Origin of the sequence: Actinopolymorpha singaporensis (assembly GCF_900104745.1) — a bacterium.
Lineage (GTDB): Bacteria > Actinomycetota > Actinomycetes > Propionibacteriales > Actinopolymorphaceae > Actinopolymorpha > Actinopolymorpha singaporensis.
Window position 1 is genome coordinate 1993658 of record NZ_LT629732.1, and the last position, 226134, is coordinate 2219791.

Genomic DNA, 226134 nt, shown 5'->3' on the forward strand with positions numbered 1-226134 from the left:
TGTTCGCGAAATACCCGACCGCGGCCGACCTGGCCGCCGCCGACCCCGAGGACGTCGAGTCGATCATCCAGTCGACCGGGTTCTTCCGGGCGAAGACGAAGTCGATCATGGGGATGGCGCAGGCGCTGGTCGAGCGCTACTCGGGTGAGGTGCCGGGCAAGCTGAAGGATCTCGTCACCCTTCCCGGCGTGGGCCGCAAGACCGCCAACGTCGTCCTCGGCAACGCGTTCGGCGTCCCCGGCATCACCGTCGACACCCACGTACAGCGGTTGTCCCGGCGGTTCGGGTGGACCACCGAGACCGATCCGGTGAAGATCGAGCACGAGATCGGCGCGCTGATCGAGAAGCGCGAGTGGACCGACATGTCCCAGCGCCTCATCTGGCACGGACGCCGCCGGTGTCACTCCCGCCGGCCGGCGTGTGGCGCCTGCCCGGTCGCGCCGCTGTGCCCCTCCTTCGGCGAGGGACCGACCGACGCCAAGACCGCGAGCAAGCTCGTCCGTAGTGCCGCGGAGGCACTGGACACCCAATGAGGCGCGGTGGGAGACGAACGGCGTACGCGGTCGCGGGCCTCTCGCTCGCCCTGCTGAGTGCGGGCTGCGCGGGAACGAGCGGTCCGGACGAGCAGCAGCCGGCAGGCGTCGGCGAGCGGGTCACCGAGTCGCAGTCGCCGACCAGTACGCCGGCGTCAAGGGCGGCCCCCCGCCCGGACAGCAAGCGGCTCGCCACGCTGCGCGCGCGGGCCGGGATCGCGCCCTGTGCCGAGGCGACGGCCGGGCCGGGTGGGTCGGTGCACCGGGCGCCCCCGGCGCGTCCCGGCGGGAAGCCGCTGCCCGACGTGACCCTGCCCTGCCTGGGCTCCGGGCCGGCCGTCCACCTGCCCCACCTGAAGGGCGCTCCGACGGTGCTCAACGTCTGGGCGCAGTGGTGCGGACCGTGCCGGCAGGAGGCGCCGCACTTCCAGAAGCTGTACGCCGCGGCCGGCGACTCGCTGCGCGTCGTGGGCGTCGACTACGCCGACCCGCGTCCCGAGCTCGCCCTCGCCTTCGCCCGTGACCTCGGCCTGCGCTACCCGCAGCTGGCCGACCCCGACAAGCGGCTGCTGGCGCCCTTCGGGCTGCTCGTCGGCATCCCCGCCACCGTTTTCGTGAACGCCGACGGCAAGGTCGTGCACGTGGCACACCGGGCGTACGACTCGGAGCGGGAACTGCGCCAGGACGTACGGACCTACCTGGGAGTGAAGCTGTGAGGACCGACGCCCGCGCTGACCAGAACCCGATCGACCTGCCCACCTGGCTCGAACCCGTCCGCGGCGTCGCCCGCCGCGCCCGGCCCGGCGACTTCAGCCGGGCACTGCCACCCGACGGCGGCGGACGTGCCTCGGCCGTCCTGCTGCTGTTCGGCGAGGGCGTGCACGGCCCCGACATCCTGCTGATCGAACGCGCCCACACGCTGCGCTCGCACGCCGGCCAGCCCGCCTTCCCCGGCGGCGCCATCGACCCCACCGACACCGGCCCGGTGGCCGCGGCGCTGCGGGAGACCGTCGAGGAGACCGGGCTGGACCCCACCGGCGTCACGGTGTTCGGGACGCTGCCCGACCTCTACCTTCCGCCGTCCGGGTATCTCGTCACGCCGGTCCTCGGCTGGTGGCACGCACCCTCGCCGGTTCGCGTGGTCGACGTCGCGGAGGTGGCGTCGGTGCACCGCGTACCGCTGGAGACACTGGTCGACCCCGCCAACCGGTTGTCCGTACGCCATCCGTCCGGCTTCGTCGGCCCGGCGTTCGCGGTGGCCGGACTGGTCGTGTGGGGCTTCACCGGCGGGATACTCGACCGGCTGATCGCCCTCGCCGGCTGGGAACGGCCCTGGGACGACAACCGGGTCGAGGACCTGCCCACCCATCTGGTCGAGCTCGGCACGGCCCGTGCCACCGAGGACGGGAGGCCGTCGTGAACGTGCTCGACATCATCCTGATCGTCGCGGCGATCTGCTACGGCATCTCCGGCTACCGGCAGGGGTTCCTCATCGGCGCCCTCGGCGTCGCCGGCCTGATCGGCGGCGGGTTGGCCGGTGCCTGGCTCGCGCCCGTCGTCCTGGACAAGTACGAGCCCAGCCTGCGCGTCTCGCTGGTGGCGCTCGGCATTGTGCTGGCCGGCGCCTTCCTCGGCCAGGCGCTCGGTGCCGCGCTCGGGGCCGCCCTGCGCTCGCGCGTTACCTGGCGTCCGGCGCACTTCGTCGACGCGACCGCGGGCGCCGCGCTCAGCATCGCCGCCATGCTCGTGGTGGCCTGGATTCTCGGGTCCGCGGTCGCCAACGCGCGTTTCGGTGACGTCTCCACGACCGTCCGCGGTTCGCGGGTGCTGGCGACCGTCGACGAGATCGTCCCGCCGTTCGGCTCGCAGGCGGTGCAGGCGTTCGGCCGGGTGGTCGACCCCAGCCTGTTCCCGCGTTATCTCGCGCCGTTCGAGGCCGAACGCATCGCGCCCGCCCAGCCGCCGGCCGCCGGTGTGCTGAAGGACCCCGACATCCGGCGCGCCGGCCGCAGCGTGGTGCGGGTGACCGGCGTGGCGCTGGAGTGCTCGCGCTCCCTGGAGGGCTCGGGGTTCGTCTACGCGCCGAACCGCGTGATGACCAACGCCCACGTGGTGGCCGGGGTGTCGGCGCCACGGGTGGAGACCCGCGAGGGCCGCCGCTACCACGCCCGCGTGGTGTCGTACGACCCCGAGCGCGACGTCGCGGTCCTGGCCGTGCCCGACCTGCCGCTCGCACCGGTACCGCTGGACGAGGGCGCCAAGCCCGGCGACGAGGGCGCGGTGCTCGGGTATCCCGGCAACGGCCCGTTCACCGCCGGCGCGGCCAGGGTGCGTTCGGAGCAGGCGCTGCGGGGCCCGGACATCTACGGCAACCAGCAGGTCACCCGCGAGGTGTTCTCGCTGTACGCCAAGGTCCGGCCGGGCAACTCCGGCGGCCCGCTGGTCTCGACCGAGGGCCATGTCACCGGGCTGGTCTTCGCCGCTTCGGTCGAGGACGGCTCGACGGGGTACGCCCTGACCGCGGAAGAGGTGGCCGGCAACGCCCGGGCCGGGGTGAACGCCCGGGAACCGGTGTCGACCGGCGGCTGTTCCTGACCGGGTTTCCCGGCGCGCCAGACGGACTCGCGGCCCGGCGTACTGCCCGCCCGGCCGACGCCTGGGATCAGGCCTCGTCGAGCCAGGCCAGGAGCTCCTTGAGGAAGGCGTCCGGCGCCTCCTCGTGCGGGAAGTGGCCCACGCCGTCCAGCAGTCGCCATCGGTGGGGGCCGGCGACGTACTCCGCCGACCCCTCGGCAGTGGCGGGCAGGACAGACGGGTCCAGCATCCCGTGCACCTGCAGCACCCGCTGGGTGACGGGCTGCTTCATCCGGGCCACGAACCTGCGTCCGTCGGAGCGGAACGCCGCACGCACCAGCCAGCGGTAGTACTCCAGCGCGCAGTGCGGCGCCGGCCACAGCTGCATCGCCGTGCGGTAGCGCCTGGCCGCCTCGGGATCGGGGAACGCCGAGCCGGGTGCGGACCACCGCCGCAGCAGGCGTTCGACGAGCGCACCGTCGTCGGCGACCAGTTGGCGTTCGGGCAGCAACGGCGCCTGGAACGACACCACGTGCCCGGCGGAGCGGAGCTGGCTGCCGCCCCGGAACGCCTCGCGGCGCAACCGCAGCGGGTGCGGCGCACCGACCACGGCCAGCGAGTTGACCTGACGGGGATGCAGGGTGGCGGTGGCCCAGGCGACGTACCCGCCCCAGCCATGCCCGACCAGGACGGCGTCGGAGTGGCCGAGCGATCGCACCAGCCCGGCCACGTCGCCGGCCAGGGTCACCGGGTCGTAGCCGCGCGGCGTCTTGTCGCTACCGCCGTAACCGCGCAGGTCCATGGCTGCGGCACGGTATCCCAGGTCGGCCAGGGCGGGCAGCTGGTGCCGCCACGCCCACCAGAACTCGGGGAAACCGTGCAGGAAGAGGACGAGCGGTCCGTTGCCGCACTCGGCCAGGTGAAACCGCGCGCCGTTGGCCGCCACCCAGCGGTGGGTCCACGGCCCGTCGATCTCGACAGCTCCCCCTGCGTGGGCGCTCATGCCCCCACTGTCCCATAGCGGACAGCGAGCCGACGCGGAGGTGACCGCTCCGCGCCCTCAGGGCGTGTTGACCTACCGTCCCGACGGGCCGAGCTGCGGCCGCCCGCCGGCGTTCTGGTCGTGGTGGCCGAGCTGCTGGACCATCGTCTTGGTCTCGTCGATGGACCGCTTGGTGCGCTCGGGCGGACCGGCCTTCTTCATGTTGCGCTTGCCGATCAGCGCGAGGATGCCGGCGATGATCAGGTAGACGACCCCGACGACGACGAACGCGATCGCCGGATGCAGGCCTGCGGCGACGAGGCCGTAGCCCGCTGCGATGGACAGCATCAGGAACGCGACGTATCCGAGGAACGCCGCACCGCCGAACATGCCGGCGCCCTTGCCTGCCGCCGTGGCGCTCTCCTTCAGTTCCACCTTGGCAAGCTCGATCTCGCCACGAAGCAGGGTGGACAGGTCGCGACTGGCGTCCGCGACGAGCTGGCCTAGCGACCGCTCGTCGGACGCCGAGGCGCGGGACTGCGATCCGGGCACAGTGTCGTGCTGCGTGGCCATGCGCGCTCCTTGCCTCGTGACGGCTCCTGGCGACGTTCTCGACCAGGTCGCGACCAGACTATGACGATGTCACCTGACGTGCTCGAAGCCGCAGCCGAAGAAGTACCACCGCGATCGCCGCGGCGACCAGCGAGGCGGTGAGTACGGCCGCCTTCACCCGGGCCGCCTCCGCCGGGTCGGAGCCGAACGCGAGATCGGAGACCAGCAGCGAGACGGTGAACCCGATCCCGGACAGCGCGGCCACGGCGAACAGGTCCCGCCACTCCAGGTCGGGGTTGAGGTCGGCCCGGGTGAAGGTCGCCGTCAGCCAGGCTCCGCCGAAGACACCGACCGCCTTTCCGACGACCAGGCCGACCATGACGCCGACCGCGGCGGGGTCGCGCACCATCGCACCGAGCGCCGCCGCGCTCACCGGGACCCCGGCCGCGAACAACGCGAACGCCGGTACGGCCAGGCCGGCCGACAGGGGGCGGATCCGGTGTTCGAGGCGTTCGGCGGGGGAGTGCTCCTCGCCCGGGTCGGGCCGCACCCTGGTCAGCAGGCCGAGCGCGACCCCTGCCACCGTCGCGTGCACTCCGCTCTCGTGCACGAACCACCAGACCGCGATGGCCAGCGGGAGGTAGATCCACGGCGTACGGACCCGGCGACGCTGCAGGTAGGCGTACACGCCGAGCAACGCCACCGCCGCCGCCAGCGCCAGGAGGTCGAGGTGGTCGGTGAAGAACACCGCGATCACCGTGATGGCGCCCAGGTCGTCCACGACCGCCAGCGTGAGCAGGAACGCGCGCAGCGCCGCCGGCAGGGCCGAGCCCGCGACGGCGAGGACGGCCAGCGCGAACGCGATGTCGGTGGCGGTCGGCACCGCCCACCCGCCGAGGGTGGACCGGTCACCGGAGCCGGCAACCACCGCGACGTACAGCAGCGCGGGCACCACCATCCCGGCCAGCGCGGCGACGACAGGAACCAGGGCGAGGGACAGCCGGCGCAGGGAGCCGGTGACGAGTTCACGCTTGAGTTCCAGGCCGGCGACGTAGAAGAAGATCGCCAGCAGCCCGTCGGCGGCCCACTGCTCCACCGACAGCGGGCCGATCGCGAACTCGCGTACGTGCTCGTAACCGGCGTGCCACGGGGAGTTGGCCCAGACGAGCGCGATCACCGCGGCGCCGAGCAGGAGGGCGCCGCCCACGGTCTCCTGGCGCAGGACGTCGCCGAGGAAGGAGCGTTCGGCGCCGGTCTGGTCGGGAAGGACGAGCCGTCGGATGCGTACGGTGGGGCGCGCCATGGTGGTCTCCGTCCGTCGGCTGGGTCGGCGGAGGACCGCGCGTGGGCAGGCTCCGCTGAGGACTGCCGACCAGACTTCCCGGCGCACCGGGTCCCACCCTACGGGACGGCTGGGTTCACCTCGGGTGGCCGCTCCGCCGCTGGCGGCCGGCCTCGTAGAGGACGACAGTGCCCGCGACCGCGGCGTTCAGTGAACTGGCGGCGCCACCGGCCGGTATCCGGGCCACGATGTCGCAGGCCTCGCGCCAGCCCGCGCTCATGCCGCGGGTCTCGTTCCCGACGACCAGCAGAGTGGGGCCGGTCAGGTCGACCTGGTCGACGTCCTCGGTCCCGGCCTCGTCGGTCCCGACCACCTGCATTGGTACGCCGGCCGCGCGTAGGTCGGCGACCCAGGCGAGCACGTCACGGGGTGCGGCGGCCCGCACCGTGGGCAGCGCGAACAGCGAGCCGGTACTCGCCCGCACCGCCTTCGGGTCGTAGACGTCCGCGGCGTGGCCGGTGACCAGCACGCCCCGGGCGCCGAACGCGTCGGCGGAGCGGACCAGCGTGCCGATGTTGCCGGGGTTGGCGGGCCGGTCGAAGACCACCACCAGGCCGTCGGCGCCCACGTCGATCCGGTCCATCCGGTCGGGGGGAATCCTGGCCACGGCGAGAAGTTCGGGCAGGTCGTCGGACTTCTCACCGAGTTCGCGCAGGAGTTCGGGATCCATCGCGACGTGCTGCACGTCCGGTTGCTCGGCGCGAATCCGTTCGGTGATCCGCCGAGCCCATTCCGACGTCGCCGCCGCCTCCACCGACCTGCCGGCCGCCGGGCGCAGCAGCGCGCTCAACGGCCAGCCGTGTTCCACCGCCAGGCTGATCGGTCGTACGCCGTGCACGAGGAACTCACCCTGGTGGTTGCGCTTCGTCCGGTTGTCCAGCAGCGCGTGCCACTGCTGGAACCGCGCGTTGCGGGCGCCGACGTGCAGATCCTGGCCGACCCGGGGCCCGTCCTTGGCTCGCGGTGCTGATGCCGGTCCGGGGCCGGAACTGGTTCGGGACGCGGCTCGGGATCCAGCCCTGGACCCGGGTCCGGATCCCGGGCGGTGGGGGCGGCGCGGAGTGCTCGACACGGGTCCCGATGCTGGCACAGGTGCGCCCCGCGCGGATGCGGCGCCTCGGCCCTGACGGTGTACCGGTATGACCTTCTCACGCCTTATGCACGGCCTGGTTGGTGTCGGTGACGACGGTTAGGATTTCCTCACGTCGCCCGCGAGGCGTTCGGTGTTCGCGAGCGGCCCACAACAGCTGCCGAAACGACGTCGTTGCCCGCGGCGCCGTTGGTGACGTGTGCCTTCCGGCCACGCCCTCCGCTCGACGCAGGACCCCGCCCGTACTCACCGCCAGAGCTTTCCCGCCGGACCCGAAGGACGAGTGCCCATGCCAGACTCCATCCCCACCTCGTTCCGCGTTGTCCGCCGGGGCTACGAGCCGACCCAGGTGGACCAGACGGTCCGCAAGCTCAACGAGACCCTGGACGCCGTACGCCGGGAGAAGGCCTACCTCGCCGGCCGGGTGCAGGACCTCGAGACGAAGGCCGTGCAGGCCCGGGAGCGACGGAGCGAGTCGGCCTACGCCGATCTCGGCGAGCGCATCGGCCGCATCCTCGCGTTGGCCGAAGAGGAGGCCGCCGAGCAGCGTGCAGCGGCGACCACCCACGCCCACGAGCTGCGCCAGGAGGCCGAACAGGCCGCCGGTGAGCTGCGCAAGGAGGCCGAGCGGTACGCCACCGAGCGGCGCGCCGAGGCCGACCGCGGCGCTGCGGAGCTGCTGAGCGAGGCGAAGGACCAGGCCGCGGAGATCGTCGATGCCGCCGAGCGGGACGCCGCCGCCCTCCGGGCCGAGGCGGAGGCGCTGCTAGAGGACCAGCGGGCCAAGTCCGCACAGGCCGCCGTCGACCTCGAACGCGCCCTCGCCCAACGTCGCGAGCACGCCGACCGGGACATCGCCGAGCGGCGGTCGGCCGCCGAGCAGCACCTCGCGGTGGTCCTGGAGCGCGCTGAGCAGACCCACGCCGAGGCCGACCGCCGCCAGGCCGAGGCCGCCGCACAGGCCGAGCGTTCGATCGAGGAGGCGCAGCGCAAGGCGCAGACGATCGTGGCCGAGGCGAAGGCGCGCTCGGAGCGGATCCGCGGCGACGCCGACCGGGAGCTGAAGTCCATCACCCAGCGGCGGGACAGCATCCTCGCCCAGATGGCCAACCTTCGGCAGATGCTCGCCACCCTGTCCGGGGGCGAGGACGCAGGCTTCGCGCTGGCCGCCGTCGGTGTGCCGGGTTCCTCCGCGCCGTCCACCGGCCAGGAGGCGCCGCAGGACGCCGGACAGAACGCAGGCGACGGTGCGGACGAGAAGCCGGGTGAGAAGGCGGAGGAAGCGTCGGCGACCGCGGACGCGCCCGAGCACGGCGACCGAGGGACCAACGGCGACCGCCCGGCGGGAGGGCCCGCGGCTCCGGACGTCCCGCAGCCGGGCAACGCCGGCGACAAGACCCAGCAGCTGGCGCCCGTACGCCCCGACGACCCGACGGTGCAGCAGCCTCGGGTGCAGCTGCGACGCAGGTGACCGGCGCCCCGTCAGATCCAAAAGCAGTTGCGGTGCCCAGTAGGGTCGCCGCGATGGCACACGTTCTCTCCGTCAACGTCGGGGCACCCGAACCCAACCCGCACAAGGACACCGAGTCCACCGGTATCGGCAAGCTGCCGGTCACCGAGCCGGTCGACGTACGCGCACCCGGGCCCAAGCACGGCGGGCAGGGCAGCGGTCTGGTCGGCGACTTCATCGGCGATCGGAAGAACCACGGCGGTGACGACCAGGCGGTGTACGCCTACGCCCGGGAGGATCTCGACCACTGGCAGCGCGTGCTCGGCCGGGAGCTGCGGCCTGGTTCGTTCGGGGAGAACCTCACCACGGTCGACGTGGACGTCAACGGCGCCCGGATCGGCGAGCGGTGGCGGATCGGTTCGACGGTTCTCGAGGTGTCGGTGCCGCGGATCCCGTGCTCGACGTTCGCCGGCTGGCTCGCCGAGCGTGGGTGGATCAAGACGTTCACCCGCGGCGCCCTGCCCGGGGCCTACCTCCGGGTGGTCACGCCCGGACAGGTGCGTACCGGTGACGAGGTGGTCGTCGTCCACCGGCCCGACCACGACGTCACCATCGCGCTGACGTTCCGTGCCCTCACTCTGGAGCCGGAGCTGTTGCCGAAGCTGCTGGCCGCCGACGCGTTGCCCGCCGAGGTGCATGACCGGGTCCGACGCCGGCAGGGCTTCCAGCTCGACGACGACTGACGGTGAACCTCCTGGAGGGGTGTCAGCCGGGCAGCAGGGCGAGGAGTTCGCGCATCTCGTCGTAGGACTCGGCGACGCCGACGTGGTTGCCCAGACGGTGGCGTTCCAGCCGGGCGGCGGCGAGGTGCGAGGCCCGGTAGATCAGCCGGCGCAGCCTCGCCTCGTCGGCGTTCGTCAACGGTCCGTACGCCTCCCAGAACGCGTCCCGCTCGGTGCCCGGCCGCCGGCCCGCGAGCAGGATCGACCAGTCCGCTTCGGGGTCGCCCCATGAGCACCGGTGGCAGTCGAACACACCGCAGACAGTCGGCTCCGGAGCGCCCGGAGTGAGCATCACGTTGACTGTCCACAGGTCGCCGTGCAGCAGGCGGGGCTCGCGGATCCGGTCCAGCACGGTGCGGTGGGCGACGGCAACCTGGGCCAGCCGGCGTACGTCGGTGGCGTCCAGGCCGAGGTCGTCCAGGTCGGCGGCGAGATCGTCCAGGTGAGCGGCCACCGCCTCGCTCCAGGTGTCGAACGCCGGGCCGGAGACCGGGCCGAAGCGTTCTCCACGTACGTCGTGGACGACCCGGGTGATCGCGCCCAGGTTCCGGTAGAACGCCGCCCAGGACGCCCGCGGGTAGGCGGCCAGTCCCTCGGGCGCCGGTACGCCGTGCAGCAGTGACTGGAACACGTAGTCCCGGCCCACGACCTGCTGGCTGAAGTCGGTCGCGAGCAGCCTCGGCATGAGCGCGGCGATCGGGGCGAGGTGGGGGATGCTCGCGACCTCGTTGCGCAGGAATGCGTGATCGGTGCGGGACTGCCGGGCGGGCTCCGGCGCGACCCGCAGAATGACCGAGCGATCCCTGCGCGGGTTCGCGCCCGAGGGCTCGCCGGGGCTCTCATGTGGGTCCTCGCCGGTGTTCACGTCGGTGAGGTCGACGCTGTAGGTGTTGTTGTACGTGCCGTTACCGAGTTCGACCGCCGCGCGGACCTGCACGTGCGTGCCGAAGGCGCGACGGGTCATGGCCACCACCTGCTCGGCGGTGACCGACTGCTGGAACGCTTCCGACGGGCGTTCGATCGGCTGGAAGTCCACGAGTGCCAAGGATCTCCCGGTGACCAGAGTCTGCGCATCGGCCGCTGTCGGTGGCCGGGGTTAACGTACGCCGATGGCAGAGGGAACGCTCATCGCCGAGAGCCTGCGCACCGACTGCGAACTCGACGAACTCGACCTCACCGTGCACAGGATCGTCCGCGTCGACGCCGGAGACCCCACGGCGGGGCAGCCGGCGCTGTGGACGCTGCTGTCGTTCTCGCTGCCCGACGAGCGGGCGCCGAGACTGGCGGCGCAGTTCGTCGGTGCGCTGGACGTCGGCAGCTGGTACGTCGACTTCCGGACGAACGAAGAGACGTTCGTCGTCTACGCCGGGCGGATCTTCCGCCATCCACGCGGCGACCAAGCTGGCGAAGCTGCGGCCAAGGCGTACGGTCTTTCGGTCGGAGTACCCGCGCCACAGCTGGACTGGCCGACCTGAGCGACCGGGCGCTCAGCTGACGTCGAGTACGGCCTTTCCGGCCACCTGGCGGCCGAACAACGCCTCGACCGCCTCGGCCATCTGCTCCCACGAGCCGCGCCAGCCGACCTGGATGTCGAGGCGGCCGCGGGCGGCGAGGCCGACGAGATAGCCGAGGTCGCCGGCGAGGTTGCCGCCCATGGTGAACGCCTCCAGCCTGCGCCGGGTGCCGACCGTGGCGTACGGCGGGAACACCGCCGGCTCACCGGAGGTGGCGCCGATCGACTGCAGCGAGCCGCCCTCGCCCAGCAGGCCGAATGCCTTCACCAGGTGCGGGCCGCCTACGTTGTCCACCACCCCGTGCAGCGGACCCGCCACCGTGTCCACACCGACGACCACCTCGTCGGCGCCGAGCTCGGCCAGGCCGGCGCCGCGTTCGGGCCGGCCGACACTGGCGATCACGTACGCACCGGCCAGCGCCGCGATCTGCACCGCGAACCTGCCCACCCCGCCGGACGCCCCGGTCACCAGGACCCGCTCGCCCCCGACGAACCCGAACCTGCGGATCGCCCGAAGCGCGGTCACGCCGGCAACCGGGAGAGCGCTGGTCGTGCCCAGGTCGATCTCGTCGGGCACCACGGCGAGCTCGGTGGTGTCCACCGCGCGCAGCCCCGCCCAGGCGCCGGCCGGACCGAACGTCACCACCCGGGAGCCCTCCGCCGGACCGCTCCCGTCGGCGGCCGCAGCGACCACGACACCGGCGGCGTCCCAGCCCGGCACCAGGCCCTCGGGCTGGTTGGGCAGGCCGGCCAGCTCGCCGTAGTTCAGGGAGAACGCCCGCACCTCGACCAGTGCCTGGCCGGCGGCCGGTCGGGGGTCGGATGCCTCGGCCAGCCGCAGATGTGCGGGAGCGGAGTGATCGACGACGAGTGCGCGCATGGTGTCCTTCCGGAGTTCGCCGGACGGCTGGAGGGCTGGCGAGAACCAGCCAGAACCAGCCAGGACCAGCCAGTGGTGCGTACCTCGGGTCTACCCCGGCCAGTGATCCGCAGCCTCGACACGCCCGGGACCATCGGTGACGTGGCCCTGAAGGTTTCCGATTCGCAAATCCTTCAGGGCCACGTCGTCACGGCTCGGCTCCGACCCGTGGCCGGTCCGCCGGCTCAGTCGTCGTCAGCGGCGCCGGGCGTGGAGAGGTTGGACCGGATCAGCTCCATCACCGAGGAGTCGGTGAGGGTGGTGACGTCGCCGAGCTCGCGGTTCTCCGCCACGTCGCGCAGCAGCCGGCGCATGATCTTGCCGGAGCGCGTCTTCGGCAGCTCCTCCACCACGAGGATCTGGCGGGGCTTGGCGATCGGCCCGATTTCGGAGGCCACGTGGTTGCGCAGCTCCTTCGCCGCCTCCTCCCCGGACTCGGCCGCGCTGCCGCGCAGGATCACGAACGCCACGACGGCCTGCCCGGTCGTCGGGTCGGTGGCCCCCACCACGGCTGCCTCGGCCACCTTCGGGTGGGACACCAGCGCGGACTCGATCTCGGTGGTGGACAGCCGGTGCCCGGAGACGTTCATGACGTCGTCGACCCGGCCGAGCAACCAGATGTCGCCGTCGTCGTCCTTCTTGGCACCGTCACCGGCGAAGTAGCGACCCTCGAACCGCGACCAGTACGTGTCGATGTAACGCTGGTCGTCGCCCCACAGCGTCCGCAGCATCGCCGGCCACGGCTCGGTGAGCACGAGGTAACCGCCGGCGCCGTTGGGCACCGGGTTGCCGGCGTCGTCGACCACCTCGGCGGAGATCCCGGGCAGCGCAGTCATGGCCGCGCCCGGCTTCCCCTCGGCCACGCCCGGCAGCGGGGTGATCATGATGCCGCCCGTCTCGGTCTGCCACCAGGTGTCCACGACCGGGGTCCGGCCGCCACCGATGTAGGTGCGGTACCACACGTACGCCTCGGGGTTGATCGGCTCGCCGACGCTGCCCAGCACGCGCAGCGAGGACAGGTCGAACTCCGCCGGGATGTCCTCGCCCCACTTCATGAACGTCCGGATCGCGGTGGGCGCGCAGTAGAGGATGCTGACACCGTACTTCGCGATCAGCTCCCACCAGCGGCCGCGGTGCGGGGTGTCCGGCGTGCCTTCGTACATCACGCTCGTCACGCCGTTGGCCAGCGGGCCGTAGACGATGTAGGAGTGACCGGTGACCCAGCCGATGTCGGCGGCGGTCCAGTAGACGTCGTCCGGCTTGACGTCGAAGACCGCCCAGTGCGTCCAGGCGACCTGGGTGAGGTAGCCGCCGGTGGTGTGCAGGATGCCCTTGGGCTTGCCGGTGGTGCCGCTGGTGTACATGACGTAGAGCGGCTGCTCGGCGTCGAAGAACTCCGCCGTGTGCTGGTCGCTCTGCTTGTCGACGACCTCGTGCCACCACAGGTCGCGGCCCTCGGTCCACTCCACGTCCTGGGCGGTCCGCTTCACCACGAGGACGTTGCGCACGTCCGGGCATTCGGTGAGCGCCTGGTCGACCTGCGGCTTCAACGCGCTCGGTGCGCCCCGGCGGTAGCCTCCGTCGGAGGTGATCACGATCCGCGCGTCGCAGTCCTGGATGCGGTCGCGCAGTGCGCTCGCCGAGAACCCGCCGAACACCACGGTGTGTGGCGCACCCAGCCGGGCGCAGGCCAGCATCGCGACCACGGTCTCGGGGATCATCGGCATGTAGATGGCCACCCGGTCGCCGGCCCGCACACCCAGCTCGGTCAGCGCGTTGGCCGCCTTGGAGACCTCGCGCAGCAGGTCGGCGTAGGTGATCGTGCGGGTGTCGCCCGGCTCGCCCTCCCAGTGGTAGGCAACCTTGTCGCCGTTGCCGGCCTCGACGTGGCGGTCCAGGCAGTTGTACGCGGCGTTGATCCGGCCGCCCACGAACCACTTCGCGAAGGGCGCCTTGCTCCAGTCGAGCGCCTCGTCCCACTCGCGGTCCCAGTGCAGCCGGCGGGCCTGCTTCTCCCAGAAGGCGATCCGGTCGGCGTCCGCCTCGGCGTAGGTCTCCTTGGTGACGTTGGCGGCGGCGGCGAGCTCCGCGGGCGGCGGGAAGCGGCGGTCTTCCCGCAGGAGGTTCGACAGTGCTTCGCTCACGGACAACCCCTTCTTCGGTGTGCTGGCAGTCTGGCGTCCAGGACGTGTTTCTAGACCCTAGCCCTCCGGCCCGGCAGCCCGGGAGCGTGCCCGGCCCGCACCCGGTGGCCTGGACCGGCGGGAGGCTGACAGTGCACACCAAGGGCGACGCGGGCCATCCGGGCGGGCGCACAGCGTGACGGATCCGCAGTCCACCGTGCGGTCCCGACGGGGCGGGTCAGCGCCCGGACGCCACCTCCGCTCCGGCGCCGGTCAGGGCGCGCACCTGCAGTTCGTCGAAGCGGGGTTCGGAGTCGCGGTCCCTGCTCGAGACGGTGCCCGCCCACCCGAGCAGGAACCCGAGCGGAATGGACACGATGCCGGGGTTCTCCAGCGGGAACCACGCGAAATCGACGCCCAGCGGGAAGAGCGAGGCGCTCGTACCGTCAGGCGCGACCTTGCCCGAGACCACAGGGGAGAAGAAGACGAGCAGCACGGCGCTGCCCAGCCCGCCGTAGATGCTCCACACCGCGCCCCGGGTGTTGAACCGGCGCCAGAACAGGTTGTAGACGATCGCCGGGAGGTTTGCCGAGGCCGCCACCGCGAACGCCAGCGCCACCAGGAAGGCGACGTTGAGCCGCTGCGCCGGGATCGCCAGCACGATCGCCACCGCCCCGATCAGGATCGCCGCCATCCTGGCGACCCGGACCTCCTGGCGTTCGGACGCCTGACCGCGCCGGAGCACGTGCGCGTAGATGTCGTGGGCGAACGACGACGCCGAGGTGAGCGTCAGGCCGGCGACCACCGCGAGGATGGTGGCGAACGCCACCGCGGCGATCAACGCCAGCAGGACCGCACCACCGGTCGTGCCCGCACCACCTCCGGCCGCCTGCGCCAGCAGCGGGGCGGCGACGTTGCCCGCGGTCGCCGCCACCTGGGAGTCCGGGCCGGTGTCGAGCATGGCCGCCGCGCCGAAGCCGAGCACCAGCGTCATCAGGTAGAAGGCGCCGATGATGCCGATCGCCCACTGCACCGAGGACCGTGCCGCGCGCGAGGTCGGCACGGTGTAGAAGCGGATCAGGATGTGCGGCAGGCCGGCGGTGCCGAGGACGAGGGCGAGGCCGAGGGACAGGAAGTCGATCCGGGAGGTCAGCGACTTGCCGTACTTCAGCCCTGGTTCGATGAACGCCTGCCCCTTGCCGCTGCGGTCCGCGGCCGTGCCCAGCAGGTCGGAGAGGTTGAAGCCGAACTTCCACAACACGATGCCGGTGACCAGCAGTGTGCCGCCCATGAGCAGGACGGCCTTGACGATCTGCACCCAGGTGGTGCCCTTCATCCCGCCGACCGTGACGTAGAAGATCATCAGCGCGCCGACGAGAGCGATGGTGAGGTTCTTGGCGGTGTCGCTGCTGATGCCCAGCAGCAACGCCACCAGAGAGCCCGCCCCGACCATCTGCGCCAGCAAGTAGAAGATCGAGACGCCGAGTGTGGACACCGCGGCGGCGGTGCGTACCGGCCGCTGGCGCATGCGGTAGGCGAGCTGGTCGGCGAGGGTGAACCGGCCGGAGTTGCGCAGGAGCTCGGCCACCAGCATCAGCGCGACCAGCCACGCCACGAGGAACCCGATGGAGTACAGGAAGCCGTCGTACCCCGAGAGCGCTATCGCTCCGGAGATGCCGAGGAACGACGCGGCCGACATGTAGTCGCCGGAGATCGCCATGCCGTTCTGGAAACCGGAGAAGGACCGGCCGGCGGCGTAGTAGTCGGCGGCGGTGCGGTTCTGCCTGCTGGCCACCAGCGTGACGTACAACGTGACTGCCACGACGACGAGGAACAGCACGATCGTCAGCGTGCGGTGGTCGGAGGACTGGACCGGCGCCGCCACCTTGGCCGCCGCCATCTGGGCCGCCGTCGGAAGGCCGCTCATGATGCGGCTCCGGTCTGGGAGCGGGTGCTCTCGAACCGGTCATTGAGCTCTCCGGCCACCGGATCGAGGTGGCGGCGCGCGTGCCGGCTGTAGAGGAACGCGATCACGAACGTGGACAGGAACTGCAGCAGCCCCCACACCAGCGCGACGTTGACGTTGCCGGCCACCTTGGTGCTCATCAGCCCGGGTGCCCAGTTGGCGCACGCGACGTAGAGGAGGTACCACGCCAGGAAGGCGACTGTCCACGGGAACGCGAACCCGCGGTGCCGCCCGCGCAGCCGGCGGAACTCCTCGCTGTGCGCGATCTCCGCGTACGCGCTGTGGTCCGAGACGGTCGGTCCGGCCCCGGGATCGGGTTTCGGCTCCGGTCTCGCGTCGGGTCCGGCCACGCTGCCCACCTCCGCTGTGTGCGGCGCCTGCCTACCGACGGGCAGCCGCGTCCGACGTTGTGGCGGTGCCTCACCGGTACGTCCCGGTGTCGCACCGTGACTTCGTTGGAGGCCAACGTAGAGGTGTCGGCGGCGCACCGGAAGTGTTTTCGTCAAGTGGCGCTCACGAAACGGCAAAGCGGTGCCTCGTACGGCCGAGCTCGCGGCCTGCTCCCAGTCGGTCGAAGCCGATGCGTCAGCCGGCGTCGGTTGGTCAGTCGAAGTCGGTGGGCAGGGCGGGGTCGCGGTGATGGGCGAGCAGGATCGCCAACTGGTCCGCGGTGCACCGGGCGGTGGACAGCGCGGGCAGCTCGTCGAGGGCGAAGAAGCCGACGTCGACGGTCTCGCCGTCCAGGCCCGCCCGCGGTGGTGAGTCGTCCAGCCGGTCGACGAGGAAGAACAGCTTGTACGTGTGCCAGGGACTGCCGGCGTGGCCGTTGCGGACCGAACCGTCGTGCACCGCTGCCAGCCGCCGTGCGCGTACGCGAAGACCGGCTTCCTCGGCGAACTCGCGTTCGGCGGCGGCCGACGGGGAGTCCAGCGCGTCCGCCCAGCCTCCGGGCAGCGTCCAGCGCCCGTCGCCTGCCTCCTGGACCAGCAGCACGCGGTCGTCACGGAAGAGCGCGCCGCGTACGTCGACCTTGGGCGTGGCGTGCCCGGCCTCGGCGTTCAGCGCCGCCCGGAACTCCGCCGCGTCGGGCGTACCGATCAACCCCATCAGGTCGGCCGACATCGACCGCAGCCGTTCGTAGCGGGCGATGTCGTAGCGGTCGGAGCTGTAGGTCAGGCCGTTCTGCGACATCGCGGCCAGCTCGACGGCCATGCGGTGCAGGGCCCGGCCGGGCTCCTCCGCCGCCGGCCGGGTGGACTCTGTGGGGTCCCCGCTGTTGCTCATCGAATCAGTCTCGCACCCGGGACCGTCACCACTTGCGCACACCGGCGCGGTAACAGATCGTCGTGTACGGCAGCAGCAGGCCGTCGGGCTGGCGGGCGGTCACGTCGAAGAGCTGGCCGACGTTGAACAGCAGCTCCTCGCGGTCGGCCGGAGACATCGTCGAGACGTACGACCTGGACGCGACCAGCCGGACCAGCCCCTGCCGGTCCAGTCGCTGCCACATCCGGAACGTCGTCCGCTTCGGCGGGGTGAATAGCCTGCTCCACTCCAGCTTCTCGATCAGCTCCTCCGCGTGCCGGGTCTGCGACCGGTCGGTGCCGAGCAGGCGGGACAGCTGCCGCACCCAGGGGACCGACTCGTCGCGGTAGTTCCACACCAGGCCGAACATCCCGCCGGGTCGCAGGACGCGGGCGATCTCGGCCAGCGATGGTTCGGTGTCGAACCAGTGGAACGCCTGGGCGACGAGTACCGCGTCCGTGCTGCTGCCGGCGAGGGGAATCCGCTCGGCGACTCCCCGGACTGCGAGGGCTTCGGGAACCGCCCGGACCAGTCGGTCCAGCATCGGCTGGGCGGGCTCGACCGCGATGACATCGTGGCCGGCCGCGACCAGGGACCTGGTGAACTTGCCGGTCCCGGCGGCGAGCTCGACGACGGTCGCGGGCCAGCCGGCACGCCTGCGAGGGCTGTCGTCCAGACCGGCCAGCAGCCAGTCCGCGGCGGCCGCAGGATAGTCGGGACGACTGCGTTCGTAGTCCGCTGCGGTGGGTCCGAATGAGCGTCCCAGTGACCGTCGTACCGACTCTTCCATGGTGCGGTGATCGTACGCGAGAGCTCATTGCCGCGGCGGTTTCGGGTCGGTCGATGTGTGGGGTGATCTGGGCGATCGGAAGGCCGATCGTGAGGTGACGAGGAGGCCGATCCGGGGGTGGTCCGGCACCGGCTCAGCGGGCCGGGGCGGGAGCGCCGCAGGTGGCGTCGACCAGGCGGACCAGGGCGACCGTCAGCGACCGGGGACCGTCGGTGAGGGTGCCCGAGATGTGTGCGGCCGGCCGGGTGGTGGCGGTCAGCACCAGATCGGCGTCGGCGAAGCGGCGGGCCCGGGCACAGTCCCGTACCGCGATGTCAACGACGACTTGACGGTCGGTGTCGGAGTGCAGGCGAAGCGGCAGACCGTGCGCGCTGATCACGAACGCGCTGCCGGCAGCCGTACCCAGCGAAGTGAGTTCGACGTCCGGCGCGGAAAGGCCGGAGCCGACCAGCCCCGTCAACCGGAGAGCAGGCGTCCGGCCGGGCGCGCCGATCCGCGCCGCGTTCTCGCCCGACCACCACAACGTGAGTGAGCCGGGACGCCTGCCGCACAGTTCGGCACCAGACTCCAGCCCCGTGGTGTCGACCCCGCCGGTGACGGTGGTTCGCTTTCCGAACGGGCTCCTGGCAACGGCGGTGTAGCGAGGTGCGGGCGTCGAGCGCGAGGTTGCGGCGGCGTCCGTGCCCGACGACGGACAGACCAGTCCGAGGCGAAGGACGTACGCGAGGTAGCCGGCCGGCCGGATGGCCGTGTCGCCCGCGGGCTGCTCCGGCGGTGGGCACTGCCGGCTCGTTCGCAGCCGCGGTAGCCGGACGTCGACGCGTTCGATGGTGAGGGGGTGGTCTCCGAGGTTGTGCAGGACGACGAGGACCGACACGCAGGCGCGGTCGTCCGGCTCGTCGGCGCCGGAGCTTACCTGGGCGAACAACCGGACAGGCTCGGTGTGGGCGATGCCCCCGGGCTGGCGAACCCACCAGATGGTCGCCGCCGCTCCACCGACGAGGCCTACGAGCAGCGCCGCGACCAGGGGCACGAACCGACGACTCCGCAGCCGGCGGCCGCCTCCGTGGCGAGGTCCGCCGGCGGTCGTCTCCTCGACGCGTCCGTCGTCGAGGACCTCGAACGAGGGCTCTCCGGGCGAGTGCCCACCGAACGCCGCCATGCCGCGACGATACGGCGCGGAACCGCCGGTTTGTCCTACGTCGCAGACGTTTTCGTCGTACGCAACGACGCAGATCGCGAACCCCAGGCGGGGATAAGCAGCGAACCGACGCGGAACGGTTGTCCGGTCGTCGGGGAATCGTTCCATCCGCGCAGGTCGTACGACGCGTCCACGCCGGGCGAAGGAGGCGGGCGAGGCGAGCGCGGTAGGCGCACGTCGGCCGGGTGACCAAGCGCGCACCTTGGTGTCGATTCGGTCCCGGGAATCCAGGATCCGAAGCGACCGCCCTCGAAGATGGGCTGGTCGTCGCGTGGGTGCCCCGGCCGGCGTGCACGTCTCGTGCGATCAGAAGTACACCGGAGCGCTTCTTCTGGCCCCACGGGACGTACTGCCTTTCTACGACCTTCGTCCCGCGAAGGAAAGGGCCCGGCCAAGATCTTTACTTTCGGCGCGAAGATCCACCCGGGCGCGTACTTCGGAGATCCGGCCGCTGCGGACGGCCCACACCACCGCCACCGCCGCGCCCGCGCACGCCGCGACGGCCAGCGCGGGCCGGCGGCCGGCAGTGCGCGAGCCGGTCCCGTCCACCGCGGTCGGCCGGGCGAACCGGAGGGTCGGCCAGCCGTTCTCCGCCGCGATGCGGCGCAGGGCGCGGTCGGGGTTGACGGCGTACGGGTGGCCCACCACCTGCAGCAGGGGGAGATCGGTGATCGAGTCGGAGTACGCGTAGCACTCGGCCAGGTCGTAGTGCCGCTCGGCGGCGAGCTCGCGTACGGCGGTCGCCTTGTTCTCGCCGTAGGAATAGAAGTCGATCACGCCGGTGTACTTGCCGTCCTCGACGCCCATCCTCGTGGCGATCACCCGGTCGGCGCCCAGGAGTTCACCGATCGGCCCGACGACCTCCTGCCCGGAGGAGGAGACGATGACCACCTCGTGGCCGGCGGCCTGGTGGTCTGCCATCAACGCGACGGCCTCGGCGAACACCAGCGGCTCGACGACGTGGTGGAGGGCCTCGGCCACGATGTCCTTCACGCCCTGCACGTCCCACCCGGTGACGATCGCCGACAGGTAGGCCCGCATCTTCTCCATCTGCTCGTGGTCGGCGCCGCCAAGAAGGTAGACGAACTGTGCGTACGCCGAGCGCAGCACGGCACGCCGGTTGATCAGACCACCGTTGTAGAACGGGCGGCTGAAGGCGAGCGTGCTCGACCTGGCCAGAATTGTCTTGTCCAGGTCGAAGAACGCCGCAGTCCGGTGGCCGCGGTCGGGCCGGCGCGGGTCTTCGTCGGGCATCGTCGGCAGGTCCTCGTCCGTCGTCGGTCGGGCTGTCGGTCGGGCTGTCGGTCGGCTCGTCGGATCGGGCTCGTCCGGATCGGGCTCGTCGTCCGGCCGATCCCATGGCCGTCCACCAGCCTAGGTCCGCACGGGGGAGGCCGGAACGCTCTGTGCACAACGGTTCGCCGTCGGGCAGTGGTCTTTTCGGTAACGGCTTCGCTCACCGGGCGATCTGCATCCCACCGGCAATGGGAGCGACCGGGCACAAGTCTGAGTGATTGCGGAGAATTCCGGGGTATCGGCCGAATCGGCTGGACCCAACGGGGATCATCGTGGGCGGCCACGGCCTTTTACCGCGAAGGATTGGCGCGGCGGACACCCGTGAGACAAACTGAGTGTGAACCCTCGTCCGAAGTTTGAGACGACTTCGCCGAGGGAAGCTGAATCTCAGCGGCTGATCCCCTCGCCGCTGGTGCCGGCCCAGCTCGCCGAGCGCGCTGAGGCCAGGGACAGCCCCCGCTCTCCCCCCCGGCGGGGGCTGTCTCCTGTGTAGCTCGTGTCGTCTGCTCTCCTGCCCGGCGCGCACCCTCGCGAACCCTCCGACTTTCGTGGCTTCACACCGCCGTTTCCCGGATGTTTTCCACACCGACGACATCGGTGGACCCGTCCACAGGCCCGGCTCGGGCCCGCTCGCCGCTGTCACCGGCGAGGCATCGTGAGTGCCGTTCCGACCGCTCTCCGCCCTTCTGTGGCTGGTTCGAAAGGTTCTCCATGTCTGGACTCCTGCCCGGGTCGCGACCGGTCGTCGCGACGGCAGACGAACTCCTCCTCGACGATCTCGTCCGGCTCGGGACGGCGGCCGGTGCCGGGTTGGAGGTGGCGGCCGACGCCGGAATAGCGCGCCGGTTATGGTCCGCGGCCCCTCTTGTCCTGGTCGGCGCCGACCTCGTGGCGGACCTCGCCCGCGTGAGCCCGCCCCGACGCCCGGACGTCGTGGTGGTCAGTCACACCCTGGACAGCCGCGGGTTGTGGCAGGGCGCGGTCGAACTCGGCGCCGAGCACGTTCTGCAGCTCCCCGACGCGGAGCAGTGGATCGTCCATCGGCTGGCCGACGCCGCCGAGGGTGAGGGGCGGCAGGCGGTCACGGTCGGCGTCGTGGGCGGACGTGGTGGGGCGGGAGCGTCGACGCTCGCCGCCGCACTTGCGGTGACGGCCGCCGGCCGCGGCGTACGAAGCCTCCTGGTCGACGGCGATCCGCTCGGTGGTGGCATCGAGCTGATCCTCGGCGGTGAGGACTGCACGGGCATGCGATGGCCGGAGTTGGTGGCGACCGAGGGGAGGGTGAGCGCGGGTGCCCTGCGGTCGGCGCTGCCGCGCGTCGACGACCTGGTGGTGCTCTCCTGGGACCGCGGCGACCTGCTCACCATCCCGCGAGCGGCGATGCGGTCGGTGCTGAACGCGGCTGTGCGCGGTGGCGACCTTGTGGTGGTCGACCTGCCCAGACACCTCGACGAGGCCACAGAAGCGGCACTGGCACAGTGCACCCTCGCGCTGCTGGTCGTCCCCGCCGAGGTACGCGCGGTCGCGGCCGCCGCCCGGGTGAGGTCGGCCGTGAGCGCACTGGTGTCCGACCTTCGGCTGGTGGTCCGCGGGCCGTCACCGGCTGGGCTGGACGGTGAGGTGGTGGCTGCCGCGCTTGAGCTTCCCCTGGCCGGCGAACTCGCACCCGAGCCACGGCTGGACGTGATGCTCGAACACGGCGAGGCGCCCGGTCGCCGTGGCAAGGGCCCGCTCGCGGCGTTGTGCCGACGGCTGCTGGCAGACCTGGGCATCGGCTCACCCCGTCAGTCGGCACAGTCATCGCAGTCATCGCAGTCGGCTGCGGACCTCGACGCCTGGCCCGCCCGGCGGGCGCGCCCGGACCGGCGGGCCCGTCGGAACGGAACGGCCGCATGACCGGGGCCGCGACCGCCGCGACGGTCGACCAGGGACTGCTCGATCGCGTTCGCCAGGTGCTGGCCCAGCAGGCCGTCGATCCAACGCCGGCCCGGGTGGCCGCCGCGCTCGGGGCAGAGGGCCGGATCCTCGGCGATGCCGCCGTGCTGCGCATCGTGGAGACGCTGCGCCGCGAGCTGGCTGGTGCCGGCCCGCTCGAGGCACTCCTCGCCGATCCTGCCGTGACCGACGTACTGGTCCAGGGCCCGCGACAGGTGTGGGTCGATCGCGGTGCGGGGCTCGAACCCACCGACGTCGCCTTCGACGACGAGGCCGCCGTACGACGGCTCGCCCAGCGCCTGGCCGGCGGTGCCGGGCGACGGCTCGACGACGCGACCCCGTTCGTGGACGCACGGCTGGCCGACGGCACCCGATTCCACGCCGTACTGGCGCCGGTGTCGACGCGCGGCACCTGCATCTCGCTGCGCGTGCCGCGCCGGCGTGCCTTCGCGGTCGACGAGCTGGTGGCCGAGGGTTCGGTGCCGGTCGAGGGCGCGCAGCTTCTCGGCAGGCTTGTCAAGGCCAGGTTGGCGTTCCTCGTGTCGGGTGGCACCGGTGTGGGGAAGACCACGCTGCTGGCCGCCCTGCTGTCCCTGGTCCCGGCATCCGATCGGCTCGTCCTTGTGGAGGACTCAGGGGAGCTGGCGCCCGATCACCCGAACGTCGTCGCGTTGGAGGCGCGCCCGGCAAACCTCGAGGGCGCGGGTGAGATCACCGTTCGTACGTTGGTGCGACAGGCGCTGCGGATGCGGCCCGACCGGCTGGTGGTCGGCGAGGTCAGGGGAGCTGAGGTCGTCGACCTGCTGGCGGCGCTCAACACCGGCCACGAGGGCGGCTGCGGCACGCTGCACGCCAACTCCGCCGCGGAGGTGCCCGCGCGGATCGAGGCGCTCGGCGTCGCCGCCGGACTGGGACGAGCCGCCGTGCACAGCCAACTGGCCGCGGCGGTCGACGTGGACGTGCATCTGGTTCGTGGCCGGGACGGTCGACGTCGGGTGGGCGAGATCTGCGTGTTCGAACGCCAGGCCAACGGGTTGGTGGCGGCAGTGTCGGCGGTGAGGTTCGACGCCGACGGCGAGGTGCGGGTCGGTGCCGGCCTGCCCCGGCTGCGCCGGTTGCTGACCAGGCGGGACGTGGGCGACCGTGGTGGTGCTCGATGAGCTCCGGGGCGGTTATCGTCGCTTGCCTGGTCGGTCTTGCCGTCGCCCTGTGCGTGCCGGCCCCGCCGAGCACTCTGCTACGTCGCCTGGGCACGGAAGGCTCCGCGGCCGCGCCGCCTGCCGGCGGCGGGCGTCCTGCGAACCGCGGCACCGGCTCCGATTCATCTCCGAGCGGTCGGCGGACCCGCTCTCTTCGAACTCACCCACTCCATGCGCTCGGCCGTCGGCTCGGCGGCGTGTGGTCCCGGCGCCGGGCCGTGCGCCACCGGCGAGCGGCCCTGTGGGAGGCGACCGAGACCGTCGCTGCCGAACTCCGCGCAGGTCGCAGCGCCGACCAGGCACTCGTGGCCGCGGCAGGCATCTTCCCCGACCTCACACCGGTCGCCGCCGTGAGCAGGATGGGCGGTGACGTGCCTGCCGCCCTGCGCATGGTGCGCGCGCCGGGTACGGAGCCGCTGCGGCGGCTCGCCGTGGCGTGGTCGGTTGCCGGAGGCACCGGAGCCGGCCTCGCCGTCGTTCTGGAGCGGATCGCCCACGGGATGCGGGCGGAGGAGCGTCTCCGGGAAGAGGTCGCCGCCACCCTGGCGGCACCTCGGGCCACTGCCCGGATGCTCGCCGTCATGCCGCTCCTGGGGCTGGCTCTCGGTGCGGGAGTCGGCGCCAACCCGTTGGCCTTCCTCCTCCGAACTCCTTACGGCCTGGGCTGCCTGCTGTTGGGCACGCTCCTTGCCGCGACCGGCGTGTGGTGGGTCGAACGCCTGGCTGCCCGCGCGGAGGGACGACCGTGAGCTTCCTGGTCGCCGCCCTCGTCGGCGCGGCGGTGCTCACGTGGGCCGCCCCGGCGAGGGCTCGCCGGCGACTGGACCGCGTTCGTCCACGGCCTCCGGTGTCCCGCGAACGCGCGCCGGTGCGCGGGCGAGAGCGGCGAATCCGGCCGCTGGCCGCCGTACTCGCGGGGTGCGCGGCCGCGGTGGTCGTGGGGGGTGTCACCGGGCTCGTCCTCGGGGTGGTCGCGGCGTTCGCGGTGCCGTGGGTGCTGGGCCGACTGGAGCCCCGGGAGGTGCGCCGTCGCCGCGAACAACTCGCTGCGGACCTACCATTCGTCGCCGACCTGCTGGCCGGATGCCTGCGTGCCGGCAGTTCACCCCAGCGGGCGATCGAGGCCATCGCGGAGGAGTTGGAAGGGCCCACGGGCAGCGCGCTCGCACAGGTGGCCACGGGGTTCCGGCTCGGCGCGGACGCCCGAACGGCATGGTCCGGCTTCCTCGCCGAGGAGCGGCTGGCGCCGTTCGGGCGGGCCATGGTGCGGGTCTGGGACTCCGGTGCACCGCTGGCGAGCACTCTCGACCGGCTGGCCGACGATGCCCGGGCCGCACTCCGGGCGCGAAACGACCAGCGCGCCAGAACGGTCGGGGTACGCGCGGCCGCGCCACTTGGGCTGTGCTTCCTTCCCGCGTTCGTCCTGGTGGGCATCGTCCCGCTGGTCGCGGGCGCGGTGGACGCCTTCCTGCGTTGAGGGTCCGGCTCGTCTCGGGCCAGCCCGGCGGATGCCGCCATGCGGGGACGTGCGTCTTTGCTCCTTCCCGTGATCGTGATGCGCGCCTCGGAGCCCGTGTCAACCTGCCCTTGCGCAGATGGATCGGTTGTCGAATCGCTCCTGTCCTCGAGTCGGTGCTCTTCTACCTGTGTGCCCAGACCCCTTTGCAGGGTTGGTGATTCGTCCACAGGTGTCGGGCCGGCCGAGTTGTCCTCAGGGCCGGGTGGGACCGCACTCCCGCCGTCATCTTTCCAGCATTGTCGATGCATCGCCTCGGGCATCGGGGCGCCGGACCGGCCGGTCGCCGGAACTCCTGGAGGTACCTATGCGCAAGGTGCGTCAGCTCTCTCGCCCGGACGAGCGGGGCATGACCACGGCGGAGTACGCCGTGGGCACCGTGGCCGCGGCCAGCTTCGCCGGTCTGCTGATCAAGCTGCTGACGAGTTCGGAGGTGCAGCAGCTGTTGATGAAGCTCGTCAAGGCCGCGTTGAGCCTGGCGGGCTGATCGCGGGGGCCGACCCGCCTGCCGAGTCCGGGCGGGCCGGCCACCCCGGCGGCAGTGGACGAGGAGAGTGGTGAGGCGGTCGTGGTGCTGGAGCGAAGGTGAACGGAGGCGACGTGAAGGTGGAGCCGGGAAGGCGCGGCGAGGCGGGCATGGTGACGGCCGAGACCGCGGTGACGTTGACCGCGCTGGTCGCGGTGACGCTCGGAATGACGTGGGTGGTCGCGGTGGTCGGAATCCAGGCCCGCTGCGTCGACGCCGCACGCGACACCGCTCGCGCGGTGGCCCGCGGTGAGTCCGTCGACGCCGGCGAGGAGGAGGGGAGGCGCAGCGCGCCCGAGGGCGCCCGGATCACGGTGCGTCGCGGCGGCGGTGTGGCGAGCGTCGACGTGGTCGCGGACGCCAGGCCGTCCTGGCCGGTGTTGTCCAGGCTGCCGGCGGTCACGGTGGGCGGGCACGCGGTCGTGGCGCTCGAGCCGGGGGTCTCCTGACATGGCACACGCGAACTGCCTGGCGCAGATCAACCTACCGGTGGCGAAGGCGTTCGGGCGCGGACGTGAACGCGGCAGCGGCAGCGTCTGGACGTTGGCGGCGGCCGCGATCGTGGTCATGGCGGCGGTGGTGTCGACGACGATGGTCGCCGTCGTGAGCGCGGGTCGCAGAGCCGACACCGCGGCGGACCTCGCGGCGCTGTCGGCCGCGGCGGTTCGCCCGGACCAGCTCGGATCCGCCTGCGCCGTGGCCAACCGGATCGCGGCGGCACACCGGGCTCGCCTCGTCGCCTGTGCGGTGGAAGGGAGCGAGGTGGATGTGACCGTGGAGGCGCATCCGGCCGCGCCAGGAGGTGAGCTGTTCGTCGTGCGGGCACGAGCACGCGCCGGCCCGACCACCCAACCGCCCTGACAGTGAAGGTGCCCGGAGTCGACGCGAGAGGCCCGCGGAGGGCGCGGGCGGAGGTCAGGTGCTCACGGCATGGGGTCCTGGCGGACACCGTGCTGAGGCTCGCCGGCCGGCGAGACGGACCTGTTGGCGTGCCCACCGGGGTCGGTGCGGCGTCCGGTGTCTTCGGGACCGCCTGCGTTTCCGGGACCGCCCGCGCTTCCGGGCCGGCCGGGCTCACCGGTCGGGTGGTCACGAGTGCCGTGCTCGGTCGGTCCGCTCGAAGCGGCGCCGGACTCGCCCGATCCCGGGGAGGTCCCCGCGTCGGCGGCGTGCCGCGGCGCTGTGGCCCCGCCCGCGGCCTGGCTGGTCCCGCCGGAGCCGGACCCCACCTGGCCACCGGCCGTGGAGCCGCCACCGGCCGTGGAGCCGCCGCCGGCAGCCGTGCCGCCGCCGGCAGCCGTGCCGCCGCCGGCAGCCGTGCCGGTGCCGTCGGCCGGCCGCTGGCGTAGTTCCTTCAGCTCCCGCCGACGGGTACGCCACCGCTTGGTGCCGACCACCAGGCACCAGACACCGAACGCGCCCGCGATCGTGACGCCGACGCCGATGAAGAAGAAGGTCGCGGTGGAGCTCTCGATCCGCAGTGGCCCGAGCTCGACAGCCGTCGGCTGACCACCTCCAACCGCGATACCGATCGCGGAAGCGATCAGCACGAGCACCAGAATGACTCCGACGACGATCATGTGCCGTCATCTCCTTCGACAGGCCGGGCCTCGCGCGGCGCCCCGTTGAGCAGAACATCCAGCAGCCGGACAGCACCGGACTTGTCGAGCGGATTGTTGCCGTTTCCGCACTTCGGGGAGTGTACGCATGATGGGCAGCCGTCGGCGCAATGACAAGCCGCGATCGCATCGCGTGTCGCCGCGAGCCACTGTGCGGCCGCGGTGAAGCCGCGCTCGGCGAAACCCGCGCCGCCCGGGTGCCCGTCGTAGACGAACACCGTCATCCGGCCGGTGTCCGGATGCAGGGCGGTGGAGACTCCGCCCACGTCCCACCGGTCGCAGGTGGCGAACAACGGCAGCAGGCCGATGGCCGCGTGCTCGGCGGCGTGCGCGGCGCCCCCGACGTCCGCACGGCCGAGTCCGGCCTCGGCGAGCTGGTCCTCCGACACCGTCCACCAGACCGCCCGGGTCTGCAGGGTGCGGGGCGGAAGGGTCAGCGGCACCTCACCGAGCACCTCACCGCTGACCAGCCGCCTGCGCAGATAGGCCACGACGCGGTTCTCCACCTTCACCGAGCCGAAGTCGAGGGTCGCCTCACCCCATCGCTCGCCGCGTTCGCTGTCCAGGACCTCGATGTCGGTGATCTCGCGGGCGGTGGTGGAGTAGTCGGGCTCGGCGCGTTCGACGAGGGCGACGGCGGCCTCGAGGTCGAGGTGGTCCACCACGTATGTCGCGCCCTGGTGGAGGTAGACCGCGCCGTCGTGCACCGACGTGTGTGCCGCGCCGGCGTCGACCGTGCCGAGCAGCCGGCCGGTCGACCCCTCCACCACGCGTACGAGCTGCCCGTCGACCGAACGGATGTCGGCCAGGTCGCTGGCCCGGCCGCGGCGGGTCCAGAACCACCCGTGCGGGCGCCGGCGCACCATGCCTTCCGCCTCCAGTGCCTGCAGCGCGGCGGGCGCGGAGGGGCCGAAGCGGTCGATGTCGGCGTCGGTGATCGGGAGTTCGGCAGCGGCCGCCGCCACGTGTGGCTTGACGACGTACGGGTTGTCGGGATCCAGCACGGTCGCCTCGACCGGTGGGCCGAACACAGCCTCCGGGTGCTGGACGAGGTAGTTGTCCAGCGGATCGTCCCGGGCGACGAAGACCGCGAGCGCGCCCTGGCCGTCGCGTCCGGCCCGTCCCGCCTGCTGCCACAACGAGGCGCGAGTGCCCGGATAGCCGGCGACCAGCACGGCGTCCAGCCCGGCGATGTCCACGCCGAGCTCGAGTGCGTTCGTCGCCGCGACGCCGAGCAGGCTGCGGTTCTGCAGGGCGCGTTCGAGGGCGCGGCGTTCCTCCGGCAGGTAGCCCGCACGATAGGCGGCGACCCGTGAGGGCAACTCGGCGGCGACCTCGGCGAGGTGCTCGCGGGCCTGGACGGCCACCACCTCCGCGCCGCGCCTGGAGCGGATGAACGCGACAGTTCGTACGCCGTCGGCCACGAGGTCGGCGAGCAGGTCGGCCGTCTCCGCGGTGGCGCTGCGGCGGACAGGCGCGCCTCCCTCGCCGGTGAGCCCGGTGAACGGCGGCTCCCACAGCGCGAACGCCAGCCCGCCATGAGGTGAGGCGTCCTCGGCCACCGCGCGTACCGGCACACCGGTCAGCCGGCTCGCCGAACCGGCCGGCTCGGACACAGTCGCGGAGGCCAGCACGAACGTGGGATCAGCGCCGTAGTGCGCCACGATCCGGCGCAGCCGGCGCAGCACCTGCGCGACGTGCGACCCGAACACGCCGCGGTAGTGGTGGCACTCGTCGACGACGACGTACCGCAGCGAGCCCAGGAACCTCGCCCACCGCGCGTGGGCGGGCAGGATCGACCGGTGCAACATGTCGGGGTTGGTCAGGATGTACGCCGCGTGGTCGCGGGCCCAGTCGCGTTCGGCCCACCCGCTGTCGCCGTCGCACGTGGTCGCGAGCGCGTCCTCGCCGGCAAGTTCGCTCACCGCGCGGAACTGGTCCGCGGCCAGCGCCTTGGTCGGGGAGAGATACAACGCGGTGCCGGCGCGGCGGCGGGTGGTTTCCCCGTCCGGGCCGGTGAGGATCTCGCTGAGCACCGGAAGCAGGTAGCCGAGGGACTTCCCGGAGGCGGTCCCGGTGGCGAGGACGACGTGCTCGCCGTCCCGAGCCAGCTGCGCGGCGAGCGCCTGGTGAGTCCAGGGGCGGTGGATGCCGGCGGCGGCGAGCCGGTCGAGGACCTGTCGCGGCACCCAGGAAGGCCACTCGACCGTACGTCCCTGCCGGGCGGGAACGTGCTCCACGTGGGTCACGCGTTCGACGCGGCCGGACCCGAGCGTGAGCCGGTCCAGCAAAGCCGCGGGGTCGGTGGCCCGGCCCGCGCCCGCACCACGCCTCCTGGCGGCGCGTTCCTCCACGGGACGTTCCCGACTGGGGCGTTCCTGGGCGGGGACGCCCGGAGCGCGACGGTCCTGGGCGGATGCGTCGGACGGCTGGGAACGGGACGGCCGGCTGAATGACACGAAGGACAGTGTCACACCGTCCCACCGACAAGTCGCGGCACAGGCGTGGCGTGGGCGGCACGGGCCGACGCCGGGGCGGTACCAAAAGGCTGCGCCCGGGGCGGTACCAAGGGGCTGCGCCCGGGGCGGTACCAAGGGGCTGCGCCCGGGGCGGTACGAAAGGACTGCGCCCGCCGCGCCCGGGACGGCACCGGGGCGGCGACCGCTGACCGGCGGGATGCCGGGGGACCGCAGCCGGGCCAGCGGAGGCGACGCGCGCGGGAGGTAGCCCGGTGCTGTGGCGCGGTGACACCAGGTGATTGAATTCCCATCAGGGGCCGGTCCGTCGGATGGTAGTGCTGGAGGAGCTCGTGGATCTATCCCTCTCGAACCGCGCCGCAGGTGACCACATCGTGGTCGAGGTCGGCGGTGAGATCGACGTCTACACCGCACCCAGGCTCAGAGAACACGTGGTCGACCTGGTCGAGGCCGGCCACTACCACCTGGTCATCGACATGGAAGGCGTCGACTTCCTGGACTCGACCGGGTTGGGGGTGCTGGTCGGCGGGTTGAAGCGGGTGCGCTCCCACGAGGGGAGCCTGCAGATCGTGTGCACCCAGGAACGCCTGCTGAAGATATTCCGAATCACCGGGTTGACGAAGGTCTTCCCGATCCACGACACAGTCGCCGAGGCGGTGATGCCGACCGTTCGGTAGGGGCCTGGCGGAGCCTGCCTCGTGGCCGGCCACGCTGCCGCCGCGAAGTACCGTTGGAGCGGTGTTCGGCGAGACCGGTGGACTCGACGCGCCGTACGGCCGTCGAGCGCCCCATCTCGCCGGACCAGCTCCGGTGCCGTCCCGGGTCGCGACTCGCGGGGGTCGCGTCGTCGCTGGTGGGGGCGGGCACTGTAGACTCCGGCGCGCCCCGGATTCCATCCGGTGGCGCCAGTTGTCCGCGCGCCTGTCGACGATGCCGGTCGGTGGCCGACACCGTCGTGCGGATGGAGCGCTGGACCGGGACCACAACGCATCCACGGCCGGCCGGAACGGCGTTCGTACGCACGCCCGAGTGTGTATGAAGCTTCGGATCGGACCGGGGATGGCCAGGTTTCCGATCCTGACGCCCCGTCTCGCGCACGCCGATGTCGGGGCGCACATCAACGGGATCGACATCAAGGGGTCGTCGTAGCCCCTGTCAAGGAGGACGAATGTCCGCGTTCCTACTCGCTGCCGAGGGGGAACCTGTCTCGCTCACCGGCGGCAACCTGACGTACGTCGCCATCGTCGCGGGGATCGGCGTGATCGCGCTCGTGATGGCCGCGGTCTTCCGCCGTGAGGTTCTCGCGGCCGGCGACGGCACCGCCAACATGCAGACCATCGCCCGAGGTGTCCAGGAGGGTGCCTCCGCCTACCTCAACCGGCAGTTCCGGACGCTGGGCATCTTCGCCATCCTGGTGTTCTTGTTGCTGTTCGTCCTCCCCGGTGACGCGAGTGTCCGGATCGGGCGCTCCATTTTCTTCCTGGTCGGCGCGGTCTTCTCCGCGTTGATCGGTTACATGGGCATGTGGCTCGCCGTGCGGGCCAACGTGCGGGTGGCCGCCGCCGCCCGCGACCAGGGACGCGACCCGGCGATGCGGGTGGCGTTCCGTACCGGCGGTACGGTCGGCATGGCCACCGTCGGTCTCGGCCTGTTCGGTGCCGCGCTCGTGGTGCTCATCTACCGCGGCGACGCGCCGAGCGTGCTGGAGGGCTTCGGCTTCGGCGCGGCCCTGCTGGCGATGTTCATGCGTGTCGGCGGTGGCATCTTCACCAAGGCCGCCGACGTCGGCGCTGACCTCGTGGGCAAGGTCGAGCAGAACATCCCAGAGGACGACCCCCGCAACGCCGCGACCATTGCGGACAACGTGGGCGACAACGTCGGTGACTGCGCCGGCATGGCGGCCGACCTGTTCGAGTCGTACGCCGTGACGCTTGTCGCGGCCCTCATCCTCGGCAAGGCGGCGTTCGGGTCCCAGGGGTTGGTCTTCCCGCTGATCGTCCCCGCCATCGGCGCACTGACCGCCGTGGTCGGCGTCTACATCACCAAGCCGCGCGGCGGCGAGAACGGCCTCACCACGATCAACCGCAGCTTCTACGTCTCGGCCGCGTTGTCGGCGGTTCTGTGTGCGATCGCGGCGTTCGTGTATCTCCCGTCCTCGTTCGACGGACTTGCTGGCGTACCGGCGAACATCTCCCGGCTCGGCGGCGACCCGCGCCTGATCGCCACCGGCGCGGTGATCCTCGGCATCGTGCTGGCCGCGGTGATCCTCTCGCTGACCGGCTACTTCACCGGCACCGAGCACCGCCCGGTCAAGGACGTCGGCAAGACGTCGTTGACAGGTGCCGCCACCGTCATCCTGTCCGGCTTCGCGCTGGGTCTGGAGTCCGCGGTCTACACCGCCCTGGTGATCGGGGCCGCGGTCTACGCCGCGTTCCTGCTCGGCGGCGGTTCGGTCATCGTCTCGCTGTTCGCGATCGCGCTGGCCGGCTGCGGTCTGCTCACCACCGTCGGCGTGATCGTCGCGATGGACACCTTCGGCCCGGTGAGCGACAACGCGCAGGGCATCGCGGAGATGTCCGGCGACGTCGACGGCGAGGGCGCGCAGATCCTGACCGAGCTCGACGCGGTGGGCAACACCACCAAGGCGATCACCAAGGGCATCGCGATCGCGACCGCCGTTCTGGCCGCGACCGCACTGTTCGGCTCGTTCAACGACGCGGTCACCAACGCGCTCGCCTCCGCGGGCTCGCAGGCGGCGGCGACGACCACCGGCTTCCTGCGCACGGTCGACTCGCCGAACGTCCTGGTCGGCCTGATCATCGGTGCCGCGGTCGTGTTCCTCTTCTCCGGCCTCGCGGTGAGCGCGGTGGGCCGGGCCGCGGGTGCGGTGGTGTTCGAGGTACGCCGGCAGTTCCGGGAGATCCCCGGGATCATGGAGGGCACCGGCAAGCCGGAGTACGGCCGGGTGGTCGACATCTGCACCCGCGACTCCCTCGGTGAGCTGGCCACCCCGGGTCTGCTCGCGGCGATGGCGCCGATCGCGGTCGGCTTCGGCCTCGGCGTCGGCCCGCTGGCGGGTTACCTGGCCGGTGCGATCGCCGCCGGAACGCTGATGGCGATCCTGCTGGCCAACTCCGGTGGGTCGTGGGACAACGCCAAGAAACTGGTCGAGGACGGCACGCACGGCGGCAAGGGTTCGCAGGCGCACGAGGCGACTGTCATCGGTGACACCGTTGGCGACCCGTTCAAGGACACCGCGGGCCCGGCGATCAACCCGCTGATCAAGGTGATGAACCTCGTCGCCGTCCTGATCGCCCCGGCCGTGGTCCAGCTGTCGGTCGGCGACAGCGCCAACACGCCGGCCCGGATCGGCATCGCCGTCGCCGCCGTGGTGGTCGTGGTGGTCGCGGTCACGATCTCCAAGCGCCGCCCGGTCTCGATCGGGGCGGAGCAGGAGGAGAACCGGCAGACGGCCAACGTCGCCTGACCGATCTCCCCGGATCGGCCGACGCTCGATTCGTCGAGGGCCCCGCCACCGCGCTCGCGGTGGCGGGGCCCTTGCCGTTGTCCGGTGCGGCTCCCGGCAGGATGGACGGATGTTCGAGTTGTCCGAGGACGTTCTCGCTCGCCTGCGTTCCCACCTGGCCGGCGTCGGCTACACCGTGGACGGCGTACGCGAGCGGCTGGGCCCGGTCGCGCACGCAGCGCTGCACCGCAACGAGACCACCCCCGGGATGCGTGCGACGGAGGGCGGCGACCCGCTGGACACGCTGGTCCGGCTGTGGTTGCTGCAGCGTCCGGTGCCTGCGCCCCAGGCCGAGCGCGCCCTGCCCGGACTGCTCGAACCGCTGGTGGCGGCCGGACTCCTGGGCGCGGTCAGTGGCGAGGCCCGCGAGGCCCGCGAGGCCGGCGAGGCCCGCGGGCCCGGCCGGGCAGGCGAACGGGTGCGCGCGCTGGTCGACGTCCGCCCGTACGGCGCGACCGGCGGACCCGCCCGGGAGGAGCAGGTCGACCAGGACTGGTGGGTGGTCGCCGACCTGACGCCGGGCCTGGACGGTGCCCGCCCCGCCGTGACCGCCGACCACGTCCTCGGCGTGAACAGCGCGGCGAGCACGCTGGCCCAGTTGACCGTACGCCGACCGGCCGGGCGGGCACTCGACCTCGGCACCGGCTGCGGCGTCCAGGCTCTCCACCTGTCCGGGCACGTACGCCACGTCGTCGGCACCGACGTCAACCCGCGGGCGCTGGCGATGGCCCGGCTCACCGGCGCGCTGAACGGCTTCGACTGGGACCTGCGCGAGGGCAGCCTGTTCGAGCCGGTTCGGGGTGAGACGTTCGACCTGGTGGTGTCGAACCCGCCGTTCGTGATCTCCCCGCGCGGCGGGCTCACCTACCGTGACAGCGGGCTGGCCGGGGACGAGGTGTGCCGGCGGATCGTGACCCAGGCTCCGGACTTCCTCGCCGACGGCGGGGTCTGCCAGATCCTGGCCAACTGGCTACACGTACGCGGGGAGGACTGGCGTGACCGGCTGGGCGACTGGCTCGCCGATTCCGGCGCCGGCTCCGACTGCGACGCGTGGGTGGTGCAGCGGGAGGTGTCCGACCCGGCGGAGTACGTCGAGCTGTGGCTGAAGGACGCCGGCGTGCATGGGACGCCCGAGTACGCGAGCCGGTACGACGACTGGCTGGCGTGGTTTCAGGCGCAGGACGCGGAGGGGGTCGGCTTCGGCTGGATCACCCTGCGCCGCGAAGCCGGCCCGCGCCCGGGTGGTCCGGCGACCGTGATGGAGGAGTGGCCGCACCCGGTGGAGCAGCCGCTCGGGGCGGAGGTCGAGCGGTGGCTGGACGCGGTGGAGCGGCTGGGCTCCTACGCCGACGACGCCGTACTGCTCGGAGCCCGGCTGCGAGTGGACCCCGACGTCGACCAGGAACAGCTCGGCCGGCCGGGCGCGCCCGATCCCGAGCACGTCGTACTGCGGCAGCGGCGGGGCATGCGCCGGGCGGTCGCGGTGGACACCGCCGAGGGCGGGTTCGTCGGCGCCTGCGACGGCGAACTGACGGTCGGGCAGATCTCCGACGCGCTGGCGACCCTGCTGGAGGAGGAGCCCGCACGGATGCGGGGCCGCCTGCTGCCGCGCGCCAGGCAGTTGTACGCCGAGGGCTATCTGCACGACGCGACCACGGACGCCACCTCGGGCGCGACCTCGGACGGGGCCCACGGCGTGAACCGTACCAACCGGGCCGAAACATGACGTTCCGCCTCCCGACATCGGTTCCGAACCACAAACCAGGGGTTGCAACGCGACAGTCACCACGTACTCTCACTCTTCGGGTCGAGCCGCCCAGAGCCCGCGGTCCTCGGTTCCCGCATCGCCGGGCAACGCCTCGGGAGGCACCCGCGAAACAGTTCGGGGCGTCGTACGGTTACCGTCTAGCGGGCCGGATCGCCCGCGCGGCTTGACCCGACCCGATTCCGACCATGCCGCCGTCGTACGAAAGACGCGGACGGGGCGGACGGCGAAGCACCGCCGGACCGGCGCAAACCGCAACAGACCAACAGACCAACAGACCAACAGACCAACAGACCAACAGACCAACAGACCAGCAGGAAGACAGACAAGGACAGGCAGGAGAGGTACACAGTGCCCGCCAAGAAGGCCTCCACCCCGACCGAGGGTCCCCGGCTCGTCATCGTCGAGTCGCCTGCCAAGGCGAAGACGATCGCCGGTTATCTCGGTCGCGGCTACGTCGTGGAGTCGAGCGTGGGCCACATCCGCGACCTGCCGGGCGGCGCCGCCGAGGTGCCGGCCAAGTACAAGAAGGAGCCGTGGGCCCGGCTCGGCGTCAACGTCGACGAGGGGTTCGCTCCGCTGTACGTCGTGCCCGCCGACAAGAAGCCCACCCTGCGGCGCCTGAAGGACCTCATGTCCGACGCCGGCGCGGTCTACCTCGCGACAGACGAGGACCGTGAGGGCGAGGCCATCGCCTGGCACCTGCTGGACGAGCTGAAGCCGAAGGTTCCGGTGCACCGGATGGTCTTCCACGAGATCACGCCGGAGGCCATCAACCAGGCGGTGAGCAACCCCCGTCAGATCAACGACAACCTGGTCGACGCCCAGGAGACCCGGCGGATCCTGGACCGGTTGTACGGCTACGAGGTCTCGCCGGTCCTGTGGAAGAAGGTCATGCCGCGCCTGTCGGCGGGCCGGGTGCAGAGCGTGGCAACCCGGATGGTGGTCGACCGGGAGCGGGAGCGCATCGCGTTCCGCACCGCGACGTACTGGGACCTGGTCGCCGAGCTGGACGCCGGTGAGACCAAGGATCCGCGCACGGTGACGGTCCGGCTGGTCAACCTCGACGGCCGCCGGGTGGCGCAGGGCCGCGACTTCGCCTCCGACGGGACGCTGAAGCCCGCCGCGCGGGACACCGTGGTGCACCTGGACCAGGCGCAGGCCGACGCGCTGAAGTCCGGCCTGGGCGAGTCGACGTTCACCGTGCGCGGCGTGGAGTCCAAGCCCTACCGCCGTTCGCCGTACGCGCCGTTCCGTACGACCACCCTGCAGCAGGAGGCGGCCCGCAAGCTCGGCTTCGGCGCGGCCCGCACCATGCAGGTCGCCCAGCGGCTGTACGAGAACGGCCACATCACCTACATGCGTACCGACTCCATCACGTTGTCGGAGACGGCGGTCAGCGCTGCCCGGGCACAGGTCAGGCAGCTCTTCGGGGCGGACTACCTGCCGGAGAAGCCGCGCGTCTACCAGAGCAAGGTGAAGAACGCGCAGGAGGCGCACGAGGCGATCCGGCCCTCCGGCGACCGGTTCCGTACGCCTGCCGAGACTGGCCTGCGGGGCGACGAGTTCCGGCTGTACGAGCTGATCTGGATGCGCACGGTCGCCTCGCAGATGCGCGACGCCGAGGGCCGCAGCGTCACGCTCCGGGTGGGTGCGAGGACCGCCGACGGGCGGGACGCGGAGTTCACCGCGTCCGGCAAGGTCATCACGTTCCACGGGTTCCTGAAGGCCTACGTCGAGGGCGTGGACGACGCGACCACCGAGACCGACTCCGCCGAGCGCCGGCTGCCCGACGTGGTGGAGGGCGACACGCTGGTGGCGACCCGGATCGACGCCGACGGGCACGAGACGAAGCCGCCGGCGCGCTACACCGAGGCGACGCTGGTGCGTGAGCTCGAGGAGCGCGAGATCGGCCGGCCGTCGACGTACGCCTCCATCCTCGGCACCATCCTCGGCCGCGGCTACATCTACAAGAAGGGCCAGGCGCTGGTCCCGACGTGGGTGGCGTTCGCGGTGGTGCGGCTGCTGGAGGAGCACTTCTCCCACCTGGTCGACTACAACTTCACCGCGAGCATGGAGGACGCGCTCGACGAGATCGCGCGGGGCGGGTCGGACATGCAGACCTGGCTGGCGCGGTTCTACTTCGGAGCGCCCGGCGAGGGTACGGCCAACGGTGGCGGCGCGCCCGGCGGCCCGACCGGAGGCAACGGCGTCGCGCTGCAGGCTGACGGGCTGAAATCCCTGGTCACCGAGCTGGGGGAGATCGACGCCCGGGAGATCTCGACCTTCCCGATCGGCGACAACGGCACCGGTCCGGTCGTGGTCCGGGTCGGACGCTACGGCCCGTACGTCGAGGACGCCGAGGGCAACCGCGCCAACGTGCCCGAGGACCTGCCGCCGGACGAGCTGACCCTGGACAAGGCGAAGGAGCTGCTCACCCAGCCCGCCGGGCTCGAGCGCGAGCTGGGCACCGACCCGGAGACGGGTCACCCGGTCGTGGCGAAGGCGGGCAGGTTCGGCCCGTACGTCACCGAGGTGCTGCCCGAGGACGCTCCGAAGAGCGCCAAGCCCCGGACCGCCTCGCTGTTCAAGTCGATGAACCTCGACACCGTGTCGTTCGAGGAGGCTCTGCGGCTGCTGTCGCTGCCCCGCTCGCTGGGTGACGATCCGGACAGCGGTGAGGAGATCGTCGCGTTGAACGGCCGCTACGGCCCGTACGTCAAGAAGGGCACCGACTCGCGTTCGCTCGGGTCGGAGGAGGAGCTGTTCACCGTCACGCTGGAACAGGCGGTCGAGCTGTTCAAGCAGCCGAAGACGCGCGGCCGCCGGGCCGCCGCCGCACCGCTTCGGGAGCTCGGCGACGACCCGGAGACCGGCAAGCCGGTGGTGGTGAAGGACGGCCGGTTCGGTCCGTACGTCACCGACGGGGAGACCAACGCGACGCTGCGCAAGGACGACGACGTGGAGTCGATCTCGCTCGACCGCGCCGCCGACCTGCTCGCGGAGAAGCGGGCGAAGGGGCCGGCCCCGAAGCGGGCGAAGAAGGCCGCCAAGAAGACCGCGAAGAAGGCCGCCAAGAAGGCGACGGCCGGTGCGGGGGCGGCGAAGGCGACCGCGGCCGGGGCCAGGAAGGCCGCTGCCAAGAAGACGACGGAGAAGAAGGCCGCAGCCAAGAAGTCGAGCGCCGCGAAGAAGAGCTGACGACGGACCCCAGGCGGATGTACGTCGCCCGGATCGGCCTCACGCCGGTCAAGGGGCTGGCCCACGAGTTCTGGCCGGAGCTCGACCTCCATGGGTCAGGCCCGCCCGGTGACCGTGCGTTCTGCTTCTACGACGTCGTGGCGGACCGCGTCCTTCGTACGGTCGACCACGACTCGCTGCTCGCCTGCCGCGCCCGCTGGGACCCGCCGGTGCTGACCATCACCACGCCGGTCGGCGAGGCCACCGGGGATGCGGAGTGGACCGGGGAGCCGGCCGCACCCGCGGATCGGCTGGTCGCCGACTACTGGGGCCGGCCGGCCGAGCTCACCGCCGTACGAGGACCGTGGTCGGCGCTGGTGAGCCGCTACCTCGGCAAGCAGGTCGTGTTGTGCCGGGTCGGTACGCCGGGCGGGGTGGTGTGGGGCGGTCCGGTCTCGGTGGTGACCACCTCCTCGCTGGCCGAGGTCGCGCGTCGCGTCGGCCGGGAGCCAGAGGCCGGAGAGGACGGCCGGAGGTTCCGCGCGACGTTCGTGGTCGACACCGGGGACGCGCCGGCCTTCGCCGAGGACGCATGGACCGGCCGGTCGCTGCGCTTGGGTGACGCCGTGGTACGGGTGCGCGGGCCGCTCGAACGCTGCGCCCTGGTCGACCGGCGTCCGGAGTCCGGCGGCCGCGACGCCATGGTGCTGCGTGCGCTGGCCGCCGACCGACGGGTCGACGGCCAGATCGTGTTCGGCGTACACGCGGACGTCGAACACCCCGGCACGGTCCGGCTCGGCGCCGACGTGACCGTCGAGGAGTCAGCGCGGGTCCCGGGCGCCGCGGGTCAGCGGTAGCCGGATTCCACCCGGTCGCGGAGGGAGGAGTTCAGTGCGTCGAACCCCGGCTGGGTGTCGCGGTGCAGCCAGCCGGAGAGGAACGGCACGGCGACGCCCCGGAAGGTCTCCTGCTGCACGACGTGGGTGCCGCCGGCCGCGGTCCGGGTGAGGACGAAGGAGTGCTCGCCGTCGAAGATGCCGGGTATGCCGAGCCGTCCGATCCAGCGCAGTTCGTGCCCGGGTTCGACGGCGAGCAATGTCGGCTCGATCACCATCGTCTTCGTACCGAAGCGGTGCACGTTCGTCAGTTTCTGTCCGACCTGCAGGCGTCCGCCCGATCGCACGATGAACGGGTTCCACTCCCGGTAGGCCGGGAGGTCGGCGAGCACCGCCCACACCCGGTCCGGGCCGGCGTCGATGTCGACCTCGGCGCGCAGGACGACCGGGTGGGCACGCTGCCAGACGACGCCGCCGGCCAGGAGCGCGAGCACGGCGAGGAGTGCGTACGGCCAACGACGACGTCGCCGGCGGCCGCCCGGAACGGCGGGCAAGGTCGACTTGACGGTCGGCTGTTCAACGGTCATGGGAGGTTGGTCCTTCCGGGTGGCGGAGGTGCGCGCCGAGCGCGGCCTCGACGAGACTGGCGGCGTACTTCGCGGTGAGCGGGTCGCCGGTGAACAGCAGCCGGTAGTAGAGAGGTCCGGCGAGTTGGTCGACGGTCACCTCGGGGTCGAGGCCAGGGGAGAGGACGCCGCGTTCGGCCGCCCGGCCGAGCAGGTCCACGGCGGCGCGGCGCCACTGCGCCCAGCGTTCGCGCATGGTCGCGCCGAAGTCCGGGTCGTGCGCCATCGCCGCCGTCAGGTCCGCGACCAGGGGCGCGCCCGCCGCGGTCAGGCTGCTCGCGATCCCGGCCGTCAGCCGGGTCAGGTCGGCGACGACGTCACCTGTCTCTGTCAGCCCGACCTCGTCCTGCATCCCCGAAACGAGGTCCGCAACCAGGCGTGCCTTCGAGGGCCACCGGCGGTACAGCGTGGTCTTGGCGACCCCGGCCCGCTCCGCCACGGCGTCGACGGACAGGCCGGCGTACCCGTGGGCCGTGATGGTCTCCCGGGCCGCGGCGAGGATGCGCCGGTCGACCTCGGCGTCCCGGGGCCGTCCCCGGCGCGGTCGTGCGTCGGTCATCGGGCTCGCTCGCCTCCCCAGCAATTACGAAACTCAAGTATCGGAACGACCATAGAGTACGGCCGTCAATTACGCAACTGCGGTATCGAAAAGCGCTCTCGCGCCGCCTGGGTGGCGTACGTTCGGCGGCACGGGGAACCGGGGTGACTTTGGTTAGGCTGACCGGGTGTCTGAGCACGAGCGGTCCACCAGCACGGTCGGGTCCGGTATGTCCGTACCGGCAAACGACATCCGCGGTGTCCTGCGGATCAAACCGTTCCGCACCCTGTGGATCGCGCTCGGCCTGTCCAGCCTCGGTGACTGGCTGGGACTGCTCGCTCTCACCGCGATGGCCGGCCAGCTCGCCGCCGGCGACTACCGCACGGAGAACTTCGCGATCGCCGGCGTCCTGCTGCTGCGGCTGCTGCCCGCGGTGGTGGTCGGCCCGCTCGGCGGCTACATCGCCGACCGGCTCGACCGGCGGTGGACGCTGGTGGTGGGCGACGTCATCCGGTTCGCGCTGTTCGCGTCGATCCCGATCGTCGGCACGCTGTGGTGGCTGTACGTCGCGACCGTGCTGATCGAGGCGGTCAGCCTGATCTGGCTGCCGTCCAAGGACGCCGCCGTACCCAACCTCGTTCCCCGTGACCGGCTCGCGGTGGCCAACCAGGTCTCGATGGTGACGACCTACGGTTCGGCGCTCCCGGCGGCACTCCTCTTCACCTTCCTGGCGCTGATCAACAGCTCGCTGGTCCGCACGTTCCACTGGTTCAACGGCGGCTCGGTCGACCTGGCCCTGTACTTCAACGCGCTGACGTTCCTGGTCGGCGCGATCGTGGTCGCCAGGTTGCGCGAGGTGTCCGGCCGGCCGGCCTCGGGTCAGATCACCGAGGAACAGACCAACGTGCTCAAGGCCGTCATCGAGGGCTGGCGGTTCGTCGCCCAGAACCGCCTCATCCGCGGTCTGGTGATCGGGGTGGTCGGCGCGTTCGCCGCGGGCGGTGTGGTGATCGGTCTCGGCCGTACGTACGTCACCGACCTCGGCGGCGGGGCCGCCGGATACGGCGTCGTCTTCGGTGCGCTCTTCACGGGCCTCGCCGCCGGCATGGCGGTCGGCCCGCGGTTCCTGGTGGGCCTGTCCCGGCGGCGGATGTTCGGGCTGACCCTCACCGCGGCCGGGCTGTCCCTGATCGCGGTGGCGTTGTTCCAGAACCTCGTGCTGGTGGCGTTCTGCACCGTGTTGCTGGGCGCGTTCGCCGGGATCACCTGGATCACCGGCTACACCCTGCTGGGGCTGGAGGTCGAGGACGCCATCCGCGGCCGCACCTTCGCGTTCGTCCAGTCGCTGACCAAGATCGCGCTGGCCGCGGTGCTCGCGGCGGCGCCCGCCATCGCCGGGTCGATCGGCGCGCACGGCGTCGAACTGCCGGGCAAGGTCACCTTGACGTACAACGGCGCGGCGATCACGTTCCTGCTCGCGGGGATCGCGGCGACGGCGTTCGGGCTGGTGTCGTTCCGGCAGATGGACGATCGTCCAGGGGTGTCGGTGCTGCGGGACGTGCGCGCGGTGTTCAGCGGCCACGACCGCGGCTTCTACGCCGACACCGGGCTGTTCATCGCGTTCGAGGGTGGCGAGGGTGCCGGCAAGTCGACCCAGGCGAGGCGGCTGGCACGGTGGCTGGAGGACCAGGGCCACAGCGTCACCGTCACCCACGAACCGGGTGCCACCGACATCGGCCGGGAGCTGCGGCACCTGTTGCTGCACGGGGCGAGTGGCATCTCCCCGCGGACCGAGGCGCTGCTGTACGCCGCGGACAAGGCCGAGCACGTCGACTCGATGATCAGGCCCGTCCTCGCGGAGGGCGCGGTGGTCATCACCGACCGGTACGTCGACTCCGCGCTCGCCTACCAGGGCGGCGGACGTGACCTCAGCCAGTCCGATCTCGTACGCCTGTCCCGGTGGGCGACCGGCGGCCTGCGGCCTCACCTGACGGTGTTGCTGGACCTGCCGCCGGAGGCCGGGCTGGCCCGGGTGGACGGCACCCCGGACCGGCTGGAACGCGAGCCGCTGGAGTTCCACGCCCGGGTACGCCGGCAGTTCCTCGACCTCGCCGCGCTCGACCCGGAGCGGTACGCCGTCCTGGACGCCACGCAGCCGGTCGACGAGCTCGCTGCCCAGATCCGGGCAGCGGTACGGCCGTTGCTGGGCGGCGTCGGCGGGGTCGGTAGCGAGGTCGGCGGCCCCGGTGGTGCCGGCGGGGTCGACCGGCCGTACGACAGTGCGCGGGGGAGCGGGGGCGACTCCTCCTCTCCGGCGGCACCGGCCACGCCGGCGGCACCGACCACATCCGCCACATCGGCCACATCGGCCGACCAGGACGCCGGCCACGGCGATGGCCCCCGCCCCCGCCCCGGCCCCGGCTCCGGCGGCGACCAGCGGGACGACCCGTCCCGTCCGGCGCAGACGGTCCAGCCGCGGCAGCCGAGTGAGGAGGCGCAGGCATGACCCAGGTACGACAGGCCGACAGCGACGCGGGCCAACGCAGCCCCGCCGACGTACCCATGACCGGTGTCTGGGCAGACCTGGTGGGCCAGGAGCCGACCGTCGCGGTTCTCCGCCCGGCCGCCACGGGAGCCGCCGCGTGGCTGGCCGGTGATCGGTCGCGGTCGGCCATGACGCATGCCTGGCTGCTCACCGGACCGCCGGGCTCCGGGCGTTCGAACGCCGCCCGCGCGTTCGCCGCCGCCCTGCAGTGCGAGCGGGGCGGGTGTGGGGAGTGCTCGGCGTGCCGGACCGCCCTCACCGGTTCGCATCCCGACGTGACGCTCGTCCGCACGGAGCAGCTCAGCCTGCGGGTCGACGAGATCCGCGAGCTGGTCCGCAAGTCGGCGATGTCTCCGGTCGGCCGGCGCTGGCAGATCCTGGTCGTCGAGGACGCCGACCGGCTCACCGAGCAGGCTGCCGACGCGCTGTTGAAGAGCCTGGAAGAGCCGGCCGAGCGTACGGTCTGGCTGCTGTGCGCGCCGACCGTCGAGGACGTCGTACCCACGATCCGGTCCCGTTGCCGGCTGCTGGTTCTGCGTACACCTCCTACGTCGGCGGTCGCGGAGGTCCTGCAACGTCGGTACGACGTGGATCCCGGCGTGGCGGCCTTCGCGGCGCGCGCATCGCAGGGACACATCGGACGGGCACGGGCCCTCGCGACCCAGGAGGACGTGCGGGCCCGGCGGCAGCAGGTGCTCGCGGTGCCGAGCAACCTGCGTGACCTCGCCAGTTGCCTGACCGCGGCCGCGCAACTGGTCGAGCTGGCCGCCACCGAGGCGAAGGAGGCCACCGCCGACCTCGACGGCGCGGAGAAGCTCGAGCTGGAACGCGCGTACGGCGTCAGCGGCAGCGGCGGGCGCGGTGCCCGTCCCCGGCAGCTGCAGACCGCGCAGAAGGACCTCGAGGAGCAGCAGAAGGTCCGCGCCAAGCGGCTGCAACGCGACGCCCTCGACCGCGCCCTGCTCGACCTGACCGCGTACTACCGCGATGTGCTCGCGTTGGCCCTCGGCGCCCGGACCGAGCTCGTCAACGAGGAGTTGCGCGAGGACATCGAACGCCGTGCCGCCGCGACCCGGCCCGAGCAGGTCATCCGCCAGATCGACGCGATCCTCGCCTGCCGGGAGGCGATCACGGCAAACGTCGCTCCGCTGCTCGCCGCGGAGTCGATGACCATCGCTTTGTGGAACACCCCCGGCTGACTCCGGCTCCCCCCGGCTGACCCCGGCTCCCCCCGGCTGCGCCTCGGCCACCTGTGGAAGACGGGACGGGCCACCCAGCGGGATCTCGTAGGGTGGCCGCAGGAACGAACGCCGAAGGGTGGACGACGGGTGCGACAAAAGAGCGCAAAGCAGCTCTTCGCGGCGCTGACGGTGCTGATCCTGATGGTGGCGACCGGCTGCGCTCTCGCGCCCCGCGCCAGTGACTCGGCCGGCCGGACGCAGGATCACGGCGGCAGCTCCAGGTCGGCGGCCGGGCCCGTTGCCACTGCCGAGCCCGGCGAGCCGGCGCCGATGCCCTCCGACGTGCCCGCCGGTCTGCGGCCCTACTACGAGCAGAAGCTGCACTGGGTGAAGTGCACCAGCGGGGCGTCGTTCCAGTGCGCCGCGCTTCGGGTGCCGCTCGACTACAGCCGGCCGGGCGGCCAGTCGATCGAGCTGGCGGTGTTGCGGTTGCCCGCCAGAGACCGAGCGAAGCGGCTGGGCTCCCTCGTCATCAACCCGGGTGGCCCGGGCGGGTCCGGAGTGGAGTACGCCGCCGCCGCGCCCTGGGTGGTGAGCAAGCCCGTCATCGCCCGCTACGACATCGTGGGCTTCGACCCGCGAGGGGTCGGCAAGAGCGCGCCGGTCGACTGCCTGACCGACAAGCAGATGGACCACTACCTCGCCATCGACGGGTCGCCGGACAACACCACGGAGCAGAACGACCTGATGAAGGAGGCGCGCTTCTTCGCCAACGGCTGCAAGGCGCGCAGCGGTGCGGTGCTCGGGCACGTGTCCACTAAGGATGCCGCGCGTGACATGGACGTGTTGCGCAGCGCGCTCGGCGACAAGAAGCTCACCTACCTCGGTAAGTCCTACGGAACCTTCCTCGGTGCGACGTACGCCGGGCTGTTCCCCAAGCGCGCGGGGCGCCTCGTTCTCGACGGTGCGATCGACCCGACGCTCAGCGCCCGCGCCCTCGGCCTTGAGCAGGCGAAGGGATTCGAGGTGGCGCTTCGGGCGTTCATCCAGGACTGCGTGAGCCGCAAGGACTGCCCGCTGGGCTCGTCGGTCTCCGAGGCGTACCGGACCATCGACGACTTCCTCGCCAGGACCGACAAGACTCCGCTGAAGACCAACGACCCCTCCCGCAAGCTCACGCAGTCGCTGGCGGTCACCGGGATCATCATGCCGCTGTACGTGAAGGAGTACTGGCCGCGGCTGCGGACGGCGATGCGGTCCGCGCTGGCGGGCAACGGCAGTGGTCTCCTCGCGCTGGCCGACGAGTACGTCGAGCGCAATCCCAACGGCACCTACCGGAACAACTCCGGGGAGGCGATCGTCGCGGTCAACTGCCTCGACCGGCCCGATCTCAAGTCGGTCGCCCAGGCGCGGGCCGAGCAGCCGGCGTTCGAGAAGGCCTCGCCGCGGTTCGGCAGCTACATCCTCTGGGGCTCACTGAGCTGTGCGGCGTGGCCGTTCAAGCCGACCGGCCGGCCCGGGCCGATCCACGCCAAGGGCGCGCCCCCGATCCTGGTGATCGGCACCACCCGGGACCCGGCCACGCCGTACGACTGGGCGGTCCGGCTCGCCAAGCAGCTCGACTCCGGGGTCCTGCTGACAAGGGACGGAGACGGACATACCGGGTACATGCAGGGCAACCAGTGCATCGACCAGCTGGTCGACCGGTTCCTGATCGACGGCAAGCCGCCGCGCTCGGGCACCGAGTGCCCGGAGGGGTGACGAGCCCGGCCGAGGCGCCCGGTATGCTCATCCCTCGTGTCTTCGAGACACTTGCCGCCTTAGCTCAGTCGGCCAGAGCGACGCACTCGTAATGCGTAGGTCGTGGGTTCGATTCCCACAGGCGGCTCCGCCCGTTTCCGCTGGTCAGACGGCATGAACTCTCTCTGGTAACGGCCGGGTTGGTCGTGGCGTGGCATGAAATCGTGCGTCGCTCACCTTGAGCGGGAGCCACGTTGATCGACAGAATTTCAAGCCGCTCACGTGCAGTGGGACGACCGAACTGCACGCGGCTGTTGCGCGCATCGAGGTAGCAGGCGAGGGGCGGTTCTGCGCCTCCGCCGCCGGCCCCTTCCGGTCGGCATCGCGCTCCTGCTCGTCGTGCTGGTGCCCACGGTCGTCGCCGGGGCGATGACCGGCCGTTGGCTGCCCGTCGGCGTGGTCGCCCTGCTCGGCGCGACCGCGTGGTGGGGATTCGGCCTGGTCTGCGGCGCCTCAAACTCACCCGCCGCTACGGCGCCAGCCTGCTTGACCGCCAGGGCGTGGTGTTGGTTGGTCCTGTTCGACCGGGACGACGGCGCCCACCGAGGTGGCAGTGCCGCCGGATAACTTCACAGCCGCAGCGCGAGACCGCGTCATAGGCGGGAAACGCTCTTTCGCCGTCGGCAGCCTTCGAGTCCGACGCCGTCAGCGCATGGAGACGGCTACCGGGCGACGTTGACGCCCTGGCCCTCAGGTCGGGCGTGTACGACCGGATCGCCGCCAGGCGTCGGGGCATGACGGTGGGCTGGCCACGGGTGAGGTGCGGGAGGCGAACGCGTCCCGCACCGGAGTAGCGCTCCCTGCGGGTTGTCGACGAGACGAGACGCTGATCTTCGCTGACGATCATGGCTTTTGCGTCGGGATGCCAGCGCGCATTGGGTGAGGCGAGCAACGAGCAAGAGGATGCACCGACAAGTCGGAACCGCCATGCCGCCCATCCGACGAACACGAACGCGACGTACAAGGTTCCGATCGTTTTGGTGGCCAGTAAGACGACAACGAAGGAGCCGATCACCAGGGCGAGAATCTCGATCCACTGGCTCCGGCGCAATGGACGGTCACGCCACCGCCGATTCCGAAGGGACAGCAAGAACGGTGTGACAGAAATGACGCCCATCACGTCCCCGGTCCACCACGTCAACCAGCTGGCAAGCGAGAATGGGATCCCCCCAAAGATCACCCGCGCGCCGACAGCGAAGGTTGCACTGATCGTCGTGGCGGCGAAGGCAGCGAGCAACACCAGCGCCAAGGCGTCCCTGATCCGGTCCAGCTCGATCCTGAATCCGACTCTGCGGAGCAGAAAGTACCCGCACAGAGGCGCCAGGGTTACTCCAACCGTGGTCAACAGGGCGGAGGCCAACGGGACGCCAGGGATCGTCGCCTCAATCGGGAAGGCCCCCACGAAGATGCCCGGGGTGACAATCGGGCCGAACAGGAGAAGCCCCACAAGGGCAACGCCCGCCGCAGGCCACCAAGGGCGGACACCGTGTCCCGTACCCAGAAACATCAGGCCAAACTTGCCAGTCGCGTACCAGGCGGCGGCCACGCCCAAGATCTGGCATCCCACGACCAGAAGACGGAGCGCTCGGGCTCTGTCCATGAACCCACCTTAGGGCGACGCCGCCAACCTGTGCGCACGCGGCCTGGGCATGTGCATGTGGCCGCCTGGCAGTGCACGAAGGACCTCTGGAGTGACGCTCAGCGCCACGAGCAGACCGTTAGACGACTGGCCAGATGTCACACCGTCGCCAAGGACCGCAGAATCAGGCTCGCCAACATCGTCGACTTCTTCCGCTGGCTGGATAGCACCGGGCACCGTCCGTCTCAGTTCCCGTCTCATTCAGCTCCGTTCGCGACCGTACGGGAAGGGCCCAGGGCCTCCGAACCGCGCCGCGCGACACTCCGATAATCGCTAGCGAACCCGGCGCAGCACACCTGCTAAGCCCGGATCCACCGGCGTCTCCAACTTCGAGCAGCGAGACCTGGAGAACATCCTCGGGACCTGCACGGTGGCGCCTCAGGTGAACCAGCTGCTCGTGCACGTGGGGAACACCCCGGCCGAGCTCATCGCCTACTGCGAAAGCAAGAGCATCCTCGTCCAGGCCCACACTCACCGATCGCCCATGGCGAGATCCTCAAGAACGCAGAGGTCGCCGCCATCGCGAAGCGCTACTCAGTGACCGTCCCACAGCTGTGCATCCGCTACACCATCCAACTCGGCACCGTGTCGCTGCCGAAGACGGCCAACCCTGACCACATGCGCGACAACGCCAAGGTCGACTTCGTCATCTCGGACGAGGACATGGACATCCTGCGCAGCCTGCGGTTCCAGGACTACGGCGACCACAGCGCATTCCCCGTCTACAGCGGAAAGTAGCCCGGGGCGCCCAAGGGGCCGGTAGTCGTCGCAGGCGTACGCCGGCCCCGGCGCCGTCCTGCATGATCGGGATCTCGGCAGATCAGTGCGTTGGCGGTTCTCAGACTTCTAGGCCGTCGCACATCAGCTGGCGGACATGTGTCGCGGATCAGTCGTCGGATCACAGATGTCTTGAACGATGTCTTGGACGACTGCCTAGTGCCAGATGATGGGTGACGCTTCGGCTTCAGTTGAGGGGTAACGGGTTCTAGGCCTGCTGTGCCCGTTCCGGGGCGGTGTAGGCCTTGTAGCGGGTGGCCTCACGGCCGCCGCGCGCCCGCCAGGCGGCGCCGGCCCTCCCTCCGTGCCTTCGGCGCCCGGTCGGCCGGCGCGGCTGGGCGCGACAAGAGGGCCGCCAGCAAGACTGGCGACCCTCATCAGGTCCCGCTCCGCGGGACCAGAACCGTGCCTGGCTGCTGGCGGCCCGGAGGCTTTAGCCACCTCGCTTGGTCCGACCTCCCGGACCAAGCCAGGACACCGGCCAAACCCGCCGGCCCGCTCAGGGTTGTCAGCCGCAGAGCGCATCGCAGGCTCAGGAGCCAGCGGTTGGGTGGCCGGGCTCGAATACTCAGGACGACACCGAGGCGTTGTCGTCCTCGTGTCGCGCGTTGCGTAGTGGGGACACCGACACGACGAGTGCAGCCAAGGTGAAGATGATCGCTCCGATGCCGATCGTCAGGTGGTAGCCCAGGAAGGTCATGAGGAGCCCTGCGAGGAGGGCACCGAAGAAGTAGATGACTCGGTTCACCGTTCGGATCGTTGAGTTCATGCGCCCCTGTATGGCGTCTGGCGCAACGGCCTGACGGTACCCGGTGTCGTTTGCGTCCTCGATGCCCATGGCGAGGCAATAGATGAATTGGGCGACCGAGACAACGGCCAGCGCGACGCCGACGCCAGTGCTCGCGGTGAGCGGCGCGACGGCGAGCGCGAGCCAGGGGATGATGACCAGAGTTCGGCCGAGGAGGATCGCCCGTCCCGCCCCGACTCGCGCACCGACTGCAGGTGCGGTAAGCGCACCGAGGAAGCCACCTACACCACCCGCGGCGAGTGTGACGCCGTACGCCCATGCTGGCATGTTCAGCTCGCGGAGAACGAAAACCGCGAAGACCGTAGACACGATGCTGTTCGCGAGGAACCAGGTGTGCACGGAGATCGCCAGCGGGCGGAGTGTCCGATGTTGGTACGTGTACCGCATCCCCTCCGCGATGTCGTGGCCGAGATGGCGGCCGTGAGGACGAGGCTCTGGTCCCGGCTCGTCGACCCTGATTCGAGACTGCAGGAAAGCCGCGATTGCATTGATGGCGGATTCGAATGCGAACAGGATCGGCGCGCCCACCAGGTTGAGCAGTGCTCCACCCAGCGCAGGCCCGACCGTGCTCCCGACCGTTTCACTTTGACCGAGCCGAGCGTTCGCCATCACGAGCGAGTTCCTCGGAACGATACGTGGCAGGAACGGCTGAGCGGCTGAGTCCCCGAACAATGTGAGGACGCCGAGCACCAGAACGACGGTCGCGAGTGACCAGAAGTTGAGTGTGTCGGTAAGCAACAGCACCGGCACGGAAGCCAAAGTCACCGCGCGGCCGACGGTGGTGATTATCAGTGCCCGCTGCCGGCGCCACCGATCCATCAGTGCACCGATGATCAACCCGAGGAACAGGTACGGGACGACGCCGAGCGCGCTCAAGATGCTGATCTGGACGGGCGTGGCGTCAAGGGTTCTGACGATCAGGATCTGGAACGCGACGCCTGCGATCGCACCTCCGAATGCACGGATCGTCGAGGCGCTCCAGAAGAAGGCGAAAGCCGGCAGACGAAGCACTTCGCGCGAGGGAGGTGCGACCGTGGGGTCTGACTGAACCGCCTCATCGCGCATCCGCGCAGGGTATCGTCCGGCCGAGCTGGCACCGCCCGGCTCGACGGCGGCGACCGCTGGCGGCCAGATCGAGGTCGCGAGGACCCGGGACGTGGACCCCGAAGTACTGAGCATCAGACCGGCCGGGTACTTCAGTGCGGCTACGGCGCCGCTGTCGCCGGCGACGTACCAGGACTCATCAACTCTCGCTCGCCAACCTGATCGAAGCGTGCTGGCCGCTTGAGTAGCTGGTGCCGAGCTCAGGTGTGGTCTCAGTTCTTACTCGTTCGAGTTCGTTCAGGACCATCCGAGCAAGGCCATGCACGCCTGAACGAGGCCTGCCGACCACTCCGAAACAGCCTCCGTGCTGCCTTGTAATGCGAAGCTCCCAGCATGATTCGCCCAAGCTGCGGGGACAGCAGTCTGTTCCCCGAGCCGAGACACTCTCGAGGGTCCCGAACTCTCCGCCCAAGCCAGCACACCCGCTAGACCCATCAGCCCTGCCGTCAGGCGCTCCTTCAGGTGTCGGCCCTGTCCGAGGGCTTCCGGTAGAGCGCTGTGGGCCGCCACAGCTGCGGCCACGACGAACCCGGCACAAGCTCCGCCACGCCGAGCTCGCGCAACCGGTTGAGGGTGTTGCGTACGTTCCCGTCATCGGTCCGGCCGAGCATCTCGGTGATCTGGCGCGGTGACACGCCCTCCTCGCCGTTCACATCGAGCAGCGCCGCCACCTGCCTCTGCATCGAACCGACCAGCCGGTCTTTGAAGTCCGGCTGTGCTGTCGGCGCGGCGGTGAAGGCGGCCGCCAGCTCGGCCGCCGCGGTGGACAGCGTCATAAGGAACTGAGCAATGGCACGGTCCCGGTGGTCCGGCGATCTCTCCGTCACTTCTGCACCGATTCCGTAACCCGATGGTGGGCAAGGAGGGCCCTACGGCCGATCCCCGGCCCAGTATCGGTGCCGGCCCTCCCGCCCGATCAGCAGCATACGCGCCCACTCGCACACTTGTTCGACGGATGGGGAGGTGGGGGGACCCTTGTGGTGCCACACCGGACCCACACCTTTGGACGCAACCAGTCCACCACTGAAGGCAACAGATGATCATGACCAGGGTGACGACGGCCCAGGCCGCGGCCACGTTCGCGAGATAACGCACACTGGGGGCAGCCGTCTTGATCAAGTCCGCGGGTTTGGAGTTCGAGTCCCCGATCTGAACGACGTGCCGCGTGGTCTGAGCGGCCCCTGCGCTCGGTCTGCGCGTAGGCTTTAAGGCCTTGGCCGGCGCAGGATCTGGCCCCGGCAAGGGCCCGAAATGGCTCGATGGCAGCGAATCGCGCAGAAACTGCGCAAGCGAGCGAATGAGCTGCGAATGCTCGCCGCGCGGCTGAGGAGTCGTGCGGTTGAGCACCGCATCAGGGCGTGGACCCTTGCCAAGGAAGCGCGATCTTCGCGAGAACACCAAGATGCTGCCTCCTTGCGTGACGAGCGTGCCACGGCTGACCGGGCACGGGCCGACGCCCACAAACGCGCCGTCCAAGCACACGCCCGCCGACTCACCGCCAAAGCCGAACGCAAGCTTGTAGAGACGGGATCTATCAACGCCGAGGACCGCAACCGATACGCGGACGAGCGAGACCGGGCCGCCGACGAGCGAGACCGGGCCGCCGACCAACGGGCCCGGGACGCCGAGCAGTACGAAGAGCACCTCGAGGAACGCGAAGACATCACCCGCAGACGCGAGCACCTCGCCGACCAACGAGATGAAGCCGGCGACCACCGAGACGAGGCCGCCGACCACCGAGACCAGGTCTCCAGTCATCGAGACGATGCAGGCGACGAGCGGGACCACGCCGCTGACCAACGAGAAGCAGCCGAGGATCAGCGGGACGAGGAGGACCCCGAACGCCTCACCACAGACAAATGCGAGCCCGTTGTCGACCAACCCCGCCGCGTGGGTGATGGGCCGACCGACCGCTGAACCAGCCCCCATCCCCTGGTACGTCAGGACCGACACAGAAACCCTGCCGCGCGTCCGGACCGGGGACACCGCATCCAACCTTGCCGACCTAGCCACAGCCGGCCCACTCAGCACCCAGTCCAGACGCCAACGGTGACGCCAACACACCCACTCAACGCCGGTCAGGACGCATCCAACCAAGATCATGACGAGCGTGAAGGGGACTGCCGCGCCGGTGTCGATAGGTACGGCCTGTCCGTAGGGTCATCGCGTCGGTGACGACGATCAGGCCGCGGTAGACGGCCTCGTAGATGGTCTCGGTGCAGACGTGCCAGGAGCGCCGCTTTGGCCAGCGTCGACGCAGCCATCGACCGATCAGCACCGGAGACCATTGCAGCTCGAGCTTGCGGGCAACGACAAGCCGCAGCCGCTCGTCGATGACGAACCGGTGCTGCTTCGCACGGCGCCGACGCCGGTGGGCCTGGTTGTGGGCGAACCACGGCTGGTAACGGCCGTCGGGCGTACTGTTGCGCTTGATCTCCCGATAGACGCTTTGGAAGCTCTTGCCGATCCGAGCAGCGATCGACTTGACCGGCTCGCCGGCCGCCAGGCCTTCGGCAATTTCGATCCGGTCATCCTGGGTTAGGTAGCGGCGGCTGATGGGTTGCTCGATGAACCTCACACGGTCAGCGTCGATGAACCACAACGAGTCACAGGCGGCCGAGTCGACCAGCGGAGCTCAGCCGGATCACCTCAACGGTGTCAAGTTCACGGGAGATGATTGCTAGGAGCGGCTGCTCCGCTCGGCGATCTGGTGCCCGTACGAGTCCAGGTAGAAGTCCGCGAAGCGGAGGCTGGCCCCCGACCAGGCGGTCTTCGGGGAAAGGCCGCTCGAACCGCCGCCGAACGTCGTGACGGAACCTGCCGTGACCTCGGCCGGCTCCCCGCCGATCTTCTCGCCGGGCGACGTGACGACGGCGTCCAGCCCACCCCTGCCGTCGAGATTCAGCAGAGCCACCACGTGGCCGAATCCGTCGCCGCTCTCCGCGGCGCCCGGAACGCTGCCGTGACCCTGGTCCCAGGCCTGCGACCCGGTGCCGGTCAACCCCGACGCCGAACCGCGCAGCAGCACGACGGCACCCGCGTCGACCGCACCGCCCAGGTCCTCACCCGGCACGCCGACGAGCAGGTCCGCCCTGCCGTCGCCGGTCACGTCACCCGCGTCGACCGATGCACCGAAGTGGTCCTGCGCCTCGCGACCGCCGGGCACTCCGGCGGTGTCCTGGTGCAGCACCCGGATGCCGGTGGCGGACAGGCCGGTGGACCGGCCGGCGAACACGGCCACGGCGCCGGAGCCGACCGTGGTCCCGGCGTTGGTCGTGGGCACCCCGACGATCACCTCGCCGTAACCGTCGCCGTTGGTGTCGGCGACGGTCGCCGTCCTGCCGAAGTAGTCGAAGACGGTATGGGCCTGGCCGCTCGCCGCGGCGGCCCGCTGGCCGGTGACCGCCGTGGCTCCCGATGAGGCGACACCGGTGGCGGCACCGCGCATCAGGGTGACCATGCCGCTACCGTTGTCGACGCCCTCGTTCTCACCGGTCGCCCCGATCACCAGGTCGGCGTACGCGTCCCGGTCGACCCGGCCGATGGCGACGCTGGCGCCGAAGGAGTCCTGGAACTCCGCGGCGCCGGGCACGGAGGCCAGGTCCTGGTTGAGGCTGACGGCACCGCTGGTGGTGATGCCGGCGGCCCCGCCGCGCAGGACGGTCACCGAGCCGGCGTCGCGGTCGCCGCCGAGATCCTCCTGCGGTGCCCCGACGGCCAGATCGTCGCGGCTGTCTCCGGTGAGGTCGCCGGCCGCAAGGGAACCGCCGAAGTGGTCGCCGTCCTCCGAGACACCCGGCACCCCGGCCGTGTCCTGGTCGATGTGGACGGTGTTGGCAAAGGCGAGGCCGCCCGGGCCCCCCGGCACGATCCAGACGCCGCCGGCGGGGGTCGGGTCCGTCGCGCTGTCCGGTTCGCACGGTGCACCGATCACCAGATCGTCGTACCGGTCCCCGTTGAAGTTGCCGGCCGCCACGGCATAGCCGAAGCAGCCGTTGATGAACTGGCTGGTGAGGTGATCGGTGTACGGCGCGGACGAGTAGCGGACGATCACCGTCTCGTTGCCGGGGAACTCCGGGGACCACTGCAACCGGAAGATGTACGCGGCGCCGGCGACATCGTCCATGCCGTCGCCGTCGAAGTCCGCCCGTGTCGTGCCCGTGCCGGTCACGGCCGTCTTCGGCGTCGCCACGCGGTAGCGGTTGACGGCGTGGCCCTCCCGGGTGACCGAGCTGGTCTGCACGTCCGCAGCCGAGGCGCCCGGCGGCACTGCCAGCACCACGGCGCCCAGGACGATCCCCGCCAGCCCCAGGGTGGCGCTCCGTCGCATCCTCGATCCCCCATCGTCGTTTTGTCCGGCGGAGTCTACGGACGGCGACGATCAACAGGCAACACGCACCGAGCTGATCCATCCGAACATACGAGGTCGTCCGACGCCGCGTCGTGCGGGCTCACGAGCGCGGCGGTGCGGTGAGCGAGATGCCTGCGCGGACGGGCGGTCCGGACCGGCGCCGCAGAACAGACGACCCCCGTCGGGGGCGACGGCCGTAGCCCAAGGGTGAGAACCCGCGAATTAAGAGGGCTCCCGCCGCACAGCGGTCAACACGCCCCACCTCGCCGCTAGCCGCGCGGGCGCCCGCGTGTCCACTCCGATGACCCTCGCCGCTTGCCACATGTGCGTGCGGCCGACCGTCATGTCCGGGGCGGGGAATGCTCTGCCGACTGGGGTTGCCCCGCTTTGACGGATAGGGTTGATGGCTTGGTCAGGCTATCTGTTCGGTGAACTGCTCAGCGTTGGCGTGTTCGTACTCGGTGGGTGTGAGGTAGCCGAGTGCGGAGTGGAGTCAGGTGCCGTTGTACCAGGTGGCCTTGGTTCGTGGCATGGCTTGTGGCATGAAGTGGTGTCAGCCGTTGGCAAACGGTGGGGTTCGTGGGGGAGTACGTGGGGGTGAAGTTGCTGGTGGAGGGCTAATTGGGTGTTGGCGGCGGTTCTCGTAATACGTAGGTCGTGGGTTCGATTCCCACAGGCGGCTCCACCCAAAATCGCCTCTGACCTGCGGAAACTCGGTCGCCACAGTAGGCCGACCAAACCGTCGTGGCCTCGTGGTCTCAGTTGTGGTCTCAATTGGGCTCACTGCGCACCCCCGAAAAGGGCCCGACCGATCCGTGCTGCCGCGTCCTGAGCGAGCACTGAGCCGACGTGCGTGTAGCCCTGCGTGACCCTCAGGTCAGAGTGCCCGAGGATCTCCTGAACCACGCGGATGTCGACGCCCTGCTCCAGGAGCAGCGTCCCGGCCGTGTGCCGGCCGTCGTGGACCCGAGCATCTCCGACCCCGGCCATCTTCAGCAGCGTCTTCCACTCCTCCCAGTCGTCCCGCGGGTCGATCGGCCGGCCGTTGGGCTGCGCGAACACCAGGTCGTGGTCCTCCCACAGATTCGACGCGGTGACCCGCTCCCGCTCCTGCCACGACCGGTGGGCCTGGAGCACCTCGACGAGCTCGGGCGGCAGCGGAACGGTCCGCCGGCTCTTGCCCTTCGGCTCCCGGAACAGCAGACCGCCGTTGCGGCGCTGCGGACACCTGGACGCGTGCCGCGTACACCCCTTCGGGCATACCGGCGGACATCCTCGCTTCGCCTCCGCATGCACGGCACAGCCCGACGGGCACGGCCGCGTCTTGTGTAAGCGAGCCCCGCAGGCGTGCGGATCCTCGCAACCATGTCGCCATGCGGTGCGCTGCAGCTGCCAGAACACCTTGACCGTCCGTTGCCCGAGGTCCAGGTAGGACCAGCGCAGGCCGAGGACCTCGCCCTGGCGCAACCCGAGGGCCAGGCCAACCGACCATCGTGCGGCGTTACGGCGACCCCGGGATGCCCGCAGGATTCGGCGAGCTTCATCCTCGGTGAAGGCCTTCATCGCCGGTGGCCTCGCCGAGGGAGCGTCGACGAGCCGGGCCACGTTACGGCTGACCTTGCCGCGACGAAGCGCCACCTCCAACGCCCGGGACAGGATCCGGTGCACCTTCAACGCATGACTCGGCGCCTTTCCTACGTCGATCATCCGCGTGTACAGCCGGTCGAGCTGCTCCGGCTGCAGACGGTCCAACCGCACACCGCCGAGGTGAGGGAGTATCCAGGTCCGAGTCTTCGACCAGTAGTCGTAGTGCGTCTTCGGCGCCAACTCCCTGGCCGCGATGTCGTCGAGATACACCGTCATCCACTCCCGGACGGTCGGAGCGCGGCCCGCCTTGCTGATCGTTCCGCGGTCCCGGTCCCGTTCCAAACGGCGCACCTTCTTCCGTACCTCGGCTTTACTTCGTGCCCGGACGTGACGCCGATCAGGCCGACCGTCGTCTCGGTAGCCGACCCATACACGGCCATGCCACCAGCCGTCACTACCGAGGTAGACGGAGGAATGCAGGTTCGGTGCTCGTCCCATCGCCGCCGACCTCAGGCGGCCGGAATCGAGTTCGCCAGACCAGCCACGTACCTCTCGATCGCAGCCACCGAGATTCGGCGTCGACGGCCGATACGGACACTGTCCAGCTGGCCCGTCTTGATCAACTCGTACACCGACGTACGCGAGATCCTCAACGCCTGCGCGGTCTCCTCCGCCGTGAGAAGGAACGTCACGGGCACCGTCACCTTGTGGTCCTTGCCTTCCATCGTGTGTCTCCCTTCGTTGTCTGGCGAATGTCAACCCGACGTTGCGATCTCCAGCCGTCCGGTCTGGCGTTGTTCGCGGGCCATGGCGGCGGCGGTGTTGGCGAGCATGGCGTCGCCGGTGGTGTGCCAGCCAGTACCGGCGTAGACGAGTTCGCCGATGACCTCCAGGACCTCGTTCTCCTCAAGGTGCTCCGACGACTCGTGGTGAGCCCTGCGGTAGTCGATACGTGCTTGGCGAAGCCGTTTGAAGGTGGTGGAGTAGCGGCGGGATTTGGAGAAGAAGTGGCCGCCATAGCCGAGCATGTGCGCCCACCTGCGTAGCGCGTAGTACCAGCTGTCCCGCTACTCGTCCGCGGGCTGGCGGCCCTTCTGGCTGAGCCGCCAGCACGCCTCGATGATCCGGCCGGGGTGGGTGCTGTTGGCATAGAAGTCGATGGACTCCTCGGTGATCTTGCGAGAGCTGTGCCCGGCCACCTCCGTCGCCTTCGTGGCGTACTTGGCCAGGTAGCCGGCGACGGCCGGTCCGGACAGGAGCCGCCGGCGCCCTTGCTTGTCCGTCTGGTCGGCCTGGTCAAGCTCGTCGACGACCCGTTCACCGGTGAGCGGGTCCTCCCCCCGCAGCCGGACAGGCCGGAGGTCGACCTGTTCACCCCAGCGGAGTAGCCACCCGTCGGGCCGGTCGACGAGGAGGCGCCCACGGCGTCCATAAACGACCAGGGGCGGTGTGCGCCAGGCGGTGTCGGCGACGGCGTGTTCGAGGATCCAGGAGAGCAGGAACACGTTCGCCCACTCCGGCGGTGCCACCACCTGGTCTGGGTCGAGGGGGTGGATGCCGTCGAAGCGGGCGAGGATGTGGAAGTGGACCAGGCCGCGGCGCTGGAACTCCGCGACCTTCCCGAAGCTGATCCGTACCGGCACCTTCGAGGTGACCTTGCCCGTGGACGGGTTGACCACGCGTTCGGTCAGGCCGTGGCGGCGGGCCCACTTGCCGAGTTCGCGGTTGGCTTTCATGGTGGTGCGGCGCCACAGTTCGCCGACCAGGCCGTTCCAGACGGCGTGGTGGTCGTAGTCGTAGCAGTCGCCGCACAGGGGCCGGCCGAGCCGCTCGTCACCCTCGCTGTGGCGGGTCATGCAACGCGTCTCGACCCCGTGCGGGCAGACCTCCGAAGTACGCCTCGCCCGGCACGGTGCGGGCTTCCCGGTTTTCTTGTTGGTGCGGGTGGTGTGCACGACACCGAAGCCGGGTGCGGTGACGGTCGCGAACACCGCCGGATGCCCACTGACTGTCTCGGGGACGCTTTTGCCGCCGCGCATGCCGGCGAGGACGAGTTGGTAGGCGTCGACCCGGTAGATCTCCGAACACGACGGACACACCGACGCCCTGCGGTTGCCGCACGCCTTGTAGATCACCCCGTCCGGCATGTCGACCGTCGACCGCTCCAGGCTTTGACCGGTGACCTCGCCGGTGGCGGTGTTGACGGTCGCGGTACGGAACTTCCCGGCCAGTCGGACGGGGTTGGTGCAGCCGGCGGCGGAGTGGACGTGGGACAGCCAGCGGCCGTAGTCGTCGCGGGTGGCACGCCGCATCGCCGAATGCTTGGTGAAGCGGTCTTGGTCGTCGACGAGCTCGGCGCGTCCGGCGAGCCATTCGTCGTAGTCGGCCAGGCGCAGGATGCCCGTGTTCTTGGCGGTGGCCTCGGCAGCGGCCACCGGCCCCGGCACCGTGGTGGTGTCGGTGGTGATGGTCGTGGTCGAGTCGGTCACCCGCCCCGCCTGGTCGACAGGTGGGTGATCTTGCGGTCTTCGGGGCGGGTGCCTTCCCGGGCCGCGCAGGCCGGGCACAGGGCATTGGCGCCGTCGACAACCCAGCCGAAGTCGGCAAGGTCTTCGCGGTCGCAGGGCAGCTCGTTGTGGCTGGTCTCGAACTCGGCGTCGCAGGAGTCACACGCGGCGCCCCACACGTGATACGAACGCACGGCCATGCCGGCCTTCCTTCTTCGTCTGGTGAGCGTGGTTGGTGTCGCTGCAGGTTCGTTCGCCATGGACTGCAGGCGAAACTGCAGGACACCGAGGTCCGTTACCTGGAATCAAAGGAAAGGAGGCACCACGCCTCACCACACGCCACCGTGTGGCGCCGTCTACGCGCCCGACTCCCAGATGGTCAGCCGATCTGACGGCGAGCCGCGCGTAACGAAGTTGCCCAAAGAAAGGGGCCGGCAAGTCCGCTCAGCGGACAGCCCAACCATGGTGGGACCGATGAGTCCAGTTGTCAAGGAAGAACGCGCCCGCCGAAGATGTAGGCATGGAAATGTCGCAGGTGCTTCGTATCCGGCGTCGTGAGCTGGGCTTGTCACAAACACAGCTGGCACAGGCAGCCGGCGTCCACATGCGGCAGATCAGGAGATACGAAGCAGGCGAACAACAGCCGGTGTTTCCCGTCGCAGTAGCCATCGCGAAGGCACTGGACATCTCACTCGCCGAACTCGCCGGCATGCCCACCCACCGCGTCAACCTCACCGGTGACTGGTGGGCCTCCTGGCAGACGCCGAAGGACCACCAACAGCACGTCACCGCCCAGGAGATCAGGATCGACCAGCAGGCCGAGCTCATCCACGTCGTCACCACGACCCACGGCAGCTCCGCCGAAGGCGGCTACATGTGGAGCGGCGAGCTACGGCTATGGGACAACGAGATCCTGATGGGCTGGTACACCGCCGCCGACGGATCAGTGCACTCGAAGGGAACCGTCTACATCGTCCTGCACACCCACGGCGACAGCGCCCGAGGCCGCTGGGTGGGACTGAGCGACCACGGGCAGATCATGACCGGCTGGGTCGGGCTCGGAAAGTCCGAAGACGACGCCCGCGGCATCATCGACCAGCTCAAAGCCAACGAGCGCAAGCCTGCATGACATCAGCGACGTCATCGTCACCACACCCGACGCCGACTGGCTCGCAGCTTCACCCGCCGAGCAACCGGCTAACGGGCTGGGTGGTGTGTCATTCGTCACACGAGTCGTGCATCCTGATCATGTCTTGTGCTGGGATCGAGAGCATGACCACTTCGGAATCCGCTCGTTTGCCGCACGATCTAGCTGCCAGGTTGGGCATGCCCGACTCAGACCAGAACCGGTTGGCGCTAATGCCGATCGGTCCAGACATCCAACTGCCTGCGGATGGCGAGGCGAAGAAACTCCTCGAGTTCTGTTCAGTCAGCGAACCGGACCAGGCGGCGATGCTGCAGGCACGCCCCGATCCTGTACAGCATCCTGACTGGTGGTGGCTGCTGCGCGGGACGGTGGCCGAGTTACGGACCCGGATGGATCGCCCGTTGCCCGCCAATGGCTACACATCCTGGCCGACGGTCCCCGAGGATTCCGGTCCGGTCGGGATGTTTCTCTACGCGTGGGCGCTGCTGGCTGCAGTGCCTGACCTAATCGGTGTGCACCGGCGGCGCGGAATCTCGGAGGCAACGACCCGAGACGCGGTCAATGACCTTGGCGGAGTGATGAGTAGCCATTACGAAGTCACCGGGCTTCGGGGCGTTGGGCTCTTCCCGCTGTGGGGGCCGCCGCAGTCATTTTGCGGGATCGATCTCGGCATCGGCCGACACAGCTTCACCCGCACAGAGATGGCCTTCAGTGACGGACTGGCCGGATTCGCACTCCAGGTGCACATTCCGCCGATTGGGCCGCTCGTGGAGGAGGAGTCTGTGGCCTCGATCGATCACGCGCTGACCTTCTTTGCCAGGCACTACCCCGACGAGCCGGTTTCTGCCCTGGTCTGCAAGTCGTGGATGCTGGATCCGCAGCTACGTGACTACCTGAAGCCGGACTCCAACCTCCTGCGGTTCCAGCATCGGTGGCAACTCATACCTCACCTGCCGATGGACGACGTGAGCGAAGGAGACCGGGAAATGATGCGGCTTGGACTGCAGGTCCGAACACCTGAGAGTGGCGATCTCAGCGAGGAGCACCTGGTGCGCATTCCCCAAGACACCACTCTTCAACGGGCCTTCGTCGACCACATCCGTTCCGGCGGCCATTGGCACAAGCGCACAGGGATCCAATGGCTTCTAGGTGAATAATCTGGACCTCACAGCATCGGCCGCCAGTTCGAGCGCAAGGGCGACCCGGCGCTGCCTCTATTAGGGAGGACGGGGGTCAGGGGGAGCGCCCCTGGGTTCTCGTTGAGTGAGGGCCCAGAGGCTTCCGCCCGGCGAGCCCGAGGACGGCCGTCCACGGCCGCCCGCAAGGGCGGAGCCGGGCGGTGTGCAGCGTCAAGCACCTACTGACACACCACCGTCAAGCACCTACTGGGACAGGACAGAACCTCATCCCCGAACCGGTGAGGAGTTTCCCTACGTCTTCAAGGGCGGCCACCGGCCGCCGCGCGCCCGCCCCAACGGCGCCGGCTCTCCCTCCGCGCCTTCGGCGCCCGGTCGGCCGGCGCGGCTGGGCGCGACAAGAGGGCCGCCAGCAAGACTGGCGACCCTCATCACGTCCCGCTTCGCGGGACCAGATGCGTGTGGGTGGTGCCGGGCCGGAGGCTTTAGCCACCTCGCTTGGTCCGGGACCCTAAGGCCGGCGGCCCACGGTGGGCGGTTACGGGCGGGCAGCCAAGCTGCCCACCGCGCCGGGCAAGGCTACGGGCCGCCGGCCTCCCGGACCAAGCGAGGACACCGGCCAAACCCTCCGCCCCTCGTGCGACGCTGACCAGCGAGGTGCTGGCGGGACCGCGGCCGCTGGTGTCGTGGTCAGGATGGTGAGGCGGCCTGGTCGGGGTCGGTGCGGGTGGACCATTTCTGTTCGATATGGCCGACCTTCCAAACCGTCAGGGCGATGGCCCAGGTCAGTACGAACAGTCCGACGATGCCGAAGCCGACGTACTCGAGGTTCAACCCGGCCAACCATGCCAGGGGCCCGGAGTCGATGCCCAACTGGTCGGTGAGCAGACCGAGCAGGACCAGGGCGCCGATGACCAGCGCCACGGTGACCGAGAGCACGGTGACGGTCAGGTTGTAGAACACCTTGCGGACCGGTTTGAGGAACGCCCAGCCGTAGGCCCGGGACATGAACACCCCGTCCGCGGTGTCGAACAGGCTCATCCCGGCGGCGAAGAGGACCGGAAGAACGAGGATGGCGTACCAGGGCAGAACGAACGCTGCGGAGCCGGCGGCAAGCACCAGCAGTGCGACCTGGGTGGCGGTGTCGAAACCGAGCCCCATCAACAGCCCCACCGGATACAGGTGCCTGGGCTTGGACACCCGCCGTGTCACCCGCCCCAGGAACCGGGCGAGGAAACCACGATTATGGAGGTGGCGCTCCAGCTCCTCCTCGTCGAACCGACCGGCCCGCATCCCGCGGAATACCTTCGCGATCCCGACGACAGCGACGAGGTTCATCAGGCCGATCAGTAACAAGAACGCACCGGCGACGATCGTGCCGACCAGGCCGAGTGTCTGCCCGACCTGCGACTGGTCGTTTTGGACCACGCCGGCGACCGACCGTATTCCCAGCGCCAGCAGCAGGCTCGCGCCGAACACCACCGAGGAGTGGCCAAGGGAGAACCAGAACCCGGTACTGACCGAGGATGTGCCCTCACCGACAAGCTTGCGGGTGGTGTTGTCGATGCAGGCGATGTGGTCGGCGTCGAAGGCATGGCGTACCCCGAGCAGATAGGCGGTCAGGCCGACCCCAGCCCCCAACACACCCGCACCACCCAGGTGATACTCCCGAGGCGCGACCGCCAACAGCAGCACCCCCCACCCCAGCACATGCAGCAGCAGAACGGTCCCGGTCATCCCACCCTGCGAACCCCACTCGCCACGCGTGAAGCCCTTCCGAAGGCCACCGGCGAGTGCTCTGCGGACTGTCGTCGTCTGAGTGTCAGTGACCATGAGTCCTCGCGGGTCGGAACGGAAGCGGGTGGGCCAGCCACCGCGCACCCAGACAGTCTCGCTGCACAAGGCACGTAGTTGCAACTTAGTCGCATCAAGCCCACAGCGGCGCAGCGGGTCCGTCGAGACCCGCCCGGCGGAGCGGTCGCGTACAGCAGAGAAGTACAGCAGCCAGGCCGGCCGGAGGTATCCAACCGTGATCACTACGAACCTGCTGACCTGCGCAAACGCGCTCACCCGACCGTCGCGCCCGTTGATGGCATGGAGCGGGTCAGTCCACGAACGGTCCGTGACGCTGCGCCCGACCTCTGCACGTCTGCTGTTCCGGGTCCAAGCCACTCTCGCAGGTGCCATGATCAAGCCGTCGTCGGCACCGGAGGAGGTGGACGCCTTGAACCTCCCACTCGTAGCCATCGACCGCGGCAACTGGGTCGGTGTCTTCGACTCAGTGGTCGAGCTCACCGGATACGTCGAGTGGGTCGCCGTCCTGGACGACGAGTACCAGTTGTGGGATGCGGCCGGCCGCCGGCTCCAGCTCCGCGCGACCACGGACGGCAGGATCGAGGTCGCGAGCACCTGGAACCTCGAACCGGAGGCGCTGCGCGACAAACTGGCCGGGTACATCAGCGCAGCGACCGCGCCGTTGTCGCCGACGATGGACCTCAACCCTTGCGACCTGTCGCTAGGCGACTTGATCGAAGCGTGCCGACCGCTCGAGTAGCTGGCCTCGACTTGGCCGCGCGTGGTCTCAGTTGTGGTCTCAATTCCCACCCGTACGAGCCCGTTCAGGAACCACCTGACCACGGCCACACACGCCTGAACAAGGCCCACCAGCCACGCCGAAACAGCCTCCGTGCTGCCTCGTAATGCGTAGGTCGTGGGTTCGATTCCCACAGGCGGCTCCGCCCGTTTCCGCTGGTCAGACTGCATGGACTCTCTCTGGTAACGGCCGGGTTGGTCGTGGCGTGGCATGAAATCGTGCGTCGCTCACCTTGAACCGGATCCACGTTGATCGACAGGATTTCAAGCCGCTCACGTGTAGTGGGACGACCGAACTGCACGCGGCTGTTGGTGTTTTTCGTGGACCGGCACGCGTAGGCATTGTGGATCTGGTTGGACCGGTTCCGCGCATCGAGGTATTAGGCCAGGGGCGGTTCTGCGCCTCCGCCGCCGGCTCCGTCCGGTCGGCATCGCGCTCCTGCTCGTCGTGCTGGTCCCCACCGTCGTCGCCGGGGCGATGACCGGCCATTGGCTGCCCGTCGTCGTGGTCGCCCTGCTCGGCGCGACCGCGTGGTGGGGAGCCGGCCTGGTCTGGTCGCGAAGACCTACACATTCACAATCTTCCGGCACGGTGACTTCGAGCGGTGAGACGCGTCCGGCGACGCCGACGAGCACGCGCCGAACGCCTCCGGGGACACCATCAGCGACCTGTTCGAGTCGCCCGGCGCCGAGGCCCTTCACCGACCGGCCCGGTAGGAGCTTGGTCAGGCTGATGGAGACCTGGCGTGTGGGTCGCGTTCAGGGGCGAACCCCTCGTCAGGGCCCGACGGCGAACGCTAGCCCGGTGGAGTTGACGCCCCCGACGTGTACCCGTTTTGTTACCGTGCTCGTGGCGCCCCGCCCCTGCCCCCGTGGGGTGGGGCGTCCTGCCTGTCCTCATCTGTCTTCATGGTCGATGGTCGCGATGTGAGCATCGATGGCTTGGATCATCCGGGCGCGGAAGAAGTCCGTGATCACGGTGTCGTTGCGGACGCGTTCCCGTAGCCGATGCATCTGCTCCCGGCGTTGGCCCTGCCGCGGACGGTGCGGGGTCGGCTGAGTATGTCGATGATGCGGTCCACACGGTCCGGAGCGTTGGCCAGCGCCCACACGGCTCGGCGTCGTCTGGCTTCGATACGTGCGGGCAGGTCGCCCACACCCTCGGGAAGGCGGCGGGGAGGGTGTGGATTCGGAGGGTGCGGATTCTGGCTCACGAGGCGTCCTTCCAGCCGTTACGGTTGCCGTCCATATTGCCGCCCCATGATCGCTGAAGCTCACACAGCGAAGACCACCCACGGCACGCTGCAGCGGACCATAGGATCGACCGCCTCGCCGGGTGCATCCAGACAGCGCACGGGCGCGCGCCCATGTCGGTCCGAACCGCCAGGTCGAGCGGTCATTCGAAGACGATGACTTGTCGTCCAGAGACCTCGCCGCGCCCCAGGGCCTGCAGGTTCTTGTTGATGTCCTCGAGCTTGACTTTGGTGACGTTGTGTTTGATGAGGCCGGCTTCGGCGAGGGAGAGCACTTCGACGAGGTCCAAGTGGTTGCCCCAGAAGGAACCGAAGTAGGACAGCTCGGTGCCTACGAAGGGGAACTGACGGTGCTCGACGCGCTGGCTCATGAGGCCTACGGCCGTTAATGCCCCCTCGGGGCCGAGCAGGTCAAACCCCATTGAGACGGATGTCTCGCTGCCTACGCAGTCCAGGATGGCGTTGACTGTTCTTCGGCCGGTCAGCTGTTCCAGTTCGGCCTGGATGGCGTCGGTGGACTTGTCCTTGACGTTGATCCCGTGGTCCGCGCCGTTCTCCTTCGCCAATTCGAGCTTGCTGTCCGTGCGCGCGAAGGCCACCACGGTCGCGCCGCCTCCGAGCAGTTTCGCGTATTGAACCGCGTAGCTTCCCAGCCCGCCGATACCTGTCACTGCAACGGTGCGGTCCGGGCCGAGCTTTCCTGCGTCCCGGAGCTTCCTCATCCCACGGTAGGGAGTCATACCCGCGTCGGTCATGGGCGCGAGGAGCTCAGGCGCCTTCGCGGCCTCCTCCGAAACCGGGATCGCATGTCGGTACTGCACAGCCATGTACTCGGCAAAGCCTCCCGGAGGACCGAAGCCCACCCAGCGGCCGTTGCCGCTGCAGAGTTGCTCGTTGCCTTCGCGACATTGTCGGCACGTGCCGTCTCCCCAGCTGGGGTTGACGACCACCATGTCGCCCTCCGAGTAGCCCACCGTTTTCGGTATACCGCTGCCCAGTCGCGCCACTCGGCCCGTGATCTCATGGCCGGGGATGTAGGGGAGCGTGACGGGGAACGGGTCCTTGAAATAGCCGTCAAGGAGTTGATAGTCGCTTCGGCACATCCCAGTTGCCGCAACCTTCAGCAGAATCTCATCTGATCCGGATTCTGGTACGGGCACCTCCTCGACTCGAAGGGGTTCCCCGTATCCGTACATCCGGGCTGCTCGCATCTGCATCACATTGCCCCGCTTTCACTGACAACCGGAAAGAATTGCTCGAGTCGCACGGAGTGCGCAGGAAAATGCTCTTCTGACCTCAGATGCCGACGCTAAAAGGTAGGTTACCACGTAATCAAACTGCTAAATCTTGGCCGACTCATCGGAGATTCTATTGCCGTTTCATGATGTCGACAAAATTGCAGATTCAAGATACACGTGCACGGTTGGCGGGCATGTAATCTGCACCGTGGCAGCAGAAGGCGTCCCCACCTTCCTGCCAGTGGTATCCGGGCGGCTGGGCTGCAGTCGGCTGGCTTGCCAGACTGGAGCGGTGGGGGCAAGCTCGCAACAATCCGCATGACCTCCTTGCGTGTCGTGCCGTGTCGCCCGTCGACGCGTCGTTACACGGCTAGGGTTCGGCCATGTTGCGGACCAGGTTCACCGACATGTTCGGGCTTGCCTATCCGGTGATGTCGGCCCCCATGGCCCTGCACAGCGGCGGGACACTTGCCGCTGCGGTCTCCGCAGTGGGCGGGCTCGGGTGTTTCGGGGGTACACATCCATGGAAGGGACCCGACTGGATCCGTTCGGAGATCGAGATCATCCGCGCCGCGACGGACCGGCCGTTCGCGGTCGGGTTTATCACACCGTTCCTGCCGTTCACCGAGCCGCTGTTCGAGGCCACGATCGAGGCACGGCCAGCGGTCATCGCCTTGTCGTTCGCCGATCCCCGGCCGTGGCTCGTCCGGGCCAAGGACGCCGGGGCCCGGGTGATGTGCCAGGTCCAGAACTACAACGACGCCGAGATGGCAGTTGCCGCAGGTACCGATGTCCTGGTGGCGCAGGGCAACGAGGCCGGCGGTCACACCGGGACGTGGGGCCTGTTGCCGTTCCTGGCCGGGCTCGTGCGAAGGTACCCCGATGTCCCAGTGCTGGCCGCGGGTGGCATCGGCGACGGGCGAACCCTCGCCGCCGCCCTCGTTGCCGGTGCGGACGGCGCCTGGCTGGGCACGGCGTTCCTCGCTACACCCGAGGCGGTCGAGGTGCACGACGTACACAAGCGCCTGATCGTCGAGAGCGACGGCGGCGACACCGTGTGGACGCGGGCCTACGACATCGTGTCAGGGCTGCCCTGGCCGACAGCTATCGGTGAACGCGTCCGCCGTAACCGTTTCACCAACGAGTGGTCAGAGCGCGAATCAGCCCTGCGGGACCACGCAGAGGAACACCGGAGTGCAGAAAACGCCGAACCTTTCGCCGCACCGCCCGAACCTGACACGAGCGAGATCATGTACGGCCAGTCGGCGGTCTTCGTCGATAGCATCCGCCCGGCCGCTGAGGTGGTGTGCGCGATCAGCGGCGAGGCCGAGACGATCCTGGACTCGCGGCCTCGCGCGCTACTCGGCCGACCGACACCATGAAGGAGGCTGGCCCGAACTCTGCGAGCTTACTCGCCAACCAGCGGAGATGGCCCGTTCTGCTCGGCCCACCGCCGCTCGTCCGGCGATTCTGGAGCAGGAGGAAAGTATCCGTCGATTGTCCAGAACTCGAATGGGGTCTCGTCGACGTGGATCTCCCAGTGAAGGTCCCGGTCCCTGAGAAATGGCGCCAGCGTTTGATTGATGGTTTCCATCCACCACCTGCGCACGCTGGGGTCAGGCGTACGTCGTGCGATGTGGTCGATCCAGATCCTCACGTACCTGTCGTGTGGTTCCCCGCCAACGAAGAAGTCCTCCGCCGAGAAGGCATTGAACGCCACGTTCACGTAGAACCTCGGCAAGCCGAGCAGGTCGGTATACAGTCCGGTAATTCGCGCCGCGAACTGTTTCTTTTCCTCGGCGGTGTACGCCCCCGAAGGATGATAAATGTGCCACATCGGCATGATGAGCCTCCCCGACCAAATCAGCGATCATGCTGTAACGGGAGTAGGTAGTCCAGGTACGCGTGGCAGTACAGGTGGGGCGGATGACCTGGGTGCGCTTCGGACCGGGCCGGTCGTGCCCCGTACGGGGCCAACGATCAGCGGGTCCGGCGTACCAACCGCAGCCAGGTCCTGGTCCGGGTAGTCGAACCGGTTCAGGACGAACCGCATCGCCTCGAGCCGGGCACCTTTCTTGTCGTTGCTCTTGACCACGGCCCAGGGCGCTTCGATGTCAGTGTAGGAAACATCGCCTCCTTCCCCTCGGTGTAGGCGCCCAACGAAACCACCGCCAACACGACCGTTGTTCAGGGCAGGCTCCTGGACACGGCCGGGCAGCCGATTTCGGCGTCGTTGACGTTCACTCCCTCCCCGACGCGGGTGATGGTGCGGTCCGCGAAGGTAGCGCTGTTCAACAAGTCCGCGACGGTGAACACCGACAGCGCTACTGGCTCGTTCGCCATAGAGGTTCTCGCCCCCGACGACCCTGACCTTGACCCGTCGAACTGGACGTACACGGTCCGGATCGTCGGGAAGGGCTTGGACGACACCCTCTCCGGTGTGCCTGTGCCGGTGAACGCGCCCGTGGACACCGGCACGGGTAAGCCGACTATCGACCTCACCGAGGTTGTGTCCGTCGCCTCCTCCGACGGCCGGGGAAGTTGCCTTCGAGGTGGTGTTGCCATCGTCGATCACGATGGCATCGCTGGTAAAGGCCGGCGGTGGTGTCGTGTGTGCGGTGCGCCTCAAGGTAGCGAGCGATGGCCTCCGGCAGTGCGTCCACGGCGATGGTCTGTGGCTGGATGTCGGGCATGACGGTCCTCCCGGGATCGCCGATCAGACGGTCGGTGTGGTGCCGCCGTCGATGACGTACTCGGCTCCGACGATGGTCGAGGCCCGGTCAGAGGCCAGGAAAGCGACCAGTTCGGCCACTTCCTCCGGCCGGTTTGGGCGGCCGAGCGGGATGCCGCCGAGGGAGTCCATGAGTCGGCCCAGTGCTGCCTCATGGGTGATGCCCGCCTCCGGCGCGATGCGGGCGATCAGTTGGTCGGCGGCGGTAGTTTGGGTGAAGCCGGGGGAGACGGCAGTCACGCGCACCCCCTTGGGGGCGACCTCGTTGGCCAATCCCTTGCTGTAAGTAGCCAGCGCGGCCTTGGCGGCTGCATAGGCGAGCGTGGCGTTCCACAGCGGCATGCGCCGCTGGATCGACGTGACGTGCACGATCACTCCCTTGCCAGCCTTGATCATGCCCGGGAGCAGGCCGCGGTCCAGGCGGACGGCGGCCATCAGGTTGGTGTTCAATTCCCGGGCCCAGTCGTCTTCGCTGAGCCCTGCGAAGCCTCCGGCGGGTGCCTGAGATCCGCCGAGGGTGTTGATCAGTATGTCAACTCCGCCCACGCGGGCGTTCACCTCGGCGACGACCTGGGCAGCGCCTTCGACGGTGGTCAGGTCGGCGGCGATGAACGTGTTCGCCTCAACATCGTCGGGACGGCTGCGGGCGGTGACGAGCACGGTCGCTCCGCCCTCGCGGAAGCGTCTGGCAATGGCGGCGCCGGTACCCTTCGTGCCACCACTGACCAGCGCGCGCCGGCCGGCGAAGGATTCGCTGATGGACATAGGGTCACGTTCCATTCCCCCGGAAACGGCGCAGCCACCGCTCTCACACTACGTCGCAGACGTTAGAGGAAAGAGGCGCGCCCACTGCCTGCCCGAATGTGCGGCAGGGCATGGTGAAATGCGTCTTTTGCGGCCGCGGGTCGGCCATCCGGGTTGGGGAAGGATGCAAGCAGAGTCCGTCCATAGCCGGTCTGAGTGGTCTGCATGCATCATCGCGACCCGGGATCGGCTGGTCCCGAACACCTCGCTGACCCGGCCGGCGATGATGGCGTGGACGGTTGACTGGATGAACTCCACGGCCTGGTCGTCTCGTTCGTCGATCTCCCAGTTGCCGCTCGGGCCTTGGCCGGCTTCAAGCTGGAAGTCCGAACCGAAGTCGGTCAAGGTCACCGCCAGCGCGTCTGTCCGGGAAGGGATCAGTTCGGTCACCAATCCGCCGGTTCCCTCGACGTAGCTCTCCCACTGGCGGCGCACCGTGCAGGTGGGGCCGGGCTCGCGTTCAAGCTCTTCCGCGAAGGCGCGCAGCCGTCGTCCGATCGTGTCGGCAGACCACGCCGGCGCGGACTCCTCGGTTGTCACGGGCGCACGCTACCCCCGCCGGCATGACTTCCGAGCAGTTCGACCTTGCCGAGTCGGCTTCGCATTGTCGGAGCGTGGCGTGCTCGCCATGCTCGTCCGGAGTCGTAGGCCGGATGCACAGTCCGGTTGTCCGGGTCGAGGTCGGCAAATACGACCTGGGGTGTTCCATCGGCCACGCCACGGGCCAACCATCGGTCATCTGGGGCAGCGACTCCCGAGGGCGTAGCTCCCGGGGCGGTGCCAGGAACGGCGAACGCGATCCACATCTCCGTCAGCAGCGCGTACGCCAATGGTCGCCGATCATCCAGGGACTCCGCTGGTGGAGCATCGCTGTAACTGGCGAGCAGCACGCAGTCCATGCCCTGCGATTCGTACTCGATGAACACTTCCGGCATACGCGCCTCGACGCAGATGGCGCAACCGAAGCGCATCCCGTCCACGGTGATGACGGTCGCGTGGTCACCTGTTTCGTACAGGACCGCCGCCTCCCGGGGCGACAGAAACCGCTTGTCGTACCGTCCGACCAGGACTCCATCGTCGCCGATCACGTACAGACTGTTGAACGGTCGTTCGACACCGGGCTCGTGGTGTACCGAACCGACAACCGTCCACAGTGCGAGTTCCCCAGCATGCTCGATCGTCTGGTGCCGCTCCGCCGCGAGTAGCGGCCAGTCCACTCCTGACCAGTCCGCTTCCGCCAGCCGGCGCCAACTTGGGATACCCGTCAAAGCCGCCTCCGTGAAGAGGATGAGTCGCGCGCCACCGCCGGCCGCGACCCTCATCAACTCACGAACCTGGCGCCCCTGCTCCCGGATCGAGTCCGGGTCTGCGAAGTCCGTTGCTCCGACACCCTGCGCCACCGCGATTCTCACCACCGACATAGCGACGGATCATCACACGACCACACACACCAACGCTGGACCGACACGAGCCTCCAACTCGTGTCGTCAAGGTCCCGAGCGCGCTCAGTCGCAGTCTGGCGCGTCGTCTCCCCTTCCTCGACGGGCGTCCCGCTGGGCCAGCATCGCCGCAGGTCAGCACGGGGTTAGCGCCACTCATCGCCTCTTGGATCTGATGATGGGGGTTCGAGTCTTCCCACCCCAGCCATCCTCTGACCAGCGCATTTGTCGCCCTCGACGCAGTTCGCTGCCGATCGTCTGGGCCTCTACCCATGGCTACGCCATGAGCCCGCGCCCACGGGATGTCTGGCGGCACTATGGGCTGTAGGAGGTGACCGGTTACGAGAGGAGATCCAAATGCGTGCGGTGGTCTATCCCGAGTACAGCTCGGACCCGGCCATCCTGGAGGTGCGAGAGCTTCCCACCCCGAAGGTGTTTCCCGGCTCGGTTCTGGTCGAGGTGCGTGCCGCCGGCGTGAACCCGGTCGACTGGAAGGCGATGTCGGGCGGTCTCGACGCGTTGATCGACGCCGTGTTCCCGGTGATTCCCGGATGGGACGTCGCCGGGGTCGTGGTCGGTCTGGGCATGGACACGCCGGAGTTTCAGCTCGGCGACGAGGTGATCGCCTACGCCCGCAAGGACGTTCTGCGCGACGGATCCTTCGCCGAGCAGATGGCGATACCGGTGCACATGGTGGCTCGTAAGCCCGCCTCGCTCACCTGGGAACAGGCGGCGGGTCTGCCCCTGGCGGGTGGCACCGCGCTACGAACGCTCGACGCGCTGGAAGTGGAGGCCGGCCAGACGCTGTTGGTGCACGCGGCCGCTGGAGGTGTCGGCGGCTTCGCCGTGCAGATCGCCCGGGCTCGCGGAGCGCGGGTAATCGGCACTGCCTCCGAACGCAACCACGCCTACCTGCGCGAACTCGGCGCGGAGCCGGTCGCTTACGGCGAGGGTCTGGCCGATCGGGTCCGGGAACTGGCTCCGGACGGAGTCGATGCGGTGGCCGACTTCGTCGGAGGTCAGCTCGAGGTGACGCTGGCGGTGCTGAAGCCGGGCGGGCGCCACGCTTCGGTCGCCGATTGGGACGTCGAGGCCTACGGTGGCCGGATTATCTGGGTGCGGCCGGATGGTGCCCAAACGGCGCGGCTGGCCGCGCTTGCTGACGAGGGGCGCCTCAGAGTCGAGGTCGCCTCCACCTACGGCATGGACGAGGTAGCGGAAGCCTTCAAGGTCAGCCAGGGCGGTCACACTCGGGGCAAGCTCATCGTGGTTCCGTAGGCCGGTTGGCCACGCACCGGAACTCGACGAGCTACTCCGGGTTTCCCATCGGATCGCGGGTTTCTCTGAAGAGTCGGTCCGCCGTACAGATGAAGGTTCACGAGTACGGCGGTCCGCAAGCGGAGGAGGACACCGAGATCGGGGTCGGGCCGGGCACGTCGTTCTGGGTTCGCGTCTGGGACAAGGAGCCGCACAACAACGGCTCGGTCACGTATTCGTGGCATGGCTTGTGGCATGAACTGGTGTCAGCTTTTGGCGAACGGTGGGCTTGGTGGGGGAGTGAGTGGGGGTGTAGTTGCTGGTGGAGGGCTGGTTGGGTGTTGGCGGTGGTTCTCGTAATGCGTAGGTCGTGGGTTCGATTCCCACAGGCGGCTCCCATCGAAAGCCCCAGGCCAGCGCCATGATCACTGTCCTGGGGCTTCTTCGTCCCCGGCGGAGGTCGCGGGAAATGCCCCCGAGATGCCCCCGACCTTCCCGGCGGCGGTCCATGGGTTGACGTCCAGCAGGTGCCCGTACAGGTCCATCGTCATCGAAGCGGTGGCATGCCCCAGCACTCGCTGAACCACCTTTGGATGGAGCGTACAAGGGGCGCAACGTCATCGAGCGTTCTTTCAACGTCCTGAAACAGTGGCGAGGCTTGGCCACCAGGTACGACAAGCTCGCCCTGACCTACCGCGGCGGTGTCGTGCTCGGCGCGATCATCAGCTGGCTACGCGAACTGGGAGACACGCCCTAGACGAGGATGCCTGACATGTCCTTCTCTCTCGGACCAACCTGAGCCAGCGACGCGCAGGCGCGTCATCGTGCTCAACGGAATCCCCTGCTCAGGCAAGTCGACGCTCGCTCGGGCCTTTCAAGCCGACATGGACGAACCATGGCTCGGCATCGACCTGGATACCTTCACGCCCAACCTTCCACCGAGGCGCACATGGTCAGAGCCGAAGGTGCTCAGGCGGATCGTGGCTGGAGGCAATGCTGCGGTGGCCGCCGTGGCCGAGGCTGGCAACGACGTCGTGATTGAGCTCGTCGCTAGAAAGGACCCGGGTGCGAGCTTCGTCCTCGACGATCTGTTTGAGCGCCTGGCAAGCTTCGAAGTCGTCCTCGTCTACCTGCGCTGCTCGTTCGAGTCCGCAAAGAGATGCGAGCCTTCGCGCGCGGACGAGATGAAGGGCTTGGTCGAGCGCGACTACGGAAACGTCGAGGACGAGTCCTTCGACATTCTGGTCGACACTGACGCACTCAGTGTTCCGGAGCAGGTGAGACGGCTGACACCAGCCCGCACTTCGCCGCTGCGGACACCTGGACGCGTGCCGCGTACACCCCTTGGGGCATACCGGCGGACATCCTCGCTTCGCCCCCCCGCATGCACGGCACAGCCCGACGGGCACGGCCGCGTCTTGTGTAAGAGAGCCCCGCAGTCGTGCGGATACTCGCAACCGTGTCGCCACGCGGTGCGCTGCAGTACACATGCGGCAGATCAGGAGATACGAAGCGGGCGAACAACAGCCGTTGTTTCTTACGCGCGGCACCGGGAGACGGTCTAGCCTTGCGGCCGTGGCGATGCTGATCGCGGTGTGGGGAGCATCGGCCGGCATGGGCAAGTCGACGCTGTGTGCGGGCCTGTCCTATTGGCTGGCCGACGCGGGCCTGAAGGTGGACCACTTCCGTGAAGAGGAGATCCTCACCCGGCCGCAGTTCGGTGCAGTGGCCGACATGTTCCGGGCGACCGGCACCGTCGACGTGGAGACGTTGATGGCCGCGTCCGCCGAGTTCGTGTCGGCGGTCCTGGAGAGCGGCGATGATGTCGTGGTCGCAGACGCGTTGGTACCGTTCGTCCCGACGCTGCTGGCCATGAACTACCCCGACGAGACGATCGACGCGTTCATGACCGATCTCACCGAGGTGCTCGCACCGCTCTCTCCGGTGATGGTCTTTCTCGACGGGCGCGCCGAGATCGGATTGTCCCGAGCAGCAGCAAGAGAAGACGATAAGTGGCTGGGCTGGTACGTCGACAAACTCGGCCGGTACGAGGTCACTCCTCCGGTAACCGACGTCGCGTCGGCGGTGAGGTACCTCCAGCGGGAGCGTGCGGTGACCCTCGACGCGGTTCGCCGTAATGGCTGGCCCCTTGTGATGATCGAGCACGCCGACGAGCGGTCACCAGTTGAGGTGCTCCAGGTCGCGCAGCGCAGTCTAGCTCCAAGGGTGGGCGGCATCGTCTGAAGCATGTCGGCGATCCTCGTCTGCGCGATGGAAACACCGTAGACACCGGCCAAACCCACTGCCCCTTGACTGCCCGCAGAACCTTGCGCCGCCCGATCAGCCAGGCGGCCCAGACTTGATGTGGCACAGGATGGTGTCGACGACCTCGCCAAGGGACTGGTCGCCGTCGACAAGCGTGGCCCCAAGCGACTGCCACATTGCGGCAGACTTGGTGTGGCTTTCGAGAATGCCGGCCAACTCATCCGGGTGCTTGCCGATGTTGTTGCTAGTACGAGTAATCAACCGATGCATGATCGTTTCCACGGTCGGATTGATCACGAAGACGCTATCGAAAAGGTGCAGGTTCTCCTTCGTGTTCGAAGTGATAGCAGCGACGAACACTGGGTCACCGGAGTCGAACAATTTCCTGAGAGCCTGAAGGTCCCAATTCCAGTGGTAACGCTTGGTGTCGAGTGGGGCAGGCGGCCAGTTCTGAAGGCTAATAGCCTCACCGGTCGCCATGTCGTAAAGGCTTGTAACCTCCGGCATGGTGTCAGTGTTATAGGCCGTGTAGCCCCTCCGCTGAAGTTCTTCGGCCACGGCGGTCTTGCCAGCGCCGGAGGAGCCGGTGATCAGGTAGACGCTCACACCACCAGAGTCTGACTCACGCGTACACGAGCAACCCACTGGGGACCCACGAGGCCGGCAGCCGCCTTGCCTGTTCCCTCCAGGAGCACGGCAGCTGTATGCGCTGGATCCGTAGTAGCCGGCTCGATTACCAATCGGTGTGTGGCCTGGCAAGATCACGCTATGAGCCGTCACGACCCGGGGATGCCGACGTGGGCCTGGGTCCTGCTCGTGGTCTGCATCTGCCTGCCCGTGCTCACCTTCATCGTGATGATGGCGGTCTTCGTATCGATGGCCGGTGACCCATGAGACACCTGTCGCACTGCTTCGTTGGGTGCCCTCCCACCGCGCCGCGTGGTCTCAGTTGTGGTCTCAATTCCCACTCGTTCGGACCCGTGCAGAGCTCCCACCAAAGCCCAGGCCAGCACCATGATCACTGTCCTGGGGCTTCTTCCTCTCCGGCCACTGATGCAGCCGCCCGGTGCCAGCCCACGGACCGCTTCCAACTCGACTCCCGCAGCGGCCCACCTCGGGTGCGGCGAAGAGCCACTCCTGAGGCGACTTGTCGGCCGTCCAACGGTCGATGACGGGCACGAGCTCGGCGGCCAGCGGGACCGTGCGGGCTTGGGCGGTCTTCACCGTGTTCACGTAGAGCCGGCCGCCGCCGTTTCTGGCGAGGAGGCCGAACGCCGGCGGCTACGTTCTGACTGATCCGGCCGTTAGCCACCGCGTGCTCCAGGATGGACCTCAGCGTCGTGAGCGCACGGGCCGCTGTGGCCACATCGTGAAGGCAGCGCCTTCTCGTAGCACCTGATCAGCGGTACGCCGACGTACTTCCCGTAGGGCTCGGCGGACAGGTATCCACAGCGTTCGTAAAGGGCGCTCGCTTCCGGCTGTCGCACGCCCGTCGCCACCTTCAGCGTCCTGTAGCCCGAGCGACTCGCCAGGTCCTCCAGACAGCCACGAGATACCGAGCCTCCGGATGAACGGCCGACCGGCCCTCAGATCCGTACCGATCCACCAACTCGCTGAACGCAGCGGCGAGCAGCTCCGACAGGTCGGGATCCATCGGGAGACGTTCCTCGATCAACACGCCGTCCATGCCAGGAGACCCCAGGCTGACGTCTCCGTGCCCTCCGCGTGCCCCAAGCCAGGGCCGATCATGGTCCGCAACGGTCAACAACGGTCAGAACGAGAGGACCTGACCAGGGGCAGGACCTACGCTCAGCGCAGCGGAGACTGCGAGGTTCCTCTGCAAGACAGGGGTGGGCCGACGCGATGCTCCACGTAGCCGTCCCCTTACGTGCCCCGAACAGCCCTCACCAGCCGTTAATGATCAACGCTCGCCACCGTCGAACCACGCAGCGGCAGCGAGTCGAGGCGACGACCGGGGCACGAGAGTCAACGACGCCGGCGGGAAACGTCAAAGAGCTCCCGAGCGGGGGCAACAGGTGCGGGTGTATACCGGCATGGACCCTGTGAGGAAGAGGCCTCGCTGATCTCCGCGCTGACCTTCGGCCATCCCGAGACTCGGATGCATCGGGCGCGCGGTTCTCAGGAATGCATGTCGTCACCGATGACTTGTAGGCAGTGCGCCGGTCTGATCTAGCATGACCGCGACTTTCGAGGCCGTCAGCCGTGACGCTGGCTGCGAGGACACTTACTCCGAGCGAGGAATCATGCCAGCCGACGCAGCGACGGTGACCGCAGACGCGCCCGGCCGCACCCCTGTGGTGATCCGGCTGCTGATGCTGGCGACCTTCGTGGTGATCCTCAACGAGACGATCATGATCAACGCGATTCCGCGACTGATGGTCGACCTGCACGTCACCGAGCAGGCCGCGCAGTGGGTCTCCACCGCGTTCATGCTGACGATGGCCGCGGTCATCCCGGTCACCGGCTGGTTCCTCCAGCGAGTCTCCACTCGCCGTGCCTACGCCACCGCGATGGGTGTTTTCCTTGTTGGTACTGCGATCGCTGCGGCCGCGCCGGTCTTCGAGGTGCTTCTCCTCGGCCGCGTCATCCAGGCCGTCGGCACGGCGGTGATGATGCCGTTGCTGATGACGACTCTGATGACCGTGGTGCCCGACAGTGATCGAGGCCGAGTGATGGGCAACGTGACCATGGCAATCTCGGTAGCCCCCGCCCTGGGGCCGACGGTCTCGGGTCTCGTCCTGCAGCACGGCTCTTGGCGGATCCTGTTCCTGCTTGTGTTGCCGATAGCGGGCACAGTCACCTGGCTCGGCCTGCGCCGCCTCGAAAACGTCGGCGAGCCGCATTCCAGCAGTATCGACTGGCTCAGCGTGATGCTGGCTGCTCTCGGTTTCGGTGGGCTGGTCTATGGACTCACCCAGTTCGCTGAGGCCGGGGCCGCCCGGTCGGTCATGGTCGTCGTGGGTGGGCTGGCCGCGATCGGGGTCTTCGTGATGCGCCAACTGCGTCTGCAGCGCGCTGACTCGCCCCTGATGGACCTGCGCACGCTGCGGCACGCGACATATGCCAAGGGGCTGATCCTGATGTCGGTGGCGTTCATGGCGATGATGGGCTCGATGATTCTGCTGCCCCTCTTCTTGCAGAACCTCCGCGGCCTGAGCCCGCTCCAGACGGGCCTGCTGGTGATGCCCGGTGGCGTGGCCATGGGTCTGCTCGGCCCGCTCGTCGGGCGGTTGTTCGACCGGTTCGGTGGGCGGGTGCTGGTGGTTCCCGGATCCTTCGGGATCGTGGCCGCGCTCGCCGGCTTCACCCAGGTGTCCATGACGATGCCGTACTGGCAGGTGCTCGGGCTGCACATGCTCCTGATGGTGTCGCTGGCCGCCGTTTTCACACCGGTCTTCACGCTCGGGCTGGGTGCCCTGCCGCCGCACCTGTACTCCCACGGCAGCTCGATGGTGGCCACCTTGCAACAGGTCGCCGCAGCCTTCGGTACCGCGCTGGCGGTGACCGTGGTGACCATGCGTGCCGACCAACTGACGACCAGCGGAGTCACCGCCGGCCTCGCCCAGCTCGGCGGGATGCGGCTCGCGTTCCAGGTCGGCGCGGTTCTCGCGATCGTCGTGGTCGCGGTCGCATTGCGGCTGCCCCGGCGGTCAGACCAGAGCCACGACGCCACGCCCGAGACGCCGTACGACGAACTGGACGAGCTGGAGCCGGCCTGCTGAAACCCACGACGGTCGGACAGGCCCGGGCAGCGCGTCGAACTCACCGTCGACCTCTACAAGAGGATCTGGCTGCGCTGAATCCGCGCGTCAGTTGTCCTGCAGCGCCCCCCACATGTTGCCCTCGGGGTCGAGGAACTTCAGGACCCAGTGATGACCATCGTCCTGGTAGGTGGTGATCCTCACCCCCGACGACGCCAGCCTGTCGTGGAGCTCGTGTATCCGAGTGGTCCGGTAGAGAAGAACCGGGAAAGTCTCGCCCGCAACGGTGAAGTTGGCTCGCCCTGCGTCGTCGGTCTGCCACAGCATCAGGAACGGCCCGTCCTCGGAACGAAGGAACGCGTGGCGCCCGTCAGGTGGCGCCGCAGTAGTGAAGCCGAGGTACTCCTCGTACCACGCGACTGCAGCGTCGACATCTCGCACGGGAATCTGTACGTGGTAAAGAGACGTCAGCAACTGATCTCCTCCGAAGCGGCTCCGCGTGACGACCTGCCCGCGGTTCGGCGACCGTACCGCGGGCCACCCCCAGGCCCCGGTCGGCGAGTCCCGAAGTCGATCATCGGTACGTGGGATCGGGGCCGCGCCCAGGCGGGAGCACCTTCAGGCGAAGCCGGGCGGCCCCGGTCGTCCAGGAGCGGCGTGGGGCAGGAGCTCATGCCCGTCACCTGAAGGGCTCTGTCATGATCCCGGCATGAAGCCGGCTCCCAGGTGGATGCCTTCGGTGGTCGCGCTCGGCCTGCTGGCCGCGGTCCTCGTCTTCTGGCACGCCACCACGCCGGCCGCCCCACCCGAGCCGCCTGGACCGTCCACTCGGGCGTACGTACGAATGCACCTGGATGTGGTCCGCGGCGTACGGATGGTCCTGCCCGTCACCCTGCCCGCTGGATACGACTACCCCACGTCGTACCACTACGCCACCGCGCAGATCGCAGACGACCAGACAACGGTGTCAGGTCACGATCGCGCCGACTCCCGCTCTGTGGTCTTCTACCCGGCCAGGAACAACGCGCGCGCGGATCTGACGATCGTCATCCTGTGCGTCCAGTCGGCCGAGCTGAAGGATGAGCTGTGCCCTTCCATAGCCGACTCCCGGCACCTGCAGCGGCACTACCGGCACATGCGAGTCGCCATCTACGCAACGGGAAAAGCCCACTGGGACGTCGACGCCTGGAAGAACGTCCAACTCACCGCCGACCTCAACCAAATCCGCTGGCTGCACTGAAGCCCCTCGTCGTGCCTGCCGACCAGACCGGTTGAAAGCAACCGGTCCCCGAACCGGCGAGGTCACGCGGTCCAGTTCAGGAACTGGTCCCCGAACCACAGGACCGCGTACCACCACGCCAACCCCAGGAGGGGTAGAGCGAGGGTCAGTAGCGGCCGGCGGCGGAACGACCGCAAGGCGGTGAGGAGCAGCAGGCACCAGACCACGACGAAGACTGTCACCGCCCACCACGGTGCGACGAGTCCGCTGACGACGTAGAGAAGCAGCAACGGGACGAGGCCGATCAGCCCCAGCCAGCCCACGGTGACCCGCGCAGGATTGTTCACGAAGCCAAACCAGGGATCTGAGCGCCGGCCCGACGAATACCGGTCAACGCGGTGTCCAGAACGGGTCGCGGCCGATGAAGCCGAGCATCCTGGTTTGAGGGTCGGCATCGTCGGGAGTGGCTACGGCTGGACCGTACTGGCCCGATGACCGCAGCAGGTCGTCGATCGGCTCCATGCCGCTCAGCAGCGCCGCGCAGAACTCGGGCTCGAGCTGGTCATCCTGCCCGGTGGCGCGGGCCAGGTCCCAGGTGTGCATGAACACGTCGGAGGTGTAGAATTGGTCGATCGCCCGGTCCAGGGGCACTTCACCGATGTGCGGGTTGGACAGCAGCCGTTGCGGGGTCTCCGGGTCATCCAGCAGCGCCTGGACCGCGGCGCACTGCGTTTCCCAGGCCGCGACCGGGTCGTCGTCCACGCTGGGTCCTGCGGTCAGTTCGATGCCGGCGCCGGCGGCAAGAAAAGGTGGGAACCACTCGACCAGGTGGCGTACCACGTCCCGAGCGTTCCAGCCGGCGACCGGCGCAGGAGCGTCCCAGTCCTTCGCGCCCCGGACGCGGTCTCTGAATCCGCCGGCGATCTCGCGGTGTCGCTCAGCCGGGAGCAGGTCAAACAGTGCCATCGGACAGCATCCTTTCGAGTTTGGAGTAGCCATCTTCGACGCCGGTCTCCATACCGCTCTTCAGCCAGGCGTCGCGTGCCTCGAAGCTGTCCACCAGAGACTGGGTGCGCAGCCCGCTTCGGCCGTTGCCGAGGTCGTCGAACATCAGTGTTTCCAGGGCCACCCCGTCGGGTTCGCCCTCGTAGGTGAAGGTCTGCACGATCCGGTCGGCGCGTACCTCGTGGAAGCAGCCGCGGAACCCGTACTCCGCTCCGTCGCCGGCGATGGACACGTACCGGAAGCTGCCGCCGGTACGTGCGTCCCAGACGTCGATCCGTGTGCGCATGGTTTCCGGTCCTACCCACTGCCTGAACAGGTCGGCGTCGGTGTGTGCCCGGAACAGTTGCTCCGGCGTCGCCCGGAACTCGCGTGCGATGCGGATGATGGGGACCGCGGGGTCCGCCTCGATCCTGGTCATGCCTGGGGCTCCCTGTGTTCGTCGGCCTCGCCCATCCCGGTCAGTACGCGGTCCAGGCGCTGGTAGCGGTGCTCGGCCTTCCGGCGGTACTGCTCGAGCCATTCGTCCAACAGGTCGAGCGCGCCGGTCTCCAGATGCACCGGCCGCGGCTGCGGGCCGCGCAACCGACGCACCATGCCCGCCTCCTCCAGCACCCGCAGATGCTTGTACACGGCCTGGACGCTGATCTGGTACGGCTCGGCGAGCTGGTTCACCGTGGCGTCGGCGACCGAGAGCCGGGCCACGATGTCGCGGCGGGTCGGGTCGGCCAAGGCGGTGAAGACCCTCGACAGGGTGTCGGCCGGCACCAGTCCCCCTTTCAACCGATTGGTTTAAACGGCAAGGTAGACCCGTGAATGTGTCACCGTCAAGGGACAGTTGCCGGCAGGCCTGCGCGGCTTCCTTCGGTCGGTCCGATGTGGTCGGCGGTTGCCTGCTCAGGCGCCGGTCGAGGGCAGGGGACCGCGTTCGAGGATCTCGGCGAGCAGTTCGGTGGTGGCGGTGAGATGTTCCTGCTTCCAGGTACCCAGGCTCCACCCCAGGTGGGTGAGGCCGATCTGCAACTCGTAGCAGTGGTGGCGTACGGCGGCGTCGACGAGGGCGCTCTGGTCGGCTCGCAGGTCCGGGTCCTGGAGGAGTCCGGACAGCGGGTCGACGGCGGCGATCCCCGGGTAGAACACCGGACCCCAGACGCTGCACCAGGCGGCGTCGTAGAGGAAGTCGCCGCGTACAGAACACTTCCAGGAAAGCACCGCCTGAACCCGGCGGCAGTCCGGGCTCACCAGGACGTTGCCGTGCAGGAGATCACCGTGAATGAGATCGCGGCGCTCGGGGCACGCCTCGATCAGTGTCGCCACCCGCTCGCAGACGGCCGTGGACAGGGCCGCGAGCTTCGGGTCGGCGTCCAGAGCCGCCCTCCAACCGGGCGCCCGACCCCCCGGATCGTCCATCAGCTTACCGAGGACGAAATCCCGCCAACTGCCGACCGGTGCACCGGCCGGGTGCCACATCACCGGGGTACCGGGGGATGCGGGTACCCGGTAGAGCGCGACGAGCAGTCGGGTGAGGGTGGGAGCGACGGCGTCGGCGCGCTCGACCGGTGTGTCCTCCAGGAACCGCCCGTGATGGCGTACCGAGATGGCGTACGCCAGTCCGGTCGGCGTGGCCCCCACCTCCCTGACCTCGGGCACCGGCAGATCCGGTCCGCTGAAGGCCATGGCCATCCGGTCGGCTTCGTACCAGGAACGTTCACGACCGAAGCGGATCACCAACTCTTCCCCGCCCGCACGGTAGGCCCATGCCGATGACCACGCACCGCCGGTGAGGGGCTCCAGGTCGCCGGCAGTGCCGCCGGTGCCGCCGGAGTGCAGGGCGAGGAATGCCGCGACCTCTTCGCGCTCGGGATGTTGCATCCCGCCAGTATCCGCCCACCTCGTCCGCGGAGCTTGGGACGACAAGGCCACGATCGTCCATCTGACAAGACCTCGCCTGATTCATGCTCGCCTTGACGCATTCCGATATGGGCATATGATTGCGGCCATGGCACGAGCGGCGACGACCTCGGACGTCTTCAACGCGATCGCGGAGCCGCAGCGCCGGGAGATGCTGGTGCTGCTGCGGGCGGGTGAGCGGCCGGTGACCGACCTGGCCCGGGAGCTGGGGATGAGCCAGCCGCGGGCGTCCAAACACCTGCGGGTGCTTCGAGAGGTCGGGCTGGTGCGGGACCGCAAGGCGGGCAAGCAGCGCCTGTACGGCCTGGACGCCCGCGGGCTGCGGCCGGTTCACGAGTGGACCGGCGGGTTCGAGCGGTTCTGGAACGAGAGCTTCGACCGGCTGGACGCCTACGTGCAGGACCTGAAGCAGGCAAGGCAGGAGGGATGACCGATGGCAGGGGCAAGGCGAGATTGGCAGGCAGAACCGGCGACGGCCGACCGGGAGATCGTGATCTCCCGGGTCATCGACGCTCCACGAGACCTGGTGTTCGAGGCCTTCACCGAGGTCCGGCACCTGTCGCGGTGGTGGGGACCGGAGGGGTTCACCACGACCACGCAGTCGTTCGAGTTCCGCGTCGGCGGTGAGTGGGACTTCGTGATGCACGGACCGGACGGGACGGACTACAGCGAGTGGATCTCGTGGACGGAGATCGCCCCGCCGGAGCGGATCGCGCTGCTGCACGGTGAGTCCCGCGGTGACCCGAACGCCTTCACGTCGGTCCTGACGTTCGCGCCCGACGGTGCGGCGACCCGGCTCGAGATGCGTACGGTCTTCCCCACCAGGGAACTGCGCGACGAGGCCGTCGAGAAGTACCACGCGATCGAGGGCGGCCGGCAGACCCTGAACAACCTGGCTGCCTACGTCACCGAGATCGCTCGCTCGGGAGCGGAGGGCTGATGTCCGGGAAGGTGTTCTTCAGCGTGTCGATGTCGCTGGACGGGTTCATCGCACCCGAGTCATCCGAGGAGTTGATGGGGCGCCAGTGGATGGAACTGCAGCGGTGGGTGTTCCCGCTGCGGTTCTTCCGGGAGAACCTGAAGCTCGGCAAGGGCGGCGAGGAAGGGCGCGACAACGACATCGCACGGGAGACGTTCGAGCGCACCGGCGCGAGCGTCATGGGCAAGCGCATGTTCGACGCCGGTGAGCGGATGTGGCCGGAGGAGGCGCCCTTCCACACCCCGGTCTTCGTCGTGACGCACGAGAAGCGTGACCCGTGGGAGCGGCCGGGCGGGACCAGCTTCCACTTCGTCAACGACGGCATCGAGGCCGCGCTCGGCCTGGCCCGCGAGGCCGCCGGCGACCGCGACGTCCGCATCGCCGGCGGCGGCGCAACGATTGTGGAGTACGTGAACGCCGGCCTCGTCGACGAGTTCTCGATCGCGCTCTCCCCCGTACTGTTCGGCTCCGGAATCCGCCTGTTCGAAGACGTGGACGCGGGCCGCATAGCTCTGGAGCCGGTCCGCGCGGAGCCCTCCTCGAGGGTGACGCACCTGAGCTACGCCGTCCGGGAGCGGTAGGCGCTCGGCGGGCGCATCAGATCAGCGGCTCTGGGTAGCTCGAAGGGACGTCAGTCGCTACTTCGTTGCGTTCGCCTGTCGTCCTCACGTCGATCCAGGGCCGCTTCACTCTCCTCGGCTTCTCGTTCGTGTCTCGCGACGGTACGGTCCTCCCTCCGCATCGCCGCAGCACGATCACGCCACAGGTCAGGTGAGCGCCACTCCTGCAGGCACTGGTCGAATTCCTGGGCAGACCGACTACGAAGGTCCGCGGCAGCCTGACGCAGCCTCTCCTCCCGCTCCCGCAGCTGACGAAAAGTCTCGTCGTACTCAGGATCACCATCGGGGGGCGGGTCCGTGCCCATGCCTGGAGTCTAGGCACGTCGTGAACTGATGATCGAGCCCCATCGCGCCGACAACGCCGTCGGCGGGTGCGAAGTGCCCGAACCACCCGATGTGACCGCGAAATCCCCCGCAGATTCGGCGCACTTGGCAGTACTGTCTGCGCATGCTCGCACTTGCCGGTCTTGCGCTCGTCCTGGTGGTCGCGGCTCTCAGCATCAACAAACTGCTGCCGCGACGGGCGCCGACCTGGCTCCTGATCGTGGTGGCTCTCGCTCTGGCCCCTGTCATCCTGTACGTCGTCACGCGACCGTACAGCGCATAGAGAGATGGGTGACCGGTGGCAGTTGACTGGCCCCGAGAGGAGATCGTCGCGGCGAGCCGTACCCACCTGCTGAGGCCCGGCGCGGTGACCGAGGGGTACGCCGGGGTCGAGGTGGTCGAAGAGGCCGAGGCGATGCTCGTGGTGTTCCGTTGGCGTCGTGATCCGAACGTCTACGCGCTCGAGGTCGACTACCCGACGGTGCCGGAGAGCCCGATGACAGGGGAGCCCGTTGACTCGGCCGAGGAGTGGGCGCAGGACCTGGAGATGCATCTGGCCGAGGAACTGGGAACCGGGCTGGTCCACCGCGGCCGCCGAACCCTCCGAGAAGGCCACGTCCTGTTGAAATCCGACGACGCTCCCGACGCTCCCGCCGCCGGCCCGCCCGGCTTCTACATCGGCTCGGTGCCGTTCGACGACCCCGATCTACGCCAACGCCCGGCTGGACGGCGACAGTTCGAATACGTCCGGCTGGAGGTTTCCGCCTTCCTCAGGGCCGGATGGAACAGGCTCCTCGGGCGCGGACGGTATTTCACGTCGATCACCTTGTCGGCGGAGTCCTCCGGCTTGTCCGAGACCGAGTACTGGCCGACCGAGCCGGCGATGAACGACACCATCCCCAGACGGTTGCTCGGGAGGGGGCGTCTCGCCTGCTGGGTCCAGGCGTACTCCATCAACAGCGACATGTTGGTGGGACAGGCCGCGGCATCGTGGGAGGACGACGAACACGATGTCGCCCGCATCGAGTTGCTGTACACGCTACCCGCGATTCCGTCGGAGGTCCGCTACGCACTGGCACGCCACGTGATCGTCGCGGCGGCGGAGGTGGGCGCTCTCCGAGTGGTCACCTCTGTCGATGATCCAGTCCTGCGTCGACTCGGTTTCCGACCTTCGAGCACCGGGGACTTCGCGGTCCAGACGACTCACGAGTAGGCACGCAGACATCACGCATGCATCAAGCTGTACCCGGATACGGTCAGCGGCGGATCCGTCAGGAGGGGTGTCGGTATGGACGTCAGGCGGGTCTGGCGTTCCTCGCCGGGGTGGATGTTGGCCGGCTATTCGCTGGTTCTGTTGCTCCTGCTGGTCTACATCCGGATCCTGGGCGTCGTGCTGGGGGCCGACTCGCCACTTGGCGCGGAACCGGTGGCGATGCTGATCTCCGCAGGACTCGCCTTGCTCGTGTGGCGCCGGAGCCGCCGGGCGTGGCGTGTCCTGGTTGCCCTGACTGCCTGGATGTCGTTCGGGCTCCTCTTCCACAGCGACCTGACCACGTACAACTTCCCACTGTTCTTGGCTTGTGGGGCCCACGTGGCGATCTTGCTGTCGCCTGCCGTACGCACGCATGTGGCGCGTCCAGTGGTGCCGGCCCCGTCCCGTGCACCAGATGGGGGGTGACCCGAGGCGGGCCAGTTCACATCCCGAAGCGAGCTTCGCTGCTCTCGGGCGACTTCGACGTCCCGGTGACGATCGGGGTGTTCGTCGGCCCGGGTGTTTTCGCCGGTTCCGAGAATGCGAAGAACCGCAGCGCCGAGTACGACACGTTCGACGACCGCTAGGTCAACTTCCTCCTGACAGAGATCGTTCCTCAGGTTCACAGACAGGTACTCGATTGCCGACGATCCGGACCGCTGGGGCATCTGCGGTGGCAGCAGCGGAGGCAACTGCGCCTTTACGGCCGGGTAGGCTGTGGCGATAGGGGCCTCAGCGCGCCCGAGTGGGGGACGACCGCTCCCACTCTCGTCGCAGCAGCACGCACACCGTCATGGGGGGATCCCCGTCCCTCCCTTCGAACTCCTCGCTCCAGAGTTCACCGGCGTACCGCAGGCCGATCCGTTCCATCACGGCGTGCGAACGGACGTTGCGACGATCCGTGCACGACACCACGGCCCGCATCCCGAGGACGTCGAACGCATAGGCCAGACCGGCGCGGCCGATCTCGGTCGCGTAGCCGCGGCCCCAGTACTGGTGCCGTAGCGCCCAACCGAGCTCCAGCCAGTTCGCGTGCACCACGGATGGGTGAGGAACTTCGTGCGCGACGTCCACCCACGGCTCTGCCGGCAGGAACCTGTAGACCCGCCCCCAGTCGTCGTCGAGCGGTGTGCGGCCAAGGCCACCGCGGCCGACGACCTCTCCACTCACCCGGTCGTACGCGATCCACTTGCCAACGCCGTGCGAACGCCATGATTCGCCCATGGACTTGGCCCATCGTTCGACCTGCTCTCGGCTCGGCATCGTGCCGCCGTACCAGGGCCACACCTCGTCGTCGCCATGCACAAGCCACAGGTCGTCGGCATTGTCCGGACCGACCGGTTCGAGCCGCAGGCGCTTCGTGAGCTCCGCCATGTCGCAGGACGCTAGCGACATGCCATGGCGGACTCAAAAGGATTGCCGGAGAAGAGGCTGGTCGGTGGCCCCTCACCCCCACAGCGTGCGGCCCGGATCGTGCCGCGGGGAGCGCTGACAGCGCACTCCCTACCTGGATCGGCTGAGTAGCTGCGCAGACGCCGGTCGCGGCCAGGAGGCTGCCGCGACCGGCGTGGCTATGGTGTGGCGATGGGTTCAGGGAAACTACGACAGCGAGTCGGGGTGGGGTGGACTTCGGCAGGGAGAAGCATCCGAGGACGCGGTGCTGCGGGAGCTTGCGGAGGAGACCGGCCTGGCGGGCGACGTTCGGCGCCTGGTCGGAGTCCACTCCAACGTCTACCGCTCTGCCGAGGGCAGCGTCCACGGCGTCAGGTTGATCTACCTGATGACGACGAGCGCTGTTGTCGCGCGCGGCGGCACCGAACTCGACGCGGCCCGATCCGCACGAAGTCCTTCATAGTTTGAACCCCGTACGGCATGGACAGGAGGCTGAGGTGGCCGAGGAAACGCTGCCTGACCCGGCGGTGACCGAGGTGATGGCCGAGTTGGCCGCGCTCGAGGACCCGAAGACACGCGCGGTCAACCACAAGCACGGTGACGACCACGGTGTGAACCTCGGCAAGCTGCGCGCACTGGCGAAACGACTGAAGACGCAGCAGGAACTCGCGCGCCGGCTCTGGGAAACCGGCGACACGGCAGCGAGGCTGCTGGCGCTGCTGATCTGCCGTCCGAAGGCCTTCAGTCGTGACGATCTGGACGTCATGCTGCGTGAGGCGCGCACGCCGAAGGTGCACGACTGGCTCGTGAGTTATGTGGTCAAGAAGAGCCCGCACGCAGAAGAGCTACGCCTGGCGTGGTTCGCCGATCCGGATCCGGTGGTCGCGAGTGCCGGCTGGGCACTGACCACCGAACGGGTTACGAAGAAGCCGGAAAGCCTCGACCTCGAAGGTTTGCTCGACATCATCGAGGCGCAGATGAAGGACGCCCCCGACCGCCTTCAGTGGGCAATGAACGCGTGCCTCGCACAGATCGGGATCGACCACCCCGAGCACCGCGACCGAGCGCTCGACATCGGCGAGCGACTGGAAGTGCTCAAGGACTACCCGACGCCGCCGAACTGCACCTCTCCGTACGCGCCTGTCTGGATCAACGAGATGGTGCGCCGACAGCGTTGAGTGCACCCGGGCATCGCGGGGACTTTCCTCTGTGGCAGAACCTGGGGCACCGTGGCCGCCTTGTTCCTCTGCATGTGTCAGGTTGCCGTTCGCGCAGGCCAGCCGGCAACGCGCGGGCTGGACCGCACTGGTGCTTGAGTGTGCTCCGACGGCCTGCGATGGTTGGCGTCGTGACCCGACGCCCCCAGCCGTACCTTCGTGGTGAACTCGTCGTCGTGATCGACTGTTCGGATCTCGAACGCTCGGCGGAGTTCTGGACCAGCCTGCTGGGATACACACGTGCCGGTGCCGCCGTGGAGCCTTACCAGAGTCTGGCGCCTCCAGACGGTGGCTTCGAGTTGTTGCTGCAGCACGTGCTGGAGGCCAAGCAGGCGAAGACCCGCGTTCACCTCGACCTGCGGACGAGGGACCTCGAGGCCGAGGTCGAGCGCGCTCGATCGCTTGGCGCCGCCGTCCTGACCGAGGAGCCCATCGTCGAAGAAGGATGGGGCTGGCACGTTCTGGCGGATCCGGACGGCAACGAGTTCTGCGTACTACAACCTCCGGAGTCGTACTGGCGCGACCACGGCTCCTCGTGAGCCGGAGTCGAAGCCCGGTGAGGACACGTGGAGGCCCGGTCCGCGAGGAAATCTCGTTGCGCGGTGAGGGCATTGCGCCTAGCGTTCGTTCCTCCACGGGGACACTGCGGACGCGCCACTCCGCGCGGGCCTCGAGTCGGTGGATCAGGAGGTGCGGAGCCGAATGACCTGTCATCTCGACGCGCTCTGCTTCGACGCGAACGACCCAGCTCGGCTGGCGCGGTTCTGGGCCGGACTCCTGAATTGGGAGATGGCCGACGACCCGCAAGGCGGCATTGCGCTCCTGCCGAGTGACGACACCGGTTTCAGGCTTCGGTTCCTGCCGTCCCAGACGCAGAAGACGGGCCCGAACTGGACGCATTTCGACCTGACCAGCACGTCCCCGGAGGACCAGCAGAACACGGTGGCGAAGGCACTCGAGCTCGGCGGCCGGCACCTCGACATCGGCCAGGGGCCGGACGCCGCTCACGTCGTGCTCGCCGACCCGGAGGGTAACGAGTTCGACGTGATCGAGCCGGGCAACAACTTCCTTGCCGACTGCGGGTTCATCGGTGCGCTCGCGAGCGATGGTTCGCAGGAGGTCGGCTACTTCTGGAGCGCGGCGCTGGACTGGCCGCTGGTCTGGGACCAGGACCAGGAGACCGCGATCCGCTCACCCCACGGCGGGCCGAAGATCACGTGGGGCGGTCCGCCGCTGGCGCCGAAGACGGGCAAGGAACGGCTGCACTTCGATCTCGCCCCGCCCGTGGACGGTGACCAGCAGGCGGAGGTCGACCGCCTCGTCTCCCTCGGCGCGACCCGCGTCGACATCGGTCAGGGCGACGTCAGTTGGGTCGTCATGGCCGACCCCGACGGCCACGAGTTCTGCGTACTGACGCCGCGACGACCCCTGACCAACCCCTCAGGCAGGTGACGCGACGCGCTCGGGCGCGCTGGCCTCGTGCACGAAGCGGTTGATCGCGTCGGCCACCTGGGCGGGCTGGTCGACGCCGTCGCGCGAGTCTTCGTCCACGTAGTCGCTCTGCCCGCAGACCGTCGTAAACCTTGGTACGCCGCACCTGCGATGCCGGCTCCCGCTGTGACCAACGCCGCCCGTTTCACCAGCCTGCGTATCGTGATCATCTCCTCGCTTCTCGCCGCTGCCGAGGCCAGCCACACCAACACCACGTCAGCACCGCATCCACAGAACGCAGAGCCTTGTGGTGCAGGCATTCCCGCCCCAGGTACCGGGCCTGCTGATCAACTCACTTCAGCAGGGCGCGATGGGCGGCTTCCCGGACGAGCATCTCGGCGGTCGCCTCGGGGCTGAGGGTGGAGGTGTCGAACCACCAGCCGACGTCGCTGAAGTCCTGCCGCAACTCGGCCTCGAGCCGGTGGTAGCCGTCGAACTCCCATCGCTCACTCAGCTCACGTGTCGCGTTGCGCTGCCGGCAGACCTCCACCGTGGGGGCGAGGGTGACCAGGTGGACGGGTCGCGGCGCCATCAGGCCCACCAGGAAGTCGAGTTCTGCCAGGTCGGTCACGAGCTGGTCGAGCAGTACGGTGAAGCCGAAGTCGACATAGTGGTTCGCCAGGCTGGACAGGTTCCGGTCGCAGAGCTCCGCCTGCCGCTTCGCTTCGGATACCGGCTCGCCCAGGCGCCAGACGCGACCGCTGAGGATCATCTCGTTCACGTCGTCGGCCTTGATCCGAGCGGCGCGAGGCAGCAGGCGGGCGGCCAGCCCGGTCACCGTCGACTTACCCGCCCCGGGCATCCCGGACACGATCACGCAGCCCTGCAGCTCTTCTCCGATCACGGCCACGATCGTGCCGAGGCGCCACAGCGTCGGCAACCATATTTCGACCAGAACGCCGGCGGAGCCCTCCCGAGCGACTTCGAGGCCTCAGTGCTGGACGAGTCCGGCAACCGGGACCGCGGCTCCTTGAGCAGTCAGTCCAGCTCACCCCGGCGTACGCAGGAACTCCTCCTCGCCGGCAGGGTCCGCGCCGCGCAGCAGGGCCGAGCACCGTTGCACGACGTCCGCGGCCCCGTAGTGTGCGCAGGCTTGCCGGACGTGTTCCCGCGGTGACCGCCCGAGCCTCCATGACGTCGACCCTAGCCCGACGGGTCGACGACCGGGCTGATCTCCGCACGGACAAGGCGCCGGTAGGTCTCGACGTCGAGAACCGGCGCGCGTACGCCGTGCCGAAGCCGACGTGCACGCACCAGCTTCGGCCCGGCGGCGAAGAACCCGAGCGCGGCGGCCCGGTCCCGGCGCAGCGCCGGTTGCATGTACGCCGGCCGCCGGGACGCCGCCTGCGACAGCCGGTCAGCCAGTCGAGAACTCGTTCCGAACAGAAAGCGGTGCAGGTCGTCGCGTATCCCCGCCGGCGCCGCGACGGTGAACGTCGTCGGCGCCGATCTGGTGATCGAGGCCGGCACGTGCAGGCCGTCCCCGGAAGCCGCCCACAGCAGACGAACAAAGGCGGTGTAACCGTCGCTGCAGGTGACTCCGAGCCGGGAACCCATTCCCTTGCCCAGATGGGGAAAACAGCCATAGGCGCGTCCCACCCTGGAGGGCGCCGGTTCGAGCGTGAAGGCGAGCGTTCCTTCCGCCGTCTCGGTCACCACGACGTACGGGACGAGGGCGTCCCTGGATCTCAACCCCGGTGAGCGCAGATCCGGGTCGCCGTTGAAGGGCGGGCGAAGCGCGAAGATCAGCTCCTCCTCCCGCCAGAACGCGGCCTCCTCGTCGACGGCGGGCTCCCAGACGACCCGGCGTACGAGGTCGTACCTCTGGTGCAGCCGTGACCCAGGCTCCTTCGTCGCCGCGTGCCGGCCCAGCCGCTGACGGATGTTCGTCGCCTTCCCCACGTAGAGAATCTCGTCGTTCTCGTCGAGAAAGAGGTAGACGCCAGGGTGGCGAGGGGCCTGCGCGGCGGCCGTCCTCAGCACGCTGAGCCCCTCGTCTGCCCAGCCGTTCGGCTCGATCATCCTTCGAGATCCGTGGGCGGAAGCCAGCAGATGCAGAACGGGTGGCCGGCGGGGTCGGCGTAGATGCGCACGCCCGTGTGGGCTTCGGCATTGTCCCTGGCCCGCAACACTCGACCGCCGAGCTCGAGGACCTTCTGGTGTGCGGACTCGAGGTCCGCGGTGTAGAAGTCGAGATGGATCTGCTGTTGCGGGGTTCCGTCGGGCCAGTCGGGCGGGACGTGGTCCGGCGCGTGCTGGATGGCGAGCGCCCAGCCGCCGTCGACCCAGACGTTGTGCCACCGATCGCCGCCCTCCACGGTGCCGTCGAGCAGCCCTGCCCAGAAGGCGCTCTCCGCGCCGACATCCGCCGCGTCCAGAACGATCTGCCGGTACTTGAACCTCATGCCGGGACCATAGACCCGTTCGCGGCCGGATCCTGGCCGCGAAGCAGGAGAAGATGGCGGTCATGGATCCGTCCGTACGTCTGCTCCGGTTGCTGTCGCTGTTGCCGTCCCGACCCTGGTGGTCCGGCCGGGAGCTGTCATACCGGCTGGGCGTCTCGCCTCGCACCCTGCGCCGGGACATGAACCGGCTCCGCGAGCTGGGCTATCCCGTCCAGGCCACTGGGGGGCAGGCCGGCGGGTACGCACTCGGAGCGGGCGGCAGCCTGCCGCCGCTGTTGCTGGACGACGAGGAGGCGGTCGCGACCACGCTGGGGCTGCAGCTGGCCGCGGCGGCTGCGGTCGCGGGCATCGAGTCCGCCGTCGCCGCGCTTGCCAAGCTCGTTCAGGTACTGCCGCCGCGGCTACGCGAACGGGTGCGGGCGCTGCAGGAGGCGACGGTCCAGGTGCCGGCACCGCCGCAGCTGCCCACTGTCGACCACGCCGTACTCACCTTGCTGGCCACGGCATGCCGGCGTACCGAAGGAGTCCGCTTCTCCTACACCGACCACGGCGGGCGGGTCAGTACGCGCGATGCTGCGCCACACCAGATTGTCCGGTCCGGAGGACGGTGGTACCTCGTCGCGATGGACCGCGACCGGCAGGAGTGGCGTACGTTCCGGATCGACCGGATCGCCGAGCCGGAGCTCACCGGTCAGCGCCACCGGCTCGCAGATCCGCCGGATGCGGCGGCGATGGTGCTGGCCGCGACGAAGCTTGCCGTCCGGAGGTACGGGGCGCACATCCTGCTCGACCTGGAGTACGAGGAGGCGGCGCGTGCGTTCCGCGCCCAGATCGTCGAACCGGCACCGGAAGGACGGACCCTCCTGCGGGTGACCGGCGACGACCTGCCCTCGCTCGCGGCCTACGCGGCCGGTCTGTCGTACGACTTCGAGGTTCTCGACCCACCTGAGCTACGCGCCGAACTGCACCGCCGGGCGCTGGAGATCGCCGCCCGGCACGCCGCCCCGCGGCCCGCCGAAGCCGAGCCACAACAGCTAGGACGACGGTGAGGTGACCGGCGCGGCGCCGGTCCAGGTGGGCAGCCACAGATCGTCGGTCGTCTCTGTCCCGGACCGGTTGCGGAGGTAGCGGAGCAGCATCGGCAGGGCGTCGTGCGAACCGTGTGCGGACCAGAGCGGGTGGAGCGGATACACCGGCGCGGGCGCCACGACGGGTATCCGTCGCAGGTCGTACGCCGCCGGCCACAGGTAGCGGCTGCCCTGGCCGACGAGGGTGGCCAGGCGCGGTGAGTACGCGAGTTCGTCGAGGAGTGCCTCGTTGCCGAAGTTCGGGGCGACGGAATCGATCGTCAGCCCGAAGGTGGCGACGAGTTCGCGGTAGTAGGTCCCGGGCTCGCTGGCGGGCGGCATGGGGAACATCCAGATCGGGTGGTCCACCAACTCGGCAAGGGTGACTTGACAGTGGTCCGCGAGCGGGTGGCGAGGGCCGACGAGAAGCTCGTGCCGGTCGTACAACGCCGGCCCCGCGCGAAGCCCGGCCGGGGGTCGGCCCGCCGTCGCGGCCAGCGCGCGGAAGGTGAGGTCGACGGTCCCGTCGGCGAGGGCGGCGAGCGCGTCGTCGCTGTCGAGGACCGGCAACGTCACGACGTCCAGATCGATCTCGGGGTTCTGCTGGTGGAATGCCCTCAGGAGCATGGCGGGCGCGATGCGCCGGTTGAGCACGTCCACGCGCAACGCCCGGCGGGCAGGCAGCACCGACGCCACCGCGCGGTTCTCGACGCGCAACAACTCGCGGGCGTGGGGGAGGAACGCCTGGCCGTCGGCACTGAGGCGGACGCCTTTCGGTCCGCGCACGAACAGCCGTACCCCCAGATCGCGCTCGAGCGCCGTGATCCGTTTCGACACCGCCTGCTGGGTGATGGCCAGCTCGTCGCCGGCTGCCTGGAACCGGCCGGTGTCGGCGACGGCCACGAAGGTACGAACGGCGTCGAGGTCCACCGGCCGAACCTATCGTCACTACTCACCGCAGCTCTCCAGAACTCTTCCCGACCCTGCAGAACTCTTCACAACGGTCGGTTGTGGACGCTTCGCGTGTCGGTTGTTTGGCTGCTCGACCCGGATTCGGTTGGCTGCTGCCGGGACAGCGCGTCGTTGTCCCGTGACGGGTGTCGGCAGGGGAGTACCGGGTGCGGTCGTTCGGCTATCTCGGCAGGCGTTTCGGCTGGTTGTGGGCCGCGTACGCCGTCAGCGCCTACGGGACCTGGCTGGGGTTCGGGGCGTTCTCGTTCGTCGCGATCCGGGTACTGCACGCCGGCCCCGCCGAGGTGGCCGCGATGTCGGCGGCCGGGCTCGCGGTCGGGGCACTGGCGGCGGTGCCGGTCGGCCCGTGGGTGGAGTTCCGGCGTAAGCGCCCGGTGATGATCACGATGGACCTGGTGCGGTTCGCGGCGCTGGCGTCGATCCCGGTCGGCTACGCGCTCGGCGTCCTGAGCATCGCCCAGCTGGTCTGCGTCTCGGTCGTGCTGTCGGCGGCCAACATCGCGTTCACCGCCGCCGGCGGCGCGTTCCTGAAGTCGCTCGTCGAGCCGGCCGACCTGCTCACGGCCAACGCGCGGTTCGAGTCGACCACGTGGTCGGCCAGCGTCGTCGGCCCGGCCGTCGGCGGTGCGGCGATCGGGCTCTTCGGGCCGGTCGTGACCATCACCGCCGATGCCGTCAGCTACCTACTGTCCGCTCTTGGCGTCGCCGCGATCGGCGGCCGGGAATCCGCTCCGGCCGGTCCCTCGTCCCGCCCCGGCCTGGCCGGGCTCGCCGAGGGCTGGCGCCACATCCTGCACCACCGGCAGCTGCGGCGCCTGTTCCTCAACTCGGTGGTGGTCAACGGCCTGATCATGGCCGGTGAGGCGCCGCTCGCCGTGCTCATGCTCGGCGAGCTCGGCTTCCCCGCCTGGCAGTACGGACTCGCGTTCGCCGTCCCCTGCGTCGGTGGCCTGATCGGGTCCCGGCTGGCCCGCCCACTCAGTGGCCGGTACGGCAGCGACACCGTGATGCGCGTCTTCGGAGCGCTGCGGTGCGTGTGGCCACTCGGGCTCGTGCTGGTCGGGCCGAGCCTGCCCGGACTGCTCACCGTGATCGCGGTCGAGCTGGTCCTCATCGTCTGCTGCGCCATCTTCAACCCGGTCAGCGCGACCTACCGGCTCCAGGCCGTCGACCACGGCCGCGTCTCACGCGTTCTGACCGCCTGGTCGGTGACCAGCACCGCGACCAGAGCCGTTCTCATCGCGGTCTGGGGAGTCCTCGCCACCGCCACCAGTCCGCGTTGGGCGCTTGCCGCCGCCGGTGTGCTCCTGCTCGTCACGCCGCTCATCCTCCCTGTCGGCGCCGGGGACGACCGAACCCGCCGCAACCGTGGGTTGACGCTCAGCTGACGGACGCGTCGTACTTCTCGCGGTTGGCGCGCACCTCGTCCATGTGGGCCTCGGCCCAGTCCTTGATGCCACGCATCACGAGGTGGAGCGACATGCCGAGGTCCGTCAGTTCGTACGTGACCGTGACAGGCACGGTCGGCGTCACCGAGCGGGTGACCAGGCCGTCGCGTTCGAGGGAACGCAGTGTCTGCGTGAGCATCTTCTGGCTCACGCCGGCCAGCCGCCGGGACAGCTCGGAGTAGCGCATCGCCCGTGGACCGCCCGCCCGCTTGGCCCCGGTCCGATGCGGGCCGTCACTTCCGAGCGCGGCCAGGATCAGCGCGACCCACTTGTCCGAGATCCGGTCGAGCAGTTGGCGGCTGGGGCAGCCCGCCAGGAACGCGTCGTACTCCACCTTCGCCTGGGCCCGCTTCTGGGCCGCGGTCTTCGTCGGCATCCGCACGCTCCTCCTTGCTCTTTGCTCCGCTCGTCGGCCTTGCCGGCGTCCCGACTGGAAAGTTACGCACTTCCAGGTGCGTGCTTCCTTTTGGAGAGTAGCCCATCCAGGGTGGATCCGAAGCCAGTCGTACGCAGATCACGAGGAGCAGACCATGAGCAACCCAACCTTCCGTACCGCCGTCGTCCGCGTTCCGAGCGGGCCCGCCTCGATCGAGATCGTCGACGTTCCGGTCACCGAACCCGGCCCGGGAGAGGTCCGCGTTCAGGTCGCCGCCGCGGCGGTCAACCCGGTCGACCTCGGGGTCGCGGGCGGCTTCTTCCACGGGCTGGGCATGATCAACCAGCCCGAGCGCACGGGTCTGGGCTGGGACTTCGCCGGTACGGTCGCGGCCGCCGGCCCCAGGGTTGACCTGCCGGTCGGCACCCGGGTCGCCGGACTGGTAACCGGCTTCGACCGCGACTTCGGCACCTACGCCGAACAGCTCGTCGTGGCGGCGGCCGACGTTGCCGTCGTAGCGGACGGGCTGGAGCTCACCACTGCTTCCACGGTGCCGCTCAACGGGCTGACCGCCGCCCGGATCGTCGACCTGCTCGGTGACGCGCCCGCGCCCAGCGGCGGCAACCGGCTGCTGGTGACCGGGGCGGCCGGCGCGGTCGGCGGATACCTCGCAGTGCTTGCGCAGGACCATGGCTGGCAGGTGACCGGCCTCGCCAGAACCGACGACGAGGAGTTCGTACGCGGCCTCGGTGCCGACTTCACCACCCATGCCGAGCCCGGCTGGGACGCCGTTGCCGACGCCGCGGTCCTGCAGGAGAGCGCTCTGGCGCTGGTCGGTGACGGCGGGATTTTCGTCGGAGTCCGACCGAACGCCGCACCGCCCGCGGAGCGCGGGATCACCGTGCATGCCGTGGAGGTGCACCCCGACGGGGCTCGGCTCGGCGAACTGCTCAGGCGCACCGCGTCCGGTGAGCTGCCGGCCCGGGTGCACGCGGTCGTGCCACTGGACCAGGTGGCCGACGCCCATCGAGCCGTGGCCGAGGGCGGAGTACGCGGTCGTTACGTACTGACGCCCTGATCGGCGCGGGCCGCAGACACACCGGTCAGGCGAGCGCCTCGACCTCGCTGAGCTGCCCGTCGACGATGTGCAGCCGGCGGTCGCACCGCTGCGCGACGCCGGCGTCGTGGGTGGCGAGCAGGACGGCGGCGCCGTGGTCGGCGGCCCCGAGGATGGCGTTCAGGGCGACGTCCCGGTGGGCGGGGTCCTGCTCGGCGGTCGGCTCGTCGGCGAGGAGTACGGCCGGGCGGGTGGCCAGCGCCTGGGCCACCGCGACCCGCTGCTGCTGCCCGCCGGAGAGTTCCTCGACGAGGTGCTCGGCCCGGTCGGCCAGCCCGACCAACTGCAGCGCCTCGGCGGCCCGGGTTCCGGCCTCCTTCGCGGGTACGCCGGTGGCGCGCAGTGCCAGCTCGATGTTCTCCGCGGCGGTGAGCAAGGCCACCAGGGCGTACCCCTGGAAGACCATGTGCACCCGGCGGCGCAACCGAGCCCCGTGCCGGTCCAGCGGCCGGCCGTCGAGGGTGACGGTCCCCGCGGTGGGGGTGGACAGCCCGGCGAGCAGCGCCATCAGGGTGCTCTTCCCCGAGCCGGACGGGCCTGTCAGCGCCACCCTCTCCCCGCCGCGTACGGCGAGGTCGATGCCGCGGAGGATCTCCTGTCCGCCGCGGGCGAACCGCAACCCCCGCCCGGCCAACTCAACCCCGCCCGCCTCAACCCCGCCTGCCTCAACCCCGCCTGCCTCCACCCCGCCTGACTCAACCCCGCCCAACTCCGCCCTGCCCAACTCCGCCCCGGTCACGATCGGTCTCCTTCCAGCCCGGGCCGGTGGTGGCCCAGGGACGCCGAGCGCAGCCACGAACCCGCCTCCAGCCGCCCGTCGTGGATGGCGTACTCGGTGTCCAGCGCGTCGCTGACGTGCCGGTCGTGGGTCACGACGACCAGCGCGGTGCCCCGCTGCTCCCGGGCGGCCAGCATCAGCGAGATCACCGCGTCGCCGGTCCTGCGGTCCAGCTGGCTGGTGGGCTCGTCGGCCAGCAGCAGAGCCGGCCGTCCGGCCAGCGCCACGGCCAGGGCCAGCCGCTGCTGCTGCCCTCCGGACAGCAGCCGGGCCGGCCGGTCGGCGTGCTCGTCCAGCCCCACGGACTCCAGCAGTTCGGCCGCCTCCGCGCGCCGCTCGGCCCGGGTCAGCGTGCCGGAGCGCTGCGCGAATGCGACGTTCTGCCGTGCGGTGGCGTACGGCAGTACGTTGCGGCCGGGCGTCTGCAGCACCATGCCCAGCTTGCGGGCCCGCATCCTCAGCAACGCTCGCTCCGACAGGGAAACGACGTCCTCACCATCCACCACGATCCGCCCCGCCGTCGGGCGTACCAGTCCGGCGAGCAGCGTGAGCAACGTCGACTTGCCCGCACCCGAAGGGCCCACCAGCGCGACCGCTTCACCACGCCGCACTCGTAGTTCGACCTCGTCCAGCGCGGTGACCTCGGTGCCCTCGTCGTCGCGGTAGATGTGGGTGAGCCGCTCACACAGCACCGCGGGTCCGTCCACGGTCATGCCGGTGCCTCCCGCAACTGGTCGAACCTCGATGTACGCAGCAGGTTGATCGAGCTGGCGGCGACGACCACGGCGAGTACCGCCACCACGGCGGCCACGGTGACGAGCACCGGTCCGGAGTGCAGGCCGTACAGCATCGGCGGCGCGGCCGGGACGTCGGCGAACTCGGGTACGACGGGAACCGCCAGCACCGCGCCCACGATCCCGGCGGCGGCGCCCACTCCGATGCCGAACACCATCAGCAGGCTCTGTTCGGCGTACAACGCGGTGAACAGCGTGGCGCGGCGCAAACCGAGCGCGGACATGGCGGCGAGTTCGTACGTGCGACGGCGGCCGGTGAGGTGCAGGTGGAGGACGGCCCCGCCGGCGGCCAGCAGCGCGCCCAGCCCAGCACCGGCGAGGAACAGCAGGATCGCCAGCGCCGGGCCCTGTCGTTCGTAGAGCGCGGTCTGGTGCGCTGCCGAACTGGTGTCCAGGATCGCCACCCCGGCGGCCTCGAGCCGGCGCGGGAAGGTGTCGAGCGCGCTCGGTGCGAGCCAGACCGTCTCGCTGGTCACGGTGTTGAACCCGTGCACGGCGCGTTGGGCGTACGTACGGTCCACGATGACGCCGTGCGCTCCGACGCCGGGCATCGCCGGTCCGGCCGCGACCGCGCGCACCGGCAGGCTCTGCCCGTTCAGCCCGGCGATGCGCACACCGTCGGCGGGGGTCGGGCCGGCCGCCAGCGCGGGCAGGACGGCCGGGGCGTCAGTGATCCGCCAGGTCGGTGTGTCGGCGTCGCCGGCGTGCATGGTCAGCGTGAGTCCCGAAGTGCCCGGGGTAGCCGCGGTCGCGCCCTCGCCCGTCGGGCGCCACGCCTGCCCGTCGGACAGGTGCGCGGGCACGGACCGCCAGCCCGTGCCGGTTCGGACGGACACACGGTTGAGCTCCAGCGTGGCCCCGATCGGGTAGAAGGTGGCGGCCGGACGGTCCACGTGGACTCCGGCCAGGCGGCACCCGCCGGCCGGGCAGGGAAGCTCCGCGGTCAGGGTGTTCGCGCCCTCGTGGACGGCTCCTAGGCTGATCGGCGCCAGCCCGCCCTCGGCCTGGGCGACGTCGGCGACCAGCACCGGTGGCCGGGCGGCGGACACGTGCCGCGCGAACACGGCCACCCGGATCCGGTCCCCGGCGAGTTTCACCGGTGACGCCACCCTCGGGGTCAGCCGCTCGGTGAGCCGGGGCAGGGCTGCCGGGCCGAAGTCCCCACGCCAGAAGGCGATCCGGGCGAACCGCTCCGGCTGTACGCCCAGCAGTTGGAGCTGGTCCGAGCCGCGGTACTCGGTGGCCGCGCTGACCGCGGTGGCCTGCCTGCCCGACGGGTCGAGCCGGTCCACGATGTCGGCCAGGTCCTTGCCCGGCGGAGGCGTCACGGTGAGCACCGCCGCGGCGCCGACCTCGGTCCATGCCCGGTCGTGCGCGTTGGCCCTGGCCACCGACCAGGCGTCCGTCGCGAAGGCCACCAGCCCGAACGCCACCGACAGCACCAGTGCCAGCCGAAGCGTCGTCGGCCGCCGGCCGATGTGGCGTACCGCCAGGAACCCCCCGAGGCCGCCCTGCCGCCGGGTGAGGCCGAAGCCGGCCCGGCACAGGCCGGGCAGCACGCGCGAGCCCACGAGGGCCGCGGCGAGTACGACGAGCCCCGGCGCGAGCAGTGCGAGGACGCTGGTTGAGCCCGGCTCGGCGCCGACCGCACCGCGGCGAGCGAGCACGATCAGCCCGCCGATCGACGCCAGCCCCACGACGACGTCGATGGCCCAGGGGCGGGACCTGGCGCGCCGGGTCGCCCGGCGCCACTGCTCCACCACCGGCCGGCGCAGCGTACGGGAGCCGGCGAGCACGGCCGCGGTGGCGGCACCGAGCCCGGCACCGAGCGCAGCAAGTCCGGAGGCCGCGGTGAGCACGACCGGGGTGCCCGGTGCGAGGTTGAGGGCGGCGAGCCCGGTCACCCCGGCCAGCGCCAGCACCAGCCCGATCGGCACCGCCAGCGCGACCAGCACCAGGGTGTCCAGCAGGCCGAACGCGACCGTCCGGCCCGGCGGCACCCCGCGCAGCTTGGCGAGAGCCACCTCCGGGCCCCTCGCCTCCGACGCGTTGGCCACGACCAGGAACAGGATCAGCCAGCAGAGGACCAGGAGCTGAACCTCGACCAGCAACACCGGAACCGTGAGCTTGTCCTTGACCTCGGTGGCCTCCATCAGCACCGACAGCATGGCGCTGTCGCTGACGTTGCCGTTCAGTCCCGAACTGCCGCTGTAGGCGAGCAGGTCGTGCTTCAGCGCGGGCAGGTCTGTCAACCGGATCTTGTCGAGGTCGAGGTAGCGGTCCACCGCGCCCATCGCCGCCGTGTCGCCCGGCTGGGCGCGAACCGTGGCCAGAGGCGCGAGGATCGCGTCCAGGGAGCCGCCCATGTCCCCGGCCACGCCGGATCCGGAGTACGCCGTGAAGTACGGGTGCCCCGCCCAGTAGTCGCCGGTCGGGTCCAGCGGTGCGTACACGCCGGCAACGGTGACCCGGCGGCCGTTGACCATCAGCGTCTGGCCGACGTGCCAGTGCTGCGAGGCGAGGGCACTCGCACTGACGATCACCGAACCCGCCCGCTCGGCGCAGCGGCCCTGCACGATCCGCACGTGCGAGCAGAATTCGGCTCGGTAGACCAGCGGCGCCGGGTTGCCCGTGGTCCCCGGCGCACCGGCCAACGCCTCCACCTGCATCGACTCGACCGGAGAGCCCAGCAGGCGGTTCAGCGTCGGCACCTGCCGCAGCCGGGCCGAGCTGAGATGCACCACCTGCGGAAGCGGGTTCGAGCCCACACTGCCCGCGAGGTGGTCGTTCATGGTCCGGCCGATGGGCAGCGCCTGGGCCAGGGTGTCCCGCAACACCGACTCCCCGGCCGCCCGCAGGAACAGTGGTCCGGTCACCGCCGCCCCCACGACGAGCGAGGCGATCACCAGCACCGCCAGTGACACCCCCCGCCGGAACCACATCCCCCGCAACACGAGCCGCACGTCATGCACCCGGGCACCTTAGCCCTGTCTGGCCGGCCGAGTCCTGGCAGTTGCTCGCGCACCGGATGGTCGCTGTGCGCATCCGATCCGCCACCGACCCACGTTCGAAGGTGGGAAGACCTATGGGCCCATGCCGACCGGGCCGGTGATGCATCGGAGCTCAGCGTCAATTGGCCGTTGACGAACTCTGCGTCCCCCCTTCGGGCGACGGTAGCTTTTCCCAGACGGACACGTGTTTGCTGCTGTCGGCGGTGTACGCCGAGCGGTCCCAGTCGGCCCAGCGATGCTTCAGGCGCATGCCCGCGATGCGTGCCATGAGGTCCATCTCGGCCGGCCAGGCGTACCGGAAGGGAATGCGGTGGAAGCGTCCCTTTCCGTCCGGCGTCACGGTGACATGGTTCGACGTGAACTCCTGCGTCACCACGTCGTACTGGTCGAATCCCACGTAGCCACTGCGGTTCCCGCCGGGAGCCACGGTGAACGGGACGGTGTCCTGGCCTGGCGGCAGACGGCGAAGACTCGGTACGCCCACCTCGATGAGGAACAGCCCGCCGGGACGCAGGTGCGCGGCCGCGTTACGGAAGACGTCGACCTGCCCGTCCTGCGTGGTCACGTTGCTGATCGTGTTGAACACCAGGTAGACCAGCGAGAACTCACCGGCGCCGCCCACCCGCGTGGCCGTCATGTCGCCGAGGGTCACCTCGACCGCGTCGCCGCCCGGTTTCGCGGTGATCCGCGCGGCCATCGCCTGGCTGAGCTCGATGCCACTGACCGGGACGCCGCGGGTGGCCAGCGGGGCGGCGATCCGGCCGGTCCCGACGGCGAACTCGAGTACGCGGCCGCCGGCGGCCAGGTCCTGCAGAGCGTCCACGGCGGGCATGATCACCTCGGGTGCGTTCGCGCCGCCCGGGTCGTCGTACGTCGCCGCCACACTCTCCGGAAACCAGCCGTCCGCTGGATCGTCGTCGCTTCGCCCGGCGACAGCGGGACCGTTCACATTCGCCTCGTCACTCACGGCCCCGAGGCTATGCCCGAACCGATGCGTTCCTCATTCCGTTTTCGGCGTCCTCCTCGATCAGCGCCGCGCTCGGACCAGCAGTGCGGCGTGGGGGAGGGTCAGCAGGCCGTCCACGTCGGCGAACTCCCCGCTGAACTCGTCGAAGAAGCGCCTGATCTCGGCCCGGACCTCAGGCGGCTGGCTCCGGATCAGCTGGCCGGTGAACGCCACTCCTGCAGCCGGTCCGCTCCACCACTCGTCGGCGGCGACCCGATGGTTCCAGCGCAGCGTCTCGCCGTACGCCTCCCGCAGGCCTGCCGACTCCAGCAACGCGGTCAGGCCCGCCGGGGTGCGGGAGAAGTCCTCCTCCGGCGGCAGCGGCGGAAGGTGCGGCGGTCGTTGTGCACCAGCGGCCTGAATGGCGCGGCCGATCAGCGCCTGCCCCGGTGCGGGTGGCGTCGCCCAGATCGTCAGCGCGACCCACCCGTCGGGCCGAGCCACACGGCGCAGCTCGGCGAGCGCGGACCGGGGCCGGCCGACATGGTTGAGTACGAAGTTGCCCACGACGGCATCGAACTCCCCGTCACCGAACGGCAGAGCCGGCAGAACGGCGACCCGGCAGTCGGCCGTGGGTGCCGCCGCACGGGCGAGCTCCACCATCGAGGGTTCGGCGTCCACTGCGGTCACCTTCGCGCCCCGGTCGCACGCGGCGGCCGCGACCGTGCCGGGGCCGGTTCCCACGTCCAGTACCCGAACACCCGGGCCCACCTCGGCCGCGTCCAGCAGGTGCGGAACCGTGTGTGCGCACAGTTCGGCGAAGGTGTCGGCATAGGCAGCAGCTCGGCCCGCCCAGATCTGCCGTTCACTGTCGTCGAAGGCCGTCACCGACACACTGACACCATCCAAAGTTTCGACACCCGCATGATCGACGCCGCGGGCGAGCCTAGAGCATCCGCCCGCCAGCTGATGCGACGTAAACTCGCTGACATGCCAACCGGCGGCATCGGGCGGCAGTACGAACCGCGGCAAACCACTCGTACGCAGCGAATCGCCCTGGCCTTCCGCCAGCGTGCGGCCGAGACGCGTGCGCTCGCCGCGAGGCTTCGCAAGGGGGCTTCGGAAAGACGCAACCTCCTCGCGGCGCACGCCCGTGAGGAGTCCGCGCGCCGTGAGCGCGCTGCCGAGGAACGAGCCCGCACGGGCGGCGAACGCGAACGCGCCGCCAAGGCCCGCAGGCGGATGTCGCACCTTCGAGGCGTCGCAGCCGACGCGCGCCGGAGACTGGAGGAGTTGCGCTACATCCAGGCCACCGAACGCATGCGCGCGGCGAACGAACGCGACCAGCTCGCCGACCGGCGTGACCGCGAGGCCGACATGCGTGACCGGGACGCCGACCAGCGGGAACAGGTCGCCGACGAACGCGACCGAAGCGCCGACCTACGCAACCACGAGGCCGACGTGCGCGATCGGATGGCAGACGACCGTGAACGCGGTGCGGACGAGCGCGACCGTGGCGCCGACCGGCGTGACGTGGACGCCGACGAACGCGAACAGGCAGCGGACGAACGCGAAAGCAAAGCCGACGAACGCGACGGCCGCACTGGCGAACCCGAGCACCCCACCCCTCGGCGGGGCCGCGCAAGCGGCGGTTGACGCCAGGTACTCACCCCTGCGAACGGCTCCTCGGCCACAGCTGTGGTTTCCGTCTCGCGGCGAGGTCCTCGACCCAGCCGAAGACGAGCAACGCCACCACCAGGAGCGGCCAGGTGAGCACGTACTTCCACCAGTTCGTCCGCAGGGGAAGGGTGTTCGCGAGGGACGGCACGCTCCACATCCAGTCGATCACCAGGACCGCTGCGATGAGCGCGAGTTCGTGCCAGAGGTAGATGGTGACCGCCCGCGCGTTGAAGACGTGCACCACCTTGTCGACCGGCCACGCCCGCCGCAGCCAGCCGAGGTCGCGTGGCCGGAAACGAAACAGCAGCAGGACGAACCCGAACGACCAGTACGCCTGGGCGAGCGGGATGGGACCCAGGTCGTAGCCCTGCTGGGTCTGGTGGGTGAGGGCGTACCAGCCGCCGACTGCCAGCGCGGGCACGGCCAGAGCACACGCGGCGCGAGGCGACAGGCGGGCGATCTGCCCGTGGTGGTGGGCGAACCCCAGCAGCCAGCACGCGCCGAACACCGTCAGGTCGGTGACGATCCTGCCCAGGGCAGGGGAGTCACCGGTGTCCAGCACCCCGAGTTGCAGCAGGGTCACCGCCAGCAGGGACCCGGCGATCAGCGGCACCGGCAACCGCCGGAAGGCGGCCAGTGCCAGCGGGGCGAGCAGGACGAACCACAGGTACGCCCGGACGTACCACAGCGGCTCGTTGACCTGCCAGGCCCACTGGCTGAACGGTGGATCGTCCAGTGGCACCACCCACAGCAACAGCCGAGCCCACCACCCACTCGCCTGGGACGGGTCGGGTGGTCCCCACCCGTGCAGGAACATCGCCGGTACGACGAACACGGCGAAGACGCCGAACGGCACCAGCACCCGGCGCATCCGGGCGCCGACCACCGACACCGCGGCTCTGCGCTCCAGCGAAGCAGCCATCAGCGATCCGGCGAGCGCGAACATGACGCCGAGCGAAGGGAAGAGCAACGTCAGCCAGGGCCAGCCGAAGGCGTGGTAGGTGACGATACGGACGAGTGCCAGTGCGCGGAGCAGGTCGAGGTACCTGTCCCGGCCGGCCCCGGGCGCCGGACCGGTCACCAGGGTGGCTCACAGCTTCTTGAGCAGTGCCTGCATCTTCACGATCTCGGCCGGATAGTTCGTGACGATCTCCGCCGCCAGCTTCTTCGCCGACGGGTAGAGGCCCTTGGCCTGCTCGATCTTCGCCTCGTCCACCGCCTCGGAGTACTGGTGGATCATGGCCTCCACGTACATCTTGTCGAACTGCTTGCCGGAGGCGTGCCGCAGGTCGGACAGTTCGTGCTCGTCCATCATCCCGGGGCTGTGGCTCGCGGTCGGCGTTCCCGGGCTGGGCGAATGCGTCATGTGCGGAGACATGTGCGGGGTCATGTGCGGCGTCGGATCCATGGTGGGCACAGGTTCACCCCATGCCTTCAGCCACGCGGACAGTTCGGCGACCTTGGGCGCGTGGGCGGCCTTGATCTTCGCCGCGAGCGACTTGACCTGCGCGTTGGTCGCCTTCTTGGCGGCCAGCCTGCTCATCGCCACCACTTCCAGGTTGTGCTCGACCATCTCCTCGGTGAACTCCACGTCCTGGGCGTTGTGCTTCCCGGCCGGAACGGTCACGTCGGCGGGTTGTGCCGGGGTGCCGTTGCCTCCGCCGCAGCCTGCGAGCAGCGTCGCGATGCCGATCAGAGCGGCGACGGCGACGGCGGAGTACGCGCCCTTGTGTACGACGTTCCGTGCGGCACCCATGTGGATCTCCCCGTGTCGAGAGGAACAGGAGCGGCGGTGTGCGACCGCCGTTCCGGCAACCCCGGAACGCGGTCCCCAACGCTGCGTACCCGTGGAGATCGACGGGACCCGCGACCTCGGTCCCGCGGTGGTCCTGTGGGATTGGTCCCATCGGCCCGGTTGAACCGGTGATCAACTGCCCTGAGGCTGCTCGTCCCGCCGGCCGGGTGACTGGTCGCCGCGCTGACCGGCGCGGGGACCGCGGCACAGCAGCCCCGCGCCTGCACCGAACGTGGTGCCCAACGTCCACCCGGCCACGATGTCGGTGGGCCAGTGACCGCCGAGGTAGACCATGCAGACCCCGACGACGGCCGTGCCGGCGGCCAGGATCAGTGCCCACAGAAATCTCGCTCGCGTGGACCTCAGCGTCGTCGCCAGCAGAAGAGCGGTCGCCGCGGCAGACGTGAGCGCCGCGTGGGTGGAAGGCATCGACGCGCCACCGAGGTGGACGAGAGCGAGATCCGACGGCGGCCGGGACCGGTCGATGATCTCCTTGAGCAGCCTCGCCACGACGTCCGCGGTCACGACCGCCAGGACGACCGCGCCGGCCTGGCGGTAGGCACGCGTCGCCACGACGACCACGACGGCGAGGAGAGCGACTGTGGCCAGTGCGGTGGGGCTGGTCCCGATCCACATCAGCGTCCGGGCGGCGCCGGTGGCCCACTCGCTCCGGTGCGCGGCCAAGAGGTGCATGAGCCGGTCGTCCACCCAGCCACCCACGGCCCCACCGTCCTCCCCGCCAGGCGCGAGCGACGATCGACCCGCCGGATGAATCGTGCCGTACGCCGGCCGACCCCCGCCAGCCGATCTCCGCCATGGAAAGGCCGGACCTCCGCAGCCCTCGCGTGCGGAGGACAACTTATGCGAACATATGTTCGTGACGGTGGATGCGACCATCCTGCACGCGGACCTCGACGCGTTCTATGCCTCTGTCGAGCAGCGTGACGATCCCGGCCTGCGGGGTCGCCCCGTCATCGTCGGTGGCGGTGTGGTGCTGGCCGCCAGTTACGAGGCCAAGGCCCACGGCGTCCGTACCGCCATGGGAGGTGCGCAGGCCCGGCAGCTGTGTCCGCAGGCGATCGTCGTACCACCCCGGATGTCGGCCTATTCCGAAGCCAGTGCGGCGGTGTTCGAGGTGTTCGAGCAGACGACCCCGCTGGTGGAGGGGTTGTCGATCGACGAGGCGTTCCTCGACGTGGGCGGGCTCCGGCGGATCTCCGGGGCTCCGGCCGACATCGCGGCGAAGCTGCGGCGCGACGTGCTCGACCAGGTGGGCCTGCCCATCACGGTCGGGGTCGCCCGGACGAAGTTCCTCGCCAAGGTGGCCAGCGGTGTCGCCAAACCCGACGGGTTGCTCGTCGTGCCACCCGACCGCGAGCTGGCCTTCCTGCATCCGCTGAACGTCGGCCGGCTGTGGGGAGTCGGGGAGGTGACGGCGAAGAAGCTGCACGACCGGGGGATCACCACAGTGGGGCACGTCGCCGAACTCCCCCAGTCGGCGCTGGTCGCCATGCTCGGTCAGGCGGCCGGGCGGCACCTGCACGCACTGGCCCACAACCGCGACCCCCGACCGGTGCGGGTGGGGCACCGCCGGGGCTCGGTCGGCGCGCAGCGCGCGCTCGGCCAGCGGCCGCGGTCGACGGAGGAGGTGGACGCGATCTTGACCGGGCTGGTCGACCGGGTCACCCGGCGGATGCGTGCGGCGGGGCGCACCGGTCGCACGATCGTGCTCCGGCTGCGGTTCGCGGACTTCTCCCGGGTGACGCGGTCGCACACCCTGTCGCACCCGACCGCGCAGACGAACGAGATTCTCCAGGCGGTACGCGGGTTGCGGGCAGCCGCCGCGCCGATGATCGAACGCCGTGGGCTCACCCTCGTCGGCGTGGCGGTCGGAAACCTCGACGACGACAGCGCGGTCCAGTTGGCGTTGCCGTTCGACCGCCGGCAACACGACGCCCTCGACGAGGCGGTCGACAAGGTTCGACGGCGGTTCGACTCCGGCGCGGTGACGAGGGCGGCGCTGCTCGGCCGCGACCAGGGCATCTCCGTCCCGCTGCTGCCCGACTAGGAGGGGCCCCGGGCTCCGATCGGATCGTTCGCCTTGTCGGCCAAGGCGTAAACGCTGTTGCGGTCGCGGGTCAGCACGCCCACGTCGACCATCAGCCGGCGCAGCGTGGCGACGTCGTCGTCGACCTCCCGGACGATCTCGTTGACCTCGGCCTCGGTGTAGGAGACGTCGCGGTTGAAGAAGCTCGCCAGGAAGTACGCGAGGTCGTCCAGGTGCGCGTCGTCCACCGGCATGCTGGTGAGCCGGCCGTGGGAGAACATGCCCCGCAGGTACGGGAAGTCCTCCAACCGGCGTACGACCGGATTGATCTCGTCGAGTTCGTGCGCGGCCCCGCGTAGCAGATCCGCCCGCACCTCGATGCGCGGTCCGTCGGCCGCGATCAGTCCGACCGCCGTGAGCCGTCCGTACAACCTCGCGGTGCTTGGCGCGTCGAGTCCCAGCGCCTGCGCGCAACGGCTGACCGCGCCGCGCTCGGCGGGTTCGCGTTCCAGCATCCAGCCGAGCATCCGCAGCGCGTCCGGGTCCGCGAGCGTCGTCAACAGCGACGCCGACGTCGCCAGCGCGGACGTGGCCGTCACCTGTGTCGTAGCCGAAGGAGCCTGGACCATCCTCGCCCCACCTCGCTCGTGCTGCCTCGTGTGTACGTACCGGCCCGTTCGAACTGCCTCGGCACGCCAGCATGGTGAGCGTCGCGGCGTCCCGGCAATCGGTTATCGGACCGTTCGGCCAAGGGGTACGGATGCCGGGCCTGCGGAGTTGCGTGGGGGCCGCCGAAAACCGGTTGCCGGACCGTGGGGGCCGGTGTTTCACTCCGCCCAGCCGACCAGGCCCACCAGCCGTCGAGGCAGACCGAGAGGGAGACGCAGATGCGAGCCACGTTCATGTCCATCCGAGAAGGGATCTTCATCTACGTAGAGGACATGACGCGTGGTGCGGACGTTGAATCTTGGGATTGTGGCTCATGTTGATGCGGGGAAGACGAGTTTGACGGAGCGGTTGCTTCATCTGGCGGGGGTGATCGCGCGGGTGGGCAGTGTGGATGCGGGTGATACGCAGACTGATTCGTTGGAGTTGGAGCGGCGTCGGGGGATCACGATCCGGTCGGCGGTGGTGTCGTTTGTGCTGGATGGTGTGTCGGTGAATTTGATCGATACGCCGGGGCATCCGGACTTCGTCGCCGAGGTGGAGCGGGTGTTGGGGGTGTTGGATGGTGCGGTGTTGGTGGTGTCGGCGGTGGAGGGTGTGCAGGCGCAGACGCGGGTGTTGATGCGGACGTTGCGGCGGTTGGGGATTCCGGTGCTGGTGTTCGTGAACAAGGTCGATCGGGGTGGGGCGGACACGGGGCGGGTGTTCGGCGAGATCGGGGAGAGGTTGACGCCGGCGGTGGTGGCGATGGGGCGGGTGTTGGGGGAGGGCACTGGGGGTGCGGGGTTCGTGGCGTATGGGCCGGAGGATGAGGCGTTTGTTGCGGGGGCGTGTGAGGTGCTCGCGGACGTCGATGAGGAGTTCCTGGCGGCCTGGGTGGATGGTGGGGCGGAGGTGGTCACCGGTGGGCGTGTTCGTCGTGAGCTGGTGTGCAGGGTGGCCGAGGGGCGGGTGTATCCGGTCTTTTTCGGTTCGGCGATCACCGGTGCGGGGGTGGCGGAACTGGTGGACGGGATCATCGGGCTTCTTCCGGCGGTCGAGGGTGAGGTCGATGCCCCGGCTGCTGGGACGGTGTTCAAGGTGGAGCGTGGCCCGGCGGGGGAGAAGGTGGCCTATCTGCGGATGTTCGCAGGGGAGTTGCGGGTCCGGGAGCGGGTGCGGTTCGGTGGGGGTGACGGCGGGGGTGAGGGTGAGAAGGTGACCGCGATCGGGGTGTTCGAGCAGGGGGCGGTGGTTACGCGGCCGTCGGTCACGGCGGGCCGGATCGCGAAGGTGTGGGGGCTTTCCGGTGTGCGGATCGGTGATCGGCTCGGGGAGCCGGGTACCGGCGTGGGGCAGCAGTATTTCGCGCCGCCGACGTTGGAGACGGTGGTGGTGCCGGTCCGTGTGGGTGACAAGGGCCGGTTGCATGTGGCGTTGACGCAGTTGGCCGAGCAGGACCCGTTGATCAATCTGCGTCAGGACGATGTCCGTGGCGAGTTGTATGTGTCGTTGTACGGGGAGGTGCAGAAGGAGGTCGTCGAGGCCACCCTGGCCCTGGAGTACGGCATCGACGTCACCTTCCGCGAGACCACCCCCATCTGCGTCGAACGCGTGCTTGGCAGCGGCTCTGCCGTGGAAGTCCTTGGCAGGAACGAGAATCCGTTCCTCTCCACGGTCGGGCTTCGGGTCGACCCGGCCCCGGTCGGGTCCGGCGTGCGGGTCGAGCTGGATGTCAAGCTGGAGTTGATTCCGCTCTACGTCTTCAAGTCCGTCGAGGAGTTCCGGCAGGCGTTGCGGAACACTATCGTGGAGACGTTGCAGCAGGGTCTGCACGGTTGGCAGGTGACCGACTGCGTGGTCACACTGACCGACTCCGGATACGTCTCACCGGAGACCGGCGCGGGTGACGTTCGCAAGCTGACGCCGCTGGTGTTGATGAGCGCGCTCCGGCAGGCGGGCACCGTGGTCTGTGAGCCGGTGCACCGGTTCCGCCTGGAGTTCCCCGCCGACACGCTAGGTGCGGTCCTTCCGCTGCTGGGTCGGCTGCGCGGGGTCCCGGGCGCGCCGCTCGTCCGCGGCTCGTCCGGCGTACTCGAAGGTGACATCCCGGCCGCCATGGTGCACGAGTTGCAGCAGCACCTGCCGGGAGTGACTCACGGAGAAGGTGTGCTGGAGTCGGCGTTCGACCACCACGAGCCGGTCAGGGGCGCCTTTCCCACCCGACCGCGCACCGACCTCAACCCGCTCAACCGCAAGGAGTACCTCCAGCACGTCCTGCGCGGAGTCTGAGCGATCAGCGCCGAAATGCCCAGGAGGGAACGGGTCGCCGCACCGGGCCCTCCCTGGCCTCCGGTCAGTTGGTCTGCCGCGACACCCGGGCAGGCACCGGCGTCCTGGAAGCGCGAAGTCCGGCGCCGACGCTGTGGAGGTGGCCGAGCGCCTCGCCGTAGGAGCGGACCAGCCCGGTCTGGTGGTAGCGGATGCCGTGTTCCTCGCAGAACGCCTGCACCAGCGGTTGCGCACGAGACAGGTTCGGCATCGGCATGGTCGGGAACAGGTGGTGCTCGATCTGGTAGTAGGTGGTGCTCGATCTGGTAGTTCAGCCCGCCCAGGGCGCGGTCGACGAACCATCCTCCGTCGACGTTGCGGGAGGTGAGAACCTGCTTGCGCACGAAGTCCAGCGTCTCCTCCACCAACGGCATGCCCTTGTGGTTGGGGGCGAAGGAGCAGCCCATGTAGAGACCGAACAACCCCTGGTTGACCGCGAGGAAGACGAGCGCCTTGCCCGGCGACAGCACCAGGAAGAGCGCCGACATGCAGGCAACGGTGTGAACGGCAAGCAGGACGCCTTCCACGGCACGAGCCCTGACGTCGCCACGCCACAGGGCGCGCACCCCGGACGCGTACAGCCCGAGGCCCTCCAGCAGGAGCATGGGGAAGAAGAGGTACGCCTGCCAACCGGTGAAGGTCCGCGCCAGGAACCCGCGCCGTGCGTCCGCCTGTTCGCGGCTCCACGCGATCCCGCCGACGCTGACGTCGGGGTCCTCGCTGACGTGGTTGGGATTGGCGTGGTGCCGGGTGTGCTTTCCGATCCACCAGCCGTAGCTCAGCCCGACTCCGAGATTGCCGAGCAGGATCCCGGCGCGCCGTGCGGCTCGCTTGGACGTGAAGACCTGCCGGTGTCCGATGTCGTGGGTGACGAACGCGACCTGGCCGAAGACCACGGAGAGCACCGCCGCCAGCAGGATCTGCCACCAGGAGTCGCCCAGCAGGACGAACGCGGCGCCGGCCGCGGCGAGCACCGTGACCGCCGCCGTGATTCGAACGGCGTAGTGACCAGGACGCGGGCTGAGCAGGCCGGCCTCGCGGACCCGGTGGGTGAGGTTGGCGTACTCGCTCTCGCGCGCACCTGGGGTGGCCGGGCCGCGTCGTGGGCCGGAGGGACGATCGGGCAAAGGAGCCGACGGGTACGACATACGCAAACTTCCTGACCTGGACGGATGGGGCGCCGCATCGGATTGATCCTTGGTGGATCGCCGACCGCACCGGATCCCCCGGTGGTGCGTACGTCTGCAGACATGCACGGTGAACGCGATCTTCGCCGGGACACTGCCGGACAGATACGACATCCGCCCCTTGGTGACAGGCACTTGGGCACCCCGGCGGGGATGTCGTCGACTCCGAAGCCCTGACAGTACCCCAGTGCCTGCTGCTGCTACCGACCCGCCGTGGGCCGTACGAAGAAGCGCGGTGCGGCGCGAAGGACCTCGACGCCGAGTGACACCAGTCCTCCGGCCGGCATCAGCCGAGCGGTCGCCGCGCCGACGGGCCCGGTCGACTGGAGTCCGCGCTGCACCAGGAGGGGCTCGATGGCACCGAAGTTCCGCGGTGTGCCGTACCGATGGACCCAGTAGTCCCGTCGCTCGGTGCGGCCCGGCAGCGCAAGCACCGCGCGCACCGGCGCCGGCTGAAGGTGGTAGTCGGAGCCGGCGAGTTCCTCCACGTGGTGCAGCGTCGTGTTGGACTCGTGGTCACAGCCGAGCAGCAGGATCATGCCGTCGGGGTCGGACGCGAGCTTCGCGTACGGCGAACCCGGGCCGCACGGGGTGACGCAGTCCTCGTGGCCCTGCGTCAGACGCCGGGCGGCCGCACCGATCGCCGCCACCGAGTGCGTCGGGTGCGCGGACCGGACGGCACCGTCCCAGGTGCGTACCGTCTGGGGAATCACCCCGGTCCACGACGGCGTCTCCGCGAGGTCGAACGCCACCTCCGCGTGCGGGCCCACCTGTTCGCTCCCGGTGAGGGTCGGCGCCAGCACCGTCCCTTCCGTGCCCACCACGTCGAGCAGGGCGCGTACGACCGTCGCGGGCCCGCCGACCACGTGGCCCATCGACGACAGCGAGGAGTGCACGAGTACGTGGTGCCCGGGGCGCAGGCCCAGTTGGCTGAAAGCCGTACCAAGGTGTTCGGCGTCGACCATGCGCGCACCCTTCGTCGAAGTCCGTCGTCGTGTGGACGAGTTGTCCACCAGCACCGTAGCCGGACGTCAGCGGAGCCGCGGCGGGGCGCCGAGCGGGAACCGCCGCACCACGGTGAACGACGCGGCGGTCGTCTCGGTGTACCAGAGCTCGGTCGCGTCGAACTCGGTCGCGTCGAACTCACTCGCACCGAGGACGCCGCCGGGGCGGTGGCCGGTCAGTGCCGCGAGACATGCCGGGCCGTCCGGGGCGGTCCGCGGATGCGCCACTGTCGCGTGCGGGGGGAAGTCGACGGGCCGGAACGGCGGGACTCCGCCGGGATACCGCCCGGGATACCGCCGGGATTCCGACGGGATTCCGACGGGACGGCGAGTATCAGCCCACCCGGGCGCCCGGGCTGCTATCAAGGAGAGAACGCAGGTACACAAGGCACCCGCCGGCAACCGCAGAAGCAGGAGGGTCCGACGATGCCACTCGCCGCCATTCCCGGAACGTTCCAGGTGATCGGGGCATCCCCGGACGGTGACTCCGTACGCTTCCGGCCGGACGACCCGGACGCGTTCGCGAACGCCGGGATCAAGGCTCATACGAACTCCTCCGGCGCCGCGCAACTGCGCCTGGACGCGATCGACGCCCTGGAGACCCACTACACGCCGCGGAGCGCACCGCACCCGTGGCGGCAGCCGGCCGACCTCGGTGACGGCGCGGCGACCGCACTGCTGGACCTGCTCGGCTTCAGCGACGTCCAGCGCGACGAGCACGGCATCGTGACCGCCGCGACGCCGGAGACAAGGCCCGGCTACATCCTCAGCCGCTTCGCCGACAAGTACGGCCGGGCGGTGTCGTTCGCCTACGCCGGCAAACGGCGCGGAGGTGCGAGCGGTTCGGTCTACCTGGAGGTCCCGGAACTCCGCCGGTCGGTCAACCACCAGCTGCTCAGCGCCGGTTGGGTGTATCCCACCTTCTACTCGCTGCTGTACTTCGACCTGCGCGAGGAGCTCGCACGTGTCTCGGTCGCCGCGCGTGCCGACAGGAAGGGCGTGTGGAGGCACGACTCCACGCTGACGGGCCTCGGACTGACGTCACGTGACCAGCTCCAGAACCAGCTCGTCATCCTGCCGAAGCTGTTCCGCCGGTTGGCCGACTACCTCACCCTGGACGAGCCGAGCAGCGTCGACCTCGCCGGGTTCCCTGCCTTCCTCGAGGCGAGGAACGACCGGATCTTCACCGTCCCCGCCGGCCAGGCGACAGCGTTCGCCACCCTGGTGGAGCGTCGCCGGCAGCGGTTGAAGCTGACCATCGCGCCGGAGCAGATCGTCTTCCTCGAGGCCTGATCCGGTCGTCTTCTCCGGTACACACGCTGGAGACTTGGCGTTTTCTTGCCCTACGCCTTGCCAAGTAATGATCTTGGTCGCAGACTCACCCTCCAAGTGGCGGGGGAGTTCCGGCCTGGACCGTGAGGCGGTCAGAGTGAGAGGACACGACGTGGGCAGGGGTGGGCGTAGGAACGTCGTCGCGGCCGCGGCGACACTGATGACCGCGGCGGCATGCGTGCTGTCCGCCACAGCGACACCGGCGGGCGCGCAGACGCGCGAAGCCGCGGCGACCGCACGCGCCGCGGGCGACAACGTGGTGAACCTCAACGAGATCCAGACCATCAACACGCACAACTCCTACAAGCGGGAGACCAGCCTCGCCGAGCAGGCGGCGTACGACGAGATCACCGGAAACCCCGGTGCCTACCGCAACGGGCTCGCGTACAGCCACGCCTCCCTCGCCGACCAGTTCGAGCACCAGAACGTCCGGGGCATCGAACTCGACCTGCGCCCCGACCCCGAGGGCGGGCTCTACCGCTACCCGATGGTGCGGCGCGACGCGGGCCTCGGCCCGTTGACCGATCCTGCCTGGTCCGAACCCGGCATCAAGGTGTTCCACGTCGCCGACGGCGACTACAACTCCACGTGCGTGCGGTTCGTCAGCTGTCTGCAGCAGGTCAAGGCGTGGTCGGACGCGCACCCGACGCACGTACCCATCACGATCATGTTGGAGCTGAAGGGCAGTGACCGCGCGTTCGCCGAACGCGGCGGCGTGGTGGTGCCGCCGTGGGATGCCGCCGCCCTCGACGCGATGGACCGCGAGATCCGGTCGGTGTTCGCCGACGACGAGATGGTCACCCCCGACGACGTACGCCGGCCCGGCAGGACGCTGAACGAGTCGGTCACGCAGGTCGGCTGGCCCACTCTCGCGCAGGCACGCGGCCAGGTGATGTTCGTCTTCAACAATGTCGGCAACTCCTCGCCGTACACCGACAACGGCCACCCCAACCTCGAGGGCAGGATCGCGTTCGTCAACGCCGCGCCCGGTCAGCCGAACGCCGCCTACCGGGGCCGGGACGAGGTGATCCAGCTGTTCGACGAGATCCAGGACCTGGTGCGACGCGGATACTTCGTCCGTACGCGTTCGGACTACTCGTTGTCGACCGTACGCGAGGAGGACTTCAGCCTGATCGAGGCCTCGCTGGGCAGCGGCGCCCAGGTCATCTCCACCGACTTCCCGGCCGTCGGCATGGCCGCCCGCTACGACAGCGACTACGTGGCCCAGCTGCCCGGTGCGGTTCCTGCCAGGTGCAACCCGGTCAACGCGCCGAGGACCTGCCGGAACTCCCTGCTCGAACCAGCCAACTGAGCTGTCCGGGCGAAGGACGGCCGCGGAGAACTGTTCTCCCGTCGTTCGCCCGCCGGACATTCGGAACCGGCTCTGTGATCGTCTGCGACCGGTTCGGTGTGACCTGTTCGTGCGCACTGCTCCGACACGCAGTGCCGATTCGAAGGGTGATGTGCATGACCTCGCTTTCTCGACGTGACCTCCTGGCTCGCAGTGGTGTGACGGCGATGGGCCTCGCGTTCGCCGGCAGCATCGACACCGTTGCCGGGCCGCGCGCCGCACTGGCCGACTCGGGCCAGGCGGTCGGCTACGGCCCCCTCGTGCCGGACCCCGCGGGAATCCTCGCGCTGCCCGAGGGCTTCAGCTACAAGATCGTCGCGGAGGTCGGCAAGACCACCCTGGTGACGGGGGAGCCGACGCCCAGCGACCCCGACGGCACCGCGAACTTCCCGAGCCCGACCGGTGCCACGCTGGTCAACAACCACGAGGTGGGTGGCTCCGAACCGTTCCGCGTCCCGGCGTTGCCCGGCCTCACCTACGACCCGGGTGCCGGTGGTGGCACCACGAACATCGAGGTCGACCACGACGGCACCCGGCTGCGTGAGTACGTCAGCCTGGCCGGCACGCACAACAACTGCGCCGGCGGCCTCACGCCGTGGAACACCTGGCTCACCTGTGAGGAGACCGAAGCCCGCGCGGGCGGCGCCCTGCAGAAGGACCACGGGTACGTCTTCGAGGTCGACGCGTTCGACCAGCAGGCGAACATGGACCCGGTGCCGCTGAAGTTCCTGGGCCGCTACGCCCACGAGGCGGTGGCGGTGGACCCGCGCACGTCCGCCATCTACGAGACCGAGGACGCCGGCGGACCGAACGGCCTGTACTACCGCTGGACTCCGCCGAAGGGATTCCGTGGCGGCAAGGGCGCGCTGCGGGCGCTGGCGCTCGGCACGGGCGGCGACACCGCCGGGACGCTCGAGGCCATGAGCTGCTACCTCGGCGGCAAGCACGTGGCCGACCTGTCGGAGGCGACCCGCCCGGGCACGACGTACCGGGTGCGGTGGGTCGAGGTGCCCGACCGTGACGCGCGCACCACCTCCGTACGCAAGCAGTTCACCGACGACCAGGTGACCCGCAGCCACAAGCTGGAAGGCGCCTGGTGGGCCGACGGTGGTGCGTACTTCGTCGCGAGCTTCGCGCGGACCGAGGACGGGAGCACCAGGGCTCACGACGGGCAGGTGTGGTTCTACGACCCCGCCTCCCAGACCGTGACGCTGAAGGTCATCTTCGGCGTCAACCCGAGCCCGGACGCCGACGGCAACTACGACGGGCCGGACAACATCACGGTCTCGCCGTACGGCGGGGTGATTCTGGCCGAGGACGGCGAGGGAATCCAGCACCTTGTGGGCGTCACCAGGTCGGGCCGGTCGTATCCGATGGCGCGCAACGACCTGAACGGCAACGAGTTCACCGGGCCGAACTTCTCACCGGACGGGCGGCTGTTGTTCGCCAACATCCAGTCGCCCGGCCACGTGTTCGCGATCACCGGGCCGTGGGAACACCTGACCCAGGGCGGCCGCCGCTGAGTCGGCGAGCCTGACCCGCTGACCCGCTGACCCGCTGACCCGCTGACCGAGCGCGGCGACCCCACGGGGTGCCGCGCTCGGCCGCGTCGCGAGGTACCCGGCTTCCCATTAGCATCGGCTTCGGCATACCGACGGCCGAGACGGAAGGCGTACCCCATGACCGAGCGTGCTCCCATGGTGCTCATCACCGGCGCGGCCGGACGGATCGGCTCGACGCTGCGCTCGGCGCTGTCGCAGTACCGCCTCCGGCTGACCGACCGCGACCTCAGCGACTGCGAGCCGAAGCCGAACGAGGAGATCCTCGAGGCCGACCTCGCCGACTTCGCCGCGATGCGGCAGGCGGTCGAGGGATGCGACGCGGTCGTCCACCTCGGTGGCAACCCGTCCCCGTCGGCCACCTGGTGGGATCTGAAGGGGCCGAACGTCGACGGGCTCTACAACGTCTTCGAGGCCTCCCGGCAGGCAGGCGTACGCCGGCTGGTGTTCGCCAGCACCAACCACGTCACGGGCATGCTCGACGAGCGGGGTGAGTGGCCGGTGGGTGCGCAGGGCCCGATCGCGCCCGACTCGCTGTACGGCGTGACCAAGGCGCTCGGCGAGGCGATGGGCCGCTACTACTCCGAGAACAGCGACCTGTCGGTGGTCTGCCTGCGGATCGGCTGGTTCACCGGCGAGCACCAGCTGCTCGACAACGAGGGCTGGCTGCGGATGTGGCTCAGCGTGCCCGACCTAGGCCGGCTGATCAACGCCAGCCTGACCGCTGACGTACGGTTCGGGATCTACTACGGCGTCTCGGCCAACACGCCGATGCGGTACGACATGGAGAAGGCGCGCACCGAACTCGGCTACGAGCCCATCGACGACTCCAGCAAACTCCTCGCGGACCGCACTGACGGCTGATGCCCTGCGGGGGTGCATCAGGGGGCGGGGTTACGGTGGCCCGCATGGGTGAGCCGACCAAGATCCTGCTCGACGAGTCCGACCTACCTCGCCGGTGGTACAACCTACTGGCCGATCTGCCCAGCCCACCGCCGCCGGTGCTGCATCCCGGCACCAAGGAGCCGGTGGGCCCGGACGACCTGGCGCCGTTGTTCCCGGGGGACCTGATCGCCCAGGAGGTCACGGCCGAGAGGTACGTCGACATCCCGGAGGAGGTTCTCGAGGTCTATCGGCTGTGGCGACCCTCGCCGCTGTACCGCGCGCACCGCCTGGAGAAGGCGCTCGGAACCCCGGCGAAAATCTTCTACAAGTACGAAGGTGTGTCGCCCGCCGGCTCGCACAAACCGAACACCGCCGTCCCGCAGGCCTACTACAACGCGCTCGCCGGCGTTCGGCGGCTGACCACCGAGACCGGGGCGGGCCAGTGGGGAACCGCGCTTGCGTTCGCGTGTTCGCAGTTCGGCCTGGACTGCGAGGTGTGGCAGGTCCGTGCGTCGTACGACCAGAAGCCGTACCGCAAGGCGATGATCGAGACCTTCGGCGGCGTGGTCCATCCGTCGCCGTCGGAACTCACCGAGGCCGGCCGGGCGGCGCTGGCGAAGGACGGCGGGTCCCCGGGTTCGCTGGGCATCGCCATCTCCGAGGCGGTCGAGGTCGCGGCCGGTGACCCCACCACCAACTACGCGCTGGGCAGCGTCCTCAACCACGTGCTGTTGCACCAGACCGTGATCGGGGAGGAAGCGCTCGCGCAGTTCGCCAAGGTGGGGTTGACGCCGGACCTGATCGTCGGCTGCACCGGCGGTGGCTCCAACTTCGCCGGCCTTGCGTTCCCCTTCCTGCGGGAGAAGCTGTCCGGCCGGATGGATGTGGCGGTCCGGGCGGTGGAACCGGCGAGCTGTCCGTCGTTGACCAAGGGGGTGTACGCGTACGACTTCGGTGACACCGCGGGAATGACGCCGCTGATGAAGATGCACACGCTCGGGCACGACTTCGTTCCGGCCCGATCCACGCGGGCGGACTGCGCTACCACGGGATGTCCCCGCTGCTGTCCCACGTCTACGAACTCGGTCTGTTCGAGGCCGAGGCCAGAACGCAGCGCGAGTGCTTCGAGGCGGGGGTCCGGTTCGCCCGTACCGAAGGCATTGTGCCCGCACCCGAACCCACCCACGCGCTTGCCTCGTGCATCGAGGAAGCCCTGCGCTGCAGGGAAACCGGCGAGGAGAAGGTCATCCTCACCGCGCTCTGCGGTCACGGCCACCTCGACCTGGCAGCCTACGCCGCCTACCTGAACGACGAACTCGTCGACCACGAGCTTCTCGAACGCGAGGTCGCAGAGGCGGTGGCGGCACTGCCGTCAATTCCGAATTGACATGGCCCGCCGTGGAGCGACGCTCAGTTGCTCCCCGGCGCGGCGGACGGTCCGGCGGCGAGCTGGTTGAGCACGTCCAGGTGTTTGGCGAACGCCCTTCGTCCGGCCCTGGTCGCCGCGAGCCAGGTCCGTGGCCGCCGGCCCACCTGACCCTTGGTGACCTTGACGTAGCCGGCCTCCTCCAGCGTGGTCACGTGCTGGGACAACACGGAGTCGGTGATCTCCACCGTCTCGCGGACGAAGCGGAACTCCACCTTGTCCGCGGGGAGCAGCGCCGCCATGATCGAGAACCGGGTCGGGTTGTGAATGACGGCGTCGAGCTGGTGACGCGGGTGACTCACGAACTCCTCCGCTCGCGTGCGGCCAGAGCGGGGAACGGCATTGCCAGGACGAGCGCGGCCAGCGTCCACCAGCCGAGCGAGTCGTCGGCCCGCCAGCGGACGATCGGGCCGATCAGGAGGAGGTAGGCCCCGAACCAGATCGCGGTGGCGACCAGCAGGCGACGGCCCGCTCCGCGCGGCTGCACCTCGTGCGAGTCCGCCCACCAGGCCAGCAGGCCCATCGCGATCGTCCAGGCCCCGGACGCGACGTACCGCGCGAAGCCGTCCGGGAAGAGGACCTCGATCGCCACGACCAGGGCGAACGCCAGAACGCCCACCAACAACAGGTACCTCGCCCACCAACGTCCCGCCGCGCGGGTCCGGCTGCCTGCCCGCGACGCGTCGGTCAGGGCCGCGCGGGCGTCGGACGAGCTGGGCTCGGGGTCGTGGCTGTGCTCGCTCATCGCTCTCCCTCAAGCTCGAATGTACTTTAGTGACCATAAAGTACATTGAGCGTCTCCGGCAACCCGCCGGGGAAGGGGGTGTCCGTTCAGGGACGGATGCCGAAGATCCGGACGCCCGGGTGCTGAGCGCGCTGGTGGTGGACGGCCTGCTGTTGCAACTGCTCACCGATCCTGCGGGCATGTCGGTCAGGACCGCGACCGGCGTTCTGCACGATCAGCTCGCCCGGTATGTCAACCTGGACAGCAGTCGGAGGAAGGGACATTGATGCGCACCATCGGCCTGATCGGCGGCATGAGCTGGGAGAGTTCGGCGGAGTACTACCGGCTGCTCAACGAGGAGACCAGAGAGCGGCTCGGTGGGCACCACTGTGCGCCCAGCCTGCTGCTCACTGTCGACTTCGCCGAGATCGAGGCCATGCAACGCGCCGGAGCGTGGGACGCGGCCGGCGCCCGGCTGTCACAGGCGGCCGTCACCCTGGAAAAGGCCGGCGCCGACGTGGTGGTGTTGTGCACGAACACGATGCACCTGGTGGCGGACCGGATCGCCGCGGCGATCGGCGTGCCGTTCCTGCACATCGTGGACGCCACCGCCGCGCGGATCACCGCGGCAGGGCTTCGGACGGTGGGGTTGCTGGCCACGCGTTACACGATGGAACACCCCTTCTACCGCGACCTCATGCGAAACCACGGGATCGAGGTGATCGTGCCGGACGAGCCGGACCGCACGCTCGTGCACGAGGTCATCTACCAGGAGCTGACCCGCAACAGGATCGAGCCGGCCTCGCGGGTGGCGTACCAGAAGGTGATGGCCGGACTGGCCGAGCGGGGAGCGCAGGCACTGATCCTCGGCTGCACCGAGATCACCCTGCTGGTGGACGAGTCCGACAGCCCGGTGCCGGTCTTCGACTCCACCCGCATCCACGTGGAGGCGGCAGTGGACCTCGCGCTGTCAGAAGACCCTCCGGCGCGCGAGTACCAGCCACGGCGGAGTGTGGGCGGCTGAAGGCCAAGACCACGAGGGCGCAGGCGGCACCTCTACACCCTCACCCCGGCTGGTCGGGACCTGTCACCGTCATCGTTGGGCTGCGCCGGTGGGGAAGAACGCCACTGGCAGCCCCGCCGACGTCGACACGACCTCCGTGCGCAGGGAGTGCCGAGCGCAAGAACGGATTGACAGTGCAGAAGGACGGATTGACAGTCCGGTCAGGCGGGTTCGACGGTCCGGTCAGGCGGGGCGGTCCCGCCGGTCGGTGCGCCGGCCGCGAGGAGTGGATCGATCGCGGGGTACGAGTGTCGGGTTGACGTTGTCCAGCACCGTCTCGCGGGTGACGATGACCCGGGCCACGTCGTCGCGGCTGGGCATCTCGTACATCAGGTTGAGCAGAACCTCCTCGAGGATGGCGCGGGTCGCCCGCGCGCCGGTCCTGCGCAGCAGGGCCTGCTCCGCGATCGCCGTCACAGCATCGTCGGTGAACTCCAGTTGGACCCCGTCGAGTTCGAACAGGAGTTGGTACTGCCGGACCAGCGCGTTGCGGGGTTCGGTGAGAATCCGCGCCAGGGCCGCCGCGTCAGGTGAGTGCACGGTGGTCACGACGGGCAGCCGGCCCACGAGCTCCGGGATGAGCCCGAACTCGCGCAGGTCGTCCGGTGTCACGTCGTCCAGCCCGGCGTGCTCGTCGCGCTGGGTGCTGAGGCGGAGCGAGGCGCCGAAGCCGACACCTCGGCGCCCGGACCGGCTCTCGACGATCCGCTCGAGTCCGGCGAAGGCTCCGCCCACGACGAACAACACGTCCCTGGTGTCGAACGGGACGGAGTCCTGAGCCGGGTGCCTGGCACCACCGCCCGGCGGGACGTCGACCACGGCGCCTTCGAGGATCTTCAGCAGCGCCTGCTGGACGCCCTCGCCGGAGACGTCCCGGTTGATCGACGGGTTCTCACTCTTGCGGGCGATCTTGTCGATCTCGTCGATGTAGACGATCCCCGTCTGGGCCTTCGCCACGTCGTTGTCGGCGGCCTGGACCAGCTTCCGCAGGATGGTCTCGACGTCCTCGCCGACGTAGCCGGACTGGGTGAGCGCGGTGGCGTCCGCGATCGCGAACGGCACGTCCAGGAACCGCGCCAGCGTCTGCGCGAGGTAGGTCTTGCCGGAGCCGGTCGGCCCGATCAGCAGCACGTTGGACTTGCCGAGCTCCACCCGGTCGTCGGTCCCGGCTGCCGTCAGGTGGCCGCCAGGCCCGGTCGGCTGTCCGCCGGATCCGGCCCGGACGCGCTTGTAGTGGTTGTAGACCGCGACGGCCAACGTCTTCTTCGCGGCGTCCTGGCCGACGACGTACTGGTCGAGGAAGCGGGAGATCTCGCGTGGTTTGGGCAACCCCGCCGGTCCGGACACCGCCGTCCGCGCGTCCTCGCCGGAGTCGGCGGCGGAACGGAGCAGGTCCTCCTCGAGCAGTTCCTTGCACAACCGCACGCACCCCGCGCAGATGTGGACGCCCGCCGGGCCGGCGATGAGCCGTTCGACCCGCCGGTGGCTCTTTCCGCAGAACGAGCACCTCAGCTGGTCGCCGTCGCCCATGTGTGCCACTGGAACGCCTTCCGCCCTTCGCCTTCGCCGAAACGGATGCCTGCTCCTGTGCTCGGTCCCCGCGCCGGCAGTTGGTCCCTGCTCCTGCGCGCGTTCCCACCCCTCGCAGCACCGCCCGGCAGCCACCGTGAACGTACCGTAGATCACCGCCGCGACCGGCCTATCCTGGCGGCATGATTTCCGGACCGGCGCCAACCGGGCAGCCGCCCCAGGAGGGGGACGTGTGCCCGGTCTGCCGCGAACCACTCCGGCCGACCTCACCCACCACGTCGGTGGTGGAGGTGCCGACCTGGAGTTGCCCGTACGACTGCGCTCTGACCGTCTGCGCGGAGGAGTGGGAACGCGCGGTCCTGGCACTCGACCGCGAGCGCCGCGGGAGGTGACCCGCAGGCGACCGCCCTGGCGAACTACACCGCGGCGGCGACGATGGCGGCGATTCGTTCGGCCGTGCTCGGCCCCTCGGCGATCTGCTCACCGTGCAGGTACGCCGCGACCTGCACGCACTGTTCCTTACCCGAGCCGACCGCCTCGTCGACGGCCCGCTGGACCTGGCGAATCGGGCCGGGTGACACCAGATCGGCCGGGTGGTCTCAGGTCGGCGAGTCGCCGGTCACCACGGGATTGCCCGCCCGCATCCACCCGAGCGTTCCACCGGCGACGGAGTGGGCGTCCAGGCCCGCCCGGGTGAGGACGTCGGCGCCGGCCAGGCTGCGATGACCGCTCGCGCAGATCACGTAGATCGGCTGGTCCTTCGGCAGGCTCGCGGTGTGCTGGACGAGGGTGCCCAGCGGGATCAGCCGCGCCCCGGGCACGTGCCCGGCGGTGTACTCCTCCGGCTCGCGGACGTCCACGGTGAGGTGGCCCTCCTCGTGCGCGCGGACGAACTCCGGCATCTCGACCTCGTGGGCCATGTGGTTCCCCTCACGGTGTGTCCTGCGGCGTCGGCCGGCGCCGGGTCGACCCTACCAACGGGCCGGAACGTGGGTCCCTGGCGCACGCCGTGCCCTGAGTGCACCGGACCAGGGAGTACGGCCCGCGCGGCGTACGCGGATCGGCGTAGGAGCGAATCGGCTCCCGGGCGGATGATCCGGCCCACCCCGCCGCGTGAGGATGACCGGATGCCGCTGACCACCGCGACGGATCCGGGCCGCGTGCCCCTTCCCTCAGTCCGCGTGCCCGCCCTCTCCGGCCGGGCGCGCAGGGGAGTGCTGCTCGTCCACATCGCCGCCGCCGGAACGTGGCTCGGCGTCGACGTGGTGATGGCGGTGGTGGTGTTCACCGCGGTGCTGTCGGACGACCCCCGGACCGTCGCACTGTGCTATCAGGCGTTGCACCTGTTCACCGTGTGGCCGCTCCTGGTGACCGGCCTGGTGTGTCTGGCGAGCGGGATCGTCCTCGGGCTCGGCACGAAGTACGGCCTGCTGAAGTACTGGTGGGTGGCGGTGAAGCTCGCCCTGAACCTTCTGCTCACCGGGTTGGTCCTGGTCGCGCTGCGGCCCACGGTCACCGAGGCGGCGGAGTACGGCCGGCAGCTTGCGGCGGGGCATCCCGGTGTGCCGCCGCGGGACATGATCTACCCGCCGATCGTGTCGCCTCTCCTGGTGGGGTTCGCGTTCGTCCTGGCCGTGTTCAAGCCGTGGGGGCGGATCCGGGCGAGGTCGGGCAACCGAGTCGCGCCTCGGGACGCAGGTCCGCGGCGAGCTCCTCGCCCACGGCGGCCCGGGCCAGGGCGCGCCCCAGGGCGGGAGCGTGCTTGAAGAGGTTGTTGCCCGCCACGAACAGCACCTGCCCGGCCGGGCCCTCGGGCCCGGCCCGCCAGACGGCGAGGCCGTCCGGGCCCCAGGGCAGTTCGGTCGTCCAGCAGTGCACGTGGCCGAGGGGGTCCGGATCCAGCCCGGGCAGCGCCTCGCGTACGTAGGCCACGGCGCCGTCGGCGAGTCTGCCCAGCCCGTCGGGGTCGGCCACACTGCCGTCCGGGCGTGCCGCCACGTGTCCGCTGACCCCCACGGCGTACGCACGACTACCGGGAAGGGCAGCCGCGTAGATGCTGCCCGCGGTGAAGTCCCCGCTGCCGTCCTGCAGGCAGGCCAGCCTCGCCGGCGGCTCGCCGCGCACCGCGAAGGTCACCCGCGCGTGTGCCCCGAACTCGACCGGCACCGTCAGCCCGGCTCCGCGGGCGAGGGCAGGCGTGCCGCGGCCCGCACAGACCACCACCGTGTCGTAGTCGGCGCGACGGCTCACCGAACGCACCTGCGCCCGGGCGTTCGTTCCGCCTGACCCGCCCGGTCCTGGAGATCCTTGCCCGGGCCCCGCGGCGTGCACCGACAGCACCTCGTCGTTGACGATCTCCCCGTCGACGGCCGCCGCGAGCGCACGGATCGCGGCCTGGGTACGGATCGCCCCGGCCGTCTCGTCCAACATCGCCGGCGCCGAGCCGGCCGCCCGTCCCCGGACCAGCGGCACCAGCTCCGCGAGCTCGCCGGCGTCGACCATCCGGGCGGGCACACCAGCCTGGCGCAGCAGCGCCAGCCGTCGCTCGGTGTCCGGCCCGATGCTGACCGCGCCGTCGCCGGACACCAGCTCGACTCCGAGCCGGTCCTGCCAGGTGCGCCAGACCGCCCGGCTCTCCCGCGCCCACGCGACCAGCCGGGGATCCTCGTGCGAGTGCCGGAACAGCCGGGACTGGCCGGTCGACTGCCCGTTGCCCGGGACGCCCACCTCGTAGACGTCGGGCCGGACGCCGAGTTCGGTCAGCGCGTACGCCGTACTCAGGCCGACGATCCCTGCTCCCACCACGGCGACCCTCGACGCACTGCCCATGCCAGGACTGTTCATCTGTCCCACCGCCCCATCCGGTCTCGTCGTGCGATCGCCCGGCCTGTCCACGACCGAATCTAACGTGGCAGGGCACTTGGATCTTTCAGCGCGGACGGCGCCCGGCCGCTACCGTGACCGGATGCGGAGTCTGGTACGCGGGTTGCTGGCTGGTTGGTTGCTGGCGCTGGCGGTTGCGCAGACCGCCGCGCTCGCGCTCGTCTGGTGGATCTTCATCCGCACTCCCCACGGCCAGGTCATCGACGCGACCGTGTTGCGCGGCACGAGGTTCGGCCGGGCATCGGTGGAGCAGTTGGTGAGCGGCGTACTGGACGCGGTCTCCTTTGCGTCGCTGGTGGCGGCGACGATCGTGCTCGGATTCATCGCGCTTGCCCGGCGGCGGGTCCTGCTCGCCGTGGCGGCGACCGTACTCGTCGCCGGCGCCAACCTCACCACGCAGGTCCTGAAGGACTACGTCGTCTCCCGGCCGGACCTCGGCATCGCGGGCACCAACATCGGCGCGCCGAACAGCCTGCCGAGCGGGCACATGACCGTCGCGGCCTCGGTCGCGGTCGCCGCGGTCATGGTCGTGCCGGCACGGTTGCGGGCGATGGTCGCGGTCCTGGGCGCCTGCTACGCGGCACTCACCGGGATCGCCACGCTGTCCGCCGGCTGGCACCGTCCAAGCGATGCTCTCGCCGCCCTGCTGATCGTCGGCGCCTGGGCGTCGGTGGTCGCCGCCGTTCTCGTGCTCGCCCAACGGTCCCGGACCACCGGCGCGCCGAGTGACCCGCACCCTCGGATGGTGGGCGGGCTGGCGTTGGTGGGGGGTGCGGCGCTGGTGGGTGCGGTGCTTCTCGTCGCACTGGCCGACCAGGGCCCGCTGACGCCACCGGTCGAGGTGGGCCGGAGCCGGTTGGTCCTTGCCTACGCAGGAGGTGCCGTCGGCGTGGCGGGAGCGACCTGCCTGACGATGGCGGTCGTACTGGCCACGGTGCACCGGGTGGTCCCGCGACTCGCCGAACCGACTGTGGCCGCCCAACCGACCGGTCCGGACACGGACCTCGTGGTGGCGGCCGGTGAACCGGACCGAACCGACTGAGCGGTCCCGCCGGGACGCGAGCCGATGCGGCCGCGAGCGAGGGGCATCTCCCAGGGCCCGGGCCCTGGGAGCTAGGGCTGCCGCCTCGTCACGGCGAGGCCTTCGGCGCCGGCCACGGGGGCGGTCGCCGGAGCCACCGCTTCCGGAACCTTCGCGCCGGTGCGCTTCGCTTTCCGCCACCAGCTCCGTGCCTCCGCGCGTCCTCGCCCACGGTGGCGGCCGGTGACGAGATTGTCCTCGATGCGATCGAGGAGAAGCACCACGGCGACGATGCCGATCAGGCCAAGAGTCAGTTGCAGGACAGCTTGCAGGACGTTCGCCATCGGTTTGTCTCCGACCTTTTCTCGACTCCTGGGCAGCGCTGCGGCGCGAGCCTAACACCATCGAAGTGTTGTCGCTGCCCGGCGAATCCGGGGCACGGCGACGCCTGCGAACCACGAGTGAAGTGATGTCGAACGCGGCGAAAATCCGGCCGCTGAAGGCCTGAAAACGGAATGTCCGAGTGCTTGTCGTCACCCACGTCCGTCACGATCTGGATTTTGCGTGACCGCAGTTGCGACAGATTCTCGGGCCGCTGCCGGAGAAATGCAGCAGTGCGACCGGCGCACACGCTGGGTGCCCTGCCGGTCGCAAGAGTGGGGACTTGCGTCGACGGGTTTACTACGTAAGGTTGTCGCCTGCAGGTTCACGCGGTGGGCCTGCCGCTCACAGCGGGCGACGTTCTACTGAGAGGCCCTGAGTATGCGCACTGCGTCATTCGCGGCGCGGCACCGGCGCCGGCGGCCATTCATTCCGAGGCTCTGAACCGCCGAATTTGGCCTGGTTCGACCCGGTGCGATGGGTCGTTTCCGTTGCTTGACTGGCACAGAGTGCTGTCAAGCAACGGAGGTCGACTGATCGTCACGGCCGGAAGGTCCGACCCGATCTTGTGAACACATCTGCGGCGGGGGGGGCCGTGGCAACGAGAGGTTGTCAGCATGCCCGAGCGCCGAGCCGCTCAGCCCGGGGGGCGAAACAGGCCCATACCCGACGGAACGTGGGAATGGCACCAGTCGGCCGCCTGTGCCGGCGAACCCTCTGACGTGTTCTACGGACCTGAGGGTGAGACGTTGCCCGCACGCCGGGCACGGGAGGCGCGGGCGCTGTCCTTCTGCGCCGCCTGCCCCGTGTGCGACGAGTGCCGCGACCACGCACTTGGCCTCCCCGAGTCGTACGGCGTGTGGGGCGGAACCACCGAGGGCAGCAGGCTCGCCGTTCGCCGGGGCCGCAGGCCGGCCCCGGAGCCGGGCGAGCGACCCGCCGCCCATGCGGCGCCCGCGGGGCAGACCGTCACTTCCGGCGCCACCACCACAAGGTCGGTGCCGGCCTGAGTTTCGTCGTATCGGCCGTGGTCACGCCTACCGCGTCGCACCGCGCCCGCTCGGCTCTACTCCGGACACGAGAACGCGCCCCCGCCGACGAGGCGGGGGCGCGTTCTTGACTTTCACCGTCTGAGCTTGCGCCTCAGGCGTATGTCTCGGGTCAGCCCAGGATGCCGAGGATCTGGTTCAGCAGGTTGGCGATCTGACCGAGGACGAGGTTCAGTCCACCGGTGTTGTCGAGCAGACCGGTGACGGCGCAGAGCAGGTTGCCCAGCAGGTTGCCGGGGCCCTGGTCGGCGGTGATGTTCAGGTGAACGGTGTCGAGGTGGACGACGAGGCCGAGCAGGTCGAGATCCAGCGGCCCGAGCACCAGGTCGAGAATCTGGCAGCTACCCGTCGAGGCCGCGGTGTTGACCGGCAGGGTGACCGACTTGTCGACGGCGGCGGTGCTGCCGTCGGCGCGGGTGAGGTCTCCGGTGAGGTCGCCGATCGCCACCAACTTGCCGTTCTGGGTGGCGAACTTGGTCGGCGTGAAGGTGCCGTCGAAGGTGCTTCCGTCCGCGGCTGTGCCGGTGACCGGTGCCGACACCGTGCTGGTGGTGGCCGTCGCGGCGTCCGGGGCGGTGGCGGCCGAGGCGGCACCCACTCCCACGAAGGAAAGGGTCGCCAACGCGACGACGAAGGCGATCACCCGGGTGAATCGTCGGGACATCGGTATGGGTCCTTCCGTAACTTGATCGGGACTTCATCACCTTTGCGAGAACCAAGGGGCCGTTCAAATCGCCGAACGATCTTCGGCACCCTCGTACGTCCCCTCCGGAGTGGAGAAACTGCTGGTCAAGCGGGAGATCGGGACCAATCGAAAAAAGATCTCAGAAAGCGTGATCCGGTCACGCCTGTAAGTGCGTGATCCACCGAAAGTGGCTCGCCGACCACCCAGCGTGTACCCGACGGAAGGGGAAATTCGGTGCATATGGCCCAGTGGTTCCTTACGGGTTCCGGCAGGCGTCAACCACGAAATACCGTTAATCTGATCGAACACGGCGGCCAACGGAGGGTGGCTGTCCGGGGATCTAGGAGCGACAACCAATGAGCGACACCCCGTTGTACGACCAGTTGGTCAACGAACGCCTCGGCCGGGGGCCGAGCGAGTTCGAGGGGCACGACACGTGGGACGACTCGGAGGAGGCGCGCGCAGCCTTCGAACGCGGTGCGGCGCAGGCCCGCGCTCTGGAGGAGCGAGCCGCCGGGCCGGAGCAGACGGACACCGGGAAGCAGTCCACGGCGAAGCCCGGCCTGGAGAAGGCCCCCGACCGGAAGCAGCTGGAGCATCAGCCCGTCGGCGAGCAGCAGACGCGCACCCCCGGAAAGCCGCTCACCCCGGCCTGAGCCGGGCTCCGCGGAGCCGCCGGCCCGAGGAGCCGCCGGCCCGAGGAGCCGCCGGCCGCCGGCAGCTACTACCACTACCGGCACTGGGTGAGCATCATCGACTTGTCCGCGCGGGTGACGGGCAGGTCGTACTTCAGCGCCACCTGGCCGAACCGCACCGCGTACGCGCAGCGGATCGGCTTGTTCGGTGGCAGCCAGGACGCCGGGCCGGAGTCGCGCTTGGCGGAGTTGGTCGCGCCGTCGACCGGCATGAGGTTCAGCGGGTCGTTGGCGATCTGCTCCCGCCGGTCCTCGGTCCAGTGGGCCGCGCCCAACTGCCACTCGTACGACAGGGGTACGACGTGGTCGATCTGCACCTTCGCCGCGTCCTGCTTCCGCCACGAGATCGCCTTACCCGTATAGGGGTCGGCCAGCGTCATGGCCATCACGACGCAGTTCGATCCTCTGCGGTAGCGCAGGTGCTGCCCGTCCCGGGCGAGCACGTCGTTTCGGGTGTCGCAGCCGTTGCGGGCGAAGGGAACGCCGTCGGCGGTGTCGGTCCAGTCCGAGCCGAACCGGTCGCGGTCGTAGCCCGTCTTCGGTCCGCGCCCGGCCGTGCGCACCTTCTCGATCAGGCGGCGCGCCGCGCCGAGTTCGGCGGCCGAGGTGAGAGGGGCGAGGCCGGGCTTGGTGCCGTCGGGATTGTCCAGCGGGTCGACGGCGCGTCCGTCGGACACCGGCGCTGAGGTCGCTTGCACGGCCGGCGATGTGGTGGTCCGGTCCGTCGGCCCGCCCACCGGAACGCCGTCGACCTCGAGGGTGCAGCCCGAGCCCGCGACGGCGCAGAGGAGACCGACGGCGGCGATCGTCGCCCTGGTGCGGCCCCGGCGCGGGCCTCGGCCCCGGCGCCATCGTCGGCCTGCGTTTTGCGGCTGACGCCGGTCAGCTCCCACCTGTTCGTACACGCGCATCGCCCACGATCCCTGGACTACGGTTGCCGCCGAGGATCATAGGAGGGCGCGATGACGGCGAACTTTCGGGACCACGTGCACGCATTCCTGGCAGAGGCGGTACTACCCCGCACGGAGGTCGACCGGTTCCTCGACCCGGAGCAGCCGAAGTGGGCGAGGTTCGACCCCGAACTCGGCTACCTCCCGCATCCCTCCCGGGTGCCCGACGGCGTGGACGAATCGGTGAGCACCTACCGCTACGGCCCGCTCGGTGAGCGCCTCACCATCGCCTACGCGGACCGGCCCTGCCGCGTCAACACCTACGGGGACAGCTTCACTCAGTGCCACCAGGTCAGCGACGGCGAGACCTGGCAGGAGTACCTCGCCGCCCACCTCGGCGAGCCGGTGCGCAACTTCGGCGTCGGCGGGTACGGCGTACTGCAGGCGTGCCGTCGGCTGCGCCGGGAGGAAGCCGGTGCGGCGAGCGCCGAGCACGTCGTTCTCAACATCTATCTCGACGACCACTACCGAAGCCTGGACGCGTACCGCATGCTACGGGTCGGCCGGCAGTGGTGGGAGCGTTACCAGTCCTTGCCCACAAGCATGTTCCACGCCAACCCGTGGGAGCACGTCCGCTTCGATGCCACCGGTGCGCTGGTGGACCAGCCGAACCCGTGCCCGACCGGGGAGTCGCTCTATCACCTGTGCGATCCGGACTTTCTGATGGAGACGTTCGGCGACGACCTGGTGGTCCACCTGTTGGTGGGGCGGCTCACCGGGCGCTGGGACTTCCTCGCCGGCCACCGCGAGACCGCCGCCGCGCTGGGCCTCGACCTCGACCTCGGCGGGCACGACGCGGGTGCGTCCTCGGCCGAGGCCTTCTACGATCGATGTGCGTTCCGCGCCTCGGCCGTACTGGTCGAACGCACCCGGCGCGAGCTCGCCTCGCTGGGCAAGCGCCTGTTGGTGTTGCTGAGCTACCCCGGCGGGACCGTCGCGGACGCCTGTGCCGGCAAGCCCCGGCCGGACGAGGAGTTCGTCCGCTCGCTCGACGACCTCGGTGTCGAGTACGTGGACTCGCTGGCCGCCCACGTCGCCGACTACCGAGCCTTCTCGCTGACTCCGCAGGAGTACCGCGACCGCTTCTACAACGGTCACTACACCCCGGCGGGGAACCACCTGTTCGCGTTCATGGTGAAGCCGCGGTTCGTGCGGTGGCTGGACCCGGTGCCCCCTGCGTATGCCGCGAGGACGAGTCCGCTGTCGGTTCATGGAGAGGCGCTGGCATGACGGTGCTTCTCCGCGTACCACCGCTGGCGGCCCTCGCCGACGCGGCTCTCACGTATCCCGAGGTCGGCGCGACCGCCGGCGGGCTTCCGCGCGGCTACCGAACGGTCACCCGTTCGGTCCGGGTCGGCCGGGGGCAACGCTCTTTCGACAGCTGTGCCGACGGAGTGCTGGGCTGGGAACTCCACCGTCGCGCCGGCCTCGGTGTGTACGCCGACCGGCCCACGGCCACGCCCGGTGCAGTGGTCGCGGTCGTCCTCGGCATCGGCCGGTGGGGAGTCGTCGCGCCGTGCCGGGTGGTCCACGCCGTCGACGAACCCGACCGGCGTGGCTTCGCGTACGGCACCCTGCCCGGCCACCCCGAGCAGGGCGAGGAGAGCTTCGTGGTCTCCCGCGAGACCGACGGGACCGTGGTGTTCACCGTGACTGCGTTCTCGCGGCCGGGGAACCTGCTGGCCCGCCTTGGCGGCCCGCTCGCGCGCCGGACGCAGGACCTGTACGTGGGGCGCTACCTCAGGGCGGCCACGACCTTCGCGAGCCCCTGACCTGCACTACGGTTCACACCATGACGACACCGGCCGTGGTCCCCGACAAGGCTCCAGTCCCCGACAGCGTCCTCGTGCACGAGCACGTCCTGGTCGATTTCGGTGGTGTCGCGGACCCCCACGCGTACGACGCCGACGAGGTGTTCGCCGCGGCGAAGCCGAAGCTGGACGAGGTGTACGCCCTCGGCTGCCGGCGGTTGCTGGAGTGCACGCCGCAGGGACTCGGCCGCGATCCGGTCCTCCTCGCCCGGCTCGCCGACGCGACGGGGGTCGAGATCGCCACCAACACCGGCATCTACGGCGCGGCGGACAGGGTTGGGGTACCTCCCTACGTCCACGAGCTGTCGGCCGAGCAGTTGGCGCGGCGGTTCGTCGACGAGTACACCCACGGCATCGCCGGCAACCCGCACGCGCGTCCCACGTTCGTCAAGACGGCGGTACGCGACGGCGCGCTGGAGGACCTGGACCGCAAGCTCGTCCGCGCGGCCGCGCTGACCGCCCGGGAGACCGGGCTGACGGTCGCGTCCCACACCACGGCGGGCGTCGCCGCGCTGGAACAACTGGAGATCTTCGCCGACGTGGGCGTCTCGGCGTCCCAGTTCGTCTGGGTGCACGCGCAGGCCGAGCCGGACGGCGACATCCACGAGCAGGTCGCCCGCGCCGGCGCCTGGGTGGAGTTCGACGGTCTGCGCCCGGGTGACACACAGTGGCAACGGACCTGCGTCGAGCGCATGGCCGCGGCCGGCCTGCTCGACCGCACCCTGGTGGCCAACGACAGCGGTTGGTACCACGCCGGGGAGCCGGGCGGCGGAGAGTTCCTCGGTTACACGTTCGTGTACGACGAGCTGCTGCCTGCGCTGGACGAGTCGTGGTGGCGGACCCTGATGGTGGACAACCCGGTGGCCGCGTTCGGCTGAACGTTTGGGTGCGGGCACCTCGGGTAGCCGGTCGAAATGAGACTCTCCCCGCTGAACCAGATCTTCGAACGGCCCGGCCCGATCGTCACGGCCTATCTGGAGCCGGGAGTCGCCGATGCCACCTCCGAGACCAGCGTGGATCTTCGCTGGCGGGCCCTCGCCGAGCAACTGGTCGCCGAGGGGGCCGACGAGCCGACGGTGGACGCAGCCGGGAAGGCGGTGAACGGCCAGCCGCCCGGCCGGACGGCGGCCGAGGGGATGGTCGTCGTCGCCGCGGGCGGTGAGGTGTTGTTCACCGACTCCCTGCACGGCCCGGTCGGTGGCGACCACGCGTCGTGGGCGCCGCTGCCGCACCTTGCAGCCTACGTACGCGCGAACGCCGACACCCGGCGGTACGGCGTCGTGGTGGTGGACAGTTCGGGAGCCGACTTCGTGGTGCGCGGTGCGCCGACCAGCGGGCACGGCGAGAGCGGTCGCGGTGACGAAGGACACGCGCAGGTGCGCGGCGAGCAGCGTCCGCTGCACAAGGTGCGCGGCGCGGGCTTGTCGAACCGGCGGATGCAGAACGCCGTGGAGGAGACCGCGGACCGCAACGCCAAGCTGGTGGCCGACAACATCGTCCGCCTGGTGGAAAGTGCCAGGCTGTCCAGCGTGCTGCTGGTCGGTGCGGTGGAGGCCCGGTCGCGGGTCGTCCACCATCTCCCGCACGGCGTTCAGGACCTGGTGCGCACCAGCGACCGGGCGGGCAGTGGTGACGTCAGCGCGGAGGCCGAGTCGGCGCTCGACGACGCCGTTGCCGAGATCGAACGCCTGATCCAGGACAACCTGGTCGAGCGCCTGCGTGGCCGGATGTCGGCCGGCACCGGTGTGGAAGGTGCGGCGGACGTCCTGCAGGCCCTGCGTCAGGGCGCAGTTGACACCCTTCTGCTGACCGAGGAGGACCCGGGCAACGGCACCGCGCCCGAGGCCTCCCGCCGGAAGATCGCGATCGGTACCGGTGCGGCGGAGCTCGCCTCCGACGCCGCGGAACTACGCCGGCTCTTCACCGCCGGAGGGACCGCCGACAGCGACGTCTCCATCAGCGAGGAGGCGCTCGACGAGGCGCTGATCCGGGCCGGCGCCGCGTCCGACGCGGTGGCAGAGGTGGTCTCGGCCGAGGCCGGACTCCGTGACGGCGTGGGTGCGCTGTTGCGGTTCGCCCCGGCAGAACAGGCATGATCGACGCCCTGCTTGAGACCGCCCCCGGGGGTCACTGCTGCTCGGACTCCAGCGGAACCGCGTTCGGACCGACCAACCCGAGCTTGACGACCTGCCGTCGCAACATCGCGTCGAGCGCCCAGTCGGCGGCGATGCGAATGCGGTTGGCCGGCACGCTCAGCAGGTGGTAGCCCTTCGTCACGGCCGCGGCGGGTGCACCCGCGAGCGCGACCCCGAGCGGGTTGGCGGCCGCGGACAACCCTCCGAGGTCGACGACGAAGCCGAGGTCGTGGTGCTTGTAGGGCTTGGGGCGCCCGTCACCGAACGACGCTGCGACGTTTCGCGCCACCGCCTTGCCCTGGCGTTCGGCGTGCTGAGCGGTCATCGCGGTGACCTGCCCCGGCCTGGTCAGGTCGGGTACGGCGGCGGCGTCTCCGCAGGCGAAGACCTCCGGCCGGCCCGGGACGCTGAGGTACTCGTCGACCACCAACCGGCCCTTCTCGGTGGGTTCGCCGAGGCTCTCGATGAGCGGGTCCGGGCGTACGCCGACGCACCACACCAGGGTCTTCGTGGGCACGAACTCACCGTCGGACAACAGCACACCGTCGGCGGTGGCCTTCTCCACCGAGGTGCCGGTGCGGACCTCGACGCCACGCCGGCGCAGCGTGCGGTCGGTGGTGGCGGCCAGCCGCGGGTCGAGCCCGGGCAGCAGCCGGTCGGCGACGTCGACCAGCAACCAGCGCACCTGGCTCTCGTCCACGCCGTTCTTGGCGCGGGCGACCTGCTTGGTCAGGAGCTGGCCCTGGGCGGCGACTTCGGTGCCGGTGTATCCGGCGCCGACGACGACGAAGGTGCACCGTGCCTCCCGCTCGACGGAGTCGTCGCAGGCGCCGGCGAGTTCGATCTGCCCGATCAGGTGGTCCCGGAGATACAGCGCCTCGCCGACGCTCCGGAAACCGTGTGCGTACTCACACACACCGGGAATGGGCAAGAGCTTGTTGACACTGCCGGGCGCGAGGACCAGCCGGTCGTAGGTGACCTCGTGCCGGCGCTCCTCCGGGTCGACGTAGCTGACCGTACGAGAGTCCAGGTCGACACCGTCGACGGTTCCGAGGGTGAGGCAGGCGTCCCGCAGCGTCCGCGACAGCGGAACGGACACCTGGCGTGGGTCGAGGACGCCCGAGGCTACCTCCGGCAGCAGCGGGAGGTAGAGGAAGTAGTCGGTCGGATTGATGAGGACGATCTCGGCCCGGCCGCGGGACAGGCGCTCCAGCTCCCGAGTCGCGTGGAATCCGGCGAATCCCGCGCCCACCACGACGATTCGCGGGCGGCGGTTGGGTTCCGTCATCTCGCCTCCTCGGGGTCGACCTACTGCCGTGCCTGCGACCCTACGGCACCGCCCGACTTGTTTCGAATAGGTGCCCGCACCTCGGGTAGGCGGGCAGGAGCGGGTGAACGGGGCCCACAGTCCGCGGGTGGGCTGCCGTGATCTGGCCGGCAGCCCACCCGCGCTTCACATTCGGCCTACCCACTGCCCGCATCCAGGGCGGCTGCACTATCTGTTGCAGCCCGTCGCGTTGGTCCGACCTTTAGGTTCCTCAGTCCGGGGCGCGGGTCAGGATCTCCATGTTGTGTCCGTTGGGATCGTCGAAGTAGACGCCCCGCCCACCCCAACGGTGGTTGACCTCGCCCACCTGCCGGTGGCCCGGGTCGGCGTAGTAGGTGAGTCCTGCCTTCTGGATCCGCTCGAACGCTGCGTCGAACTCGTCCTCGCCGACCAGGAACGCGCAGTGCATGTGCTGGAAGTCCGAGGCGTTCGCGTAGTCGAGGGTCACGCCGTTGCTGACGGTCAGGGGTACGAACGGCTCGCTGTCCTCGCCGACGGGGACGCCGAGGATCGAGCTCAGGAACTCGGCGGAGGCGCGCTTGTCGTGGGCTGGGACGATGATGTGGTTGAGCTGGATGCTCATCTGCTCTCCTCCTGCGGGTCGCTGGCCGGGAACGGCAGGTGCAGGCTTTCGAATCTAGTTCCGGTGACCGCGTTCGGAAATCTGTTTGCGGGCTCCTCGTGGCGGTCGGCACGATGCACCCGTGCGCTCGCGATGAGCTCGGCTTCACTCGTGGTCCGCGCCGCGACCTCTCGGCCCTTCGACCGGCCCGGTCGGCCCGGTCTGCGGCGGACCTGACCGTGCCTTGTCCCGACGCGCCGACAGGATCCCCACATGTGCGCTTCGTTCCACGTTCGTGACTACCGTGACGCCGACGCCGCCAGTTGGTTGCGGTGCCGCCTGCTCAGCTTCTTCCCGACCGACTACTACGACGACGTGGTGACGCGGCGGCCGTCCTACGGCGCTCCCGCGTTGCGCCGGGTCGCCGCTGTCGGGGGCGAGGTCGTCGGCCTGTTGGACGCGACGATCTCGCCGCCGCGGTCGACCATCGAGGTCCTCGCCGTCCATCCCGACCACCAGCGGCGCGGCGTGGCCGGCGCCCTCCTCGCCGGTGTGGTCGACGAGCTTCGCCCCCACGGCGTTCGCGAACTCGACGCGTGGACTCGCGAGGACACCGCCGCCAACGCGTGGTATCGCGCCTCGGGGTTCACCGAACAGTTCAGCTACCTGCACGTCTACAAGGACTCCTCCGACGACGGTCAGGGATTCACCTGCCCGGAGGGGTTGACCGGCCCGTTCATCGCGTTCTGCCAGGCGCCGCGCGAACTCGAAGCTTCCGTACGAGCGAGGTTTCACCGGGTGTACGTGTGCCGTCAGTACGTCAGGGCGCTGTGAATGCGGCGCGACGAGCCGAATGTCCGGGACCGGCACGACGTACGGAACTGAGGGATTGGTCCCCGCCTCGCCACGATGACAAGCCGTGGTTGACGGGCCGGCTCTTTCGTCGGCCCCCACGTCGGTAAACGTCAACGCGGGAAAACGTCGGACAGCCGCTGGGTAGTCTGAACGGAACTGGGGTGCGCGAACGCGTGGGGGAGAGATGGCGCGAAGTGGGGCAGTCCACTGGCTGTCGGACAAGGCGGCCACCGGGGTCAGGGAGCTGCCGTCGAACGTTTCGTGGGTGATGACGCGGGCGTTCCATCCGTCGGAGGGGGCCGCCGACGGCGGCGGGGTGACCGAGGGCCGGGCAAAGTCCGCGGGGCACCGCAAGCTGTCGTTGACGGGGGACTCCCTGGAGTCCCGGCTAAGGCGCGCACGGGCGGCGAGTGAGAGGGCACGCCAGGCCGAGCAGGACGCGCTGGCGGAGGCCGACCACGCCCAGGAACTCGCCGATGCCGTACGCAGAACGACCGAGCAGGGGCGAGCCCGGGTCCGCGAAGCCAAGAACGAAGCGGCCGAGGAAGTACGCCGCCGGGTGGAACAGGCGCGGGAGCGCGCGGACGCCATGGTCGAGCGCGAGCGGGAACGCGCGCAGGCCGACGCGGACGCGGCGGTCCACAAGGTGGGTGAGCGGTTCGAGGACGAACTCGACAGGAGCCGGGCCAGAGCCGAGGCCGCGCAGCAACGAGCGCAGGAGAAGATCGCGGAGGCCACCCAGCGGCTGGCGCAGGCCCGCAAGCTCGCCGACGACGCCGCCGCGGCTGCGCAGGCAGCCGCGGAGGAGGCCCGTGGGAAGGCCGAGGAGCTCGCGGCCGGTGAGGTGCGGCGCAGGGCGGCTCAGAGCGGCGCCGAAGGGGCGGCGCCCGGCGGCCGAGGCGAAGGTGGTCCAGGAGAAGGTGGCCGGTTCGGGTGCCAAGGTGACTCGGCGGCCTAGTTCCAGGGTGTACCGAGCAGGATCCATCTCGGCGGGGGGGACGACGATGAAGCTGTTGCACCGGAAGAGCAGGTGGGAGCAGGTGAAGGAGCCGGTGGTCGCGAAGGCCAGGGCGACCGCGACCGACAGGCGGACGCTGCGCGGCGGGCTGATCGCGGTGGGGGCCGCCGCCGGCGTGACGGCGGTGAGTTCGGCCATCTCCTCCATGCGGAAGAAGAAGGCGTGAGGCGCAGACCCGCGAAGAGCGCCACCCGACAGTCATGACGAGCGGGGCCGCCGCTCTTGCGCGCGGAAGTCCCGAGGTGCCATTCCTGTGCGCCTCGTGAACAGTCGTGAGAAGTACGCCGGGTCGTCGTGGCCCACCAGGCGGCCGATCTCGGCGACGGTCAGGTCCGACTCGGCCAGCAACTCCTTGGCGCGGTTGAGCCGAATGCGCAGGAGGTACTCCTTCGGCGAGCACCCTCCGTGGCGGCGGACGACCTGACGCAGTGCGCTGACCGGCACCCCCGCCCTGCGAGCATGCTCCGCGACCGACCACGGCTCGCACGCGCCTTCCCGTAGCGTCGCGAGAACGGCGCCGTCGGCTCGGTCGTCGCGCCGGTTCTGGACGGCGAGGATCAGCGCATGTACGGCGTGGGCGGCCTCCACCTCGGCGCCGGCATGCTGCTGACGGCACGCGGCGAGCACCCGGTCCATCGCCGAACGCGCCGGGAACAGGTCGACAAGCGGGATCAGTGGTTCGTCGCGGGACAGGTAGCCGAGTTCCTCGTACGCGTCGACCGCCGGCCCCTCGAACAGCATCCAGATCTCCTCCCAGCCGCGGCCGTCCGGGCCGTAGGAGTGCCGCACTCCCGGGAACAACCAGAACAGACTGCCTGCCGTGATTGCTGATCGTCGGCCACTCTCGCCGGACTCCAGCCAGCCCTGACCGTCGACCACGAGCACGGCCGCGTGCGAACGCAGGATGCGAGGCGGACAGGGGTCCAGTTCCTGCTTCTGCCCGGCTCCGAGGCACACCAGGCCGAGCCGGCGTTGGACCGGCGTCGGCGTGAGATAACGCGACCATCCCTGGACCACGGCGCCCTCCGTCGACTCCGCAGGCCATGCACTGTCGCACGGCACATGCGGCAGACGCAAGAAAGTCCATGAATGCGAGCGGTTTGTCCATGTCGTGCCAGGTCATGCAGGAGCAGACTCGCACCGGTACCGGTTACGAAAACCCAACTGCAGGTGCGCGGCCTCGCCGCCGGTCGACCAGGAGCGATCATGGAGCCGAACTCGAGCCTGAGCAGACGAGCATTACTAAGGGCGGCCGCTGCCGGAGCGGCCGCGGCCGCGCTGGGCGCGTGCCAGGCAGACGGCGAGGCTGGTGGCCCAGCGACCAAGGCGGCGAAGGGCAGCAACGCCAAAGGCTCGGTCACCAAGCCGCTGCCGGTCCCTGGCAAGTTGCGCGAGGCGCCCTCGTTGGCCGCGCGGGTGAAGGCCGGTGCCCTGCCGCCGCTGAGCAAGCGCATCCCCGAGTCGCCGTACGTCGTACCGCACCGTTGGCAGCATCCCGGGAAGTACGGCGGAACCTGCTACCTCACCGCCTCCGCCGCCGATGACGCGTCGATCGGTCAGTACATGTACGGCCACTCGATCGTGCGCTGGCTCAACGACGGCATGGAAGTCGGCCCGGGACTGGCGCAGAGCTGGGAGTCCAACGACGACTTCACTCGGTGGACGTTTCACTTCCGCAAGGGACTGCGGTGGTCCGACGGCGCACCCTGGACCACCGCCGACATCATGTACTGGTGGGAGGACACGGTACTCAACCCCGAGCACCCGGAGGTTCCACCCGAGGAGGCGGTATCCGGCAAGGGGACGGTGGCGAAGATCACCGCGCCGGACGACGTCACCCTGGTGCTCGAGTTCGACAGCCCGGCCGCGCTCACCCCCGACCGCCTCGCGGACACGGTGAACCGAAGTGTCGGCGCCGACTGGTTGCTTCCGCGTCATTATCTTCGGCAGTTCCACCCGAAGTACAACCCGAAGGTCACCGCCAAGGACTGGTACGTCGAGCACGACAACAAGGCAAACCACCTGTCGAACCCGGACTGCCCGGTGACGACCGGCTGGCACCTGTCGACCTACCACGAGGCGCGCAACGCCGTGTGGGAACGCAACCCGTACTACTGGTGTGTGGACCAGGCCGGCAACCAGTTGCCGTTCATGGACCGGATGGTCTGGAACGCGGTGAAGGACCAGGAGGTGATGAAACTCCAGTACACCCAGGGCAAGGCGGACTTCGCCGAGGGGCAGCACACGAACATCGACCTCGCCGACGTCGAGGGACTCAAGCAGGCCGCCCCGCGCACCGGTGTCCAGGTTTGGTACTGGGGCAGCGGATCCGGCAGCGGGTCGATGTTCTTCTTCAACTACGACTACCCCGACGAGGCGATGCGTGAGCTCATCCGCAAGCCCGAGTTTCGCCAGGCACTCTCGCACGCCTACAACCGCGCGGACGTACGCAAGTCGCTGTACTACAACACCGGCGAACTGACCACCGGAACGCTCAGCCCGAAAGCGCCGGAGTTCCAGGTCGACGCGGGAAGCAAGAAGCTGTACCGCAGCTGGCGGGACTCCTACGTGGCGTACGACCCGGAGAAGGCGAAGGCGATCCTGGACCGGATCGGTGTGGTGGACAAGGACGGCGACGGGTACCGCGAGAAGCCTGACGGCAGCAAGCTGGTCGTGCGGCTGGACTATCCGGCCGACACCGCGAAGGCGAACATCCGCAAGAACGACTTCCTGCGCCGGGACTGGAAGGCGATCGGAATCCGTACCGAGATGAATCCGGTCGCACCCACCTCATGGTCGGACATGTGGAACCGCGGTGAGCTGATGAGCAACACCGCCTGGGAGATCGGTGGCGGCGGGATCATGAGCTGGCCGTCCTGGGTGATTCCCACGATCCCCGACACCTGGGCGCCGCTGCACGGGCAGGCGTACATCATGCGTGGCACCGACCCGGCGGCGCTGCGCAAGGAACGCGACGTGAGCCCGTGGAAGCGGCACCCGCCGTGGGTGCTGCCGGAGAAGGGCAGCCCGGTCGGCCGTCTGTGGAGCCTCTATGACAAGGCGCGTCTCGAGACCGATCCGTTGAAACGCAACCGGTTGCTGTGGGACATGTGCCGGGTGCACATCAAGGACGGCCCATTCTTCCTCGGTGTGGTCGCCGACTATCCCCAGGTCATCCTCGTACACAAGGAACTGCAGAACGTCCCGCGGCGGGAGAACCTCTTCCTGGGCGGGCAGATCAACACCTGGGACATCCCCGTACCAGCGATCTACGACCCGGAGGCGTGGTTCTGGAGTGATCCGGGCAAGCACAGCTGACGGTCTGCCGCCGGCGACCCTTCCCACGTCGATACGCCAACCCCAGAAGGAGTACTCCCGTGACCGCGCCGACTCAGACCTCGACCGCGCACTGGCCGCGCCTGACCTCGCAGGGACGTGAACTCGACACGGCGCCGAACGCGCTGGGACAGTTGCGGGACTCGACCTGCGTCCGCGACAACCCGGGCGAACTTCGGGAACGAATGGTCGAGGACGGATATCTCTTCCTGCCCGGCTTCTTCGACCCGGCCGACGTGACGGATGCTCGCAGGAGCCTGACGAGCCGCTTGTACGAGGAGGGCCTCACCGATCGGGCGTTTCCGGCCGACCTCGCCGTCGCCCCGGCCGACTCGAACCTGACGTTCAAGCCGGATCTCGCCCATGACAACGACGCCTTGCACCGGCTGCTGTACGGCGAGCGCCTGCTGGGCTTCTACGAGTCGCTGCTCGGCGGACCGGTGCGGCACTACGACTTCACCTGGATGCGAGCCGTTGCACCGGGCCGTGGCACGGCACCGCATGGTGACGTCGTCTTCATGGGCCGCGGGACTCACGACGTCTACACCGCGTGGGTACCACTGGGTGACGCGGACTTCGAACTCGGCGGGCTCATGGTGCTGGAGGGCTCGCACCGGCGGGCCGAGATCCGCGAGGACTACGCACTCCGCGACGTCGACACCTACTGCACGAACACCGGCCCTGCCACCGAGGGCGAGCGGGAACGCTGGAACGGCAGCCTGTCCGACGATCCGGTGGAGGTGCGCGAGCGGCTCGGTGGACGCTGGCTGACCGCTGAGTTCCGTGCCGGTGACCTGCTGACGTTCAGCATCTACCTCGTGCATGCCAGCCTGGACAACCGTTCGAACCGGATCCGGCTGTCGTCGGACTCGCGGTACCAACTGGCGTCCGAACCCGTCGACGAGCGCTGGATCGGCGAAGCCCCTGTCGGCCACGGCCCGCAGGCGAAACGGGGCCTGATCTGCTGAGGCTGTTGGTCGCCGGCGTCGACTCCCGTACAGCCAGGCGCGGGGCGTGGACATCGCCGGGTCGGTTGGGCAGGGTGTGTACGACGTGGTGCGTACGACCAACACGACCTTCGGGAGGCCCTCGGTGGGCAGGATGTTCGACCTCGGCCCGGCGACCCGCCGGCTCGGTGTTCTGGTGAGCGGGGTCCGCGAAGACCAACTGCAGGCACCCACCCCCTGTGAGGGTTACACCGTGGGTGACCTGCTCGACCACATCGGCGGCCTGGCGATGGCGTTCACCGCCGCCGCGCGCAAGGTGACGATGGAGGGCGTGCCAGACGGGCCCCCGCAGGCGTCGGCGGACAACCTGCCGGCGGACTGGCAGGAGAGCATCCCGCGTCAGCTGGCCGAACTCGCCGCCGCCTGGTCCGACCCGGCCGCCTACGAGGGCCAGGCGCACGCCGGCGGGCTCACCCTGCCCGCGCAGGTCGCCGGCATGGTGGCGTTGGAGGAGTGCGTGCTGCACGGATGGGATCTCGCTCGCGCGACCGCCCAGCCGTTCGATGTCGACGAGGAGAGCACGAAGGTGGTGTTCGAGTTCACCTCGATGGCGGCCTCATCGGAGCAGATGTCCAACCGCGAGGGGCTGTTCGGCGCGGTGGTGGACGTCCCGGCCGACGCGCCGATGTTCGAGCGGGCGCTCGGCCTCAGCGGCCGCGACCCGAAGTGGTCGGCATGAACGCGGTCAACGACGTCAGGCTCGACCCGGGCACCCTGCTACACCGACCTCGTCCTGCTGCGTAGCCCATCCCAGGGGCGTGTCGCCTTGGGAAAGCCGGTCCAACGTAGTTCGGCGGGCAGATGGCTCATGTCGTTGAACATCGTGATGCGGGATTCCTGGGGTGTGCGGGAGTGACGACGCCCGTGGTGCCGTCGACGGTGACAAGGTCGCCGTCGTGAACTCTGGTCATGACTTCCGGAACGCCGAGCACGGCGGGGAGGGCGTACTCGCGGGCAACGATCGCGGCGTGGGAGAGTGCGCCTCCGGTCTCGGTGACGACAGCTGCCACGATCCGGAACAACGGCGTCCATGCCGGGTCGGTGAAGCGGCAGACGAGCACCTCGCCCGGTCGTGCGCGAGAGAAGTCCGAGGGGCTGCGCAGGATGCGTGCTGGGCCGGTGGCCGTTCCGGGGCTGCCGGGGGCGCCTGTCAGCACCGAGGCCGTGGTGGTGGTCGTGGTCGTGGGTGTGCCGGTGGGCAGGTCGGGAAGTGGTGCGGTGATCGGCCGGGCCTGGAGAATCCAGACGTGACCGTCAGCGATCGCCCATTCGACGTCCTGGGGTGCGCCGAGAAGTCCGGCGATCCTCTTCCCCGCCGCGGCGATCTCGGCGACGGCAGGATCGTCCAGCGACGGGCGCCCGCGCTGGGATTCGCGCACCGGGCGGCACATGATGCCGCCGAGGTCGCGGTCGAGCCGGACCGCCTTCTGTGCGGTGGCGCGGGTGATGCGTCCGTCCGCGGCGACCTGGTAGGTGTCGGGGACGACCGTTCCGTCAACCACGCTGGGGCCGAGCCCCCAGGACGCCTCGATCCTCGTGCTCGTACTCGTACTCGCATGGTCCGGGGTGAACATCACCCCGGAGATCTCTGCGTCGACCAGGCGTTGCACCAGCACCGCCATCGGTGAAGCGCCAGGTTGGTTCGGGTGGCGTGAACGGCTCCAGTAGTCGGCCACGCGATCGGAGAGGGCAGAACGCCAGCACGTGCGGATCGCCTCCACCACCGCGCTGGTGCCGCGGACGGCCAGGATGGTCGCGTACTGCCCGGCGGCCGAAGCCTCACGGCTGCCTTCCTTCGCGGCCGACGAACGTACCGCCACTGGCGGATCACCCATCTGCGCGAGCTGCTGGGCCACGCGCTCCGCCAGACCCGGAGGAATCACTTCCTGGTCGGGGCCCTCCGCTCGGGTGTGGGCCGGTGCTGTCGAGCGAGCGGCCCGGTGAGCCTCGAAGGGAACCACGAACCCGTCGGGGACGCAGAACCCGTGCCGGAGAAGGGTCGCGAGGGTTGCCGCCTTCCCACCGCAGGTGTCCGGGGTGGCGTCTGCCAGGGTCCTGATCACACGTGTCCTATCAACGAAACGTTGACAACGGAATGTTGATTCTTCAGGATGGGCGGATGGAACGCAAGCACGACCCGAACCCCACGTCATCCGGTCGGCACCCCGAGGTCCACCGTGAACAAGGCGCACGGCGGCGCCTGCTCGCCGCTGGCGCCGATGGCCTGGAGGCTCCTCCGTGGAGGCCCGCGTCTGTGCCGCCGTCGGCGGTCGACCTCGTGCAGTTCGCACTCTGGCGATCAGCGGACCTGGGCACGGAGGAACTCCTGAGTGCGCTCGCCCTGATGCCCGCCGCGCGGGCCGAGGTCGAGGGAGTGGAGACGGGCCTGCTGTTCACCGCCAAGAGCGCCGGCCTGACCTGGGCGCAGATCGCCGACGCGATGGGGTTCCGGTCACCGCAGGCGTGTCAGCAACACTTCAACCGGCTCACCGCCAGGCGAGGCGACTGAGCATGACGCACCTTTCGCCGCGAGAGCTCCTCGTGCTCCATGCCGTCCGACTGCTCGGATTCGCCGGCACATCCGAGGTCGCCGAACGATTCGGCCTGGACACCGCGGGCACAGCTCGAACCCTCGTCCTGGCCGAAGAACGAGGCTGGGTGCAACACACTGCTTTCGCTGATCTCGAAGGATGGTCCCTGACCGGGGAAGGCAGAGCCGAGAACGAGAAGCGACTCGCGTGCGAACGCGCCCACGCCGACCCGGACGGTGTCATCGGCTCGATCTACCAGGAGTTCCGGCCACTGAACGAACGACTTCTGCGAGCCTGCACCGAGTGGCAGCTCACCCCCACGCCTGGGGGCACTTTCGCAGCCAACGACCACAGTGACCGGGTCGGGGACGCGCGGATCCTCGACGAACTCGCCGCCCTGCACAACGCCCTGATCCCGCTCGTACGCCGGCTCGCCGGCGTTCTGGCCAGGTTCGACGGTTACGACGCGCGCTTCGCTGCCGCTCTCCGGCGCGCCCGGTCCGGTGCACACGAATGGGTCGACCGCACCGACGTCGACTCATGCCACCGCGTGTGGTTCCAGCTCCACGAGGACCTTGTCGCCACCCTGGGTGTCGACCGCGGCGCCGAGCACTGAACTCGCCCGGAGAGCATTCAGACGCGCCGGTCGCGCACGTACGCCAGCCGCTGCGCCAGCGCGGCACCGCACCGGCAGGCGGGGTCCGGGCACAGCAGCGCCGCCGGATCCGCGCGCACCACCTCGGTGACGGCGGCGAGCAGGTCCCGAACGCCGACCCGGCGGGCCCGGCAGGCGCCGATGCGGACCTCCGTGGTCGCCGGCCGTAGTGCCGGCTCGATGTCGTCGAAGCGGTGGCTCTCGCCGCCGAGGTTCGGAAACTCCGCCCACACACCGGCCGCGACCTTCGCGTACCGGTAGAAGCGCGAGCGACCCAGGCGTTGCTCCGCCAGATGGATCGCGGTGTTGGCCTCGTGCGAGACGCCGAGCAGGACGACGTCACCGTCGAGCTCGGCGAGCGCCTCGATCGGGGCGAGCGGCCGGTCCGGACTTTCGGCCTCCAGAAGCGTGCGTGCGTGCTCGCCCGCGGCCTGGAACGCGAACAACGGATGAGCCCCGCGCTCGGCACAACCCAGTGCCCGCATCGCCTCCGGGACGGCACCGAGGTAGCGGTCGACCGGCCGTTCGGGGGAGTACGGCACCGCGCGGTCCAGGGCCTGCTCGAAGTCAGCCCAGGAAACGGCGTTCCAGTAGGCATTGTGGGGGCGGACCAGTCCGGGTGGAGCGGGCATGCGGGTGTGGTCGCCGGCGCCGGCCGGCAGCAGCACCGTGCCGCACGCGTCGAGCAGAGCCCGGCACACCGCCTCCGCGCCACCCTCGACCCAGCCGAACGACCTCAGGGACGTGTGGACCAACGCCGTCGAGCGTTCGGTCAGCCCGAGCGCTCGCAGTCCCGCGGCGATCTCGCCCTCTGTGATCCCTTGCGCCGTGCTCGCCCCGGCGGACCCTTCGGCTCGGGTGTTCATCGGGCAGAGGCTACCGTCGCACGTGGCCAGCACGCGGCCCGATTTCCAGCCCGGGTACGACCGAACGGCGGCCTGACAAGGCGGCCTTGACATGGGGTGGTCGCGGGTCTGAAGCAGGTCAGCTGGTACGGCGTTCCACGACTCCACGGATGAACGCGGCCTGGCCGGCGTGCTGGAGGTCGTCGCTGATCACGCTGACCAGCCGTACGGCCAGCGTCACCGGCGGGTCCCACGCCTCGTCCACCACGCGCGGCAGGTCGTCGTCGCCGAGTCCGCCGACGTAGGCGACCGTCGCCTGGTGCACGGCGTCGTGGTAGCCGATCAGCAGGTCGGCCGAGTCGACCTGTACCTGCGCGACCTCCTTCGGGCTGTTGCCGTACCCCGTCGCGGACGGCTCGAAAGGCAGGTCGAAGCGCTCGAACCAGCTGTCGGCCGTCCAGACCTGTTCGGTTCCCGCGACGTCGGCGATGTGGTCGTCCTGGACCCGGGTCAGGTGCCAGACCAACCAGGCGATCGAGTTGGCCTCGCTGTCCACGCGGAACGCGAGTTCCTCCGCGGACAGTCCCTCCACGGCCTGGTGGACCGCCTCGCGGACCCGGTCGAACGCGTCCACCAGCAACTTCGAACTGGACATCCGGTCACTCCTCCGGTTGGTCTGGGTCGTCTTCTCTGTCGTGCTCCGGCAGCGGCTCGGCAAACCCCGACACCGCCACAAGGCGTCCACGCCCTGAGCTGCCTTGACCCGCCGCCTTGACCGGCCCCTTGACCCGCCGCCTTGACCGGCCCCTTGACCCGCCGCGTTGACCCGCCGCGTTGATGCGGGAACGGTGCGGAACGGCGGGATGTGGCCACGCCGGGGCCGGGCCGGGTGGGGGTCCCCGATGGAACAATCGGTCGACGGTGCACTCGCAACCGTCCACGGAGGACACGTGAACGACCAGGACCGCTATCTGTTCGACCTGCAGGGCTACCTCACGATTCCCGACGCCATTCCGGCCGATCTTCTCCAACGTCTGAACGCCCAGCTCGACGAGATGGCCGAGCGGGAGACCGAGCCGGACATGCGCACACACCGGTTCGGAGATCTGCTGGGGCGCGACGCGGCGTTCCGGACCCTCATGGACCTGCCGCCGGTGGTGGACGTACTCGACGACGTCCTCGGCTCCGACTTCCGTCTTGACCACACCTACGCCGACATCATTCGTTCCGGAGACGGCCCGATCGGTACGGTCCTGCACGGTGGCGCGGTGCCGTTCCGTGCGTCGGAGTACTACACGGTCACCCCCGACGGCCGGATCCGCAGCGGTCTGGTCGCGGTCGGCTTCAACCTCAAGGACGTCGGGCCCGACGACGGCGGGTTCGCCTGCGTTCCGGGCAGCCACAAGAGCGCGTTCCCGTTCCCCGACGCCTGGAAGCAACTCGCCAACCAGCACCCCTGCGTACGCCGGGTCACCGGACCGGCCGGAACGGCGGTGGTCTTCACCGAGGCCCTCGTGCACGGGACGCTGCCCTGGCGGGGCGCGGACGAGCGGCGGACGGCCTTCTACAAGTACAGCCCGGCGGCGGTGTCGTGGTCCGCCGGCTACTACGACGCCGACGACTACCCCGACCTCACCGAGCGGCAGCGCGCCATGTTGGAGGCGCCGAACGCGCGGTACGGCGGTCGGCTCAGGGCCCGGGCGTAGGTCGGCCGAGTTTCGCAGCCGACCCCGAACCGGGCCGGATTGAGGCCGGGAACTGGCCGGAATGACTCCTAGCGTTGTTCCTGTGGGCGGCGGCACTCCCGCCGTACGCCCGTGACCACAGGCTCAGCCGAAGGGAAGTCGTTCCATGGACTGGAAGCTCGAACTCGTCGCGGTCCCCGTTTCCGACGTCGACAAGGCCAAGGCGTTCTATGTCGACCAGGTCGGGTTCAACGCCGACCACGACCACGAGGTCAGCGAGGAGATCCGGTTCGTCCAGCTCACCCCGCCCGGCTCGGCGTGCTCGATCTGCATCGGCCGGGGAGTCACCGAGGCCGAGCCGGGTTCGGTCGAGGGTCTGCAGATGGTGGTGTCCGACATCCACGCCGCGCACGCCGAACTCAGCGGGCGCGGCGTGGACGTCAGCGACGTGCAGGAATTCCCCTGGGGCTCGTTCGTCTTCTTCGCCGACCCCGACGGCAACCGGTGGGCGGTGCAGCAACTCCCGAAGCGCGACTGAGGGAGCGGGAGCAGCGGTGTGCGGAGGGCGGACGGCGGAGGGTGGCGGGCGGGTGCGGCTGGCGTAGGGCGCTCGCTCACCGGCCCGGCGAGTGCAGGACGAGCATGGAGTCCGCACCGCGCTGGAACTCGTACGGCACCCGGCGTCGCTCCGCCCGCACCCCGTCCTCGGCGAACGCGCGTACGAGCTCCTCGACCAGGTTGTCGAGCCGGCCGCCGGCCTGGTCGACCTGCGGGAAGACCCGCACCTGCCCGCGGGCGACCCGGTGCAGCTCCCGCAGCGCGGCGAGGTGGAAGTCGCGGTCGAGCCGGTCGGCATAGGTGAACAGGAAGTGCGAGGAGAGCACCAGGTCGAACGCCCCGTCGGCGAACGGCAGATCCGGTAGCGTCCCGAACCGATAGCGCTCGGGGTGGGCGGCGATGTCGGCCGCGAACGACCGCGCGGATTCGGTACGGCCGCGGGTCAGTGACTCCGGGTCGCGGTGAAATCCCCACTCGTACCTACTGGTGCGGGCGGTAACCCACGCGTTGCCGCGGTCGAGCTCCGCCCGGACCCGGGCGGCCACCTCGGCCGGAGGTTCCGCGTACGCCGGGTCGACCGCGATCGCGTCGACGCCCCTGCTCGCCGCGGTCGCGGTGAAGCTCGCTCCGCCTCCCGGACAGTCCAGGACCGAGCCCCGCAGGTCGTCCGGGCCGAGGTCGAAGAACGCCTCGTACTCCGCGAAGGACCGGGCGCTGACGAGGAACTCCCCGATGCTGTCGTTCACGGGGCCCAAGCATGCCGGGAGTGCGGGGGCGCGGCATCGCCCGGACGGGGGATTTCCGGTCCCGCACCATTCCCGTGGCCCGCTCTGATATACCGTACGGGGGTAGGGTGACTGGCGACCTGAGGAGATCGGATGAACACCACCACCAGACTGGGCATCTTCGCAGGCGGCCTGGTGATCGCGTTCGGCGCGGCCTACGGCGCCGGTCGGGTGGTCCGTCCGCTGGCGCAGGAGGAGACCTCCGCACCGGCAGCCCACTCCGCGTCACCGGAGCCGACAGAGGGTCCGATGGAGGGCATGGCGCCCGGCCACGACGAGCCGGCCGAGGAGCAGGACCAGGCCGGAGGACCTGGCGGGACAGCTGAGGCCGGCGGACACGACGACGCGGCCGGGCACGGCGAGGCGACCGAGAACGACGGCGCGTCGGGCGCCACGGAAGCCGAGCTGCCGGGCGGCCTGATGGTCAGCCAGCACGGCTACACGCTCCAGCAGGTGTCGCCGGACCCGGTGGTGGGGCGGGACGGGGAGTTCGCGTTCCGCATCGTCGACGGCCGTGGCCGGCCGGTCACCGCGTTCGACGAGGTCCACGACAAGCGGCTGCACCTGATCGTCGTCCGGCGGGACCTGTCGTTGTTCCGGCACGTCCACCCGACACTCGGTGCCGACGGCGTGTGGCGGATCCGGCTCCCCTTCACCGCAGCCGGGACCTACCGTGCGTTCGCCGACTTCACCCCGACCGGCGGTGAGGCGACCACGCTGGGCATCGACGTCCCGGTGGCAGGTAAGTACGAGCCGCGTGCGCTGCCCGAGGTGCGGTCCGTGGCGCGCGTCGACGGTTACGAGGTGATGTTGAGCGGCGACCCGCAGGCCGGCAAGTCGGCCTTGCTGACCCTCACGATCAAGCATGGCGGCCGCGAGGTCACCGACCTGCAGCCCTACCTCGGCGCGTACGGACACCTGGTGGCGCTGCGTGCCGGCGATCTCGCGTACCTGCACGTGCATCCCGACGGGGAACCTGGCGACGGGAAGACGACCGCCGGGCCGCGGGTGGCGTTCCACACGGAGGTGCCGAGCGCGGGGGCGTACCGCCTCTACCTCGACTTCCGGCACGGCGGCCGGGTCCACACGGCGGAGTTCACCGTCCGGGCGCGGTGAGTCGCGGCTCCTGCCGCCCCGACGTCGCCATCCGGGCTCGGAGCACCCGCCAGGCCAGTGCGGGACGCAGGAGCCGGCCCGGCGGGTCGAGCAGGTGCGTGACCCGCACGAACTCCCGCGCGACGAGGTCGTCGACCGCACCGGCTGCCTGCACCTGGCGGGTGTAGGCGCCGGTCAGCCTGGTCGAGGGCGACCGCCGCCCTTCGATCTGCGGCAGGGCGAGGTCGGCTCCGACCCCGAGATTCCACGGGTCCTCCACGACCCGGGATGCGGCCCGGAAGAAGCGGCGGCTGAGGTCGGTCCCGCCCTGGGCCAGGGTGTTCCGCAGCGTCGACGCCTGCAGCGCTGCCACGGTCATCCCCTGGCCGTAGATGGGGTTGAAGCTGCACAACGCGTCGCCGGTCACCAGCAATCCCTCGGGGAGGTCGGGTAGCTCCTGGTAGTGCCGGCGGATCGAGGACTGGTAGCGGTAGGTGGCGATCTCGCCGAGTGGTTCGGCCCGCCGGATCGCGGCCAGGACGTCCGGTGGGGACACGGTCGCGGCGAACTCGACGAAGCCGTCGTCGTCGGCCGGTGGACGGTGCCGGCCCTCGAAGCCGGCGAGCGTGACGATGTGGCGCCCACCCTCGACCTCGAGCAGCGCCAGGCCTCGCGGCCGGTCCGGGATCGGCCCGACGGCGATCGCCTTCTCCCGTTCGGCGTAGTCGCGGGGGAGACGCATGAGCCTGCTGGTGTACCCGACGCTGACCTGGAACTCCTCCTCCCGCGGGCGGGGGAGGCCGAGCGCCCGCAACCAGACGGGAGTACGGCCGGCCCTCCCGGTGGCGTCGACGACGAGTTCGGCCGTCAGCGTCTCGGTCGTACTCGCGTCTCGTCCCCGTACGACGCGCACGCCTGTCACCCGGCGGCGGTCCTCGTCGACGCTCAGGCCAACCACGTCGCGCCTGTCGGCGACCGTGATCCCGGGCAGCGCGAGTACTCGATCGAGAATGTGGCCTTCCAGGAACGGGCGAGTGCACTGCAGCATGGTGGCGCCGATCGGGACGGGGCGTAGCGTGTGGCCGCCGGCGCAGAACCTGAAGTCGGCCAAGGGGTGGGAGACAACCGCTCCGTCGGCGACGAGTTCGCTTGTGATGCCCGGGAACAGGTCCTCGACGACCTCCCCTCCCCGCGCGAGGAGGACGTGGGCATGTCGTCCCTGTGGTACCCCGCGCCGCGGTGACCCTGCGGCGCGGATGGGGTCGCGGTCGAGGAGCGTCACCCGGCCGTACGCCTCCGTCAGAACTCGGGCCGCCAGCAGGCCGGACATCCCGGCGCCGAGGACCAGTGCGTGCTCACCGATCTGCTGCATGAGGTCTCCTCCGTACGGTGTCGAGACCTTGATCATGCGCCGATCGGTCAAGGCGGGGGAGTTCGGGCGATCACCTCCTGGGCTGGTGGCCCTACGGGCGGAGGATGCGTCGCTGCGGGTCGGACCATTCCGGGGGTGTGTATTCGGGGTGGCCGTGGGTGCCCATGCGGACTTGCCAGCCTTTGTGGTGGATGGTGACGTGGTGGTGGCGGCAGAGGAGTACGCCGTTGGCGAGGTCTGTCGGGCCGCCGTGGTCCCAGGCGGTCATGTGGTGGGTGATGCAGCGTGGTTCGGGGATTTGGCAGCCGGGGAAGTTGCAGTGGTGTCCGTCGCGGATGGCCAGTGCGCGGCGTTGGTGTTCTTTGAAGAAACGGTCGGAGCGGCCGAGGTCGAGCACCTGCCCGTCCCCGCCGAGTACGACTGGGATGAGGTCGGCCTCGCAGGCGAGCCGGCGCACGGTGGCGGCGGAGATGGGTTTGCCGTCGGTGCCGAGGTAGCGGGCTGACCCGCCACCTCCACACGTCGGGCACCCGTCGTGCGGGTCGATGGCAGTCCCCGGGCCCGCCGGACCCTTCTCGGGTTCGGTTGATCGCCGTTTCTCCTTGTTTACTTGGTCTTCCGCCTGGCCTTCGGTCTCCGTTGATGTCGGCTCTTCGGTGTTGGCGGGCTTCTTGGTGCTCTGCTTGGCGTACTTGGGGTCTGTGCAGGGGCAGGTGCAGGGCCTGGGACGGACGACAGTGGCGGTGTCGTCGACCGTCCCCGCACCGGTGCCCTTCAGGAGGGTGTCGAGTGGGATGGTGACCGCGACCTGTGGTGGTCTGCCGCCACGGACGGGCGCTTTCGCCGCAGCGGCGAGCAGGCTCAACAACTCAGCGAACGCGTCGCCGCGGCGCTGGTCGATGGGCCGCCTGTCTGGGTCTGCCCCCTTGACGGGTTCGGCGAGGGGTTCGATGAGTTTGCGGAGCAGTTCCATCTCCCACGCCGGGAGGGTGATGTGTACCGACTCCGACTGGGGGATGCCGTTCGGGGAGTAGCGCAGGGAGCGTTTCTGTTCTGCTGTGCGGTCCTTCCTGGCCAGTTCCTTGCCCAGTTGCCGGTAGTACTCCTCCGGCGCGACCCGCTCCAGAAGCTTCGTGCCCAGCACCCGCAGCTCGTCGGGGTTGTGGAACCGGGCCGCCTCGATCAGGAACCCCTCCGCCTCGACCCGTTCCTCCGGACCCACGTAGTCGGGGAGCTTCTTGACCGCGTCGGCGATGACCTGCGCCTGCCGCACCGACACGTTCCCGGCGGCGAGCGCGTCCCCGGTCGACGGCACCTCCCTGTCCAGGTCGCGCGCGAGGCCGACGGTGGCCGAGGACTGTGCTTGCTCATCCGCAGGGCCGTCCGCAAATACACCGCCGCGTTCGGCGCCCCGGTGAGCTTGCCGACGTCACAGGCCTCGGCCTGGCGGACGACCTTCAGCTGGGCCGCCTGCAGCCGGGCGATCTCCCGGCCCAGTACCTCCAGCGCCTCCCCGGCCTGCTCGGCCGTCAACGACAGCACCGACGTGGACAACACCACGTCGTTGCCGGCGGTGACCATGCCCAGGGCAGCCAGCAACGGATGCAGCGGTGTGCCTCCGCTTCCGCTGCGAGGAGACTCCTGGGTGGTCGAAGACATGTTCGAACCCTACCGGCCACCACCGACAAGAACCCGTTGTCCACAACCGAGATTCGTCAACGCATACAGGGATTGTTGCTTGCGGCTGGGCCCGCTGTTCGTCCGGTCGGGCAGTCAGGCATCCGGCCGTACGAGGAGTGCGTGCAGGGCGGGCAGCAGGATGCGGTCCGCCTCCAGCCAGTCCAGGTTGTCGAGGTCCTCGGCATGGACCCAGCGCAGGGCACGGTGTTCGTGTGCGACCGGTTCGGCGTCAGGATCGGTGAGGGTCGCGGCGTGGATGCGCAGCACGAACTCTCCGCCTGCAAGGGAAACGTCCGGGCCGATCCGGTCGTGGACGGCGACGTCGACTCCGAGCTCCTCCTGGCACTCGCGTACGACGGCGGCGGCCTCGGACTCGCCTGGCTCGACCCGGCCTCCCGGGAGTTCCCAGCGACCGGCGACCGCCTCGGGGTAGGCGCGCTGCTGGGCGAGGAGGAGGCCGTCGCGCACGATCGCGGCGCCGACCACGATGGCGGGTCCCGACACGGCGAGCACCCTATCGGCGACCTCCGGTCCTGCCGGCGCCCCGCCCGGCTCCGGGCCGGCCTGTATCGGCGAGGTGGGAAGACCTGTGGGTGTCACAGCCCCCTCAGGTCTTCCCACCTCCCGACGAGCCCGGAGACGACCTGCGGAAACGCTGGACACGTGACTAGATGGTCACATATCTTTGGTCCGTGGCGGAGGACGACGCGGTGTTCAAGGCGCTCGCCGACCCGACGCGGCGTTTCCTGCTCGACCTGCTCTTCACGCGTGACGGCCGCACGCTGACCGAGCTCGAGTCGGAGGTGGAGATGACCCGCTTCGGGGTGATGAAGCATCTGCGGGTGCTCGAGGCCGCGAACCTCGTCGTCACCCGCCGGTCCGGTCGGGAGAAGTTGCACTTCCTCAATCCCGTACCCATCCGGCTGATCCACGACCGGTGGATCGACAAGTACACCGAGCGCCAGGTCGCCGCCCTCGCCGACCTCAAGGCGCAGCTCGAAGCACCCACAGACAAGGAAGAACGGCCATGACGAACGCGACGAACGCAACGACGAACGCGACCACGACGCAGGTCTACCGGGTCTACATCAAGGCGAGCCCGGAGGCGATCTGGGACGCGATCACCAAGCCGGAGTGGACCGAGCGCTACGGCTACACCGGGCTCGTGGAGTACGACCTTCGCCCCGGCGGCGCCTACAAGGTACGGCCCACCGCGGAGTTCCGCGCCGGGGCGGAGGCGAACGGCCATCCCGTCCCGGACGTGATCATCGACGGCGAGGTGCAGGAGGCGGACCCGCCGCGCCGGCTGGTCACGACGTTCCGGATGCTGATGGACCCCTCGCTCGCCAAGGAACCGGCCACCCGGGTCACGCACGAGATCAAGGAGATCGGTGACGGCGTGTGCCGGCTGACCCTCGTCCACGAACTCGAAGGCGCACCGGGCATCGCCTCCCTGGTCGGCGGCCAGCTCGAGGACCACGGTGCCGGCGGCGGTCACGCCTGGGTGCTCAGCGAGCTGAAGAGCCTGCTGGAGACAGGGAAGTCGTTCGCCGAAGGACGGTGACCAGCTCCGGCCGACCTGGAGTGCGGTGGACGCGTGCTGCGTGGACGCGTCCACCGCACTCGTGGGAGATGCCCGGCATCCTGGGAGGTTGAAGCGACGACAGGATCGACGGGAGCGACGTGAACGCCGGCAACGACGGTGGCGCCACGTGCGGTCGGCTGGAGAACGGAGTGGCGCGTGACCGCGACCGGACGAAGTGCGGCGACGGAGTCGAGCGAGAGCGAATCGAACAGCAGGGGCGGTGACGGCACCCGTCCGGAAACCGGTGAGGATTCCGCGGATCGGCGGCCCGGGTGGGTCCGCGCACGGCCACTTGCGGCCACCAGGGCGAGTTACGCGGCGTTGTACGCGGTGGACGGCGCGATGCTGCCGTTCTTCTCGGTCTTCCTCGCGTTCGTCCACGGGCTCGACACCGCGCAGATCGGCGTGGTCCTGGCGGTGTCCAGTGCGGCCGCGGTGATCGCGCCACCGGCGCTGACCGTGGCGGCCGACCGTTACGGCCGGGCAGAGACGTTGTTCCTGTTCGTGCTGGCGGTGTCGGCGATCGCCCTGTCGGTGTTCGCGTTCGTCGGCGGCTACTGGTGGGTCGTTTTCGTGTACGCCGCGTTCAGCCTGGCGCGCGAACCCACCCGGCCACTTCTGGACGGCATCTTCTTCGCCTCCCAGCGGCACATCCGGGCGCTGGCCGAGGTGAGCTACCACCAGGTGCGCATCTGGGGAACCGTCGGCTACATGGTGCCCGGCGTGTTGCTGTACTTCGTGCTCACCGACCGGCACTCGCTGTGGTTCCTTCCCCTGGTTGCGGCCGGGCTGGCGACGCTCGGTGTCGCGGTGGCGGCCATGCTGCCGACGGGGCCGCTGGCCGGCGCACCGGGCGCCCGGATCGGTGACCCGGGGCGCGACGGGGCCGGTGAACCCGAACCACCTCGCGAGACGGTGACGCTGACCGGGGTGGTGCGGGCAGCGGGCGCGTTGCTGCGGGTGCCGAGCACCGCGGTGTTCGTGGTCGCCATGTTCTGGCTGCAGGTGGCGGTCACGGCGTACTCCACGTTCTATCCGCTGATGGTCACCGAGGTGGTCGGCCTGTCACCGCGCTGGCTCGGCCTGGTCACCAACCTCGGCGTCCTGGTCGAGATCGCCTACATGGGGGCGTTCGGTTGGCTGGTACGCCGACTGGGCTGGCGTTGGCTGATGGTGCTCGGCGCGGCGACCGCCGCCGTCCGGGTGGCCTTGCTCGCGGCGTTCCCGACCGTCGGTGTCGTCGTCGGTACGCAGCTCGTACACGGCATGATCATCATCGTCTCGATGGTCGCCGGAAGAGTGATCCTGGACCGGCGCGCACCGGACGCCATCCGGCACACGACGCAGGGGCTGTACGCGATGCTCGTCCTCGGCGGCGGCCGGATCGTCGGCAGCGCGTTCGGCGGACTGGTCGCGAGCCACGACCTGTCGAGGGTGTTCTGGGCGGCCGCGCTGGCGGCACTGGTGGCCACGCTCGGCCTGGCCTGGAGTCTGCGGGGTGAACGGCCGGTCGCGGCGGACGGCTCGCCCTTGTAAGTTCCCAGGAGGGCAGCGACAACTCGAGGAGCGACAACTCGAGGGGCACAGGGCGAAGGGGCCGAGAGGGTGGTGCGAGTGCCGCAAGGCGTGGACGTCAGAAACGGCGAAGCCGGCAAGGTCGAGGTCAGCGGCGAGGTCGACGGGCGTGGTCGGGAGATCCTGACCGAGGAGGCGCTCGCGTTCGTCGCCGAACTCCAGACCCGTTTCGGTCCGCGTCGTGAGGAGTTGCTGGCCCGTCGGTCCGAACGCCGCGCCCAGGTGGCCCGGACCGGCCGCCTGGACTTCCTGCCGGAGACCGCACACATCCGCGCCGAGCCCGCGTGGCGGGTCAACCTCGCACCGCGTGACCTGATCGACCGGCGAGTGGAGATCACCGGGCCGACCGACCCGAAGATGGCGGTCAACGCGCTCAACTCCGGCGCCCAGGCGTGGCTGGCCGACCTCGAGGACGCCAACACCCCGCACTGGCACAACGTCGTGACCGGCCAGGTCGTGCTGTCCGACGCCGTACGGCGGCGCCTCTCGTACACCTCGCCGGACGGCAAGGAGTACCGCCTCGGCGACGGCAGGCTGGCGACCATCATCGTGCGGCCACGCGGCTGGCACCTGACCGAGCGGCACGTGGCCGTCGACGGCGAACCGGCCTCCGCCTCGCTGGTCGACTTCGGCCTGTACTTCTTCCACAACGCGCACGAACTCCTCGGCCGCGGCAGCGGGCCGTACTTCTATCTCCCCAAGCTGGAAAGCCACCTCGAGGCGCGGCTGTGGGCGGACGTCTTCGCCTACGCCGAACAACGGCTGGGCATCCGGCGCGGCCGGGTGCGGGCGACCGTGCTGATCGAGACCATCCCGGCGGCGTTCGAGATGGAGGAGATCCTCTACGAGCTGCGGCACTACGCCGCGGGCCTGAACGCCGGCCGCTGGGACTACCTGTTCAGCATCATCAAGTACTTCCGCGACGCCGGTCCGGACTTCGTTCTGCCGGACCGCAACGCGGTGACGATGACCGCGCCGTTCATGCGCGCCTACACCGAACTACTGGTGCGCACCTGCCACAAACGCGGGGCGTTCGCGATCGGCGGTATGGCCGCGTTCGTGCCCAGCCGGCGCGACCCCGCGGTGAACGAGACGGCGTTCGAACGCGTGCGCGCGGACAAGGAACGCGAGGCCAGGGATGGTTTCGACGGGTCCTGGGTGGCCCACCCCGACCTGGTGCCGTTGTGCAACGAGATGTTCGACGTACGCCTGGGCGCCCACCGCAACCAGCTGTCGCGGCTGCGTGAGGACGTCCACGTCACCGCCGACGACCTGCTCGACCTCGCGTCCACTCCGGGCGCGGTCACCATGCGCGGCCTGCGCAACAACGTCGCGGTGGCGCTGCGCTATCTGACCGCCTGGCTCGGTGGCACCGGTGCGGTGGCGATCTTCAACCTGATGGAGGACGCCGCGACCGCGGAGATCGCGCGTTCCCAGCTGTGGCAGTGGATTCACAACCGCACGAAGCTGGACACCGGGGAGAAGGTCACGCCCGAACTGGTGGGTGACGCGGTGGCCGAGGAGTACGAACGGCTGCGTGCCGAGGTCGGCACGGGCGACGGCGGCGTCGGCGACTCCCTGGACGCCGCCCGGAACCTGCTCGAACGCGTGGTGCTCGGCGACGACTTCGTCGACTTCCTCACCGTTCCCGCGTACGACCTGATCGACAGTACGACCTGAAGGGGCCGTACGACTGAAGGCCGTACGGCCCGAGACCCCAACCCTCGAAGGCAGGAACTCCCCCATGCGCGTCGTCGTCATCGGCTCCAGCGGCCACATAGGCTCCTACCTCGTGCCCGCGCTGGTCGACGCCGGGCACGACGTGGTGGCGGTCAGCCGCGGGCAGAGCTCGCCCTACCGCCGCGCGTCGGTGTGGCAGCGGGTGGAGCGGGTGGTCGCCGACCGGCATGCCGAGGACGCCGACGGCACGTTCGGCAAGCGGATCGCCGACCTGAACGCCGACGTGGTGATCGACCTGATCTGCTTCGAGCCGCCGGCTGCCCGGCAGCTGGCCGAGGCGTTGCGCGACCGGGTCCAGCATCTCCTGCACTGCGGCACGATCTGGGTGCACGGGCCGAGCGTCGAGGTGCCCACGACCGAGAGCGCACCGCGCCGGCCGTTCGGCGACTACGGCGTGAAGAAGGCCGAGATCGAGGCCTACCTGCTCAGCGAGGCGCGGCTAGGGCGCGTCCCCGCGACCGTGCTGCACCCCGGGCACATCGTCGGGCCGGGCTGGCGGCCGATCAACCCGGCCGGCCATCTCGACCTCGCCGTGTTCGGTGACCTCGCCGCAGGACGGGAGGTGCTGCTGCCCAACTTCGGCCTGGAGACCCTGCACCACGTGCACGCCGACGACGTGGCCCGGTCGTTCCTCGCGGCGCTGGAACACCGCAACGCCTCCCTGGGCGAGGCTTTCCACGTCGTCTCCCCGGCCGCGGTGACATTGCGCGGGTACGCCGAGGCGGTCGCCGGGTGGTACGGCCGGGAAGCCGACCTGCGGTTCGCGCCGTACGACGAGTGGAAGACGACCGTCACCGCCGACGCCGCCCAGGCGACCTGGGACCACATCGCGCACAGCCCGAACTGCTCGGTGGCCAAGGCTGCCGCGCTGCTGGACTGGCGGCCCCGGCACACCTCGCTGGAAGCGGTGTACGAGGCGCTGTCCTGGCTCGGTGAGCGTGGAGAGGTGCCCTCGCTCTGAAGGGTTGGGCCAAGGCTGTTGGGCCAAGGCTGTTGGCCTAGGGGTGTTGTCCGGGTGCCGGCCGGCGGCCGAAGTCCCGGATCGCCGCGACCGTCGCCGCAGGCAGGGTCCCCTGCGCCGCGGCCACGTTGTGCCGTAGCTGTGCGACCGACTTCGCGCCCGGGATGACCGTGGAGATCTCGGGCTGGGCGAGCAGGAACCGCAGCGCGGCGTGCGTCATCGTGGTGCCCTCGGGTACGAGGCCGCGGAACCTCTGCGCGGCCGCGGCCTTCTCGCGTACCTGTGCACGCGTCCACCAGACCCGGCGGTCGTCGTTAGGGAAGTCGCTGTCGCGGTCGTACTTGCCGGACAGCCAGCCGGAGGCGAGTGGGGTACGCACGACCACTCCGACACCGGCCTCGGCAGCCTCGGCGATGACGTCAAGCTGGTGTTGCTCGAGCACGTTGATGTTCGTCTCCAGGACGCTGCTGCCGGTTGTGTGCACGATCCGCCGCAGCTCGTCGGCGTTGCTCGCCCGGTCGGCGACTCCGTAGGCGCGGATGGTGCCGGCGTCAAGGAGACGTTGCAGGATGCGGTAGTGCGCGACCGTACGCCCGTCCATCAGTTCGTACGGCGGACTGTGGATCAGCGCGACGTCGAGGTAGTCCGTGCGCAGCCTGGTCAGACTGAGCTCCAGTGCCTCCTCGATCCGGTCCGGTGAGTGGTCCTCCTGGTAGCCGGGCGCCCAGAACCCGAACTTCGTGCACAGCACCACCTGGTCGCGGCGGCCTTCGAGAGCGCGGCCGATGTACTCCTCGCTGCGGCCGTCGGCGTACGGCGAGGCGGTGTCGATGAACGTGCAGCCCAGTCGTACGGCCTCGTCGATGATTCGGTACGACTCCTCCTCGTCCGGGCCCGCCCATTCCCGCCGGGCGCCGAGCTGCCACGCGCCGAGCCCGATCTCGCTCACCCGGATGCCGGATCGCCCGAGTGGCCGGGTGCGCAGTTGAGCGGGAACAGCATCCTTCTCTGCTGGTGTGGGTGTGGCTGGTGTGGGTGTGGCTGGTGTGGGTGTCGCGGACGTCATTCCGCCAGTGTCGGGCGGTACGGGCGACCCGCCCGAGCCGTTGGCGTTCGCGACGCCCGGACCAATTGGCTCAGCGCTCGGGCGTGCGCCGGTCCTGCGCGGATCCGTGCCAGCTCTTCGCGTGCCGGGCCGCCCGGTCGCGCAGGCTCATCACGTCCGCCAGCCGGTAGCACGCCTGCTCGATCTCCGCGTACGTGTGGTTGCGTTCGGCGACCATCGCCGCGAGCAACAGGGCCGTCAGCGCGGCGGAGCCGACGAACGCCTGCAGGGTGACCATCTTCGCGAGCAACGAGTCACCGGCGAACGGACCCGTACCATCCTCCGCGGCCAGGATCACGACCAGGGCCGAGACCAGGACGCACGGCGCGGCGCCCGCGAGCTGGAACCGCCAGGCGGCCCAGAACAGGAACGGGAAGACCAGGAACAGGACGTCGAACGGGCTGACGGTGCCCACTGCCGCGATCGCGAACGTGCCGCCGATCAGGAGCCCGGCCTCCAGCGCTCGGCGGGCGCTGACCTTCGCAGGCAACCTGAGCTTGCGCGCCACGAGCAGGACTGGCGCGACGACGACCACACCCATGGCGTTGCTGCTCCACGAGACGAGCCAGGTGATCCACCAGTCGTGTGGTGGGAGGACGTGAGCCGCCACGAGAACGCCGGTGGTGATCGTGGCGGTCACGGTCATGGACGCGAACGCGCCCAGGAACACCAGGGCCAGCGCATCGCGTAAGCGATCACACTCGAGCCGGAACCCCACGCGCCGCAGCAGATAGGCCGCGCACAGGGGCGCGAGCGTGCTGCCGACCGCGATCGCCGCGGCCGCCGGGACGGTCAGGCCGACCGACAGGTGCACGAGCAGCGAGCCGACGGCGATCCCGGGCCAGACGCGGTTACCGAGCAGCAGGATCGCGACCAGTGCGACACCGGTCGCCGGCCACAGCGGAGTCAGCTGGCGGCTGAGCAGTTCGTCGCGCAGGCCCAGCCAGGCGCCGACGTAGTAGGCGAACGCGACGGCGAGGATGGTGAACGCGACGACGCTGAGCCGTCGAGCGGTGAGCCCCGACACGTCGCCAGCGTACGCGCCCCGCCTGGGAGCACCGTGCCCGCGGCGACCCGCCGTACTTGCCCCGTTCGCACCCGACACGTCTTGTTTTGCATCGGAAACGCACGGCCGACGGCAACTGCCAAGCGGAGGTTGACAGAGGGTCCAACGCCGAGCGGGGCGGGGCCGGAGGACACCAAAGGCTGCCGGCTACGGGGACGTGCCACCGCCTCGTGTGGCCAAGGCACCCCGCCCGGGATGATCAGCCGATCGCCGGGAAATGACTCTGCCAGGGCCAGGTGAAGAAGCAGGCAGGACGAAGAAGCCGCGGAGCCGTGTGGGCGACGGTGACGCAGAAAACGTCTGGGCGGTCGACCGGCTGGGGCCGCGGGGTGCGGGCAGGGAAGAGCATGGTGGACGGCGCGGTCGACATCCGTGGGCCCGGCCGCTCTCGGGGCGGCGCGGGCGAGCCGTATCCCCGTCTTCGGGCCCTCCTTCGGGCACGCCTTCTTCCCTGTCCCCTCCGCCGTCCTGGGGGCGCCCGCTTCGGCACCCTCCTCCGCACTCGTCGGGACCTGCCGTGACGAGCGTCTCCCCGCCCGCCTCCGGCCAGGTCGCCCGGCTGGTCGCCGGCCACCGGGGGCTGGACGGGATCCGGCGGGCGGTCACCGACCCGTTCGCGTACGGTGCGGCGCCACTGCTGGCCCAGTGCCTGCCGCACGGCTCCCGGCTGGTGGCCCCGCGGCTGTTGCGGACGAGGTACGCGCCGGGACGCGAGCTCGCCGCGTACTACGCGTTCGCGCCGGGCCGTAACCAGTCCAGTCCGCGCCATCTGGCGCTCACCTGGTCGACCCAGCCGGCCGACCTCGCTGCGACCGGCGTACTGGAACGTGAGGCGGAGGTCCGCGGCCTGGTGGAGCCGTTCGAACGGCTGGTCGCGGCGTCGGCGGACGGCTGCCTGACCCTGGTCATCGCACCGATCGACCCGGCGTTCCCACGATTGGTACGCCACTACGAGTCCGGGTACGTGACGGCGACGGCGGCGGCCCTGGCGGGCGTGCGGACTGGACCGGACCGCGAGGTGCGCGCGCTGCGCTACCGCCCCGGCAGCCGGCACGTCCTGCGGGTGCGCACCAGCGCGGAGGACAGCGCCATCGTCAAGCTCTACCGCGACGACACCGGCGCCCGGACGGTCGCGGTGGCCACGGCGATGGAGGCGCTGCTCCCGGCGGCGGTGCCCGGGATCAGGCCCGCCCGCTCGATCGGGTACGTCCCGGCCGACCGGGCCGCCTGGTGGGCGGAGGAGCCGGGCGAACCGCTGTGGCGGCGGCTGCCCGACGTGGAGGCGGGGCCGTTGCTGCGGACCGTCGGCCGGGCGCTGCGGGTACTTCACGACACCGACCCGTCCGCGTTCACCTCCTCGCTGCCGCCGGCGGCCCCGGCGGCCCCGGCGTCCCGGACGTCCGCGGCGCCCTCCGCGCACCTCCCGGCACACGGTGCGGAGGCCGAGCTCGCCGCGACCACCCGGGCGGCCGAGCACATCCAGGGCCTGCTGCCCCGGGTGGGTGGCCGGCTGCGCGACGTCGTGGCCCGGATCGGGGACGGGCTGGCCGCGCGACCGGTGGAGTCGCCGACCCTGACCCACGGCGACCTCACCTGCGACAACCTGCTGGCGGCCGGGGACCAGGTGCGGCTGATCGACCTGGACCGGACCGGGTTCGCCGAACCCGCCCTCGACCTCGGGAAGTTCGTCGCCGACCTGTGGTGGTGGTGCGCCGAACTCGGCCTGCCCGCCGGACCGGCGGTGACGGCCTTCGTGGACGGGTACGGCGCCTGCGACCGCAACCGGCTCGCCCGCGCGCACGGCCTGGCCGTGCTGTTCCACCTTTCGCTGGCGGCGCGCCGCGTGCCGGTGCACCATCCCGAGTGGGCCCACCAGGTGGCGCGGGCGGTACGCCAGGCCGAGGACGCGGTGGCCGGTGGCGGGACGTCCGGTGGCGGGACGTCCGGAGGCGGGGCCGCACGGGTGCCGCGGCAACGCGGTCCGGGCTCCGGTGAGTCCGGCTCCGGGGGGACGCGGTGACCGCCCGCGGCGGCGGACCGCCCGCTTCTGCGCCGGTCGTTGTCGACCCGGCGCTGCCGCTGCTGGCCGAGACGATGGCCGCGGCGCGCGCCACCCCGGGCTGGACCCCGCACGACGCGCAGTGGACCCCGGGACACCGCTGCGTGCTCACCTACCAGAACTCCTCGGCCCTGAACTCCTCGGCCCTGAACTCCTCGGCCGGCGGGAGCACCTTCGTCGTGTGGGAGGTGACGCCGCTCGGCGCGGACCGCCGGGACTTCCGCGCCGACCCGGACCTGCCCGGCCTGGCCCGGGCCGCCGACCCCGGCGTGGTGAGCGACCTGCTGTCGACGCGGCTCGGGGCTGGTCACAGCGGCCCTGGCCAGGTGCGAGGCTGCGAGGTGGAGCCGGTTCGCTACCGGCCCGGCCGGCAGGCAGTTCTGCGCTACCGGCTGACCACCGGGTCCGGCGAGCAGCGGATCCTGTACGCCCGGGTGGGCGCCGCGACCGCCGACCCGGCCGCCCAGGAGGTGCCGGCGGCGCTGGCCGACCTGGCGGACCGTCCGCTGCTGCCCCCGCTGGTGGCCCGATGGCCGGAGTACGCCGCACTCGTGCACGAGGCGGCCGACGGGCGCCCGCTGTCCGCCGTACTCCGCGACGACCGGGTTCCCGCCCGGGTGAGGGTGCGGTTGGCGTACCGGCTCGGAACTCTGCTGGCTCGGGTGCATCTGCTGTCCGCGCCCGCTCCCAGCCGGTCCGGCACCGACGTCCTGCGGAACGTCACCGGGTCGCTGCCCGCGGCCGAGCACGCCGACCCGGAGGTGGCGCGGCGGCTCGCGACCGTGCTCGACCGGCTCGGCGCCTGGATACCCGCGAGCGGTCACCTGGTCCTCGGCGCCGGCGGCCTCGCGCCCGGCCTCGTCCTCGCCGACCACAACCGGTTGACCCTGCTGGACCTGCCCGAACCCGCTCGCGGCCCGGCCGAGGCCGACCTGGGCAGCGTGCTGGCCCGGATGCTGTGGCAGTGGCTCGGCCACCCGGACCAACGGCCGGTGCTGGAGGCGGCCGGCCGCGCTTTCGTGGCGGGGTACGAGCGGCGCGCCGGCCGGGTCGATCCGGAGGCGTTGCTGTGGTGGCGGAGCGTGCGGCTGACGGCGTTCGCTCTCCGCCGCTACACCCGGCTGGACACCGCGAGCTGGAGCCAGGTCGCCGGGCTGACCGACTGCCTGGACCGGCTGGTGTCGGCGCTGCCGACGCGGGTCGCCGCGCCGCTGGCCGCCCACCTGCTGGACCGGCGGGCGGTCGATCAGGCGTTGCGCCCGCACCTCGCGAAGGCCGCCGCCGAGCCGGCCGCGGTGGAGGTGACGGCCGCCCGGCTGGTGCACCACGTTCCCGGCCGCCACACCGTCGTCCGCTACACCGTGCGCGGACTGCTGTCCGGAGGCGGGCCGGCGGAGGTGGTGGGCAAACTGTTCGCCCAGCCGTTCCGCGCGGTGCTCGCCGAGGCCAACCTGCGGGCTCTCGCCGACGGGCCGTTCAAGACCGGGCCGCTGCGGGTGCCCGAACCCCTGCCGGCGCCGGTCGAGCGCGGTCTGGTCCTCTACCGGCACTGCTCCGGGACGCCGCTGGACCGGCTGGACGGAGACGCCGCCGTCGCCGGGGTACGCGCCGCGGCTCGCTGGCTGGCCCGGTTGCACGGCTCCGACGTCGTACTGCCGCGCCGGCTCGACCTCGCCGCCGAGACCGCCCGCTGCCGGCGGTGGGCCGGCGTGCTCGGCGACCGGGAGCCAGACCTGCACGCCCTCGCCTGGCGGCTCGCCGACGGCTGGGCGCTCGCGGCGGAGACCGCGCAGGCCGGTCCGGCCGCAGGGGACGCAGCGATGCAGGTGCCGGTCCACGTGCCAATCCACGTGCCGATCCACCGGGACTTCCACGCCGCGCAGGTGCTGGTGGGCGAGTCGGTCACCGTGCTGGACGTGGACGACGCCGGGATGGGCGACCCGGCGTTCGACGTGGCGCAGTTCTGCACCTACCTGGAGGCCGGCACCGACCCGACGCGGGCGGCCGCACTGCGCCGGGCGTTCCTGCATGAGTACGCCGCGGCGGCAGGCCGGCCCTACGCGGGCCGCACCGCGTTGTTCGGTGCGTACGCCTGGCTGCGTATCGCCCGGAACCTCGCCCTGGGAAACGGGCCGCTGCCGCTCACCGACGGCCGGGGACGCGTCCGCGCGGTGGCCCGGGCCCTGCAGCGCGGCCTCGCCTGCCTGGACACCTGAGCCGCCTGCCACCTGAGGGTGCGTCGCCGACCCGGCCGGCGTACGGGAACACCGGCCGCCGGCAGGTGGTTGTCGCCGCAAACGAACGAAGCGGAGAACCCATGACTGACACCAGCGAAACCGACGAGACGAAGGACTGGAACACCCGGATCATCGAGGAGTTCCGGGCGAACGACGGGAAGGTCGGCGGGCCGTTCGAGGGCGCGAGCCTGCTGCTGCTCACCACCGCCGGGGCGAGGTCGGGGAAGCCCCGCATCTCGCCGCTGATGTATCTCGCCGACGGCGACCGCGTCCTCGTGTTCGGGTCGTACGCCGGCGGACCCAGGCACCCGGCGTGGTACCACAACCTGCGCGCCAACCCGCGTGCCACGGTCGAGATCGGCACCAGGTCGTACGAGGTGACCGCCGACGAAGTGAGCGGCGCCGAACGCGACGAGCTGTACGCGCGCCAGGTCGCGGTGGCCCCGGGCTTCGGTGAGTACCAGGCCAAGACCGACCGGATCATCCCGGTGGTGGCGCTGCGCCCGGTCGGTGGGGCGAGCTTCGACCTCGGCTGAGCGGCGGCGCGGCCGCGACCGGGCCGGGGCCGCGCCGTTCCGGCCTCGTTGGGGAGTGCTACCGGTCCTTCCCGGCGCGCCGGAAGAACGACAGGACGAACGACGCGGTGGCGCGCACCGGCTCGGTCAGCTCGGCCAGCCGGGCGCGCTGGTCACCCCGGTCGAGGTGGTGCGCGTTCGGTCCCATCGCGACGACGCGGCGTACGTCGTCGGGGGAGAGCGTCAGCTCGACCGTGCTGGTCTCGCGTACGGCCGGTTCGAACTCCCCGGCCAGCGACGAGTCCAGTTGGTCCAGCTTGCCTTCGTGCACGTCCAGCATCGTCACCAGAGTGCGCAGCTCGGCCAGGTGCCCGGCCGTCGGCGTCACCACCGCTAGCACGCCGCCGGGACGCAGAACCCGCGCGAACTCCGCGGGGTTGCGTGGTGCGAAGACGTTCATCACCGCCGAGGCCGAACCGGTGGCCAGCGGCCACGGTTGCCAGATGTCCCAGCCGACCGCGCCCACCCGCTCGTGTGAGCGGGCGGCGCGGCGCAGCCCCGGTACGGAGGCGTCCAGGGCGAGACCGGAGGCGGCAGGTAGCCGGTCGAGTACGGCGCCGAGGTAGTAGCCCGTGCCGGCGCCGGCGTCGACCACCAGACCCTCGTGCAGGTCAGTGGGCAGCAGGGCGGCAACGCCTTCGGACAGGCGGCCCGCCAGTGGTGCGTAGTGGCCCGCGGCGAGGAACTCCGCCCGGGCGGTGGCCATGTCGCCGGAGTCCGCCAGCGGCGGCCGGGACCGCGCGCTGAGCAGGTTGACGTACCCCTGGCGGGCGACGTCGAAGCTGTGCCGCTGCGGACAACGCAGAACGCCCGGTGCGCGGGTCAGTGAACTCCCGCACACCGGGCAACGCAGTGCGCCGACGACGGCCGGCGGCGGGGTCTCGCGCGCCGGGCCGTGCTGATTCAGGCTCAGGGGGTGGGCCGGTCGACTCCGCCCCGCCAGCCGCCGGTCTCGGTCCCCCGGGACTCGATCCATTCCTTGTACTTTGCCAGGTCGGCCCTGACCTGGCGTTCCACGAGTCCGAGCTTCTCCCCGGCCTTCTCCACCAGGCTCTGCGGCTCGATGTCGATCTGGACCATCACCTTGGTGCGGTTCTCGTCCAGCCGGTGGAACGTCACGACACCCGACTGTGTGGGCGAACCGCTCTCCGTGGTCCACGCCACCCGCTCGTCCGGGATCTGCTCGGTGATGCGGGTGTCGAACTCCCGGCGAACACCACCGATGTTGGTGACCCAGTGGTTGTGGACGTCGTCGATCTGGGTGATCTTCTCCACGCCGGACATGAACCGGGGGAAGTCCTCGAACTGAGTCCACTGGTTGTAGGCGGTCCGGATCGGAACGTCGACCACGATCGATTCTTCGCTGGACATGTCAGCCTCCTCGTTACCGCGTACGTTCAGCGCTGATCCCCGTTTCCCAGGGCCTGCCCGACTTTGGGTTGCGCAAACGCGGCCCGGCCTCGCGGCTACGGGCGTCGGCGCGCACGGCTAGGGTTCGTGCAGCGGATCAGGTACAGACCCGACTGGACCCACGCAATCGGGGCCCATGCAACCGGGCCCACGTAGTCCGGAACCGCGCGATGTCGCCACGGAGCCGATGAAGGGGAGCACGGCATGAGCGAGAACGACCGGCTGATCGCTGGCCGTTACCGCCTGGAGGAGCAGATCGGCAGCGGCGGCATGGGTGTCGTCTGGCGAGGCGTCGACGAGCGCCTGCACCGACCGGTCGCGGTCAAGCGTCTGCTGCTGCCTGCCTACCTCACCGGCACCCAGGCCGAGGAGGCGAAGCTTCGCGCGATGCGGGAGAGCCGCATCGCCGCCCGCATCCAGCACCCGCACGTCATCGCCACCTACGACGTGGTCGAGGACGACGGGCATCCCTGCCTGGTGATGGAGTACCTCCCCTCCAGGAGCCTGTCGGAGGTGCTGGAGGAGCGTGGTTCGCTCCCGGCGGCCGAGGTGGCGAGCATCGGCCGGCAGGCGGCGAGCGCGCTGGCGTCCGCGCACGCGGCCGGCGTCGTGCACCGTGACATCAAGCCCGGCAACGTCCTGCTCGGTGACAACGGCGTGGTGAAGATCGCCGACTTCGGAATCGCCCGCGCCGTCGGCGACGTGACGGTGACCGCGACCGGGCTCATCTCCGGCACTCCCGCCTACCTCGCGCCGGAGGTGGCGAAGGGCGAGGACGCCACGTTCGCCTCCGACGTCTTCTCGCTGGGTTCCACGCTGTACGCCGCGGTAGAGGGCGGGCCGCCGTTCGGTCGCAGCGAGAACCCCATCGCCTTGCTGCACCAGGTCGCGTCGGCGCAGGTCGCCCCGCCGCGCCGGGCGCCGCGCCCACTGGCCGACGTGCTCCAGCGCGTCCTGCGAGCCGACCCACGTCATCGCCCGCCGGCCGGTGCTGTGGCCCGCGAGCTGGCGGCGGTCAGCGCCCGGCTGTCCGGCACTCCGGCCCAGGGTGAGGACGCCGACACGACCAGGCGGTTCGACACGCCGGTGGCGGTACCCGGCGCTGACGCCACCGGTGCTTCCCGGCCCGCCCCGTCCGAGCCTGCTTCCGGGGCCGGCGCTTCCGGGGCCGTGGGAGCCGGGGCCGCCGCCGGTGCCGGGCTAAGCGACTTCTCGCCTCGTACGCCGTCGACGCCGTTCCCGCCGGAGGACTCCGAGCCTGCGGCGGCCGGTCCTGGTGGAGCCGGTGGTGACAGCCGGCGGCGCCGGTTCGGTGCGATCGTGGCGGCGGTGGTCGCCGTCGTGCTGATCGCCGGACTAGGTGTCGCGTTCGTGCTGGACCGCCGGGACAAGCCGGACGCCGGTCCGGTCACCGGCGCCACCACCGATCCGGCGACCCCGCGCAGCACGCCGACCCCGACGTCGAAGTCGCCGAGCCCGACTCCCACGACGAAGTCGCCGACCCCGACCCCGACCCCGACCACGAAGTCGCCGAGCCCGACGCCCAAGCCCACGCCGACGAAGACGCGGAAGTCGCCCAGCCCGAAGCCCACCAAGAAGGAGCCGCGTCAGTCGCAGGGCGAGGCGGTGTCCTCCTACTACTCCATGCTGCCGGAGAACACCTCCGGGGGCTGGTCCCAGCTGACCCCTCGGTACCAACGAAGGGCCGGTGGGTACGACGGCTACCAGCGCTTCTGGGCGCGGATGAGCGACGTGTCGGCCAGTGACGTCAGCACCAGCGGCAACGTCGTCCGGGCCCGGATCACCTACCACCTCAAGAGTGGTGGGACCGACCGGGAGCGGCGCAGCTTCACGATGGTGAAGCGGAACGGCCGGTGGCTGATCGACGAGTCCTCGGTGATCGGCTGACGCCTCGGCGCACCCGCAGCGCGCCCGACCACCGAACGTGCGGAAACGGCGCCTCGGGAGACCCGCTCGGTCGGCATAGGTTTGGAGGTGGGATGCGGCGCCAAGGATCTCCGAACGCGGCTCCGCACCCCCCCCGGACCCGATCGCTGAACCAGGAGGACCCAGATGACGACGACGCCGGACTCCGATCCCCGCCAGGAGCTGCAGCAGGTCGAGGAAGACCTCGCGCGACTGCGAAGGGAACTCGACGAGGTACGCGCGCTCGGTGGCACCCGTTTCGACCCTCCCAACGACGCCGGGGACGTGGCGGCCGAACTCACCGCTGAGGAGGAGCAGCAGGCGATCATCGCAACCCTGGAGAAGCGCCGCGACGACCTGCGCCGCAAGCTCGGCCTGGCCGAGGGAAGCTGAGGCCGAATCTCCTGTCCCATAACGGGATCTGTGCACGCGAACGGTGTCAAGCCGCACTTGGCGCCTTGGCGTGAGGTGATCGCGGTCGCATACTGGCCGGGTGGGCGGCACGCCGATAAAGCCGGCCGCGGTGGATCACGCGTCGCGGGTCGGACCCCTCGTGCACGAGGCATTCTTCTACCGCGACCGGGCAGCGCTGAGCGCGGCCCTGTTGCCGCGGTTCGCCGAGGCGTTCGCGTCCGGCCAACCGGTCGCGGTGGTCGCCCGCCGGTCCCGCACCGAGCTGCTCCAGGGCGCACTGGGCAGTGACGCGGGCCGCGTGCGCTGGCTCGACATGACCCGCGAGGGACGCAACCCCACCCGGCTGATCTCCGGTGTGCTCGGCCGGTTCGCCGACGAGTACCCCGACCGCCGGGTGCTGATCGTGGGTGAGCCGATGTGGCCCGAACGCCCCCGGGCCGACTACGCCGCGGTGGTCGCACACGAGGCGCTGATCAACGTCGCGTTCGCCGATCGCGAGCTGTCCGTGGTCTGTCCGTACGAGGTGAGCACGCTTCCCGCGCACGTGCTGCAGGACGCGGCGCGTACGCACCCCACCGTGGTGACCAGTGAGGACACCTGGGCGAGCCTTTCCTACCGCGATCCCGTCGACCTGGCGATGTCCTTCCTGAGCGACCTGCCCGAGCCGGAGAGTGTTCCGGAGCGGTTGACGTTCGGTGCGTACGAACTGGCACAGGTGCGCCAACTCGTGTACGCCCACGCCGTGCTGGCCGGCCTGGACAGTTCCCGCCGGGACGATCTCGTCCTCGCCGTCAACGAGGTCGCCACCAACACGCTGGTGCACGCCGGGGGTCAGGGCGTCCTGCGCGTCTGGCGGGAGACCGGCCGCCTCGTCTGTGAGGTGAGTGACCAGGGCCAGGTGAACGACCCGCTGATCGGCCGCCATCCCACGCCGGTGGCGTCGCGGGCACCGCAGCAGCAGGGCGGTCGCGGGCTCCTGCTGGTCAACGAGATCTGCGACCTGGTGCAGATCGCCACGGCATCCGGCACGACCGTACGCATGCACATGAACGTCGCCGACGACTGACCTCTCCGGCCGGCCGCACCACGCCCGGGGCGCGGGCGACCTGGCTCGCAGACTCAGCCCTTTTTCGCCAGCAGGTCGGCGACCCGGAACGCCATCGCGAAGATCGTCAGGACCGGGTTGACACCGCCGTTGGTGACGTGCAGCGACCCGTCCGCGAGGCGGAGGTTGTCGTGCCCCCACACGCGGCCCTTCGGGTCGGTCACCGACGTCGCCGGGTCGGTGCCCATCCGGCAGGTGCCGGCCTGGTGCTGGCCGCCGCTCGGGCCACGGCCCACCCCGCCGCTCGGCACCGTGCGCGTCGCGCCGCTCGCCGCGAGCCATTCCGCCGCGCGCCGCTGCAGCATCGCCGCCGTGGGCCGGTCGAGGTCGAGCACGCCGCCCGACAGCCGGGCCACGGGCATCCCGAAGACGTCGCGTACCCGCGGATCGACCGTGACCCGTGAGCGTGGGTTCGGCGTCTCCTGCAGCGGTCCCATCACCATCGTGGTGCGTTGGTACAGCTCACGCATGCCGCGCTTGCTCGCGGCACCGGACCGCGGGATGACCCCGGCGCCGGTGAGCAGGTTGTACGTCGCGAGCGGCATCGGCACGAAGTCGTTGGCCAGCATCCCGCCGCCCACCAGGCCGTCGTTGTGGTGGCGGAAGTCGTGGGTGGCGATCGTCGGGCCGGGACCGGCGCTGTTCTGCACCACGTCGTCGAAGATGCCGAGCGCACCGGCGTACACGTGCCCCTGCAGGTTGCGGCCCACCTGGTCGTGCCGGTTGCCCAGGCCGGTCGGTTCCGTGGCGGACGCGCTGTTGAGCAGCAGCCGCGCGGTCTCGATGGCTCCGGCGGCCAGGATCACCTGGTCGGCGGTGAGCGTGCGACGGCGTACCTCACCGTCGGCCGGGCCGGAGCCACCGGCGAGGGTGGCGAGCGCGACGCCGGTCACCCGGCCGCTGTCGTCGGTGACCACGCGTTCGGCGAACGTGCCGGTGACGAGGTCGCACCGGCCGGTCGCCAGCGCGCGGGGGAGAACGGTGTTGTGGCTGCCGTTCTTGGCCTCCGCCGGGCAGCCGAAGCCGACGCACTGGCCGCAGCGTACGCAGGCAGGCCGCCCGCCGTAGGGAGTGGAGTTGATCAGCAGCGGAACGTGGCCGGTGGACCAGCCGAGGTCGCGTGCGCCGGCGGCGAGCCGCGCACCGGACAGGTTGCCCGGCAACGGCGGCATCGGCAGTCCTCGCCGGCGAGGACCGGCACCGGTGAACCCGGCCGGGTCGCCGGCCACTCCGAGCTCCCATTCGGCGCGGTCGTAGTAGGGCTCCAGATCGTCGTACGACAGCGGCCAGTCGGCCAGTGAGCTGCCGTCGGGCACGCCGTACACGGAGGCCATCCGAAAGTCCTCCGGCACGAACCGCCAGGCCTGCGCGCCGAAAACCCGGGTGCCGCCGCCGACCGTCATCGCGTTGTTGCTCCAGCGCCCGTCGGTCGGCCCGACGACCACCTCTTCGTCGCCGTCAGGTGCCCAGACCCGCGGGTGCCCGGACGCGACCGGCCCGGCACTCTGCGCGTATCCGAACAACGCGCGGTGGCTGCGCAGGTGGTCTCCGCGCAGGTCCTCGGTGCGCAGGAAGTCGCCGCGCTCGACGGCGAGGACGCGGTAGCCGGCCTCGGCGAGCACGCAGGCCGCGGTGCCCCCGCCGGCGCCGGCGCCGACGACGATGGCGTCGTAGTGCGGTTCCAGGTCGCCGAACGGTGTCAACGGTAACTTGACGGTGAGTGCCTCAGGTGCCGGCCACTCGGCGTCCTGCGGCGCCGCGCGGTAGCCGACCATCCGCCAGGACACGCCGTCGCGGTTGCCGCCGTTGTCCGGATCGGCGTAGAAACCCTGCACAGCAAGGGACTCCATCAGTCGGAGGAACTCCGACCGGTCCACACCGCTCCAGTCGGCGGTGGTCTGCCCGGCGCGCAGGGCGTCGAGCACCTCGTCCCGGCCGGTGTCGGCCAGCGCGGCGAAGCCCGTGGTGCCTCCGCCGTCGCCGGACCTCGATTCCGCCCGCGCATCCGCCTCGGCGTCGAGCAGATCCAGTCCGGCCGTTAGCAACTCGACCGCGTGGGGGAGTTCGGTCCGCAGGATCCGGGCCAGGAAGTCACCGACTCCGGCGTCCCATCCGGACGGGAAGTCGTCTGCCGGCACCATTCGGTCGACGGCCGCGCGCAGGGCCGGCCGGGCCAGCAGTCCGGTGAGGGTGGCGTCGTCGGCGGGCATGGTCGACCTCCGCGGCAGGCTCGGTGTCCCGGGGCCCCTTCCTCGCGACCCTTCTGGAACGTGTCGAGGGGCGGAACCCGAGGCCCGCCCCGCGAACGACCCTATTCCCTCCGGAACTGGCGATGGAGCCCGGCGGCCGCCTCGGCCGGCGTGACGGGCGACCGGTTTCGGCGAGGGGCGGAACACGGTGGCCGGGCCGAGCTGACCCGAGTGGCGTACTCAGTCGACGTCGATCCGGCCGACGACCTCTCCGCCCGCGAGGAACTGCTCGAACTCACCCCACGGCTTGGAGCCGTCCTTGGTCATGATGACCTCCTTGGAGTACTGCGCGAGGTAGACCCGGCGCAGCCTGTCGGTGAGGTTCGGGCCGCTGCGGTGCATCACCACGCTGGAGAACACCGCGATCGACCCTGCGGGCACCGTCACCGGCATGCCGGGGTCGTCGCCGAAGTAGCAGACGAGGTCGTTCACCCGGGGGTCCGGGATGTGCTTGACGTAGGAGCGGATGCCGGAACGCGAGTACGGCCGCAGGTAGACCGAGCCGTTCTCCTCCGTCACGTCGTCGAGCGCGATCCAGCAGGTGAGGTAGGGCGCGTGGTCCTCGTGCACGTAGCCGGAGTCCTGGTGCCAGGCGAACGCCGTGTCCGGGTCGCCGGCCTTGATGACGTACTGCTCCCAGAAGAGGTACGCCTCCTCGCCCAGCGTCGCCCGGCAGATCTCCCGCATCAGCTCGCTGAACAGGAACTGCCGAAGCTCCGGCCGGTCGCGGTAGATCATGTGGCTGAAGTAGCGCTTGCCGCGGGCGTTGATGCCGATCCGGTCGGTGCCCGCCTCCTCCATCGCGGCGTCCAGCTTGTCCATGGAGTACTGCGCACCGCCGCGAAGCAGTTCCAGTTGCTCGTCGCTCAGTGCGCGTTCGAGGATGAAGTAGCCGTCGTTCTCGTACTGCTCCCGCATCTGCGGGGTGACCAGGGCGGTCCTGGACTCCTCGGTCGAGGTCATGGGTCGCTGCCTCCAGCGGGTCGGTGCGGTCTGTGCGCCGTCGGTGTACGCCCGACGCTAGGCCGCGGCGCCGCCGGAGTGGAATGGTCACGTTGGCCGGGACATGTACGTTCTGGCGCCCGGGTGGCCCGCCGGTCCGGACGCCCGGGTACGTTCGCGGGCATGGACTCCGGCACCAGGATCGCCGTGTCCGCCGCACCGGTGACCAGGCTTGGCCAGCTGGTGCTGGCCGGCGAGGTGGTCGACGACGAGCCGATGATGCCGTCGCCGCTGCGGGTGATGGAGGCGTACGTCCTGTCGGTGGTGCTCGCGGGGCACGGCCGCTACCGGCACGCCGACGGCCGGGAGGAGCCGGTCACCCCGGGCGCGCACACGCTGGTCCCGCCCGGCCGGCCGCACTGGTACGGCACCCTCGGCGGGCGGACCTGGACGGAGGTGTTCGTCGTCTTCACCGGTCCGTTGTTCGACGCCCTGGCCCGGGCGGGTGTGCTGGCTGAGGCCGGCCCGCGGTATCCGCGCCCGGCCCCGTCGGCCGCCGCGCTGCGGACCATCCTGGCCTCCACGCCGCGGTCGGTGCAGGCGGCCGAGCACCAGTTGGTGGCGTTCGCCGACTGGCTGCTGGACGTGACCGGGCCGGAGGAGTCGGAGGGCCCGAGTCCTGCCGTGGCCGCAGCCGTCGACCGGCTCGCCGACGACCTGACCGGCCGCCTCGACATGCGGTCGGTCGCCTGCGAGGTCGGGCTGCCGTACGACACGTTCCGGCGGAGGTTCGCCGCCGAGGTCGGCCAGTCACCGCTGGCGTTCCGCAACGCTCGGCGGCTGCAGACCGCCGCGACGCTCTTGCGTGTGACAGACATGACCACCAGGGAGATCGCCCGGACCCTCGGCTACACCGACGAGTTCCATCTGTCACGGAGGTTCCGCGCCTACTTCGGCCTGCCGCCGAGCGACTACCGCCGCTCGTGAGCAGCCCGGCCGTGCCTTTGCGGGCCCTTGTCTGGCGGGCCCTTGTCTGGCGGGCCCTTGTCTGGCGGGCCCTTGTCTGGCGGGCCTTGCCCGGGGTCAGGCGTTGTCGGCGAGGGCGAGAGCGGCGAGTCGTCTGGCCTGGGCGACGGCGCGGGTGGGTACGCCGGTCCCGTAGCTGACGCTCGCGCCCTCGTGGAGGACGAGCAGGCCGGCCGCGACGGTGCCGGGCCGGCGAATGCCCGCGGCCCTCACCAGGTCCGTGAGGTAACCGAGCAGCCAGCGCTTCTGCTCCAGGATGACCCCGCGCCCGGGATGGTCGGCGTTCTCCGGGAGCTCGGCGAGGGCGTTGACGAAGGCGCAGCCGCGGGTGTTCTCCCGCCGGGACCACTGCTCGAGCGCGTCGAAGGTGGCGAGGACGCGCTCGACGCCGACCTTCCTGTCGGCGGCGCCGTCCCCGCCCCTGTCCCCGTCTCTGTCCTTGTCCGTGCTCGCCCGCCTGCCCGTGCTCGTTCGCGCGGCCGCGTGGTGGTCGACGTAGGACGTCAGCCATTCTCGCCAGCGCTCGTCGCGCGCCCGGAGATAACAGGCGACGAGGACGTCCTTGGAGCCGAAGCAGTCGTACAGCGTCTTCTTGGTCACCCCGGCGGCACGCGCCACCGCATCCACGCCCACGGCATGGATGCCCTGGTCGTAGAAGAGAGCGGAGGCCGCGTCCAGGATCCGGCGGCCGGCCGGGGTGAGCTCTCGCATGCGACCCGACTATACCGACCGGTGGGGTGACGAGGGGGCGGCCCGCGCACGGCACAGGTATACCCGGCGGTATACCTGCAAGCGCGCCTCTTCCACCGCAACGGCCCGGCGCCGATGATCGGCCGCCCGCGCTCCAGCGCCACCGGGACCGCCTGTTCCCTGTCCTCGATGGCGCCCAGGGCAACGGCTGACGCCTGCGAGGTCCGGCCGCCCAGGTCGGCCGCGCAGTGGTCGCCGGATCCGCGACCGGTGCGTTCGGGGCTTTACGCCCGGGCCGGGTCCACCTACAACGGAGAGAACGCAGAGGTACGCCTCCCGTGGTAGGGGGACCCGATGAGCGCACCACCGGAGGGCCCGGTTTCGGAAGATCCGAGCTCACCCGACCCGACCCAGCGGATGCGGGCGCGGCTCGGGGCCGTGCTGGCGCTGGCGTCTGCTCAGCTCCCGAGGTCGGCCGCGCCGGACGTTCGTACGCCCACTGGCCCTACGCCGACCGACCGGACGCCGGTCGGCGGGCCGCCCACCGACCGGATGCGGGAAAGCCCGGTGCGGGAGACTCCGCCCACCACGCCGGCCCCCGGAGCTCCGGCCGCGCCCGCACCGGCTGCACCCGCACCGGCTGCACCCGCACCGGCTGCACCCGCACCGGCTGCACCCGCACCGGGCGCGTCTGCTCCGGATCGGGCACCTCGTGCGAACAGTCCCACCACCCCGCTGATCACCGCCGCCGTCGGCGCCTCCGTCCGGGTCCGGGCGAGTGAACCGAACGACCTCGGTGTGGCCGAGCGCACCCGGCTGGCGGGGTTGTTCAAGCGGGTGGGTGCCTGGGCGCTCGGACTGAGCGCGGCGGGGATGTTCTTCGCAGCCCTCGCGACGCTCAAGTGGGTCGGCGGGGAGAACGTCGACGTCGGTGCCGTCGGGTGGGCCGCGGTCGGGCTGGCGCTGGTCTCGCTGACCTCGCTCGTCCTGGCCTACTTCACCGTGATGGGCTTCCGGCAGATCGAGTACGAGGCAGATCTCGGCGGTGGACAGCACGAGGTCACCCAGCAGGGGAGCAGCCAGCAGGGGAGCAGCCAGAGCCGGCCGAGCCAGGGCGGTCAGGACCGGCGTACCGGGGACGGCCGTCGGGAGGACCGGCAGCCGACCTCCTGACCGCGCCGTCCTCACACGATCGGCGGCCGCCCGAGCAGGGTCATCCGCCAGACGGTGCGCCAGCGGATCGGCCGCCTGCCACCGCAGGGCCTGCGCCAGCCCTCGACGAAGCCGCCCGCCCAGGCCCGCAGGCCGGCGAACGGCGGTCTGCGGACGACCGTCACCAGAACCCACACGGCCAGGTAGATCGGGACCAGCAGTCCGGGCAGGTGCCGACGGGCCAGCCAGACCCGGTTGCGGGCGTTCATCCGGTAGTAGAGCTGGTGCCGGGCGGGCGAGGTGCGCGGGTGCTGGAGGAGGATGTCGGGCCGGTAGTCGATCCGCCAGCCCGCGTCCAGCGCCCGCCAGGCCACGTCGGTCTCCTCGTGCGCCCAGAAGAACTCCGCCGGCCAGTCGCCCACCTGCTCCGTCACCGCCATCCGGACGGCGTTGCCCCCACCGAGGAACGTTGTCACCCGGGAGGCCCGAAGCGGGTCGTGGGCGCGCAGGCGCGGGACGTGCCGGCGCTGGGTCACGCCCTGCTCGTCGGCGATCCGGAAGCTGATGATGCCGAGGTCGGCGTCGGCGGCGAACGCGTCGCGCACCTTCTGGGCGGTCCGGCGGTCGGGCAGCAGGCCGTCGTCGTCGAGGTACATCACGACGTCGACGTCGCCGTGCGCGCGCAGCCGGGCCAGCGCGACGTTGCGGCCCGCGGGCAATCCGAGGTTGACAGGGAGCTCGATGCCTTCGACCCCAGGCGGCAGCGCGGTCAGCCGGGTTCCCTGGCCGACCACCACCACCCGGTCCGGTGGGTCGGTCTGCCGGGTCAGCGAGGCCAGCAGTGCGGAAAGCTCCGCCGGGCGGTTTCCCATGGTCACCACAACGGCCCCGAGCCGAATCTCGCCCACTGCCGACGGGCGGAGCGGGGCATGTACCTGTCCGCTCGTCCGCAACTGAATACCCCCACGGAGCCCGTCGCCGCGCCGAAAGGCCTCCGATCGATCGGCCGCGGCGAATGTGTCCTTGCAGCGGATCGTAACCAAAGCGGCCCGACGTACTGCTTATTGCTGCTATCAGTGACCAAACCGCGTTCTGGGACGGGAGGTTTCGGTGGATCGAACATGATTGTTTACAAAGTTTCCGGAACTGTACCCTCACAAGCCCTTGTCACGGTTAGCTTGTGGGTTCCTTTTCGTACCGTCGGGGGAGGTCATGGCGACATCGGCAGGTACCCGCCTGGCTGCCTGGCGCACCGGTTGGGCGCGCCGGGAGAACGCCCGCCGTCGACGCGAGCACGAGCGGGCGAGTTCGGTCTGGGCGCGCGCCGACGCCGAACTCCGGTCGCTGGCGGCGACGGCGCGTACGCCGCGCCCGGTGGCTGCCGACCAGGTGCCCTGGCTGGACCTGCGGCCCGGCGAACGGGTCTGGTGGCATTCGCCGTCGGTCAGGCTGGTCCGCGCGGCCGGTCCCGTGCCCACCCTGCGGCGCCCGCGGTTCCACGACTTCACGCCGTCGCAGCTCGCCGGGCCGTTCGACGACCGGGTGCCTGCCGAGCTTCGGTTGGTGGACACCGGACCGCTCGCGATCACCGACCGGCGGGTGGTGTTCGGCGGCGCCGAGCGACGCGAATGGGCGCTTGTCCGCATCGCTTCGCTCGCCCACGACCCCGACCGCGCACTCACCTGGCTGTCCGCCGGCGGCCCCCACGACGGCCCGGGGTCAGGGCTGATGCTCGACCCGTACGCCGTCGCCGGTTTCCGCTTCCACCTCATCCGCGCACTGGCCGAGATCGCCGGCCGGAGGACCGTGTTCGCCGCGCACCTGGAGCGGCTGCGCGCGGCACACCAGCGGGAGCGTCCGCTGCCACCGTCGACAGCCCGTCCGGCTGACGCGCCGAATCCCCTGACGCTGCCGCTGGCCGCACTCGCCAGGCTGTACGCCGGCCCTTCCGGCGCCTCCGCGGCGCGGCGCGTCACCCAGTGCGTGGCGGGGGTGGCCGTCACGCTCGCGCTCGCCTCCATGGCGTTGCCGGCGCTCCCGGCGTTCCCTCGACCGTCGACGACGCCGGCCGGAACGCTCGCCGCGGCCGGCCTCGGCGGCGCCGAGGTGGACACCGAAAACCTGGGCCCACACGGGCCGGACCAGGTGAACGCCGATTCCGATGCTCAGGGGCTCGGCCCGGACGCCGGCCGCACCTCCGACCCGTCCCCGCGGGCCTCCCGCACGCGGCCGAACGGCGCCGTGACCCCGCGGCAGCCGACGCCGGCGACCCGCGAACCATCCCCCTCGGCCGGCGGCGGGCAGGGTCGCGGCCGTGATCTGCCGGCCCAGGACCCCGCGAATTCGGCCGGCTCGTCGAGGGCCGGGCACTCGGCCGGACTGTCAGGGTCGGCAGGGTCGGCCAGGTCGTCGGGCTCGGCCAGGTCGTCCGGCTCGGCCGGGTCGTCTGGCTCAGGAGCGGCCGGCCCGTCCGGCGAGGCGGACCGGTGCGGAGCGCCGGCCAATCCGTACGGCTACCACTTCTGCACCACCGGCCGGCCGATCGCGAGTCCGGAGCCCGGGATCTGCGGGTACTTCCGCTGCACGACGGACTTCTGGGCAGGGACCGGCTTCCTGGTGCAGTGCCGGGACGACGCGATCAGCATGGACGGCGGACACCGCGGCGCCTGCGCCGGTCACCGGGGCGTGCTCCGCATGCTGCGGGCCGCACCGGGGCGATGACACCCGTGGGACGTCTCATCGACCCGCCCTCGCCTCCCTCCGGTGTGCGCGTAGCTGACAGCATGACCGCATGAGTGGCGCGAGCGGCATGGACGGCGCGGGATGGGACGAGCGGTACGCCGCGGTCGAACTCGTCTGGGGTGCCGAGCCCAACCGGTGGCTGGCCGCCGAGACCGCCGACCTGCCGCCCGGACACGCCCTGGATCTCGCGGCCGGTGAGGGCCGGAACGCGATCTGGCTGGCCCGACGCGGCTGGGAGGTCACCGCCGTGGACTTCTCCGGCGTCGCCGTCGAGCGAGGCCGTCGGCTGGCCGGGTCCGAGGCTGCGGACGTCGCCGACCGGATCACCTGGAAGGTGGCCGACGTACGGGACGAGGTGGGGCCGGCCGGGGCGTACTCCCTGGTGTGTGTGATCTACCTGCACCTGGTCGCCGACGAGCGGCGCCGGGCCTTGTGGCACGCGGCGAACGCGGTCGCGCCGGGCGGCGTACTGCTGGTCGTCGGGCACGACACCACGAACCTCACCGAGGGCGTCGGCGGTCCGCAGGACCCGCGGGTGCTGTTCACGCCCGACGACATCCTGGGCGACCTGAACGCCGGGGCAGACGGCGCGGCGGCGGACTGGATCGTGGAGCGGGCCGAGCGGGTACGGCGTCCGGTGCACACCACCGGCGGTGAGACCCGGGACGCCATCGACGCCCTGGTCCGGCTGCAGCGGAGCCGTTGAACCCTCGGGATACTCACGGCATGTCCAGACTGATCACCCGAACCAACCCCGACGACCTGCACCCGACTCCGGGCTATCACCACGTGACCGTGGTGGAGGCCGGCCGGACGGCCTATCTCGCCGGCCAGTGCCCGCTGGACCGGACCGGCGCCGTGGTGGCGCCCGGCGAACTCGAACCCCAGGTCGACCAGATCGTGGCCAACGCCTTGGTCGTACTGGAGGTGGTCGGCGCAGTTCCCGAGGACGTAGTGCGTTCGGTGATCTACGTCGTGAGTTCGCGCAACGACGAGCTCGGCTCGGTCTGGCAGTGGTTCAACGCCTCGGAGCTGGCTCCGGCGTTCACGACCGCGAGCACGCTGCTCGGGGTGGCTCAGCTGGGCTACGCCGGTCAGCGGGTCGAACTCGACCTGACCGCCGCGCTGCCCTGCTGAGCACCGTCCAGTTGAGCACCGCTCAACTGGACGCTGCTCAACCGAACGCTGGCGTCAGCCGCTCTTGCGCCGGAAGGACCGCCGACCGGTGGTCGGAGCGAGCCCTTCCTGGATCTTCTGCGACGCCTTGCCGGTCCCTTCGGCGAGCTGGTCCCGGTGCTGGTGACGCTTCCGCTCCAGGCTCTCGCGGAACTTACGGCGTACGTCGTCCTCGCTGTCGCCGTTGGTTGCCTCGGGTGCCTCGGCGCCGTCCTGGGTGTCGGGCACCTCTGCGGCGTCTGGCGCCGGGGTGGACGCGGATTCGGGCTTACCCCGCTGTTTGCTGGCCATGGGGCAAAGCCTCGCACGCCCGCCCGCGAGGACGCGAGTGGATTGGCCGTGGCGTCCCGGCGGACGCCCACAGGCACGGGCGGGTCACCGAGCGGTGCTGGCGGACACCGCCGGGTGAGCGGGGTCGGTAGGGTCGCGGAATGGACATCAGCGCGTCGCGGGAGATCGCCGCCCCGGCGCGGCGGGTCTGGGACCTGCTGGTCGACTGGGAACGCCAGGGTGAGTGGATGCCCCTCACGAAGGTCCGGGTCCTGCCCGGCCCCCGCGAAGGACTCGGCACCCGGTTGGAGGCGGTCACCGGGGTCGGGCCGGCCGGCGTGACCGACCCGATGGAGGTGGTCGACTGGGCGCCGCCGGGCCGCTGCGTCGTCCGGCACGACGGCCGGGTGCTGCGGGGGACCGGGACGTTCGAGATCGAGCCCCTCGCGGCGGACCGGTGCCGCTTCACCTGGCGGGAGGATCTCCCCGCGCCCGGCGGACCAATCGGGGAAGCCGTGCTCGCCGGGCTCGGGCGGGTGTCCACGCCGTTCTTCGGGCACGCACTGGCGCGGCTCGCCAAGCTCGCCGAACGCTGAGCGAACGCTGTCCGGACACCAGCGGACAACTGGTGCCGAACGAGGCGTTGGCCGAACCCGGTCGCGGCCGGCGCGGGTCGCCACTGGAAGATGGACGACGCTGAACGCCGAACACCCGGGGGCTCACATGCCGCACTCGCCGACCGATCCTCCCGCTGCGCCGACGAACGCCGTCGACCAGGACGAACCGCGCGACAGCGCACCCGACCTGGCCGATCCGGACGACGCGGAACTCGACGACGAGTTCGACGACGAATTCGACGACGAGGAACTCGAGGCGGCGGCCCGTCCGCGCGCCTGGGCGAGGGTGCCCGGGTCGGAGGGGCCGTTTCCCCGGCTGCTTCCGCTGTTGTACGTCATCGGCGGTGTGATCGGCCTGGCCGCGGCGTTCGTGCTGATGGTCGAGAAGGTCGAGCTGCTGATCAACCCGAAGTACGTCCCGAGCTGCAACCTGAACCCGATCATCTCCTGCGGTTCGGTGATGAAGACCGAGCAGGCGGCGGCGTTCGGGTTCCCGAACCCGCTGCTCGGGGTGGCCGGGTTCGCGGTGGTTCTCACCATCGGCGCCGCGCTGCTGGCCGGCGCCACCTTCCGGCGGTGGTTCTGGCTGGGCCTGCAGGCCGGCACGGTGCTCGGGGTGATCTTCGTGCACTGGCTGATGTACCAGACGCTCTACCGGATCGGTGCGGTGTGCCCGTACTGCGTCGTGGTGTGGTTCGTGACCATCCCGATGTTCCTCTACACCACGCTGCACAACCTCGACCGCGGCCACCTGCCCGTCGGCGCCGCCGGCCGGAAGGTCGCGGGAGTGCTGACCCGCTACCACGCGACGATCCTGACCGCGTGGATCATGGTGATCCTGGTGCTGGTCGGGGGCCGGTTCTGGTCATACTGGAGCACCCTCCTCTGACAGGGACTCCCCGTGCCCCACTCCCCGGGACAGCCGGTACGCCCCACGGCGTAGGCAGGAGTCGTCCGCATGGGCGATTGCCGGTGCCCGGTGCGCGAGCGACTATGAGGCATGAGCACCGAGCACCAGCCGATGAGGGCGTCGGACCAGGAACGCGACGAGGTGGCGCGGCGGATCCAGGAGGCCACCGCCGAGGGCCGGTTGACGCTCGAGGAATCCGACGAGCGGCTCACCGGTGTGTTCGCCAGCAGGTACCGCCACGAGCTGGCAGCCCTGGTCGCCGACCTTCCCGTGAGCAGCCCGGCGGTGCCGGTGCGGACAGGGGCCCCGGCCAGACCGGCGCTGGCGTCCGACGGCCGGCGGTGGGCCGATCCCGGCCTGCTGATCCACACCCTCATCGTGGTGCTGTTGTCGGCCGTGATGCTCGGACACTGGGTGGCCACCAGCAACCACGACCATCACCCCTGGCCGGTCTTTCCGCTGGTCTGGCTATGGGTCAGCGTCGCCATCCACGCGCGCAGGCGAAACGAGCGGGCTCGTCGATAACGCGACCATGAGAGAGTTCTCGCCGAACGCCGACGGGTGAGAGAACTCTTCGAACAACGGTCCTCGCGACCGATGTCTCGCAGTGCCGCACAATCGGTCCACCGGCCTTACGTTTCGGTTTTTGTGGCCCGGGCAACGATCCATGTTGGATCGCAGTCCGGGGGACTTGATGGCTACTCAAGTGCGGGGTGTGTCGCGGCCTGGGCCGGTGGTACGCCGCAGTATCGGAACTCTCGTCGTCCATTGGCTGACGACGACCGATCACAAAGTCGTCGGCAAGCTGTACCTCGTCACGTCCTTCGTCTTCTTCCTGGCCGCCGGCGTGATGGCGATGTTCATGCGCGCGGAACTCGCCCGCCCCGGACAGCAGGTCTTTCGCGGCGACCGAGGCGTGCTGCTCTACAACGAGTTCTTCACCATCCACGGCACCGTCATGTTGTTGTTGTTCGCGACCCCGTTGTTCGTCGGTTTCGCGAACGTCATCATGCCGTTGCAGATCGGGGCGCCGGACGTCGCGTTCCCGCGGATGAACATGCTGAGCTACTGGATGTTCCTGTTCGGCGGACTGATCGTGCTGTCGTCGTTCGCCGACCCCGACGGCGCGGCGGCCTTCGGCTGGACGGCGTACACCACGCTGAGCGGACCGACCTACTCGCCGACCTTCGGTGGCGACCTGTGGGTGATGGGTCTCTACCTCGCCGGGCTGGGCACCATCCTCGGTGGGGTCAACTTCATCGCCACGATCGTGTGCCTGCGCGCGCCGGGCATGACGATGTTCCGGATGCCCATCTTCACTTGGAACGTGTTGCTCACCAGCATCATGGTCATCGTGGCGTTCCCGGTGCTCGCCGGAGCGTTGCTCATGTTGGAGGCCGACCGCAGGCTGGGCGCGAAGGTCTATGACGCCACGTCGCACGGGCCGCTGCTGTGGCAGCACCTGTTCTGGTTCTTCGGCCATCCCGAGGTCTACATCATCGCTATTCCCTTCTTCGGGATCATCACCGAGATCATTCCGGTCTTCAGCCGCAAGCCGCTGTTCGGGTACGTCGGGATGGTGGCTGCCACGATCGCCATCTCGGCGCTGTCGATGGCGGTGTGGGCGCACCACATGTTCGCCACGGGCAGCGTCGAACTGCCGTTCTTCTCGTTGATGACGTACTTCATCGCGATCCCGACGGGGGTGAAGTTCTTCAACTGGATCGGGACGATGTGGCGGGGCTCGGTGACGTTCGAGACGCCGATGCTGTGGTCGATCGGTTTCCTCGTGACGTTCCTCTTCGGCGGGCTGACCGGGGTGATCCTCGCGTCGCCGCCGCTGGACTTCCAGGTCACCGACACCTACTTCGTGGTGGCCCACTTCCACTACGTCGTGTTCGGGACCGTGGTGTTCGCGATGTTCGGCGGCTTCTACTTCTGGTGGCCGAAGATGACGGGCCGGATGCTGGACGAACGACTGGGGAAGATCCATTTCTGGACGCTGTTCGTCGGATTCCAGTTGACCTTCATGGTGCAGCACTGGCTCGGCGTGGAGGGAATGCCGCGCCGTTACGTGGACTACCACCAGGAGGACGGGTTCACCACCCTCAACACCGTGTCCACCATCGGTGCGTTCCTGCTCGGCATGTCCACGTTGCCGTTCCTTCTCAACGTCTTCGTCTCGCGCAACCACCCGAAAGTGGAGCTCGACGACCCCTGGGGTTGGGGTCGCTCGCTGGAGTGGGCGACGGCGTCACCCGCACCGCGCCACAACTTCACCTCCATGCCCCGGATCCGGTCCGACAGTCCGGCATTTGATCTGCATCATCCCGAGATCGCGAGATTGGAGATCGAGGACAACACCCCCGCAACAACACCCTGAGAATCCGAACGGGACGAAGTTCGCCGGCGTACGCGCCCTTGTCGGGGGGCGAGGCCGCAGGTGCTCGGCGTTTCGATCGGAGGATGTGATCACTTCCCCGTGCATCACACATTTTCCGATTACCTGCGAAGGAGGAGGGTCGGGATGACCGAGAATTCCACGCTGGACGTGGGCACCGGCGTAAGGCTCGTATCCGAGGAACGGGGCGAGTACGGTGCCGGGCACATTCCGGCACCGCGCGTGGAGCCCGAGGGCGCGAGGGGCCGGGGCCGGCCGTCGCTGGGTGGGCAGGGTCGCTCGCCACAGGTGACGTTCCGTGCTCCGCCTGCCCTTCGGGCGATGGCCGAGGAGCAGGCTGCGCGGGACGGCAAGACCGTGTCCCAGCTCGCTCGCGAGGCGTTCGAGATGTACCTCGCCAGCAAGGGCGGCGCCGGGCTCGGCTGAGCCCGGTGACGGGCGGGCAGCGCCCGGGAGTTCCCGGGCGCTGCCCGCTGCTGTCGACCGCCGGTGAGCCAGAACGGTGAACCGGAGCCGCGAGTCACCAGCCGCGAATCACCAACGGCGAATCAGAAGCCGGAGAAGAGGTACGGCGCGGCGGGCGGGAACATCGTGCGCAGTTCCTGGGCAGTCTCGGCGTCGACGGTGCCGTAGCCCTGCAGCGCCAGCTCTGCCGGGTCGATGACGCCGTAGACCAGGGCGGCCAACCCGTGCGAGGTCAGCCGCGCCGTGGCTCCGGTGCCCGCGCCGTTGCCGCCGGACGCGCTGCCGGAAGTGACCTCGAGCGTCCCGCCGCGTCCGTCCAGCGTCCAGGTGCCGGCCACGAACGGGTCGTCCACCACCTCGATCGTCGCCCGGGCGGTGCCCGTCGTGATCCCGGCCAGCCCGGGCACCGACAGGACCCGGCCCATCGGTGAGCTGTGGTTGGGGCCGCTGACCTTGGTCTCGTCGTCGTAGGCGAGGTCGACGTACCACAGGTCGGGGCGCTCGTCCGGCGGCAGCTCGAACGTGAACGAGCTGTACTGGTCGTGATGCCGGGCCAGCCACTGCAGCAGGAGCGTCCGCCCGATCGGGCCGCGGGTGAGCAGCTGCCGGCCCTGGAGCTCCTCGCCGAAACCGTTGGTGCGGTACAGCAGCGCGCCGACGATCTCACCCTCGTGGCGGGCGAGGGCGATCCAGTGCTTGTTCTCCTTCGCCACTCCCACGGTGCCGGCCCGGTTGAAGACCGAGAACCCGTGGCGCTCGCCGAGCAGCGTCTCCAGCAGCGCGTAGTAGTCGTCGAACACCTCGCCGATGCGGTGGACGCTCACCTCGCCGGGCACCTCGACCCGCAGCATCCGCTCCAGGCCGCCGGCCTCCAGCCGGATGTTGCGCGGCTTGGGGAACCCGACGTAGCCGAAGCGTTCGTAGAACGACTGCCGGAACGGGTAGAGCGTGCTCAGCACGTGCCCGCTGTCGCGCATCTGCTCGTGCATCCGGGTGAGCAGAGTGCGGACGTGACCGCGCCGGCGGGCCTTCGGGTGGGTCGCCACCCCGCTGATCCCGACCATCGGAAACACCGAGCCGCGGACGTTGTGCCGCATGGAGATCCCGCCCACGACGGCCTCCGCCTCGCCGCCGCCGAACGCGACCAGGTTGACCCGGGAGTCGTCCTCACCCTCGCCGGAGGCGAGCTCGGTCCGCCAGCGGTCGACCGTCTCGTCGGAGACAGGTGAGCCCTGGAAGGCGTACGCCCACAGCGGGTAGGCGGTGGTGAGGAGCTCCTCCCCGCTCACCGCACGGATCGTGGGGGCTGCGTCGGCTGGGACGTCCTGGGCCGCGACAGCGGGCGAGGCGGCAGTCGGGGTGGTGGCCGGGTCCGGGATGGTGTTCACAGTCGGCGACCCTAACGGCCGCCACCCCCGATGGCCCAGAGGGGCGACCGCTCGCAGGGGCCGGGGACGTTCGCCAGAGCGAGGCGCTGCTCACCAGGAGGTGTCGCTCACCGAGAACGCCTGCTCACCGAGTGGTGTGGGCGCCGCCGTTCGGGCCGCGACAGCGGGCGAGGCGGCAGTCGGGGTGGTGGCCGGGTCCGGGATGGTGTTCACAGTCGGCGACCCTAACGGCCGCCACCCCCGATGGCCCAGAGGGGAGACCGCTCGCAGGGGCCGGGGACGTTCGCCAGAGCGAGGCGCTGCTCACCAGGAGGTGTCGCTCACCGAGAACGCCTGCTCACCGAGTGGTGTGGGCGCCGCCGTTCGGGCCGCGACAGCGGGCGAGGCGGCAGTCGGGGTGGTGGCCGGGTCCGGGATGGTGTTCACAGTCGGCGACCCTAACGGCCGCCACCCCCGATGGCCCAGAGGGGAGACCGCTCGCAGGGGCCGGGGACGTTCGCCAGAGCGAGGCGCTGCTCACCAGGAGGTGTCGCTCACCGAGAACGCCTGCTCACCGAGTGGTGTGGGCGCCGCCGTTCACGGCAGCACCTGGCCGGTGATGTGCCGCGCGCCGTGATCCCCCGCGTGCCGAGCTCGGCGGCGGCGCCGAGATTCCAGTTGGCCGAAGGCCGCCTTGGCCGCGCCGTACGCCCCGGCGCCCTTCTCCGCCGCGATCGACGTTGGCGGTGCAGTTCGTGCGCCACTGCTCGGAGAGAGACTCCAGGCTGTCCGGCTCGTCGAGGTCGAAGTCCGGCGGCCTCGAACCGCAGGGCGACGGCGCGGTCGATGCCGGTGCCCCCGCCGGTGACCACCGGGACATGGTGGCTCCTTCGGACGGGAGCGGGTGCGCGTCCCAACGTACCGAGGGGTTTGGCCGAGTGTGGCCCAGCGAACCGGCAGCGGGTGGCACCTGCCCGTACTCGTGCCAGGATCATCGCCAGACGCCAAGCACGCCAGTACCGGCGACCACCCACGAGGGGGCGGCATCCCATGACGACGAGCGGCGTACTCGAATGGCGCAGCGACGTCGACAGCACAGGTCGGCTCGAACCCGAACTCGTCGAGCGCTACCGTCGCGACGGCTTCGTCCGGGTGCGAGGCGTACTCGATCGTGCGGAGGTCGAGCATTTCCGTGACGCGGCCGAGCGCTTCCTGGAGGCGCACCGGTCGGAGAGTCTCGCGAAGGACCGGGTGTTCACCCAGCTGGTTAACGTCTGGCGCCAGGACCCGACGATGAGCGAGCTCACCCTGCACCCGCGACTGGCGGGGGTGGCCGAACAGCTCGCCGGAATTCCGTTGCGCATCTGGCACGACCACATGCTGGTGAAGGAGCCGCACAACGAGGCGCCCACGGAGTTCCACCAGGACCGGCCGTACTGGCCGCACACCGGTGACCGCCATTCGCTGTCGGCCTGGATCGCGCTGGTCGACGTGCCACCCGAGCGCGGATGCATGACCTTCCTGCCCGGCACGCAGGAGCTGACCGGGTTCCGCCCGCAGAACCTCCGCGACGAGGAGGACCTCTTCGACCTCGACCCGTCGCTTCGCTGGGTGCCGCGGGTGACCGTTCCCCTGCGGGCCGGCGACTGCACCTTCCACTGCAGCTACACCGGCCACATGGCGACCCCCAACCGCACCGACCAGGCGCGGCTGGCGCACGTGGCCATCTACATGGACGCCGAGACGAAGTTCTCCGGTGCACCGCACCCGGTGACCGAGCCGCTCGATATGACCCCTGGAGAACCGCTGGCCGGGGAGATGTTCCCCCGGCCCGGCCGCTGACGAATTCTTATGCCGGTTGGCTTCTGCCCGGCCCGCCGAGCGAGAGTTCGGTCGTACAAAGGCTTTCTGCCGGGCACGGTCTTTGTGTCGTAGGAAGCCTTCTGTGGCAGGTGTTCCGGGAGCTTTCGCTGTCGCGAGGTCGGCCCATCCCCGAATGCCGGTGACACGGGCTTCCGCGGGTTTCCTGCGTCTTTTCACCACCGTGACCGGACTGGCCAACCTTGACGGGGCAAAGGCGTTTCGCGGCCTCCTTCTGATAGGTACGTTCCGAGCGGCAGGTGTTGGTTGTTCTCTGGCGGGCGTCGTCCCCGCCCGCGAGGAGGCGATCGCCGTGGAGCCACCCGACGTGGACTCGTCCGGCCCGTGCTCGTCACGGCCGGGCCGGGGCGCGCGGGAAACGCTCGCCCTGCTGATCGGTGTGGCGGTGGTGACCACCGCTGGTCCCGCGGCGGCGGAACCCCCTGACCCGCCGAGCATTCCGAGCCGGCACCAGGTGGAGGTCGCGCGCGGGCGGGCCGCGGACGCGGCGGCCGACGTCGGCCAGGTGCAGGCCCGGCTCGCCGAAGCCGATGCCCGGCTGCGCGCCCTCGACGTCGCCGCGCAGACGGCCGTGGAGGCCTACGACACCGCTGTCTACGGACGTACGAAAGCCGGCCGGGCCGCGCGTGCCGCGGCCGCACGGGCGGACCGGGCACGTCGCCAGGTGGAGGAACGCCGACGTGAGGTGGCTCGCCTGGCAGTCGCCGACTACAGCCAGGACGGCCGGCTGACCGAGATCGTCGCCTACCTGGACGCCGAGGGCCCGCGGACCATGCTGGACCGTGCGTCGACGGCCTCGATGGTGTCCACCTCCGCCAACAACGCGTACCAACGACTGCGCGCCGGCCAGGCGGTCTCGCACGTGCTCGCGCAGGAGGCCGCCGCCTCCGCGGGCGTCGTCCGCCGACGGGCAGCGGAGGCGGACCGGGCCAGGCAGCAGGCCGTGGCGGCGCTGAGCACGCAGACCCGGGCCGTCGATTCGATCGAGGCCGAGAAGGCCGCTCTCGTCGCCCGGCTCGCCGACCTGCAGAACATCTCCACCGACCTGGCGGCGAAACGTCAGGCAGGGCTGGCCGAGCAGGCACGCCGTGGCGCGGAAGCGGCGCGCCGACGTGCCGAACAGGCCGAACGCGCGCGCCGCAACGCCGACCGCGGGCAGGATCGGGCCAACAACAACGGCAACGACGACAACGGCCACAAGGACCACAAGGGCCACGAGAGCAAGAACGACAACGATGGCGGCCGCAAGCATGGCGGCAGGCCCTCGCCGGGCAGGGGCGGCGGGTCGTCGCGTCAAGGCGAGCTTGCGGTGGCGTACGCGCTGGGACAGCTCGGCGAGCCGTACGTCTTCGGCGCCGACGGCCCGGGTAGCTGGGACTGCTCGGGACTGACCATGCGGGCGTGGGAGAACGCCGGCATCTCGATGCCGCACTTCGCCCGCGGACAGTACTGGCAGTCGCAGCGGATCGGGCTGGGCGAAGTACGTCCGGGCGACCTGTTGTTCTGGGCGAGCAACCCCCGTGACTCCAACACGATCTACCACGTGGCGATGTACATCGGGAACGGCAAGATGGTGCAGGCGCCGCGCCCCGGCCGCGACGTCGAGGTCAGGTCGATGTTCTACATGGGCAGGCCCACCCACTTCGCCCGGCCGCGCTGAGTCCCGGCACAATCGGCGAGCATGCCGGACCTGATCGCCTTCCTCACCGACTACGGCACGCGGGACGGTTTCGCCGCCGTCTGCCACGGGGTCGCCGCGACCCGGGCACCGTCGGCGAGGGTGCTCGACCTCACCCACGACGTGCCGCCACAGGACGTACGCCATGGCGCGACCGTGCTGGCGCGGGTCGCCCGCCACCTGCCACCGGCGGTCTACGTCGCGGTCGTCGATCCCGGAGTCGGGACGGCCCGCCGGGGACTGGCCCTGCGGGCCGGATCGAGTGTGCTGGTCGGTCCGGACAACGGACTGCTGCCACCGGCGGCGGACGTGCTCGGCGGAGTGTCCGACGCGTACGCGCTCACCAATGGCGAGTTGTGGCTGCCGGAGGTGGACCGGACGTTCCACGGACGGGACGTGTTCATGCCGGTCGGGGCGTTCCTCGCCGGCGGCGGATCCCTCGGCGACGTGGGTGAGCAGGTGGCCGTCGACTCGCTGGTGCGGTTGCCCGCGCCCGCAAGGACCAGAACGGCCGCCTCGCTGACGTGCGAGGTGACGTACGTCGACCACTACGGCAACGTGCAGTTGGCGGGGGACGCTGCCGACCTCGCGGTGCTGGGCGAGTGGGCAGCGCAAGGCTGGGTTGACGTTGCCACGGCCGGACCGGAGGAGGCGCGCGAGCCGGGCGCACCGGGTGAGGGGGAGGGCGTACGGGATCGAGCCCGGGTCGGCCGGGCGTTCGGCGACGTGCCGGCCGGTGAGCTCCTCACCTATCTCGACTCCGACCGGCGGCTCGCGCTGGCGGTCAACGAGGGCTCGGCGGCTGCCCGGCTGCGGGTTCGAGGCGGCTCGCTGGTCACCGTCGGCGCGCCGGCGGAAGGGTGATCGGCCGGCCCCGAACCGTCACCTGGTCACCGTTCGGAGCTGACGACACCACCGACGGTCAGCAGTGCGGTCCGCGCAGAACCAGCGGCCGGGCCAGAGGATGGATCAGTGGCTCCCGTTGTCCTTCGCGCGCTGGATCGAGGCGAGGATCTCCTGCTCGGCCTCGGCCCGGCCCACCCAGGTGGCACCCTCGACCGACTTGCCGGGCTCGAGTTCCTTGTAGACCTCGAAGAAGTGCTGGATCTCCAACCGGTCGAACTCCGGCACGTCGTTGATGTCCTGCAGGTGGGCCAGCCGCGGGTCCTTGGAGGGGACGCACAGAACCTTGTCGTCGCGGCCCTTCTCGTCGCGCATCCGGAACATCGCGATCGGCCGGGCACAGATCAGGCAGCCCGGGAAGGTCGGTTCCTGGAGCAGGACGAGGGCGTCGAGCGGGTCGCCGTCCTGGCCGAGGGTGTCGTCGATGAACCCGTAGTCGGCCGGATACTGCGTGGCGGTGAACAGCGTCCGGTCCAGCCGAATCCGGCCGGTCACGTGATCCATCTCGTACTTGTTGCGCTGACCCTTGGGGATCTCGATCGTCACGTCGACGTCCACAACGCCTGCCTTTCGTCTCCAGAACCTGCCCGCACAGTGTCCCGCACGTACGGAGTTGGCGGTGGCGGGGCGTTCGGCGATCGGCCGCGGCGAACGTCCGAACGGTGAGGTCTGAACGGCCCTGGACGCCCCCCGGACGGATGCAGCCGGGGGGAGGGCCGCGGCAGGTCGGTGCTGTCCAACACGTAAGGTCACCCGGCAGGTCGGGGTATCTGGACGGTGGGCTTTCCGGGGTGAGCCCTCCGGTGCTGTCGCACGTTTCGTGCCGCGCCGGGGAATCACCCACCCGCCGCCGGCGGATCGGGGAGGGACGACAGGTGCCGGATCGACGAGACGACAGGCATGCCCACGGCGGCGAACCCGAGGGGACCGGCCGCGAGGGGACCGGTCGCGAGGAACTCGGGCGGGAGGGCGCCGGGCGCGAACCCAGCGCCGGCTGGTGGGCGGACGAGCGCCGGCGGCGCCAGGCCGAACGCGCACACGACGCCGAGAACCACGCGTCCGTGGACGACAACCTGTCCACGCCATCCGCGGAGGACCACCCGCCCACGCCATCCGCGGAGGCCCACCCGCCGACCCCGGCCGGGAAGTCTCTGATGGAGACCGGCATCCCCGGGCCCCGGCGGCGCCTGACCGGGGTTGGGGTGGCGATCCTGGTGGTCTGTGCCCTGGTGGTCGCCGGCGTCACCGTGGTGGCGACCGGCGCGGTCCGCCTGGGCGGTTCCGGAGCCGGCGTCGCGCAGTCGCCCGGCCCGGGGCGTACCTCCGTCTCTTCGCCGGCGGCGAGTCCGTCGCCCACCAGAGCGGCGGCGCGGGCCGTCCTCCTGCCACCCGGTGAGGTGCTGCCGACCGCCACCGGCCTGGCGGCGGCCCTGAAGTCCGCGCTCGGCGTACCCGAACTCGCCAAGCAGCCCACCTCGGTCGCCATCCGGGACGTCACCTCGGGCCGCCTGCTCTACGGCAAGGACCAGTCGACCGGTTTCATCCCGGCGTCCACCACGAAGCTGCTCACCAGCACCGCGGCGCTCGGTCTGCTCGGTCCGGACCACCGGTTCACCACCAAGGTGGTCCGCGGCGCCAAGGCGGGACAGGTCGTCCTGGTCGGCGGCGGCGACCCGTCCCTGGCGACCGCGGCCGCGAGGAGCCGGATCGTCGATCCCGCGCGCAGCTTCCGCGACGCCCCGACGGTGGACGGCCTCGCGGCGCGGACCGCCAGGGCGCTGCGGGCCGCCGGCACCACGTCGGTGGGCGTACTCGTCGACGACTCGTTGTTCTCCGAGCAGGTCAATCCCAACTGGGAGGAGCAGTACGTCCCGACCGGCGTGGTGGCCCGGATCTCCGCGCTGTGGGTGGACGAGAACAAACTGTCCTGGCCTTCCCAGCTGCCGCGGGCGAAGGACCCGGCGCTGGCGGCCGGTGACGCGTTCGTGGCCGCCCTGAGCAAGAACGGCATCACCGTCACCGGCGGACCAAGCCACGGCCGGGCACCGGCGAAGGCTGCCACCATCGCGTCGGTCCAGTCGCCGCCGCTGTCCGACCTCGTCGAACACGTCCTGCTGGTCAGCGACAACGACGGCGCGGAGATCCTCGCCCGGCAGGTGGCGGTGGCCTCGGGAAAGCCGGCGACCTTCGCCGGAGCGGCTGCGGCCGTCAAGGGCGAGCTCACCCGTCTCGGCGTCGCCGGGGCCGACAAGATCTCGTTGTACGACGGAAGCGGGCTGTCCCGGCACAACCGGATCAGCGCCGACGTGCTCAGCAAGGTTCTCGTGGTGGCGTCCCGGTCGCAGAATCCGAAGCTGCGCCCGCTGCTCACCGGCCTGCCGATCGCCGGCTTCACCGGAAGCCTCGCCCGGCGCTTCGGCGACTCGGAGGGAGTGGGCCTGGTCCGGGCCAAGACCGGCACGCTGAGCGGAGTGTCCTCGCTGGCCGGCCTGGCGACCACCAAGGACGGCGCCACGCTGGCCTTCGCCGTGATGTCGGACAAGGCCACCAAATACGACCCCCATGGGGCGATCGACAACCTCGCGGCCAAGCTCGCCACCTGCGGTTGCCGTTGAGCGGTACCGGTCCGGGGGCGGGCGCTTGCGGCGCCGGCCCCGGTCCCGGACCGACCCCGGGGACCCACCCCGGGACCTGCCCGGGAAGCCCCCGGGCACCTTCAAGGACCTGCCCTGGTCCGGCCCGGAGCTTTCGCATCGCTCGCTGGAGCGTCGGCGGGAGCGCGTACGGTGGGGGAATGAGTCAAACCGAGGCAGCTGACGGCATCGACTCCATGGTCGACTGGGACCTCGCTCTCACGACCGCGCGCCGTCTTCTCCGACCCGGACCCGACGTCAGCGTCGACGAGGCGCGACGGGTGGTCGCCGACCTTCGTGAGTTCGCCCAGCAGGCCGAGGGACACGTTCGCGCCTTCACCGGACTCCGGGCCACCGGCGCCCGGGCTCCGGTCGTGGTGGTGGACCGTGCCGGCTGGACCCAGGCCAATGTCGACGCGTTCCGCCAGATCCTCCAGCCGCTGGCCGAGAAGCTGGCCGAGCGGCGTGGGCTCGACTCGCCGATGGGCGCCCTGGGGTCGCGGGTGACCGGCGTCGAGACCGGCGCCCTGCTGGCGTTCCTGTCCAGCAAGGTGCTCGGGCAGTTCGACCCGTTCTGGTCCGACGACACCCCGGCGACGGTGCCCGAGCCTCGGCACAGCGCGGAGCAGCCGCACGGCGCCGGACCCGGCACGTTCGTCGAGCCGGTCGGTGGCCCGGACGGGCACTCCGCGGAAGTGGCGGCGACGGTGCCCCCGGTGGGCCGGTTGCTGCTGGTCGCTCCCAACGTCGCCCACATCGAACGAGAGCTCGAGGTCGACCCGCGCGACTTCCGTCTGTGGGTCTGCCTGCACGAGGAGACCCACCGCGTGCAGTTCACCGCCGTACCGTGGCTGCGTGACCACCTGCGTGGCCAGATCAGGTCGTTCCTGGAGCACACCGACCTCGACCCGAGTGCGGTGTTCGGCCAGCTCCGTCAGGCTCTGGAGCAGGTCGGCCGGATGGCGCGTGGCGGCGGCGACCAGGGCATGTCGTTCCTCGACCTGGTGCAGACCCCGGAACAGCGGGAGGTGCTCGACCGGGTCACCGCCGTCATGTCCCTGCTGGAGGGCCACGCCGACGTCGTGATGGACGGCGTCGGACCGGAGGTCATCCCGTCGGTGGCCACCATCCGCGACCGCTTCCAGCAGCGCCGGGGCGGCGGCAACTGGCTCGACCAGCTGCTCAAGCGACTGCTCGGCCTGGACGCGAAACTTCGGCAGTACCGCGACGGCGCGGCGTTCGTGCGCACCGTCGTCAGCCGGGTCGGCCAGGACGGCTTCAACCAGGTCTGGTCCGGTCCGGACGCTCTTCCGACCAAGGCGGAGATCACCGACCCCGACGCATGGGTGCGGCGGGTGCACGGCTTCCCCAACTGACCGGCGTCCAGACACGACCGAACCAGCTACCGAAACACCAACCGAACCAGCAACCGAACCGGAGCGAAGGCTGATCCATGGGGCCGCACCCCGCCGTCGCCTCGGTCCGGCTGGCGGTCCGGCGGGCACTCGCCGACCTCCCACCAGGGGCGCGGGTGCTGGTGGCCTGCTCCGGCGGTGCGGACTCCACCGCTCTGGCCGCTGCCACGGCGTTCGAGGCCGCGCGGGCGGACTGGTCCGCCGGTGCGGTGACCGTCGACCACGGGCTGCAGGCCGGGTCGGCCGAGCGCGCCGCCGAGGTCGAGGCGTTCCTCCTCGACCTCGGCCTGTCGCCGGTGGAGACGGCGACCGTACGCGTCGAGGGGGGCGGCGGACCCGAGGCGGCCGCCCGGCGAGCCCGATACACCGCGCTGGACGCGGTGGCCGACCGGCACGGCGCTGCCGCCGTCCTGCTCGGGCACACCCTCGACGACCAGGCCGAGACCGTGCTGCTCGGACTGGCCCGCGGCTCCGGTACGCGTTCGCTGGCGGGGATGTCGCCCGGCGGCACCGCGGCCGGGCGCTACCGCCGCCCTCTGCTCGGCCTGACCCGTGCCACCACCGAGGCGGCCTGTACGGCGGAGGGCCTGCGGTTCTGGTCCGACCCCCACAACCTCGACCCGGCGTACACCCGCTCCCGGGTGCGCCACCACGTGCTGCCGGTGCTCGAGCGCGAACTCGGGCCCGGCGTCACGGCCGCCCTGGCCCGCACCGGTGACCTGCTCCGCGACGACGCCGACGCACTGGACGAGTGGGCCGGCGAGGCGTACGCGAAATGTCGTACCCCCTGGCCGGCCGACGGGCCGGCCCATGACGAAGGTGCGGTGGTGCTCGGGGTGGAGGCGCTGGCGGCGCTGCCGGCGGCGATCCGGCGCCGGGTACTGAGGCGGGCGGCCCTGGCCGCCGGTTCCCCCGGCACCGACCTCACCGCCGGCCACCTCGCCGCACTCGACGCCCTGGTCACCGACTGGCACGGCCAGGCGTGGGTTGAGGTGCCCGGCGACGTCCGGGTCACCCGGCGTGACGGAGAGATTCGCCTGCGCCGGGAGCGGTGACGCGGGCGCGGGGTGCGGGTCCGCACGCCCGGGAAGGTGTGGGACGCTGACGCCAGATGCCCGGTTCGAGATGCGGAGCTGCGCGGTGGACCCCGAGCACATCAGTCAGGACCTGAAGGCCGTCCTCCTCACCGAGGAGGAGATCCAGAACAAGATCCTCGAGCTCGCCGCCGCGGTCGAGCGCGACTACGAGGGCAAGGAACTTCTGCTCGTCGGCGTGCTGAAGGGCGCGGTCATGGTGATGGCCGACTTCGCCCGCGCTCTGACCCGACACGCCGAGATGGACTGGGTGGCGTACTCCTCCTACGGCTCGGGCACCCGCTCCTCGGGTGTCGTGCGCATCCTGAAGGACCTCGACACCGACATCACCGGGCGCAACGTGCTCATCGTCGAGGACATCATCGACACCGGGCTCACACTGTCCTGGCTGGTGGCCAATCTGCGGTCCCGGGGTGCGGCGTCGGTGGAGATCTGTACCCTTCTGCGCAAGCCGGAGGCGGCCAAGATGGCCGTTTCGGTGAAGTACGTAGGTTTCGACATTCCCGACGAGTTCGTCGTCGGTTACGGCCTGGACCACGCCGAGCGTTACCGCAACCTGCGCTGTGTCGGCACGCTCGCACCACACGTGTACTCCGACTGAACGGCTCGGCCCGAACCACCCGGATCGGTCCGGACCACCCGGATCGGTCCGGACTGAGCAGTCGGCCGGGCGGGCATCCGGACAGGAGAGGCGCCGTAAGGGAGGTCGATCGGGGAGCAGTCGCCACGACCGCACGAGGTCGGCGCGTCGCTCGGCGTGCCGGTTCGGGGTGTTTCGCCCAGATCCGCACCACTAACGGATCGCTGGTGGGAACACTCGACCTGACCTGCGACGTTGCGTCTGTTGAGATAGGCGGGCCAGAGTACGCCGTGGTGTGTCGGCCGAGCGGCCGGTGTACCGTCGTACTCTCCTCACGTCGTGGGGCAAGAGCGGTGCGATCACCGTTCGAGGGACGGTCGTTCTGAAGCACCGCAGCGCCCACCTGGCGATGCGGAACGATGAGCAGGAGGGACGGGGCCGAAAGCCCCGGGAGTATGGACGTCAAGCGATTCTTCCGCGGGCCGATCTTCTGGATCGCCGTACTCATCATCGCGATCCTGTTCGTCGGCGAACTCGCCTCACGGTCGGGTGGGTTCCAGGCCACCGACACCTACAAGGTCGTCGACCAGATCCGGTCCAATCGCGTCGCCTCCGCCGTCATCGTCGGCGGCACCGACCAGGAGATCCGGATCACCACCAAGGACGGCAAGAAGCTGCAGGCCGCCTGGGTGAACGGCCAGGATCTCGAGCTGCAGAAGCTCCTCCAGCAGAAGGCCGACCAAAAGCAGCTGCCCCAGGGCTACAACGTCGAGATCGCCCAGCCCAGCCTGTTCGGGTCGCTGCTGTCGACCCTGTTGCCGTTCGTGCTGATCGCCTTGCTGTTCCTGTTCCTGATGAACCAGTTCCAGGGCGGCGGCAGCCGGGTGATGAACTTCGGCAAGTCCAAGGCCAAGCTGATCAGCAAGGACACCCCGAAGTCCACGTTCAACGACGTCGCCGGCTGCGACGAGGCGATCGAGGAGCTCGGCGAGATCAAGGAGTTCCTGCAGGAGCCGGCCAAGTTCCAGGCCGTGGGAGCGAAGATCCCCAAGGGCGTCCTCCTCTACGGCCAGCCCGGCACCGGTAAGACCCTGCTGGCCCGCGCGGTCGCGGGTGAGGCCGGCGTCCCCTTCTACTCCATCTCCGGTTCGGACTTCGTGGAGATGTTCGTCGGCGTCGGTGCCTCCCGGGTGCGCGACCTGTTCGAGCAGGCCAAGGCCAACGCGCCCGCCATCGTCTTCATCGACGAGATCGACGCGGTGGGGCGGCACCGCGGTGCCGGTCTCGGCGGCGGCCACGACGAGCGCGAGCAGACCCTCAACCAGCTGCTGGTCGAGATGGACGGTTTCGACGTACGCGGCGGCGTCATCCTGATCGCGGCGACCAACCGTCCCGACATCCTCGACCCGGCACTGCTGCGTCCGGGCCGCTTCGACCGGCAGATCAGCGTGGAGGCCCCCGACCTGATCGGCCGGCACAAGATCCTCCAGGTGCACGCGCGCGGCAAGCCCGTCCAGCCCGACGTCGACCTGATGGCGGTGGCCCGGCGCACCCCCGGCTTCAGCGGTGCCGACCTGGCCAACGTGCTGAACGAGGCGGCGCTGCTCACCGCCCGGCAGAACAAGAAGCTCATCGACGACGACGCGCTCGACGAGGCCATCGACCGCGTGATCGCCGGGCCGCAGAAGCGCACCCGCCTGATGAGCGACAAAGAGAAGAAGATCACGGCCTACCACGAGGGCGGACACGCCCTGGTGGCGGCGGCGCTGCCGGGCACCGACCCGGTGCACAAGGTCACGATCCTTCCGCGCGGCCGGGCACTCGGCTACACCATGGTGCTGCCGGACGAGGACAAGTACTCCACCACCCGGTCGGAGATGCTGGACAAGCTCGCCTACATGATGGGTGGCCGGGCCGCGGAGGAGCTCGTCTTCCACGACCCGACGACCGGCGCGGCCAACGACATCGAGAAGGCGAGCGCGCTGGCCCGGGCGATGGTCACGCAGTACGGCATGACCGAGCGTCTCGGCGCCATCCGGTTCGGCGAGAACAACGGCGAGCCGTTCCTCGGCCGCGACATCGGCCACCAGCGCAACTACTCCGAAGAGGTCGCCGCGCTGGTCGACGAGGAGGTCCGCCGCCTGGTCGACACCGCGCACCAGGAGGCGTTCGACATCCTGGTCGAGAACCGCGACGTCCTGGACAACCTCGTGCTGGAGCTGTTCGAGCACGAGACCCTGGACAAGGGCGAGATCGAGGCCATCTTCCAGCCGATCCGCCGGCGCCCGATCCGGCCCGCCTGGACCGGGTCGCCGACCCGCCGTCCGTCCGACATCCCGCCGGTCGACGCGCCGAAGGTCGCGCTGTCGCCCAACGGCAACCAGCCCGAGGGCGGGCTGGTGATCGCGCCGTCGCCGGAGGGCGAGTCGGACGTGCAGGGCGGACGCCCCACTCCGGGGGACCACGCCGAGCCGTCGTGACGCCCTGGCGGGGTCGACGGGCGACGACGACCGGCGACGACCGACCACCGGGAATTCCACGAGGCACAAGGGACCGACGACAGGACTGCCGTGACCGCAAAGGCGACAGGCGTGACTGACGTGAGAGATCTGCACGAAGCTGCCGAGATTCCGCCGTTCGACCACGGCCGGGCCGAGCGGGCGATCCGTGAGCTGTTGCTCGCCGTGGGGGAGGACCCCGACCGCGAGGGGCTGCACGACACCCCGGCCCGGGTGGCCCGGGCGTACGCCGAGATGTTCGCCGGCCTGCGGATGACGCCGGAGTCGGTGCTGACCACGACGTTCGACCTCGGCCACGACGAGATGGTGCTGGTCAAGGACATCGAGGTGTGGTCGGTGTGCGAGCACCACCTGGTGCCGTTCACCGGCAGCGCGCACATCGGCTACATCCCGAACGCCGAGGGCCAGATCACCGGGCTGTCCAAGCTGGCGCGGCTGGTCGACGTGTACGCGAAGCGGCCACAGGTGCAGGAGCGGCTCACCACCCAGGTGGCGGACGCGCTGCTGCGCATCCTGTCTCCCCGAGGCGTCATCGTGGTGATCGAGTGCGAGCACCTGTGCATGACCATGCGGGGCGTACGCAAGCCGGGCGCGAAGACCGTGACCTCGGCGGTGCGCGGTCAACTGCGGGACCCGACCACCAGGGCCGAGGCGATGAGCCTCATCATCGGCGCCTGAGCAGACCGGACAGCCTGAGTTCGAAACCCAGCGGACAGCTGAGACCGAGCGGTGCCGGCGGCGCTCCTGGCAGGGAGAGCCGCCGGCACCGTCGTACTGCTCAGAGGGATTCGTACCGGAGGGACTCGAACTGCGCAGGGGGGACCCCGCCTGCGCAGAGTGATTCGGGTGGTGCCTCGAGGCCGCTGACCTCGCCCTACAACCCGACCGGGACCTGCGGCATGTGTACCCACAGCTGGCGCTGGTGGATGTAGTGCCGGTCGGGGATCTGCTCCAGCAGCGAGACGACTTCCCGTCGGGCGCCCTGGGCACGTGCCGCCTGGACGAGCTGGCCGCGGGAGGCGGGGCCGGTCGCGAACGCGTCGTCGAGGATCTCGAGGATTTCGACCCGGGTGACGGGCTCGGCGGGCACGACGTCGGCCGTGGGGGTGACGGTGACGTCGGCGGTGGCGGGGCTCATGACTCTCCTTTCACGTGGGCGGCCGGAATCTCCGCCGCCATTTCGAGCTGTGACCCATCCCTCACCCGCAGTCAACGTACCAAAGGTCCTCGGCCTTCGGGCCCTTCCCCCGCGAATCCGTGGCATTCCCCGGGAATCCCCGGACGATCAGCGCAGGGCGTCGAGCAGCATGGGCAGCGAGCGGTGGAGTTCGCGTTGCCAGTAAGGCCAGCTGTGGGTTCCGGGCCCGTAGAAGTGGGTCTCCAGGCGAGGTGCTCCGGCCTGCCGCAGCCGGTCGGCCAGCACCCGATTCTCGGACTCGAAGAGCGTCTCGTACGCGCTCGTTCTCCCCGGCGGGTCGAGCGGCCCCGCCTGGCCGTTGCCGCAGGACAGGTAGAGCGGGATGCGCCGCAGTTGGCGCACCAGGTCAGCCGGGTTGTGCGCTGCCCACACGCTCGCCTGGGCGGTTGGGTCGCCCCACAACTTCAGCGGGTCGTCGACGTAGCCGCCCACCAGGTCGAGGACGAACTGCGTCGCCCCCGGCGTGTGCCGGGTGTCGACGACGCCGCTGTACGACGCGGCGGCGCGGAACATCCCCGGATGCCGGCCGGCGTACGACAGCGCGCCGAAGCCGCCCATGGACAGGCCGGCGACCACCCGGCGGTGACCGGCGCCGTAGTCGCGTTCGACGATCCGGCGTACCTCGGTCAGGTGGAACCGCTCCCAGGCGGGCGGACCGGCCTGCCCGGCGTTGTACCAGTCGCTGTAGAAGCCGACGTTGCCCGCCTCCGGCATCACCACGAGGACGTTCCGCAGTGAGGGGATGCCGGCCACGTCGGTGAGCGCAGTCCAGCTGGTGTAGTCGCCGCAGCACCCGTGCAGCAGGTAGAGCACCGGCCAGTGCCGGCCCGGCCGCCGGCGCTCCCAGCCGTCCGGCGTCAGCAACCTCACCTTGGCGGTCGTACCGAGCGCCGGTGAGTCGATCGTCAGGTCGACCTGGCGGGGCGCGACCTGCTCCTCCTCGACGACCCGGGCACCGCCGGCCGCCGCGGTGGCGTCGGCGGCGGTGGCCTTCGGAGTAGTACCCGGTGTGGCCGCTCGGGCTGCCCGGACCGGCAGCGCCACGGTGACGAGGGCGGACAGGGCGAGCAGGAACGCGGCGAGGAGGACGGCGACGCGACGGGTGTCGGAGCGAGGCTCTACGATCGCCGCGCGGGCGACGCCAGACGGCGCCGCGGATCTGGTGGGGTCGAGGGGCATCCGGTGACCTCCCGGTTCGGGTGGCAGGGCTGGCGGCCGGCCGACGTTGGGCTGATGGGGTCGATGTCGAGCTGGTGTCGGCCTGAAGGTCGTGGTGGCCTGACCGTGCGTCAAGGCCCGCCGCCGACGTTGGCCACCGGCGCCGGGCGCCACGAGACGAAGTGAGGTGAGGTCGTGCGGGTGAGCGGTGTACCCACGGCGTACCTCCCTGGCCTGCCCCAGCCCCGCCGTGCGCTGGTGATGGGGGTGCTCAACGTCACGCCCGACTCGTTCTCCGACGGCGGCCAGTGGCTGGAGCCCGACAAGGCCATCGCCCACGGCCACGAGTTGCTCGCCGAAGGCGCCGACCTGCTCGACGTGGGCGGTGAGTCGACTCGTCCCGGAGCGGACCGGCCCTCGGAGGAGGAGGAGCTGGCCCGGGTCCTGCCGGTCGTCCGGGCGCTGGCCGGCGCCGGGGCGCTGGTCTCGGTCGACACCATGCGCTCCCGGGTCGCCCAGGAGACTGTCGAGGCCGGTGCGGTGATGGTCAACGACGTGTCCGGTGGCCTGGCCGATCCACGGATGCTGCCCTTCGTCGCGGCCGCGGGCGTTCCGTACATCTGCATGCACTGGCGGGCGCACGCGGCGCAGATGCAGCGGCACGCGACCTACGACGACGTGGTCGAGACCGTGGTCAGTGAGCTGAGCGACCGGTTGGCCGCCGCCGAGGCCGCCGGGGTCGCTCCGGAGCTGCTGGCGGTCGACCCGGGTCTGGGGTTCGCGAAGACGGGCGAGCACAACTGGGCACTGCTGGCCGGGTTCGACCGGCTCGCCTCGCTCGGCCGTCCGGTGCTGATCGCCGCCTCCCGCAAGACGTTTCTGGGAAACCTGCTGGCCGACCCCGAGACCGGCCAACGGCGACGCACAGTCGACCGGGACGACGCCAGTGCGGCGGTCGCGGTGCTGGCGGCGGCGGCCGGTGCGTGGTGTGTCCGATCCCATGCCGTCCGGCCAACTCTGGACGGCGTCAAGGTGGCCGCCGCCTGGGGCGCGGCTCCGGCGGGACACGAGACCGGCCGCGACCGACCGGAATCCCACCCGTGATCACCGCCGGGCGACGTCCGCGAACACGCTGTGACCTGGCCATGAGCAGGTGGTGAACACTGTGAAGGTCGCTTCCTCGCCCTGCCGTGAGCCGTGCGACGGACGAAACAAACAGGCCCCTCGGGTTGTCGTTATGACAGGGCACGCCGGTACTGTCTGGCCAGGGATGTTTCGACCGGGAGGAGGACATAGTGGCTGATCTGATCACCCTGCGTGGGCTCCGCGTGTTCGGCCACCATGGTGTCCACCCGGAAGAGCGCGCACAGGGTCAGACCTTCGTGGTCGACGTGGCACTCGGCGTCGACACCCGGCCGGCGGCCCTGGCCGACGACCTTTCCCAGACGCTCGACTACTCACTGCTGGCGACCCAGGTCGCCGACGCCGTGGGCAGGCAACCCGTCGACCTCATCGAGACGGTGGCGCAGCGCGTCGCCGATCTGTGCCTCGACCACCCCCGGGTGGAGCACGTAGAGGTCACCCTGCACAAGCCCGAGGCGCCGGTCGGGCTTCCGCTCGACGACGTCGCCGTGACCATCCACCGGAGCCGTACGTGAACGAGACCCCCAACCCGCACATCATCGACGCCGACACGTTGACCGGTGGGTTCCGCCCGATCCGGCGGGTCGTGGTCGCACTGGGCAGCAACCTGGGCGATCGGGTGGCCAATCTGCAGGGTGCCCTGAACGCGGTGGCCGACACCCCGGACGTCGAGGTCGTCGGGGTCTCGCCGGTCTACGAGAGCGCGGCCGTCGGCGGCCCCGAGGGGTCGCCCGACTTCCTGAACGCCGTGGTGGTGGTCGACTCGACGCTGCACGCCCGCACCCTGCTGGAGCGGGCACTGGCGATCGAGGACGCCTTCGGCCGGGTCCGCACCGAGCCGGGCGCTCCCCGCACCCTCGACGTCGACCTGGTGGTGGTCGGCGACAAGGTGATCCAGGAGGACGACTTCGTGCTCCCGCATCCCCGCGCCCACGAGCGGGCGTTCGTGGTCCTCCCATGGGCGTCGGTCGACGCCGACGGCGTGATCCCCGGCCAGGGACGGGTCGGCGACCTCGCCGGCCAGGTGGACACCACGACGATCACCCGCGTGGACGGCCTCGAGTTGCGCATCGAGTGAGACCGGTGCGTACGACGCGGCCAGCGGTACTGGTCGCCCTGATCCTGATCGGTGGTGCGGTCGCCTGGAGCGGCGTCGCCATCCTGCAGGCGATGGGTCAGACGGTAGGGCGAACCCCATGGTCCGCGCCCGGCGGACTGGCGTTCTTCGCCGCCCTGCTGCTGCTCGGCGCGTGGTACATGTACGACCGGATCCACCGCAAGCAGCGCTCGGTCGACGGGCTGACCGCCGTCCGACTGCTCGCCCTGGCCAAGGCCAGCGCGCTGGTGGGCGCGCTTGCCACCGGCGTCTACGCCGGGATCGCGATCCGGTTCCTTCCCAGCGCCGACATCCCCGACGTCCGCACCCGGGTGATCCGGGCGGTGGTGACCGTCGTCGCCGCCGTGGCCGTCATGGTCGGCGGGCTGTTGCTCGAACGCGCCTGCAAGGTGCCGGAGGACCCCGACCAGGAAGAGCGCGCTGCGCGGCGCGGCGGGAACGGCCGCCAGTCGTGAGGCGCAGGCGTCGTATGTGTGCGGCGCCGCATCGGACCCCGTGCTCCAGATGGCGTGAGCCATGCCAGTTCGTCCTGGTTTGGTATCGCCAGCATGACGTAAGGTAGCCGACACTCGGGTAATTCGGGATATGCCACACATCGGCTGCCACAAACCGTAACCTCTCCCCATGCCACGTCAGGGGGATCACCGCGTACGTCATCTCGCCAGGTGGGTGGCGACTCCGGTGCTGGCGCTGAGCGCCGCACTGGTGTTGTTCGCTCTCACCCAGGGCGCTCCGGCGCTGCTGGCAGGTGCTGCCATCACCACGCTCGTGTCCGGAGTCGTCGCGGTGGCCGTCTACGACGTCGAACTACTACGTGCCCGGCGCACGCACGGCGCCGACCGGGCCGCGCAGGCGCGTTCCTACGCCGCGATGTACGCCGCACACGTCCGGGTGATGGCGCAGGGCTTCACGCTCGCCAACAACCGCCAGCGGCTCGAGGTCCCCGTCAAGTCCGCAGGGGACGAGGCCGCCGGGACGCCTGAGGCCGAGTCGGCTGCGAAGGTCGGGCAGGCCACCCCGGTGGCGCGCGCGGTGACGCAGGTACGCACCCAGCGGCGAGCTGCCGGCAGCGGAGGCCAGGTTGAGTGGGACACCCTCGCCGGCCCCGGCGAGGACGTCCGGTCCGAGGCGCCTGCCGAGAAGGTCGAGCCGGCGAAGAAGACCGAGCCCGCCGAGAAGACCGAGCCCGCCGAGAAGGCCGAGCCTGCCGAGAAGGTCGAGCCTGCCGAGAAGGTCGAGCCTGCCGAGAAGGTCGAGCCCGCCGAGAAGGTCGAGCCCGCCGAGAAGGTCGAGCCCGCCGAGAAGGTCGAGCCCGCAGACGGGGCCAAGGCGCAGGAGGGGAAGTCGGCGGCGCCGGAGCTGTGGAAGAGCCTCCCCGAGGCCCCGACGGTCGTCGATCTCAAGGCGTGGGAGGTACGCGCCCGGATCGCCGAGGAAGAACGCGCCGCCCGGCAGAAGACGCAGGGCAAGTCCGAGGACGCCAAGCAGGACGCCAACCGCAACCAGCCCGCCGACGGCACCCCGGCCAAGAACGCCGCGCCGGCGAAGGCCGTCGAGGCCGACGGCCACGAGGAGTCCCCGGCCCAGGAGCGCAAGGGCGCCTGACCGCCGCTGGCTGCAGTTGACCCGCCCGACAGCCCGAACGACAGCCCAGGAAGCGGGCCGGCCGAGCCAGTCTCGGCCGGCCCGCTTCCTGCGCAGGCCGACGTGCAGGCCCTGCCGCTCGAGCTACTTGTCCGACCTACTTGTCGATGTCGCCGACCACGAAGAACAGCGACCCGAGGATCGCCACCAGGTCGGCGACGACGCAGCCGGGCACGAGTTCGGGCAGCACGGCGATGTTGTTGAACGACGCCGAGCGCAGCTTCAGCCGCCACGGCGTCTTCTCACCGCGGGACACGAGGTAGTAGCCGTTCAGGCCGAGGGGGCTCTCGGTCCAGGCGTACGTCTGTCCCTCCGGCGCCTTGAGGATCTTCGGCAGCCGGACGTTGACCGGCCCGGGCGGGAGTGAGCGCAGCCGGTCCACGCAGGCGCGCGCCAGGTCGAGGGAGACGTGGATCTGGTCCCGCAACACGTCGAACCTCGCGAACGAGTCACCCTCGGTGCGGGTGACCACCCGGCCTGGGCCGCCCGGCCCGAAGAGTTCGCCGTAGCCGAGGTACGGCTCGTCCCGGCGCAGGTCGAAGTCGACGCCGCTGGCCCGGGCGATCGGTCCGGAGACACCGTAGGAGTGCACCAGGTCCGCCGACAGGACCCCGACACCGCGGGTACGGGCCCGGAAGATCTCGTTCCCGAAGATCAGGTCCTCGACCTCGGGCAGTCGGCGAGCCACCGCTTCGATCGCGGCGTCCACCCGCCCCAGCCAGCCGGCGGGCAGGTCCTCCTTCAGGCCGCCGACCCGGTTGAACATGTAGTGCATCCGGCCGCCGGAGATCTCCTCCATCACCTGCTGCAGCGTCTCCCGCTCGCGGAAGGCGTAGAAGATCGGCGTGATCGCGCCGACCTCCAGCGGATAGCTGCCGAGGAACATCAGGTGGTTCAGGACGCGGTTGAGTTCGGCCAGCAGGGTCCGTGCCCACACCGCGCGGACCGGCACCTCGATGCCGGTCATCCGCTCGACGGCGAGGACCACGCCGAGTTCGTTGGCGAACGCCGACAGCCAGTCGTGCCGGTTGGCGAGCATGATGATCTGGCGGTAGTCGCGTACTTCGAACAGTTTCTCCGCGCCGCGGTGCATGTAGCCGACGACGGGTTCGCACGAGACGATCCGCTCGCCGTCGAGAGTGATCCGCAGCCGCAGCACGCCGTGGGTGGCCGGGTGCTGGGGGCCGATGTTGAGGATCATGTCCTGGGTGGCGAGCTCGTCACCACCGCCCCGCTCGTAGCGTTCCGTCCCACCGGACAGGCCGGCGGCTCCCGCGCCGAGGCTCACGATCCGTTCGGTCGTCACGTCGCCCATGCTCGCACGCGGGCGGCCGGTCGATCCGCACGGCTCGGCCGTCGCTCCGGCAGCCTGCCCCGGCAACCCCCTCGGCCGCACGGCTCGGCCGGCCTTGTTCGCTCAGCTAATCTCCATGGCTATGGACACGTTGTTCGCGCCGCCGGGGGAGCGGTGGCAACCGGTGTCCCCTCGTCTTTGCCAGCTACGGCGGGTGATCCTGGCGTTCTGGACCTGCCTGCTGGGCCTGGCCGGAGCGCTGGCGGTGGGCCTGGTGCTGGGCTGGGGTTACGCCGCGGCCGTGGTGGCGGTGGCTGCCGCCGTCCTCGGCTGGGGCTGGTGGGTGATCGGGCGCAACTGGCGTTCGTGGGGGTACGCCGAGCGGGGCGACGACCTGCTGGTCACCCACGGTGTGCTGTTCCGCACGCTGGTGGTGGTGCCGTACGGCCGGATGCAGTTCGTCGACGTCACGGCGGGCCCGGCCGAGCGGAAGTTCGGGATCGCCAAGGTGCAGTTGCACACCGCCACCCCGGCCACCGACGCCGAGATCCCCGGCCTGCCGCCGGAGGAGGCCGAACGCCTGCGCGACCGGCTGGCCGCGCTCGGCGAGGCGCGGGCAGCGGGCCTGTGAGCGAGCAGGCGCACCGCGAACCCCTCGCCGCCGGGGAACCGTTGCCGGACGGTGGCGACCAGGCCGCGGTGACCGCACTGCGCCGGCTGCACCCGGCGACGCCGGTACTGAACGGCTGGAAGTGGTTCGCACTCGCGGTCGCGGCGATCGGCCAGAACGCCGTCCGGGACCTGAACTACAAGCTGTTCGGCCTGCAGGTGCTGGCCGCCCTGGTCCTCGGCGTGGTGCTGGGGATGTTCTCGTGGTGGTTCACGAAGTACCGCATCGAGGGCGAGGAACTGCGGATCGAGAGCGGCTTCCTGTTCCGGCGTTCGCGGCGGATCCGGATCGACCGGCTGCAGGCGGTGGACATCGTGCGGCCGGTGCTGGCGCGGTTCCTCGGGGTGGCCGAACTCCGGCTGGAGGTCGCCGGCGGCGGCAAGACCGAGGCCCCGCTGGCGTACCTGAACGAGCCCGGCGCCCAGCAACTGCGGGCAGAGTTGCTGGCTCGCGCGGCCGGGCTGGACGCGGACACCCCGGAGGCGCCCGAGCACCAGCTGGTCGCCGTACCACCGGGTGTCCTGCTGGCGTCCACCGTGGTGAGCGCGCCGTTCCTCACCGCGGTGCTGGGGTTCGTGGTGGTGGCGATCGCGTCGGTGGTCGTCGGCGAGATCGTCGGCCTGGCGTTCCTGCTGCCGTGGGCGCTCGGTGGGCTCGGGGTGGTGTGGCGGCAGTTCGTCGGCGAGTTCGGCTTCACCGTGAGCGAGTCGCCGGACGGCCTGCGGATCCGCAAGGGGCTGCTGGACACCTGGGCGCAGACGGTGCCGCCGGGCCGGGTGCAGGGGGTGGAGATCGAGCAGCAGTTCCTGTGGCGGCCGAAGGGCTGGGTGAAGCTGTCGGTCGACGTGGCGGGGTACGGCGGGAAGGGCTCGGAGGGCCAGACGTCGTCCACCCTGCTGCCGGTCGCGCCCTGGCCGGTGGCCCGGGCGTTGCTGGAACGCGTCCTGCCGGGAGTGGACGTCGACGGCGTGGCCCGGGTCCGTGCGCCGCGGCGAGCCCGCTGGCTGCGCCCGATCGGCTGGCGCTACCTACGGCACGGTGTGGACGACCGGGTTTTCGTCAGCGACGCCGGCTGGCTGACCCGGCGTACCGCGGTCGTGCCGCACGTCAAGATGCAGAGCGTGCGGGTCACCCAGGGGCCGTACCAACGGCTGCTCGGCCTGGCCAGCGTGCACGTCGACACCCCCGTCGGTCCGGTGAACGCGGTCGCGCTGCACCGTGCTCCGGAAGTCGCCCGCGACCTGGTGCGCGACCAGGCCGAGCGCTCCCGGCTGGCCAGGCGCACCGCCGGGCCCGAGCGCTGGATGCAACGCCGGATGGCGGTCGCCGCGGTCCCGCCGGACGCGGTTGCCGCGCCTCGGTCCGCGGAGCACGCCGAGGGTGCCGTACGACAGGACTACCCGGAGGGTGGCATACGACCGGACGGCGACGGGGACAGCGCCGTCGGCGGATCCGGCTCGCCCAGCGCCTGACACAGGTCGACCGCCCCGGTGCCCGCGCTGCCGGCCTTCGCCTGGGCCAGCCACCAGAAGTCGCCGAGCCCGCCGGGCGCGACGAGTTCGGCAGCCTCGCCGGCCCGGGACAGAGCACCCAGATAGCCGACCGGGTCCGAGCCGGCCAGCGCGAGCGGGGGCCGGGCGCCGTCCACGCCGAGAGCGGTCAGCGCCGCGCGCTGGGAGGTGAGCAGCGTCTCGTCGGCGCCGGCTCGTTCGCCCGCCCGGGCGACCGCGTCCACCGCGACATGGGCGGTGATGTCGCAGGACCGGTCGGGTACCGGCGCGACCGGCCGACCGGATCGGTAGCCCCGCAGGGTGCCGGCCGGTGGGCGCCGCCACCGCACGTGGCCGTAGTCGACGGCGAGCGCGAGCCCCGACCGCAGCCGGCGTACGACATCGGCCCAGGCCAGGTCTCGCGGCCGGCCGATCTCCGCGCGGGCGCCGGGCGGCCCGTCGGTCAGCGGCCACCACTCGGCCAGCCAGGCGAGGTCCTCCTCGCCCGCGGGGGCGCCCAGGCGTTCGTCGCCGGTGGCGGCGTCGACCTCCACCAGCCGGGTCACCCGGGCGTCGTCGAGTTCGGCGACGTCGACGGCGATGTTGTCCAGCCACTCGTTGGCGACCAGCAGCCCGTCCACCTCGTCGGGAAGGTCGGCCGACCACCGTACGGACGCGGGCAGGCCGGCCGGCCGCTCGGCCACCTCGATGCCGACCAGCCCGAGGTCCGGGTCGAGGTCGTGCAGAGCGCGCAGGAGTTCGCCCCGCCCGGCGCCGACGTCGACCACGGTCCGCGCGCCGACGGTCCGGGCCAGCCGCAGCAGAGCGGCGGCGAAGGCGGGGGAGACGTGCACGGACGTACGAAAGTGCGCGGCCGGCGCCTGCGTACGGAAGAAACCCTCCGCGCCGTACAACGCCTCCTCGGTCGCGGCCCGCCACGTCCGCCAGTGCCGCCCGTTCGCGTCCCCCATGGCCGCGACCCTATGCGGTCAACTCTCCGTTCGGCGGGATGCTCGTGCCCGCGGACGGTGCCGCGTCCTACCCAGGGCGGACGCCCGCCGACAGGGTGCGACGTACGCTCAGGCACGTGCGCCTCCACCAGCTCTACGACTGGCCGCGCCGCCGGCCCTACCTCGTGGACGGTGCGCTGGCCGGCTCGCTCGCGTTGTTCGGGCTGCCGATCGGGTACGCCGTGGACAACGTGATCGGCCTCCTCGTCAGCACGGCGCTGATCGTGCCCCTGGTCTGGCGGCGCCGCTACCCGATGTGGGTGTTCCTCGTGGTCACCCTGGCCTGCCTGGCCCAGGTGGTGTTCATGAGGTCGCCGATAGGTGCCGACGTCGCGTTCCTGTTCGCGCTGTACTCCGCCAGCGCCTACTCCCGGCAGACGGCGGCCCGGATCGGCGCGCTCCTGGTCGGTGCGGTCGGATCGTTCCTCGGCCCGGTCGACTGGGGTCTGCTGGACTACTCCCCACGTGGCCTGGTGACCCTGCTGCTGCCCGGCTTCGTCCTGCTGGCGATCGTGGCGTTCGTGTGGACGTTCGGCGACCTCATGCGCACCCGCCGGGCGTACGTCGGGGAGCTGGAGGAACGCGCCCGCCGACTGGAGATCGAACGAGACCAGCAGGCCAGGCTGGCCCGGTCGGCCGAGCGGGCCAGGATCGCCCGCGAGCTGCACGACGTGATCGCGCACTCGTTGTCGGTGGTGGTCGCCCAGGCCGACGGAGGGCTGTACGCCGGGGCCAAGGACGCCGAGGCGGCCCGGACCGCCCTGGCGACCATCGGCAAGACCGGCCGGCAGGCGCTGGCGGAGATGCGCCGGCTTCTCGGCGTGCTGCGAACCGACTCCGCGCCGTCGATCGTCTCCGCCGAGCCGGCGGCCGGACCCGGCGAGCTGCCGTACGCCCGATCGGACACGACCCGCTCGGAAAGCCTGTCGGGCACCTGGCCGCAGCTGCGTCCGGATGTCGAATCGGATCCGCGCTCGGACCGGCTCTCGGACCCGCGCTCGGACCGGCTCTCGGACCGGCTCTCGGACCCGCGCCCGGCCCCGCGTCGGCACGTCGGCCCGGGCAGAACCATCGGGGAGCCGGTCGCCTCGGAGCGAACCGGTCCCGAGCTCGCCCCCCAGCCGAGCCTGGCCCAGCTTCCGGACCTGATCGAGCAGGTGCGTGCCAGCGGCCTGCCGATCGAGGTGGAGGTCGGTGGCGACGAGCGCCCACTCGCCGGCGGCACCGAACTCGCGGCGTACCGCGTCGTACAGGAGGCGCTGACGAACACCCTCAAGCACGGCGGGCCGCACACCAGCGCCAGCGTCCGGCTGCGCTACGGCCGGGACCGGCTGCGGATCCACGTCCTCGACGACGGCCGCGGCGGTGCGGCGCGCGGCGACGGCAACGGGCACGGCATTCTTGGCATGCGTGAACGCGTCGCGGTCTACGGCGGCCTCCTGCGGGCCGGCCCGCGGATCGGCGGCGGCTTCGAGGTGCTGGCGGAGATCCCGCTCAGCGGAGACGAGACGAGGGTGGGCACGTGAAGATCCGGGTCTTCCTGGTCGACGACCAGGTGCTCGTACGCACCGGCTTCACGATGGTGGTCGACTCCCAGCCCGACATGGAGGTCGTCGGTCAGGCGGGCAACGGTGCCGAGGCCCTCGAACGCCTCGGGGCGGTCGGTTCCGATGTCGTTCTGATGGACGTCCGGATGCCCAGGATGGACGGCGTGGAGGCGACCCGCCGGCTGCGGGCGCGCGGCGGGGACGCGCCCCGGGTGATCGTCCTCACCACCTTCGACCTGGACGAGTACGCCTTCACCGCGCTCAAGGCCGGTGCGGCGGGGTTCCTGCTGAAGGACGCGCCACCGGACGACCTGCTGTCGGCCATCCGGGCGGTGCACTCCGGTGACTCGGTGGTCGCGCCGAGCACGACCCGGCGGCTGCTGGAACGCTTCGCCCCCCATCTGCCCGACCAGGAGGAACGCCCCGACGAGCGGGTCACCGGTCTCACCGACCGCGAACGCGAGGTGTTGCTGGAGGTGGCCCGCGGCCTGTCCAACGCGGAGATCGGCGCCCGGCTGTATCTCGCCGAGGCGACCGTGAAGACACACGTGGGACGGATCCTCGCCAAGCTGGGGTTGCGTGACCGGGTGCAGCTGGTGGTCTTCGCGTACGAGAACGGCCTGGTTCGCGCCGGCCGCTGAGCCACCTGCGGTCGTGGTCCGGGAGGTCGGACAGCGGTGCCCCTAGGGGTGTGCCGTACGCCGCAGGTCGTACCCGCCACACCCCAGGCCGTACCGACGAGCCATCATCAACCATCATCGCGGCGGACGCTCGGCGACGGCCCCGGAGCCTAGGCTCGGCGATGGTTGGTCTGCCGAGGGCAGACCCCCTGCCCACGAAGGAGTTCGCGCATGACATCCGCGCCATCGACGGTCGGCGTCCAACCGGCCGCCAGCGCCGTCGACCTGGTCAAGACCTACGGCTCCGGCCCCACCGCGGTCCGGGCGCTGGACGGCGTTTCCCTGGAGTTCGGCACGGGGCAGTTCACCGCGATCATGGGGCCGTCCGGGTCGGGCAAGTCGACGTTGATGCACTGTCTGGCCGGGCTGGACGCCGCGACGTCGGGCTCGGTCGTGCTCGGTGGCACCGACCTCACGAAGCTCTCCGACCGGCAGCTCACGGTGCTGCGCCGGGAGCGGGTCGGTTTCGTCTTCCAGGCGTTCAACCTGATGCCCACCCTGACAGCCGAGCAGAACATCACGCTTCCCCTGGAGCTGGCCGGCCGCCGCCCGGACGCGGACTGGCTGGCGACGCTGGTCGACGTCCTCGGTCTCGGCGACCGCCTGCGCCACCGTCCTTCCGAACTCTCCGGCGGCCAGCAGCAGCGGGTGGCGATCGCCCGCGCGCTGGCGTCCCGTCCGGACGTGGTCTTCGCCGACGAGCCGACCGGAAACCTCGACTCCCGTACCGGCGCGGAGGTGCTGTCGTTCCTGCGCCAGTCGGTACGCGAGTTCGGGCAGACCGTCGTCATGGTCACCCACGACCCGGTGGCCGCGTCCTACGCCGACCGGGTGGTGCTCGTCGCCGACGGCCGGGTGGTCGGCGAGATCGACCGGCCCTCCGCGGGCGCGGTGCTGGACGCCATGCGTGAGCTGGGGGCCTGACCGATGCGCCGGATGATCCTCGCCGCCCTTCGCGGGCACGCCGGCCGGTACGTCGCCGGTGGCCTGGCCATCATGCTCGGCGTCGCGTTCGTGGCCACCGCGCTGATGGTGCTCAGCTCGGCCCAGGCCGCGATGGCACAGGCGGCGGGCGCACAGTACGCCCGCGCCGACCTCGTGGTCACCGGCTCCGCGGAGCCGATCACCCCCGCGGCGGTCGACCGGCTCGGCCGCCTCGACGGAGTGGCAGGCGTCGCTGGTCTGGCCGCGTCGGGTGCGCGGGTGACCTTTCCCGGCTCGTCCCGGCCGGCCGCGGTAGGCGTTTCCGGGTTGCCCGCCGACCCGTCCTTCCGCTGGCACCGGGTCGACGCCGGCCGGCTGCCGTCCGGACCTTCGGAGGCGGCGGTTCCCCGCGACCTCGCCCGCGACCGGGACCTGAAGGTCGGCTCGGTGCTGCGGGTCCACCCGGAGAAGGGGCCCGCCCGAGCGGTCCGGGTGGTCGGCGTGGTCAGCGGTGGAACGCTGCTGGACAGTTCCTCGCTGGTTGCCGACGACCGGGCGATCGCCGCCTGGTCTGGCGAGGTGACCTACGGCGAGGTGCTCGTCCGCGCCGCCTCCGGTGCGGACCGGTCCGCCGTGACCGACCGGCTGCGCAAGGACCTCGCGGGCGCGACGGTGCAGACCGCGGAGCAGCGCACCGACGACCAGGTCAGGTCGTTCACCAACGGTGTCGACGTGCTCGGCGGTTTCCTGCTCGGGTTCGCGGGCATCGCGGTCTTCGTGGCCACCCTCGTGGTGGCCAACACGTTCACCATCCTGCTCGCCCAGCGCACCCGTGAGCTTGCGCTGCTGCGCTGCGTCGGCGCCCTTCGCCGGCAGATCTTCGGGTCGGTGGTGGCCGAGTCGCTGCTGCTCGGACTCGCCGCCTCGATCGCCGGGCTCGGTGTGGGCACCGGGCTGGCCGGACTCGCGGTGATCCTGCTGGGCCGGTCACCGCTCGGCATCCCGACCGGCGGGCTGGTGGTGACCCCGGCCGGCATCCTCGTACCCCTCGTGGTCGGTCTGGTCACCACCGTGCTGGCCGCGCTCGCCCCCGCCCGCCGGGCGACCAGGGTGTCGCCGCTGGCGGCGCTGCGACCGGAGCTCGCGGCCGGTGCCCGCTCGCGAGCCGGAATCGTCCGGACCACGCTTGCGGTGCTGTGCGTGCTGGCCGGTGCCGCCACGTTGTTCGGCGCCATGACGCTGACCGGGTTCCTGGCCGCGCTCGCCCTCGGGATCGGCGGCGGACTGTTGTCGTTCGTCGGGATCCTGCTCGGTGCGCCCCTGCTGGTTCCCGCGCTCGTACGCCTCCTGGGCGGGCTGACCGGACGGCTCGGCGGCCCGCCGGCCCGGCTGGCCGTCGGCAACGCGGTCCGCAACCCGCGGCGCACCGCGGCCACCGCCGCGGCCCTGCTGGTCGGCGTGACCCTGATCGCGATGATGAGCGTCGGCGCGGCGTCGGTGCAGAAGTCCTTCCACGCCTCGCTGGACAGCAGGTACCCGCTCGACCTGAGCGTGGACGTCCAGACCGGCGCCCTGCCCGACGCGGTGGTGAAGGGCGTGCCCAGGGTCGAGGGCATATCGCGTACGGCAACGCTCACCAGCGCGCAGGTTCGGCTCGCCGCCGCGGCCCGGTCGGCGTCGGGCCGGCCGATCGAGACGACCGTCTTAGCGGTGGACCCCTCGGCGGCGCACTCGGTGCTGCGCAACCCGAAACTGCTCGACGGCCTCGGCGACCGTACGGCGATCATGGGACCGTCAACGGCGAGCTCGATCGGCGTCCACCACGGCGACCGGATCGTGCTCGGTTCCGGGAAGTCCCGGGTCGACCTGCGGGCACAGGTGGTGCGAAGCGACGCGCTCCCACAGGTGCTGGTGAGTTCGGCCGACCTGGCCCGGGTGGCGCCGAAGGCGCCGGTCAGCGCGGTCTGGGCCCGCGTCGCCGACACCGCCGACGGCACCCAGGTGGTCAGCCGGGCCCAGGAAATCGTCGGGAACGACGACACGATCCACCTCGGCGGCGCCGCGCCAGAACGCGCGGTCTACGACAAGGTGCTGAACATCCTGCTGCTGGTGGCCACCGGGCTGCTTGCAGTGGCCGTGGTGATCGCCCTGGTCGGCGTGGGCAACACGCTCAGCCTGTCGGTGCTCGAGCGCACCCGCGAACAGGCGATGCTGCGTGCCCTCGGGCTCACCCGCGGCCAGCTGCGGGCGATGCTCGCCGGCGAGGCGTTGCTGATCGCCGCGGCCGCGGTGGTCGCCGGGCTGGTGCTCGGCACCGCGTACGGCTTCGCCGGTACCCGGATTCTGCTGGGCGAGGTGACCTCGCACATCGAGCTCGGCGTACCGGTTGCCCGGCTGGTGCTGGTGGCGGCGGTCGCCCTCGCCGCCGGGCTGGCAGCGTCGGTGCTGCCGGCGCGGCGAGCGGTACGGGTACCCCCGGCCGCCGCGATCGGCACCGAGTGAGGCTGCGACGCTGAGGGCCGTGGCTCGAGTGGGCTCAGCGGCCGAGCCCCAGCACCACCGACAGCACGAACACGAGCGCCACGACGGCGAGTTCGAGGTAGCCGAGGATCAGGCCGGTCACCGCGAGCCCGATGCCGTCACCGTTGGTCCGCCGGATGCGAGCCAGCGCCAGGTGCCCGGTGACGATGGCGGGTACGGCGCTCATGCCGGTGGTGCACAGCCCGAGCACCGCGCAGGCGACGGACACCTTGGCCAGCGGCTCGGTCGCGCGTACCGGCGCGGGCACGTAGTTGGCCCACGGGTTGGCCAGCGGTGCGGGCGGCGCGGGCGGCGCGGGCGGCGCGGGCGGCAACCGGTTCGAGGGATAGCCGGGGTCGGCCGGATGCGTGCCGGGGAGTGCCCCTGGAAGCGCACCGGGAAAGATGCCGCGTACGCCCGGCAGCCGGGGCTGGCCGGGGTGCTGGGCGATCCCACCGATCGGCATCGTCGGCGGGATCACCTGGGCCGGCTGCCCGGTCGGCAGCTGCTCCGGCGACTGCTGCTGGGGAATCGGGAAGGGAGTGGGACCGACGGGGAGGTCGGCGATGATCTCGGCGAGTTCGCCGTACGTACGGGCTTCCATCACGGCATCTACGCGGTCGTGGTGTTCGCCCCAGTCCAGCCGTCCTTCCGCGAGGGCTGCCTTGAGCACGTCGGCCGCGCGTTCCCGGTCGGCGTCGGACGCCCGCATCGAGTGCCAGTCGGTGCCCATGTCACCCCCAGCCGCTGGGAGCCGGCCCACGCTGGAGGCGGCCCGGCGTACCTTCCCCTCTCGCCATTGTGCCGCCGGATCCGGGGAATGACCGCTCTCTCATCCAGGCCGCCCGTGAGGTCGGTAGTTCCCCCTGGGTTCTCGAATGCCCCGGATGCGCGGTGTCGCGGGAGTGATCCGAACGGATTGAGACCGGTCTGGACCGGTTGGGAACCGGTTGGAACCGGTTGGGACGGTTGCGACCGGTGGCCTCGGCAGGTCGTCAGTGGCTCAGGCCGGCGATGATCCCCGCCAGGATGAACAACGTGCCGCCGACGACGTGGAGGTAGCCGAGGACCAGGCCGCCGATGGCCATCCCGCGGCCCTCGTCGCCGGTGTTGCTGACGCGGCCCAGCGCGAGGTGGCCGGTGACGATGGCCGGGATGGCGGACAGGCCACAGGTCAGCGGCGCGACCGCCCCATGATCAGGGACGCCTTGGCCAGCGGCTCGGTCCGCCGCGTCGGGACCATTGCATGCGTCCCCCACGGGTTCGCCTGGAGCGCTCGGTTGGCCGCGTCGAAGGAGGGTGGCGTGAACGGCACCGGCCCGGCCGGCAGGTCGGCCACCTGACGCTGGATCTCGCCGTAGGTCTGCGACCGCAGGACCGCGTCCAGCCGGACGCGGTGCTCGGTGGGATTGAGCCGCCCTTCGGCGAACGCCGCCTTCAGGATGTCCGCCGCGCGCTCCCGGTCGGCGTCGGACGCGCGCATCGAGTGCCAGTGGTTCATGCGTCCCCCTCGGCGGCGTCGATCCCCGCTGCCCGTGCGGGGAGATCTTGGATCAGGTTACGTCGCTCCCGGCCGTTCGGCAGGGGCATGGGTGACCACCACGGAGACGGGCCGGGATGAGTAACGGATGAGTACGGATCCGCCTGCGCAGCCACCAGTACGCTGGCCACGCCGCGGAACCGGTCGCGGACGAACTCCTCCGACGCCCCGGAACCATCGATGCGGAATCATCGCAGACGCATTCGAGACGTGTTCCAGACGGATTCGAGAACGGAAAGGCCCGGCCCATGCTGCTCGCCGTCGACGTGGGCAACACCCACACCGTGCTCGGCCTGTTCGACCGAACCCGGCTGGTCGAGCACTGGCGGGTGTCGACCGAGGACCGGCGGACCGCCGACGAACTCGCCGTGCTGGTCGCCGGGTTGCTCGCCGGGCACACCGGCGCGGAGGGCGTGACGGGGGTCGCGGTCTGTTCCACCGTGCCGACGGTCCTGCACGAGCTCCGGGAGATGGTGGCGCGCTACTACGGCGAGGTGCCGAGCGTCATCGTCGAGCCGGGTGTGCGTACGGGCGTTCCCGTCCTGATGGACAACCCCCGCGAGGTGGGCGCGGACCGGATCGTGAACGCGCTCGCGGTGTACGAGCAGTTCGGGACGGCCGCGATCGTGGTCGACTTCGGTACGGCCACGACGTTCGACGTGGTGAGCGAACGCGGGGAGTACGTCGGCGGGGCGATCTCCCCGGGGATCGAGATCTCGCTGGAGGCGCTGGGCCGCCGGGGCGCGCAGCTGCGCAGGGTCGAACTCCTTCGCCCGCGTACGGTCATCGCCAAGAACACCGTCGAGGCCCTCCAGTCCGGTGCCGTCTACGGCTTCGCCGGCCAGGTCGACGGGCTGGTGACCCGGATGATCGACGAGCTCGGTCTCGACCCGGCCGCCGTCACGGTGGTGGCCACCGGCGGCCTGGCCCCGGTGGTCGTCGAGGAGTGCCGCACGGTGAACGCGCACGAGCCGTGGCTCACGCTGCACGGGCTGAGACTGGTCTTCACCCGAAACCAGCCCGCCGGCTGACGGGTCAGACGGGGTCCAGACTGGCCCAGGCGGGGTTCACATGGAGCCGGAAAGGATGGGCCCGTGCGGCCAGTGCGCGGCCTCCAGCGCCCGTCTGGCCTGCTCGCTGACCATGGCCAGGGCCACGTCGTGGCCGCGCAGCTGACCCTGCCGGACCAGGGCGGACAGGAAGCACAGGCCGGCGTACTCCAGCGTCGTCACCTCCCGGACGTCGACGACCACCCGGTCGCGGCCGTCGATGTCGTCGAGCATCGCGATCTGCTCCACCGCCGCGTCCAGTCGCGGGCGCAGCGCCTCGTCGATCCGGCCACGCAGGTGGACCAGGATCTCCCGGTCTCCGTGGTCGACCACCTCGACGTCACCCATGGGTCGTACCTCCCCGTCGTCGGCAGGCACCCTGCCCACCACGCTACGGCGAGGTCGGGTCCTCAGGTGGTCGACGCCCGCGCGAAGTCAGCGACCGGCCGGGCGCGCGGCGAGGAGTTCGCCCAGCTCAGGAACTTCGGTGAGGGACGTACGGAGCAGGTCGGGAAAGTCGGAGGTGACGCCGGCGACCCCGATTCGCAGTGCGTGCAGAAGGCGGTCGGCGTCGTTGGCCGGCCAGCCGATGACCTCGAGTCCCTGCCGGTCGCACTCGCCGACGAATTCCGCGTCGAGGTGGGCCAGGCCCAGACAGAGCACGTCGACACCGAGTTCGCGGGCCTTGTCGAGGAAATCCTGTGGTGCGCGGGAGGAGATGAGTCCGGTACGTACGCCGGAAAAGTACTGCCGGGTGTCGGCGATGACGTCGACGGAGAATGAGGTGACGGTAACCCGGTCCAGCAGTTTCCGGTCGCGAATTGTGTCCACGGCGGCACGGCCCGCTGCGAACGCCTTGATCTCGGCCTGAATCGGTATGTCCACCGCGTCGAGGACCTCGTCGAAGGTCGGGATGGTTTCTCCCTGGCCGGCGTCGAGTTGCTTCAGTTCGGCCAATGTCAGGTCGGCGACGTCGCCCTTTCCGTCGGTGGTCCGGCTCACGTCGCCGTCGTGCAGGATCACCAGGTGACCGTCGCGGCTGACCCGCAGGTCGAGTTCGATGGCGTCGGCGCCTTCGGCGACCGCGCGGCGAAATGATCGCAGGGTGTTCTCGGGCTCGAGGCCCATGGCCCCGCGGTGTCCGATGAGCGTGAAGGTCACTGCGTCCGTCCTGTCCGTTCGGATTCGTTCGGGCGTTCGGTGGTCGGTGAGGTGAGGTGCGGTGAGGTGCGGTGAGGTGCGTACGAGCGGTGTACTGGCGGTGTGGCTGGGTGTATCGGAGCCTCTCACGGAACGTCGCGACGGGACCGGAAGGCCCGCGGGCGATCCGCCGTCGGAGGCGAAGTTTTTGCCGGTACCCCAACAAAGGAGAGAACCCCCGCACCCCATAATCTTGTGAGCCATGACCGAGACACCGGCGACAAACCCCGCCCGAGAGGAAGACGATCTTCCCGAGCAGATGCGGATTAGGCGGGAGAAGCGTGAGCGCCTGATCGGTCGCGGGGTCGACCCTTATCCGGTCTCGGTAACCAGAAGCCACACCCTGGCCGAGCTGCGTTCGGCCTACCCCGACCTGCCGGCCGACCATGCCACCGGTGACACGGTGACGGTCGTGGGCCGGGTCATTTTCTCGCGGATCGCCGGCAAGTTGTGTTTCGCCAGACTGCGCGACGGCGACGGAACCGAGGTCCAGGCGATGATCTCCCTGGACCGGGTGGGCGAGGACTCCCTTGCAGACTGGAAGGCCACCGTCGACATCGGCGACCACATAGGCGTCGAGGGCGAGGTCGTCACCAGCCGCCGGGGTGAGCTCTCGGTCGCGGCCACCCGGTGGTTCGTGGTTTCCAAGGCACTGCGCCCCCTTCCGGTCGAACACAAGGACCTTTCCGACGAGTCCCGGGTTCGCCAGCGTTATCTCGACCTCATCCAGCGCCCGCGTGCCCGTGACCTGATGCTGGCCCGCTCGACCGTTGTCTCCTCGATCCGGCGCACTTTGCTGAACCGCGGTTATCTCGAGGTCGAAACCCCGATCCTGCAGGCGATCCACGGCGGTGCGGCCGCGCGCCCGTTCGCCACCCACTTCAACGCGTTCGACCGGGAGTACTACCTCCGTATCGCGATCGAGCTCTACCTCAAGCGGCTCGTGGTGGGCGGCGCCCACAAGGTGTTCGAGATCGGCCGCAATTTCCGGAACGAAGGGATCGATTCCACTCACTCCCCGGAGTTCACGATGCTGGAGGCCTACGAGGCCTACGGCGATTACCACACGATGGCCGAGCTCGTTCGCACTCTCGTCGTGGACGCGGCCAGGGCGCTGGGGTCGACCGTCGTGCCGGACGGACGCGGCGGTGAGATCGACCTGGAAGCCCAGTGGCACTGGCTGCCCATTCACGAGGCGGTCTCCGCGGCGGTCGGAGCAGAAGTGACTCCCGACACCACCGAAATGGAACTCCGCGGCCACGCCGCTCGTTTCGACGTCGAGTTGCAGCCGGGCTGGGGCGCAGGTGAGGTCGTGCTCGAACTCTTCGAGAAGCTGGTCGAGCACACGCTGATCGAGCCCACATTTGTCTGCGACTATCCCGCCGAGGTCCGTCCGCTGGCCCGTCCGCACCGCAAGGATCCCCGATTGGCGGAGGCGTTCGACCTCATCGCCGCCGGGGTCGAGTTGTCCCCGGCCTATTCGGAGTTGGTCGATCCGGTCGAACAACGCGAGCGGCTGGTGGAGCAGTCCGTACGCGCGGCCGGCGGGGACGTCGACGCGATGCAACTCGATGAGGATTTCCTCCGTGCCCTCGAATACGGCATGCCGCCGACCGGCGGGATGGGCATGGGAATCGACCGTCTGGTCATGCTCCTCACCGGTGTCCGCTCCATTCGCGACACCATCCTCTTCCCTCTGGTGAAGCCGGACGTGTGAGTAGCGGGGCCGACCGTGCAGGGCAATACGCAAGACGCGGTTGGCAGTCCGGTCGAGCCCTTGGCCGCAGCCCCGGGGCGGCGTACTGGTCGTGCTGCGCTCGTACTCTGCGCGTACTCCGTCCGGTCTTCTGCCGGTCTTCTGGCCGGTCTTCTCGGACTCCATTGGCGGTGCCCGCTGCGATTGCGGCGTGGCGCGGCGTGAGCAACGGAGATTTGCGCACTTGGCGCTTATTCCATGTTTGCCCGGGCCGGTCGCTTGGCTCTATTGTTGTCACCGGCCCCCTAAATTCTGAGAAGGGAACAGCAGTGGCGACGAAGACCAACGTCGTTCTCATCGACGACCTCGATGGTTCCGAGGCCGAGGAGAGCGTGAAGTTCGGCTTGGACGGTGTGTCCTACGAAATTGACCTGTCCGCCAAGAATGCGACCAAGTTGCGTAACGCCTTCGCGACCTATGTGGGTTCGGCTCGTCGGGTCGGTGGTCGCGCCGCCCGCGGTCGGGCCGGCCGGCCGGCCGGCGGATCGGCCCGCAAGCCGGAGACCGCCGAGATCCGGGCGTGGGCGCGCGACCAGGGATACGACGTCAGCGACCGGGGCCGCATCCCGGCCGAGATCATCGAGGCTTACCAGAAGGGCCGGCGCTAGTCCGGCCGTGACGGCTCTCGCCGGCCGGGGCCGTTCGGGCCCGGCGCGCCGACTTGATCCGCCGCCGGCCGGGCGCACCACACCGACGATGACCATGTCGCCACGGTCCTCAGGTACGCCGTCGGTGTAGGTGGCCACACCGGCCCTCAACTGGTCTCGGTGCAGACCCCCGGGGATTCGTTCCCCGGGGGTCTCGTCGTGTGTTTCGCCCCGAGTCGTCTCGTTCGGCCAGCTTCGGAGAGTGATTGGTCGTCACGCAACGTCGGCCATCCGGTGATCTCCCGGCCGCCGTCCGGGATTCCTCCCGAGTGCTTGTTCGGGGTACTGCCGCGCGTGTTCGGTGCCGCGGCCCGGGTAGGGTCCGTCCGAGCCCGGCCACGAAGATGGCCATGTCCGGGCTGGACCAGCTCCAGACACGCGCGGTATTGGGTGGTCCGCCCGCATTCCCGGCGTTCGCTTCCGGCGTAACGCCTCGCCAGCGGGCCCGGCATGGAACACAGTGGTAGGTCGACGAGTTACACAGTTACGTACTGCTCACCGCTCGCCGGCAGTTCGATCCCCACTCGCAACATGGTGGGAGGAGGCTGTGTCGGGAGCGGGGACTAGCATGAAATGCAGGGGCCGGGTAGATCCGGACTCCCACGCCGTCTCCAGCCCGGGGAGCGAAAGATGTTCGAAAGGTTCACCGACCGCGCGAGGCGGGTTGTCGTCCTGGCCCAAGAAGAGGCCCGGATGCTCAGCCACAACTACATCGGGACCGAGCACATCCTCTTGGGCCTCATCCACGAGGGTGAGGGCGTCGCCGCCAAGGCGCTCGAGAGCCTCGGTATCTCGCTGGAGGCTGTGCGCGCCCAGGTCGAAGAGATCATCGGCCAGGGTCAGCAGGCACCCAGTGGGCACATCCCGTTCACGCCGCGGGCCAAGAAGGTCCTCGAGCTGTCGTTGCGTGAGGCCCTCCAGCTCGGTCACAACTACATCGGCACCGAACACATCCTGCTCGGTCTCATCCGCGAGGGTGAGGGCGTGGCTGCCCAGGTGCTGGTGAAGCTCGGCGCCGACCTCGGCCGGGTCCGGCAGCAGGTGATCCAGCTGCTGTCCGGTTACCAGGGCAAGGAGACCGCAGGCGCGGCCGCCGGTGCCAGTGGCGAGAGTTCCCCGCAGGGGTCGCTCGTTCTCGACCAGTTCGGGCGCAACCTCACCCAGGGTGCGCGCGAAGGCAAGCTCGACCCGGTGATCGGGCGCGAGAAGGAGATCGAGCGGGTCATGCAGGTGCTGTCCCGCCGCACCAAGAACAACCCTGTGCTCATCGGCGAGCCCGGCGTCGGCAAGACCGCCATCGTCGAGGGTCTCGCCCAGGCGATCGTGCGCGGAGACGTGCCCGAGACGCTCAAGGACAAGCAGATCTACACCCTCGACCTGGGTGCCCTGGTCGCGGGCTCGCGCTACCGCGGTGACTTCGAGGAACGCCTGAAGAAGGTGCTCAAGGAGATCCGCACCCGCGGTGACATCGTGCTCTTCATCGACGAGCTGCACACCCTGGTGGGTGCCGGCGCGGCCGAGGGCGCGATCGACGCGGCGAGCATCCTCAAGCCGATGCTGGCCCGGGGTGAGCTGCAGACCGTCGGCGCCACCACGCTCGACGAGTACCGGAAGTACCTCGAGAAGGACGCCGCGCTGGAACGCCGCTTCCAGCCGATCCACGTCCAGGAGCCCTCGATGGCGCTCACCATCGAGATGCTCAAGGGCCAGCGCGACCGTTACGAGGCACACCACCGCGTGACGATCACCGACCAGGCGATCGTGGCGGCCGCCCAGCTTTCCGACCGCTACATCTCCGACCGGTTCCTGCCCGACAAGGCCATCGACCTGATCGACGAGGCCGGTTCGCGGCTGCGCATCCGCCGGATGACCGCGCCGCCGGACCTTCGGGAGTTCGACGAGCGGATCGCCAACGTCCGCCGCGACAAGGAAGCGGCCATCGACGCGCAGGACTTCGAGCGTGCCGCGTCGCTGCGCGACGAGGAGAAGAAGCTCATCGCGCAGAAGGCCGAGCGGGAGAAGCAGTGGAAGGCCGGCGACATGGATGTCGTCGCCGAGGTCGACGAGGAGCTGATCGCGGAGGTCCTGTCCACCGCGACCGGCATCCCGGTCTTCAAGCTGACCGAGGAGGAGTCGCAGCGTCTGCTCCGCATGGAGGACGAGCTGCACAAGCGCTACGTCGGCCAGGAGGACGCGGTCCGCGCGCTCGCCAAGGCGATCCGGCGCACCCGTGCCGGCCTGAAGGACCCGAAGCGTCCAGGTGGCTCGTTCATCTTCGCCGGCCCGTCCGGTGTCGGTAAGACCGAGCTGTCGAAGGCCCTGACGGAGTTCCTGTTCGGCGACGAGGACGCGCTCATCCAGCTGGACATGAGCGAGTACTCCGAGAAGCACACCGTCTCGCGGCTGTTCGGCTCCCCGCCTGGCTACGTCGGCTACGACGAGGGCGGACAGCTCACCGAGAAGGTGCGCCGCAAGCCGTTCTCCGTCGTGCTCTTCGACGAGGTGGAGAAGGCCCACCCGGAGATCTTCAACTCCCTGTTGCAGATCCTCGAGGAAGGCCGGCTCACCGACGCACAGGGTCGGGTGGTCGACTTCAAGAACACCGTGATCATCATGACCACCAACCTCGGCACCCGCGACATCGCCAAGGGCGTCAACCTCGGCTTCACACAGTCGAAGGACGCCGGTGGCTCCTACGAGCGGATGAAGTCGAAGGTCCAGGAGGAGCTCAAGCAGCACTTCCGGCCGGAGTTCCTCAACCGCGTCGACGACATCATCGTCTTCCCGCCGCTGACCGAGGAGCAGCTCGTCGACATCGTGGACCTGCTGGTGGCGAAGGTCGAGGAGCGGCTGCGCGACAAGGACATGGGCATCGAGCTGACGCAGAACGCCAAGCTCCTGCTCGCCAAGCGCGGCTACGACCCGGTGCTCGGCGCCCGGCCGCTGCGGCGGACGCTGCAGCGCGAGATCGAGGACACGCTGGCGGAGAAGCTGCTGTACGGCGAGCTCACTCCCGGCCAGATCGTGCTCGTCGACGTCCAGGGCGAGGGCAAGGAGGCGACGTTCACCTTCACGGGTACGTCCAAGGCTCCGGTGCCCGACCTGCCGACGATCGAGGCCAGCACCGAGTAGGCAGTAGCACCACCGAGCTCCACGGGCATCGAAGGGGGCGGCCGCACAGCGGTCGCCCCCTTCGTGTGTCCGGAGATCAGGCCGGAGCCTGGCCGATCAGGGTCG

General features: G+C 70.3%; 217 protein-coding genes, 1 tRNA gene and 5 pseudogenes (2 of these 223 only partly in view). 123 read left to right on the plus strand and 100 right to left on the minus strand.

Annotated elements, in window-relative coordinates:
• The 4 genes in view from nth to BLU27_RS09070 are tightly spaced (each overlapping or abutting the next) and all read left to right on the plus strand, a layout consistent with a single transcriptional unit that may run on beyond the window.
• On the plus strand, positions 1–533 hold the 3' portion of the coding sequence (gene nth / locus BLU27_RS09055) for an endonuclease III (protein WP_422386098.1). It extends 211 nt beyond the left edge of the window; 533 of the gene's 744 nt are visible here — the last part of the coding sequence; its start codon lies off the left edge, out of view; the stop codon is at positions 531–533.
• The gene (locus BLU27_RS09060; protein WP_092652346.1) at positions 530–1249 is read left to right on the plus strand and encodes a TlpA family protein disulfide reductase; all 720 of its coding nucleotides are present in this window, start codon (positions 530–532) and stop codon (positions 1247–1249) included. The genes nth and BLU27_RS09060 overlap by 4 nt, the downstream gene beginning before the upstream one ends.
• Positions 1246–1953: an NUDIX hydrolase gene (locus tag BLU27_RS09065; protein WP_092652348.1), complete on the plus strand. Its 708-nt coding sequence runs from the start codon at positions 1246–1248 to the stop codon at positions 1951–1953. Before BLU27_RS09060 ends, BLU27_RS09065 begins: the two co-directional genes overlap by 4 nt.
• The gene (locus BLU27_RS09070; RefSeq protein WP_092652350.1) at positions 1950–3128 is read left to right on the plus strand and encodes a MarP family serine protease; all 1179 of its coding nucleotides are present in this window, start codon (positions 1950–1952) and stop codon (positions 3126–3128) included. Before BLU27_RS09065 ends, BLU27_RS09070 begins: the two co-directional genes overlap by 4 nt.
• 67 nt (positions 3129–3195) lie before the next feature.
• Here BLU27_RS09070 and BLU27_RS09075 read toward each other — a convergent pair whose 3' ends face one another.
• The 4 genes from BLU27_RS09075 to BLU27_RS09090 form a co-directional block, all read right to left on the minus strand.
• Positions 3196–4110: an alpha/beta fold hydrolase gene (locus BLU27_RS09075; RefSeq protein WP_092652353.1), complete on the minus strand. Its 915-nt coding sequence runs from the start codon at positions 4108–4110 to the stop codon at positions 3196–3198.
• A gap of 72 nt (positions 4111–4182) precedes the next feature.
• Positions 4183–4662, minus strand: coding sequence for a phage holin family protein (locus tag BLU27_RS09080; RefSeq protein WP_092652355.1), 480 nt, complete (start codon positions 4660–4662; stop codon positions 4183–4185).
• Positions 4663–4720: 58 nt separating this feature from the next.
• On the minus strand, positions 4721–5944 hold the full coding sequence (gene nhaA / locus BLU27_RS09085) for a Na+/H+ antiporter NhaA (protein ID WP_092652357.1): 1224 nt from the start codon (positions 5942–5944) through the stop codon (positions 4721–4723).
• Between the two features lie 115 nt (positions 5945–6059).
• Positions 6060–7055, minus strand: a complete 996-nt coding sequence (locus tag BLU27_RS09090) for a TrmH family RNA methyltransferase (protein ID WP_241827869.1) — start codon at positions 7053–7055, stop codon at positions 6060–6062.
• Positions 7056–7362: 307 nt separating this feature from the next.
• On the opposite strand from BLU27_RS09090, the gene BLU27_RS09095 reads away from it, so the two are divergent.
• Entirely contained in the window at positions 7363–8544 is a 1182-nt protein-coding gene (locus tag BLU27_RS09095; RefSeq protein WP_092652359.1) for a coiled-coil domain-containing protein, read from the plus strand.
• Between the two features lie 53 nt (positions 8545–8597).
• On the plus strand, positions 8598–9266 hold the full coding sequence (locus BLU27_RS09100) for an MOSC domain-containing protein (RefSeq protein ID WP_092652361.1): 669 nt from the start codon (positions 8598–8600) through the stop codon (positions 9264–9266).
• Positions 9267–9288: 22 nt separating this feature from the next.
• Here BLU27_RS09100 and BLU27_RS09105 read toward each other — a convergent pair whose 3' ends face one another.
• Entirely contained in the window at positions 9289–10341 is a 1053-nt protein-coding gene (locus BLU27_RS09105) for a phosphotransferase family protein (RefSeq protein WP_092652363.1), read from the minus strand.
• Positions 10342–10414: 73 nt separating this feature from the next.
• Here BLU27_RS09105 and BLU27_RS09110 point away from each other — a divergent pair, with 73 nt between their 5' ends.
• Positions 10415–10780 (plus strand): hypothetical protein, encoded by a 366-nt coding sequence (locus tag BLU27_RS09110; RefSeq protein WP_092652365.1) that lies wholly within the window; start codon positions 10415–10417, stop codon positions 10778–10780.
• Between the two features lie 12 nt (positions 10781–10792).
• On the opposite strand, the gene BLU27_RS09115 is transcribed toward BLU27_RS09110, so the two are convergent.
• The 8 genes from BLU27_RS09115 to BLU27_RS09150 all read right to left on the minus strand — a co-directional run bounded on the left by BLU27_RS09115 (position 10793) and on the right by BLU27_RS09150 (position 20373).
• On the minus strand, positions 10793–11698 hold the full coding sequence (locus BLU27_RS09115) for a zinc-binding dehydrogenase (protein ID WP_092652367.1): 906 nt from the start codon (positions 11696–11698) through the stop codon (positions 10793–10795).
• Positions 11699–11922: 224 nt separating this feature from the next.
• Positions 11923–13881 carry an acetate--CoA ligase gene (gene acs / locus BLU27_RS09120; RefSeq protein ID WP_092652369.1) on the minus strand — a complete coding sequence of 653 codons (1959 nt, stop codon included), beginning with the start codon at positions 13879–13881 and terminating at the stop codon, positions 11923–11925.
• A gap of 217 nt (positions 13882–14098) precedes the next feature.
• Positions 14099–15760 (minus strand): solute symporter family protein, encoded by a 1662-nt coding sequence (locus BLU27_RS09125; RefSeq protein ID WP_092657441.1) that lies wholly within the window; start codon positions 15758–15760, stop codon positions 14099–14101.
• Between the two features lie 23 nt (positions 15761–15783).
• A complete protein-coding gene (locus BLU27_RS09130) occupies positions 15784–16176 on the minus strand; it encodes a DUF485 domain-containing protein (RefSeq protein ID WP_172804918.1) in 393 nt (130 codons plus the stop codon).
• 253 nt (positions 16177–16429) lie between these two features.
• Positions 16430–17110, minus strand: coding sequence for an NUDIX hydrolase (locus BLU27_RS09135; protein ID WP_092652371.1), 681 nt, complete (start codon positions 17108–17110; stop codon positions 16430–16432).
• A gap of 25 nt (positions 17111–17135) precedes the next feature.
• On the minus strand, positions 17136–17918 hold the full coding sequence (locus tag BLU27_RS09140; protein WP_092652373.1) for a class I SAM-dependent methyltransferase: 783 nt from the start codon (positions 17916–17918) through the stop codon (positions 17136–17138).
• A 133-nt stretch (positions 17919–18051) separates the two neighbouring features.
• On the minus strand, positions 18052–19080 hold the full coding sequence (locus tag BLU27_RS09145; RefSeq protein ID WP_092652375.1) for a hypothetical protein: 1029 nt from the start codon (positions 19078–19080) through the stop codon (positions 18052–18054).
• A 396-nt stretch (positions 19081–19476) separates the two neighbouring features.
• Complete coding sequence (locus BLU27_RS09150) at positions 19477–20373, minus strand: HAD family hydrolase (protein ID WP_092652377.1); 897 nt, start codon at positions 20371–20373, stop codon at positions 19477–19479.
• Between the two features lie 753 nt (positions 20374–21126).
• On the opposite strand from BLU27_RS09150, the gene ssd reads away from it, so the two are divergent.
• From ssd to BLU27_RS09185, 7 genes are all read left to right on the plus strand, one after another.
• A complete protein-coding gene (gene ssd, locus BLU27_RS09155; RefSeq protein WP_092652379.1) occupies positions 21127–22311 on the plus strand; it encodes a septum site-determining protein Ssd in 1185 nt (394 codons plus the stop codon).
• On the plus strand, positions 22308–23510 hold the full coding sequence (locus BLU27_RS09160; protein ID WP_092652381.1) for a TadA family conjugal transfer-associated ATPase: 1203 nt from the start codon (positions 22308–22310) through the stop codon (positions 23508–23510). Before ssd ends, BLU27_RS09160 begins: the two co-directional genes overlap by 4 nt.
• 236 nt (positions 23511–23746) lie before the next feature.
• Entirely contained in the window at positions 23747–24298 is a 552-nt protein-coding gene (locus BLU27_RS09165) for a type II secretion system F family protein (protein WP_157728358.1), read from the plus strand.
• Complete coding sequence (locus BLU27_RS09170; protein ID WP_241827870.1) at positions 24295–25026, plus strand: type II secretion system F family protein; 732 nt, start codon at positions 24295–24297, stop codon at positions 25024–25026. The genes BLU27_RS09165 and BLU27_RS09170 overlap by 4 nt, the downstream gene beginning before the upstream one ends.
• A gap of 346 nt (positions 25027–25372) precedes the next feature.
• Positions 25373–25552 carry a DUF4244 domain-containing protein gene (locus BLU27_RS09175; protein WP_092652385.1) on the plus strand — a complete coding sequence of 60 codons (180 nt, stop codon included), beginning with the start codon at positions 25373–25375 and terminating at the stop codon, positions 25550–25552.
• Between the two features lie 98 nt (positions 25553–25650).
• Positions 25651–26040: a TadE family type IV pilus minor pilin gene (locus BLU27_RS09180; RefSeq protein WP_197681747.1), complete on the plus strand. Its 390-nt coding sequence runs from the start codon at positions 25651–25653 to the stop codon at positions 26038–26040.
• A gap of 1 nt (position 26041) precedes the next feature.
• Entirely contained in the window at positions 26042–26452 is a 411-nt protein-coding gene (locus tag BLU27_RS09185; RefSeq protein ID WP_092652387.1) for an Rv3654c family TadE-like protein, read from the plus strand.
• 62 nt (positions 26453–26514) lie between these two features.
• On the opposite strand, the gene BLU27_RS09190 is transcribed toward BLU27_RS09185, so the two are convergent.
• Together BLU27_RS09190 and BLU27_RS09195 are read right to left on the minus strand one after the other, a co-directional pair.
• Positions 26515–27171, minus strand: a complete 657-nt coding sequence (locus BLU27_RS09190; protein ID WP_092652389.1) for a hypothetical protein — start codon at positions 27169–27171, stop codon at positions 26515–26517.
• On the minus strand, positions 27168–29564 hold the full coding sequence (locus BLU27_RS09195) for a DEAD/DEAH box helicase (RefSeq protein ID WP_092652391.1): 2397 nt from the start codon (positions 29562–29564) through the stop codon (positions 27168–27170). Before BLU27_RS09195 ends, BLU27_RS09190 begins: the two co-directional genes overlap by 4 nt.
• Positions 29565–30019: 455 nt before the next feature.
• Here BLU27_RS09195 and BLU27_RS09200 point away from each other — a divergent pair, with 455 nt between their 5' ends.
• The 5 genes from BLU27_RS09200 (at position 30020) to BLU27_RS09220 (ending at position 39015) form a co-directional block, all read left to right on the plus strand.
• Complete coding sequence (locus BLU27_RS09200; protein WP_092657449.1) at positions 30020–30364, plus strand: STAS domain-containing protein; 345 nt, start codon at positions 30020–30022, stop codon at positions 30362–30364.
• Positions 30365–30855: 491 nt separating this feature from the next.
• Complete coding sequence (locus tag BLU27_RS09205) at positions 30856–33174, plus strand: sodium-translocating pyrophosphatase (protein ID WP_092652393.1); 2319 nt, start codon at positions 30856–30858, stop codon at positions 33172–33174.
• Positions 33175–33283: 109 nt separating this feature from the next.
• Entirely contained in the window at positions 33284–34939 is a 1656-nt protein-coding gene (locus BLU27_RS09210) for a DUF7059 domain-containing protein (protein ID WP_092652395.1), read from the plus strand.
• A gap of 390 nt (positions 34940–35329) precedes the next feature.
• Positions 35330–38179, plus strand: a complete 2850-nt coding sequence (gene topA, locus BLU27_RS09215; protein ID WP_092652397.1) for a type I DNA topoisomerase — start codon at positions 35330–35332, stop codon at positions 38177–38179.
• Between the two features lie 17 nt (positions 38180–38196).
• Positions 38197–39015, plus strand: a complete 819-nt coding sequence (locus tag BLU27_RS09220) for an MOSC domain-containing protein (RefSeq protein ID WP_092652399.1) — start codon at positions 38197–38199, stop codon at positions 39013–39015.
• Here BLU27_RS09220 and BLU27_RS09225 read toward each other — a convergent pair.
• Both BLU27_RS09225 and BLU27_RS09230 read right to left on the minus strand, forming a co-directional pair.
• On the minus strand, positions 39006–39581 hold the full coding sequence (locus BLU27_RS09225; protein ID WP_092652401.1) for an SRPBCC domain-containing protein: 576 nt from the start codon (positions 39579–39581) through the stop codon (positions 39006–39008). The genes BLU27_RS09220 and BLU27_RS09225 overlap by 10 nt on opposite strands.
• Positions 39571–40179, minus strand: a complete 609-nt coding sequence (locus BLU27_RS09230) for a TetR/AcrR family transcriptional regulator (protein ID WP_092652403.1) — start codon at positions 40177–40179, stop codon at positions 39571–39573. The genes BLU27_RS09225 and BLU27_RS09230 overlap by 11 nt, the downstream gene beginning before the upstream one ends.
• A 166-nt stretch (positions 40180–40345) precedes the next feature.
• Between BLU27_RS09230 and tmk the strand changes: the two genes are divergently transcribed.
• The 4 genes from tmk to BLU27_RS09250 all read left to right on the plus strand — a co-directional run bounded on the left by tmk (position 40346) and on the right by BLU27_RS09250 (position 45772).
• The gene (gene tmk, locus BLU27_RS09235; RefSeq protein WP_241827872.1) at positions 40346–42664 is read left to right on the plus strand and encodes a dTMP kinase; all 2319 of its coding nucleotides are present in this window, start codon (positions 40346–40348) and stop codon (positions 42662–42664) included.
• Between the two features lie 56 nt (positions 42665–42720).
• Positions 42721–43902: a DNA polymerase III subunit delta' gene (locus BLU27_RS09240; protein ID WP_092657451.1), complete on the plus strand. Its 1182-nt coding sequence runs from the start codon at positions 42721–42723 to the stop codon at positions 43900–43902.
• A 129-nt stretch (positions 43903–44031) separates the two neighbouring features.
• A complete protein-coding gene (locus tag BLU27_RS09245; RefSeq protein WP_241827874.1) occupies positions 44032–45645 on the plus strand; it encodes an alpha/beta hydrolase in 1614 nt (537 codons plus the stop codon).
• Positions 45646–45698: 53 nt separating this feature from the next.
• Positions 45699–45772, plus strand: a tRNA-Thr gene (locus tag BLU27_RS09250).
• Between the two features lie 381 nt (positions 45773–46153).
• On the opposite strand, the gene BLU27_RS09255 is transcribed toward BLU27_RS09250, so the two are convergent.
• Positions 46154–47284, minus strand: a complete 1131-nt coding sequence (locus BLU27_RS09255) for an MASE1 domain-containing protein (RefSeq protein WP_092652405.1) — start codon at positions 47282–47284, stop codon at positions 46154–46156.
• A gap of 531 nt (positions 47285–47815) precedes the next feature.
• On the opposite strand from BLU27_RS09255, the gene BLU27_RS30300 reads away from it, so the two are divergent.
• Complete coding sequence (locus tag BLU27_RS30300; RefSeq protein WP_241828003.1) at positions 47816–48061, plus strand: aldo/keto reductase; 246 nt, start codon at positions 47816–47818, stop codon at positions 48059–48061.
• A gap of 607 nt (positions 48062–48668) precedes the next feature.
• On the opposite strand, the gene BLU27_RS09265 is transcribed toward BLU27_RS30300, so the two are convergent.
• Positions 48669–49973: an MFS transporter gene (locus tag BLU27_RS09265; RefSeq protein ID WP_092652407.1), complete on the minus strand. Its 1305-nt coding sequence runs from the start codon at positions 49971–49973 to the stop codon at positions 48669–48671.
• 497 nt (positions 49974–50470) lie between these two features.
• Positions 50471–50788, minus strand: coding sequence for a helix-turn-helix domain-containing protein (locus BLU27_RS09270; RefSeq protein ID WP_092652409.1), 318 nt, complete (start codon positions 50786–50788; stop codon positions 50471–50473).
• A gap of 637 nt (positions 50789–51425) precedes the next feature.
• On the opposite strand from BLU27_RS09270, the gene BLU27_RS09275 reads away from it, so the two are divergent.
• Entirely contained in the window at positions 51426–51929 is a 504-nt protein-coding gene (locus BLU27_RS09275; protein WP_092652411.1) for a hypothetical protein, read from the plus strand.
• A 151-nt stretch (positions 51930–52080) separates the two neighbouring features.
• On the opposite strand, the gene BLU27_RS09280 is transcribed toward BLU27_RS09275, so the two are convergent.
• From BLU27_RS09280 to BLU27_RS09305, 6 genes and pseudogenes are all read right to left on the minus strand, one after another.
• Positions 52081–52590: a helix-turn-helix domain-containing protein gene (locus BLU27_RS09280; RefSeq protein ID WP_157728360.1), complete on the minus strand. Its 510-nt coding sequence runs from the start codon at positions 52588–52590 to the stop codon at positions 52081–52083.
• Positions 52591–52692: 102 nt separating this feature from the next.
• A complete protein-coding gene (locus BLU27_RS09285; RefSeq protein WP_092652415.1) occupies positions 52693–54342 on the minus strand; it encodes an integrin alpha in 1650 nt (549 codons plus the stop codon).
• 801 nt (positions 54343–55143) lie between these two features.
• On the minus strand, positions 55144–56292 hold the full coding sequence (locus BLU27_RS09290) for a tyrosine-type recombinase/integrase (protein WP_197681748.1): 1149 nt from the start codon (positions 56290–56292) through the stop codon (positions 55144–55146).
• Positions 56293–56459: 167 nt separating this feature from the next.
• Complete coding sequence (locus BLU27_RS09295; protein ID WP_092652419.1) at positions 56460–56675, minus strand: helix-turn-helix domain-containing protein; 216 nt, start codon at positions 56673–56675, stop codon at positions 56460–56462.
• A 30-nt stretch (positions 56676–56705) separates the two neighbouring features.
• A pseudogene (locus BLU27_RS09300) lies at positions 56706–58262 on the minus strand (replication initiator).
• A 173-nt stretch (positions 58263–58435) separates the two neighbouring features.
• Entirely contained in the window at positions 58436–58657 is a 222-nt protein-coding gene (locus tag BLU27_RS09305; protein ID WP_092652421.1) for a hypothetical protein, read from the minus strand.
• A 320-nt stretch (positions 58658–58977) separates the two neighbouring features.
• On the opposite strand from BLU27_RS09305, the gene BLU27_RS09310 reads away from it, so the two are divergent.
• Positions 58978–59586, plus strand: a complete 609-nt coding sequence (locus BLU27_RS09310) for a helix-turn-helix transcriptional regulator (RefSeq protein WP_197681751.1) — start codon at positions 58978–58980, stop codon at positions 59584–59586.
• A 143-nt stretch (positions 59587–59729) separates the two neighbouring features.
• Positions 59730–60761, plus strand: a complete 1032-nt coding sequence (locus tag BLU27_RS09315) for an acyltransferase domain-containing protein (protein WP_157728362.1) — start codon at positions 59730–59732, stop codon at positions 60759–60761.
• 669 nt (positions 60762–61430) lie between these two features.
• Here BLU27_RS09315 and nicT read toward each other — a convergent pair.
• On the minus strand, positions 61431–62987 hold the full coding sequence (nicT, locus tag BLU27_RS09320; RefSeq protein WP_479683696.1) for a Nickel transporter NicT: 1557 nt from the start codon (positions 62985–62987) through the stop codon (positions 61431–61433).
• Here nicT and BLU27_RS09325 point away from each other — a divergent pair.
• Positions 62926–63294 carry a hypothetical protein gene (locus BLU27_RS09325; protein ID WP_092652429.1) on the plus strand — a complete coding sequence of 123 codons (369 nt, stop codon included), beginning with the start codon at positions 62926–62928 and terminating at the stop codon, positions 63292–63294. The genes nicT and BLU27_RS09325 overlap by 62 nt on opposite strands.
• A gap of 1434 nt (positions 63295–64728) precedes the next feature.
• On the opposite strand, the gene BLU27_RS09330 is transcribed toward BLU27_RS09325, so the two are convergent.
• Positions 64729–65781 (minus strand): NAD(P)-dependent alcohol dehydrogenase, encoded by a 1053-nt coding sequence (locus tag BLU27_RS09330; RefSeq protein ID WP_092652431.1) that lies wholly within the window; start codon positions 65779–65781, stop codon positions 64729–64731.
• A gap of 425 nt (positions 65782–66206) precedes the next feature.
• Here BLU27_RS09330 and BLU27_RS09335 point away from each other — a divergent pair, with 425 nt between their 5' ends.
• Positions 66207–67205: an NAD(P)H-dependent flavin oxidoreductase gene (locus BLU27_RS09335; RefSeq protein WP_197681752.1), complete on the plus strand. Its 999-nt coding sequence runs from the start codon at positions 66207–66209 to the stop codon at positions 67203–67205.
• 26 nt (positions 67206–67231) lie between these two features.
• Here BLU27_RS09335 and BLU27_RS09340 read toward each other — a convergent pair whose 3' ends face one another.
• The 5 genes from BLU27_RS09340 to BLU27_RS09365 all read right to left on the minus strand — a co-directional run bounded on the left by BLU27_RS09340 (position 67232) and on the right by BLU27_RS09365 (position 70758).
• Positions 67232–67666, minus strand: coding sequence for a tautomerase family protein (locus BLU27_RS09340; RefSeq protein WP_092652433.1), 435 nt, complete (start codon positions 67664–67666; stop codon positions 67232–67234).
• A 344-nt stretch (positions 67667–68010) separates the two neighbouring features.
• Complete coding sequence (locus BLU27_RS09350; protein WP_157728364.1) at positions 68011–68388, minus strand: hypothetical protein; 378 nt, start codon at positions 68386–68388, stop codon at positions 68011–68013.
• Between the two features lie 151 nt (positions 68389–68539).
• Positions 68540–69319, minus strand: a complete 780-nt coding sequence (locus BLU27_RS09355) for an SDR family oxidoreductase (protein ID WP_092652437.1) — start codon at positions 69317–69319, stop codon at positions 68540–68542.
• A 48-nt stretch (positions 69320–69367) separates the two neighbouring features.
• Complete coding sequence (locus tag BLU27_RS09360; RefSeq protein WP_092652439.1) at positions 69368–69898, minus strand: hypothetical protein; 531 nt, start codon at positions 69896–69898, stop codon at positions 69368–69370.
• Positions 69895–70758, minus strand: coding sequence for a carbon-nitrogen hydrolase family protein (locus BLU27_RS09365; RefSeq protein WP_206744645.1), 864 nt, complete (start codon positions 70756–70758; stop codon positions 69895–69897). The genes BLU27_RS09360 and BLU27_RS09365 overlap by 4 nt, the downstream gene beginning before the upstream one ends.
• A 396-nt stretch (positions 70759–71154) precedes the next feature.
• On the opposite strand from BLU27_RS09365, the gene BLU27_RS09370 reads away from it, so the two are divergent.
• From BLU27_RS09370 to BLU27_RS09385, 4 genes and pseudogenes are all read left to right on the plus strand, one after another.
• The gene (locus BLU27_RS09370) at positions 71155–72075 is read left to right on the plus strand and encodes an NADP-dependent oxidoreductase (RefSeq protein WP_092652443.1); all 921 of its coding nucleotides are present in this window, start codon (positions 71155–71157) and stop codon (positions 72073–72075) included.
• A 562-nt stretch (positions 72076–72637) separates the two neighbouring features.
• Positions 72638–72811: pseudogene (locus BLU27_RS09375) on the plus strand (transposase); the annotation flags it as partial.
• 67 nt (positions 72812–72878) lie between these two features.
• Positions 72879–73619: a phosphotransferase-like protein gene (locus BLU27_RS09380; protein ID WP_172804920.1), complete on the plus strand. Its 741-nt coding sequence runs from the start codon at positions 72879–72881 to the stop codon at positions 73617–73619.
• 10 nt (positions 73620–73629) lie between these two features.
• Entirely contained in the window at positions 73630–74298 is a 669-nt protein-coding gene (locus BLU27_RS09385; RefSeq protein WP_092652447.1) for a hypothetical protein, read from the plus strand.
• A gap of 96 nt (positions 74299–74394) precedes the next feature.
• On the opposite strand, the gene BLU27_RS09390 is transcribed toward BLU27_RS09385, so the two are convergent.
• The gene (locus BLU27_RS09390; protein ID WP_092652449.1) at positions 74395–74925 is read right to left on the minus strand and encodes an AAA family ATPase; all 531 of its coding nucleotides are present in this window, start codon (positions 74923–74925) and stop codon (positions 74395–74397) included.
• A 162-nt stretch (positions 74926–75087) separates the two neighbouring features.
• On the opposite strand from BLU27_RS09390, the gene BLU27_RS30815 reads away from it, so the two are divergent.
• Entirely contained in the window at positions 75088–75213 is a 126-nt protein-coding gene (locus BLU27_RS30815) for a hypothetical protein (protein WP_277869288.1), read from the plus strand.
• 1370 nt (positions 75214–76583) lie between these two features.
• On the plus strand, positions 76584–78062 hold the full coding sequence (locus BLU27_RS09400) for an MDR family MFS transporter (RefSeq protein WP_241827875.1): 1479 nt from the start codon (positions 76584–76586) through the stop codon (positions 78060–78062).
• 87 nt (positions 78063–78149) lie between these two features.
• On the opposite strand, the gene BLU27_RS09405 is transcribed toward BLU27_RS09400, so the two are convergent.
• Complete coding sequence (locus BLU27_RS09405) at positions 78150–78515, minus strand: VOC family protein (protein ID WP_092652455.1); 366 nt, start codon at positions 78513–78515, stop codon at positions 78150–78152.
• A 235-nt stretch (positions 78516–78750) separates the two neighbouring features.
• Between BLU27_RS09405 and BLU27_RS09410 the strand changes: the two genes are divergently transcribed.
• Positions 78751–79281: a hypothetical protein gene (locus BLU27_RS09410; protein WP_092652457.1), complete on the plus strand. Its 531-nt coding sequence runs from the start codon at positions 78751–78753 to the stop codon at positions 79279–79281.
• A gap of 62 nt (positions 79282–79343) precedes the next feature.
• On the opposite strand, the gene BLU27_RS09415 is transcribed toward BLU27_RS09410, so the two are convergent.
• The 5 genes from BLU27_RS09415 to BLU27_RS09435 form a co-directional block, all read right to left on the minus strand.
• Positions 79344–79607 carry a hypothetical protein gene (locus tag BLU27_RS09415; RefSeq protein ID WP_241827876.1) on the minus strand — a complete coding sequence of 88 codons (264 nt, stop codon included), beginning with the start codon at positions 79605–79607 and terminating at the stop codon, positions 79344–79346.
• A gap of 43 nt (positions 79608–79650) precedes the next feature.
• The gene (locus BLU27_RS09420; RefSeq protein ID WP_092652459.1) at positions 79651–80226 is read right to left on the minus strand and encodes a TIGR03086 family metal-binding protein; all 576 of its coding nucleotides are present in this window, start codon (positions 80224–80226) and stop codon (positions 79651–79653) included.
• On the minus strand, positions 80213–80683 hold the full coding sequence (locus tag BLU27_RS09425) for an SRPBCC family protein (protein ID WP_092652461.1): 471 nt from the start codon (positions 80681–80683) through the stop codon (positions 80213–80215). The genes BLU27_RS09420 and BLU27_RS09425 overlap by 14 nt, the downstream gene beginning before the upstream one ends.
• The gene (locus tag BLU27_RS09430; RefSeq protein ID WP_338417595.1) at positions 80680–81030 is read right to left on the minus strand and encodes an ArsR/SmtB family transcription factor; all 351 of its coding nucleotides are present in this window, start codon (positions 81028–81030) and stop codon (positions 80680–80682) included. Before BLU27_RS09430 ends, BLU27_RS09425 begins: the two co-directional genes overlap by 4 nt.
• Before the next feature lie 129 nt (positions 81031–81159).
• The gene (locus BLU27_RS09435; protein WP_092652463.1) at positions 81160–82134 is read right to left on the minus strand and encodes a phosphotransferase family protein; all 975 of its coding nucleotides are present in this window, start codon (positions 82132–82134) and stop codon (positions 81160–81162) included.
• Between the two features lie 127 nt (positions 82135–82261).
• Between BLU27_RS09435 and BLU27_RS09440 the strand changes: the two genes are divergently transcribed.
• The 6 genes from BLU27_RS09440 to BLU27_RS09460 all read left to right on the plus strand — a co-directional run bounded on the left by BLU27_RS09440 (position 82262) and on the right by BLU27_RS09460 (position 85774).
• Positions 82262–82603 carry an ArsR/SmtB family transcription factor gene (locus BLU27_RS09440; RefSeq protein ID WP_092652465.1) on the plus strand — a complete coding sequence of 114 codons (342 nt, stop codon included), beginning with the start codon at positions 82262–82264 and terminating at the stop codon, positions 82601–82603.
• A 3-nt stretch (positions 82604–82606) separates the two neighbouring features.
• Positions 82607–83113 (plus strand): SRPBCC family protein, encoded by a 507-nt coding sequence (locus BLU27_RS09445; RefSeq protein ID WP_092652467.1) that lies wholly within the window; start codon positions 82607–82609, stop codon positions 83111–83113.
• The gene (locus BLU27_RS09450; RefSeq protein WP_092652469.1) at positions 83113–83733 is read left to right on the plus strand and encodes a dihydrofolate reductase family protein; all 621 of its coding nucleotides are present in this window, start codon (positions 83113–83115) and stop codon (positions 83731–83733) included. The genes BLU27_RS09445 and BLU27_RS09450 overlap by 1 nt, the downstream gene beginning before the upstream one ends.
• A 487-nt stretch (positions 83734–84220) precedes the next feature.
• Positions 84221–84379, plus strand: a complete 159-nt coding sequence (locus BLU27_RS28910; RefSeq protein WP_157728367.1) for a hypothetical protein — start codon at positions 84221–84223, stop codon at positions 84377–84379.
• 15 nt (positions 84380–84394) lie between these two features.
• Positions 84395–85309 (plus strand): hypothetical protein, encoded by a 915-nt coding sequence (locus tag BLU27_RS09455; protein ID WP_092652471.1) that lies wholly within the window; start codon positions 84395–84397, stop codon positions 85307–85309.
• Positions 85310–85384: 75 nt separating this feature from the next.
• Complete coding sequence (locus tag BLU27_RS09460) at positions 85385–85774, plus strand: hypothetical protein (protein ID WP_092652473.1); 390 nt, start codon at positions 85385–85387, stop codon at positions 85772–85774.
• A gap of 306 nt (positions 85775–86080) precedes the next feature.
• Here the strand turns inward: BLU27_RS09460 and BLU27_RS09470 are convergent, their stop codons facing one another.
• Complete coding sequence (locus BLU27_RS09470; protein WP_092652475.1) at positions 86081–86722, minus strand: GNAT family N-acetyltransferase; 642 nt, start codon at positions 86720–86722, stop codon at positions 86081–86083.
• Between the two features lie 199 nt (positions 86723–86921).
• Here BLU27_RS09470 and BLU27_RS09475 point away from each other — a divergent pair, with 199 nt between their 5' ends.
• The 4 genes from BLU27_RS09475 (at position 86922) to BLU27_RS09490 (ending at position 89409) form a co-directional block, all read left to right on the plus strand.
• Positions 86922–87203: an NUDIX hydrolase gene (locus BLU27_RS09475; protein ID WP_092652477.1), complete on the plus strand. Its 282-nt coding sequence runs from the start codon at positions 86922–86924 to the stop codon at positions 87201–87203.
• 34 nt (positions 87204–87237) lie between these two features.
• Entirely contained in the window at positions 87238–87918 is a 681-nt protein-coding gene (locus BLU27_RS09480) for a DNA alkylation repair protein (protein WP_092652479.1), read from the plus strand.
• A 170-nt stretch (positions 87919–88088) separates the two neighbouring features.
• A complete protein-coding gene (locus BLU27_RS09485; RefSeq protein WP_241827877.1) occupies positions 88089–88496 on the plus strand; it encodes a VOC family protein in 408 nt (135 codons plus the stop codon).
• A gap of 163 nt (positions 88497–88659) precedes the next feature.
• Positions 88660–89409 (plus strand): VOC family protein, encoded by a 750-nt coding sequence (locus BLU27_RS09490; RefSeq protein WP_092652483.1) that lies wholly within the window; start codon positions 88660–88662, stop codon positions 89407–89409.
• Between the two features lie 331 nt (positions 89410–89740).
• Here the strand turns inward: BLU27_RS09490 and BLU27_RS09495 are convergent, their stop codons facing one another.
• The 3 genes from BLU27_RS09495 to BLU27_RS09505 form a co-directional block, all read right to left on the minus strand.
• A complete protein-coding gene (locus tag BLU27_RS09495; protein ID WP_241827878.1) occupies positions 89741–90292 on the minus strand; it encodes an AAA family ATPase in 552 nt (183 codons plus the stop codon).
• Between the two features lie 299 nt (positions 90293–90591).
• Entirely contained in the window at positions 90592–91470 is an 879-nt protein-coding gene (locus tag BLU27_RS09500; protein ID WP_092652485.1) for a GIY-YIG nuclease family protein, read from the minus strand.
• The gene (locus tag BLU27_RS09505) at positions 91467–91853 is read right to left on the minus strand and encodes a VOC family protein (RefSeq protein ID WP_092652487.1); all 387 of its coding nucleotides are present in this window, start codon (positions 91851–91853) and stop codon (positions 91467–91469) included. The genes BLU27_RS09500 and BLU27_RS09505 overlap by 4 nt, the downstream gene beginning before the upstream one ends.
• A gap of 53 nt (positions 91854–91906) precedes the next feature.
• Between BLU27_RS09505 and BLU27_RS09510 the strand changes: the two genes are divergently transcribed.
• Entirely contained in the window at positions 91907–92902 is a 996-nt protein-coding gene (locus tag BLU27_RS09510) for a helix-turn-helix transcriptional regulator (RefSeq protein ID WP_092652489.1), read from the plus strand.
• On the opposite strand, the gene BLU27_RS09515 is transcribed toward BLU27_RS09510, so the two are convergent.
• The gene (locus BLU27_RS09515) at positions 92888–93850 is read right to left on the minus strand and encodes a LysR family transcriptional regulator (protein WP_092652491.1); all 963 of its coding nucleotides are present in this window, start codon (positions 93848–93850) and stop codon (positions 92888–92890) included. The genes BLU27_RS09510 and BLU27_RS09515 overlap by 15 nt on opposite strands.
• A gap of 188 nt (positions 93851–94038) precedes the next feature.
• Here BLU27_RS09515 and BLU27_RS09520 point away from each other — a divergent pair, with 188 nt between their 5' ends.
• On the plus strand, positions 94039–95280 hold the full coding sequence (locus BLU27_RS09520) for an MFS transporter (RefSeq protein WP_092652493.1): 1242 nt from the start codon (positions 94039–94041) through the stop codon (positions 95278–95280).
• Here BLU27_RS09520 and BLU27_RS09525 read toward each other — a convergent pair.
• Positions 95273–95716: a winged helix-turn-helix transcriptional regulator gene (locus BLU27_RS09525; protein WP_092652495.1), complete on the minus strand. Its 444-nt coding sequence runs from the start codon at positions 95714–95716 to the stop codon at positions 95273–95275. The two genes, BLU27_RS09520 and BLU27_RS09525, sit on opposite strands and share 8 nt — an antisense overlap.
• A 154-nt stretch (positions 95717–95870) precedes the next feature.
• On the opposite strand from BLU27_RS09525, the gene BLU27_RS09530 reads away from it, so the two are divergent.
• Positions 95871–96794: an alcohol dehydrogenase catalytic domain-containing protein gene (locus BLU27_RS09530; RefSeq protein WP_092652497.1), complete on the plus strand. Its 924-nt coding sequence runs from the start codon at positions 95871–95873 to the stop codon at positions 96792–96794.
• Positions 96795–96819: 25 nt separating this feature from the next.
• On the opposite strand, the gene BLU27_RS09535 is transcribed toward BLU27_RS09530, so the two are convergent.
• The 5 genes from BLU27_RS09535 to BLU27_RS09555 form a co-directional block, all read right to left on the minus strand.
• Positions 96820–97572 (minus strand): ABC transporter ATP-binding protein, encoded by a 753-nt coding sequence (locus BLU27_RS09535; RefSeq protein ID WP_197681754.1) that lies wholly within the window; start codon positions 97570–97572, stop codon positions 96820–96822.
• Complete coding sequence (locus tag BLU27_RS09540) at positions 97569–98324, minus strand: ABC transporter ATP-binding protein (protein ID WP_092652501.1); 756 nt, start codon at positions 98322–98324, stop codon at positions 97569–97571. Before BLU27_RS09540 ends, BLU27_RS09535 begins: the two co-directional genes overlap by 4 nt.
• The gene (locus tag BLU27_RS09545) at positions 98321–101377 is read right to left on the minus strand and encodes an FtsX-like permease family protein (RefSeq protein WP_092652503.1); all 3057 of its coding nucleotides are present in this window, start codon (positions 101375–101377) and stop codon (positions 98321–98323) included. Before BLU27_RS09545 ends, BLU27_RS09540 begins: the two co-directional genes overlap by 4 nt.
• A gap of 157 nt (positions 101378–101534) precedes the next feature.
• The gene (locus tag BLU27_RS09550; RefSeq protein WP_241827879.1) at positions 101535–102383 is read right to left on the minus strand and encodes a class I SAM-dependent DNA methyltransferase; all 849 of its coding nucleotides are present in this window, start codon (positions 102381–102383) and stop codon (positions 101535–101537) included.
• Positions 102384–102443: 60 nt separating this feature from the next.
• Positions 102444–103256 carry a class I SAM-dependent methyltransferase gene (locus BLU27_RS09555; RefSeq protein WP_241827880.1) on the minus strand — a complete coding sequence of 271 codons (813 nt, stop codon included), beginning with the start codon at positions 103254–103256 and terminating at the stop codon, positions 102444–102446.
• A gap of 96 nt (positions 103257–103352) precedes the next feature.
• Here BLU27_RS09555 and BLU27_RS09560 point away from each other — a divergent pair, with 96 nt between their 5' ends.
• Entirely contained in the window at positions 103353–104018 is a 666-nt protein-coding gene (locus BLU27_RS09560) for a hypothetical protein (protein WP_092652507.1), read from the plus strand.
• 10 nt (positions 104019–104028) lie between these two features.
• Here BLU27_RS09560 and BLU27_RS09565 read toward each other — a convergent pair whose 3' ends face one another.
• The 3 genes from BLU27_RS09565 to BLU27_RS09575 form a co-directional block, all read right to left on the minus strand.
• The gene (locus BLU27_RS09565; RefSeq protein WP_241827881.1) at positions 104029–105123 is read right to left on the minus strand and encodes an acyltransferase family protein; all 1095 of its coding nucleotides are present in this window, start codon (positions 105121–105123) and stop codon (positions 104029–104031) included.
• Between the two features lie 9 nt (positions 105124–105132).
• Positions 105133–105798: a DUF305 domain-containing protein gene (locus BLU27_RS09570; RefSeq protein WP_092652511.1), complete on the minus strand. Its 666-nt coding sequence runs from the start codon at positions 105796–105798 to the stop codon at positions 105133–105135.
• A gap of 171 nt (positions 105799–105969) precedes the next feature.
• Positions 105970–106557 (minus strand): phosphatase PAP2 family protein, encoded by a 588-nt coding sequence (locus BLU27_RS09575; protein ID WP_157728369.1) that lies wholly within the window; start codon positions 106555–106557, stop codon positions 105970–105972.
• Between the two features lie 163 nt (positions 106558–106720).
• Between BLU27_RS09575 and dinB the strand changes: the two genes are divergently transcribed.
• Complete coding sequence (dinB, locus tag BLU27_RS09580; protein ID WP_338417596.1) at positions 106721–107905, plus strand: DNA polymerase IV; 1185 nt, start codon at positions 106721–106723, stop codon at positions 107903–107905.
• Here the strand turns inward: dinB and BLU27_RS09585 are convergent.
• The gene (locus BLU27_RS09585) at positions 107902–108483 is read right to left on the minus strand and encodes a DUF2087 domain-containing protein (protein ID WP_157728371.1); all 582 of its coding nucleotides are present in this window, start codon (positions 108481–108483) and stop codon (positions 107902–107904) included. The genes dinB and BLU27_RS09585 overlap by 4 nt on opposite strands.
• A gap of 352 nt (positions 108484–108835) precedes the next feature.
• Here BLU27_RS09585 and BLU27_RS09590 point away from each other — a divergent pair, with 352 nt between their 5' ends.
• Positions 108836–110821, plus strand: coding sequence for an elongation factor G (locus tag BLU27_RS09590; RefSeq protein WP_092657465.1), 1986 nt, complete (start codon positions 108836–108838; stop codon positions 110819–110821).
• A gap of 335 nt (positions 110822–111156) precedes the next feature.
• Here BLU27_RS09590 and BLU27_RS09595 read toward each other — a convergent pair.
• The 3 genes and pseudogenes from BLU27_RS09595 to BLU27_RS09605 all read right to left on the minus strand — a co-directional run.
• Positions 111157–112161 (minus strand): annotated as a pseudogene (locus tag BLU27_RS09595) (fatty acid desaturase family protein); the annotation flags it as partial.
• A gap of 86 nt (positions 112162–112247) precedes the next feature.
• Positions 112248–113012: an AAC(3) family N-acetyltransferase gene (locus BLU27_RS09600; protein ID WP_092652519.1), complete on the minus strand. Its 765-nt coding sequence runs from the start codon at positions 113010–113012 to the stop codon at positions 112248–112250.
• Between the two features lie 66 nt (positions 113013–113078).
• Positions 113079–113279, minus strand: a complete 201-nt coding sequence (locus BLU27_RS09605; RefSeq protein WP_092652521.1) for a hypothetical protein — start codon at positions 113277–113279, stop codon at positions 113079–113081.
• Positions 113280–113477: 198 nt separating this feature from the next.
• On the opposite strand from BLU27_RS09605, the gene BLU27_RS09610 reads away from it, so the two are divergent.
• The 5 genes from BLU27_RS09610 to BLU27_RS09630 all read left to right on the plus strand — a co-directional run bounded on the left by BLU27_RS09610 (position 113478) and on the right by BLU27_RS09630 (position 119485).
• Complete coding sequence (locus BLU27_RS09610) at positions 113478–114344, plus strand: nuclease (protein ID WP_092652523.1); 867 nt, start codon at positions 113478–113480, stop codon at positions 114342–114344.
• Positions 114345–114480: 136 nt separating this feature from the next.
• Positions 114481–115695 carry a phosphatidylinositol-specific phospholipase C1-like protein gene (locus BLU27_RS09615; protein ID WP_241827883.1) on the plus strand — a complete coding sequence of 405 codons (1215 nt, stop codon included), beginning with the start codon at positions 114481–114483 and terminating at the stop codon, positions 115693–115695.
• Between the two features lie 155 nt (positions 115696–115850).
• Positions 115851–117257 (plus strand): alkaline phosphatase PhoX, encoded by a 1407-nt coding sequence (locus tag BLU27_RS09620; protein ID WP_197681757.1) that lies wholly within the window; start codon positions 115851–115853, stop codon positions 117255–117257.
• Positions 117258–117413: 156 nt separating this feature from the next.
• The gene (locus tag BLU27_RS09625) at positions 117414–118157 is read left to right on the plus strand and encodes an NAD-dependent epimerase/dehydratase family protein (RefSeq protein WP_092652529.1); all 744 of its coding nucleotides are present in this window, start codon (positions 117414–117416) and stop codon (positions 118155–118157) included.
• A 44-nt stretch (positions 118158–118201) separates the two neighbouring features.
• Positions 118202–119485 (plus strand): TrpB-like pyridoxal phosphate-dependent enzyme, encoded by a 1284-nt coding sequence (locus BLU27_RS09630; protein WP_241827884.1) that lies wholly within the window; start codon positions 118202–118204, stop codon positions 119483–119485.
• 103 nt (positions 119486–119588) lie between these two features.
• On the opposite strand, the gene BLU27_RS09635 is transcribed toward BLU27_RS09630, so the two are convergent.
• Both BLU27_RS09635 and BLU27_RS09640 read right to left on the minus strand, forming a co-directional pair.
• On the minus strand, positions 119589–119906 hold the full coding sequence (locus tag BLU27_RS09635; RefSeq protein ID WP_092652531.1) for a winged helix-turn-helix domain-containing protein: 318 nt from the start codon (positions 119904–119906) through the stop codon (positions 119589–119591).
• A complete protein-coding gene (locus tag BLU27_RS09640; protein WP_092652533.1) occupies positions 119903–120349 on the minus strand; it encodes a hypothetical protein in 447 nt (148 codons plus the stop codon). Before BLU27_RS09640 ends, BLU27_RS09635 begins: the two co-directional genes overlap by 4 nt.
• A gap of 119 nt (positions 120350–120468) precedes the next feature.
• Between BLU27_RS09640 and BLU27_RS28915 the strand changes: the two genes are divergently transcribed.
• Together BLU27_RS28915 and BLU27_RS09645 are read left to right on the plus strand one after the other, a co-directional pair.
• A complete protein-coding gene (locus BLU27_RS28915; protein ID WP_157728373.1) occupies positions 120469–120615 on the plus strand; it encodes a hypothetical protein in 147 nt (48 codons plus the stop codon).
• Positions 120615–121352 carry an aspartate/glutamate racemase family protein gene (locus BLU27_RS09645; RefSeq protein ID WP_092652535.1) on the plus strand — a complete coding sequence of 246 codons (738 nt, stop codon included), beginning with the start codon at positions 120615–120617 and terminating at the stop codon, positions 121350–121352. Before BLU27_RS28915 ends, BLU27_RS09645 begins: the two co-directional genes overlap by 1 nt.
• 222 nt (positions 121353–121574) lie before the next feature.
• On the opposite strand, the gene clpX is transcribed toward BLU27_RS09645, so the two are convergent.
• Positions 121575–122930 carry an ATP-dependent Clp protease ATP-binding subunit ClpX gene (clpX, locus tag BLU27_RS09650; RefSeq protein ID WP_092652537.1) on the minus strand — a complete coding sequence of 452 codons (1356 nt, stop codon included), beginning with the start codon at positions 122928–122930 and terminating at the stop codon, positions 121575–121577.
• Between the two features lie 173 nt (positions 122931–123103).
• Here clpX and BLU27_RS28920 point away from each other — a divergent pair, with 173 nt between their 5' ends.
• Positions 123104–123313 (plus strand): hypothetical protein, encoded by a 210-nt coding sequence (locus tag BLU27_RS28920; RefSeq protein WP_157728375.1) that lies wholly within the window; start codon positions 123104–123106, stop codon positions 123311–123313.
• A gap of 207 nt (positions 123314–123520) precedes the next feature.
• On the opposite strand, the gene BLU27_RS09655 is transcribed toward BLU27_RS28920, so the two are convergent.
• Complete coding sequence (locus BLU27_RS09655; protein WP_092652539.1) at positions 123521–123841, minus strand: rhodanese-like domain-containing protein; 321 nt, start codon at positions 123839–123841, stop codon at positions 123521–123523.
• A gap of 718 nt (positions 123842–124559) precedes the next feature.
• Positions 124560–125750, minus strand: coding sequence for an NAD(P)/FAD-dependent oxidoreductase (locus tag BLU27_RS09665; RefSeq protein ID WP_172804921.1), 1191 nt, complete (start codon positions 125748–125750; stop codon positions 124560–124562).
• 136 nt (positions 125751–125886) lie between these two features.
• On the opposite strand from BLU27_RS09665, the gene BLU27_RS09670 reads away from it, so the two are divergent.
• Positions 125887–126846 (plus strand): phosphatase PAP2 family protein, encoded by a 960-nt coding sequence (locus tag BLU27_RS09670; protein WP_092652541.1) that lies wholly within the window; start codon positions 125887–125889, stop codon positions 126844–126846.
• 71 nt (positions 126847–126917) lie between these two features.
• Here BLU27_RS09670 and BLU27_RS09675 read toward each other — a convergent pair whose 3' ends face one another.
• Complete coding sequence (locus BLU27_RS09675; protein WP_092652543.1) at positions 126918–127169, minus strand: hypothetical protein; 252 nt, start codon at positions 127167–127169, stop codon at positions 126918–126920.
• A 654-nt stretch (positions 127170–127823) separates the two neighbouring features.
• On the opposite strand from BLU27_RS09675, the gene BLU27_RS09680 reads away from it, so the two are divergent.
• Positions 127824–128216, plus strand: coding sequence for a WhiB family transcriptional regulator (locus tag BLU27_RS09680; protein WP_092652545.1), 393 nt, complete (start codon positions 127824–127826; stop codon positions 128214–128216).
• 151 nt (positions 128217–128367) lie between these two features.
• Here BLU27_RS09680 and BLU27_RS09685 read toward each other — a convergent pair whose 3' ends face one another.
• Entirely contained in the window at positions 128368–128919 is a 552-nt protein-coding gene (locus BLU27_RS09685) for a hypothetical protein (protein ID WP_092652547.1), read from the minus strand.
• A gap of 377 nt (positions 128920–129296) precedes the next feature.
• Between BLU27_RS09685 and BLU27_RS09690 the strand changes: the two genes are divergently transcribed.
• Positions 129297–129596 (plus strand): hypothetical protein, encoded by a 300-nt coding sequence (locus BLU27_RS09690; RefSeq protein WP_092652549.1) that lies wholly within the window; start codon positions 129297–129299, stop codon positions 129594–129596.
• A gap of 74 nt (positions 129597–129670) precedes the next feature.
• On the opposite strand, the gene BLU27_RS09695 is transcribed toward BLU27_RS09690, so the two are convergent.
• Positions 129671–130312, minus strand: a complete 642-nt coding sequence (locus tag BLU27_RS09695) for an HNH endonuclease family protein (RefSeq protein ID WP_206744646.1) — start codon at positions 130310–130312, stop codon at positions 129671–129673.
• A 285-nt stretch (positions 130313–130597) separates the two neighbouring features.
• On the opposite strand from BLU27_RS09695, the gene BLU27_RS09700 reads away from it, so the two are divergent.
• Genes BLU27_RS09700 through BLU27_RS09715 form a run of 4 tightly spaced genes read left to right on the plus strand, consistent with a single transcriptional unit; the run spans position 130598 to position 134492 of the window.
• Positions 130598–131815, plus strand: a complete 1218-nt coding sequence (locus BLU27_RS09700) for an SGNH/GDSL hydrolase family protein (RefSeq protein WP_092652553.1) — start codon at positions 130598–130600, stop codon at positions 131813–131815.
• On the plus strand, positions 131812–132357 hold the full coding sequence (locus BLU27_RS09705; RefSeq protein WP_092652555.1) for a DUF1990 family protein: 546 nt from the start codon (positions 131812–131814) through the stop codon (positions 132355–132357). The genes BLU27_RS09700 and BLU27_RS09705 overlap by 4 nt, the downstream gene beginning before the upstream one ends.
• 20 nt (positions 132358–132377) lie before the next feature.
• Positions 132378–133274 (plus strand): phosphotriesterase family protein, encoded by an 897-nt coding sequence (locus tag BLU27_RS09710; RefSeq protein WP_092652557.1) that lies wholly within the window; start codon positions 132378–132380, stop codon positions 133272–133274.
• 36 nt (positions 133275–133310) lie between these two features.
• Positions 133311–134492, plus strand: a complete 1182-nt coding sequence (locus BLU27_RS09715) for a baeRF2 domain-containing protein (RefSeq protein WP_092652558.1) — start codon at positions 133311–133313, stop codon at positions 134490–134492.
• Positions 134493–134523: 31 nt separating this feature from the next.
• On the opposite strand, the gene BLU27_RS09720 is transcribed toward BLU27_RS09715, so the two are convergent.
• Positions 134524–135819: an NAD(P)/FAD-dependent oxidoreductase gene (locus BLU27_RS09720; RefSeq protein ID WP_092652560.1), complete on the minus strand. Its 1296-nt coding sequence runs from the start codon at positions 135817–135819 to the stop codon at positions 134524–134526.
• A 250-nt stretch (positions 135820–136069) separates the two neighbouring features.
• Positions 136070–136441 carry a VOC family protein gene (locus tag BLU27_RS09725; RefSeq protein ID WP_092652561.1) on the minus strand — a complete coding sequence of 124 codons (372 nt, stop codon included), beginning with the start codon at positions 136439–136441 and terminating at the stop codon, positions 136070–136072.
• 252 nt (positions 136442–136693) lie between these two features.
• Between BLU27_RS09725 and BLU27_RS09730 the strand changes: the two genes are divergently transcribed.
• The 3 genes from BLU27_RS09730 (at position 136694) to BLU27_RS09740 (ending at position 138459) form a co-directional block, all read left to right on the plus strand.
• The gene (locus BLU27_RS09730; protein WP_092652563.1) at positions 136694–137254 is read left to right on the plus strand and encodes a GNAT family N-acetyltransferase; all 561 of its coding nucleotides are present in this window, start codon (positions 136694–136696) and stop codon (positions 137252–137254) included.
• Positions 137255–137459: 205 nt separating this feature from the next.
• Complete coding sequence (locus BLU27_RS09735; protein ID WP_092652565.1) at positions 137460–138233, plus strand: hypothetical protein; 774 nt, start codon at positions 137460–137462, stop codon at positions 138231–138233.
• A 46-nt stretch (positions 138234–138279) separates the two neighbouring features.
• Positions 138280–138459 (plus strand): hypothetical protein, encoded by a 180-nt coding sequence (locus tag BLU27_RS09740; RefSeq protein ID WP_092652567.1) that lies wholly within the window; start codon positions 138280–138282, stop codon positions 138457–138459.
• A 32-nt stretch (positions 138460–138491) separates the two neighbouring features.
• Here the strand turns inward: BLU27_RS09740 and BLU27_RS09745 are convergent, their stop codons facing one another.
• Complete coding sequence (locus BLU27_RS09745) at positions 138492–139310, minus strand: helix-turn-helix transcriptional regulator (RefSeq protein ID WP_092652569.1); 819 nt, start codon at positions 139308–139310, stop codon at positions 138492–138494.
• A gap of 189 nt (positions 139311–139499) precedes the next feature.
• Between BLU27_RS09745 and BLU27_RS09750 the strand changes: the two genes are divergently transcribed.
• Genes BLU27_RS09750 through BLU27_RS09760 form a run of 3 tightly spaced genes read left to right on the plus strand, consistent with a single transcriptional unit; the run spans position 139500 to position 143315 of the window.
• The gene (locus BLU27_RS09750) at positions 139500–141611 is read left to right on the plus strand and encodes an ABC transporter substrate-binding protein (RefSeq protein ID WP_092652571.1); all 2112 of its coding nucleotides are present in this window, start codon (positions 139500–139502) and stop codon (positions 141609–141611) included.
• 59 nt (positions 141612–141670) lie between these two features.
• Positions 141671–142597 (plus strand): phytanoyl-CoA dioxygenase family protein, encoded by a 927-nt coding sequence (locus BLU27_RS09755; protein ID WP_092652573.1) that lies wholly within the window; start codon positions 141671–141673, stop codon positions 142595–142597.
• A gap of 46 nt (positions 142598–142643) precedes the next feature.
• Positions 142644–143315, plus strand: coding sequence for a TIGR03086 family metal-binding protein (locus BLU27_RS09760; RefSeq protein WP_197681759.1), 672 nt, complete (start codon positions 142644–142646; stop codon positions 143313–143315).
• A gap of 127 nt (positions 143316–143442) precedes the next feature.
• Here the strand turns inward: BLU27_RS09760 and BLU27_RS09765 are convergent, their stop codons facing one another.
• On the minus strand, positions 143443–144699 hold the full coding sequence (locus tag BLU27_RS09765) for a PEP/pyruvate-binding domain-containing protein (RefSeq protein WP_197681760.1): 1257 nt from the start codon (positions 144697–144699) through the stop codon (positions 143443–143445).
• Positions 144700–144914: 215 nt separating this feature from the next.
• Between BLU27_RS09765 and BLU27_RS30305 the strand changes: the two genes are divergently transcribed.
• Together BLU27_RS30305 and BLU27_RS09775 are read left to right on the plus strand one after the other, a co-directional pair.
• A complete protein-coding gene (locus BLU27_RS30305; RefSeq protein ID WP_241827887.1) occupies positions 144915–145145 on the plus strand; it encodes an SANT/Myb-like DNA-binding domain-containing protein in 231 nt (76 codons plus the stop codon).
• A 2-nt stretch (positions 145146–145147) separates the two neighbouring features.
• On the plus strand, positions 145148–145783 hold the full coding sequence (locus BLU27_RS09775) for a transcriptional regulator (RefSeq protein WP_092652579.1): 636 nt from the start codon (positions 145148–145150) through the stop codon (positions 145781–145783).
• A gap of 17 nt (positions 145784–145800) precedes the next feature.
• Here BLU27_RS09775 and BLU27_RS09780 read toward each other — a convergent pair whose 3' ends face one another.
• Entirely contained in the window at positions 145801–146688 is an 888-nt protein-coding gene (locus BLU27_RS09780; protein WP_092652581.1) for an AAC(3) family N-acetyltransferase, read from the minus strand.
• Positions 146689–146806: 118 nt separating this feature from the next.
• On the minus strand, positions 146807–147322 hold the full coding sequence (locus BLU27_RS09785) for a mycothiol transferase (RefSeq protein ID WP_092652583.1): 516 nt from the start codon (positions 147320–147322) through the stop codon (positions 146807–146809).
• 295 nt (positions 147323–147617) lie between these two features.
• Here BLU27_RS09785 and BLU27_RS09790 point away from each other — a divergent pair, with 295 nt between their 5' ends.
• Both BLU27_RS09790 and BLU27_RS09795 read left to right on the plus strand, forming a co-directional pair.
• Positions 147618–148373: a phytanoyl-CoA dioxygenase family protein gene (locus tag BLU27_RS09790; RefSeq protein WP_092657471.1), complete on the plus strand. Its 756-nt coding sequence runs from the start codon at positions 147618–147620 to the stop codon at positions 148371–148373.
• Between the two features lie 145 nt (positions 148374–148518).
• Positions 148519–148890, plus strand: a complete 372-nt coding sequence (locus tag BLU27_RS09795; protein ID WP_092652585.1) for a glyoxalase superfamily protein — start codon at positions 148519–148521, stop codon at positions 148888–148890.
• 76 nt (positions 148891–148966) lie between these two features.
• Here the strand turns inward: BLU27_RS09795 and BLU27_RS09800 are convergent, their stop codons facing one another.
• Positions 148967–149656 carry a methyltransferase domain-containing protein gene (locus BLU27_RS09800; protein ID WP_241827888.1) on the minus strand — a complete coding sequence of 230 codons (690 nt, stop codon included), beginning with the start codon at positions 149654–149656 and terminating at the stop codon, positions 148967–148969.
• A gap of 132 nt (positions 149657–149788) precedes the next feature.
• Here BLU27_RS09800 and BLU27_RS09805 point away from each other — a divergent pair, with 132 nt between their 5' ends.
• Positions 149789–150811, plus strand: a complete 1023-nt coding sequence (locus BLU27_RS09805; protein WP_092652587.1) for a hypothetical protein — start codon at positions 149789–149791, stop codon at positions 150809–150811.
• On the opposite strand, the gene BLU27_RS09810 is transcribed toward BLU27_RS09805, so the two are convergent.
• The 4 genes and pseudogenes from BLU27_RS09810 to BLU27_RS09820 form a co-directional block, all read right to left on the minus strand.
• Positions 150792–152162 carry an FAD-dependent oxidoreductase gene (locus BLU27_RS09810; RefSeq protein ID WP_157728377.1) on the minus strand — a complete coding sequence of 457 codons (1371 nt, stop codon included), beginning with the start codon at positions 152160–152162 and terminating at the stop codon, positions 150792–150794. The two genes, BLU27_RS09805 and BLU27_RS09810, sit on opposite strands and share 20 nt — an antisense overlap.
• Positions 152163–152253: 91 nt before the next feature.
• Positions 152254–152958 (minus strand): HNH endonuclease, encoded by a 705-nt coding sequence (locus BLU27_RS30820; protein WP_277869304.1) that lies wholly within the window; start codon positions 152956–152958, stop codon positions 152254–152256.
• Positions 152932–153516: pseudogene (locus BLU27_RS30825) on the minus strand (DUF222 domain-containing protein); the annotation flags it as partial. The gene BLU27_RS30820 and the pseudogene BLU27_RS30825, both read right to left, overlap by 27 nt.
• A 419-nt stretch (positions 153517–153935) precedes the next feature.
• The gene (locus BLU27_RS09820; protein WP_197681761.1) at positions 153936–154346 is read right to left on the minus strand and encodes a (deoxy)nucleoside triphosphate pyrophosphohydrolase; all 411 of its coding nucleotides are present in this window, start codon (positions 154344–154346) and stop codon (positions 153936–153938) included.
• 188 nt (positions 154347–154534) lie between these two features.
• Here BLU27_RS09820 and BLU27_RS09825 point away from each other — a divergent pair, with 188 nt between their 5' ends.
• The 5 genes from BLU27_RS09825 to BLU27_RS09845 all read left to right on the plus strand — a co-directional run bounded on the left by BLU27_RS09825 (position 154535) and on the right by BLU27_RS09845 (position 159703).
• Entirely contained in the window at positions 154535–154873 is a 339-nt protein-coding gene (locus BLU27_RS09825; RefSeq protein WP_092652591.1) for an ArsR/SmtB family transcription factor, read from the plus strand.
• Positions 154870–155406, plus strand: a complete 537-nt coding sequence (locus BLU27_RS09830) for an SRPBCC domain-containing protein (protein ID WP_092652593.1) — start codon at positions 154870–154872, stop codon at positions 155404–155406. The genes BLU27_RS09825 and BLU27_RS09830 overlap by 4 nt, the downstream gene beginning before the upstream one ends.
• A gap of 177 nt (positions 155407–155583) precedes the next feature.
• Positions 155584–156963 (plus strand): MFS transporter, encoded by a 1380-nt coding sequence (locus tag BLU27_RS09835; protein WP_157728379.1) that lies wholly within the window; start codon positions 155584–155586, stop codon positions 156961–156963.
• A 90-nt stretch (positions 156964–157053) separates the two neighbouring features.
• A complete protein-coding gene (gene aceB, locus BLU27_RS09840) occupies positions 157054–158682 on the plus strand; it encodes a malate synthase A (protein ID WP_197681763.1) in 1629 nt (542 codons plus the stop codon).
• A gap of 64 nt (positions 158683–158746) precedes the next feature.
• Positions 158747–159703, plus strand: a complete 957-nt coding sequence (locus BLU27_RS09845; RefSeq protein WP_092652599.1) for an NAD-dependent epimerase/dehydratase family protein — start codon at positions 158747–158749, stop codon at positions 159701–159703.
• A gap of 37 nt (positions 159704–159740) precedes the next feature.
• Here the strand turns inward: BLU27_RS09845 and BLU27_RS09850 are convergent, their stop codons facing one another.
• Both BLU27_RS09850 and BLU27_RS09855 read right to left on the minus strand, forming a co-directional pair.
• On the minus strand, positions 159741–160769 hold the full coding sequence (locus BLU27_RS09850; protein WP_241827890.1) for an aldo/keto reductase: 1029 nt from the start codon (positions 160767–160769) through the stop codon (positions 159741–159743).
• A 70-nt stretch (positions 160770–160839) separates the two neighbouring features.
• Positions 160840–161835 carry an MASE1 domain-containing protein gene (locus BLU27_RS09855; RefSeq protein ID WP_092652601.1) on the minus strand — a complete coding sequence of 332 codons (996 nt, stop codon included), beginning with the start codon at positions 161833–161835 and terminating at the stop codon, positions 160840–160842.
• Between the two features lie 556 nt (positions 161836–162391).
• Between BLU27_RS09855 and BLU27_RS09860 the strand changes: the two genes are divergently transcribed.
• The 3 genes from BLU27_RS09860 (at position 162392) to BLU27_RS09870 (ending at position 166706) form a co-directional block, all read left to right on the plus strand.
• The gene (locus tag BLU27_RS09860; RefSeq protein ID WP_092652603.1) at positions 162392–163894 is read left to right on the plus strand and encodes an aminoglycoside phosphotransferase family protein; all 1503 of its coding nucleotides are present in this window, start codon (positions 162392–162394) and stop codon (positions 163892–163894) included.
• Positions 163891–166149 (plus strand): phosphotransferase, encoded by a 2259-nt coding sequence (locus BLU27_RS09865; RefSeq protein WP_092652605.1) that lies wholly within the window; start codon positions 163891–163893, stop codon positions 166147–166149. Before BLU27_RS09860 ends, BLU27_RS09865 begins: the two co-directional genes overlap by 4 nt.
• A 101-nt stretch (positions 166150–166250) precedes the next feature.
• Entirely contained in the window at positions 166251–166706 is a 456-nt protein-coding gene (locus BLU27_RS09870; RefSeq protein ID WP_092652607.1) for a nitroreductase family deazaflavin-dependent oxidoreductase, read from the plus strand.
• Between the two features lie 58 nt (positions 166707–166764).
• On the opposite strand, the gene BLU27_RS09875 is transcribed toward BLU27_RS09870, so the two are convergent.
• Positions 166765–167586 (minus strand): putative RNA methyltransferase, encoded by an 822-nt coding sequence (locus BLU27_RS09875; RefSeq protein ID WP_197681764.1) that lies wholly within the window; start codon positions 167584–167586, stop codon positions 166765–166767.
• A gap of 68 nt (positions 167587–167654) precedes the next feature.
• Positions 167655–168116, minus strand: a complete 462-nt coding sequence (locus tag BLU27_RS09880; protein ID WP_092652610.1) for an SRPBCC family protein — start codon at positions 168114–168116, stop codon at positions 167655–167657.
• Between the two features lie 243 nt (positions 168117–168359).
• On the opposite strand from BLU27_RS09880, the gene BLU27_RS09885 reads away from it, so the two are divergent.
• From BLU27_RS09885 to BLU27_RS09895, 3 genes are all read left to right on the plus strand, one after another.
• The gene (locus BLU27_RS09885; protein WP_092652612.1) at positions 168360–170063 is read left to right on the plus strand and encodes a serine/threonine-protein kinase; all 1704 of its coding nucleotides are present in this window, start codon (positions 168360–168362) and stop codon (positions 170061–170063) included.
• Positions 170064–170228: 165 nt separating this feature from the next.
• A complete protein-coding gene (locus BLU27_RS09890) occupies positions 170229–170474 on the plus strand; it encodes a hypothetical protein (protein ID WP_092652614.1) in 246 nt (81 codons plus the stop codon).
• Positions 170475–170574: 100 nt separating this feature from the next.
• A complete protein-coding gene (locus tag BLU27_RS09895; protein ID WP_197681765.1) occupies positions 170575–171561 on the plus strand; it encodes a sensor histidine kinase in 987 nt (328 codons plus the stop codon).
• Positions 171562–171614: 53 nt separating this feature from the next.
• On the opposite strand, the gene BLU27_RS09900 is transcribed toward BLU27_RS09895, so the two are convergent.
• On the minus strand, positions 171615–173810 hold the full coding sequence (locus BLU27_RS09900) for a GMC family oxidoreductase (protein WP_092652618.1): 2196 nt from the start codon (positions 173808–173810) through the stop codon (positions 171615–171617).
• A gap of 219 nt (positions 173811–174029) precedes the next feature.
• The gene (locus tag BLU27_RS09905; protein WP_092652620.1) at positions 174030–174812 is read right to left on the minus strand and encodes a phytanoyl-CoA dioxygenase family protein; all 783 of its coding nucleotides are present in this window, start codon (positions 174810–174812) and stop codon (positions 174030–174032) included.
• Between the two features lie 162 nt (positions 174813–174974).
• Between BLU27_RS09905 and BLU27_RS09910 the strand changes: the two genes are divergently transcribed.
• Positions 174975–175778, plus strand: coding sequence for a helix-turn-helix transcriptional regulator (locus BLU27_RS09910; protein WP_092652622.1), 804 nt, complete (start codon positions 174975–174977; stop codon positions 175776–175778).
• A gap of 96 nt (positions 175779–175874) precedes the next feature.
• Here the strand turns inward: BLU27_RS09910 and BLU27_RS09915 are convergent, their stop codons facing one another.
• Positions 175875–176528 carry a TetR/AcrR family transcriptional regulator gene (locus BLU27_RS09915; RefSeq protein ID WP_092652624.1) on the minus strand — a complete coding sequence of 218 codons (654 nt, stop codon included), beginning with the start codon at positions 176526–176528 and terminating at the stop codon, positions 175875–175877.
• A 333-nt stretch (positions 176529–176861) separates the two neighbouring features.
• On the opposite strand from BLU27_RS09915, the gene BLU27_RS29830 reads away from it, so the two are divergent.
• Entirely contained in the window at positions 176862–177680 is an 819-nt protein-coding gene (locus tag BLU27_RS29830) for a hypothetical protein (RefSeq protein WP_157728380.1), read from the plus strand.
• Positions 177681–177691: 11 nt separating this feature from the next.
• Here the strand turns inward: BLU27_RS29830 and BLU27_RS09925 are convergent, their stop codons facing one another.
• Positions 177692–178531, minus strand: coding sequence for a glycosyltransferase family 2 protein (locus BLU27_RS09925; RefSeq protein ID WP_172804922.1), 840 nt, complete (start codon positions 178529–178531; stop codon positions 177692–177694).
• A 340-nt stretch (positions 178532–178871) separates the two neighbouring features.
• Here BLU27_RS09925 and BLU27_RS09930 point away from each other — a divergent pair, with 340 nt between their 5' ends.
• The 3 genes from BLU27_RS09930 (at position 178872) to BLU27_RS09940 (ending at position 181538) form a co-directional block, all read left to right on the plus strand.
• Complete coding sequence (locus BLU27_RS09930; protein WP_092652628.1) at positions 178872–180380, plus strand: hypothetical protein; 1509 nt, start codon at positions 178872–178874, stop codon at positions 180378–180380.
• A gap of 70 nt (positions 180381–180450) precedes the next feature.
• A complete protein-coding gene (locus BLU27_RS09935) occupies positions 180451–181107 on the plus strand; it encodes a class I SAM-dependent methyltransferase (protein ID WP_241827891.1) in 657 nt (218 codons plus the stop codon).
• Positions 181108–181127: 20 nt separating this feature from the next.
• Positions 181128–181538, plus strand: a complete 411-nt coding sequence (locus tag BLU27_RS09940; RefSeq protein WP_092652632.1) for a RidA family protein — start codon at positions 181128–181130, stop codon at positions 181536–181538.
• A gap of 54 nt (positions 181539–181592) precedes the next feature.
• Here BLU27_RS09940 and BLU27_RS09945 read toward each other — a convergent pair whose 3' ends face one another.
• On the minus strand, positions 181593–181868 hold the full coding sequence (locus BLU27_RS09945) for a DUF5302 domain-containing protein (RefSeq protein WP_172804923.1): 276 nt from the start codon (positions 181866–181868) through the stop codon (positions 181593–181595).
• 140 nt (positions 181869–182008) lie between these two features.
• Here BLU27_RS09945 and BLU27_RS09950 point away from each other — a divergent pair, with 140 nt between their 5' ends.
• From BLU27_RS09950 to BLU27_RS09970, 5 genes are all read left to right on the plus strand, one after another.
• Positions 182009–182443 carry an SRPBCC family protein gene (locus tag BLU27_RS09950; protein WP_092652636.1) on the plus strand — a complete coding sequence of 145 codons (435 nt, stop codon included), beginning with the start codon at positions 182009–182011 and terminating at the stop codon, positions 182441–182443.
• A gap of 127 nt (positions 182444–182570) precedes the next feature.
• Positions 182571–183353, plus strand: a complete 783-nt coding sequence (locus BLU27_RS09955) for a vitamin K epoxide reductase family protein (protein WP_092652638.1) — start codon at positions 182571–182573, stop codon at positions 183351–183353.
• A gap of 111 nt (positions 183354–183464) precedes the next feature.
• On the plus strand, positions 183465–183899 hold the full coding sequence (locus tag BLU27_RS09960) for a DUF1707 SHOCT-like domain-containing protein (protein WP_092652640.1): 435 nt from the start codon (positions 183465–183467) through the stop codon (positions 183897–183899).
• 169 nt (positions 183900–184068) lie between these two features.
• Positions 184069–185757, plus strand: coding sequence for an aa3-type cytochrome oxidase subunit I (gene ctaD / locus BLU27_RS09965; protein ID WP_092652642.1), 1689 nt, complete (start codon positions 184069–184071; stop codon positions 185755–185757).
• A gap of 144 nt (positions 185758–185901) precedes the next feature.
• Positions 185902–186201, plus strand: a complete 300-nt coding sequence (locus tag BLU27_RS09970) for a hypothetical protein (protein WP_241827892.1) — start codon at positions 185902–185904, stop codon at positions 186199–186201.
• Positions 186202–186323: 122 nt separating this feature from the next.
• Here BLU27_RS09970 and BLU27_RS09975 read toward each other — a convergent pair whose 3' ends face one another.
• The 3 genes from BLU27_RS09975 to BLU27_RS30835 all read right to left on the minus strand — a co-directional run bounded on the left by BLU27_RS09975 (position 186324) and on the right by BLU27_RS30835 (position 188054).
• Entirely contained in the window at positions 186324–187628 is a 1305-nt protein-coding gene (locus tag BLU27_RS09975; protein ID WP_092652644.1) for a GNAT family N-acetyltransferase, read from the minus strand.
• Between the two features lie 90 nt (positions 187629–187718).
• Positions 187719–187841 carry a hypothetical protein gene (locus tag BLU27_RS30830; RefSeq protein WP_277869289.1) on the minus strand — a complete coding sequence of 41 codons (123 nt, stop codon included), beginning with the start codon at positions 187839–187841 and terminating at the stop codon, positions 187719–187721.
• Positions 187842–187931: 90 nt separating this feature from the next.
• Positions 187932–188054, minus strand: a complete 123-nt coding sequence (locus tag BLU27_RS30835) for a hypothetical protein (RefSeq protein WP_277869289.1) — start codon at positions 188052–188054, stop codon at positions 187932–187934.
• Positions 188055–188657: 603 nt separating this feature from the next.
• Here BLU27_RS30835 and BLU27_RS09980 point away from each other — a divergent pair.
• The 3 genes from BLU27_RS09980 to BLU27_RS09990 all read left to right on the plus strand — a co-directional run bounded on the left by BLU27_RS09980 (position 188658) and on the right by BLU27_RS09990 (position 192030).
• Positions 188658–189449 carry a phytanoyl-CoA dioxygenase family protein gene (locus BLU27_RS09980; protein ID WP_092652646.1) on the plus strand — a complete coding sequence of 264 codons (792 nt, stop codon included), beginning with the start codon at positions 188658–188660 and terminating at the stop codon, positions 189447–189449.
• A 331-nt stretch (positions 189450–189780) separates the two neighbouring features.
• Positions 189781–191148, plus strand: a complete 1368-nt coding sequence (locus BLU27_RS09985; RefSeq protein ID WP_092652648.1) for a C40 family peptidase — start codon at positions 189781–189783, stop codon at positions 191146–191148.
• A gap of 21 nt (positions 191149–191169) precedes the next feature.
• Entirely contained in the window at positions 191170–192030 is an 861-nt protein-coding gene (locus tag BLU27_RS09990) for an SAM hydrolase/SAM-dependent halogenase family protein (protein ID WP_092652650.1), read from the plus strand.
• Positions 192031–192135: 105 nt separating this feature from the next.
• Here the strand turns inward: BLU27_RS09990 and BLU27_RS09995 are convergent, their stop codons facing one another.
• A complete protein-coding gene (locus BLU27_RS09995) occupies positions 192136–192627 on the minus strand; it encodes an inorganic diphosphatase (protein WP_092652652.1) in 492 nt (163 codons plus the stop codon).
• Positions 192628–192944: 317 nt separating this feature from the next.
• Here BLU27_RS09995 and dacB point away from each other — a divergent pair, with 317 nt between their 5' ends.
• The 6 genes from dacB to folE all read left to right on the plus strand — a co-directional run bounded on the left by dacB (position 192945) and on the right by folE (position 200988).
• Entirely contained in the window at positions 192945–194684 is a 1740-nt protein-coding gene (dacB, locus tag BLU27_RS10000) for a D-alanyl-D-alanine carboxypeptidase/D-alanyl-D-alanine endopeptidase (RefSeq protein ID WP_092652654.1), read from the plus strand.
• Between the two features lie 179 nt (positions 194685–194863).
• A complete protein-coding gene (locus BLU27_RS10005) occupies positions 194864–196078 on the plus strand; it encodes a zinc-dependent metalloprotease (RefSeq protein ID WP_241827893.1) in 1215 nt (404 codons plus the stop codon).
• A 77-nt stretch (positions 196079–196155) separates the two neighbouring features.
• Positions 196156–197172 carry a tRNA lysidine(34) synthetase TilS gene (tilS, locus tag BLU27_RS10010; RefSeq protein ID WP_092652656.1) on the plus strand — a complete coding sequence of 339 codons (1017 nt, stop codon included), beginning with the start codon at positions 196156–196158 and terminating at the stop codon, positions 197170–197172.
• 85 nt (positions 197173–197257) lie between these two features.
• Positions 197258–197812: a hypoxanthine phosphoribosyltransferase gene (gene hpt / locus BLU27_RS10015; protein WP_092657489.1), complete on the plus strand. Its 555-nt coding sequence runs from the start codon at positions 197258–197260 to the stop codon at positions 197810–197812.
• Between the two features lie 434 nt (positions 197813–198246).
• The gene (gene ftsH / locus BLU27_RS10020; protein ID WP_092652658.1) at positions 198247–200271 is read left to right on the plus strand and encodes an ATP-dependent zinc metalloprotease FtsH; all 2025 of its coding nucleotides are present in this window, start codon (positions 198247–198249) and stop codon (positions 200269–200271) included.
• A 120-nt stretch (positions 200272–200391) separates the two neighbouring features.
• Positions 200392–200988 (plus strand): GTP cyclohydrolase I FolE, encoded by a 597-nt coding sequence (gene folE / locus BLU27_RS10025; RefSeq protein ID WP_449712150.1) that lies wholly within the window; start codon positions 200392–200394, stop codon positions 200986–200988.
• Positions 200989–201184: 196 nt separating this feature from the next.
• On the opposite strand, the gene BLU27_RS10030 is transcribed toward folE, so the two are convergent.
• Both BLU27_RS10030 and BLU27_RS10035 read right to left on the minus strand, forming a co-directional pair.
• A complete protein-coding gene (locus BLU27_RS10030; protein WP_092652662.1) occupies positions 201185–201448 on the minus strand; it encodes a DUF2795 domain-containing protein in 264 nt (87 codons plus the stop codon).
• A 147-nt stretch (positions 201449–201595) separates the two neighbouring features.
• On the minus strand, positions 201596–202687 hold the full coding sequence (locus tag BLU27_RS10035; protein ID WP_092652664.1) for an alpha/beta hydrolase: 1092 nt from the start codon (positions 202685–202687) through the stop codon (positions 201596–201598).
• Between the two features lie 240 nt (positions 202688–202927).
• Between BLU27_RS10035 and folP the strand changes: the two genes are divergently transcribed.
• The 5 genes from folP to BLU27_RS10060 all read left to right on the plus strand — a co-directional run bounded on the left by folP (position 202928) and on the right by BLU27_RS10060 (position 206531).
• A complete protein-coding gene (gene folP / locus BLU27_RS10040; RefSeq protein ID WP_092657491.1) occupies positions 202928–203770 on the plus strand; it encodes a dihydropteroate synthase in 843 nt (280 codons plus the stop codon).
• A gap of 191 nt (positions 203771–203961) precedes the next feature.
• Positions 203962–204324 (plus strand): dihydroneopterin aldolase, encoded by a 363-nt coding sequence (gene folB, locus BLU27_RS10045; RefSeq protein ID WP_092652666.1) that lies wholly within the window; start codon positions 203962–203964, stop codon positions 204322–204324.
• Positions 204321–204887: a 2-amino-4-hydroxy-6-hydroxymethyldihydropteridine diphosphokinase gene (gene folK, locus BLU27_RS10050; protein WP_092652668.1), complete on the plus strand. Its 567-nt coding sequence runs from the start codon at positions 204321–204323 to the stop codon at positions 204885–204887. Before folB ends, folK begins: the two co-directional genes overlap by 4 nt.
• A gap of 5 nt (positions 204888–204892) precedes the next feature.
• On the plus strand, positions 204893–205381 hold the full coding sequence (locus BLU27_RS10055; protein ID WP_157728384.1) for a DUF3180 domain-containing protein: 489 nt from the start codon (positions 204893–204895) through the stop codon (positions 205379–205381).
• 169 nt (positions 205382–205550) lie between these two features.
• A complete protein-coding gene (locus BLU27_RS10060; RefSeq protein ID WP_157728386.1) occupies positions 205551–206531 on the plus strand; it encodes a hypothetical protein in 981 nt (326 codons plus the stop codon).
• A gap of 136 nt (positions 206532–206667) precedes the next feature.
• Here BLU27_RS10060 and BLU27_RS10065 read toward each other — a convergent pair whose 3' ends face one another.
• Positions 206668–207876, minus strand: a complete 1209-nt coding sequence (locus tag BLU27_RS10065; protein WP_241827894.1) for an NADH-quinone oxidoreductase subunit D — start codon at positions 207874–207876, stop codon at positions 206668–206670.
• A gap of 124 nt (positions 207877–208000) precedes the next feature.
• Here BLU27_RS10065 and BLU27_RS10070 point away from each other — a divergent pair, with 124 nt between their 5' ends.
• A complete protein-coding gene (locus BLU27_RS10070; protein ID WP_241827895.1) occupies positions 208001–208495 on the plus strand; it encodes a PH domain-containing protein in 495 nt (164 codons plus the stop codon).
• On the plus strand, positions 208492–210006 hold the full coding sequence (locus tag BLU27_RS10075) for a PH domain-containing protein (RefSeq protein ID WP_092652678.1): 1515 nt from the start codon (positions 208492–208494) through the stop codon (positions 210004–210006). Before BLU27_RS10070 ends, BLU27_RS10075 begins: the two co-directional genes overlap by 4 nt.
• On the opposite strand, the gene BLU27_RS10080 is transcribed toward BLU27_RS10075, so the two are convergent.
• Positions 209931–210995 carry an SAM-dependent methyltransferase gene (locus tag BLU27_RS10080; protein ID WP_092652680.1) on the minus strand — a complete coding sequence of 355 codons (1065 nt, stop codon included), beginning with the start codon at positions 210993–210995 and terminating at the stop codon, positions 209931–209933. The two genes, BLU27_RS10075 and BLU27_RS10080, sit on opposite strands and share 76 nt — an antisense overlap.
• A gap of 116 nt (positions 210996–211111) precedes the next feature.
• Between BLU27_RS10080 and BLU27_RS10085 the strand changes: the two genes are divergently transcribed.
• The 4 genes from BLU27_RS10085 to BLU27_RS10100 all read left to right on the plus strand — a co-directional run bounded on the left by BLU27_RS10085 (position 211112) and on the right by BLU27_RS10100 (position 216687).
• Positions 211112–212560, plus strand: a complete 1449-nt coding sequence (locus tag BLU27_RS10085) for a sensor histidine kinase (RefSeq protein ID WP_172804925.1) — start codon at positions 211112–211114, stop codon at positions 212558–212560.
• Entirely contained in the window at positions 212557–213222 is a 666-nt protein-coding gene (locus BLU27_RS10090; protein ID WP_092652684.1) for a response regulator, read from the plus strand. Before BLU27_RS10085 ends, BLU27_RS10090 begins: the two co-directional genes overlap by 4 nt.
• A 210-nt stretch (positions 213223–213432) precedes the next feature.
• Positions 213433–214185 carry an ABC transporter ATP-binding protein gene (locus BLU27_RS10095; RefSeq protein ID WP_092652686.1) on the plus strand — a complete coding sequence of 251 codons (753 nt, stop codon included), beginning with the start codon at positions 213433–213435 and terminating at the stop codon, positions 214183–214185.
• A gap of 3 nt (positions 214186–214188) precedes the next feature.
• The gene (locus BLU27_RS10100) at positions 214189–216687 is read left to right on the plus strand and encodes an FtsX-like permease family protein (RefSeq protein WP_092652688.1); all 2499 of its coding nucleotides are present in this window, start codon (positions 214189–214191) and stop codon (positions 216685–216687) included.
• A 34-nt stretch (positions 216688–216721) separates the two neighbouring features.
• Here BLU27_RS10100 and BLU27_RS10105 read toward each other — a convergent pair whose 3' ends face one another.
• From BLU27_RS10105 to BLU27_RS30320, 3 genes and pseudogenes are all read right to left on the minus strand, one after another.
• Positions 216722–217438, minus strand: a complete 717-nt coding sequence (locus BLU27_RS10105; RefSeq protein WP_092652690.1) for a DUF1707 and DUF4190 domain-containing protein — start codon at positions 217436–217438, stop codon at positions 216722–216724.
• A gap of 361 nt (positions 217439–217799) precedes the next feature.
• A pseudogene (locus BLU27_RS30315) lies at positions 217800–217883 on the minus strand (DUF1707 and DUF4190 domain-containing protein); the annotation flags it as partial.
• Positions 217880–218206 (minus strand): DUF1707 SHOCT-like domain-containing protein, encoded by a 327-nt coding sequence (locus BLU27_RS30320; protein ID WP_241827896.1) that lies wholly within the window; start codon positions 218204–218206, stop codon positions 217880–217882. The gene BLU27_RS30320 and the pseudogene BLU27_RS30315, both read right to left, overlap by 4 nt.
• A 287-nt stretch (positions 218207–218493) precedes the next feature.
• Between BLU27_RS30320 and BLU27_RS10115 the strand changes: the two genes are divergently transcribed.
• Positions 218494–219276: a type III pantothenate kinase gene (locus tag BLU27_RS10115; RefSeq protein ID WP_092652692.1), complete on the plus strand. Its 783-nt coding sequence runs from the start codon at positions 218494–218496 to the stop codon at positions 219274–219276.
• Positions 219277–219312: 36 nt separating this feature from the next.
• On the opposite strand, the gene BLU27_RS10120 is transcribed toward BLU27_RS10115, so the two are convergent.
• Positions 219313–219642, minus strand: a complete 330-nt coding sequence (locus tag BLU27_RS10120) for an STAS domain-containing protein (RefSeq protein WP_092652694.1) — start codon at positions 219640–219642, stop codon at positions 219313–219315.
• Positions 219643–219729: 87 nt separating this feature from the next.
• Positions 219730–220455 (minus strand): glycerophosphodiester phosphodiesterase, encoded by a 726-nt coding sequence (locus BLU27_RS10125; protein WP_092652696.1) that lies wholly within the window; start codon positions 220453–220455, stop codon positions 219730–219732.
• A 241-nt stretch (positions 220456–220696) separates the two neighbouring features.
• Here BLU27_RS10125 and lysS point away from each other — a divergent pair, with 241 nt between their 5' ends.
• The 3 genes from lysS (at position 220697) to BLU27_RS10140 (ending at position 226029) form a co-directional block, all read left to right on the plus strand.
• Entirely contained in the window at positions 220697–222211 is a 1515-nt protein-coding gene (lysS, locus tag BLU27_RS10130; protein WP_172804926.1) for a lysine--tRNA ligase, read from the plus strand.
• A 308-nt stretch (positions 222212–222519) separates the two neighbouring features.
• A complete protein-coding gene (locus BLU27_RS10135) occupies positions 222520–222858 on the plus strand; it encodes a histone-like nucleoid-structuring protein Lsr2 (protein WP_092652698.1) in 339 nt (112 codons plus the stop codon).
• Positions 222859–223527: 669 nt separating this feature from the next.
• Positions 223528–226029, plus strand: a complete 2502-nt coding sequence (locus tag BLU27_RS10140) for an ATP-dependent Clp protease ATP-binding subunit (RefSeq protein ID WP_092652700.1) — start codon at positions 223528–223530, stop codon at positions 226027–226029.
• Between the two features lie 96 nt (positions 226030–226125).
• On the opposite strand, the gene BLU27_RS10145 is transcribed toward BLU27_RS10140, so the two are convergent.
• On the minus strand, positions 226126–226134 hold the 3' end of the coding sequence (locus BLU27_RS10145; RefSeq protein ID WP_157728388.1) for a polysaccharide lyase 8 family protein. It continues 2670 nt past the right edge of the window; the window shows 9 of its 2679 coding nt (coding positions 2671–2679); its start codon lies beyond the right edge, outside the window — the gene reads right to left on this strand; the stop codon is at positions 226126–226128.

Excerpts from the sequence above, each read along its gene's own strand:
- BLU27_RS10080 (WP_092652680.1), bottom strand. The coding sequence starts at position 210,995 with ATGGGGGACGCGAACGGGCGGCACTGGCGGACGTGGCGGGCCGCGACC.
- BLU27_RS09525 (WP_092652495.1), bottom strand. The coding sequence starts at position 95,716 with ATGCCGACGAAGACCGCGGCCCAGAAGCGGGCCCAGGCGAAGGTGGAG.
- BLU27_RS09905 (WP_092652620.1), bottom strand. The coding sequence starts at position 174,812 with ATGACCTCGACCGAGGAGTCCAGGACCGCCCTGGTCACCCCGCAGATG.
- BLU27_RS09940 (WP_092652632.1), top strand. The coding sequence starts at position 181,128 with ATGTCCAGACTGATCACCCGAACCAACCCCGACGACCTGCACCCGACT.
- BLU27_RS09630 (WP_241827884.1), top strand. The coding sequence starts at position 118,202 with ATGGGTGAGCCGACCAAGATCCTGCTCGACGAGTCCGACCTACCTCGC.
- BLU27_RS09710 (WP_092652557.1), top strand. The coding sequence starts at position 132,378 with ATGACGACACCGGCCGTGGTCCCCGACAAGGCTCCAGTCCCCGACAGC.
- BLU27_RS09990 (WP_092652650.1), top strand. The coding sequence starts at position 191,170 with ATGCCGGACCTGATCGCCTTCCTCACCGACTACGGCACGCGGGACGGT.
- BLU27_RS10140 (WP_092652700.1), top strand. The coding sequence starts at position 223,528 with ATGTTCGAAAGGTTCACCGACCGCGCGAGGCGGGTTGTCGTCCTGGCC.
- ssd (WP_092652379.1), top strand. The coding sequence starts at position 21,127 with ATGTCTGGACTCCTGCCCGGGTCGCGACCGGTCGTCGCGACGGCAGAC.
- BLU27_RS09295 (WP_092652419.1), bottom strand. The coding sequence starts at position 56,675 with ATGGAAGGCAAGGACCACAAGGTGACGGTGCCCGTGACGTTCCTTCTC.
- BLU27_RS09935 (WP_241827891.1), top strand. The coding sequence starts at position 180,451 with ATGAGTGGCGCGAGCGGCATGGACGGCGCGGGATGGGACGAGCGGTAC.
- BLU27_RS09450 (WP_092652469.1), top strand. The coding sequence starts at position 83,113 with ATGTCCGGGAAGGTGTTCTTCAGCGTGTCGATGTCGCTGGACGGGTTC.
- BLU27_RS09510 (WP_092652489.1), top strand. The coding sequence starts at position 91,907 with ATGGCGGTCATGGATCCGTCCGTACGTCTGCTCCGGTTGCTGTCGCTG.
- BLU27_RS10035 (WP_092652664.1), bottom strand. The coding sequence starts at position 202,687 with ATGCCCCTCGACCCCACCAGATCCGCGGCGCCGTCTGGCGTCGCCCGC.
- BLU27_RS09750 (WP_092652571.1), top strand. The coding sequence starts at position 139,500 with ATGGAGCCGAACTCGAGCCTGAGCAGACGAGCATTACTAAGGGCGGCC.
- BLU27_RS09185 (WP_092652387.1), top strand. The coding sequence starts at position 26,042 with ATGGCACACGCGAACTGCCTGGCGCAGATCAACCTACCGGTGGCGAAG.
- BLU27_RS09330 (WP_092652431.1), bottom strand. The coding sequence starts at position 65,781 with ATGTACGGATACGGGGAACCCCTTCGAGTCGAGGAGGTGCCCGTACCA.
- BLU27_RS09355 (WP_092652437.1), bottom strand. The coding sequence starts at position 69,319 with ATGTCCATCAGCGAATCCTTCGCCGGCCGGCGCGCGCTGGTCAGTGGT.
- BLU27_RS09795 (WP_092652585.1), top strand. The coding sequence starts at position 148,519 with ATGGACTGGAAGCTCGAACTCGTCGCGGTCCCCGTTTCCGACGTCGAC.
- BLU27_RS09805 (WP_092652587.1), top strand. The coding sequence starts at position 149,789 with ATGAACACCACCACCAGACTGGGCATCTTCGCAGGCGGCCTGGTGATC.
- BLU27_RS09870 (WP_092652607.1), top strand. The coding sequence starts at position 166,251 with ATGACTGACACCAGCGAAACCGACGAGACGAAGGACTGGAACACCCGG.
- BLU27_RS09125 (WP_092657441.1), bottom strand. The coding sequence starts at position 15,760 with ATGGCGGCGGCCAAGGTGGCGGCGCCGGTCCAGTCCTCCGACCACCGC.
- BLU27_RS09675 (WP_092652543.1), bottom strand. The coding sequence starts at position 127,169 with ATGGCGAACGTCCTGCAAGCTGTCCTGCAACTGACTCTTGGCCTGATC.
- BLU27_RS09400 (WP_241827875.1), top strand. The coding sequence starts at position 76,584 with ATGCCAGCCGACGCAGCGACGGTGACCGCAGACGCGCCCGGCCGCACC.
- BLU27_RS09740 (WP_092652567.1), top strand. The coding sequence starts at position 138,280 with ATGAAGCTGTTGCACCGGAAGAGCAGGTGGGAGCAGGTGAAGGAGCCG.
- BLU27_RS09115 (WP_092652367.1), bottom strand. The coding sequence starts at position 11,698 with ATGCGCGCACTCGTCGTCGATCACTCCGCTCCCGCACATCTGCGGCTG.
- BLU27_RS09620 (WP_197681757.1), top strand. The coding sequence starts at position 115,851 with ATGACCTCGCTTTCTCGACGTGACCTCCTGGCTCGCAGTGGTGTGACG.
- BLU27_RS09410 (WP_092652457.1), top strand. The coding sequence starts at position 78,751 with ATGAAGCCGGCTCCCAGGTGGATGCCTTCGGTGGTCGCGCTCGGCCTG.
- nicT (WP_479683696.1), bottom strand. The coding sequence starts at position 62,987 with ATGGCTACGAGTGGGAGGTTCAAGGCGTCCACCTCCTCCGGTGCCGAC.
- BLU27_RS09205 (WP_092652393.1), top strand. The coding sequence starts at position 30,856 with ATGTCCGCGTTCCTACTCGCTGCCGAGGGGGAACCTGTCTCGCTCACC.
- BLU27_RS09370 (WP_092652443.1), top strand. The coding sequence starts at position 71,155 with ATGCGTGCGGTGGTCTATCCCGAGTACAGCTCGGACCCGGCCATCCTG.
- BLU27_RS09445 (WP_092652467.1), top strand. The coding sequence starts at position 82,607 with ATGGCAGGGGCAAGGCGAGATTGGCAGGCAGAACCGGCGACGGCCGAC.
- lysS (WP_172804926.1), top strand. The coding sequence starts at position 220,697 with ATGACCGAGACACCGGCGACAAACCCCGCCCGAGAGGAAGACGATCTT.
- BLU27_RS09255 (WP_092652405.1), bottom strand. The coding sequence starts at position 47,284 with ATGGACAGAGCCCGAGCGCTCCGTCTTCTGGTCGTGGGATGCCAGATC.
- ctaD (WP_092652642.1), top strand. The coding sequence starts at position 184,069 with ATGGCTACTCAAGTGCGGGGTGTGTCGCGGCCTGGGCCGGTGGTACGC.
- BLU27_RS09305 (WP_092652421.1), bottom strand. The coding sequence starts at position 58,657 with ATGGCCGTGCGTTCGTATCACGTGTGGGGCGCCGCGTGTGACTCCTGC.
- BLU27_RS09490 (WP_092652483.1), top strand. The coding sequence starts at position 88,660 with ATGACCTGTCATCTCGACGCGCTCTGCTTCGACGCGAACGACCCAGCT.
- BLU27_RS09705 (WP_092652555.1), top strand. The coding sequence starts at position 131,812 with ATGACGGTGCTTCTCCGCGTACCACCGCTGGCGGCCCTCGCCGACGCG.
- BLU27_RS09645 (WP_092652535.1), top strand. The coding sequence starts at position 120,615 with ATGCGCACCATCGGCCTGATCGGCGGCATGAGCTGGGAGAGTTCGGCG.
- BLU27_RS09420 (WP_092652459.1), bottom strand. The coding sequence starts at position 80,226 with ATGGCACTGTTTGACCTGCTCCCGGCTGAGCGACACCGCGAGATCGCC.
- BLU27_RS09570 (WP_092652511.1), bottom strand. The coding sequence starts at position 105,798 with ATGGGTGCCGCACGGAACGTCGTACACAAGGGCGCGTACTCCGCCGTC.
- BLU27_RS10070 (WP_241827895.1), top strand. The coding sequence starts at position 208,001 with ATGGCTATGGACACGTTGTTCGCGCCGCCGGGGGAGCGGTGGCAACCG.
- BLU27_RS09060 (WP_092652346.1), top strand. The coding sequence starts at position 530 with ATGAGGCGCGGTGGGAGACGAACGGCGTACGCGGTCGCGGGCCTCTCG.
- BLU27_RS09530 (WP_092652497.1), top strand. The coding sequence starts at position 95,871 with ATGAGCAACCCAACCTTCCGTACCGCCGTCGTCCGCGTTCCGAGCGGG.
- BLU27_RS09140 (WP_092652373.1), bottom strand. The coding sequence starts at position 17,918 with ATGGAAGAGTCGGTACGACGGTCACTGGGACGCTCATTCGGACCCACC.
- BLU27_RS10095 (WP_092652686.1), top strand. The coding sequence starts at position 213,433 with ATGACATCCGCGCCATCGACGGTCGGCGTCCAACCGGCCGCCAGCGCC.
- BLU27_RS09945 (WP_172804923.1), bottom strand. The coding sequence starts at position 181,868 with ATGGCCAGCAAACAGCGGGGTAAGCCCGAATCCGCGTCCACCCCGGCG.
- BLU27_RS09325 (WP_092652429.1), top strand. The coding sequence starts at position 62,926 with ATGATCAAGCCGTCGTCGGCACCGGAGGAGGTGGACGCCTTGAACCTC.
- BLU27_RS10060 (WP_157728386.1), top strand. The coding sequence starts at position 205,551 with ATGCCACGTCAGGGGGATCACCGCGTACGTCATCTCGCCAGGTGGGTG.
- BLU27_RS09310 (WP_197681751.1), top strand. The coding sequence starts at position 58,978 with ATGGAAATGTCGCAGGTGCTTCGTATCCGGCGTCGTGAGCTGGGCTTG.
- BLU27_RS09670 (WP_092652541.1), top strand. The coding sequence starts at position 125,887 with ATGCGGAGTCTGGTACGCGGGTTGCTGGCTGGTTGGTTGCTGGCGCTG.
- BLU27_RS09720 (WP_092652560.1), bottom strand. The coding sequence starts at position 135,819 with ATGACGGAACCCAACCGCCGCCCGCGAATCGTCGTGGTGGGCGCGGGA.
- BLU27_RS09785 (WP_092652583.1), bottom strand. The coding sequence starts at position 147,322 with ATGTCCAGTTCGAAGTTGCTGGTGGACGCGTTCGACCGGGTCCGCGAG.
- BLU27_RS10120 (WP_092652694.1), bottom strand. The coding sequence starts at position 219,642 with ATGGGTGACGTCGAGGTGGTCGACCACGGAGACCGGGAGATCCTGGTC.
- BLU27_RS09440 (WP_092652465.1), top strand. The coding sequence starts at position 82,262 with ATGGCACGAGCGGCGACGACCTCGGACGTCTTCAACGCGATCGCGGAG.
- BLU27_RS30320 (WP_241827896.1), bottom strand. The coding sequence starts at position 218,206 with ATGAACCACTGGCACTCGATGCGCGCGTCCGACGCCGACCGGGAGCGC.
- BLU27_RS09775 (WP_092652579.1), top strand. The coding sequence starts at position 145,148 with ATGACGCACCTTTCGCCGCGAGAGCTCCTCGTGCTCCATGCCGTCCGA.
- BLU27_RS09500 (WP_092652485.1), bottom strand. The coding sequence starts at position 91,470 with ATGATCGAGCCGAACGGCTGGGCAGACGAGGGGCTCAGCGTGCTGAGG.
- BLU27_RS09625 (WP_092652529.1), top strand. The coding sequence starts at position 117,414 with ATGACCGAGCGTGCTCCCATGGTGCTCATCACCGGCGCGGCCGGACGG.
- BLU27_RS09980 (WP_092652646.1), top strand. The coding sequence starts at position 188,658 with ATGACGACGAGCGGCGTACTCGAATGGCGCAGCGACGTCGACAGCACA.
- BLU27_RS09845 (WP_092652599.1), top strand. The coding sequence starts at position 158,747 with ATGCGCGTCGTCGTCATCGGCTCCAGCGGCCACATAGGCTCCTACCTC.
- BLU27_RS09315 (WP_157728362.1), top strand. The coding sequence starts at position 59,730 with ATGACCACTTCGGAATCCGCTCGTTTGCCGCACGATCTAGCTGCCAGG.
- BLU27_RS09610 (WP_092652523.1), top strand. The coding sequence starts at position 113,478 with ATGCCACTCGCCGCCATTCCCGGAACGTTCCAGGTGATCGGGGCATCC.
- BLU27_RS09340 (WP_092652433.1), bottom strand. The coding sequence starts at position 67,666 with ATGCCGATGTGGCACATTTATCATCCTTCGGGGGCGTACACCGCCGAG.
- ftsH (WP_092652658.1), top strand. The coding sequence starts at position 198,247 with ATGGACGTCAAGCGATTCTTCCGCGGGCCGATCTTCTGGATCGCCGTA.
- BLU27_RS09435 (WP_092652463.1), bottom strand. The coding sequence starts at position 82,134 with ATGCAACATCCCGAGCGCGAAGAGGTCGCGGCATTCCTCGCCCTGCAC.
- BLU27_RS09075 (WP_092652353.1), bottom strand. The coding sequence starts at position 4,110 with ATGAGCGCCCACGCAGGGGGAGCTGTCGAGATCGACGGGCCGTGGACC.
- BLU27_RS09210 (WP_092652395.1), top strand. The coding sequence starts at position 33,284 with ATGTTCGAGTTGTCCGAGGACGTTCTCGCTCGCCTGCGTTCCCACCTG.
- BLU27_RS09225 (WP_092652401.1), bottom strand. The coding sequence starts at position 39,581 with ATGACCGTTGAACAGCCGACCGTCAAGTCGACCTTGCCCGCCGTTCCG.
- BLU27_RS09970 (WP_241827892.1), top strand. The coding sequence starts at position 185,902 with ATGACCGAGAATTCCACGCTGGACGTGGGCACCGGCGTAAGGCTCGTA.
- BLU27_RS09735 (WP_092652565.1), top strand. The coding sequence starts at position 137,460 with ATGGCGCGAAGTGGGGCAGTCCACTGGCTGTCGGACAAGGCGGCCACC.
- BLU27_RS09915 (WP_092652624.1), bottom strand. The coding sequence starts at position 176,528 with ATGCGAGAGCTCACCCCGGCCGGCCGCCGGATCCTGGACGCGGCCTCC.
- BLU27_RS10030 (WP_092652662.1), bottom strand. The coding sequence starts at position 201,448 with ATGAGCCCCGCCACCGCCGACGTCACCGTCACCCCCACGGCCGACGTC.
- BLU27_RS09930 (WP_092652628.1), top strand. The coding sequence starts at position 178,872 with ATGGCGACATCGGCAGGTACCCGCCTGGCTGCCTGGCGCACCGGTTGG.
- BLU27_RS09270 (WP_092652409.1), bottom strand. The coding sequence starts at position 50,788 with ATGACGCTGTCCACCGCGGCGGCCGAGCTGGCGGCCGCCTTCACCGCC.
- BLU27_RS09910 (WP_092652622.1), top strand. The coding sequence starts at position 174,975 with ATGGACTCCGGCACCAGGATCGCCGTGTCCGCCGCACCGGTGACCAGG.
- BLU27_RS09095 (WP_092652359.1), top strand. The coding sequence starts at position 7,363 with ATGCCAGACTCCATCCCCACCTCGTTCCGCGTTGTCCGCCGGGGCTAC.
- BLU27_RS09830 (WP_092652593.1), top strand. The coding sequence starts at position 154,870 with ATGACGAACGCGACGAACGCAACGACGAACGCGACCACGACGCAGGTC.
- BLU27_RS09240 (WP_092657451.1), top strand. The coding sequence starts at position 42,721 with ATGACCGGTGTCTGGGCAGACCTGGTGGGCCAGGAGCCGACCGTCGCG.
- BLU27_RS29830 (WP_157728380.1), top strand. The coding sequence starts at position 176,862 with ATGAGCGCACCACCGGAGGGCCCGGTTTCGGAAGATCCGAGCTCACCC.
- BLU27_RS09690 (WP_092652549.1), top strand. The coding sequence starts at position 129,297 with ATGAGCGACACCCCGTTGTACGACCAGTTGGTCAACGAACGCCTCGGC.
- BLU27_RS09560 (WP_092652507.1), top strand. The coding sequence starts at position 103,353 with ATGCCAACCGGCGGCATCGGGCGGCAGTACGAACCGCGGCAAACCACT.
- BLU27_RS09505 (WP_092652487.1), bottom strand. The coding sequence starts at position 91,853 with ATGAGGTTCAAGTACCGGCAGATCGTTCTGGACGCGGCGGATGTCGGC.
- BLU27_RS09900 (WP_092652618.1), bottom strand. The coding sequence starts at position 173,810 with ATGCCCGCCGACGACGCCACCCTCACCGGACTGCTGGCCCGGCCGGCC.
- BLU27_RS09285 (WP_092652415.1), bottom strand. The coding sequence starts at position 54,342 with ATGCGACGGAGCGCCACCCTGGGGCTGGCGGGGATCGTCCTGGGCGCC.
- BLU27_RS09265 (WP_092652407.1), bottom strand. The coding sequence starts at position 49,973 with ATGCGCGATGAGGCGGTTCAGTCAGACCCCACGGTCGCACCTCCCTCG.
- BLU27_RS28920 (WP_157728375.1), top strand. The coding sequence starts at position 123,104 with ATGATTTCCGGACCGGCGCCAACCGGGCAGCCGCCCCAGGAGGGGGAC.
- BLU27_RS09715 (WP_092652558.1), top strand. The coding sequence starts at position 133,311 with ATGAGACTCTCCCCGCTGAACCAGATCTTCGAACGGCCCGGCCCGATC.
- BLU27_RS09160 (WP_092652381.1), top strand. The coding sequence starts at position 22,308 with ATGACCGGGGCCGCGACCGCCGCGACGGTCGACCAGGGACTGCTCGAT.
- BLU27_RS10100 (WP_092652688.1), top strand. The coding sequence starts at position 214,189 with ATGCGCCGGATGATCCTCGCCGCCCTTCGCGGGCACGCCGGCCGGTAC.
- BLU27_RS09145 (WP_092652375.1), bottom strand. The coding sequence starts at position 19,080 with ATGGCGGCGTTCGGTGGGCACTCGCCCGGAGAGCCCTCGTTCGAGGTC.
- BLU27_RS09150 (WP_092652377.1), bottom strand. The coding sequence starts at position 20,373 with ATGCCCGACGAAGACCCGCGCCGGCCCGACCGCGGCCACCGGACTGCG.
- BLU27_RS09890 (WP_092652614.1), top strand. The coding sequence starts at position 170,229 with ATGACGACGACGCCGGACTCCGATCCCCGCCAGGAGCTGCAGCAGGTC.
- BLU27_RS09725 (WP_092652561.1), bottom strand. The coding sequence starts at position 136,441 with ATGAGCATCCAGCTCAACCACATCATCGTCCCAGCCCACGACAAGCGC.
- BLU27_RS09540 (WP_092652501.1), bottom strand. The coding sequence starts at position 98,324 with ATGACCGTGGACGGACCCGCGGTGCTGTGTGAGCGGCTCACCCACATC.
- BLU27_RS09640 (WP_092652533.1), bottom strand. The coding sequence starts at position 120,349 with ATGAGCGAGCACAGCCACGACCCCGAGCCCAGCTCGTCCGACGCCCGC.
- BLU27_RS09475 (WP_092652477.1), top strand. The coding sequence starts at position 86,922 with ATGGTGTGGCGATGGGTTCAGGGAAACTACGACAGCGAGTCGGGGTGG.
- BLU27_RS09110 (WP_092652365.1), top strand. The coding sequence starts at position 10,415 with ATGGCAGAGGGAACGCTCATCGCCGAGAGCCTGCGCACCGACTGCGAA.
- BLU27_RS09685 (WP_092652547.1), bottom strand. The coding sequence starts at position 128,919 with ATGTCCCGACGATTCACCCGGGTGATCGCCTTCGTCGTCGCGTTGGCG.
- BLU27_RS09850 (WP_241827890.1), bottom strand. The coding sequence starts at position 160,769 with ATGACGTCCGCGACACCCACACCAGCCACACCCACACCAGCCACACCC.
- BLU27_RS09680 (WP_092652545.1), top strand. The coding sequence starts at position 127,824 with ATGCCCGAGCGCCGAGCCGCTCAGCCCGGGGGGCGAAACAGGCCCATA.
- BLU27_RS09885 (WP_092652612.1), top strand. The coding sequence starts at position 168,360 with ATGAGCGAGAACGACCGGCTGATCGCTGGCCGTTACCGCCTGGAGGAG.
- BLU27_RS09350 (WP_157728364.1), bottom strand. The coding sequence starts at position 68,388 with ATGGCAACACCACCTCGAAGGCAACTTCCCCGGCCGTCGGAGGAGGCG.
- BLU27_RS09960 (WP_092652640.1), top strand. The coding sequence starts at position 183,465 with ATGAGCACCGAGCACCAGCCGATGAGGGCGTCGGACCAGGAACGCGAC.
- BLU27_RS09335 (WP_197681752.1), top strand. The coding sequence starts at position 66,207 with ATGTTGCGGACCAGGTTCACCGACATGTTCGGGCTTGCCTATCCGGTG.
- BLU27_RS09230 (WP_092652403.1), bottom strand. The coding sequence starts at position 40,179 with ATGACCGACGCACGACCGCGCCGGGGACGGCCCCGGGACGCCGAGGTC.
- BLU27_RS09810 (WP_157728377.1), bottom strand. The coding sequence starts at position 152,162 with ATGCAGCAGATCGGTGAGCACGCACTGGTCCTCGGCGCCGGGATGTCC.
- BLU27_RS09175 (WP_092652385.1), top strand. The coding sequence starts at position 25,373 with ATGCGCAAGGTGCGTCAGCTCTCTCGCCCGGACGAGCGGGGCATGACC.
- BLU27_RS09655 (WP_092652539.1), bottom strand. The coding sequence starts at position 123,841 with ATGGCCCACGAGGTCGAGATGCCGGAGTTCGTCCGCGCGCACGAGGAG.
- BLU27_RS10115 (WP_092652692.1), top strand. The coding sequence starts at position 218,494 with ATGCTGCTCGCCGTCGACGTGGGCAACACCCACACCGTGCTCGGCCTG.
- BLU27_RS10005 (WP_241827893.1), top strand. The coding sequence starts at position 194,864 with ATGAGTCAAACCGAGGCAGCTGACGGCATCGACTCCATGGTCGACTGG.
- folP (WP_092657491.1), top strand. The coding sequence starts at position 202,928 with ATGGGGGTGCTCAACGTCACGCCCGACTCGTTCTCCGACGGCGGCCAG.
- BLU27_RS09700 (WP_092652553.1), top strand. The coding sequence starts at position 130,598 with ATGACGGCGAACTTTCGGGACCACGTGCACGCATTCCTGGCAGAGGCG.
- BLU27_RS09460 (WP_092652473.1), top strand. The coding sequence starts at position 85,385 with ATGGACGTCAGGCGGGTCTGGCGTTCCTCGCCGGGGTGGATGTTGGCC.
- nhaA (WP_092652357.1), bottom strand. The coding sequence starts at position 5,944 with ATGGCGCGCCCCACCGTACGCATCCGACGGCTCGTCCTTCCCGACCAG.
- BLU27_RS09950 (WP_092652636.1), top strand. The coding sequence starts at position 182,009 with ATGGACATCAGCGCGTCGCGGGAGATCGCCGCCCCGGCGCGGCGGGTC.
- BLU27_RS09730 (WP_092652563.1), top strand. The coding sequence starts at position 136,694 with ATGTGCGCTTCGTTCCACGTTCGTGACTACCGTGACGCCGACGCCGCC.
- BLU27_RS09470 (WP_092652475.1), bottom strand. The coding sequence starts at position 86,722 with ATGGCGGAGCTCACGAAGCGCCTGCGGCTCGAACCGGTCGGTCCGGAC.
- BLU27_RS30815 (WP_277869288.1), top strand. The coding sequence starts at position 75,088 with ATGAGCCGTCACGACCCGGGGATGCCGACGTGGGCCTGGGTCCTGCTC.
- BLU27_RS09100 (WP_092652361.1), top strand. The coding sequence starts at position 8,598 with ATGGCACACGTTCTCTCCGTCAACGTCGGGGCACCCGAACCCAACCCG.
- tilS (WP_092652656.1), top strand. The coding sequence starts at position 196,156 with ATGGGGCCGCACCCCGCCGTCGCCTCGGTCCGGCTGGCGGTCCGGCGG.
- BLU27_RS09220 (WP_092652399.1), top strand. The coding sequence starts at position 38,197 with ATGTACGTCGCCCGGATCGGCCTCACGCCGGTCAAGGGGCTGGCCCAC.
- BLU27_RS09425 (WP_092652461.1), bottom strand. The coding sequence starts at position 80,683 with ATGACCAGGATCGAGGCGGACCCCGCGGTCCCCATCATCCGCATCGCA.
- BLU27_RS09880 (WP_092652610.1), bottom strand. The coding sequence starts at position 168,116 with ATGTCCAGCGAAGAATCGATCGTGGTCGACGTTCCGATCCGGACCGCC.
- BLU27_RS09955 (WP_092652638.1), top strand. The coding sequence starts at position 182,571 with ATGCCGCACTCGCCGACCGATCCTCCCGCTGCGCCGACGAACGCCGTC.
- BLU27_RS09925 (WP_172804922.1), bottom strand. The coding sequence starts at position 178,531 with ATGGGAAACCGCCCGGCGGAGCTTTCCGCACTGCTGGCCTCGCTGACC.
- BLU27_RS09080 (WP_092652355.1), bottom strand. The coding sequence starts at position 4,662 with ATGGCCACGCAGCACGACACTGTGCCCGGATCGCAGTCCCGCGCCTCG.
- BLU27_RS09665 (WP_172804921.1), bottom strand. The coding sequence starts at position 125,750 with ATGGGCAGTGCGTCGAGGGTCGCCGTGGTGGGAGCAGGGATCGTCGGC.
- BLU27_RS09780 (WP_092652581.1), bottom strand. The coding sequence starts at position 146,688 with ATGAACACCCGAGCCGAAGGGTCCGCCGGGGCGAGCACGGCGCAAGGG.
- BLU27_RS09190 (WP_092652389.1), bottom strand. The coding sequence starts at position 27,171 with ATGATCGTCGTCGGAGTCATTCTGGTGCTCGTGCTGATCGCTTCCGCG.
- BLU27_RS10105 (WP_092652690.1), bottom strand. The coding sequence starts at position 217,438 with ATGGGCACCGACTGGCACTCGATGCGGGCGTCCGACGCCGACCGGGAA.
- BLU27_RS09600 (WP_092652519.1), bottom strand. The coding sequence starts at position 113,012 with ATGGTCGACGCCGAACACCTTGGTACGGCTTTCAGCCAACTGGGCCTG.
- BLU27_RS09135 (WP_092652371.1), bottom strand. The coding sequence starts at position 17,110 with ATGAGCAACAGCGGGGACCCCACAGAGTCCACCCGGCCGGCGGCGGAG.
- BLU27_RS28910 (WP_157728367.1), top strand. The coding sequence starts at position 84,221 with ATGCTCGCACTTGCCGGTCTTGCGCTCGTCCTGGTGGTCGCGGCTCTC.